This is a genomic window from Ruegeria sp. TASC047 (genome assembly GCF_059612445.1).
This window is the reverse complement of sequence record NZ_JBXWQP010000054.1, coordinates 57,672-280,707: the sequence shown is the minus strand read 5'-3', so window position 1 is coordinate 280,707 and position 223,036 is coordinate 57,672. Positions and strand designations below refer to the sequence as shown.

Sequence of the window (223,036 nt, the reverse complement as noted above, 5' to 3'; positions counted from 1 at the left end):
CCGCCCAGAACGGGCCGGTAATGATCGAAGTCACCGCTCCGAAATTCGCAGCTCAGAAAGATTGAAACATGTCAGACCCAACCTTTGAGTTTTCCCGCGCCATTACCCGCCGTCCGGCTCCGACTATTGCAGGCGGGTTGCGTGCAGAAGATATCGGAAACCCGGATTTCGACGGGATGACAACGGCGCATAAGGCATATGTGGCAGCACTGAAAAGCACCGGAGCAGAGGTGATCGAACTGGATCCCCTGAACGCGTTTCCCGACGCGCAATTTGTCGAGGATACAGCCCTTTGCCTGCCGCAAGGTGCGATATTGATGCGGCCCGGCGCACCTTCGCGGATGGGTGAAGTGGCTGAAATGGCGCCGACCCTTCGCGACTGCTACGACACGGTTCTGGAAATTCAGGGACCCGGCCATGTCGAGGGTGGAGATATCCTTGTTACCGGTCGAGAAATTCTGGTGGGCCGGTCAGACCGGACTGACGCGGAAGGTGTCGCCGAGCTGGCGAAAATCACCTCGGAGTGGGGGCACAAACTGCGCGAAGTTTTCACGCCCGAGGGCGTCCTACACTTCAAGACAGATTGTTCGCTGATGGACGCCGAGACAATACTGTCGACCCGACGGCTGGATGCATCGGGCTGTTTTGAGGGCTACCGGGTGCTGCATGTTGCGGACGGAGAGGAAGCTGCCGCCAATGCGATCCGCTTCAACAATCTGGTGCTGATGGCCGCCGGCTTCCCACGCACCGCTGAGATGTTGGATCGCGAAGGGTATGAGGTCGTAGAGATCGACAACACCGACTGCGCAAAGCTGGATGGTGGAATGTCCTGCCTTTCGTTAAGGTTCTAAGGGCGTAACCGGTAGCGTTCGATCCTTGGTGTTTCTTGCGAGAACCGTCGCCCGTACCGGTCTTTCCTTTCCTGCCATTCGCTCATAAACATAGGTGGCCGCCGATGATCTCGTCCGCCTAGTGCGACCTGCAACCGGTTGCAAGACTTTTGCGATGGTGCATAATGAATCTCTGATGCAAAACACCTTGATATCTCTGACCATCAACGACCGGAGCCGCACTGCGTGAGCGTGACCCTGAAAGACGTCGCAGCCTTGGCTGGTGTATCGCGATCCGCGGTGTCGCGTACCTTTACCGAAGGCGCCTCGGTCTCTGCGAAAACACGCAGCAAAGTTGAAAAGGCCGCGCGAGAGCTTGGCTACAGTCCCAACGCCCTCGCCTCGTCCCTGACCACCGGGCGCACCAAGTTGATCGGGTTGATTTCGAACAACTTTCACAACCCGATTTTTCTTGAGGTGTTCGATCAGTTCACCCGCGCCTTGCAGGAACGCGGGCTGCGCCCTTTGATCGTGAACCTGACGGACGAGACCGAGCCCGCAAACTCGGTCCGCATGCTGCGCCAGTATTCGGTTGACGCGGCCATCGTTGCGTCTTCGACGCTGCCGCCCAGCTTTGCCAAGGCGTTTCACGATGCAGGGGTGCCGGTGGTGCATACATTTGGCCGATCGGCCACCTCGCCCGAAGTGCATGTGGTCGGGATCGACAACGTCGAATGCGGGCGCATGGCCGCGCGCGAGCTTTTGGCGCGCGGATACAAACGTGTCGGCTATCTGGGCGGGCCTGAAGATGCAACCTCGGCGCTCGACCGGTATCGCGGGTTCATGGAGGAGTTGGCAGATCATCCCGATATCGAAGTAAGCCATTGTTTCGCAGGGGCTTATTCCTTCGAAGCCGGTCGCGCCGAAATGTTGCGCCTGTTGGCCAACACCCCGTCCGAAGCGTATTTCTGTGGCGATGACATCCTGTCTGTTGGCGCATTGTCCGCACTGGCCGATCACGGGCTGAAACCGGGTCAGGACATTGGAATCATCGGCCTGAACGACATGGAAATGTCACGCTGGGAAAGCGTTAACCTGACAACGATCCACCAGCCGATCAAGCAGATCATCACCTCATCCGTCGATCTGGTTGTCGAGATGCTGAAAGAGCCTCAGCGCTATCCCGAGGCCCGTATTTTCCCCTGCCGCGTGATTGAACGGGGCACATTGCGGCCCCGCCCCTGATCAGCGAAACATCGGCGGCCGCGCGTCCTTCCACACGCCATCGGCCTTGCCCGATGCAACAGCCGCGTGAACGGCCGCAATGGACCGCAGCCCATCTGCCGCACCGGGCAGACCGTCGCGTCTTTCACCGCGGATCGCATCCGCCAGATCGCAATAGATGTTGGCGACCGCCAGCGGGAACCCCTCGGGGTGCGCTATGGCGACACGCGACAGGCGTTGCACCTCGTCGTGCAAACCGCCCTCACCCTTTTCGATGATCTGAGTACGCCCCCCGACCGGAGTATAGATCAACTGGTTGGGCTGTTCGGATGCCCAGCGCAGCCCACCGGTTTCGCCAAAGACCTGAATGTCAAAGCCATGCTGCCGTCCGATCGCCACTGATGATGTCCACAGGCGCCCAACCGTGCCGCCCTCCATCCGGAAATTGATCATTGCATCATCTTCCAACTCACGGCTGGCGATGGTCGAGGCCATGTCGGCAGACAGGGTTTTCACCTGATCGTCACAGATGAAACTGGCCATGTGCAACGCATGGATGCCACAATCGGCAAACTGCCCCGAAACACCGGCCATCGCTGGGTCATAGCGCCAGCGCACGCGCGGGTTATCCGCATCTGTGGCGTCGCCATGATGACCGTGGCTGAAATTGGTCACCACCAGACGCACCTTGCCGATATCGCCTGCGCGCACCATCGCGCGGGCCTGACGCACCATCGGATAGGCAGAGTAACAGTAGTTCACCGCACAGATCCTGCCCGAGGCTTCGGCCACGCGCACAATCTCTTCGCCCTCTTCCACCGTCATGGTCATCGGCTTTTCACACAACACGTTAAAACCTGCCTCAAGATAGGCCTTGGTAATCTCAAAATGGGTCGAGTTGGGCGTCGCGATGGTTACCAGATCAACCCGATCCTCGCGGTCTTTTTCGCCCGCCAGCATCTCTTGCCAGTCACCATAGGCACGATCGGCAGCAACACCCAATCGCTGCGCGTATTCACGGCCCACGTCGGGCCGGTGATCCAGCGCGCCAGCTGCAAATTCGAACAACCCGTCCGCCTGCGCCCCAAGGCGGTGTGCAGGGCCAATCTGGCTGCCTTCACCACCCCCGATCATGCCCCATCTCAACTTAGCCATGGTCATTGTCTCTCATTGGAATTGTCTCGTAGAGCGATCAGAAATCGCTGATGTCCTGCCACTGCCGCTGATCGGACGAGGCCAGCGCAGCGGCCAGCACGCGGTTGACCTCATGCCCGTCGCGGAACGTGGGCCAGTTCGCCTCGCCGGTGTGGATGGCCTGTAGAAAGTCCTTGGCCTCGATGATGATCTGGTCCTGATAGCCGGTTCCATGACCCGGACCCTGACAGAAGGGCTCATAATCCGGGTGCGCGGGGCCGGTCAGGATCTTGGTGAACCCGCGCGCGGCTTCGGGCCCTTCGCGCTTGTACAGCCACAGCGCGTTCTGGTCCTCCTGATCGAACCGGAGCGCGCCTTTTGTGCCCGAAATTTCATAGGCATAGCCCATTTTCCGACCCGTCGCGACGCGGCTGAAATACAGGTTTCCCATAACCCCGTTTTCAAACCGACACATCATCTGGGCATGGTCGTCATTTGTTACCTCACCTCCGGGGCGGGTTTTGTGAACGGTCTCAACATCTGCCATCACCTGCGCAATGGGCCCGATCAGGGCCAATGCGCCGTTGACCATATGCGGGGCAAGATCGCCGATTGTGCCATTGGCCCTACCGGTTGTGCGCCAGGTGGCCGGAGCCTGCGGATCTGCATAGAAATCCTCGGTATGCTCGCCCCGGAACCACGTGATGTCACCAATCGCGCCATCGGCAATCAACTGGCGGGCATATTGGCTGGCGGGTGTGCGGATATAGTTGAACCCCACCATGTTCACCGCCCCCGATGCCACTGCCGCGGCAACCATCGCCCGACTGTCTTCAAGCGATGCACCCAATGGTTTCTCGCACAAGACCGGTTTACCCAATGCAAAAGCCGCTTCGGCAATCTGACGATGTGTTGACTGAGGCGAGGCGATCACGATTGCCTCGACCCTGGGGTCTTCAACCAACATGCACCAGTCATCGGTTGCCCGCTGAAATCCATAGGCCGCCCGGTAGCGTTCGGCACTGTCCGGGCTCGACGCGCAGATGACCTCAAGCCGGGGGCGCAACGCCGTGTTGAACACCGCACCGACGGCCGACATGGCAACGGAATGGGCCTTGCCCATATAACCGCCACCCACGATTCCCACTCCGATTTCAGGCATCTGCCATGGCCTCGCACATTGTGTTTGCAACCGGTTGCAAAATCAGTATCGTGTGAATCGATTCAACGCAAGGTCCAAACTTTGCCCACCCCACTTTGCCGGAGGACATGACGTGAGCGCTTTGATGGAGGGTATCAAAGGAAACAGCTTTGCCGTTCTGGGGCGTGCGGGTATGGACCTTTACGCAGACCCGATCGGTGTCAAAAGCGAAGAGGCCGATACGTTCCATGCCGATCTTGGCGGCTCGTCCGCGAATATCTGCGCCGGTCTGGTCAAGCTGGGTAGTCAGGCATCCTTGATCACCTCCGTCTCGGACGATGCAATTGGTCGGTTCTGCCTCAACCGGTTGCAACATTACGGGGTGGATACCTCTTATATCCGCGTGTTGGGGGGTGAGTATCGCACCTCTCTGGCCCTGTATGAAAGCCGGACCGAGAACTTTCAGAATGTCATCTACCGCAACGGTGCGGTCGATTTTCAGGTTACTGACGCGGATGTCGACAAGGTTGACTATTCATCCTTCTCGGCCCTGATCTCGGCTGGTACCGTCTTTGCGTCGGAACCCTCGCGCAGCGCCACGTTCCAAGGGTTTGAAAACGCGCGCAAAGCTGGTCTTCCGATCATTTTCGATGTTGATTACCGCCCCTACAGCTGGCCTTCGCCGGAAATTGCCGCTGACGTTCTGTCCCGTGCGGGCGAAGCCAGTGACCTGATTGTCGGCAATGATGAAGAGTTCGGGTTCATGGCCGGCGGCATGGAAAAGGGCTTTGCCAAGGCACAGGACCTTGCCAGGAAACCTGGCCGGGTTGTCATTTACAAGATGGGCGAAAAAGGCGCCGTGACGCTGGCGGATGGGCAGGAAATCAGAACCGGGATCTACCCAGTGGACGCCATCAAGCCAGTCGGGGCTGGTGACAGTTTCATGGCAGGGCTTCTTGCTTCGATCGCGGCGGGGCACGCGCTGAAAGACTCGGTGATGCGCGGTTCCGCCTGCGCATCCATTGTCGTTTCCAAACCCGGCTGCGCCCCCGCCATGCCGACGACCCCCGAACTGAACGCGTTCCTCGCCTCTCACCCCGGCCCGACCACATAGGAGTATCCCATGCATATCGCGCCCTATGACAATCAGAACAAGCCCATCGTTGACGCCGGTGATCCGACCGTTCCGCTGAACTATTTCAACATCGTCAAACTGAAAAAAGGCGAGGCGTTCGAATACCAGGTGCCGGGCTACGAGACCTGCATCGTCCCTGCAACCGGCAGCGTCGATGTGGATGTCGAAGGCGTTTCCTTCCCCAGTCTGGGCAACCGGGGCGAAGATGCTTGGGATGGCGAGCCCGAGGGCGTCTATGTGCCCGTCGGCGCAAAGGTACAGATGGTCTGCGTTTCTGACGCGACCGAGGTGTTCATTGCCGGTGCCAAATATGACAAGGTGCTGGACCCGTTCGATGTGCGCGAACACGACCTTGTGCAATATGGCAGCGACGACACCAAAACCCACCGCAAAATCAAACACATCCTTGGCCAAAAGCAACACGACAAGGTTGGCCGCCTATTGGTGAGCGAGCTGTTCACCGTCGGCCAGGGCGGCTGGTCGGGCTTTCCCAGCCACAAGCATGACACCAACCGCCTGCCGGACGAAACCCGCCACGATGAGACCTATAATTTCCGGTTCAAGCCCAACTGGGGCTCGGGCCTTCAGATGTTGCAGCGCGAAGATAACCAGCCGGGTGACGCCTATCACATCGTGGATGGATCGACCGTTTGCATCGACAAGGGCTATCACCCCTGCTGCGTTTTGCCGGGGTACGAGATGTATTATTTCACCATCCTCGGCGGCCTGACCCAGCGTTCTCTGGTGCAGTATTTCCAGCCCACACATGCCTATCAGATCGAGACCATTCCTGGCATCAAAGACATGATTGCGAAATTCAAATGACCCTCGTCACACTGAAAGACGTCCTGCAACCCGCTTATGAACAGGGCTATGCCGTAGGCGGGCTGGTCACACTCGGCTGGGAAGACATGCGCGCCTATGTAGCCGCGGCCGAGGCCGAGAATGCGCCCGTGATCCTGCAAGCCGGACCCAGCTGCCGCGAGCACACGCCACTGCCGATCCTGGGCAAGATGTTCCGGTATCTGGCCGAAAACGCCTCGGTGCCCGTCGTGGCGCATCTGGACCACGGCTATACCTTCGAGGACTGCAAGATCGCGCTGGACAGCGGGTTCACCTCGCTGATGTTCGACGGATCGCGCAAACCCCTGCGGCAAAACATCGATGAAACCGCCGCAATTGCCGAGATGGCCCATGCGGCAGGGATTTCCTGCGAGGGCGAGATTGGTTTTGTCGGGTACTCGGGCAGTGAAGGATCGAACGGCACCGACCCGGCAGAAGCGGCCCAGTTCGCACGTGAAAGCGGTGTGGATGCGATGGCGATATCGGTCGGCAACGTCCACCTGCAACAAAACAAGGAAGGCGGTCTGGACGAAGCCCGCATTGCCGAGATTGACGCCTTGACCACAGTGCCTCTGGTCATTCATGGCGGGTCGGGCGTGCCGGTAGATCAGCGCATAAAGCTGTCCCGCGAAACCTCAATCTGCAAATTCAACATCGGAACCGAGCTGCGCATGGCCTTCGGCAATGCCCTGCGAGATGCTGTCAATCGCGATCCCGAACGGTTTGACCGCGTGACCATCCTGAAGGAAACCCACAACCCGGTCGAAGCTGCCGCGCGCATGGTCATCCGTGCCTTTGGTGCACCCCTGCAACGCTAACGCGCGCTTTCGCCCTCAGATCGAGCCGCCCTCGACCATGAAGTTGCCCGCGCTGCACATGGCGGCGTCGTCCGAGGCCAGAAACAGAACCATGCGCGCGACATAGACGGGCTCTATCGGATCAGGCAGGCATTGGCGGTCGACCTGTTTGGCCAGCGCCTCGGGCGTGACCCACAGGTCTTTCTGGCGATCGGTCATGATCCAGCCCGGCACCACCGTGTTCACGCGAATGCGGTGATCCCCCAATTCGCGCGCCATGGTGCGGGTCAACCCATGCACCGCGGATTTGGCGGTGGCATAGGCCGGAAAACCTGCCCCGGCCTCCCACCAGGAATTCGATCCGATATTGACGATCGAACCTGTGCCCTTGGTGATCATACCCGGGGCCACAGCCTGAATGGCAAAGAACATATGGCGGATATTGGTCGCCATCCGCTCATCCCAATAGTCAGGCGTGACTTCGCGCCAATCATGGCGGTCATCCTGGGCGGCGTTGTTGACCAGCACATCCGCCTCGCCCAGTTCCTCGACCAGTTGCTCCAGCGCAGCCCGCATTGCTTCGATATCGCGCAGGTCGCATTGCGCAAAGGCGTGTTCACCGTCCAGTTCCGCCAGCAGAGCAAGGCCCGCATCCGCATTGATATCCAGAAACCCGACCTTCGCCCCTTGTGCCGCAAAGGCGCGAACGGTTTCCGCACCAATTCCCCCGGCCCCGCCGGTGATGATAACCGTTTTGCCCGCAAGGCTAGGGTAATTGGCGAAGTCTTGGCTCATCCGTCACGCTCCATGATCCATTCGACCTCGGGGGCCAGGGCAAACCGCCATTTGCGCAGCGGGCCCGCCATGACGTTCAGATAATACATCTCAAACCCATAGGGCGCGCCGCAAGGGTGATGGCCACGCGGAACGATCACAACATCGCCATCGGAGACAGCCATCGTCTCATCCAACTGGCCATCATCGGTATAGACCCGCTGAATTCCGAACCCGTTGGCCGGGTTGAGCCGGTGGTAATACGTCTCTTCCAGATAGGTGATGCGGGGAAAATCATCCTCATCATGTCGATGACTGGGGTAAGAGGACCAGTGCCCATTGGGCGTAAAGACCTCGGTCACCAGCAGACTGTCGGCATAATCCTCGTTCTCCATCGCGATATTGTTGATATACCGCGTATTCACACCCTTGCCGCGTTCGGTCAGCGTGATGCCATCCGGCCCGATCCGGCGCGCTTTGTGGCCGCCCTTACCCGGGGCCGAGCACACCGCCACAACGCAGTCGGTTTCCGCCACAGCCTCCCACTCGGTTCCGTTGGGCAGATACAGGCTATGCGGCGGTGTCTTTTCGAACACGTTCATCCGGTCGCCCAATACACCCCAGTCCTGACCGGCCCCGGTGATCCGTGCCTTGCCTTCGACCATCACCAGAATGATCTCGCGGTCTCCTGTCGCCTCGGCCGCCCTGTCGCCCGTTTGCAGATGATACAGCCCAAAACCCACATATCGCCATCCGGCACTGTCCGGGGTGATGTCATGTACCTTGCCACGGGTTCCAATAGGCTTCTTCAGCAGGTCTGCCATTCTTGTTCTCCTTATTGGGCGGGCCTAAACGGCCCGCCTGTATCGCCCTCAGGCCGCTTGCCGTGCTTGCAGGGCCAATAGCGCCTCGGACAGTCGGGCCTCGGCCCACCCTTCCGACACGGCCTGGCGCAATATGTCGGCCTGGCTTTCAGGCGCGTTGCCACCAACCGGCGGGTCGGTGTCCAGATTGGTCGGGAACGGATAGCCCTCAGCCGTTGCGGCAATAGCGGCATTCAGCTCTGCCGCACTCAGCGCCCCCCGTTGTTTCAGGGCGACCAGCGACGGAAACACCGCCTGCGACATGGACTGCCGGTCAACCATCTCCATCGCACGACCGAAGGCAGACGAGACCTGCAACAGGTTCGCCATCCGCTGAATATCCGCACTGCTGTTTTCCCCGGCAGCGTGGAACAGCGCCGGATTGAAGAACACCGCATCCCCCTTTTCAAGGGACAACTGAATGTAGTTCTCTTCGAAAAACGCCCGGTGTGCCGCATCGTGAAAGGCCAGATATCCCGGCGCATAAAGCTGCGAAAAGGGCAGCAGTTTGGTTGGGCCGCTTTCCACGGGCATATCGCAATGCGCAACCGCCCCCTGCAAGGTCAGCGAAGCCGTCACCAGATGGGCATGGGCCGGATACCGGGCGGCGCTGTCGGCGGTCTGGAAGCCCAGATGGTAATCCCGATGCGCCTGCTGTGCCTTGCCGCCGGGGCGCACCTGATTGATCTGCGCGGTCACTTGATAGTTCGGCCCCAGCCAAGCCTCGCAAGCCGCTGCAATGGCCACATTCCCGAAATAGAGCGCAAAGCCCTCGGGATCGCGCAAGCACTGTTTCTGTAACGCGTTCCATATCCGGTCATTCGCGCCCGAGGCTGCAAAGTGGTCGCCTTCCCCCGCCCCGCCCTGACGTTCGTCCTCGATGATCTGATGGAACACAGCGGTCGCCCGGTCGATCACGGACGTATCCGCAAATGCGCCTTTTAGAACGATCACGCCCGCCGACTTGTCCAGCACATACGCCCATTCCGCCAGCAGCGCTTTTCTTTGATCTGCCTTCTCCAGCGCTGGGCGCAGCGCACGCATATCATAGATCGGAACGTTCTTTTGCACCGATGCGGCGTGAGGCACCGCACCGGCTGTCAGGTTTTGCGAGGTCAACACCTTGAATTCATCCAGATCGCAGGATTCCCGGTCAAAATAGCCGACATATCCAAGGTCTTGATATACCATGACAAACTCCTCTTTCATGGCTTCGGTGTTGCCCCGTGGGGCGGTGATTAAACGGTGATCTCCAACCCTGCCTTGCCGCAAACCTCGACGATGTGGTCATAGCCCAGCTTGGAGTACTCATAGGGCGGCGCCTTGGCGGGGTCCTGCTCTGCCTCGACCACGATCCAGCCGGTGTAATCCATTGCTTTCAACGCGTTGGCTACGGCCTGAAAGTCGATGCACCCATCACCCGGCACGGTGAACGCGCCGGCGATCACCGCATCCAGAAAGCTGCGATTGTTCTCGCGCGTGTCCTGCACGATGTCCGGGCGGATGTCCTTGAAGTGGACATGGTGCACCCGGTCGCCCCAACGGTTCAGCGTGGCCATCACATCGCCACCGCCAAATAGCAGATGGCCGGTATCGAAACACAGCTTAAGTTCGGGGCCTGAACCCTGCATCAGCCAGTTCACCTCATCTTCGCTTTCGATGATCGTGCCCATGTGATGGTGATAGGCCATCGGCATACCCTGATCTGCCATCCATTTGGCAAGCTCGGTCAGCTTGGCCGCATAGGCCAGAACCTCGTCTTTGGACAGCTTCGGGCGGTCATTGACCGGCGTTCCGATCTGCCCCTGGACGGTATTGGAACACTCGGCGTAAACGATGCAGGGGCTGTTCAGCGCAACAAACTGTTCGACCTGTTCACGCACGACAGCGATTTCGGCGTCCAGGTCATTGACCAGAGTACTGCCCGAGCACCAGCCGCCACACAACGCGATGTCATTGGCCTCCAGATAGGCGCGCAACCCTTCGGTGTCGCCGGGCATCCGCTGACCCCGTTCAACACCGGTATAGCCGATATCGCGCGCTTCTTTCAGCGCCTGCTCCATCGTGTAGGCTGCGGTCAGGTCCGGCAGATCGTCATTCTGCCAGGCAATCGGAGAGATACCGATCTTCACGCTCATTTGGTGTTTCTTTCCTTGATGGCGACCTCATAGGCCGCACGTTTTTCGTTAACTTCCGGGCGGATGCTGACCTCGGGCACCGCCACTTCCCACCACGTTCCGCCATATTCGGTCGATGGGTAGGGATCGGTGTCGATCACCACCACATAAGGGCCTCTGACCTCGGCGCGTTTGGCCAGCGCCTCCTCAAGCTCGGCGATCGAGCTGACCTTGACCGCGGTCGCCCCCATTGCTTCGGCATGTTTGGCAAAGTCGATCGCCGAATTTTCGCCGCCGATTGCATGATCCAGCAGGTTGTTAAACTCGGCCCCGCCGGTTCCCATCTGCAAACGGTTGATGCAGCCAAAGCCGCGATTGTCGGTGACCACAACGGTGAACGAAATCCCCATCATCGCCGCCGTCGCCATTTCGGAATTCGCCATCATGTAAGTGCCGTCGCCGGTAAAGCAGATCACGTCGCGGTCGGGCTGGGCCATCTTGATGCCCATGGCACCGGCGATCTCATACCCCATGCAGCTGAAGCCATATTCCATATGATAAGCACCGGGGCGCGGTGCCTTCCACAGCTTGTGCAGCTCACCCGGCATCGTGCCTGCGGCACACATGGCAACGGTGTTTTCATTGGCCGCCCGCTGCACCGCGCCAATCACCTGCATATCCGTGGGAAGTGCATTGCTGTCCGCGGGCGCGTCGGTCAACGCGTCGACCTTGGCAAACCACTCCGATTTCAGCGTCGCGGGCATATCAGGCGCGCGGAAACCGCCCAACGCACCGCTCAGGTCACCCAGCCCAACGCGGGCGTCAGCCTGCAGCGGCATCGCGCCGTGCTTTGCCGCGTCATAGGCGGCGGTGTTCAGGCTGATCAACTCCCGCTCGGGGTTTGCGAACAATCCCCAAGACCCGGTGGTGAAATCCTGAAAGCGGGTGCCGACGCCCAGCACTAGATCAGCCTCGGCGCAGATATCGTTGGCAGGCTCACCGCCGGTGACGCCAATCGGACCAAGGTTCAGGGGGTGATCCCAGGCCAGCGCGGATTTACCCGCCTGCGTCTCGGCCACCGGCACGTTGTGCGCTTCGGCAAAGCGCTGCAACGCGGTGGTCGCGTCCGAATAATGTACGCCACCCCCGGCCACAATCACAGGGCGCTTGGCTGCCTTAATCGCGGCCACAGCACGCGTCAGCTCACCCTCATCCGGGCGAATGCGGCGCTGATACCAGACGCGCGGCTCAAAAAAGCTTACGGGATAATCATAAGCCTCGGCCTGCACATCCTGACAAAAGGCCAGCGTCACCGGACCGCAATCAGCCGGGTCCGTCATGGTGCGGAAGGCACGCGGCAGCGCCGTCAACAGGTGCTCCGGCCGGGTGATGCGGTCGAAATAGCGGCTGACCGGTCTGAAACAGTCATTCGCACTAATAGTTCCGTCCGAGAACACTTCGGGTTGCTGCAAAACCGGGTCAGGGCCACGCGTGGCGAACACGTCACCGGGCAGCAACAAAACCGGCAGGCGGTTCACATGGGCCAGCGCAGCAGCGGTAACCATGTTGGTGGCCCCCGGCCCGATGGACGAGGTGACCGCCATCGCCCGCCTGCGCCCCAACTGCTTGGCATAGGCAATCGCACAATGCGCCATCGTTTGTTCATTATGACCGCGATAGGTGGGCAGACTGTCTTTCACACCGTGCAGCGCCTCGCCCAGACCGGCCACGTTGCCATGGCCGAAAATCGCCCAGACACCTGCGATGAAGGGCTCTCCGGCCTCGTTCATCTGCGCGCCCAGATAGCGCACCAGAGCCTGCGCCGCGGTCAGTCGGACTGTCTTGCTCATCATGATCCCTTTCAACTCAGCTCCGCCTTTGGCGGCCCGCGGGTTTTCTCATTTGCGAAGGTGCCAGCTTTTGTATCAAAGCCTGAAAAAAGTGGGGCGTCACGTGCCACCGCCCGATGGATGCCCCATTAGGGCATCCAAATTCTGTACTTTAAACCGTACCGCCCAGCGATCCCTCAAGCTCGGCCATTTCCTGACCGCCTGCCATCAGGTCCTGCAACTGCTCTGGCGTGATCTCGCCACGCGTTGCTGTGCCCAGCGTTTTGCCCCGGTTCAAAACAGTGAACCTGTCGCCCACCGCCAGCGCGTGACGCACGTTGTGGCTGATGAAAACCACGCCGACGCCCTGACTGCGCACCTTGTCGATGGTGGCCAGAACGTTCGAAGTCTGGCGCACACCAAGGGCCGAGGTCGGTTCGTCCAAGATCAGGATCTTGGCACCGAAATACACGGCGCGGGCAATGGCAACGGTCTGCCGTTCCCCCCCAGACAGGGTGCCAACCGCCTGATCCGGCCCGCGCAGGTTGATGCCCATCTTGCGCATCTCTTCCATGCAGACCTCATTTGCGCGTTCGACATCGAACCGCTTCAGCAGACCCTTACCCTTGGTCGGCTCGCGCCCCATGAAAAAGTTGCGCGTGACGCTCATCAGCGGGATCATCGCCAAATCCTGGAACACGGTCGCGATGCCTGCCTCCATCGCATCCCGAGGGGTGTCGAAATGCAGCGGCTTGCCCTCGAAAAAGATCTCGCCCTTGGTGGGTTTATGTACCCCGGACATGGTCTTGATGAAGGTCGACTTGCCCGCACCGTTATCGCCCAGCAAACAGTGGCATTCACCCGGCTTGACGTCAAAACTGACGCCCGCCAATGCGATGATGTTGCCAAAGTGCTTTTCGATATCCTTCATTTCCACGATGGGGGGCTGATCGCCCGCCGCATCGCCGTGGTGGAACTTGGTATCTTCGGTCATATCAGCGCTCCCCGGTTACGCGTTTGCGGATCGCGTTGTTGAACAGAACGGCAATCAGCAGCATCGCGCCCAGGAACACCTGGAACCAGTCCTGATCGAAATCCGTATAGGTCAGTCCGATGACAACCATGCCAAAGATGATCGACCCAAAGAACGCCCCGATGGCCGAGCCATATCCGCCCGTCAGCAGGCAGCCCCCGATCACGGCAGCGATGATCGCCTCGAATTCTTTCTGGAAACCGCGCCGTGCGTCGGTCGAGCCCGCGTCGATCACCGTAATGATGGCAACAAGTGCAGCGCAGCAGGCGGTCAGCATGAACAGGGACACCTTGATCTTGCTCACGGGAACACCGGAATTCGATGCCGCAGTGCTGTCACCGCCCGCCGCGAAAATCCAGTTTCCGGCAGGGGTCCGCAGCAACACATAGGTGGCGGCCAATGTCAGCACGATGAACCACAGGATTTCGACCGGAACGCCGGGGACCTTGGGTGCTCCGCTTTTGAAGGTGTCGATCATGCCGTTGGCCGCCAGCCAGGCAAACAGGCTGCCAAAGGCTTCGCCCGAAAAGAACGGTGCCAGCCAGTCGTTTTCAACCACGTCACGCACACCGCGCAACTGGGTCGACCCTCCGGTCGCCGCCTTGAGGCCAACAAGGGACAAGCCACGCAGAATGAACAGGAAAGCCAGCGTCACGATAAAGGACGGCAGGCCGGATCTTATGACGATATTTCCGTTCACTGCCCCGACGAATGCCGCGAATACAAATGTCATGGGGATCGCAATGATCAGTGGCAACTGCCATGTCACCACACAGACGCCGAAAAACAGGCCCGCAAACGCTACCATCGATCCGATGGACAGATCAAACTCGCCACCGATCATCAAAAGCGCTGCGCCGATTGCCAGAATGCCCAGCTGTGCCGCAGGTGTCATGAAGTTCATGACCCCGGCCAGGGTAAACATCGAATCGTCTGCTGTGATGGCAAAGAAGATGACCACCAGAACGACGCCCGCCATCGCACCGAGTTCGGGCCGTTTCATGAGCTTGGTCATGAAAGGTTCTTTCTTGACCCTTTCGTCCCCGGCGATTTGCGCTGAGTCACTCATCGTTTCCTCCCACTTGGATGGGAACGGCGCCACCGCGCCGCCCCGTTTTGTTCAGGTTGCGGTGTGGATCAGCGGATGCCCTGCGCGGACAGCTCGATCACCTGCGCGGCCTTGTCCTGAGTGATCAGGTTCGGACCCGAAGGAACGTTACCACCGGGCATCAGGCCGTATTTCGCGTGCAGGCCCATGAAGTTCACAGACAGATACCCTTGCAGATACTGCTGCTGGTCGATGGCAAAGGCCGCGTCGCCATCCGCAATCGATTGCAGGAAGTTGGCCGACAGGTCGAAGGACGCAACATTCACGTCACGGCCCGATGCTTTGACTGCGGCAACAGTCGGCTCACCGGCCGAGCTTGCACCCAGCGCCATGACCGTATCGACGGCTTCGTTAGCGGCCAGAGCAGCCGAGACTTTCGACTCGATTTCCGACGGATCGTTCGAGGTTGGCAGAACTTCGACATTACCGCCAAAGCCTTCCGCGAAACCTGCACAACGCAGGTCCAGCGCAACGTTGCCCACTTCGTGGTTCACACAGATCGCGGTTTTGCCCCCCATCGAAGCCAGTTGTTCGCCCGCAGCTTTACCTGCGTCAAACTCGTCCTGACCCACGTGCAGCAACGCACCCAGCTGTTTCGACACATCCGATCCCGAGTTGATCGAGATCACCGGGATGCCAGCGGCAACGGCACGTTCGATTGACGGGCCAAGCGCATCCGCATCCGGGATCGAAACGATCAGGCCATCGGGTTCCTGGTTCACGGCAGCGTCGATCAGCTGCGACATGGCCACCATGTCGAAAGTTTCCGGCGCGCGGTATTCCACATTCACACCGACATCCTTGCCAGCCTGTTCAACACCGTTCTTCACGACGTTCCAGAACGCGTCGTTGGCCTGGCCATGCGATACGACCACGATGTCCTGCGCAAGAGCGGGCGTCGCCAGGGCCAGTGCCCCCGCGGCAAGTGCACCTTTAACGAATTTCTTCATTTCAGTTTCCTCCCATTGGTTCAGTCTGATCTTCTGTTGGGGTACCGGCCCCAATCATCCGGCTGTGCCGAATCTCAGTGGCTGCGGCGCAGGGCCGAGCTGTCGTTAGTTTGAAGAATTTTGGTCATTTTGCAACCGGTTTCAAAATTTCCTCCATCTGGACGGGCTTTCCCGTCTGCGCTGACAGGGTCGCGGCCTCGGCCATCGCCAGCGCCGCCACTCCATCCTGCAACGTGACGGGAACGTCGGAACTGCCGCCGACGGCATCAACAAATGCGGCCCATTCCACGCGATAGGCCGGCATGTAACGCTCCAGAAAGAAATAAGTCGGCTTCGCGCCCACAACGCCATTTGCCGTCGATTTCACGACGGTGTTTTCCAGCATGTTATGCGCCTGCAACAACCCTTCCGAGCCCAGCAATTCGACCCGCTGGTCATAGCCATAGGCCGCCCGGCGCGAGTTCTTGATGACCGCAATCCGGCCGTCCGCGTAAGTCATTGTGACCACGGCCGTATCCACATCGCCTGCCGCGCCGATCTCTGCGTCCACAAGCGACGATCCCACCGCTGTGACGATCTGGGGCACATCCCCCATCAGAAAGTTCGCCATGTCGAAATCGTGGATCATCATGTCCCGAAACAGTCCACCAGACACTTTTACATAGCTGACCGGTGGCGGGGCCGGGTCAAATGACGTGATCGACAACAGTTCGGCCTTGCCGATTTCACCTGCGTCCAAACCAGCCTTCAAAGCTGCAAAATTGGGATCGAACCGCCGGTTAAACCCGATCATGACAGGTTTGCCGCGCCCTGCGACGGCTGTCAGACAGTCCTGTGCCCTCTGAAGGCTCAGATCGACGGGCTTTTCGCACAGAACAGCTTTGCCAGCGCCCGTGGCCGCCTCAATCAGGTCGGAATGCGTATCCGTCGGCGTTGCAATCAGAACCGCGTCAATCTCGGGATCAGCGATTATTTCTTCTGAACTGCGCGCCTCGGCCCCATATTCACCCGCCAGGCTGGCTGCCGCCTCGGGCAGCGCATCGGATACCGCACACAGCCTGCTTCCCTGATGGGAAGATATAGCCTGCGCATGAACACGCCCAATACGCCCGGCACCCAGCAATCCGACCCTCAACATGCAGCGCTCCCGAATCTTGTTGTTGTGCGTAACAATGATTTTCTTTGCAACCGGTTGCAATATATTTTTTTGCATCGTCCCCGGTTTTGCCAGTCGTTCCCGCAGCCTCAACGCGAATACCGCGCAAAAACCGGTCTGATCTCAACAGGATTGCACTGCCTGACACGCATATTTCCGCGCAAATGCCAGCCTACGGGAATCCCCCAATATCGCCGCCCGGTGAATCACGTTAGATTGTACGTAAGGAACACATACTACCACTCTGTGACCCCCTTAGAGGGGCTGGCATGACCCCCTCGTCCAGCCCCTCACACCACACCAAACAGCCACAAGATCACATCGTGCCGACCAAAGCAGGCGCATGTCCTGTATTGATCTGGTTTGACAGTGGCGATCCCTGAAGGACTCGAACCCTCAACCTGCTGATTAGAAGTCAGCTGCTCTATCCAGTTGAGCTAAGGGACCGCTGCGCCCTTCTTGCGGTTTTTACCCGCGGGGTTCAAGAGGCAAGCGCATGAATGCGCTGTTGGGATCATCAACATACCCAAAGATAGGCCCGCAATAGGAATATCCCAGCGACTCATACAGCTTGCGGGCGGCATCATATTCGCGAAGATGGCTCGCCCCGGTCTCAAGAACCAAAGCCTCGCACCCCTCTGCGCCAGCCTGTTCAGCCAGATGCACCATCAGCACGCGCGCCAGCCCGCGCCCTCTTGCCTGCGCCAGAATATGCACTGATTTTACTTCGGCGGTTCCATCGGGCAGCGCTTTCAGCGCACCGCATCCCAATGGCTGCTGTCCGTCAAAAATGGCCCAGAACCGCACCCCCGGCCCGGCCAAGGCTTCAGCGTCCATCGTGTGGTTGCTTTCCGCAGGTCCCGCAGTTTCACCATGGGCAAAATGCGCATCGACAATCGGGCGCAATACGTCCGATGTCGGGTCAGCCTCTCGGATTTCGATCATTCAGTGCGTCCAGGGGGCGCGCCGGTCGGTTGCGAAATTCTCGCCATAGCCCCGCGCGCGCAGATTGGGTTTGCGCTTGTGCGGCTCGCTGACCTCGGCATCGATACCGTGGGCCTTGGCATAATCCAGCGCCTCTTCCCGCGTGTCGAACTTCAGGCGCACCTGAGCCTGCGTGTCGCTGGACGACGTCCAGCCCATCAGCGGATCAACCTCGCGCGCCGAGGCCGGGGCGTATTCCAGAACCCATTTGCGGGTCTTGGCCATCCCCGAGGTCATCGCATTTCTTGCGGGCTGGTAGATCCGTGCGCGCATGTCGCCTCTCCGTACTCACTTGGCTGAGCCCGTTTATGCGTCAGAGCGCGCCCGGGGGCAAGATTGCAATTGTCGCGGCCCTCGCCCTCGAACTCATGCCAGAAACTGTCATCAGGCTGGGATAAGGTCGCGCCAAACAAACGCAAGAACAATACAACGACTCACCCGTCGCACGGCCTCAGACCGCGTTACGGGCAATGAATCCGGATCGGCCCTTGCAGTTGGACAAAATAAGAACAAATGTAAGGGCCTGACGCCCGGAGCCTGCCTATGCCATACGCCCATTCCGACAAGACCCAACTGACCGCCGAAGACGTGCGCGCGCGCCTGAAACTGGAAGGCGGCAAGCAATTCGTGATGCATACCGAATTCAACCCGGCGGGCGATCAGCCCACGGCGATCAAGGAACTGGCGGGCGGCGTGCTGGACGGGGAACGCGATCAGGTGCTGCTGGGCGCGACCGGAACGGGCAAGACCTTCACCATGGCCAAGGTGATCGAGGAAACCCAGCGCCCCGCCATCATCCTGGCCCCCAACAAAACGCTGGCGGCGCAGCTATACGGTGAATTCAAGGGCTTCTTCCCAGAAAACTCGGTGGAATATTTCGTGTCCTATTACGACTATTACCAGCCCGAGGCCTATGTGCCGCGGTCCGATACCTATATCGAGAAAGAATCGCAGATCAACGAACAGATCGACCGGATGCGCCATTCAGCCACGCGGGCGCTGCTGGAACGCGATGACGTGATCATCGTTGCTTCGGTCAGCTGCATCTACGGTATCGGCTCGGTCGAAACCTACGGGGCGATGACGCAGGATCTGAAGGTCGGTCACGAATACGATCAGCGGCAGGTGATGGCCGATCTGGTGGCCCAGCAATACCGCCGCAACGATCAGGGGTTTCAGCGCGGCTCATTCCGAGTGCGGGGCGACAGCCTGGAAATCTGGCCCGCCCACCTTGAAGACCGCGCCTGGAAACTGTCCTTCTTCGGCGAGGAACTGGAACAGGTCACCGAATTCGACCCGCTGACCGGCGAAAAAACCGACACGATGAACCATATCCGGGTCTATGCGAATTCCCACTACGTGACGCCGAAACCGACGATGCAGCAGGCGATCATCGGGATCAAAAAAGAACTGCGGATGCGCCTCGACCAGCTGGTCGGCGAAGGCAAACTTCTGGAAGCGCAGCGGCTGGAACAGCGCACCAATTTCGATCTGGAAATGCTCGAGGCCACCGGCGTCTGCAACGGGATCGAGAACTATTCGCGCTATCTGACCGGCCGCGCGCCGGGCGAGCCGCCCCCGACCCTGTTCGAATTCATCCCCGACAACGCCATTGTCTTTGCCGACGAATCCCATGTCAGCGTGCCGCAGATCGGCGGCATGTACCGGGGCGACTATCGGCGCAAGTTCACGCTGGCCGAACACGGGTTCCGCCTGCCGTCCTGCATGGACAACCGGCCTTTGAAGTTCGAGGAATGGGATGCCATGCGCCCGCAATCCGTCTTCGTCTCGGCCACCCCCGCCGCGTGGGAGCTGGACCAGACCGGCGGCGTCTTCACCGAACAGGTGATCCGCCCCACCGGCCTGCTGGACCCGCAGGTCGAAATCCGCCCCGTGTCGATGCAGGTCGACGACCTGCTGGACGAGGTGCGCAAGGTCGCCGCCGATGGCTACCGCACGCTGGTCACGACGCTGACCAAACGCATGGCCGAGGACCTTACCGAATACCTGCACGAACAGGGTATCAAGGTGCGCTACATGCATTCCGATATCGACACGCTGGAACGGATCGAGATTTTGCGCGACCTGCGTCTGGGCGCCTTCGACGTACTGGTCGGCATCAACCTGCTGCGTGAAGGGCTCGACATTCCCGAATGTGGGCTGGTCGCCATTCTGGACGCCGACAAGGAAGGCTTTCTGCGGTCCGAGACCTCGTTGGTCCAGACCATCGGCCGTGCCGCGCGCAACGCCGATGGCCGGGTGATCATGTATGCCGACAAGATCACCGGTTCGATGGAACGCGCGCTGGCCGAAACCGACCGCCGCCGCGCCAAGCAGATGGCCTATAACGAGGAACACGGTATCACGCCCGCGACCGTGAAAAAGAATGTCGAGGATGTTCTGGCCGGGCTGTATGAGGGCGACGTGGACATGAACCGCGTCACCGCCACCATCGACAAACCGATGCACGGCGCCAACCTCGAGGCGCACCTGAACGGGCTGCGCGACCAGATGCGCAAAGCTGCCGAGAATCTGGAATTCGAAGAGGCCGCCAACATCCGGGATGAAATCAAACGTCTGGAAGCGGTCGATCTGGCCATCGCCGACGACCCCATGGCCCGCCAATGGGCGGTCGAGAAAGCCTCGGAAGCCGCCGTGAAGTCACGCGGTCGGTCAACGGCTGGACGACCCGGGCAACGGGGTGGGAATGTGAAGAGGCGGAAGAGGTAGATGACAGATGTAGATGACGTTTTAAACCAAAAGCCATTGTTGCGATTTTCGATATACACAGCTTGTCAGGCTGACAGCCTTGAAAGGGTTAGCCAAAATCTCACCAACTTGAGCCAAAACTGGCCGAGCGGCGAACCAATAGAAAACGTTTTAGAATACAACGACTTGTTCTGGATATGGGTTCTGGGTGCATATGAAGTCGTAAGAACAATGTCTCAACACAGAGATTGCTTCTCGTCGGAAAAACAAACTGCCATTAGTGAACTAAAGAAGAAGCTGACAACGATTAGGATACCTTTTGCGAAGCAAGAACTTCAACGCAATAGAGGGCCTATTTACAATGAAAACTCAATCGCTGGAGTTTCCGACGGCCTACGCTTTGAAATTGAGGGGCAGCAAATTGAGAGTAGTGATCTCATAGACGAAGTGATCTCATTTTTAGAGTCGTTCACTTCGACGGACATCAAGTCATCTATTCCAACTCGGCAGCCTTAGGTGACGCTAACAAGCGTTGAAAAAGATGGGTTCTCGCACCCATCTTTTCTGACGACCGCACAATGATGGGTGAAATCACCCATCCTACACACCGCCTCAAAAAAGGGCGGGAACCCCCCGCCCGAACCGTTACCCCTTATCCCAATGGGCAATCACGTCGTACCCAACCGGCGTCGGCGGCCCTTCCATGAATTCGGCGAAATGGCCCCACAGCTCGGCCACTTTAGGCGCGTTTGCGTTCGAGGTCGCCTCGCTTTCGACCACCGAGATCACATAGCCTGAACCATCCTCGTTCATCACGTTGGTAAAGCTGTGCATGCCGGGCATACCCATGATGTCGGATTTCAATTCATTCATCTTCGCCGTCGCCGCCTCGCGCGTACCGGGCTTCATTTTGTATTGGGTAATTCGTGCAAACATCACTTTCCTCCGACGTCTGGCAAAATTGCCATGTAACACGGCCGGAACGGCCCCGCCGCGCGTACCCTAGCACGACGGCCCGAAATCTCGCATTGATACCGGCGATTTGCGCCGATTTTCAACCATACACCGCACTGCATCCGGGCGGCTGTCCCTTCAGGGTTGCAGTCTCACCCCCAGTGCGGTTGTTTTTGCACCGATGGATGCTTGATCCCAATCAATGTCGAAACGCGAATGCGTCGGCAAAGTGGGTCCCATGCAAACACAGAACCCAACCGGCATAGACGCCTACAAACCCGCCCAGATCGCCGAGCTGGTTGAAACCGCTGGCGTTGCCAAGGCACATCTCACGGTCGGCCAGACACTGACTCTGGCGATACTCGCGGGCGTGTTCATCGGCTTCGGCGGGGCCGCCTATACTATGGTCATGACCGGCGTTGACCCGGGGTTTGGACCGGCCCGGTTTCTGGGTGGCGTCGTGTTCTCGCTGGGCTTGATCCTTGTGGTCGTCGGCGGGGCCGAGCTGTTCACCGGAAACGCCCTGATGACCATCGCGGCGGTGGATCGGAAAATCTCGCCGCGCGCCCTGCTGCGCAACTGGGGCCTCGTGTACCTTGGGAATTTGGTCGGGGCCATCGCGCTGGCTTTGGCCTTCGCTGCAACCGGCTTGCTGGACGGGCCCATGGGGGCCACCGCATCAGCAATCGCAAATGGCAAGGCCGACCTCTCGTCCACCCAGGCGTTTGCGCGCGGCGTTCTGTGCAACGCGTTGGTCTGCCTTGCCGTCTGGCTGAGCTTTGCGGCCAGAACAGCGGCGGGCAAGGTCATGGCGGTACTCTGGCCCATTGCGGCGTTTGTCCTGTTGGGGCTCGAACATTCGGTCGCCAATATGTACCTGCTGCCGCAGGGCGCGCTTGCCGGTGCCGATTTCGGTTTGGGTGCGGCCATGGGCAACCTGTTCTGGGTCACGATCGGCAATATTGTCGGCGGCGCAGGCGGCGTCGCGCTTGCCTATCGCTTTGCCTATCTGCGCAATACGCCCGGCTGAGCACGCGGTTTATCAGGTTTTGGGCAAGGAGATCCCCACACTCCACCCTTGCACCCCGCCCCACCCTCCTCCACGTTTGAAATCACAAATTGTGATTCCAAACGGTTGCCATGACGAACCCGAAAAACCTGCCCAGCGCGCATGAGGTGCAAAACGCCATTCACAGGGTGCGCGGCACCCGTGTGGTGCTGGCCGAGGATCTGGCGCAGTTCTACGGAAAATCCGTCAGTGCCTTCAATCAGGCCGTCTCGCGAAACACCGACCTGTTCGAAGGCTACCGCTTTCAGCTGACCGATGCCGAGGTTGCCGATTTGCAATCACAGAATGTGATATCAAAACCCAAAGGCCGCGGCGGGCGGCGGGTCAATCCGTGGGTCTATACCGATTACGGCGTGGCCATCGCCTCGGCTCTGTTCAAGGATCCGCGCGCGATCAAGATCACGCGGATGATCACCGAAGCCTTTGTCGATGGCGCGAACGCCCTGGCCGAGACCCCGCGCAACCTGCCGGAAATCCTGCCCCCCGAACAGGCCCCCGCCCCGCTGCTGCCCAATGGCGACCAACTGCGTGAACTGGCCGAAAACATCCTCGATTCCGGCCAGCAGAGCCTTGTCGATTACATCGCAAACCCCACCACCAAGCGCCAACAGGCCGTGGCGGTGATCATGAAGACGCTGGCCGAAACCGCCGGGGAAGAGGTCCGCACCCAACAGGAACGCCTGCGCCTGCGTATCGCCGAACGGCTGGCCACCGGCGATTATGCCAGTGACGACGACCGCAAAGGGTTGCTGGAACTGCTACAGGCGATGAAAGGTTAGCCCTTTCCCGCCCCGAGAATTCAGGGGCGCACGAACTTGGCGCTTCCCACTGACCGTTCGCGCGGCTTCGGCTGGTCCTGTGCCTGCACGGTGGTCGCGCGTGGCAGCTCCAGCTCGGCATACCCGCAGGCCACCCCGTCACCATCCGGGTCGTTGCGCTCATGATAGCCCGGCTGCCCTGCGCGGAATGGCCCGATCCCCATGGCCTGTGTCGCATCACATCCCGCCAGCGCGATCAGGTGGATCACCGCCTCGTCCCGCTCATAGCCCGAGGTGCGCAGAAAGACGCCCGTGGCAATCAGCGCGGTCGTCAGCGGCAGCAGCAGAACCATGATCAGTATCCGCAGCGGGGACAGCGCCTGCCGCCGCGCCGCCTCGGCGCGCAGATGCCGTTTGGCCGAGCGCGGGTTCAGATCAGGTGCTTCCTGCGTTGGTTTCTTGAACAACATGCCCCGACCCATAAGGGCAATATGTGGCAAAGCCGAGGCAACACAGTTCCACCGGGTTCAAAAAATCTGGCCCGGCCTGAAACCACCGCCCGCACAGGCACAATTTTGCTTACTGCCAGTGATGTCCGGCCGTCACCGAACCACATGCACCGCGCAAGGGGCGTGGCGCACAATATGGGACGCGGTTGATCCCAACAGCAGATCCTGCATCCCCGGCCGGTGCGAGGCCACGATGATCAGGTCCGGGTGATGCGCCTCGGCCCAGTCCAGAATGGTCCGGCCGGAATGCCCTTCGACCACCATGCCCGTTGCATTCGGCAATTGCGACGCCAGCGTATCCAGCTCTGACTGAATCGCCTTTCGGGCCTCGGTCAGATATTCCGCCGGCATGTACGAGATTGCATAATTCGGAATATGCTCAACCACATGCAGCAATGTGACCTGCGCGTCCGGCGTGGCCAGAACCCGGGCCAGTTTCAACGGTCCGGACGTGTCTCTTTCAGCATCGAAAGAGATCGGAACGAGAATGTTGTGATACATAGCATGCGCCTCCGTTTTGCAGACTTACTTTGAAACAGACATGCACGGCAGGCTTTGATTCAGGTCAGGTAGAGCCAAATGTCTCTGCAACGTCATACATGACCGGCTCAAAGCTCTTGCATAGCTCGTTGATCTTGCGGTTGCGGTCTCGCATCTCGGGGGTCCGCAGCATGGCCAGGAAATCCTCGCGGCGTTGCCATTGCGAATAGTTGGCGATCCGGGTTTGCGCATCATTCACATGAAGCCCCGCAGAAACAAACCCGGGCTGCTTCGAGATGAACTCGGAATAGGCGTCGGTCAGCGCCTCCAAAAGGTCCTGACAGGTGCCGGGCGTCATTTCAAACGTGGTGATAACTGTCTGAACACTGGCGTTTTTGGCGATTTTCGGCATCGGGATTCTCCATTTCTTTCCCCAAGCCTAGCACATCAGATTGAAACGTCGCCTATTTCCTTGCCGCTGCGCCAATCCGCGCTTTTCTGCGCCCGTTTATCAGGCGGCTGGCCACCCCGGAATGGGCGGCCAGCCGCTGTTTCAACGCTCCATGCGCATCGTGACCGAGACTTCGCCTTTCAGGTGATCCGGCCAACGCAGAATAAGACTGTCGCCACTGGCCCCCTGTTCCGTCAGAACATGAGGGGCCGAATAGACAAGGTTGTTGAACACCCCGGTCAGCGACCCGATGGCAGTGACCCCGTCGCAACCGCGCGCCTTGCCGCCAAATGGCAATTCGCCGTTTGCCGAAACAGTCCAGACATTCGCGACCGAGTTCTGCTGGCTGCGGATGCGCAGCGGGTTCGAGGATCTCTTGCCAATCCCGTGATAGGTATTGTTCTCGTAGGTCACGTTCGAATGCCTGTTATTGTCCAGATCGGCAAAAGACGTATCGACCCGTTCCGCCCGGTCGATCGAACCGCTGGTGGCGCGGAACTTGTTCCCGGTCACCGTCACACCATTCAGGTAATGGCCAGCGCCATAGGGGCGGATGATGATATAGCTGAACCAGGCCGGCGCATCGCCCGAGAAAAAGATATTGTCCGTGATGCTCATCGAACTGAACGAAAACCCGCTGGTATAGGTGGGTGCCGCATCGCGTTCGTTGGTCCATTCGATAAAGCAGTTGTCGACATAGTTCTCGGCAATGGTCGAAGTGTTGTAGGTGCCGATCATGATCAGCCCCGCGGTACGGACCCCCTGCGGGATGCCGTCGCCCTGAAAGAAATGGTTGCCCAGAACCAAATTAGTACCGCCGCCCAGAACGGCAAAATGCTTGAACCGTACCGCCCGATTGTGACGCAGCTTCACATCGTTCGAGTTGGTGTTCAGCCCGATGGAATTCCGGTCCGTCACGTCAAGCGCTTCTTCTGAGGACAGGAACTGGCAATTGTCGATCAGCAGCCCCTTGCACCCCGTCGCGGTCGAGGTCAGGCCCCGATCCTTCGGGCGACTGATAAAGCAATCTTTCAACGAAAACGTACTGCCCGAGGCCGCCAGACGAATGCCGCTGCACCGGCTGTTGCACTGAAACTCGATCTGTTCCATGCCGAATTTCCGCAACGTATCAAAACCGCTGAAATCCAGCAGGTATTTGAACGACTGAAAGGTAAAGGTCTGGGTACCGGCGGCGTCATAGATGGGCGCGCTCAGGGTCATCTCACCGGCACCTATGTTCTTCGAGCGCACGTAAACCTCACGCCCGACACCACTGCCCTCAACCAGCGATCCCACAGGAATATTGGCCACATTGGCGACATTGGTCAGGCGTGTCTTGTCTAAGGGGTCATAGGTGGCGACAGAGGTGAAGGTTTCGGTGTCCCAGGCGGTACCGCTTTTGACATCGAACTGCCCGTTGCGGATCACGCGGCGCGTTGAAAAGCCGCTTTGCTTGTTGGGAACCGCAGCGGCCATGTCGATCGGTGCGGAAACGGAAATCTTGCGCCCGCCCAGATCCAACGAGTCGTGATCCGAATTATTCAATAGCGCCTGAAACGCCTTCTTGAAGGCCAGCTCCTCATCTCCGAACGCCTCGATATATGCGGGCAGATGGAAATCCTTGGTCAGCAACAGCATCTTGTCATCCGGCATGGTGACGGTGCCTTCGAATTCAATCTCCGCATCGATACTGGTGTTTTCCGCAAGGTGATAGGTGCCTTGCGGAACAAAGACCCGGCGGCCACCGGCCGCCTGATCCGCCGCCTCAAACGCAACCGAGTCATCCGTCACACCGTCACCAACGGCACCAAAGTCGCGCACATCGACCAGGCTGATCATCTCGCGCAGAAAGAACCCGGTGACATCGGTGATCTCAAGATCATCGACGCGCACCAGAGCGCCGTTGGCCCCTTCGATATCCAGGCCGAAATGCCCGTAAAGGGCGGCCAGCCCCCAGGGCATGTCCACGCCCGGGCGCTGGCCGGTGCCGACAATCGCGGTGATCTCTTGAACCGTGCCATAGCCCGACAGCTGGGTGGCCGGCCCCTGCTCCACAACACCGGCTACGTGCACATCACCCGCGCCACCGGCCCAGGCTGCAATGCGCACCGACGGCAAGGGGCCGCTTATCGCCTTGACCCGGGCTGTGATCTGCAAATAGCAACCGGGCAGGATCGGTGTCTGCCCCATGTAACGCAATTGCTGGGTTGTGTTGACCTTCAGGATCTCAAGACAACCGGCAAAATCCGCATCCGCCGGAACAAATACCCCGGTACCGGACCCGCCATATGTGGGGGATCCGGGTGTTCCGTCCCCCGCAGACCAGACCGTCAGACCATTCGCGAATTGAGGCGGCATGAACACGATGCCGTCGGTGATTGCCTTGTTCATTGAAAACCCTTTCCCAATCGCGTCGCGCAAATCCGGCGACGCGTTCAAACCCCGTGTTCAGGTCCGCCCCGAACGCGACAGTCTGGATATCGAAAAGGAATTAACCACGGCTCATCTCACCGTGACGGTGGTGTTGCCTCAGGCCGCAGGGTCAGCGGCACCCAACAGTTGCACCCCGTTGATCTTCCAGCCTTCCGTCAGCGGGATCATCTGATAGTCCAGAAGATGCACCCGCCCGTTACCGTCCGTAATCATCACCTTCTGCCACAGCGCGCCGTCAACCTCGCGCAGTTCCAGAAAACGCACATCGGCGGGACGCCAGACCATCGGGTAGCCATTGCGCACCATCGCGCCGAAATTTTCGGGGTTTCGGAACAGACGCTGGATGTTGGGGCTGGCAAAGGTGAAGGCCTTCGCAAAGTCATCCGCCCGGAAGGCCTGTATCTGCGCCGCGATATTGGCCTCGATCTCGGCACTCTGCGCAAATGCGCCCGAAGCCAGCCCGGCGCTCAGGGATAATGCAAGCAGTAGTCGACGCATGGGGCCACCTCCTGTTCCAAGGATAGCCCCATGCCGGTTCAGGTCAAATCAGACCAGCTCTCCGGCCAGTGCCTTGTCAATCAGCGCGATGGTCTCGGGCACGCCGTAAAGCGCGATAAAGCCCCCGAAACGCGGCCCTTGCGAGGCCCCCAGCAGCACTTCATAAAGCGCCGAGAACCACCCTTTCATCGGATCAAACCGCTCGCGGCCGATGGCATAGACCACCGATTGCAACGCTTCATCCTCGGTCGGGCCATCATATGCCTCAAGCGCCGCCTTCAGCGCTTCCAGCGCCTCGCGCTCCTGATCCGTCGGCGCGCGATGCTTGCGCGTCGGCTTGACGAAATCGTTGAAGTACCGCACGGCAAAACCGGCTGCCTTGTCCAGATCGGGATGGCTCTCTGCCGTTGCCTCGGGCGCATAGCGGCGAATAAAGCCCCACAGTGCCTCTTTGTCTTCGGCACCGGAAACCGATGCCAGATTCAGCAGCATCGCAAAGGGTACGATCAGGGTCGATTCAGGCACGTCGCCGCCGTGGATATGCCAGACCGGGTTGTTCAACTGTGCCTTCAGGTCCTGCCCCGGATAGGCGCGCAACTGCTGATGATACTCATCATAGGCTTTCGGGATCACGTCGAAATGCATCCGCTTGGCCGTCTTGGGCTTTTGGTACATGAAATAAGCCAGCGACTCGGTCGGCGCATAGGTCAGCCATTCGTCAATCGAGACACCATTGCCCGACGATTTCGAAATCTTCTGTCCGTTCTCATCCAGAAACAGCTCATAGCTGAAATGCTCGGGCGCGCGGCCACCCAAGGCCCGGCAGATCCCGTCATAGATCTTTTCGTTGGTCGCGTGTTCCTTGCCGTACATCTCGAAATCAACGCCCAGCGCCGCCCAGCGCGCCCCGAAATCCGGCTTCCATTGCAGCTTCACATTGCCACCGGTGACGGGCACGGTCCATTCCTTGCCGTCTTCATCATCGAAGGTAACGGTATAGGTCTCGGCGCAGACCTTTTTCATCGGCACATACAGAACCCGCCCGGTTTCCGGGTGGATCGGCAGGAAGATCGAATAGGTCTGCTGGCGTTCTTCCCGCAGGCTTTTCAACATGATGGCCATCACGTCGTCATAGCGTTCAACCGCACGCTTCAGAATCTCGTCGAACTGGCCCGAGCGATAAAAGTCGCGCGCCGAGTAGAACTCGTATTCGAACCCGAAGGTATCAAGGAACCGGCGCAGCATCGCGTTGTTATGCTCGCCAAAGCTGTCATACTCGCCAAAAGGATCAGGAACCGAGGTCAGCGGGCGCTGCAAATGCTCTTCCAACGCCTCGGGGTTCGGCACGTTGCTGGGAACCTTGCGCATCCCGTCCAGATCGTCCGAAAAACAGATCAGCTTGGTCGGGATGTCCGACAGCGCCTCAAAGGCACGCTTGACCATCGTGGTCCGCGCCACCTCGCCGAACGTGCCGATATGCGGCAGGCCCGACGGGCCATATCCGGTTTCAAACAGCACATACCCTTTTTCCGGAGCACCTTTCTGATAGCGTTTGAGCAACCGGCGCGCCTCTTCAAAGGGCCAGGCCTTGGACGACATCGCGGTTTCGCGCAGTTCAGACATTTCAATGTGCTCCATTGGGGAAACGGTCGCGGCTGCACCACGCAACCCGACCGGCCCCTCCTATTGTGCCAGTGCAGCATGAGTCAATAAAGCACCGGTGTTTTCACCGCCCGGAACCCTGGAAAACCACCTTGTCACGGGGTTTTGCCGCCAATTGGCTGTTCTGCCCGCCCTCAGCCTCTGATCCACGCCCCCTGCGCCGCCATCCCGCACCGATTTTTCCATCCGCAGGCCCTACTCCAGCCACACTCATGGGGTGGGTTTGGCGCGCGAAACATAAAAGACACGGGCGACAGGCTTTGACCTGATCCGGATATTTCGCGTGTTTGCACAGCGGTGCTACGATGGAAAGATGCCGGGAAACCTCCCCGGGGCCAAAGGAAACGAGATGCGACGCGAAACCACCAACCTGATCCGCTTTGTGCTCGAGGATATCGTCCCGCCGATCCTGCGCGACAGCGCCGCCTTTCACTGGCTTGCGCGCCGTGTCTGGGGGGAACACATTACCCGGCTGGCGGCGTTCCGCGAACGCGCGCCTTTTCTGACAGACGAAGAATACGAAACGCTCTACCGGGAACACCCGCGCGTGCATGACGGAACCGACAATTCCGACGCCTGCATCGACCGGATCGCCAGCGACATTGTTGGCGACAGCATCTGCGACGTCGGCTGCGGCACCGGGGCCCTGCTGCAACGCATCCGCTCCCTACGCCCGGACATCACGGCCATGACCGGCGTCGATTTCGTTGTCGATGACGCTGAAGCCATCGAAAACATCAGATATGTTGCCGCCCGGATCGAAGACCTGCCTTTTGAGGACAACAGTTTTGACACGGTTATCTGCACCCATGTGATCGAACATCTGCTGGATTACCGCCGTGCCATCGCTGAATTGCGCCGGGTCGCGCGCAAGCGGGTCATCATCGTGGTCCCGCGCGAACGGGAATATCGCTACAGCTTCAACCCGCATTTCAATTTCTTTCCCTACACCCACAGCTTTCTGCGCGCCGTGCATCCCAGCCCCAGGTTTCACACCTGCGAGGATATCGGGCGTGATATCTATTACTGCGAGGATCGCCCGGCCGAGGAACCCACCGAAAAGCCCCTCAAGGATCAGGCTGCATGAGCGCAACCGCACCCACAGCGCTGATCTGGACCGGGCTGCTTCTCACACCTGTCATGATTTCGGTCGGACAGGTGCTGTTCAAACTTGCCGGCGGGCGGATCGACGGCCGCACCGCGACCGGGGCGATGGGGGTGTTGCATACCCTGCTCGATCCTTTCTTGCTCGTCGCTCTGGCGATTTACGGCACAGCAACGATACTCTGGATTTACGTCCTCAGGCATGTACCGCTGTCGCAGGCCTATCCGTTTATGGCCCTGAGCTTCATACTGGTTCCCCTCGCCTCGTGGCTGTTCTTCGGGGAAACGCTGGGGCTGCGCTATTGGATCGGGGCGGGCCTTTTGCTCAGCGGTATGGCGATTATGAACACCTGACCGGTTCAACCTGCCGCACAATGCGGATAAAACAAGATGTTGAACCTGCCCCGCCCCCCTTCTATCCTGCGCCATTGACGAACCCCAAGCAGGATGCCCCGAATGACCGAGCAAGTTCCCCACCCGATGTCCCCACAGGATTGCCTTGTGGCGATCATGGTTGCGATCTCGGCCTCCGACGAAACCATCCGAACCGCCGAGCTGGTCAAGATCGAGGTCGCCGTGAACATGTTGCCGGTTTTCGCCGGGTACGACATCGACCGGATGCGCCACGTGTCGCAGGTCGTGTTTGACCTGTTCGAACAGGAAGACGGGCTGGATGCGCTGTTCGGTCTGATCCGGGACAACCTGCCCGAACGCCTGAACGAAACGGCCTATGCTTTGGCCTGTGACGTCGCCGCCGCTGACGGAACGCTGGCCGAACCCGAACTGCGCCTGCTGGAAGAAATCCGGTACGAGCTGAACATCGACCGCCTGCACGCGGCCGCGATCGAGCGCGGGGCCCGGGCGCGCCACACCGTCTGACGCCCGCTCCAGGCCGGTTTCAGGTTTCAGCTTCCGTAAAGTGATCCCCAGCGCTCCAGCAAGGCGCGCTGCAATTTCCGTGATCTGCTGTTCCAGCTGCGTGCGCCATCCGGGCGTTCACGCTGGGCGCGTGGGATCGTGGCGCGATGATCCACGTCGGCGGTGAATATCGCAAAGGCCAGATCGACCCCGTCCGCAGTTGTCAGGAAACCGCCCAACCCGGATACAAAGTTCAATGTCCCTGTCTTGGCATCAACCTTGATTGGGTGGTTCTTGACGGGCCGCCCGTTCCGGTCGGTCAGTGCAAAAGGTTTCATCAGGGGTCGCAACATCCCCGATTTCTGTGTTGCAACAAGGGCCGCAACCAAATCCGCCGGTACCATGCGCGAGGCATCGCTCAGTCCCGAATGATCGACCATGGCGATCCCGGTCACGCCGAAACGACTGGCGGCCCACCGGTTCATCTCGGCTGCTGATTCCGCCAGAGTGTGCGGGTCAACACCGCGCGCCCTGGTCGCGGCCAGCCCGACCATCTCGGCCGTCAGGTTGGTCGAGTATTTCAGCATCCCGCGCAGGACATGGTCCAAACTGTCGCTGCGATGCACCACAAGATCAACACCCCGCACGCTCTGGCGTGTCACCTGAACACGCTTCAAAACGATCCCGTTCGACCGCGCCAAGGTGCGAAACACATCACCCGCGTATAAAGCGGGCTTGCGCACCGGCAACCAGCGGGCCCCCCCATTGCCCAGCGCGCCCTTGGCCACGGTCCAGCGATCCTGCCGCGCGCTTGCCTGATAGGTATAGATCGGCAGGCTGCGATCCTCGACCCGCATGGCCGAGACATCCACCGCAGGCACATAACGCGCGCTGCGGGCATCCATGGTTATGTCATAGCCACTCCCTGCGCGTTTCCATTCGAAATGGACGCGGTTGAAGTTCAGGGAAATGCCGCTGACAGCCGGGCTATAGCCCACATGATCCGGCTGCCCGGGATCGATGCTGAACACATAAGGCAACGCCCCGTCGTAAACCCTGAACGCGCCGCGCACTTCGATAATCCCGGCCTCGCGCAAATTGGCCGCCATCGCGGCCAGCCCATCCGTATCCAGCAGCGGGTCGCCGCCCCCAACCAGAATCAAATCGCCGTGCAGAACGCCCTTCTCGATCCGGCCATCCGCCACTAGGCGAGTCTCGAACCGGTGTTCCGGCCCCAGAACATCCAGCGCATAAAGCGCGGTCATTGCCTTTCCAACGCTGGCCGGGGGCAGACTTGCGCCCTCACCAAACACTTCCAGTTGCGCCCCGGTCGCCACATCCGCAACCGCAAACACAACTTCGCCTTTCAGGCCTGCTGCGGCCACCAATCGCTCGGCACCGCTTAATATGACCCCGCGCGCCTGCGGCCTCAGCGATACAAGCGGCGCCTGCGCAAGGCCCGCTGCCGGGATCAGGGACGCCCCTAATCCCCCCAGAAACAATCGACGTGAAAAACGACCAGCCATAGCCGAATTAAAATCCCACAGATCAAAAGCACACAACCACTGTGTTAGATTATGCGCCCGTTGGGGCTATTCCGGCAACACTTCTGCGCCCCATTCCCCGCGCGTCCGGAGTTCGGTCGAACTGACATCGATCATCGGCACGTTCACGAAACACCACGCCGGGGCCTGTGCCTGCCCCAGAAGATGCCGCGCCTGCCCGTCGATCCGGTACTTCGCATAGACCCGCGCCGCAGGCGACATCCGGGCCGAGATCCGCTCGCCCGGCCGCGCCACCACGCCCACCGGCACAGTGTCCATGATCAGCCGCCAGTCTTTCCAGCGATGAAACTGCGCCAGATTATCCGCGCCCATCAGCCAGACAAACCGCACCTGCGGGTAAAGCCACCTGAGCGCTGTCAGAGTGTCCGCCGTCGCCCGCGTGCCGACCAGCGCCTCGATATCCGTCACATCCACCTTCGGATGCTGCATCACCTGACGCGCCGCCGCCATCCGCCGCGCGATCGGCGCAGGCCCCCGCTCTTTCAACGGATTGCCGGGTGACACCAGCCACCACACCCGATCCAGACCAAAGGCCTTCATCGCCTCACGCGTTACATGCACATGGCCCCGATGCGGCGGATCGAATGACCCGCCGAACAGCCCAACGACCTGCCCGGGCCGCGCGTATGGGATGTCGTACCGCTCCATAACCTGCTGATGTTCAGAACCGGGCCGCGTTGTCAATCAATCGGTTGCACGGCGTCACCCAGCGCAACCCGCCCCGGCCTGACAACTTCGGCACACCATCCCCCATGCCCCCGCACGGCAGAATAGCCGCCCTTGCCCAGCGCCTCTTCCATCCGGCTGCACGGTGCACAGATCACGGTAAAGCGCAAAACGGCCTCGCCCACCTGCACCTCACGCCCCTTGAGCGCAGCAAGGTTGACCCCCGAAACCACCAGATTGCGCCGCAGGATTTCGGGCGCAACCGGCCCCCGCCCCAAATAGGACCCAATCGCCCCCAAATGCTCCCGCTGGATCAGAGAAACCGCCCGCTTGCCCGCACGGCCCCGGTCGCCGTCGAGGCCATTGGGGGAGACCACCGCCTCCCTCACAACCTCCACCCCAACCCGCCGCTCGGGCCGGACGCCTATCCATTCGACACGTCCTGGCTGCGCCCAGCCTGATATCAGTTCCGCTAGTGCCACCACTTCATGCCCCTCATACAGCCCGGCAAACCTAGCCCATGCAGATACGGGACGAAATTCACAAAACCACCAGCTTGCCCCGCCCGCCCCGCTCGGATATCCAGCGTTTCAACCCAATTTCCCGACCCAGAGGACGCGACATGGCCGCCTATCAATATGTCTACCACATGCAGGGTGTCTCCAAGACCTATCCCGGTGGCAAGAAGTGCTTTGAAAACATCCACCTCAGCTTTCTGCCCGGTGTGAAAATCGGTGTTGTCGGCGTCAACGGCGCGGGTAAATCGACGCTGATGAAGATCATGGCCGGCCTCGACACCGATTTCACCGGCGAGGCATGGGCCGCCCAAGGTGCCAAGGTTGGCTATCTGCCGCAGGAACCGCAGCTGGATGAATCGCTCACCGTCCGAGAAAACGTGATGCTGGGCGTGGCCGCGAAAAAGGCCAAGGTCGATCGCTTCAACGAGATTGCCATGGAGATCGCCGAGAATTACTCGGACGAGCTGATGGAGGAAATGACCACCCTGCAGGACGCGATCGACGCGGAAAACCTCTGGGACCTCGACAGCCAGATCGACGTCAGCATGGAGGCGCTGCGCTGCCCGCCGGACGATGCCAACATCGCCAACCTCTCGGGGGGTGAGAAACGCCGCGTGGCGCTCTGCAAGCTGCTGCTGGAAGCGCCCGACATGCTGCTCCTGGACGAACCGACCAACCACCTGGACGCCGAAACCATCGCATGGCTGCAACAGCACCTGATCGACTACAAGGGCACCATCCTGATCGTCACCCACGACCGTTACTTCCTGGATGACATCACCGGCTGGATCCTCGAACTCGACCGCGGCCGCGGCATTCCGTACGAAGGCAACTACTCCGCATGGCTGGAACAAAAGGCCAAACGGCTGGAGCAGGAAGCCCGCGAGGACAAGTCCAAGCAGAAAACCCTGCAGCGCGAGCTGGAATGGATGCGTCAGGGCCAGAAGGCCCGTCAGGCCAAATCCAAGGCCCGGATCAACGCCTATAACGAGCTGGCCGAACAGTCCGAACGCGAAAAGCTGACCCGCGCCCAGATCGTCATCCCCAACGGCCAGCGCCTTGGTGGCAAGGTGATCGAGGTCGAGGGCCTGTCGAAACACATGGGCGACAAGCAATTGATCGAAGGGCTGGACTTCGCCCTGCCCCCCGGCGGCATTGTCGGCGTCATCGGCCCCAACGGCGCGGGTAAATCGACGCTGTTCAAGATGCTCACCGGTCAGGAACAGCCCGACAGCGGCACCATCACGCTGGGCGACACGGTCGAGCTGTCTTATGTCGACCAGTCCCGCGACGACCTGAAAGACAACGACACCGTGTGGGAGGCGATCACCGGCGGCGCCGAGATTATCCAACTGGGCGACGCGCAGGTCAATTCCCGCGCCTATTGCTCGTCCTTCAACTTCAAGGGCGGCGACCAGCAGAAAAAGGTCTCGCTGCTGTCAGGCGGTGAGCGCAACCGCGTCCACATGGCCCGCCTGTTGAAAGAGGGCGGCAACGTCCTGCTGCTCGACGAACCCACGAACGACCTCGACGTCGAAACCCTGCGCGCACTGGAAGACGCGCTGGTCGATTTCGCCGGCTGCGCCGTCGTCATCTCACACGACCGCTTCTTCCTCGACCGGATTTGCACGCATATTCTGGCGTTCGAAGGCGACGCCCATGTGGAATGGTTCGAGGGCAACTTCGAGGATTACGAAGAGGATAAGAAGCGGCGGTTGGGGCCTGATGCGCTGGAGCCCAAGCGGTTGAAGCATAAGAAGTTCGTTCGGTAAATCGCAAAGCGATTTTCGAACGGGCGCGAGGCAGCGTCCGCATAGCGGGCGCGTTCGCGCTCCGTTGAATTGAGCGCAAGCGTAAACATCTATTGTAAATCCGCTGCACAGCTACTACATTTAGCGTTGGTAGCGGAGGTGCTCAAAACACCGCGTGGCGGACCTGAAGACCCACGGAGTGGACAACGTCAGCGTCTGCCCAGAAGCTGCAAGCGCTTAGCGGCGCTGTGTTGAAACCCTAGCGGGAAGTAAGCTAAGTCGGTCCGACAGGACTCGTGGCGGTGCCACGAATAATCTGAGCGGGTGGCCGTCGAAAGGTAGCTCCAAGTGATCATAGGAGCATACCAAACCGCTAAAAATTGGGGCGGTATATAAACACTGAGCGAAGTTTAACGCTCATCCGGATGAGCATCGCTGAGGTAAATTCCAATGCGGTTTTCATTCAAATTGAAAGGGCGAGTGTCTTATGCCGATGTTATTGGCACTATTGCACTCTTGCTAACGATACTCGGATTTTTCGTGTGACGTTGGGCGGTCTCTAGACCGCCCTTTCTTATTCCAGAGCAATCCTAGGATGAGTTCTCGCACCCCTCACGCCAACTGGTAGGCCGGGCTTCAGCCCGGCACCACTCGAAACACCCACACCTTTACCAACATCCGCCGATGAATGGCCTCAAAACCCTTCAATCGCTCTGAGGGGAATGGTGGATGCCGGGCTGAAGCCCGGCCTACGGGGGGTGTTCTTTGTATCTCGGCTCTCCGAATGCGCCGTCCGTCACACCGCCGCTCCATTCCGGATCAACTCGGCTTGCGCGGATATCACGATGAATCGACGAATACGGCCAATCGGTCGGGCGCGCCACCAACCCGTGCTTGACCGGGTTCCCCCAACAATAGGCCATATGATTGCGGTAATCCCGCTCGTCACGAATGGTATGCTCCCAAAACCGACGCTGCCAAACCGCCCCTTCGCGTTTGTTGGCCCGTAGGCCGGGCTTCAGCCCGGCATATCTGCCAGAGGTCACAACAGGTAGATGCGTGGGTTCGGGTGCCGGGCTGAAGCCCGGCCTACGGTTTGCCTTGTTCACGCGCATGGTGAACCGCGCCTTGATCGCACCCCACCGCGTGGAATAATCCGCATCGCCCGGCGGCAAGGTCCACACCACGTGAAGATGATCCGGCAACACCACAAACGCATCACACCAAAACGGGCGCTCCCGCTGCGCTTCGGCAAAAGCCCCGCGCAGATGTGCGACCTCGCGGGTCAACAGATCCGATGACCGGTCGGCCAGCGACACCGTAAAGAAATATCTGGCTCCGGGAATGCGGACGCGGCGATAATCACTCATGCGCGCAAGGTGGCGCAGGTATGACTACCAAGTGGTTAACACGCGCCTTTTCAGGCCACTGCCGCAGGTCGGGTGGTCCGCCAACCTTCGGTGTCCCATATCACAGCATTCAAGGATGATTGCAGGTGCGGCGCTTATCCGGATCGGTTGCCGCGCAGCCGCCCGACGCCGAACAGCCCTGTCAGCGCCCCAACCAGCAGCAGCCAACTGGCCGGAAGCGGCACGGCCGAGACGTTCACGTCGACCGGCGTTTCTTCGGACCCGGGCTCATTGCACCACAGCTCGCAGAACTCGGGCCCGGAGTCCTCCACGACCTCTGTCCGTTCAGCCAGAATCTCGGGCAAACGCTTGGGTCCTCCAAGCTCGACAAGACGACGACGTCTTTCATTACGGCGCGGGTTCTCCTTCGCGAAGACCGGTGTCTTCAACTCGAGTTCAACTTCGAACATGTTGTCGAATTTGAACCCGCCTTCACGCGCGCCCGTCATCGAACCCTCTGTTCCAAATGGAACAGTCAGGGCCTGCGCCGCTCCGGCCCAGCACAACAAGGTTATCGTACAAACAACTTTCATATCCGCCCCCACGGTTGCCTGAAACTATAGCACCAGATCGCAAATTTTTCAAACATAGTGATTTATGAATAAAAACCGTCTGTTGTGAGCGGAACCCACGCTTAACCGGTCAGAACAACACTGGTCCTGAACACGTGCCTGCAACGAAAAAGTGTCACTCTCCCGCGCAGGCGTGGCACGTAGTGACCGCTCCGGATGGCCGGCCGGGAAAGTGTGGGTCCGGGTTTTTCACCGCCGTCGCGCGTATCAACAGACAGGGTGGTCAGAGCGCCCGGGACGCTGTCAAATCAGCCTGAAACCCATCAGCGGATTCTTGTACAAATTGGGCCTTCTGCCCTCTGGCCTCTGTACAATCCGTACAAACCACTCTTGCCACAGGCTTACCTCAATGCCATATGCAAGGTGCTAACGTTTTTCTATTTCGACCTACTGTCTCCTTCTACGGCGCTCAGTCTATCGATCCAGACCTACGACGCCAGGCTGCCGCAACTCCGTGGGCAGCACCAAACAGGAGACACGGATATGCCAGCAGGCACCGTAAAATGGTTCAACACCACCAAAGGCTACGGCTTTATCGCACCCGAAGATGGCGGCAAGGACATCTTCGTCCACATCTCGTCCGTCGAACGCTCGGGCCTGACCGGTCTGGCCGACAACCAGAAAGTCACGTACGAACTGCGTTCGGGTCGTGACGGCCGCGAAAGCGCCGACAACATCCAGCTTGCATAAGCTGTTGAAAGGATGAGGGAAAACCCTCATCCTTTTGTTCAACCGCTGCCGTTTCGGTGGCTGTTTGATCACATCACGGATGCGTGATGCTTGCCCCAGAATTGACCAAATAACATATCATGATGAAACTGACTCTTAGGTTTCATTGGTCAATTGATGAGGGTTTCGATGTTTACACGCCGAGTTTTTCTGGCCGGAACAGCGGCCACGCTGCTGCCGGGCGTTGCCAGCGCCAAGAAGGCGGTCGAGTATGATCCGACACCGCAATTCGTGCGCATCAAAAAGCAGTTTCTGCCCGGGCAGCTGCTGGTCGCCCCCCGTTCATTCTATCTTTACTATGTCACCGAACCACGCAAAGCGATCCGCTATGGCTGCGGCGTCGGCAAGGCAGGTCTGGAATTCACCGGCACCGCTACCATCGATGTGAAAAAGGAATGGCCGACCTGGCGCCCGACCCAAGAGATGATCCAGCGCGATCCGGTGGCCTATGCAAAATTCAAGGACAATGACTATGTCCAGCCGGGGGGTGGGGATAACCCCCTCGGCGCGCGCGCGATGTATTTGTTCCAGAACGGTGTCGATACCTATTTCCGAATCCATGGTACGACCCAGCCACAAACCATAGGCAGGGCGGTGTCAAACGGGTGTATTCGAATGCTGAATGAACATGTCATCGATCTGTATAACCGGGTCCCCATCGGAACGGTTGTTACAGTCGTCTGATCGCTATCACGGGGATGGCTAACCTTCCCCGCCCGCCTGCGTTACAAGTTGGAGCACAGAGGGGCCCAGCGCTTCGACGATCTTCGCCACCCCCGCCGCATTTGGATGAATGCCGTCCGATTGCATGAAGTGCGATACGGCCGCAGGGTCGCCCTCCGCTGCAAGCCCCTCGAAGAAACTGCTGAAAAACAGAACTTCAAACTCCTGCGCCAGCGCAGGGTACATGCCATCGAATGCCAGCTTGTATTCAGCGCCGTAGTTGCCCGGCGCCTGCATTCCGATCAACAAGACAGGAACCTTGGCATCGCGTGCAACCTCAAGGATCTTGCGCAGATTGGCTTGCGAAACAGCAGGATCGATCCCGCGCAACAAGTCATTCCCGCCTAAGGCAACGATCATTCCGTCCACATCGGGTGTCAGGGTCCATTCTACCCGCGCAGCGCCACCCGCCGTTGTATCGCCCGAGACACCTGCGTTGATAACCCGGACATCTGCGCCCTGCGCCTGCAACCAACGGTCAAGCTGGGGAACAAACCCGTTCTCCTCCACCAGCCCGTAGCCTTGCGTCAGCGAGTCCCCAAGGGCTGCAATCGCCACCTGTTCGGCTGTGGCCGCAAAACCGCAGAACACAAATGGACTTGCCATCAAAACCTTGCGCAATACGGTGATCACTCCATATCCCAAAAACCGCTCCTTTATCGGGAAGACCCATGACGCCTGCTGTTCTCGCTCTTCAGAATGCCGCTTTATCGCTGGATGGCAATGCCGGGCGGGTCGATATTTTGCATGACATTACGTTGACCGTGAACAGGGGGGAAACGCTGGGGCTGATCGGGCCATCGGGGTCGGGAAAATCGTCGCTGTTGATGCTGATGGGTGGGTTGGAACAGGCAACAAGCGGTCAGATCTTGGCCTTGGATCAGAATTTGACAAGCATGGACGAGGACGCCCTGGCGCGGTTTCGGCGCGACAACATGGGCGTGGTGTTTCAGAATTTCCACCTGATCCCAACGATGACCGCGTTGGAAAACGTGGCGACACCACTGGAACTGGCAGGGCACAAAGATGCGTTTCACCGGGCTGAGACTGAACTGAATGCCGTGGGATTATCGCATCGCCGCGATCATTACCCAGCACAGTTGTCGGGTGGCGAGCAGCAACGAGTTGCCCTGGCGCGCGCATCGGCACCACGCCCCAAGATCTTGCTGGCGGACGAACCGACCGGGAATCTGGACGAGACAAACGGTGCCGCGATCGTTGATCTGCTGTTCGGGCTTCGGCGTAAATATGAAGCGACGCTGGTTCTTGTGACGCACAGCCGTTCACTGGCTGAACGATGTGACCGGGTGATCCGGCTGCGCGACGGCAGGATTGCCGACGAGATACGGCAGGAGGCCGCAGAATGAGCCTTCGGCTCGCCGCGCGGCTGGCCCGTCGAGAGCTGCGCGGGGGCCTGCGCGGGTTTCGCATCTTTCTGGCTTGTCTGGCCTTGGGCGTCGCAGCCATCGCAGCCGTCGGATCGGTGCGTCATGCGATTCAGACCGGGCTGACCCGCGAAGGGGCATCACTGTTGGGCGGCGATGCCGAGCTTGAGTTCACTTATCGTTTTGCCACTGAGGCCGAGCGCCTCTGGATGCAACAGGCATCCGAGCAGGTGTCCGAGATTGTCGATTTCCGCTCGATGGCGGTTGTACCCCACGACACCGGGCCGGAACGTGCTCTGACCCAGGTCAAGTCGGTAGATAAGGCTTATCCGCTGGTCGGATCGGTCAAGCTGGAACCGGGCATCACGCTGGACGACGCCCTGAACGGCAGGTCCGGATTACCCGGTGCCGTTATGGAACCCGTTCTGATCGACCGGCTTGGTTTGTCGGTCGGTGATCACTTCGCGCTAGGCACGCAAGAGTTCATTCTGATGGCCGCACTTCGGAATGAACCCGACAGCGCCGCGGCTGGTTTTGCCTTGGGGCCACGTACAATGGTGCGTACCGAAGCGTTGCAGGCATCTGGCCTGCTGGAACCCGGAACGCTTTTTTCGACCAGGTACCGGCTGACCTTGCCCCAAAACGCGAACCTGTCGGAGGTGTCCGCACGTGCCAGCGCCGCGCTTGAGGGCTCGGGGATGCGCTGGAGCGATGCACGCAACGGCGCGCCGGGCATATCGGAATTCGTCAACCGCCTGAGTGCCTTTCTGGTCCTTGTCGGGTTGTCAGGGCTTGCCGTCGGTGGCATCGGTGTGTCCGCCGCCGTGCGGGCCTATCTGAGCCAGAAAACGGAAACCATTGCGACATTGCGGACATTAGGGGCGGATCGCGCTACCATTTTTCAAACTTACCTGTTTCAAATCGGAGTGCTGTCCCTGACCGGCATTGTAATTGGGCTGGTGCTGGGCGGAGTGGCTCCGCTTTTGCTGGCGCCGCTGCTGGAATACCGGTTGCCGGTTCCGGCGGTGTTCTCGCTCTATCCGCGACCGCTGATCGAGGCCGCACTTTATGGCTTGCTGACAGCGTTTCTGTTCACGCTCTGGCCGCTGGCCAGAACCGAAGATGTGCGCGCCGCAACCCTGTTTCGCGATGCGCTGAGCGCAGCTCGTCCCATCCCACGCGCGGTTTACGTCGCGGCAACCGGGATTGGATTGGCGTCCCTGATCGCGATTGCGTCCTGGTTCAGCGGATCAACTCGCCTAACCCTGTGGACCAGTGGCGGACTAGCGGGCGCACTGATCCTGCTGGCGCTCGCCGCCTATGCCATTCGCAAACTGGCACGGGCCGGAACACCTTTGGCGCGGGGCCGCCCTGCCCTGCGATGGGCCTTGTCCGCCATCTCTGATCCGCGTGAAGGCGCGGGGTCGGTGGTTTTGTCACTTGGTCTGGGTTTGTCAGTGCTGGCAGCGGTTGGGCAGATCGACGGCACGCTGCGCAATGCGATCTCCGGCAATCTGCCGGATGTCGCGCCCTCATACTTCTTTGTCGATATTCAAAAAGACCAGATGCCGGGTTTTACCGAACGGCTGCAAACCGATCCGGCTGTCAGCCGCATTGAAAGCGCACCAATGCTGCGGGGGATCATCACTCAGATAAACGGCCGCCCCGCACGCGAGGTAGCAGGAGATCATTGGGTACTGGAGGGAGACCGCGGCGTCACCTATTCAGCCGTCCCCCCGAAAAATACGCGGGTGACAGCGGGGGAATGGTGGGCAGAGGATTATTCTGGTGCACCACAGATCAGCTTTGCAGCCGAAGAAGCCGAAGAGATGGGTCTGAAACTCGGAGATCAGATAACTGTCAACATCCTGGGGCGGGATATCACCGCAGAGCTGACCTCAACCCGAGAGGTGGATTTTTCCACAGCGGGTATGGGTTTTGTCATGTCGATGAACCCGTCGGCGCTGGCGGGCGCGCCACACAGCTTTATTGCGACGGTATATGCAGAAGAACAGGCCGAGGCCGCCATTCTGCGAGATCTTGCAGGCCAGTTCCCCAACATCACGGCCATCCGAGTGCGCGATGCCATTGACCGGGTTTCGGGCCTTTTGGCAGGAATTGCCGCCGCAACCTCGTATGGCGCGGGCGTGTCGTTATTGACCGGATTTCTGGTTCTGATCGGGGCGGCAGCCGCCGGTGAACCCGCCCGCAGATACGAGGCGGCAATCCTCAAGACGTTGGGGGCTGACCGTAGCCGCATCCTGCGCAGTTTTGGGCTGCGCTCGGTCTTGCTGGGCACCGCGGCGGGCTGCGTCGCCTTGCTGGTCGGCATCCTGGGCGGCTGGGCTGTGGCCACGTACATCTTCGACACAGGTTTTACTGTGATCTGGTCTTCGGCCTTTGGCATTGTTCTGGCCGGTATCGGCGTTACGCTCTGCGCAGGTTTCGCCTTCGCACTGCGCCCTCTCTCGGCCCGGCCAGCCCGCATTTTGCGGGCCAGCGACTAAGGTCAGCGTACGCAGGCCACCGGCTGCAACAGCTTCAGCAACGGGTCGTTGTCACAAACCAGCGCATCCAACGACACTTCGTCCAGAGACGCATAAAAAACTTCCGCCGCATCCTGTAATGCCAGCCGCAGCCTACAGGCATCGGTCAAAGGACAGGTGTTATCCGCATCCGCAAAACACTCGGCGATGGGCAAGGCCCCTTCGACATGCCGAAACACCGCGCCGATCCGGATTTGACTTGCCGGGCGTGCCAACGACATACCGCCGTTGCGGCCGCGCTGAGTGCTCAGGTAATTCAACTGGCTTAACTGGTTGATCACCTGAGCCAGATGGTTTTCCGAGATGTTGCAGACTTCGGCGATCTCGGCTTTGGTGACCAGCCGGTCCGGGTGTGCGGCGCAATACATCAACAGGCGCACAGCGATATTCGTCCGTTTGGTAATCCGCATGAGGGCCTCCCTGAATAAAAGATGAAGCCTTATTGCATGTCGCGGAAAAAAGCGGTTTGACATACATCAATCGACCCAAAGGACACCTCTCGCATGGCCGACCCCTATTTCTTTGGCTATGGAAGCCTTGTGAACCTCGCCACACATGATTTCCCCGACCCCCGCCCGGCAAAGCTGAAAGGTTGGAAACGCGCATGGCGTCATACCGATCTGCGCCCGGTCGCGTTCCTGACAGCTGTCCCAGACCCGGAGTCTGAAATTGAGGGAATGATCGCGCATGTCCCAAGGAACGACTGGGCCGCACTGGATGAACGGGAATGGGCGTACGACCGAATTCCTGCGACGCATTCGATTTCACATCCACTGACACATGAAGTTGAAATTGCAGTCTACGCCGTCCCGCAGGATCGGCATAACGAGCCCAGCAATCACCACCCCCTGCTACTCAGCTACATCGATGTTGTTGTTCAGGGTTACTTGCGGGCGTTCGGAGAAGACGGCGCGGATCGTTTCTTTGAGACGACAACCGGCTGGAACGCCCCGATCTTGAATGATCGCGCCGAACCGCGCTATCCGCGCCACCAGCAACTCAAACCTGCTGAGCGTGATTTTGTCGATGACCGCCTGACCAGTTTGTCGGCCCGGATTGAACAGCCGGCATAAAAAGGGTCGCGCCTGGGCACGACCCTTTTTGCTGGAATAGTAGCGGTTTACCCGCGCGCGCGGATCACCTGCAGCAACGGCAGCAACGCAGCCATTTCCGGGCCACGCTCTGCACCGGTCAACGCCTTGCGCAGCGGCATGAACAGACCTTTCCCCTTGCGGCCTGTCGCCTCTTTCACGGCATTGGTCCAGGCCCCCCAGGTGTCGCCATCAAACGGGCCTTCGGGCAGCAGCGACATGGCCTGAGCGATGAATTCGCGATCTTCATCCGCAACCAACGGCTCGGCACCATCGCGGCACAGATCCCACCACCCTTTGAGGTCGGCCAAAGTAGTGATGTTTTCCCGCGCCATGGCCCAGAACGGTTCAGCCAGTTCGGCAGGCACCCCGGCATCCGCGACAGCACCGGCCACATTCGCCAGCGGCAGAGACTGCAGGTATTTGGCGGTCAGCGGGAACAGGTCCTGCACGTCAAACTTGGTCGGCGCGGCACCAAACCGGCTCACGTCAAAGCCGTCGATCAACTCGGCCATATCCGAGCGCAGCTCGACCGGATCGGACGAACCCAGACGCGCCATCAGGCTCAGCAGTGCCATCGGCTGCACACCCTGTTCACGCAGATCGCGCAGGGCCAGCGTACCAAGGCGTTTCGACAGTGCTTCGCCCTGCGGGCCGGTCAGCAGCGAGTGATGCGCAAAGCGCGGGCAATCCCCGCCCAGTGCATTGATGATCTGAATCTGGGTCGCAGTGTTGGTCACGTGGTCCGAGCCGCGCACGACATCAGTCACGCCCATTTCGGTGTCATCCACCACCGACGCAATCGTATAAAGTACCTGTCCATCACCACGGATCAGCACCGGATCAGAGACCGAGGCCGCATCGATCGAAATGTCGCCCAGAATTCCGTCGGTCCACTCGATTCGTTCGTGATCCAGCTTGAAACGCCAGACACCGTTGCCACGTTCGGCGCGCAGGGCATCCTTCTCGGCATCCGACAGGTTCAGCGCGGCGCGGTCATAAACCGGCGGCTTGCCCATGTTCAGCTGTTTCTTGCGCTTCAGGTCCAGCTCGGTCGGCGTCTCAAACGCTTCATAAAACCGCCCCATCGCGCGCAACTTGTCAGCCGCCTCGGCGTAGCGGTCCAAACGCTCGGATTGACGCTCGACACGATCCCAGTGCAAACCCAGCCATTCAAGATCCTGTTTGATGGCATCGACATATTCCTCTTTCGAGCGTTCGGGGTCGGTGTCATCGATGCGCAGGATGAACGTACCGCCCGCCTTGCGGGCGATCAGATAGTTCATCAGGGCGGTGCGCAGGTTGCCCACATGGATGTAACCGGTGGGCGACGGGGCAAAACGGGTGGTTGTCATGGGTGTCTCCTGTTGGCGCGGCTCTTGTCACATAGGCGCGTTTTTGTCCAGCCACCGCTTGATCCCTCAGGTGATTCAACGCGGTTCCACGGGCCATATCCTGCCAAGGTCGTCCAACCCGGCGCGAATGAGTTCCGACAGAACCTGCATGTCGATATCCGCCAGCGTGTTCACATACAGGCAGGACTTGCCCAGCTTGTGCTTGCCCATCCGGGCCAGAATGCCGCTAAAATCCGCGTAACCCGGCATGATATAAATCACCAGCACCGACGTGCGCGGGGAAAATCCGGTTGCCAGAAAATCGCCCTCTCGGCCCGAGGCGTAGCGATAGTGATAACGGCCATACCCGACCATCGACGGGCCCCACATGACCGGATCAAACCCGGTGGTGGCCCGAAACAGTTCATCCAGAGCGCGCGCCTCCTCGGCCCGACGTTCTGATTGGACCGAATTAAGGAAATCTTCTACACTTTGATCCGTTGGAACGGTTTTGTTCTGCGATCGCGGCATGAACAAAAATTAACACGTATTGTTCATCCATGCACCCTACGTGGATGTCGTAACATCTGGTCAGAATCTCACACCGTTCTAGTTTTTTCTAAGGTGTTCTGACAGGGAGAACGATAATGACGATCAAACTTACGCGCCGCGCCGCTTTGGGAACTGCTGCCGCCTTGCCGTTTGCCACGGCAGCAGCGCCGGTATTGGCCGCAGGCTCTGACGCCAAGGCCAACTCGACCATCGCCAAATCCTTCAAGGTCGGCGACTTTACCGTCACGACCCTGCTGGATGGCAGCCTGCCGCGTGACGGCGCCAAGGATATCCTTGGCGGTGGCGCGTCTGATGAAGACTTTGCAAAGGTTTCGGCTGAGAACTTTATTCCCGCCGACACTGCCCAGTTCTTCTTTACCCCCTCACTGGTCAACACCGGATCGGAACTGGTGTTGTTCGACACCGGTCTGGGGCAAGGCGGCATTCAAGCCGCTTTGGCCGATGCAGGTGTCAGCCCGGATCAGATCGACGTTGTCGTGCTGACCCATATGCATCCAGACCATATAGGCGGCATGACAACGGATGGCGCACCGACCTTTGCCAACGCACGCTATGTGACCTCGGCAACGGAATACGATTTCTGGTCCGCGCAAGAGGCCGGAAACAATGTCGGTGATCTTGTGGCCGCAAAAGTCACGCCGCTGGCCGAGAAGATGAGCTTTATCGGTGATGGAGAGCAAGTGGCGTCGGGCATAACTGCGGTTGCGGCCCACGGCCATACTCCGGGCCATACGGTCTATCATCTGGAAAGCAACGGACAGCGCCTTCTGCTGACAGCGGATTTGGCCAACCATTACGTGTGGTCCTTTGCCCATCCGGAATGGGAGGTTCGGTTTGACATGGACAAGGCCGCCGCAACAGCCGCGCGCCGTAAAGTTCTTGGCATGCTGGCAGCCGACAAGATGCCGATGGTCGGCTATCACATGCCCTTCCCTGCCGCGGGCTTTGTCGAGACACGGGGCGAGGGCTTCCGCTTTGTTCCGGTCAGCTATCAGATGATGGGCTAAGCCCCTAGTAACCCGGATCCAGTCGCACTTTTGAGCCGTCAGTGAACCGAGACAGACGGAACGCGGTCGGATCCACACAAGGGGTTGAATCAGTGACAAGGTCAGCCGTCAGGCGGCCGGCGCCGGGCCCGATGCCAAAGCCGTGGCCGGAAAAGCCGGTGGCGATATACATACCCGGCATGTCATCCACGCCCGAGATTACGGGAATGGCGTCGGGGGTAACATCAATCATACCCGCCCAACTTTGGACGATTTCACTGTCCTGCAAGGCAGGAAATCCTTTTCGTGCACTGGCCCAGGCTTGTCGCAAAAACTTCTGCGAAGGTTCAGGATCCAAAACCCGGCACAGCTCGAACGGGGTTACGTCGGTCGGCAACCATTTTCTGTTCTGACGGGCCTCGATAGCCCACTGTTTTGACCAGCGAAAACGCAGGGATTTCCATTCCTGCGCAAAGGCAAAACGAAACTGCAACCCCAGCCGGAAACTGTCTGGCACGATATCAACCGTGTTCTGATGTCCCGACGCGATGGTGTGCCCGCCATCTGCGCGCTTTCGGATCGCAAAATCATCCGACCATAGCGCAGTTTCGGGCCCATCTTTCACCGGAGAGGTCCGCAGAACTGTGTTCAGAACCTTAAGCTGCGGCAGGTTGATACCTGCATTGCCCGCAAACAGACGCGACCACGCACCCCCCGCCAAAACCACGCGCCCACAGGCGACCTTGCCGCGTTCGGTGAATACACCAGCAATACGCCCATCCTGAATGTCCACACTTCGCACAGCGCAGCCTGTCATGATCACAGCACCTAGACGACGTGCGGCTTCGGCGATGGCCGGGGCGGCCCATTGCGGTTCAGCCCGCCCGTCCTGCGGCATGTACAGAGCAGATGCCAGGCCGGTTTCGTGCCCGTGCAACAACTCTGCCAACTCGCGTCCCGACACCATTTTTGCCCCGGTCTGCAATCCTTCCACATGGCGCATCCAACGCTTCAGGTTGACTTCTCCCCGCTTGCCGGACGCGCCGAAAAGAATGCCGGATTGCGCATAGCCGGTATTGCCATCCAAGCGGGCATCAAGGGTCTGCCAGATCCGCAACGCCTCTTGCATCAGGGGAATTTCGCGGGGGTCACGCATGCCCAAACGCACCCACCCCCAATTGCGCGAGCTTTGTTCAGCTGCAATCTGCCCCTTTTCGCACAAAAGGACGGAAGCGCCGCGTTCAGCCAGTTCCAGCGCGGTTGAAACGCCGATTATGCCGCCGCCAACAACGACAACATCAACAGATTTGGGAAGGGCAAGATCGGATTCTACGGGGTTCGGTTTTGGTGCCGTCATAAATACGCAATACTCTGTCGCCTGAACCCGTATGGGGACCAAGACCCAGAAGTTTGGCAACACGAATTGTCACAACATCAGCACTATTTTTACGCCTGTGGCCCAGACGCCAATGGCAACGAAAATCCTCAGCACATCACGCTGCGCCGGACAGTTCCGCCCATTTCTGACGCAGCTTCGCGGTCAATCCGGTGTCTTTTTGCACGGTCTGCGCGGTTACGTCCTTCTGCGGCAACAAGCTTGGAAACTCAGCCCGAAGCGACGCCGCTGCCTGTTCGTCGGACAGCCGCTGTTCATTCAGGACACCGGCAATCGCCGCTTCCAGCTTTTCCTCATCCAGCTCCTGCGACGGAGATTCCATCGTCCGCCGTTTCAAAAGAGCATGATGCGATCCTTGATATTCCTCATACATGTCAAAACCAAACCATTTACTCAGACATCCAACCCCGGATGCGTCACACTTCATCAAAATCAATTCGCGACTTTGAGAATTGCGTCGCACCCGCCCCACATAGGGCAATTTTCAAGCCAAAATGTGGCAGAAAGTTGGCGTCACAACAAGTCAGAGACCGGTTTTAGCGCCCGTGGCAGGCCCATAACGAGAAATCTGAAAACAATCAAAAGGACGGAAACTTTACTGTTTCCAATCCCGCGCGCGAATTGCGGCAATCAGGGGCGATCGCGCCAGCGATTCACAATTGGATACCGCCGATCCAGCCAGAACGCGCGGTTGCTCAGGCGCGTGCCGGGGGCGGACTGAAACCGTTTATACTCGCTGATATAAACCAGATGTTCGACCCGCTGAGCATCTGCTTCGTTGTACCCGGCGGCGACACAGTCTGCGATCGATCCGTCCTGATCGACCAGGATCTCAAGTATTCCGTCCAGCACCGGGTAATCCGGCAGGCTATCGCTGTCTTTCTGATCTTCGCGCAGTTCCGCACTGGGCGGTTTGTCGATGACAGAGGGACGGATCACTTCGCCTGCAGGGCCCATCATCCAGTCTCGGTGATTGGCATTGCGCCAGCGGCAGGTTTCGAACACACGGGTCTTGTACAGATCCTTGATCGGATTATAGCCGCCGTTCATGTCGCCATAGATCGTGGCATAGCCCACGGCGACCTCGGATTTGTTGCCGGTGGTCAACAGCATTTCGCCGAACTTGTTCGAGATCGCCATCAACAGCAACCCGCGCAGGCGGGATTGAATGTTTTCTTCGGTCAACCCTTCATCCAGCCCTGCAAACAGCGGTGCCAAAGTGCTGGTGACGGCTGCGCGGCTGTCCGAGATCGGCACGTAGTCATAATGCACGCCCAGCGCTTTGGCGACCGCCTCGGCATCGTCAAGCGAGGCCTGGCTGGTGTATTCCGACGGCAGCATCACGCAGCGGACATTTTCGGCCCCGATGGCATCGACCGCAATGGTCGCAACCAGCGCAGAATCGACCCCACCGGACAAGCCCAGCAGCGCCTTCTTGAAACCTGTTTTTCCCATATAGTCGCGAAGGGACTGCACCATTGCGCGATAATCCTGCTCCCACTCATCCGGTTGGGGCACGATTTCACCTGATGCGATCCGCCAGCCGTCTTCGCCGCGCTCAAGATCGACTTGCGAGAGCAGCTCGTCAAAAACCGGCATCCGGAACGCCAATTCCCCGCCCGGGTTCAGGCCAAAACTAGCACCGTCAAAGACCTGATCATCCTGCCCGCCAACCATATTCAAGTAGATCAGCGGCAGGCCGGTTTCGACCACGCGCGCGACCATATGGTTCAGTCGCACATCGTATTTATCCCGAAAATAAGGCGACCCGTTGGGGATCAACAAAAACTCGGCCCCGGTTTCCTCCAGCGTTTCTGCCACGTCCGGGTGCCAGCTGTCTTCGCAGATCGGGCTGCCAATCCGGAAATTCCCTACCGAATACGGCCCACCCAATGGACCCGCATCATACAAGCGCACTTCGTCGAACACCGTCTCATTCGGCAAGTGGTGCTTCAGAACCTTGCTGGTGATCCGGCCACTCTTCAGGATCAGGTAGGCGTTGTACAGCTTTCCATCGTCGACCCAGGGACCACCAATGGCAATTGCAGGACCTTCAGCGCATTTTGCGGCCAGCGCTTCGACCGCAGCCATGGCTGCGCGGTGGAATACCGGTTTGAGAACCAGATCCTGCGTGTTGTAGCCGGTGATGAACATCTCGGGGAAGGCCACCAGATCCGCGCCCGCTGCCTTGCCTTGTTCCCATGCCGCAACGGCCTTGGCCGCGTTGCCTTCGATATCGCCAACGGTCGGGTTCAGTTGCGCCAGAGTGATGCGGAAACGGTCGGCCATGCTGCCCTCTTGCCTCGTAAGTCCTATTGCCATTTAGCAGATCACTGCGCGAGTAAAAGACCAATGCGGCAAAAGCCGTTGCTCTGCCCGCAACGGTACCTTAGTTTTGCGAAAGAGATATCACCAGCGACGACCGGGCAGACAGGACCAGAAATGAACGTGATCCGAAACTCTATTTTGGCGGCGGGGATGAGCCTGACAGCTGCCACTGCTTTCGCGCAGGACGGGACCGTCATCGTCAAGGATGATGAAGTTGGCGGTGTCTATGAAGGCACTTATGAGAACGGGTTGCGGCACGGGACAGGAACGTATCGGCTGCCGAATGGGTTTGAGTACACGGGGCAGTGGGTAGAAGGCGAGATTCAGGGTCAGGGTACGACACACTACCCCGACGGGTCAGTCTACGAAGGCATGTTCGCCAAGGGTCAGCCCGAAGGGCGCGGCAAGATTATCTATGCCAATGGCAGCAGCTACGAGGGCGATTGGTCCAACGGGTCAATCAACGGCACCGGCATCGCTGAATTCACGAACGGCACGCGCTATGAGGGTGAATTCAGGAACGCCCAGCGACATGGCAAGGGCGTGCTGAGTTTTCCCGACGGATATATCTATGACGGCGACTGGGTCGACGGTGAGCGGCAGGGCAAAGCAAGGATCACCTATGCCGATGGCAGCGTTTACGAGGGCGACGTCAGCGCAGGCATGCGCGATGGCACCGGCACGCAGACGATGCCCGACGGAATGGTGTATTCAGGGGATTGGTCCGGGGACCAGATCACCGGGACGGGCAGCCTGACCTATTCCAATGGCGATGTATACGAAGGCGAACTTCAAGAAGGGCGCCGCCACGGCAAGGGCAAAGTGACCCACGCCCAAGGGGATGTGTACGAAGGCGATTTTGTCGACGACCGTCGCCACGGCAAAGGAACGTTCACCGGAACGGACGGCTTTGTGTATACCGGCGACTGGAACGCCGGGCAGATTGAAGGTCTTGGCGAAGTGACCTATCCGGATGGCTCTGTCTATGTCGGCGATTTTGTTGCCGATCTGGCCGAAGGAAACGGCAGCATCACCTATCCGGACGGATCGACCTATGAAGGCGAATGGATCGCGGGTGTTATCGAGGGTCAGGGCACGGCCACCTATACCAATGGTATGATCTACAAAGGCCAATTCAAAAACGCGCAAAGCCACGGCAAGGGTGTGGTTACGCGCGCAGATGGCTCGGTATATGACGGCGACTGGGTTGAAGGCGTGCGTCAGGGCAAAGGCAAGGCGACCTATTCCGATGGCACGGTCTACACCGGTGATTTCCTGAACGGAAAACGGCACGGCAAAGGGGAAATCGTAACCCCTGCCGGGTTCAAGTATACGGGCGACTGGTCGGACGGAAAAATCAACGGCGTGGGTACCGCCACCTACTCGAACGGGGATGTGTATGAGGGCAGCTTTGTCGACAACAAACGGCAAGGCAGTGGGACGATGCGCTATGCCAACGGCCAGGAGGAAAGCGGTGTCTGGGAAAACGGCGTGTTGCCAGATCAGACCTCGGACCAGCAGAGCGACGCTGACACCCCTGCCCCGCAACCCAACCCTGATGCAAATACTGAGGCAACCGGAACCTCGGACGGGTGAAGGCTCACCACGGGACCCGCTTACCGGCCCAATCATAGAACCCTCCGGTATCAGTGAGCGTTAACCCGCGTATCACGTTCAACAGGTTATCGGCGGCGGCTTCAGGTTCGACGGCAGGATGACGACCCAGGTATTTGTTCGTGAACTCTGTTTTTACCGTGCCGGGGTGAAGGGCGACGCAAATCGCCTGTTTATGTGTTCGGGCCAATTCAATTGCGGCGGTATGGACGACCTGATTGACCGCTGCCTTGGCCGCACGGTAGCTGATCCAACCACCTATCCGATTATCCCCGATTGATCCCACCCGCGCCGAAAGCACCGCGAATACAGATCGTCTTTGTCGCGGCAACAGATGATACGCGTGGCTTAGCACCAATGCCGGACCAACGGCATTCAACGCAAACTGATCCATCATGGCGTTGGCTGAAATCGCCCGAATGGTCTTTTCCGGCACAGAGCCGTCTATCTCCAAGGCGCCCGAAGCCACCAGAATCAGATCAAACTGACCCGGTAGGTTTTCAAGCTTCAGCATCACCCCGTCCGGATCGGTCAGGTCAAAGCCGTCCTCCGACCGGGACAACCGCGTGACCGAAACGCCCTGCTCAACCAGCCGTCCGGTAACAGCTGCGCCTATCCCGCCAGAAGCACCAATTATCAATGCAGTTTCCATCCATGATCAGCTAGCGGCGCTGTGCAAACAATCAAGGCGGTCGAAACAAGGGCAGTTGCCAGAAGTTCGCGTATTGCAAATTGGTTCTTTTCATTCCCGGCGGGCTCTGTATAACCTCAATCCCATGATCAACCGCGCAGATATCCCTTGTGTCGACACCGCCCTTCGCGGTGCGTCGCTGCGTGGCCTACTGATCCTAATCCGCCTCTGAGCGTGCCATCCGGCGCGCCCGCTCAGAGGAGGACGCCAGCGCGCCATAGGCTTTAGGACAGAAGAAGAAAGAGAACCCCATGACCAACGTGACCGACCAAGACCGCGTCTTGATCTTCGATACCACTTTGCGCGACGGCGAGCAGAGCCCCGGCGCCACCATGACCCATGACGAAAAGCTCGAAATCGCCGAGCTGCTGGACGACATGGGCGTCGATATCATCGAGGCCGGTTTCCCCATCGCGTCCGAAGGCGATTTCAAGGCTGTGACCGAAATTGCACAGCGGTCGAAAAACAGCCGCATCTGCGGTCTGGCCCGTGCAAATTTTGCCGATATCGACCGCTGCTGGGAGGCGGTAAAACACGCCGAGAAGAACCGCATTCACACGTTCATCGGCACTTCGCCGCTGCACCGCGCCATCCCGAACCTGACCATGGACGAGATGGCCGACAAGATCCACGAAACGGTCAGCCACGCGCGCAACCTGTGCGAAAACGTGCAGTGGTCTCCGATGGACGCGACGCGAACCGAATGGGATTACCTTTGCCGTGTGATCGAGATCGCGATCAAGGCTGGGGCAACCACGATCAATATCCCGGATACGGTGGGCTATACCGCTCCGGTGGAAAGCGCGGACCTGATCAAGCGTCTGATCGAAACGGTGCCGGGGGCGGATGACGTGATCTTTGCCACCCATTGCCACAATGACCTTGGCATGGCGACCGCGAACTCGCTGGCCGCTGTGGCAGGTGGTGCCCGCCAGATCGAATGCACCATCAACGGTCTGGGCGAACGCGCTGGCAACACGGCGCTGGAAGAAGTTGTCATGGCACTGCGCACGCGCAACGATATCATGCCGTGGCACACTGGCATCGACACCACCAAGATCATGCACATCTCGCGTCGGGTTGCGACGGTCTCGGGCTTTCCGGTGCAGTTCAACAAGGCAATTGTCGGCAAGAACGCTTTTGCCCATGAAAGTGGCATCCATCAGGACGGGATGCTGAAAAACCGCGAAAACTTTGAAATCATGCGTCCTGAGGACATTGGTCTTTCGGGAACATCCTTGCCGCTTGGCAAACATTCGGGCCGCGCAGCCTTGCGCGACAAGCTCGAAACGCTGGGGTTTGAGGTGGGCGACAACCAGCTCAAGGATATCTTCGTCCGGTTCAAGGATCTGGCAGATCGCAAGAAAGAGGTGTTCGACGACGATCTCATTGCACTGATGACGCTGGACGAGGCTGACGACCACCTGCAACTGGTTTCGATGAAGGTGACTTGCGGCACGGGTGGTCAGGCGGAATCGACGGTCGAGCTGGAGGTTGAAGGCGTGGACAAAACCGCCACTGAACATGGCGACGGCCCGGTGGATGCGACCTTTAAGGCGATCCGTGCGATTTACCCCAACACAGCACGGCTTCAGCTTTATCAGGTTCATGCCGTAACCGAGGGCACGGACGCACAGGCGACGGTTTCCGTGCGCCTGGAAGAGGATGGAATGATCGCAACCGGCCAGTCGGCAAACACCGACACCGTCGTGGCGTCAGCAAAGGCTTATATCCACGCTCTCAACCGCCTGATTGTGCGCCGTGAAAAAGCTGGGCCGGGCGCGGATGCGCGCGAGATCAGCTATAAAGACCTGACGTGATTGCGTAAATCATCCGGGCAACCGCAAGTTTGGTTGCCCGGAAAATCCAACACGACCCACGGTGATGGATTGGGTGCTTTATCCCGACCAGCGTCTCGTCTGCAGCTAAAGCTGCGCGAAAAGCTTGGAAAGGCGGTTCATTTCGTCGCCGATACCGAACGGCGCGTTCACAACAAACATACCTGACCCAATCATCCGGTGCCCCTCACGCGCAGGCGGGAATGTCACTTCGTGGCAAATGGCTTTGGGGTAGTTTCGCGATTTGAGCGCCGCAGTCATCCCGGTATGTCGATTGTCCGTCAGGATCGGGTACCAAAGGGCAATCACGCCCACATTCCACTTGCGGTGCAGCTTGGCGATAATGCCGGGCAAGCGGTCATAATCGACTTTCACCTCGTAACTGGGGTCAATCAGCATCATGCCCCGGCGCGGAGCTGGAGGCAGCAAGGACTGCGCCAGATCGAACCCATCCTGCTGATAGACTTTCGCCCCAAACGGCGACATCGCCAACGACAGGGCCGCAAATTCCTGTGGGTGCAGTTCCGCGAGGTGCAAACTGTCCTGTTCCCGCAACATAGTCGCAGCAATCATCGGCGATCCTGGATAGGCCATGTCGCCGTACCGGGCCTGTACCTGCTTCAGGACCTGCGCCATCGGGTGGTCGGGCCCGAACCACCCTTCCCGCTGTGCGCGACCGATCCCTGCCTCTGCCTCTCCTGTCCGAATGGATTCGTCTGCATCCAACCGATACAACCCACGCCCGGAATGCGTTTCGATATAGCTGAGCGGCTTGTCCTTGCGTGTCAGATAATCCAGCACCCACGCCAGTAAAGCGTGCTTTTGGACATCCGCCAGATTCCCGGCGTGGTAAATGTGTTGATAAGAGAGCATTTTGCCTTCTAAAGTCCCATTCAATAAGGCGGAAAGGTGCTGATTGTCGCGGAATCAGCCCTTTTACCGGGCGTGATGGCACCCTATAAGTCATCCGTCCCGGAACCGTCGAGTCGCGGGCAGTAGAAAACCGACATTACAGGATCAGGGAAAACATGGGGATCTTTGGCAATCTGGGCGGCCTGTTCACAGCGGACATGGCTATCGACCTTGGAACAGCAAACACGCTGGTTTACGTCAAGGGGCGCGGTGTCATCCTGTCTGAACCTTCGGTTGTGGCCTATCACGTCAAAGACGGTGTGAAGAAAGTTCTGGCTGTTGGCGAAGATGCCAAGCTGATGCTGGGTCGGACGCCCGGTTCGATCGAAGCCATCCGCCCCATGCGTGAAGGTGTGATCGCGGATTTTGATACTGCCGAAGAAATGATCAAGCACTTCATCCGCAAGGTGCACAAACGCTCGACCTTCTCGAAACCCAAGATCATTGTCTGCGTTCCCCATGGCGCAACCCCGGTCGAAAAACGTGCAATCCGGCAGTCGGTCCTGTCAGCAGGTGCCCGTCGCGCGGGCCTGATTGCCGAACCGATTGCGGCCGCAATCGGGGCCGGCATGCCGATCACCGACCCGACCGGCAACATGGTTGTTGATATTGGCGGGGGCACTACCGAGGTTGCTGTTCTGTCGTTGGGAGACATTGTCTATGCCCGTTCGGTCCGCGTTGGTGGTGACCGGATGGACGAGGCCATCATTTCCTACCTGCGTCGCCAGCAGAACCTGCTGGTAGGTGAATCCACGGCTGAACGCATCAAGACAACCATTGGTACCGCCCGCATGCCCGACGACGGGCGCGGTCAGTCGATGCATATCCGGGGGCGTGATCTGTTGAACGGCGTGCCCAAGGAAATCGAGATCAGCCAGGCCCAGGTGGCCGAAGCGCTGTCAGAGCCCGTGCAACAGATCTGCGAGGCGGTTATGACCGCGCTTGAGACAACGCCCCCCGATTTGGCTGCGGACATTGTCGACCGTGGTGTGATGCTGACCGGCGGCGGCGCGCTGCTGGGCGATCTGGACCTGGCCCTACGCGAACAGACCGGCCTGGCGGTATCCATTGCGGACGAAAGCCTGAATTGTGTGGCTTTGGGCACCGGCAAAGCACTGGAATATGAAAAACAGCTGCGCCACGCGATTGACTACGAAAGCTAAGGCGCGCACCCTCGGAAGATAGGGTTATGTCGGCGCGAGCAGCACGGGAAGGTAACCTGTGGCAAAAGACCGATCACAGCGCGATGAGTACACTACCCCCCTGCGACGTTTGTTGCTGGGGATCGTTGTGCTGTGCCTGCTTGGTATCTTCCTTCTGTGGCGCATCGACAGCCCGCGCGTTGAACGGTTCCGCGCGCGGATCGTGGATACGGTTGTACCGTCGATGGAATGGGCCATGGTCCCCGTGACTGCCGCCGTCAATCTGGTGCGTGACTTCCAAAGCTATCAGCGCCTGAGCGAGCAGAACCGGGAACTGCGTAGCGAACTGCGCCTGATGCGCGCCTGGAAAGAGGCTGCTTTGCAGCTTGAACAGGAAAACGCGCGACTGCTGGATTTGAACAATGTCCGCCTTGACCCGCGTCTGACTTATATCACCGGCGTTGTCATGGCCGACAGCGGGTCGCCATTCCGGCAATCCGTTCTGCTGAATGTCGGAGAGCGTGACGGGATCGTGGATGGATGGGCCACGATGGACGGCATTGGCCTGGTCGGCAGGATATCAGGTGTTGGCCCTGACACGGCACGCGTGATCCTTGTGACGGATGCCACCAGCGCGATTCCCGCAACCATTCAACCTTCTGGCCAGACCGCGCTAATCAAAGGCGACAACAACCCCGCGCCCGCGGTGGAGTTTCTTGAAAACCGCGAGCTGGTTCGCCCCGGCGACCGGGTGATCACTTCGGGTGATGGCGGCGTGTTTCCTGCGGGCCTGCTGATCGGTCAAATTGCGGCAGATCCCGGGGGGCGCCTGCGGGTCCGCCTGTCGGCAGATTTCGAAAGGCTCGAATTTCTCAGGGTTCTGCGGTTTCACTCGGCTCCGCCCATTCAGGATCCGGGCAGTATAGTCGGGCCCACCCGCCCAGAGGCGGCGCTGACCCCGGATGAGGTCAGCGATGGATAGACCGGCCTCGCAAATCTGGGCCATGCGCAGCCTTTATGCCTTGCTGGCTTTTGCTGTGCTGTTTCTGCATCTGTTGCCGTTGGACGCTCAACCCGATCGTTGGCCTTTTCCCGACGTCCTGATTGCCCTGACTTTTGCCTGGGTGCTACGGCGGCCCGATTACGTCCCGACTGTATTGGTTGCGCTTGTCATGCTGATGGCCGACTTTCTACTGCAACGTCCACCGGGCCTTTTGGCAGCGCTGACCGTAGTCGGGTCGGCCTATTTGCGGTCAGCGGCGTTGGGTATGAGGGATGCGGGATTTGCCGGAGAATGGATGTCTGTCGGCATTGTGATCACGGCGGTCATTTTGATGAACAGGGTCGTACTATCGGTGATGTCCGTGCAACAGGCCGCATTGGGGCCGGTCGTGATTCAGCTTGTGCTGACGGTCGCTGTCTACCCGTTGGTCGTGTTGCTTAGCCAAAGCGCGTTGGGGGTTCGCCGCATATCCGCTGCTGATGTCAGCGCTGTGGGAAGCCGGGCATGAAACAGCGTAAACCCAAATCCCAGGGCCTTGCCTATAAGCGCCTGCCACGCAGAGCGCTGTTGCTGGGTGGTCTACAGGCGGTGTTCATAGGCGGTCTGGCGGCACGAATGCGGTTCATGCAGGTCGAACAGGCCGACGAATACCGCCTGTTGGCCGAAGAAAACCGTATCAACATCCGGCTTATCCCGCCGACCCGTGGGCGTATCTATGACCGGAACGGCCAGATCATCGGCCAGAACTCACCTTCCTATCGCATCGTCATCGTGCGTGAAGACGCCGATGACGTGGAAAAAGTCATCGCCAAACTGTCGGAACTGATCCCTCTGAACGAAGATGAGATCGAGCGCGCCAGGACTGAAATGCGCCGCTCGGCGCCGTTTCTGCCGGTGACGCTGGCGGATCAGGTTACGTGGGAGGATATCTCGAAGGTTGCGGTCAATGCTCCGGCGCTGCCGGGCGTAACGCCCGAGGTCGGCCTGACACGGCAATACCCACGATACGAGGATTTCGCACATATCGTCGGCTATGTTGGCCCGGTCAGCGACTATGACCTCAGCAAGATAGAAGACCCTGAGCCGGTATTGCGCATTCCAAGGTTCCAGATTGGAAAGGTTGGCCTTGAGGCCAAGCAGGAAATCGAACTGCGCGGCAAGGCCGGTGCAAAGCGGGTCGAGGTCAACGCGACGGGCCGCGTCATGCGCGAGCTTGACCGGCAGGAAGGACAACCCGGCGCAGACCTGCAACTGTCCATCGACGCTGATCTGCAACAATATGCACAGGCGCGACTGGCGGGCGAAAGTGCAGCCGCAGTTGTCATAGACTGCGTAACCGGTGATCTGCGTGCGGTCGCCTCGGCACCCAGTTTTGATCCGAACCTGTTTGTTCGTGGCATTTCGGTCGCCGATTACCGGGCATTGACAGAAGACAAGTACCGTCCGTTGGCGAATAAATCCGTGCAAGGAACTTATCCTCCGGGATCGACCTTCAAGATGGTCACCGCGCTGGCCGCGTTGGAAGCTGGCGTAGTCTCTCCCGGCAACACCGTGTACTGCCCCGGACACCTGAAGGTCGGCAGCCGTCGCTTCCATTGCTGGAAGCGTGGCGGGCACGGAACGGTCGACCTCAACCTTTCGCTGAAACGCAGCTGCGATGTCTATTACTATGACGTGGCTCTGCGGGTTGGCATCGACAAGATCTCTGACATGGCCCGCACTTTGGGACTGGGGGTCAAGCATGACATCCCTATGTCAGCGGTGGCGGATGGGCTGGCCCCCAATCAGGAATGGAAGCAGCGCGCGCACGGTCAGGAGTGGCTTGTGGGCGATACGGCAAACGCGTCCATCGGCCAGGGATTCATGCTGGCTTCACCGCTGCAGCTTTCTGTGATGGCCGCCCGCATCGCCACCGGTCGCGCGGTCACGCCGCGCCTGGTGCGCTCGATCGACGGTGTTGAACAACCCTCGGGCGCCGGAGAACCACTGGGCCTTAATTCTTACAATCTGGAACAGGTCCGCAAGGCCATGTTCTCGGTCTCGAATGACAGGCGGGGAACGGCATATCGAAGCCGCATCATCGCGGATGAGTTCCGGATGGCGGGGAAAACCGGAACCAGCCAGGTTCGAAACATCACCAAAGCAGAACGGGCCGCAGGCGTGATCCGAAACGAGGACTTGCCGTGGGAGCGTCGCGACCACGCGCTGTTCGTTTGCTTCGCACCGTATGACAACCCAAAATATGCGGTGGCCGTGGTTGTTGAGCATGGCGGCGGCGGGTCCACAGCCGCAGCCCCGGTTGCACGCGACATCATGCTGCAAGCTCTTTATGACGGCACTCCGCCGCTTGAGGCATACCCGGTTGCCGACCGCGAACGCATCAAGGAACAGCAAAAACGGCTGGAGGGTGACAAGCGCCCCAAGGCGCGACCGGATGGAAAGGACCGTGCATGAGCTATCTTGAATATGCCGTCAAATCCACGCCGTCGGGGTTTCGCAAGTTCCTGTATATGAACTGGCCGCTGACGTTGCTGCTGATCAGCACCGCCAGCGCGGGCTTTCTGATGCTGTACTCCGTTGCAGGCGGTTCGTGGACGCCCTGGGCCGAGCCGCAAATGGAACGTTTCGGGCTTGGCCTGACAGTGATGTTCATCATCGCACTGGTTCCGATTTGGTTCTGGCGCAACATGTCGGTGCTGGCCTATCTCGGCTCGGTGGCTTTGCTGGTATTTGTTGAACTGTTCGGCACCATCGGCATGGGTGCACAGCGCTGGATCGACCTTGGGTTTATGCGCCTGCAACCCTCAGAGGTCATGAAAGTCACGCTGGTCATGTTGCTTGCAGCTTATTACGACTGGCTTCCCTCGCACAAAACGTCTCGTCCGCTTTGGGTTCTTATTCCGGTTGTCCTGATCATCTTGCCTACCTTGCTGGTTCTGAAACAGCCCGATCTTGGCACATCCATCCTGCTTCTGGCCGCAGGAGGTGGGTTGATGTTTCTGGCAGGGGTTCACTGGGCCTATTTTGCCGCCGTTATTGCTGCTGTCGTGGGCCTGATCGCCGCTGTGTTCAACAGCCGTGGGACCGACTGGCAATTATTGAAGGACTATCAGTTTCGGCGCATCGACACCTTTCTGGACCCGTCCACCGACCCATTGGGGGCCGGATACCACATTACCCAGTCCAAGATTGCCTTGGGGTCCGGGGGATGGAACGGGCGTGGTTTCATGCAAGGCACGCAGTCCCGCCTGAACTTCCTGCCCGAGAAGCATACCGATTTCATTTTCACGACGTTGGCCGAAGAGTTCGGATTTGTCGGGGGAACGACCCTGTTGACCCTTTATGCCTTGATTCTGGTTTTCTGCATGGTCACGGCCCTGGCAACCAAGGACCGGTTTTCATCTCTGGTCACGCTGGGTATCGCGCTGAACTTCTTCCTGTTTTTTGCCGTCAACATGTCAATGGTAATGGGCATGGCCCCTGTCGTGGGTGTACCACTGCCAATGGTCAGCTATGGTGGCTCGGCCATGCTTGTTCTGATGGCAGCCTTTGGCATCGTCCAAAGCGCCCATATTCACCGCCCCCGTTGATCTGAAAGGGCTCTGATGTCTGTGAACGTCCTGTTTTCCGCGCGCCCTGCCCTTTGGCCGGTGTATCAGCCGCTGCTGACACAATATCTTGATGAGGCGGGTCTGGACGTCCAGCTAGGAACCGAGTTCGAACCGGATCAGGTCGATTACGTTGTTTACGCCCCAAACGGAGGGGTACAGGATTTCAGACCTTTCACGCGCCTGAAAGCGGTGCTGAGCCTTTGGGCCGGTGTCGAAAAAATCGTGGGTAACGAAACACTGATCGTTCCATTGGCGCGGATGGTGGATCACGGTCTGACGCAAGGCATGATCGAGTGGGTGGTTGGCCACGTGTTGCGCTACCATCTGGGGATGGACCGGCACATCACGGTACAGGACGGTGTCTGGACCCCAGATGTCCCACCGCTGGCGCAAGAGCGCAACGTTTGTATTCTGGGGCTTGGAGCATTGGGCGAAGCGGTGGCCCGCGCGCTGACCGCGCTTGAGTTTCGGGTCTCTGGCTGGAGCCGTACAGTCAAGAACATCCCCGGCGTAACCTGCCTGCATGGTGCCGAAGGGCTGCGCCAGGCGCTTTCTCACGCCGAAATCATAGTCTTGTTGCTGCCCAATACACCTGCCACTGAAAACGCGCTGAATGCGGAAACGCTGGCCCTGCTTCCCAAAGGTGCGCGTATCATCAACCCGGGACGCGGGCCGCTGATTGATGATGATGCGCTATTGGATGCCCTGAACTCGGGCCAGGTGGGCCACGCAACGCTGGATGTGTTCCGTGTCGAGCCCTTGCCCACCGATCACCCCTATTGGGCGCATCCGAATGTCACCGTGACCCCGCATATCGCGTCCGAGACCCGCCCGATCACTGCCGCACAGGTCATTTGCGAAAACATCCGGCGCGGGGAATCCGGCGAGCCCTTTGTGCACCTGGTCGACCGCACGCTGGGCTACTGACGTCACGCCGCAATCAGACCGCGGCCTTTCAACAGGGCATCCACGCCCGGCAATCGTCCCCGGAACGCCAGATACAAATCCTCTGCCTCGCGCGAACCGCCGGTGGACAAGATATTGTCTTCCAGCGCTTTGGCCCGTTCAGGATCAAAGGCACCACCTGCTTCTTCGAAGGCCGCAAAGGCGTCAGCATCCATCACCTCGGACCACATATAGCTGTAGTAGCCCGAGCTATAGCCATCGCCTGCGAAAACATGCGCAAAGTGGGGCGTGGCGTGGCGCATTCCAATGGCTTGCGGCATCCCCAACCCGGCAAGAACTTCGGCCTGTTTTGCCATCGGGTCTGCCGGGGCGTCGCCATCGTGGAAGGCCAGATCGACAAGGGCCGAGGCGACATATTCCACCGTCTGGAACCCCTGGTCGAAATTGGCGGCGTTCAGCACTTTTTCAAGCATCTCCTGCGGCATCGGTTCGCCCGTTTCGGCATGGGTGGCAAACTCGGCCAGAACTTCGGGCACTTCCAACCAGTGTTCATAAAGCTGGCTGGGCAGTTCGACAAAATCGCGCGCAACCGAAGTACCCGAGATGCTTTCATAGGTCACGTTGGACAGCATCTGGTGCAAGGCGTGGCCAAACTCGTGGAACAGGGTGCGTGCATCGTCATAAGACAGCAGTGCCGGATCACCCTTGGCGAAGTTGCAGACATTGATGACAATCGGTGCCTGTTCTTTCGGGAATCTGGCCTGTGCCCGCATCGCGCTGCACCAGGCACCTGATCGCTTTGACCCCCGTGCAAAGTAGTCACCGATGAACACGGCGACATGCCGACCGTTGCGCGTAACTTCCCACGCGCGGCAATCCGGGTGATAAAGCGGCACGTTCAAAGGCTTGAATTCCAGCCCGAACAGGCGGTTTGCACAAGCAAACGATGCCTCGATCATCCGGTCCAGTTGCAGGTAGGGTTTCAGTTCCGCCTCATCCAGATCATGTTCCGCCTTGCGCCGCTTTTCAGCGTAATAGCGCCAGTCCCATGCTTCCAGCGGGCCGTTGACACCGTCTTTCTGCATCATCTGGGTCAGGATTTCCGCGTCCGCATCGGCGCGGGCCTTGGCAGGTTCCCACACCTGCATCAACAACTCACGTACCCGGTCCGGAGTACGAGCCATTTCAGTTTCCAGCTTGTAATCGGCGAAGTTGTCATAGCCCAACAGCTTGGCGCGTTCCTCACGCAAGCCCAGAATCTCAGCTGCGATGTCGCGATTGTCGGTCTCGCCACCATTCGCCCCGCGGGCAGCCCAGGCGCGATAGGCTTTTTCGCGCAGATCCCTACGGGGTGAAAACTGAAGAAACGGCACGATCAGCGACCGGGAGAGGGTAACAACCGGCCCCACGGCGCCCTTTTCCGCACCAGCAGCCCGTGCCGCATTCACAACGAATTCCGGCAGGCCCCACAGATCTTCTTCGGTCAGGTTCATGAACCAATCCCGCTCATCCGCCAGCAGGTTCTGGGTAAAGGATGTCCCCAACGAGGCGAGGCGCGACTTGATTTCTTGTATACGAGCGTCTTTGTCCCCGTCCAACGCCGCGCCTGCACGAACAAAGCCCCGATGGGTAAGCATCAGAACGCGTGCCTGTTCCTCGGTCAGGTTCAGGTTTTCGCGCCGCGCCCAAAGGTTTGCAACGCGTTCAAACAGCGCCTTGTTCGAGGAAATTCCCGAGAAATGCGCCGACAGCTTGGGTGAAAACGCGCGCTGCAACTCTTCCCGCTTGGGGTTGCTGTCTGCGCCTGCAACAGTGAAGAAGACCGACAGAACCTTGTCCAGCTGCTCGCCCGCAGCCTCAAGGGCTTCCACCGTGTTCGCGAAAGTAGGGGCCTCTGCATTTGCTGCAATCGCGTCGATCTGCGCGTTATGCGCAGTCATCGCCTGATCCAAAGCCGGTGCAAAATCTTCGTCCGAAATATCGGCGAAAGGGGCTATTTCGAATGGGGTGGTCCAGTCGGACAGGATCGGGTTGGTCATGCGGATCTCCTTTGACCCTATAGCTAGTTCGCCATGGCCGGGTGTTCCAGAACCCCCAGCCCACGTTAAGAAAGGTTAATTGCTTGCGGCACCGCAAATGGGGCAATCGGCACGGCGGGTCAGCGTGATCTTGCGGCTTTCACCGTATAGGGCGTCGTAGATCAGCATCTCGCCCCGCAGCGCCATGCCAGCGCCCGTGATCACCTTTATCGCCTCAACCGCCATCATCGATCCAACAACACCCGGCAACGGGCCAATCACACCGGCCTCGGAACAGGACGGGGCCAGACCGGGGGCCGGGGCTTCGGGAAAGATACACTGGTAGCACGGGCTGCCATTGGCTGGGTCAAACACGCTGAGCTGCCCTTCCCACTGCGACAAGGCCCCCGAAATCAGTGGCTTGCCCAGCGCGGCGGCAGTCCGGTTGGCCAGATAGCGGGTCTCAAAATTATCCGTACCGTCAAGGATCAGATCGAAGTCGGCAAAAAGTTCTGCCGCGATTTCATCGCCCAATCTGCGATGAAAGGGCAGAACTACCACATTCGGGTTCTGCGCCTCCATCGCTTGCTGGGCGGAAAAGACCTTGGGCATATCAATATCTGCATCGCGGTGGATCACCTGCCGCTGCAGGTTCGCATTCTCGACTATGTCGTCGTCAATGACCCCGATTGTACCCACACCTGCGGCCGCTAGGTATTGCAGCGCCGGGGCGCCCAAACCTCCTGCACCGATCACCAGAACACGGGCTTGTTTCAACTTTTTCTGACCCGGCCCGCCCAATTCGCGCAGCACAATGTGACGGGCGTACCGGTTCAGTTCGGTTTCGGTGAAACGGTCAGAGGGCATGGTGGTTTCCGGCTTGGAGGCTTGTACTGCGCGGTTGCGCAGGGCCTTCAACACACGGCCATATAACAAAACGATGGCCGCGAAACCTGCAAGGATCAGCCACAGCGCCGCAGACCCACCGGTTGCTTCGCGCAGGGGATGCCCATCCGGCAAGATCAGATGAGACAGGATCACCCCGACCAACAACACACTCACCGACACCACACGCGCCGATTTAGACGTGCCGGCGATATAGCCAACGCCCCATAGCCCCGCTGCCAGAACAAGAACCAGCAGCATCAGCCGCGCCCGGTCGAGCCGAAACCGCCAGCCCCACGATCTGTTTCACCCAATGCCTCAGCCAGTTCGAATGCCGCCTGCACGACAGGGGCAACTACCAGCTGCGCGATACGATCACCATGGGCAATCTCGAACCGTTCCTGACCGGCATTCATCACGATCACCCCCAGAGGTCCGCGATAGTCACTGTCAATAGTGCCCGGCGTATTGGGCAGCGTGATCCCGTGTTTCAGTGCAAGGCCCGAGCGGGGCCGAACCTGAACCTCGTATCCCTGCGGGATTTCAATGCGCAGACCGGTCGGTACTAGCGCCCGCTGTCCGGGCTCCAGCACGATCGAAGCCTCCTGGGGCAAGTTGGCACGCACGTCCGCGCCAGCAGCACCCACAGTTTCGTAGGACGGAAGCGCCACGGCGGGGTCTGCCCCGTCTTCGCGGATCACTCGAATTGCAACCATGGTTTTGCCTTTCCTTCAGCCCGCCAACGCGTCTGCGATCCTGCTTGCCAACCTCCGCGCAACCTCAGCCTTGCCCATACGCGGCCATTCCTCGGCTCCGCTGTCCGAGATCAGGATAACCGCATTCTCGGACCCGCCCATGATCCCGGTGGAAGGGCTGACATCGTTGGCGACAATCCAGTCACAGCCTTTGCGCAGTCGCTTGGCGGTGGCGTGTTCAATCACGTCATCGGTCTCGGCCGCAAAGCCGACAACCAAAGGTGGGCGCCCATTTTCCATCCGCGAGACGCGTTTGAGAATGTCGGGGTTCTCGGCAAATTCCAGAACCGGCAGACCGTCGCGACTTTTCTTCAGTTTCTTGTCCGACGCACTGGCCACGCGCCAATCTGCCACCGCAGCCGCAAACACGCCCGCATCGACGGGAAGCGCCGCATCAACCGCGTCCGACATCTGTTGCGCGGTCTCGACCGGCACGACCTGCACGCCCGCCGGTGGCGGTACGTCTGCGGGGCCCGTGACAAAGATCACCTTGGCCCCCAAATCCGCAAGCGCCTGTGCCACGGCCGAGCCCTGCGCCCCGGAAGAGCGGTTCGCGATATACCGGACCGGATCAATCGGCTCATGCGTCGGGCCCGAAGTTACCAGCACGCGCTTTCCTACCAAGGGTCCTGCCGCAAGCTGCGCCTCAACCGCCGCGACGATTTCCAGCGGTTCCGACATGCGTCCCGGCCCATATTCACCGCAGGCCATATCACCTTCGTTTGGGCCAACAAAGCGCACGCCATCCGCTTGAAGCTGCATCAGGTTGCGTTGTGTCGCCGGGTGTTCCCACATGCGTACATTCATCGCGGGTGCACACAGAACAGGCGTGTCTGTCGCCATCAGAAGGGTCGATGCCAGATCATTTGCCAACCCCCCGGCCATCTTGCCCATCAGGTCTGCTGTTGCGGGGGCCACGACGATCAGATCGGCGGAGCGTGACAGCTGGATATGGCCCATCTCGGCCTCGGCGGTCAGATCAAACAGATCTCCATAGACCTTTTCTGAGGCAAGTGCAGACACGGACAGAGGTGTTACAAATTCCTCTGCCGCACGCGTCAGCACAGGCGTCACAGCTGCGCCGCGTTCACGCAGCCTGCGGATCAGGTCCAGCGATTTGTAGGCCGCGATGCCGCCGCCGATGATCAGCAGAATGCGTTTGGATGACAGCATGTTCAGCCCTTCCTGTCCCGGTCGGCCCCGACATTAGGCAAGCCCAGCAGGTTGTTCCAGCGATTAATTCTGAACCTGAAACGCCGCACAGGGATCTTCACGCTCGACTGTGGGGCTGTCGATTACGATATCAAAGTCACCGTCGATGATGTCGTCCTCGGACTGTCCGACCGAGACCACCTTCCATCCGGGTTGAAGGCGTTCAAGAAATGTCGGGATACCTCGGTCTTTGCGCGCATGTCCGTTCCCAGTGATCACGGCAACCGGGCCGCCGGTTTCTTCCATCGCGCGCATCACCGCACGGGCCAGAACCGCATCGCGCAAACGCTGGATCGCGACCATCTGCGGTAACATTTCCGGCGGGAGAGCTTCGCAATGCGCGGCCATTTGATCCGCCTCGCGCGCTGCCTGCTCCTCGGGCGTCAGCGGTACAGTCAAACCATAGCGCGCCGCGTCTGCACCCAGCGCCGTGGCGGCCCCGCGTTCCATCGCGGCCCGCGCGGCAGCACGCGGCACCATGGCCCCGTAGACCGGCGCGCCTGAGGCCTTGAACACCGGATAATACAGCCTGAGCGGTGGCCAACCACTTTCTGCCCATTGCAGAATACGGCTCAACTCTTCCGGGTTGGACACCGCTTTTTGCGCCAGCCGTTGCGCGCCTTCTTCGGTGACCATCTCCCAGACAACGCCCGAGGGTGAGATTTCCTTTATCGCTTCGGCTTGAATGAGGTGGTGGCGGGGATTGTCGTGAACCTCACCCAGAATTACCACATCTGCATCCCGCATCGCGAGAGCCGCATCATCGGAAATAAGATCTTCCGCCAGTCCGGGTCGCGCCGCTGTAACCGTAAGGCCCAGAACACACGCAAGAATCGCAAGCTGTTTCATGCGATGAAGTGTTGCACCTCGTTCGACTGGGCTTCAAGGTTCTTGCGCATTTTTGCGAACGCTGCGGCCTCAAGCTGTCGCACCCGCTCCTTGGACAGTCCCAACTCGACGCCGAGACTCTCCAGTGTCCGCGCAGGCTCGCGCAGTTTGCGTTCGCGCACAATGAACCGCTCGCGGTCATTCAGTGCGTTCATCGCGATCAGCAACCACTGGCGCAACTGTTCGGTGTCGTGGGTGTGTTCAACTGCTTCGGCGGCCTGTTCGCGTTCATCTTCCAGCGCATCGATCCATTCACGCCCGTCTTCGTCGGCGGATTGCACCGCGTTCAGGGAAAAATCCGACCCTGACAGCCGACCTTCCATCAGTTCCACATCGCGCATAGGAACGCCAATCTCTGTGGCGATCATCTGATGCAACTGGTGGCGATCCAGTTCAAGACCTTCGGTCGCGGCCTCGCGTTCCAGCCGGGCCTGAACCCGACGCATGTTAAAAAACAGCGATTTCTGCGCCGAGGTGGACCCCGTTCGCACCATGGACCAGTTCCGCATCACATAATCCTGAATGCTCGCCTTAATCCACCACACCGCATAAGTCGAAAACCGCACCCCACGATCAGGGTCGAACTTGTCTGCGGCCTTCATCAAACCCAGACCGGCCTCCTGGATAAGGTCATTCATCGGCGCGCCATAGCGTTTGAACTTGGCCGCCATCGAAATTGCCAGCCGCATATACGCTGTGATCAGGCGGTGCAGCGCCTGTTCATCACGCTGGTCACGCCAGGCATAGGCCAGCCTCAGTTCCGTTTCCGCATCCAGCAACTCGGCCTTCATCGCTTGCCGGGACATCGAAAAATCTGTCGCGTTGTCCAGTGCCATAAACCTCTCCCCTGATTTGCAGGCGTTGGCCGGGCTTGCCATGCCGACCTATGACCGATACGCAAAACGGCACCAATTGGATCATCTTTAGGTAAGTACTGTGGCGTCAGATTTAACCTTAATTCTGGGCGGAGCTGCTTCAGGCAAGTCGGTATTTGCCGAGGACCTCGTTGTTTCCACAGGGAAAAATCGAGTTTATCTAGCGACATCACAAGTGTTTGATGAAGAGATGCGGCAGAAGGTTGATCGCCATCTGGAACAGCGGGGCGGCGGTTGGACCACGATTGAAGAGCCCCTTGACCTGAGGCCGGTGCTGTCCAGCCTGTCCTCGGATCAGGTATGTCTGGTCGATTGTGCCACCATGTGGCTCAGCAATCACTTGCTGGCCGAAACTGATCTGGGCGCAGTCCAAACTGACCTGCTAAAGGCCCTGCGCGCATGCCCCGCGCAGATTGTGATCGTGTCGAACGAAGTCGGGCACGGTATTGTTCCGGATAACGCGCTTGCCCGCCGCTTTCGCGAAGCGCAGGGTCGGCTGAACATCGCACTTGCGGCGCAGGCTGATCTGGTGGTGCAAGTGACCGCCGGGTTGCCGTTGGTCCTGAAAGGGCAGCTACCGTGACACGACTACATCTTGTTCGCCACGGGCCCACGCATGCAAAGACGATGGTTGGTTGGTCCGATCTGCCTGCTGATCTAAGCGATACAGCGGCGCTGAAGCGCCTGCACGACCATTTGCCATTCGATGCACTTGTGATTTCGTCCGACCTGTCGCGCGCGATTGACACTGCTTCGGCCATTCAGGGCCAGCGTCACCGTCTGCCACATCATCCAGACCTGCGGGAAATCCATTTCGGTCAGTGGGAGCTTCGCGGGTTTGCCGATATTGAAGCCGAAGACCCCGAGCTGGCTTTTGCCTATTGGGACAACCCCGGTGATGTCCGCCCACCGCAAGGTGAAAGCTGGAATGAGGTTCGCGACCGGGTCGATTCCGCGATCGACGCGCTTATGTCCGCGCATACGGGCCGCGATCTGGTGATCGTCGCGCATTTCGGCGTGATCCTGACACAAGTGCAGCGCGCCCTTGGTCTGGACGGGCAGCAGACCTTTGCGCATCGGATCGACAACCTTTCGGTGACGGATATCGCTGTCAACGGCGAGGCGTGGACTGTCGGGTCGATCAATCACCTTCCGTGAACAGGTCCAACACAAATCACTGATTTACCGGTCCGCAAAGCTGAGGCATCGTCCGCGCATGACTTATGACCTTTATATCGGCGATCGCCTCTTCTCCAGCTGGTCAATGCGCGGCTGGTTGATGCTTGAGAAATTCAACCTGCCCTATCACAGCCACATGATCGGCCTCTATTCCGGCACTATGGCGCAAGACATGGAACCGTTGGCCCCTGCTCGCCTTGTTCCCGCCTTGCGCCTGCCGGATGGAACGGTTGTGGGGGAAAGCCTGGCAATGGCCGAAACCCTGGCCGAACGCCACCCCGATGCCGGGTTGTGGCCTTCGGATGCCGCAGCCCGGGCAACCGCCCGCTGGCTATGCGCCGAAATGGTGGCCGGTTTCAGCGCCCTGCGTGGAGAATGCGCCATGCAGCTGCGAAACGTGTGGCAAGGCTTCGCGCCGTCTGAGGCGACTTTGTCAGACCTTGAGCGGGTTGAAACACTCTGGGCACATGCGCGGAGCGTGTCAGGGGCAGACCAAGGCCCGATATTTGGTGCCTATTCACTGGCAGACGTCTTCTACACACCTGTAGCAGCGCGGATCGTCGGATATGGGCTGCCGGTGTCAGAGGTGAACCGGGCTTATTGCATGGAATTGCTCTCTGATCCCATCGTCAGACAGTGGCGCGCCATGGGATTGACCGTTGAGTACGACACCTTCCCTTACGCGCAGGATTTGCCGTCCAGCCCTTGGCCAGTCGGGGGTGTTTCTGCTGCGAAGCCGGTTTCAGGTGGTCCGTCAATCAACGCCGCCTGCCCGTATTCCGGCAAGCCTGTCACCGATTTCCTGGAGCTTGACGGGCAATGCTGGGGGTTCTGCAACCCATTCTGCCGGAACAAAACTGTGGCCGACCCCGAAGCATGGCCCAAATTCGCGGCCATGCGCGCAGCCGTTAACGACTCTTAAACCAGAACCGTGGCAGCAACGTCCTGTTAACCAAAACAGGACTGCCATGGTCGCCCGCGCCCACACCGTTGCTTTTCAAGGGGTTGATGCCCGCCCAGTCGAGGTGCAATGCGCGGTCTCACCCGGACTGCCAGCCTTTTCCATCGTGGGCCTGCCCGACAAAGCCGTGTCCGAGGCGCGTGACCGCGTCCGCAGCGCGCTGAACGCGATGGCCATCGCGCTGCCGTCCAAGCGGATCACCATCAACCTGTCCCCTGCTGACCTTCCCAAAGAAGGCAGCCATTTCGACCTGCCCATTGCGGTGGCGCTTTTGTCCGCGCTCGATATCATCCCAGCCGATGCCGCAGAAAGCACCGTTGCATTGGGAGAGTTGTCGCTCGACGGTTCTCTGGTTCCGGTTGTCGGTACCTTGCCTGCCGCCATGACGGCAGCTTCAGAAGACCGCGCCTTGCTTTGTCCGCGCGCCTCCAGCGCCGAGGCGGCCTGGGTAGATGCCACTCAAGTGATCGGCGCCGGATCACTTGGAGAGGTCGTGCGCCATTTCTCGGGCCAATCCCCTTTGCCAGCGGCGCAAGCTGGCGAAGTGAACCTGACACCGTCCAACCGCGACCTGCGCGATGTGAAAGGGCAGGAGCGCGCCAAACGCGCCCTGGAAATCGCCGCCGCCGGACGTCACCACTTGATCATGATCGGCACGCCGGGATCGGGCAAATCCATGCTGGCGGCGCGGCTTCCCGGAATTTTACCGCCGCTTACTGCCGTGGAAGCCCTGGAGACGTCGATGATCCAATCGCTATGTGGGTTACTGGATGAAGGCGGAATAAACCGCACTCGCCCGTTCCGCGAACCGCACCACACGGCCTCAATGGCGGCCATAGTTGGTGGTGGGAAAGGGGCCAAACCGGGCGAAATCTCATTGGCCCATAATGGTGTGCTGTTCATGGATGAATTCCCCGAATTTCCACGCACCGTTCTGGAAACCCTGCGGCAACCCATTGAAACCGGCGAAGTCATGGTGGCGCGCGCGAACGCCCATGTGAAATACCCCTGTCGTTTCATGCTGGTCGCCGCCGCCAACCCTTGCAAATGTGGCTATCTGACCGATCCGTCCCGTGCCTGTTCGCGGGCACCGGGATGTGGCGAAGATTACCTGAACCGAATCTCGGGCCCGTTGATGGACAGGTTCGACCTGCGGATCGAAGTTCCGCCCGTGGGCTTTACAGACCTCGATCTGCCCCCTTCGGGCGACAGTTCGGCGACGGTTGCAGCACGTGTCGAAAGGGCGCGAGCCATTCAGGCAGACCGGTTTTGTGACACGCCGGAGTTACGACAAAACGCTGATGCAGAAGGCAAAATACTGGAAGAGATCGCCACGCCCGATGCCGAAGGAAAAGAGCTGCTGTTGAAAGCCGCAGATCGTTTCGGCCTGTCAGCCCGGGCCTTCCATAGAATCCTAAGGGTGGCGCGCACCATCGCCGATCTGGACGGCGCGACCGATATCCGCCGCCAACACGTGGCCGAGGCACTTAGTTTTCGGATCTCTGCCCGGGTTATGGCCTAAAGCTTGGCCTCGATGGCCTGCCAGATCTTTTCAGCAATATTTATGCCGTCAAACCGTTCCAGCTCCTGAATGCCGGTCGGTGAAGTCACGTTAATCTCGGTCAGATAGTCGCCAATAACGTCAATTCCGACAAAGACCTGACCCTTTTCCTTCAGCAGAGGCCCAATCGCCGCGCAGATCTCAAGATCGCGTTCGGACAAGCCGATCTTTTCCGGACGTCCGCCAACATGCATGTTCGACCGTGTTTCGCCTTTGGCGGGTACCCGGTTGATTGCGCCGACCGCTTCGCCATCCACCAGGATCACCCGTTTGTCGCCATTGCTGACATCCGGCAGGAATTTCTGCACGATCAAAGGTTCGCGCGAGAATCCGGTGAACAGTTCATGCAAGGAAGTCAGGTTGCGGTCATTGGCATCAAGCCGGAACACACCCGCGCCGCCATTCCCGTAAAGCGGCTTGAGGATGATATCGCCGTGCTTTTCCTTGAACGCCTTGATCGTCTGCAAATCACGCGCAATCGTTGTTGGCGGGGTCAGGTCGGGGAAATCCAGCACCAGCAGCTTTTCCGGGTAGTTGCGCACCCAGAACGGATCGTTGACGACCAGCGTCTGACCCTTGAGACGATCCAGCAAATGCGTGGACGTGATGTAATGCATGTCAAAAGGCGGGTCCTGACGCAGCCAGACGACATCGAAATCGGCAAGATCCACCTCACGTTCGGGACCCAGAACCGCAGGATCTCTGGCAACCCTTTGCACAGTCATGTCGTGACCTCGCGCGGTGATGCGACCCTGCTGATAGGCCAAATGATCCGGACCATAGAAAAACAAAGAATGCCCGCGCGCCTGTGCCTCTTCCGCCAGACGGAATGAGCTGTCGGCGTTGATATCCACGGCCCCGATCGGGTCCATTTGAAAGGCGATTTTCATGGCATGTCCCTCAGTTTCCCGCCAGATACATGGACCAGCACGCCTGTGGGTTCAATGGGGCTTAGCCAAAACCAAAGGCGTTTTCGATGATTTGAACCGCGCCAGAACCATCCACAAGCGCCGCGTCAAAGCGCACGTTTGTCAGCTGCCCGTCCGGCTCGTTTTCCAAGAACTGCGCGGCAGAGGCGTAAATCCGTTCGATCTGCCTGCGGCTGATCCGGGCAGCGGCCTTTTCAAAGCTGGTGCTTTTTTTAACTTCGATGAACACAAGCCCGTCGCCGTCGCGCACAATCAGATCGATCTCTCCGCCAGCGCCCCGCCAGCGACGATGCGCTATGGCAAAGCCCCGACGCTCGTAATCTGCGGCGACCTGTGACTCTGCGGCCTGTCCGGCGTGGTAAGAGATCGAACCCTGTCGTTCACGCCGCCCCATGTCATCCCTTGCCCAATTTCAATGCTTTCTGATAAATCGGTCGACGCGGCAGGTCGTACATTTCCGATACAAAATCCGCTGCATCCCGAACCGAGTGATTTTCCAAAGCCCGTTTCAAAGCTTCTTCTAGATCGGATTCGTTAACACTTTGCGAATGACCGCGGTCCACCAGCAGGACGATCTCGCCTTTGACGGTCTTGCCCCGATACTCCTCTGCCAGTTCGGACAGGCTGCTGCGACGGACCTCCTCAAACTTTTTCGTCAGCTCTCGACAAAGCGCAGCCTGCCGTTCAGGCCCCAGGCATTCAGCCAAGTCTGACAGACAGGCGGCAACGCGTTTCGGAGATTCGTAGAACACCAATGTGCCGGGGATGTCCTTCAACGCCTCGATACGGGTGCGGCGTGCTTTGGATGCGTTAGGAAGGAAGCCTGCAAAAAAGAAGGCGTCCGTGGGAAGCCCCGCCAACGTCAGGGCCGTTACAACGGCAGACGCGCCCGGGGCGCAGGTCACGGTATACCCGGCTTCGGCGGCCTGCTTGCCCAAATCATAGCCCGGATCGGCAATTAGCGGCATTCCTGCTTCGGACGCGTAGGCCACCGATTGCCCTTGCGCCAGCGCCTCCATGATCTTGCCGCGTGCGCCTGCGCCGCTGTGGTCGTGATAGGCTTGGATTCGCCGGCCTTCCAGCGGGATGCCATGTATTTCCATCAAGCGACGTAAACTGCGGGTGTCTTCTCCCGCAATCACATCGGCTGAGGCCAAAACATCTAAGGCCCTGAGCGTAATGTCGCGTGCTGTTCCAATCGGAGTGGCAACAAAATACAGGCCCGCAGCCAACTTGATCTTTTGGAAATTCAAAGCTGGACCCTCACAGCGTGACGTTTATTATCGCGGCTCAACAGAACAGAAGCATTCGCAGCCGCCGGATCAGGGAGTTTTCATTTAGATGTTTACCGTTTGCAAGCCCGTAAGCAAGCTGGCGAAAGTCGCCGCTGCCCTGACGACCGCAGCGTTTCTTGCTGCCTGTGAACCAGGTGGTCTTGGCGGAGGTCCCTCGATCAATACCGCAAAGCCGGTTCCTGTCGCCTTGCTGGTTCCCAGAGGATCTGCGCAATCTGGTGATGCAGCGCTGGCGCAAAGCCTTGAGAATGCCGCGCGTCTTGCGATGTCGGATTTGCCGAATGTCCAGATCGACTTACGCGTTTATGACACGGCCGGAAACCCGAACACGGCGACAGCCGTTGCACAGCAGGCTGTTGCGGACGGGGCAAAAATCATCATTGGTCCGGTATATGCCCAAGCAGCGAATGCTGCCGGATTGGCGGTGCTGAGCAAGAACGTCAACGTTCTTTCGTTTTCAAACAACGCCAGCATTGCAGGCGGCAACGTCTTTGTATTGGGCCCGACCTTTGACAACACGGCCAACCGGCTGGTGAATTATGCGGGCAGTCAGGGCAAGGTCAACACGGTGGTCGTGCACAGCAACGACGCCGCAGGACAGTTGGGCCGGTCCGCAATCGCCAATGCCATAGCGAACAGCCGGGTCAACAATGCAGGGACCGTCGCTTACGACCGGTCGCAACAGGGCGTCATCAATGCGGTTCCCACGATCAAGGCCACTGTCGATTCGACGGGCGCGGATTCGATCTTCCTGACGGCGACCACGGCGGGGGCATTGCCGCTGTTCTCGCAATTGCTGCCAGAGGCCGGTGTTTCTCCGGCAACCACGCAATTCATTGGCCTGACACGTTGGGATATCCCGCCGCAAACTCTGGAGCTTCCGGGGGTTCAGGGGGGGTGGTTTGCGCTGCCTGACCCGTCCAAGGCACAAGCCTACCGTCAGCGTTACAACGCAACCTACGGCGAAGCACCGCACCCGATCAGCGGTTTGGCCTACGACGGTATCGCCGCAATTGGCGCCTTGGTCAGCCAGGGCAAATCAGACGCCCTGACCGCTTCGGCCCTGACACAGAGCGCCGGTTTCCAGGGCGTTGGCGGCATCTTCCGTCTGCGCCCGGACGGCACCAACGAACGCGGTCTGGCGGTTGCCACGATCCAGAACAAACAGGTGGTTGTGATTGACCCTGCCCCGCAAAACTTCTCTGGCGCCGGTTTCTGATCAGACTGGCGCGATCAACGTGCCCGAAAGCGCGTTGATCTGCCCCGCCGGAGACATCTTCGACAGCACTGCCGTCAATGATGCACTGGCTCAGGCCTTTGAGGTCTGCCCGGACAACACCAAAATGCGGTCCGAGACGGTGCGCGTTCTACGCGAGGCTCAAAAGTCTGGCCGCGCGGCCATTGCAGAGGCATTTGGCGAACGTCCTTTCGACGCGCGCGCACTCACGCGCTCATATACATACCTGACAGATCAACTGGTTGGGACGGCGATGCTGGTCTCAAGCACACGCCTGCATCCGCTTGCAACACCCACCCAAGGTGAAAAGATCGCCGTTCTGGCTGTTGGCGGCTACGGACGCGGGGAAATGGCACCGTTTTCAGATGTCGACCTGCTATTCCTCACCCCCTACAAGATCACCGCCTGGGCCGAGAGCGTCATCGAGTCGATGCTTTATATCCTGTGGGATTTGCGACTTAAGGTCGGGCATTCGTCACGCACGATCAAAGATTGTCTGCGGTTGGGTGCCGAGGATTTTACGATCCGCACAGCGATGTTGGAGCAACGCTATCTGGCCGGCGACAAGGCACTGGCGGACGGGTTGGACCGAAGGCTGAAAGACGAACTGTTCAAGGGAACCGAACGCGAGTTCATCGAAGCCAAGTTGCACGAACGTGATGAACGCCACCATAAACAAGGCGAGCGTTACATGGTCGAACCCAACGTGAAGGAAGGCAAAGGCGGCCTGCGTGACCTGCAATCCCTCTACTGGATCGCGAAATATGTCTATGGCGTTCAGGACGTGGCCGAACTGGTGCCTTTGGGGTTGTTCACCCCCGAAGAGTTCAAGACCTTCGTTCAGGCCGAGGAATTCCTTTGGGCTGTGCGATCACACCTGCATCTAGTCACCGGTCGCGCGACCGAGCAGCTTACCTTTGACATGCAGGTCGAGGTCGCCGCGCGCATGGGGTACGAGGACCGCGCCGGGCGTCGCGCGGTCGAAGTGTTCATGCAGCGGTATTTCCGCGAAGCCACCCGCGTAGGTGAGTTGACGCGCATCTTCCTGACCAAACTCGAAGCGCTGCACATGAAAGGTGCGCCGCTGCTGGAACGCATTTTCCGCAGGCGTCGACGGGTCAAGGCAGGGTACAAGGTGGTTCACGGTCGTCTGGATCTGGTGGAACCTGAGAAATTTCTCTCCGACAAAGTGAACCTGCTGCGCCTGTTCGAAGAAGGTTTGCGGACAGGTATGCTGATCCATCCTGATGCCATGCGGCTGGTGAGCGCGAACCTGCATCTGATCGATGACGAAATGCGCGGCGACAAGGAAGCTCAGCGCATTTTCCTAGATCTGATGTTGAAACACGGCAACCCGGAACGCGCATTGCGACGGATGAACGAGTTGGGCGTGCTGTCCGCTTTCCTGCCCGAGTTCGAGCACATCGTGGCAATGATGCAGTTCAATATGTATCACAGCTATACGGTGGACGAGCATACGATCCAGTGCATCGTCAATCTTGCCCAGATCGAACGCGGAGAGCTGATCGAATCTCTGCCTCTGGCCTCTTCGATTCTGAAAGGCGGGGTCAATCGCAAGGTGCTGTATGTCGCGCTTCTTCTGCACGACATTGCGAAAGGTCGCCCCGAAGACCACTCGATTCTCGGGGCGCAGATCGCGCGCAAGGTGGCGCCTCGGCTCGGCCTGAACAAATCGGATTCCGAAACCGTTGAATGGCTGGTGCGCTATCACTTGCTTATGTCCGATATGGCCCAAAAACGCGATATCTCCGACCCTCGGACAGTGCGCGATTTTGCCAAGGCCGTTCAGACAACCAAACGGCTGGATCTGCTGACGGTTCTGACGGTTTGCGACATTCGCGGCGTTGGCCCGACCACCTGGAACAACTGGAAGGCCACTCTGCTGCGCGCCCTGCATGCTGAAACAAAGCGTGCACTGGAAACCGGTATGGAAGATCTGAACCGGGCAAACCGGGGGGCCGAGGCCAAAACAGCACTGCGCCGCGCTTTGGACAACTGGTCCAAGGCTGACCTCAAGGTCGAGACCGGGCGCCACTACGCCCCGTATTGGCAGGGCCTGAATCTTGCGACGCATATCGAGTTTGCCGAGATGCTGCACGCGCTGGAACAAAGCGGCGATCCCGGCGCGATGGAAATTCGCCTACAACCTGATGAAGACCGTGATGCGACGCGGGCCTGTTTCGCGATGGGCGATCACCCCGGTATTTTTGCCCGCATCGCCGGGGCACTGGCTCTGGTTGGCGCGAATGTCGTCGATGCCCGCAGCTATACCACCAAAGACGGCTACGTAACGGACGCGTTCTGGATACAGGACGCCGAGGGGCACCCGTTCGAGGCATCGCGCCTTCCACGCTTGACCCAGATGATTCACAAGACCCTGCGCGGCGAAGTCGTCGCCAAGGAAGCGCTGAAGTCACGTGACAAGATCAAGAAACGCGAACGCGCTTTCAACGTGCCAACACATATCACGTTCGACAATGAGGGCTCTGAAATCTACACGATCATCGAAGTAGACACACGCGACCGCCCCGGCCTGCTGTTTGACCTGACCCGGACCCTGGCCGCGGCGAACGTTTATATCGCCAATGCCGTGATTGCGACCTATGGCGAGCAGGTGGTCGATACGTTCTACGTCAAGGACATGTTCGGCTTGAAGTATTACTCGGAAAGCAAACAGCGCGGACTTGAGGCGAAGCTGCGCACGGCGATCACCGAAGGTGCCGAGCGTGCGGCCTCATGAAGCAAATACGCTTGTTCTCGGGCCTGTTCACGGTCGGCTTCTGGACGCTCGCCAGCCGAATTCTGGGGTTTCTGCGAGAGATACTGCTGACGGCCTATATCGGGCCGGGCCCAGTGATGGATGCCTTTGTTGCTGCCTTTCGCCTGCCCAACATGTTCCGCCGCTTTTTCGCCGAGGGGGCATTTAACGCGGCCTTTGTGCCGATGTTTTCCAAACGACTGGAAGCAGACGAAGACCCTCAGGGTTTTGCGCAGGACGCGTTCAATCTTTTGGCCGTGGCTGTTCTTGCGCTGGTCGGGCTGGCCATGGTTTTCATGCCCGGTCTGGTCTGGCTGACCGCCGAAGGGTTTTACGGCGATGAACGGTTCGATCTGGCGGTGGACTATGGATATGTTGTGTTTCCATACATCCTGTTCATGTCTCTGGCTGCCTTGTTTTCAGGCGTTCTGAATGCAACCGGGCGGTTCGCGGCGGCGGCAGCTGCACCTGTTCTGCTGAACATCTTCGCTTGCACCGCCCTGATTGCCGGTGCCATGTCCGGCGGCGAGGTGATCCGGTGGTTGATCCCTGTCATTCCAGTGGCCGGTGTCGCGCAGCTGGCGCTGGTCTGGATCGCAACCGAACGCGCCGACATCCGCATCCGCCCCAGCATGCCGCGCCTGACGCCTGAAATGCGACGGATGGTACGTATCGCGGTCCCGGCCGCGCTGGCGATGGGGGTCACACAGGTCAATCTCGTTGTCGGGCAATTGGTTGCATCGAAAACCGAAAATGCCGTCAGCTGGCTTTTTGCCGCAGACAGACTCTACCAGTTGCCTTTGGGTGTTGTGGGCATTGCTGTCGGCATAGTCTTGTTGCCGGACCTGTCCCGCCGTTTGCGTGCGGAGGACAAAGAGGGCGCACGCAATGCCTTTTCCCGGGCCGGTGAGTTCACACTGCTGCTCACGCTGCCTTCGACTGTGGCCTTCGTGGTTATGCCATACCCTCTCGTATCGGTGCTGTTCGAACGTGGTCAGTTCGGCCCCGAGGATACGGCCGCCACGGCCCTTGCGGTTGCCATCTACGGGGTCGGGCTTCCGGCCTTTATGTTGCAAAAATTGCTGCAACCGCTGTTCTTTGCGCGCGAGGATACGCGTTCCCCGTTTCACTACGCAGTTGTTGCGATGATCGTGAACGCTGCTCTGGCGTTTGGTCTGTTTCCACTGGTGGGCTGGATCGCGCCAGCAATTGCCGCATCGACTGCGGGGTGGGCGATGGTGGTGCTACTGGCTTTCGGCGCACGACGAATGGGTGAAGAGGCGCGCTTTGATGTCCGGTTCAAAAAGCGCGCGGGCCGGATTGTCGCCGCTTCGCTTGGGATGGGTGCGGTATTGTACGCCGCGCTCCACCTGTTCGGGTGGGCGTTGGATGTTCCCGGCTGGCGCTATCTGGCACTGCTGGTCCTGATCATGGTCGCTGCCGTCTCATATTTCCTTCTGGGCCATATCTTCGGCGCTTTCAAACTGTCGGAGTTCAAACACGCCCTGCGCCGGTCCTGATCAATCCCGGCGAATGCGGCCGACGATCCGGGACCACGCGCCCGGTGCAACAAGAAAAGACAAGCCAAAACCGGTGGCAAACCCACCCAGATCAGCAACCCATTCCCAGTTGCCGCCAAAGATCAGGCCGAAAAGAAATTGTATGCCCATAAGGACGGCAATCAATTGAAATGCCCGTGCTTGGTTTGCACCTACAAGTGACAGTTTGCGCCACAACAACCACGTAAATGCGCCGATCAGACCGTACACCGGCGGGAACCCTCCGATCAGCGGATAGCGCGGGTCCAGTAACACGGCGTAGGCCAATGCGCCGCCAATGCCCGACACGACAAAAATCAGCAGCATTGGGAAACCGCCGAACACTTCGCCAACCATTTTGCCCATCGCCAGCACGAAAACACAGACGAAAATCGCCTGCGTGAAATTGGCGGATACAAAGGGGTAGGTCACGAAGCGGATGACATGTTCGAATGGCCAGCGCCCGTTCAGAACCATCCAGTCGAAAATATCCGCAGAGAACGCATAATGCTGGATCGCATCCAGCCGCCAGCCCACCGCTGCTGGCCCTCCGACCAGCCCGCGTGATCCCAGCGTGAAGGCAATTTCTATCCCGATGATGAACAGAACCAGCGCCACCACAGCAGGTGGCAGAGGGTTCACAGGCGGTGTGTAATGCTCACTGCTCATTGGGCTGGCCTTTCGCGGCTGTTGACGTCCCTTTGCCTCATGGGTAAGCGACGGGGGCTGATTTTTCCAGACAGGAGTTCCCTTTGATGACTGAGTCCCAATTCACGCCACGCGTGTTTTCCGGTGCGCAGCCTTCGGGCAATTTGCATCTCGGCAACTATCTCGGGGCGCTTCGGAACTGGGTGAGAATGCAGAGCGAGAAATTTGAGACTATCTATTGCATGGTCGATCTGCACGCGATCACCGTCTGGCAAGACCCAACCGAGTTGCAGCATGCAACGCGGGAGCTTTGTGCCGGTTACATCGCTTCCGGTCTAAACCCGGAAAAATCAATCTTGTTCAACCAAAGTCAGGTGCCGGAACACGCGCAACTGGCCTGGATATTCAACTGTGTCGCGCGCATGGGTTGGATGCAGCGCATGACCCAGTGGAAGGACAAGGCGGGCAAAAACCAGCAGAACGCTTCGCTTGGCCTGTTTGCCTACCCTGCTCTGATGGCAGCCGATATTCTGATCTATCACGCAACCCATGTGCCAGTTGGAGAAGACCAGAAACAGCATCTGGAGTTGACCCGCGACATCGCCATAAAATTCAACAACGATTTTGGCGTCGATTTCTTTCCCATCACCGAGCCGGTGATCGAAGGGTCAGCCACAAGGGTCATGAGCTTGCGGGATGGGTCCAAGAAGATGTCAAAGTCCGACCCCTCGGACATGAGCCGGATCAACCTGACCGATGATGCCGATGCGATCGCCAAGAAAATCCGCAAGGCCAAGACCGACCCTGACGCTTTGCCGTCGGATGTCGAAGGTCTGGAGGGCCGCCCCGAAGCGCGCAATCTGGTCAATATTTACGCAGCACTCAGCGACCAGAGCATCGACCAGGTTCTGGCCGAAGTTGGGGGCAAGCAGTTCGGTGATTTCAAACCGATGTTGGCTGATCTGGCAGTCGCCAAGCTGGCCCCAATCTCGACTGAGATGTCGCGTCTTATGGGGGAACAGGCCGAGATTGACCGGATTCTGGCTCACGGAGCCGAGCGCGCGCGTCAGATCGCCGCTCCGATCCTGCAAAAGACCTATGAAATCGTCGGTATGGTCGGATCAGCATCACGCTGAATGCACTGGACCTTCGCCTGACGCCCACCTAGGGTCTGCCTGAACCACAGGAGGGCGTCATGGCAACCGGCAAAAACATCCGGACCTATTTTCAGGGCCAATGGCATGACGGGGATACTCCCATCATGCGCGCAGCGGATCACGGGTCGTGGCTAGGGTCTTCGGTCTTTGACGGCGCCCGTTATTTCGACGGGTTGGCCCCTGATCTGCACGCGCATTGCGCCCGGGTGAACCGGTCCGCCGAAGCCCTGATGCTGACACCGACCATGACAACCGAGCAGATGGTCGAATTGGTGCATGAAGGGTTGCAAGCCTACAGCCCTGACACGGCTGTCTATATCCGCCCGATGTATTGGGGCATTGACGGCGATAGCACGGCAATCGTTCCGCAGGAAAACAGCACAGGGTTTGCCATCTGTCTAGAAGAAATCCCAATGGCACCTGAAACGGCTTCGGCCACACTGGCGACCACGCGATTCCGTCGCCCGGTACTGGAATCGGCTGTGGTCAATGCCAAGGCCGGGTGCCTTTACCCCAACAATGCGCGCATGTTGCAAGAGGCACGCTCCAAAGGATTCTCGAACGCTCTGATCGCTGACGCGATGGGCAATGTGGCCGAAACGGCAACGGCCAACATCTTCATGGTCAAGGATGGCGAGGTCTTTACCCCGATCCCCAACGGCACATTTTTGGCAGGGATCACGCGGGCGCGACATATCAAGAATCTGCGCGAGGATGGTGTCACAGTTCATGAAACGGTCTTGGGTTTCGAGGATTTTCACCAGGCGGATGAGGTTTTCATGTCCGGCAATATGAGCAAGATCACATCGGTAACTGCACTGGAAGACACACAGTTTCAGGTTGGTCCCATTGCCCGCCGTGCCCGCGCACTTTACTGGGACTGGGCTGCAAGCGAACGCTAGTACATCGACATGAACGTGTCCGAGTTGCCAGTACGCAAACGCTCGGGCATGATCCCTTAAAATTGAAGAGGACACCCATGCGTAAGTTCTTAGTTGTTCTGGATGACAGCCGTGAATGCCTGAACGCAATGCGTTTCGCCGCGATGCGTGCCGCGCATACAGGTGGCGGAGTGACGATCTTGTCGGTTATTCCGCCGGACGAGTTCAATCACTGGATCGGTGTTGCCGAAACCATGCGCGAAGAAGCCCGGGAACGTATCCATGCCCATTTCGAAGTCTTCGCCAAATGGATGCGCGACAAACAGAATGTAGAACCTGAACTGGCCATTCGCGAAGGTGATCCGGTGCCGCAGATCATCGAACACGTTCAGTCTGACCCTGAGATCGGCGTTCTTGTTCTTGGGGCGGGGACTGACAAGAAAGGCCCCGGCCCGCTGGTGACTCAGCTCACAAAAAACTCTGGCAGCCTACCGATCCCGATCACGATTGTTCCCGGTGACCTGAGCAAGGAAAAGCTGGAAGAAATCACCTGAGGATCGAACATGGCGAAGACGTTGCAGTTCTGGTTCGACTTCGCCTCGACCTATTCCTATCTCAGCGCGATGCGGATCGAACAGGCTGCGCAGGACAAAGGCGTCTCGGTCGAATGGCAGCCTTTTCTGTTGGGTCCGATTTTCGCGGATCAGGGATGGCGCACGTCACCGTTCAACCTGTATCCGGCCAAAGGGCGCTATATGTGGCGCGACATGGAACGTCTTTGCGGCGCACGCGGACTGCCGTTGGTTCGGCCTGACCCGTTCCCGCAAAACTCCCTCACCGCAGCGCGCCTGACTCTGGCCATTGAGCATGGCGAAGAACGGGTTGCCTTCGCAAAGGCTGTTTTCAGCGCTGAATTCGGGGGCGGGAGGGACATTTCTGACGAAGACGTGCTTGAGGATTGCCTGAAGATGGCGGGTCTGCCTGCGGCAGTGATGAATCGTGCAAAAGATCCGAGCATCAAGGCTGCGCTGTTCGAGCAATCCGCGCGCGCAAAAGCACTTGGCCTGTTCGGCGCACCCAGTTTTGTGGCAGGGACAGAGTTGTTTTGGGGAGATGACCGGCTGGATGACGCGATTCGTTACGCGGTCACAATTTAGAATCGTTCCAAATATTGACTTCTCCGACCCCTGAGCGCATATCAGGAACACCTCAGACGGAGCTGCCTCATGTTCATCCAGACCGAATCCACCCCAAACCCGGCCACGTTGAAATTTCTGCCCGGCCAAACGGTTCTTGAGGCTGGAACCGCGGATTTCCCGACAGCCGAGGCTGGTGACAAGTCCCCATTGGCCAAACGAATCTTTGCGGTAAACGGCGTGACGGGGGTGTTCTTTGGAAACGACTTTGTCACGGTGACCAAATCCGACGATGTTCAATGGGATCACATCAAACCTGCAATTCTTGGCGCAGTGATGGAGCATTATCAATCCGGTCAACCCGTCATGGGTGCCGACGCGGCAGCGGCCTCGGGTCATGCCGAACATACCGGAGAAGATGCAGAAATCGTCAACCAGATCAAAGACCTGCTGGACAGCCGCGTGCGCCCGGCCGTGGCACAGGACGGTGGCGACATCACCTTTCATGGTTTTGATCGCGGCGTCGTCTATCTGCACATGCAAGGCGCCTGCGCGGGATGCCCGTCATCGACCCTGACACTGAAGATGGGTATCGAAAACCTGCTGCGCCATTACATCCCCGAAGTGACTGAGGTTCGCCCAGTTGCCGTCTGACCCGACGATCCTGGCATTTGATACATCGGCCGCGCATTGCGCGGCCGCTTTGTTGCGTGGCGGTGTGATCGCAGTATCCCGTGTAGAAGGCATGTCGCGGGGTCAAGCCGAACGATTGATGCCCTTGCTGCAAGAAGTGCTGACCGAGGCCGGTTGCGTATGGGCCGATCTGGACGCTATCGGTGTTGGGATTGGGCCAGGAAATTTCACGGGTATACGCATCTCGGTCTCTGCCGCCCGGGGCCTTGCCTTGGGCCTTGGCGTCCCGGCGGTGGGCGTTTCTGGATTCGATGCTCTGATTGAACTGGCAGAAGAGAGCCAACTTCCAGCCATCCCTGCGCCGCGCGAACAGGTGTATGTACAACTTCCCGGAACCGGCCCTTGCCTTTTGCCTAGGGACGAGGCCGAACAGCATGGGCCTTTGTATGTCTGCTCCGACCCCGCATTGCAGGTACAAGCCGTTGCCAGACATGCCGCAAGACGATGGCGCAAGGTCAGTGCACCTCCGGCCCCGCTATATGTCAGACCTGCGGACGCAGCCCCGTCCCGAGATGTGCCGCCTGTGTTGCTGGACCAATGACGCCTTACGAGATGGCAGCGACACATGCAGCGGCATTCACCCAGTCACGCCCATGGACTGCCGATGAATTCGCCAGCCTTTTGGAGAACCGGTTAACTGATTACGTCGGGGATGACCGTTGCTTTGCCCTGTTTCAGGTGATCGCGGGTGAGGCAGAGTTGCTGACGATTGCGACTCACCCCGCGTTTCAAAGACAAGGTCTGGGGTTTCAGACCATGCGCAACTGGCACGACCGGGCAGTCACTTTGCAGGCAAACCGCGCTTTTCTGGACGTCGCAGCCGACAATGTTGCAGCAATCGCGCTGTATGGGCGATGCGGGTATCGCCAGTGCGGTCAGCGCAAGGGTTATTATTCCAGAAAAACAGGCCCAAATATCGATGCTCTTGTGATGGAACGCCCACTGCCCTAACGGCAACCAGAGATTTTTTAGACCATTTGGTCAGAAATCAATTGACCATGACGGTTGCAAACGTCCTTAATTCCCGCCATCACAACACTTATGCTCGCTAAAAGTGGGTAAACGGGGCTAATCTGACTTCGTGCCAACAAAAAAAATGGGAGACTTAAATGACCCTGATGAAATCCTTGATGGGTGCTGCCGCTGCTGTCGCTCTGACCGCAGGTGCAGCTTTCGCTGAACCGGCGCTGATCTTTGACCTGGGCGGCAAGTTCGACAAATCTTTCAACGAAGCCGCATATAATGGCGCGCAGCGTTGGGCCGATGAGACCGGCGGCGAATACCGCGAGATCGAGATCCAGTCGGAAGCACAGCGCGAACAGGCTCTGCGCCGTTTCGCAGAATCAGGTGCCAACCCGATCATCACCATGGGCTTCGGTATGGCTGATCCATTGTCAGCCGTTGCAGGCGACTATCCTGAAACCAAATTCGTGGCTGTCGACGTGAACTGGCTGGACATCCCCAACATCCGCCAGATCGGCTTTGCCGAGCATGAAGGATCGTACCTGGTTGGCATGATGGCAGCGATGGCATCGAAATCGGGCACCGTTGGCTTTATCGGCGGTATGGACATTCCGCTGATCCGCCACTTTGGCTGCGGATACGCACAAGGCGCCAAAGCCGTGAACCCGGACATCAATGTTGTCGCCAACATGACCGGCACCACCCCTGCGGCGTGGAACGATCCTGTAAAAGGTTCGGAACTTACAAAAGCACAGATCAGCCAGGGTGCTGACGTGATCTATGCCGCAGCTGGTGGTACAGGTGTAGGCGTTCTGCAAACGGCAGCTGACGAAGGCATCCTGTCGATCGGCGTGGACAGCAACCAGAACCACCTGCATCCGGGCAAGGTCCTGACGTCGATGTTGAAGCGTGTGGACGTTGCGGTGTATGACGCGATGAAAGCAGGTGACGCCGTAGAAACCGGCGTGTTCACAATGGGTCTGGCCGAAGAAGGTGTTGGCGTCGCCATGGACGATAACAACAAAGAGCTTGTTTCGGCCCAAATGAACGATGCGGTGGAAGAAGCCCGCAAAGCCATCATCAACGGCGATATCACCGTTGTCAGCTATTACGAGAACGACAGCTGCCCCGCACTGCAGTTCTGATACCGCGCGGGGCGGAAGGAACCCTTCCGCCCTGCCATCCACTCTGCCATCCGTGCCACCTGCCGGATGGGCTTTTCGGCAGTTGAGGGTAAGACATGACCGTCCCCGCCATTGAGCTCAAAGGGATTTCCAAATCCTTTGGGCCGGTTCAGGCCAACAAAGACATCTCAATCAGCGTCGCCCCCGGTACGATCCATGGGATCATCGGTGAAAACGGTGCGGGCAAATCCACGCTGATGAGCATCCTCTACGGCTTTTACAAAGCCGACAAAGGTGAAATTTGGATCAACGGAACAAAGACCGAAATCCCTGACAGCCAGGCGGCTATCGCCTCGGGCATCGGGATGGTGTTTCAGCATTTCAAGCTGGTGGAGAATTTCACGGTTCTGGAAAACATCGTTCTGGGTGCTGAAGATGGCGGCCTTCTGGCTCCGTCTCTGGTCAAGGCCCGCAAAGAGCTGAAAGAACTGGAAGAAGAATACGAACTGTTCGTTGACCCCGACAAACGCATTGATGAGATCGGTGTGGGGATGCAGCAGCGTGTCGAGATTTTGAAGGCTTTGTATCGCAAGGCCGAGATTCTGATTCTGGATGAACCAACTGGTGTTCTGACCCCGGCTGAGGCTGACCAACTGTTTCGTATCCTGGATCGTCTACGGGCCGAAGGGAAAACGATCATCGTGATCACCCACAAGCTGCGCGAAATCATGGAAAACACCGATACCGTTTCGGTCATGCGCCGTGGGCAGATGACAGCTACGGTGAAAACTTTGGACACCAGCCCGGAAGAACTGGCCGAACTGATGGTAGGCCGTAAGGTTTTGCTGCAAGTCGACAAGGTGCCTGCGACGCCGGGCAAACCCATTCTTGAGATCGAAAAGCTGAGCGTTTTCGATTCCGCCGGTGTTGAACGGGTCAAAGGTATCGACCTGACCGTTCGTGCCGGTGAGATCGTCGGTATTGCCGGTGTGGCGGGCAATGGGCAGTCGGAACTGCTGGAGGTTCTGGGCGGGATGCGTCCGGGACAAGGCTCGATCAAGCTGAACGGCGAACCGCTGGCCCTAAGCGGAGCCGGATCTGACGGTCAGGCGCGTCGTGCACAGCATATAGCGCATGTGCCGGAAGATCGGCAGCGTGAAGGCCTGATTATGGATTTCCACGCGTGGGAAAACGTGGCCTTTGGCTATCACCGGGACCCCGCTTATCAGCGGGGCCTGTTCATGGACAATGCCGCGTTGCGTGCTGATACCGAAGCCAAGATCGAGAAATTCGATGTCCGGCCACCGGATCCTTGGCTTGCAGCCAAGAGCTTTTCGGGTGGAAACCAGCAGAAAATCGTCGTTGCCCGCGAAATCGAGCGAAACCCTGACCTGCTGCTGGTCGGCCAGCCGACGCGCGGCGTTGACATCGGCGCGATCGAATTCATTCACAAGCAGATCGTGGCCCTGCGCGATCAAGGCAAGGCGATCCTGCTGGTTTCGGTTGAGTTGGAAGAGATATTCTCGCTGTCCGACCGGATCGCAGTGATGTTCGACGGGCATATCATGGGTGAACGGCTGCCCAATGAAACAGATGAAAAAGAACTTGGCCTGCTGATGGCCGGTGTTGCAGGAGAGGCCGCGTAGGATGGAAAAGATGCCTAAATGGGCAGATGTTGTTCTGATCCCGCTGATCAGTCTGATGCTGGCCGCTATCCTGTCGGCGCTGGTCATTCTCGCCATCGGAGAAAACCCCGTCGAGGCTGTTAAGCTGATGGTTTCGGGCGCGTTGGGGTCAACCTATGGCTGGGGCTATACGCTCTATTACGCAACAAACTTCATGTTTACCGGCCTTGCGGTCGCCGTCGCATTCCACGCCCGCTTGTTCAACATCGGTGGCGAAGGTCAGGCGATGTTGGGCGGTCTTGGGGTGGCAATGGTTTGCCTTTACGTCGACTGGCCGCATTGGAGCATTGCATTGCTTGCGGCCTGCGCGGCATCAATGCTGTTCGGCGCGTTTTGGGCCGCTATCCCGGCCTATCTTCAGGCCAAGCGCGGCAGCCATATCGTGATCACCACGATCATGTTCAATTTTATCGCCGCTGCGTTTCTCAACTACATGCTGGTCAATGTCATGCGCCCGCAAGGGTCGCAGGACCCGGCAACCGCACGGTTCCCCGAATCCGTCCATCTGCCAACATTCCAGTCAATGTTCTCAACCGCAGAGAACGTGGTGTTCCGGGGGGCTCCGGTAAACATTACGTTCTTCATCGCTTTGCTGGCCTGTGTCGTCGTCTGGGCGCTGATCTGGCGGACCCGGCTGGGCTATGAAATCCGTGCTTACGGCCACTCGGAAACCGGCGCGGTCTATGCCGGCATCTCGCCGGTTCGCATTACCATTGTTGCGATGCTGATCTCGGGTGCGCTGGCAGGTCTGATGGCCATCAACAACGTTATGGGCGAGGCGGAGCGCCTTGTCCTGAACTCGACCGAGGGTGCTGGGTTCATCGGGATTGCGGTGGCCCTTATGGGGCGGTCACATCCTTTCGGCGTATTGCTGGCCGCGCTTTTGTTCGGGTTCCTGTATCAGGGCGGGGCCGAGTTGGCACTGTGGGCATCGATCCCCCGCGAACTAATTGTGGTCATTCAGGCGCTGGTGATCCTGTTCACCGGGGCACTGGACAACATGGTACGGATGCCGCTTGAGAAACTGTTCCTTGGTATGCGGAAGAGGGCAGAGTAATGGACTTCTTTGTAACCCTCATCCAGGTTCTGGATTCGACCATCCGTCTTTCCACGCCGCTTCTGCTGGCCTGTTTGGCCGGTCTGTATTCGGAACGGGCTGGCATTTTCGACATCGGGCTGGAAGGTAAGATGCTGGTAGCCGCGTTCTTTTCTGCGGCTGTCGCGGCGGTTACAGGGTCAGTCTGGCTGGGCCTGCTGGCTGGTATCGGATCGTCACTGGTGCTGTCAGGACTGCACGGGTTGGCATCGATAACCTTCCGGGGCAACCAGCTGATCTCGGGTGTCGCCATCAACTTTCTTGCCTCGGGCCTGACGGTGCTTGTCGCCCAAAGCTGGTTCCAGCAGGGCGGTCGCACGCCCTCGCTCTTTGGTGGCGGCCGGTTCGAGCCTATCAATTTTCCATTTTCCGACGCGCTCGGAGGGGTTCCGATTGTCGGCCCGATCTATTCCGAACTGCTCTCAGGCCATTCCATCCTTGTCTATGTCGCATTCCTGATGGTCCCAGCGACATGGTGGGTGCTCTTCCGCACACGGTTCGGCCTGCGCCTGCGAGCTGTGGGTGAAAACCCGGCAGCGGTCGACACAGCAGGCGTGTCCGTGGTTGGCCTACGTTTCGCAGCCGTCGCGATCTGTGGTGTACTTTGTGGTATTGCAGGTGCTTACCTGGCAACGGCTTTGCAGGCTGGGTTCGTCAAGGAAATGACCGCTGGTCGCGGCTTTATTGCACTGGCTGCCCTGATCTTTGCCAAATGGCGCCCGTGGCACGCCATGTGGGCCTGTTTGCTGTTTGGCCTGCTTCAGGCCGTAGCACTTCGATTCCAGAACATCGATCTTGGCGGCATAGTGATTCCGGTCCAGGTGATGGATGCCCTGCCCTATATTCTGACAGTGGTTATTCTGGCCGGGTTTGTTGGCAAGGCCGTACCACCGCGTGCAGGCGGAGAGCCCTACATCAAGGAGCGCTAATAAGGCCAGTTCCGAAATGAGTTTCGGTCCTGTTCGCTGCAAGGCGGCATGCAGAGTTGATTTTGCATGCCGCAACCGTTCTAAGAGGGTATGCACGTATACCTTCCCATAGCCGAAGTTTCTGTCAGCCCATTCCTGCTGTTGGGGATCGGTGGGGTCGTCGGTGTTTTATCCGGCATGTTCGGGGTCGGCGGAGGATTTTTGATCACTCCGCTGCTGTTTTTTATCGGCATTCCCCCGGCGGTTGCCGTGGCCACATCGGCCAATCAGGTTGTCGCCTCTTCTATTTCGGGATTGCTGGCGCATCTCAGGCGCAAGACCGTGGACTTAAAGATGGGAAGCGTTCTGCTGACCGGAGGGTTGTTTGGCGCGGCCCTGGGTATGCTGGTTTTCAATTTTCTCAAACACCTCGGTCAGGTCGATCTGGCTGTACAGATTTGCTACGTCGTGTTTCTGGGGGCCATCGGGACCCTCATGTTCATCGAAAGTCTTGCCGCCATCCGAAAGGCCAGCAAGTCCGGTACTCAATCTGCCCCCAAGCGACGCCAGCGTACATGGGTTCACACACTGCCCTTCAAGATGCGGTTTCGGGCATCAAGCCTTTATATCTCGGTTATACCACCTGCGCTGGTCGGGTTTGGCGTTGGCATCCTGTCTGCGATCATGGGTGTCGGCGGAGGGTTCATCATGGTGCCCGCGATGATCTATGTTCTTGGCATCCCAACCAAAGTGGTTATCGGGACATCCCTGTTCCAGATCATTTTCGTCGCCGGTTTCACAACCATGATACATGCATCGACAAATTTCAGCGTCGACATAGTCCTTGCCCTGTTCCTGTTGACCGGCGGAGTTCTGGGCGCACAGTTGGGGACGCAGATCGGTGCGCGTCTGAAAGCAGAACAGCTGCGCATTCTACTCGCGCTTCTTGTCATGAGTGTTGCCGGAAAGATCGGATTTGACCTTCTGTTGCCGCCAATAGAGATCTTTTCTCTGGCAGAACCGGGAGGGGTATGATGTTGATTGATCCGCGCCACGCGACAATTACCGCTCTTGAACTCGAGTGTGATAGAAGGCAAGCCAAGACCCAGCGCAAAGTGACGGTATCATGCATATTTACCTGCCCATAGCCGAAGTCTCGGTAAATGCATTTCTACTCCTTGGTCTGGGTGGAATGGTTGGAATTCTGTCGGGGATGTTCGGGGTCGGCGGCGGGTTCCTCATGACGCCGCTGCTGTTCTTCATTGGCATACCACCGGCTGTTGCGGTTGCGACCGAGGCCAATCAGATTGTTGCCTCGTCTTTTTCCGGGGTGCTGGCCCATTTTCGACGAAAGACCGTAGACCTCAAGATGGGTACGGTATTGTTAACAGGTGGTCTGATCGGGGCTGCGTTGGGTGTTGTTGTCTTTAACTACCTAAAAAGCCTGGGCCAGGTCGACCTTCTGGTAACCCTTTGTTACGTGGTCTTCCTTGGTATCATTGGCAGTCTGATGTTCATCGAAAGCCTGAGGGCGCTGCGCAAAGCCAAAAAAGGCGGGGCAGCGCCAGCCAAGCGCCGCCAACGTGGCTGGGTTCATTCAATGCCCTTCAAGATGCGCTTTCGCACATCAGGTCTTTATATCTCGGTCATTCCACCGGCTGTGGTTGGTCTAAGCGTCGGGGTCTTGTCCGCGATCATGGGTGTCGGTGGCGGTTTCATCATGGTCCCGGCGATGATCTACCTGCTGGGGATGCCTACCAAAGTCGTTGTCGGCACATCGTTGTTTCAGATCATCTTTGTAACTGCATTTACAACAATGCTGCACGCGACCACCAACTATACAGTGGACATCGTCCTGGCGGTTTTGCTGCTGGTCGGAGGCGTCGTTGGCGCTCAGATCGGAACCGTAATCGGATCGCGCATGCCGGCTGAACAGCTGCGCGTTCTGTTAGCGGCGCTGGTTCTGGTCGTCTGCGGCAAGCTGGCCCTTGATTTGCTTCTTGAACCATCCGAGCTTTATTCGCTTGGCAACAGCGGGGGGCATTGAGAATGCTGCGCTATGTCTTTGCCGCTTTGTGCCTGTTCAGCCTGCCAGCCGCTGCCGATGAAGAGCAGGTCGTCCTGGGCCTTAGCCAGGATCGTGTTGCGATCACTGCCGACTTTGACGGGTCCGAGATCCTCATTTTCGGGGCCATCAAACGGGAAACCCCTATTCCCCCAGGCCCACCGGTCGCGGTTATCGTCGCAGTTGCAGGCCCGTCCGAGCCCGTTACGGTTCGCCGCAAAGAGCGAAAGCTGGGAATATGGGTTAACACCGATAGCGTTCTGGTTGATCTGGCACCAAGCTTTTACGCGGTAGCCACCAGCGAACCGTTGGATCAAATTCTGACCGATACCGAAGACCTGCGTCACCGCATTTCGATTGAACGCGCGATCCGGTCGGTCGGAGCGGCCATGCACATCCGTGGTGCTCAGGATTTTGCAGATGCCGTAATCCGTATCCGTGAATCCGAACACCTGTATTCCATCCGCGAGAACACAGTGGCCGTGGACGAACAAACCTTGTTCCGGACGTCAATCGACATGCCCGCGGACCTCACCGAAGGGGATTATTCCGCCCGGATCTTCCTGACCCGCGGAGGAGAGGTCGTATCACAATACGAAACCACAATCGATGTCCGCAAAGTCGGGTTGGAGCGGTTTCTGTACAACATGTCCCGTCAGCAACCCGCTTGGTACGGGCTGATGTCATTGGTTATCGCGATTGCCGCAGGTTGGGGCGCGTCGACAGCGTTCCGTCTGTTGCGGGAAAACTGACACTCACCCCCTGCCGATATAGGGCATGGTCGTGGCCATGACCGTCATGAACTGCACATTCGCTTCGGGCGGCAAGGTGGCCATATGCAGAACAGACCGCGCGGCATCCTCGACCGCCATGGTTGGGTCCGGCGTCTGGCCTGCCGCCTGCGCCGCATCCACCAGATCCTGAACCATCTGCGTACGTGCGTTGCCGATATCGATCTGACCACATGCAATTCCAAAGGATCGCCCATCCAGTGAAAGGCTGCGCGTCAGCCCGGTAATGGCATGTTTGGTCGCCGAATAATGTACAGAATTCGGGCGCGGAACATGCGCAGCAATCGAGCCGTTATTGATGATCCGCCCGCCCTGCGGGCTTTGATGACGCATGATCCCAAAGGCCTCGCGCGCGCATAGAAACATACCGTTCAGGTTGACATTGACGGTTTGATACCAATCGTCCAACGCGATTTCGTCGATTGTGCCGCCGCGGGCAAAAATACCAGCGTTGTTAAACAGAACATCAAGTCGCCCTGTCCGATCCATGAAGGCGTGGAACGCCTGTTTGACTGCGTCCGGGTCGGTCACATCTGCGGGTAATGCTATGGCCGCCGGGTATTCCTGCGCGAGGGCATTCAGCTTGTCCGCGCTGCGCGCCAGCAGCCCGACCGTCCAGCCCTGCACCAGAAAAAGCTCGGCGGTGGCCCGACCTATGCCAGAGCTTGCACCAGTTACGATTATGGAACCCATGTCTCTTCTGTCTCCAGTGTGAGTGAAACTGCGGGGACCGCGCGCAAATCATCAATCTGCAACGGGTGGGTGGGTTTCGACAGCCGGTTACGGACCACCCAGATCAAACGCTCTTGTGCGCGGGTGATCGCAACATAAGCCAAACGCTTCCACAAAGGTTGCCCGGCCTCGGAACGGCCCATACGGGCCGCGGCGTAAATGTCAGGGGCAAACACCTGAACCGTGTCCCACTGTGATCCTTGTGCCTTATGTATCGTCACCGCAGCCCCGTGCAAAAACGTCGCCCCCATACGGGCAGCAAAAGGAATGAAGGGCTCTTCCTCATCCGGTTTTTCGATCTGGACAATCGACGCGGCGCTGACCTGTGGGTCTTCGGCCCCCATCACATGCAAGCGCGAAAACCCAGGCTTACGACCGGGACCAAGATAAACAACCTGGGCCCCTTTGATCAGGCCGCGCGCCTCAAGATCCAACCGCTTCTTGCGGTGCTTCAACGGCAACTCGATCCCGTCGCAGATCAGCGGCTCGCCTTCCAAAAGCTCCGTATCCGGTGCACCATGAACTTGCCTGAACGCCTGTATCAAACGAATGCGCGTGGCGTTACGCCAGACCAGAACCGGGCTGCGCGCCATCAGATCAACTTCGACCCGCTGCCCCCAAACGACCCTGTCATCCCGCCGGGCAGTGTCTTCGACCAGACGCTCAAATTCTTCAAATCCCATCGACGGATCGGCAAGAGCGTGCGCCAGATCCAGGATCGGGTTATCTGCATCCTGCCGATGCACACGCTGAAGCGTCAGCTTTCGCGGTTCGGGCAAGGCTTCAAACACCATGCTGCCGGACTGATTGACCGGAGCCAGCTGTGCGGGATCACCGAACAGTAGAAGGGTCGGGAATATCTCCTTCAGGTCCTCGAACTGACGATCATCCAGCATCGACGCCTCATCGACAAACCCGATATCCAGCGGTTCCTCACGTCGTTTCCAACCAGTGATGAAATCTGAACCGCGCAATCCGGCTGCGGCCAGCGCTCCGGGGATCGATTTGTTGTTACGATAAAACGAAGCAGCACGGTCCAAAGCTTCGTCTGTCAGACCTTCGATCTCGGGGCGCTCATCATTTCCGGCCAGCCACTCGGCGATACGCTCGTATTCTGGGTCATAGACCGGCGTATAAAGGATGCGGTGAATAGTAGTTGCCGGAACACCGCGAAGGCGCAGAACACTTGCGGCTTTGTTCGTGGGGGCCAGAATGGCAAGGCTGCGCTTGTCTCTGGATTTCCGGCTTTCGTAATCGCCGGACACGACCTGAACGCCGGTCTCCGCCAGCGCCTTATATAGTTCGGCCAGTAGCAACGTTTTGCCGGACCCGGCCTTGCCGATGACAGCCATCACGCCAGACTTCCCTGCCCCCGGCAGTTTCAGAAGGGCATCGTCCTCCAGGTCGACACCGGCTGAGCGCAGCATCTCGGCGATGCTGTCATACGCGGCGGCCTGATCATCTGAGAAGGTCACGTTGGGCAAAGACATGGCGCGACCCTACAGGGCCGCGCCAACCATCACCAGATGCGGAATTGCGTTTTCCGGTCCTTAGGCAGACAAGGCAAATCGGTGCAGTTTGGATCGCCCGAAAGCCGCCTTGAACCACATGCGCGAAAGCTCACGCGGGATCCCTGCCCGTTCAGCCACGCGGTTGCAATCATCCGCTGAATAGGGCCACAACCCAACCGAGATCTGGTCACGCCCTTTGCCTTGGGTTCCAAGAACCTCGGGGGACGACCCGATCAGACGATAGATCCGGATCATACGGGCATCAAAAACACCGGCAATATGCGTCAGGCCAAAGCCTTCCATCATCTCGCCCCCGCTTAGCATGATGGCCCCGGCAGTGTGCGGGCTGGCTGTGCGGGACAGGCAGAACCGGGTCACCTCCCAGATCAGCGGGCTGCAAATCGGCTTGCCGCCGTTGAGATGCCCAAACACCTCATTGATCATTACCCGGCCTGTTGTCGGCAATACCCGCATCGACCCGCCATGGCTGCCATCCGGTTCTTCCCAGATGACATAAAGCGGGTTGAGGTCGTCGTACTCATCCCGCTCTTCTCCTTTTTTGTTGACATGGACATCCCACCCCAACCGGGTTTTGAACTGATCTGCGCGATCCTTGAACATCCCCTCAGCCAGAGTCGGAAATCTGTGTAACTCATCGGCATATAGATAACGCAACATGACTTTCCCCTTGTCGTCCTGTGCAGGAACGAAGGGAGTACAGAGTCGTGGTTAATATTGCGTTTTGAGGACGCTCTGGCCTTAAACGACTATTAATCCCCGGCTGAGTGCCGTTGCGATTGCGTGGGTCGTGTTAAGGGCTCCGAGTTTCGACCGGGCGCTTTCAATGTAAACGCGTAGCGTGTGTTCGGAAATCGACAGGGAATGCGCCACCTGAGCACGGCTGTAACCCAGTGCCAAAAGGGTAATGGCATCGATTTCACGGGGCGACAGGCCGCGCGTGGCATCCGGTTGCCTGTCCTTTTCAAACTCCAGCGCTTTGCGGTTGATGTAGTGCGCAACAAGAATCAACTCACGTCCGTAGGTCGAGATGAAGGTCTGCCAGGTTTGATCGTCGCAGCTGTGGTTAACGGTAAAAAGAGCGAACTGACCGTTTGGCCCTCGGATCGGGATCGAGTATCCCTGATTGCCGACCCCATGGTCGTGGGCATCCTGAAGGAATGATTTGGCCACCTTGCTGGACCAGTCCAGAGACTTCCAGTCAACTGGGTGAAATCGCTGGAAACACCCCAGAATTACAGGATCAATACGATGATAGTTTTTTTCCCTGTATCGTTCGTCCCAGGCGTCTGAGTAGGTCGTATAGCCGTATTGGTCCCCTGCGCCGTCAACCCAATGATATGTCAGATGTGCGATCTTCAAAGTGTCTCGCAGACACTCGGCAACGATGCTGAGCTCTTCAAGCGTGCTGGTGTTTTCCAAATCCTGTAGGATTTGACCCAAATCGGTTTTCGTTCCCATCCGCGGGCGCCCGTGCCTCGTTCTTCAGGGACGCAATCTCGGCCGCGGCAATCAGTCTTGTATCATCAAGCTGTTCTGCAAGCGCGCTCAACCCATTCGCAACGGCGAACGCATTGAGGTCCGATAGTACGTCCAATATCCACTCATTTTGCGCCATCAGGGTTTCTCTGAAACAGTTAACGAAGCGTTAACACAACCATAACATGTATGATCTTTTTCGACCTATTCACCGGTTTCTACTCCCCAAAAATAGCGGGAGTAAGAATCGCAAGCATTTGAAACCATGAAAAAGGTCTGCAAACAGAAAACCACCCGCGAACCGGCAGTGCGATTCGCGGGTGGTTTTTGTCTAACGTCCTTAACTTTATCAGCCTGCGTCCAAAACTTCTTCGAGAGTGCGCAGCCCGGTACGCGGCGCCTGAACAAGCACAGACATGTTGCCCGGCTTGTGTTCATTCCGCAGCATCTTCATATGTGCTTCCGGTAGGTCGTTCCAGGCAAACACCTCGGACATACAGGGATCCAGGCGGCGCTCGACCATCAGCTTGTTCGCCGCCGCCGCCTGTTTCAGATGGGCAAAATGCGAACCCTGCAGGCGTTTCTGGTGCATCCACATGTAACGCACATCGAATGTGCAGTTGAACCCGGACGTCCCCGCACAAATCACAACCATGCCGCCTTTTTTCACCACGAAAGTCGAGACCGGGAAGGTGCTCTCGCCCGGATGCTCGAACACCATGTCGACATTGTTGCCCTTGCCGGTGATGTCCCAGATTGCCTTGCCGAATTTGCGGGCCTCTTTGAACCACTCGGCGTATTCGGGCGTATTGACCGTGGGCAGTTGACCCCAGCAATTAAAGTCGCGGCGGTTCAAAACCCCCTTTGCGCCCAGACCCATGACGAAATCACGCTTGCTTTCGTCCGAGATCACCCCGATCGCGTTTGCCCCGGCTGTGTTGATCAACTGGATAGCATAAGACCCCAGACCGCCCGAGGCACCCCAGACCAGAACGTTCTGACCCGGTTTCAGGTCATGCGGTTCGTGACCAAACAGCATACGATAAGCTGTCGCCAGTGTCAGCGTGTAGCACGCTGCTTCTTCCCATGTCAGGTGCTTAGGGCGCGGCATCAACTGTTGAGCCTGCACGCGCGTGAACTGGCTGAATGAGCCGTCAGGTGTTTCGTAGCCCCAGATCCGCTGGCTGGTCGAATACATTGGGTCGCCGCCGTTGCATTCTTCGTCGTCGCCATCGTCCTGGTTGCAGTGGATGACAACTTCGTCGCCAACCTTCCACCGCTTGACCTTGTCACCAACGGCCCAGACGATACCCGATGCATCAGAGCCCGCGACATGGTACGGTGCCTTGTGGCCATCAAAGGGGCTGATCGGCTGGCCCAGTGCAGCCCAGACACCGTTGTAATTAACGCCTGCTGCCATCACCAGAACAAGCACCTCATTGCTGTCCAGCGTGGGTACATCGACCACTTCCTGCTGCATCGCTGTGCTTGGCTCGCCATGGCGTTCCTTTCGGATGGCCCAGGCGTACATTTGTTTCGGCACATATCCCATCGGAGGGATCTCACCCATTTCATAGAGGTCTTTTTCGGGTGCCTCATACGACGCGATACCGGTTTCGGTGTCCAAAGCCATGCTGGCCTCCTTTTTCAATACTTTTGCCGCGACGCAGAATCGCGTGCTTTATCAGATGAAATATTGGCCGCTGCGAAATATTGCAACCTGTTTCGATGAGAAATTGTAATTTTATGACCCAGCAGTTGCAGAAATTATTTTGCAGACGCAGAATTTGAGGGGCGCGCGGAAACCGGTACAGATGCTGCATAATACTCCAGCAGATCACCGCGTTGCCCAGATGCAGAAAGAATATCTCCCTGCCGCTTGAGAATCCGTCGTTCAATCAACTGGTCCAAAGCGCTTGATATGGCCGGCGCATTGTCTTGGGTCTGCCTACCGTCGCGTTCCATCATCTTCTGAATACATGACCGCAGATCCTGTTCCGCCATCGGCCCATTGTCACGTATCAGCAAACAGGCCGCAGGGGCCGGAACCAACGGGATCGCGTTCTGGATACGCTGCATCAATGTGCGCGCCAGATCGGTCATCATGTCGTCACTGCCTTCGGCCCGGAACTCTTTCAGGGAAATCGGCACTCCGTACCGGACCGATGCCAGCCCAAACCGCTTGTAGCGCCCGATCACTCGCCGCCAGATCTGTTTGAGAATCCAACGCGTGATGACCCCGATCCGCGCCCGGAAACGACGTTCTGTTCCCAACGCCGCGCGGGTCAGAATGGTGTCTTCAAGCACGCGATCATAATTCAAAGCGACGGGAACGAATACAACATCACGCCCCTGCGACGTCGTCCCATCCATTATGTACTTGAGCAATCCAAGCTTTGGGCGGGCGAGCGCTCCTGTCAGGCTTAAACCACCTTCTGGAAACATGGCTTGCGTCACTCCGGCTTCGGTCGCATGGCGCACATAGGTGGACAAAACCTGCCGGTAGAGCTCGCTGCCTGACTTGCGCCGGATAAAGTAGGCCCCCATTGCACGGATCAACCGACTGAGCGGCCAAACCCGAGCCCATTCTCCTACCGCGTAGGATAAAGCAGAATGCGGGGCCGCCAGATATGTAACCAACACGTAGTCCATGTTGCTTCTGTGGTTCATCACAAAAACAACGGTTGCATCAGGGTCGATAGTCCTGACCGCGTCTTCGTCTTCGTAGCTAAGCCGCACCTCGTAGAACGTATTGCTTAGCAGCCGGGCCAAACGGATCGCAAAACTGAAATAGGCGAAGGCGGAAAAGGACGGCACTATTTCGCGGGCATAGCGGCGTGCCTGCTCGGACGCGACAGCTTCGGGTATTCCGGTTTCAAGGGCGTGATGCTGGACCGCTTTACCGACCTGTGGATCATAAATCAGCCGTTGAATCATGTCGTGCCGACGGGCCAGCTTGAACGGTTGGATCGGACGTTGCAGGCGCTGGTTCAAACGCGCCACGGCACGTTCCAACCGGCGGCGGAAGAACCATCGGACTGACGGGAACAGGAAATGTGAAGCGAAAGTAACCATGGCAAAGACCACGATCAGCACAAAAAGCCAAAGCGGAAGTTCCACGGTTTGCGTCATGGCCGCACCTTGCCACCAATCGCAGCTGCTCACAATCTGAACAATTGCAGGATGCCGCAACGCAGCGAATTGACTTGTCCCTAAAATTGCGCTTTAGAACCCATAGACGTAATTTTATTGCCCACCGAAACGCGAGGCCCCTTCATGACGCAGATGCAGAAAGATCGCCCCTGGCTCATCCGGACCTATGCCGGTCATTCTACCGCCAAGGCCTCGAACGCGCTATATCGTGGCAACCTCGCCAAAGGGCAAACCGGTCTTTCGGTAGCCTTCGATCTGCCCACCCAGACCGGATATGACAGTGACCACACGTTGGCACGTGGCGAAGTTGGCAAGGTCGGGGTGCCCGTCTGCCATCTGGGCGATATGCGGGTTTTGTTCGATCAGATTCCATTGGAACAGATGAACACGTCTATGACGATCAACGCCACCGCCCCTTGGTTGCTTGCCCTTTACATCGCAGCGGCCGAGGAACAGGGCGCTGACGTTTCCAAGTTGCAGGGCACGGTCCAGAACGACCTGATCAAGGAATATCTGAGCCGGGGCACTTATGTTTGCCCGCCAAAACCGTCGCTGAAGATGATCGCGGACGTGGCCGAGTATTGCTATTCCAATGTCCCCAAGTGGAACCCGATGAATGTGTGTTCCTATCATTTGCAAGAGGCTGGCGCGACACCGGAACAAGAACTTGCTTATGCGCTGGCAACAGCCATTGCCGTGCTGGACGAATTGCGCCCACGAGTACCTGCCGAGGATTTCCCCGCGCTTTGCGGCCGGATTTCCTTTTTTGTGAATGCTGGCATCCGCTTTGTCACTGAAATGTGCAAAATGCGCGCATTTGTCGATCTTTGGGACGAAATCCTGCAACAGCGATATGGTGTCGAGAACCCAAAGTTCCGCCGCTTCCGCTATGGTGTGCAGGTGAACTCTCTGGGGCTGACCGAGCAACAACCTGAGAACAATGTCTACCGCATCCTGATCGAGATGCTGGCCGTAACCCTGTCGAAGAATGCACGCGCCCGTGCGGTGCAGTTGCCTGCCTGGAACGAGGCGCTTGGCCTGCCACGCCCCTGGGACCAGCAATGGTCCATGCGGATGCAGCAGATTCTGGCCTATGAAACTGACCTGTTGGAATTCGATGACCTGTTCGATGGCAACCCTGCTGTTGATGGCAAGGTCGAAGAATTGAAAGCAGGCGCGCGGGCAGAGCTGGCGAATCTGGATGCGATGGGCGGTGCGGTTGCATCAATCGAGTATATGAAATCCCGCCTTGTGGATTCCAACGCTGAACGTCTGAACCGGATCGAACGCAACGAAACCGTCGTCGTTGGCGTGAACAAATGGATGGAAGGCGAGGCTTCGCCCCTTCAGACCGAAGATGGCGGCATCATGGTCGTTGATCCTGCGGTAGAACAGGAACAGATCGACCGCCTGAACGCGTGGCGGGCTGAGCGCGACGAAGCGGCTGTTGCAGCGACCTTGGCTGCGTTGCGCCAGGCGGCTCAGACAGGAGCGAACGTCATGGAGCCGTCCATTGCCGCTGCCAAGGCGGGTGTGACAACCGGGGAGTGGGCCGAAGAGATGCGCAAGGTTTTCGGCACTTATCGTGGCCCGACCGGCGTTTCCGGTTCGGTCTCGAACAAGACCGAGGGGTTGGATGATCTGCGCGCGGCGGTTGATGCCGTCAGCGACAAACTGGGACGGCGCCTGAAATTCCTGGTTGGAAAACCGGGGTTGGACGGCCATTCCAACGGCGCCGAACAAATCGCGTTCCGTGCCCGCGACTGCGGCATGGATATCAGCTATGAAGGTATCCGGCTGACCCCGGAAGAAATTGTCACCTCAGCCCGCGACTATGACGCACATGTCATCGGGTTGTCGATCCTGTCCGGTAGCCATCTGCCTTTGGTCGAAGATGTAATGGATCGGCTGCAAAAGGCTGGCCTGTCTCACATTCCCGTGGTTGTCGGCGGAATTATTCCGGATGAAGATGCCGCAAAATTGAAAGCCATGGGTGTAGCCAAGGTTTACACCCCCAAAAACTTTGAACTTAATGCGATCATGAGCGATATTGTAACGCTGGTTGACCCCAAAAACCTCGCAGCCGAGTAACTGAGGTTTTAGAACCTTAATTCCCCGTTTCTTCCCTTTGGATATTTGGGATGGAATAAACCATTCGCTAGAATTACGGTGCGCGCTCAAGTGTACCGTAAAATATATCCTTTGGAGATGAATGATGGGGTTCAATCTTGAACAGATGTCGCGCAAAGACCTTTTGGCATTGCGCGACGATGTCGAAAAAGCCTTGGTAGGAGCGGAAAAACGCGAGCGCCGTGAGGCTTTGAAAGCCGCAGAAAAGGCTGCCGCAGAATTCGGGTATTCGCTGTCCGAACTTTCAAGCGACGTACCCCGCGCATCCAAGCAAAAGAAAACAAAAGAAAAATACCGCAATCCTGGCAATCCGGAACAAACCTGGACAGGTCGTGGCCGCAAGCCGAAATGGGTGCATGACGCGTTGCAGGCGGGCGCCGATATTTCCGATCTAGAAATCTGATCAGGGCGGATCAAAACAATGACAATTCATATCGGCGCTGAAAAAGGCGAAATTGCAGACACTGTCCTATTACCCGGAGATCCTTATCGGGCGAAATGGGCAGCCGAGACGTTTTTGGACGATGTGAAACAGGTCAATAACGTCCGGGGAATGCTTGGGTTTACCGGAAATTGGAAGGGAAATCCTGTAACGATACAGGGTAGCGGCATGGGAATGCCCTCGCTCTCCATTTACGTAAACGAGTTAATTCGCGATTACGGTGCAAGAACCCTGATCCGAATTGGGTCGTGTGGCGGAATGCAGGACAGTGTCAAAATTCGAGACGTCATTCTGGCAATGACTTCGACGACGCTGAGTACGCCGTCACGCGGTATCATGAAAGAACTGAATTTTGCGCCCTGCGCCGATTGGAGTTTGTTGCAGGCGGCCGCGAAGGTGGCGGCTGCCAAAGGAACCCCTACCCATGTCGGTGGGATTTATTCTTCGGACGTTTTCTATGATGAGCGCCCGGACCTGAACGAACAGATGGTGCGTCACGGGATTCTCGGCGTCGAAATGGAGGCGGCCGAGCTCTATATCCTGGCAGCGCGCCACAAATGTCGTGCTCTGGCAGTTCTCACCGTTTCCGATCACCTTCTGACGGGAGAAGCTCTGCCATCCTCGGAACGTGAAAGCAGCTTTGGAGACATGGTGGAAATCGCGCTACAGGCCGCATTCCCGGGCAATTAACAGTAAGGTGGGTGCCCGCCTATCCTAACGCCCGTGCGTGCGATCATAGCCATTGCGCGCCGGGCTTTCCCAACCATCTAAGTCTGTGACCGTCGCGGCAAATGTTTCGACCAACAAGGGATAACACGCGGCGGTGTCCGAGGAATGCTCGGACGAGCAATCCCCACCCGGACAGGCGCTGAGATTGCCAAGCAGATCGATTTCGGCAAAGAATTCCAGATAGTCGCCGGGGCGAACGGGCGATGCTTTCATGAAATACTGACCTGTATCCCGAGTGAAACCAGTACACATGAAGACGTTCAGAACGTCGTGCACCGCGGGTTCGGCCTCATCCATCGGGATATTCAGATGATCCGCCAGCGCACAGGTCAGGTTGGAATGGCAGCAATGATGATACTGCGTGCCGGACAGCAAATTGCCCGTATATGGATCACAACGCGTGCCAATCACGTCATGAACCGACCCCCCATGGGTATCGATCCCGTACCATTCCAGTGTATCCGCTATGATCGTGGCCATCGGGCGCAGATGTGGGAAACTGGACCACATCCGCTCTCCGGTGGTCAGGTGCGTGCCATGCAGAGCCCGCGTTTTTCCGGAATAAAAGCGCTCGGACAAATCATTGCGGTTCCACAGGTTCAAATCGCCAACCTGCGGGCCTTGAACCGATGTGATGCGAAAGAAATGCCCGGCAGGTACATCGAAACAGCGCGCCTCACGCGGAGGAACCAGGACTTCGCCGGTTTTGACTGCCCGTTGGCGTACAGATCTGATCCAGGGCAAATCTGGTCGCGGCAAGGCATCGTTCGGATAACAAATGACAGGGGCGACCGAACGACGGGCTTCGGCATCTTCTGGGGGGCGGGCAGTATTCTCAGAACCGGTCATGGCGTGCAGAGTGGCGGATTCTCTGGCTCGCGAAAAGCCCTATTCTCAACCATCACTTGCCTTAAGACAGCGCATAGGTTGGTCCGGCGCAGCGACTGCCGCTCCACAAAAGCTACACCGCCAGATGCCATGGCGTCTGTCCTGTCGCCAACGACAATCCCGTGTCAGCGTGGAATGGCGCGAGCGCCAGAAAAAATAGGCGAACACTGCAGCGGCCAACAAAAGTAGAAGAACAGGCATTCCTCTGCTTTGCCGATTGACCGAAGTTTTTCAAGGGTTGTCGTATTGGATCAGGCCGCGTTTGCGTATTCGAACAGCTCGGGCTCTTTGTCGGCTTTAACCGGTTCCGGCGTGTAGTAGGCCCATGCCTGCTCCAGCAGTTTCAGCGCCTCTTTAGCGTCGATTTTTTGTTTGGATGTGTTTGCATTCATTGGAGTGATCCTGACTCGAACTCATCACTCCTCCCTGAGCAAAAAATAAGACAATGCAGCCGGGGCTACATCGCCTTATTTTGCAAGATCGACATGCGTTTACCGCAATTCGGTGCAGGTGATTATACCGCGCGTTCGACCATCATCTTTTTAATCTCGGCAATCGCCTTGGCCGGGTTCAGACCTTTGGGACAGGTCTTGGCGCAATTCATGATGGTGTGGCAGCGATAGAGCTTGAACGGATCTTCCAACTCGTCCAGGCGCTCACCCGTGGCCTCATCCCGACTGTCGATGATCCAGCGGTATGCGTGCAGCAGAGCAGCGGGGCCAAGATACCGATCGCCGTTCCACCAGTAACTCGGGCACGAGGTCGAGCAGCTGGCGCACATTACACACTCATAGAGACCATCCAGCTTTTTCCGGTCTTCGATCGACTGCTTCCATTCCTTTGCAGGACGGTTGGTCTTGGTTTCCAGCCACGGCATGATCGAAGCATGCTGGGCATAAAAATGAGTCAGATCAGGGATCAGATCTTTGACCACAGGCATATGCGGCAGCGGATAGATTTTCACGTCGCCCTTGATCTCATCCATTCCATAGATACAGGCCAGCGTGTTGATCCCGTCGATATTCATCGCGCACGATCCGCAGATGCCTTCACGGCATGATCGGCGAAATGTCAGGGTCGGGTCGATTTCGTTCTTGATCTTGATCAGCGCGTCCAAAACCATCGGCCCGCACGTGTCCATATCAACAAAGTAGGTATCGACACGGGGGTTCTGACCATCATCCGGGTTCCAGCGATAAATCTGGAACTTGCGCACATTGGTCGCGCCATCCGGCTTGGGCCAGGTCTTGCCGGTCGTAATCCGGGAATTTTTGGGCAGGGTCAGTTGAACCATGTCAATTCTCCATTCAGCACAAGGCCGCCTTTCAGCCTGTCCGGGCGCGCTGGGACGCCCCTCGGTTATAATGCCCCCAATGGGCGATGTTCACGTCAAAATCCGGCGCGAGCCAGTCCGCAACGCGCTGCGGATCACCACAGTCGATATCAAAGCGCAGGAATCGCGAGTTGCCGTCGAAATAGGCTTCGACCTCGGCATGGTGCACATCATACATATGCGCCCAGCCGTGTTTCACTTCATCCGCACTCTGCCCATTGGCTTTGCAGCACCGATCCAGATACCCGCCACCGGAATGGTTGGCGCGCGAAGCTATCCAGTCATCCCTGTCCCTCGTGTTCAGCAAGAAATAGGCATTCGGGTAAGCTGCATGCAATTCACGAAAGAAACGCGCCCCGTCCAACATGAAGCGCGAACTGACAAAAGCGATGTCAGTGAAGGCCCGCACCGCTCCAAACCCGTCCAATGGTCGTCGCCCCATGGCTATGTTGGTCAACATGCGGTGCGCAAGGTTTCGGCCCTGGTCATCTTCCCAATGAACCGACGGTATCCCGCTATTCTGAAACAGCCTGTGAAACGAGGTCGTCGCACAGCGGTTCAGCCCGATCAGGATGATCTTGGGATCGCCTGAACCGGATTGCAGGACCTCGACCGTCATGACAAGCACCGGACACGGACCGACCGCTGGCCAATGGCCGTTGCGGTCTTCGTGGGTATTTGGCGCTTGCTCACCATTGCCTGCTGTCCGAGCCTTTTAGAACGTACGTGCCTTGGGCGCGATTTTCTTCAGGCTGATGCCACCTTCGTCTTCGGTCGTCAGCGGATCGACGATCACAGGACGATAGCTAAGCTCAACCTGGTTGCCTTCGACCCGGCTAACCGTATGAACACGCCAGTTTTCATCATCACGCGCAGAGAAATCTTCGTGCGCGTGGGCACCACGGGATTCCTTGCGCGCCTCTGCGCCGACGATCGTGGCCAGCGCGTTGGGCATCAGGTTGGTCAATTCCAGCGTTTCCATCAGGTCACTGTTCCAGACCAGCGACCGGTCGGTGACTTTCAGATCGTCCATCTTGGCAGCGATTGCCGTCATCTTCTCGACGCCTTCGGCCATGGTCTTGGCGGTGCGGAATACGGCAGCATCCGCTTGCATGGTTTTCTGCATCTCAAGCCGCAACTCGGCGGTCGGGATGGAACCGCTGGCATTGCGCACCGCGTCGAACCGGTCAAAGGCCTTGTCGACCGATGCCTGGTTCAGAACCGGGTTCGCAGCTTCTGCATCCACGACTTTGCCTGCCCGGATCGCTGCCGCGCGGCCAAAGACCACAAGGTCAATCAGCGAGTTCGAGCCCAACCGGTTCGCGCCGTGGACCGAGGCGCAACCGGCCTCGCCCACTGCCATCAGGCCCGGCACCACAGCTGTCGGGTTCTCGGCCGTTGGGTTCAGAACTTCACCCCAATAGTTTGTGGGGATACCGCCCATGTTGTAGTGCACGGTTGGCAGAACCGGGATCGGTTCTTTGGTGACATCCACGCCGGCAAAGATCTTGGCGCTTTCCGAAATGCCGGGAAGACGTTCTGCCAAAGCCTCGGCTGGCAGGTGACTGAGGTTCAGGTGAATATGATCCCCTTCCGCTCCGACACCACGACCTTCGCGGATTTCCAAGGTCATCGAACGCGAGACGTAATCGCGCGGTGCAAGGTCCTTGTACTGGGGCGCATAACGCTCCATGAACCGTTCACCTTCCGAGTTGGTCAGGTAACCACCCTCGCCACGCGCTCCTTCAGTGATCAGACAGCCCGAACCGTAGATGCCGGTGGGGTGGAACTGAACGAATTCCATATCCTGCAAGGCCAGGCCGGCACGGGCCACCATGCCGCCACCGTCACCGGTGCAGGTATGGGCCGAGGTCGCGCTGAAATAGGCGCGGCCATACCCGCCGGTCGCCAGCACAACCATCTTGGCATTGAAGACATGCATCGTGCCATCGTCCAGCTTCCAGCAGACAACACCCTGACACTGACCGTCATCGGACATGATCAGATCGATAGCGAAGTACTCGATATAAAACTCAGCATTGTTCTTCAGCGACTGGCCATAGAGCGTATGAAGGATCGCGTGGCCGGTCCTGTCCGCAGCGGCACAGGTGCGCTGTACTGCCGGGCCTTCGCCGAATTCAGTGGTGTGACCACCAAACGGGCGTTGATAGATCTTACCCTCTTCGGTTCGGCTGAACGGAACGCCATAGTGCTCCAGTTCGTAAACAGCCTTGGGCGCTTCCCGCGCGAGGTATTCCATCGCATCGGTGTCGCCCAGCCAATCCGAGCCTTTCACAGTGTCGTACATATGCCACTGCCAATGGTCGGGGCCCATGTTTGACAACGACGCGGCGATACCGCCCTGAGCTGCTACGGTGTGCGAACGGGTTGGGAAAACCTTGGTCACACAGGCCGTGCGCAGACCCTGTTCCGCCATACCCAGCGTCGCCCGCAGACCGGCCCCACCGGCGCCGACAACGACCACGTCATATTCATGCGTTTCGTATTCGTATGCAGCCATTTCTTTCAGCTCCAGGAATTAAAGGGCAATGCGCGCGATAGCGAAGATACCAGCCGCTGCTGCGCCGTAGGACAGGCAGGTCAACAGAATGATCAGGACCTTTTCAAGCGTGCCGTGAACATAATCCTCAAGCATCACCTGTGCACCGTCCGCGAAGTGTTTGAAGCCAACCGCCAGCGTCAGTGCTGCCACGATGGCAGGGAAAGGTCGCGAGTAGTAGTCGAGAACGACCTCGAATGGCTGGCCCAGGATCGGACCAAATGTAAATACAAACAACGGCACAAGGATCAGCAAAGCAACCGAGCTGACTTTCATTGCCCAGAAATGGGCAGTGCCGGATTTCGCCGAGCCAAGGCCAGCGGCACGTTTGCGGTCGGTCAGATAACGCATGTCAGGCCTCCAATCACGCGACGAGGACAAGGGTCAGAAGGGTCAAGACGACCGATCCGATGACAACGGCCCAAGCCAGCTTGGTCGCCGTCGGAAGGTCCAGACCAACCGCGTTGTCCCAGATCAGGTGCCGCACTCCGGCCAACGTGTGATACCAAAGCCCCCAAACGGATAGCGCCATCACAAGGTCTCCAAGCATCGAGGTTATTACCCCATTCGCTACCGCAAACGCCTCGGGCGAAGTTGCTGCGGCCAGAAACCACCAGACGATCAACAGAGCTGCGAGCAGAAGGGCGTTGCCGGTGATGCGCGTCAGGATGGACGTGATCGACGTCAACTGCGGGCGATAAATCGACAGATGCGGCGAAAGTGGGCGATTGCCCCGATTTACATCGGCCATGGCGGCTCCTTTTCGGTTGGCTACCGAACGTTTTACTGGTTTTTGCGACACTGTCACGTGCTGCGAGTGCAAAAACCATCAAATTGCGCTCAATTACACGGATAATTCAAATATGTGATCACACAAAATAATCTCGTGATCACATATCACATTCCGCGCTGTCAATGTTAGCGTTTTCAAGGCCAAAGAGATGTGATCACGAATCTCTCAACCTGTCATTTCAGGCCTGCCGTTTGCTGCGTCACTTCTCGCAGCAGTTTTCGGCGAATTCGTTCCGGGTAATCCGCGAACCCGGTGGCAGAAACAACAAAAGCACCTTCGCCCACGATGACATTCTCAAAGAAATACGCCGTCAGATCCGGTTCGCTTTCCTCAATAGCCAGCGCGTTGACTACGACCCCCTCGGCGCGCAGGGCCGCATGTACCCGCGTCGGTTCAATCCCTTCATTGGACACACCATCCCCTGACAGATCTATCAGGTGCCGTCGGCAGTCTGAAACCGAATCGAACGAACTCAGGGTCATTTGAAGCGCCTCACCAATTGCCGTCGAAAAATTCCGCCAGATGCGCGGATCGGCGGCGACCTGGTCCGCAAACTGATCCAGCGTGACAAAACTATCGATACGGGTCCAGGGAATAGTGATCCGCTGGCGCGATGAGCCGGTCCACTGCACCAGCATCAGCCGCGCCTGCCCCCGCACCAGCGCCTCGGACACGATCGGGTCGCGCAAACCAGCGGCCAACCCATCCATCTGGATGCGATATTCGCTGCTATCGACTGAACCAGAAACATCCACGGCTAAAGCCAAGGCCAGATCGCAGGCCTGAGCCGCCGGTGCCAGAGTGACGCTGGCCAATATCGCGCGTAGCAGGTTCATTGTGCAAACCTATCACGCCTTGCAAGCCGTGGCGTCACATATCCGTCAGATCACCTATTTGGGCATCAAAGCCCAATAATCGAGATCCAGCAGAACGTCTGGCAGGTAACGCCCTTCTTCGTTCTTCAGCTTGAACGGATCACCGCCCTTGGTCGCGACCAGACGCAATCGCACAGCGCCTATGCCGGCAACCCCGGTTTCCGCTTTGTCCAGAACTTCGGACCATGCCTTGATCGTATCACCCGCAAAACACGGGTTAGCATGGGCACCACCATTCAAGCCGACAATCATCTGCGCATTTGCAAGGCCATTGAAGGACAATGTCCGCGCCATCGAGATTACATGCCCACCATAAATGAGCCTGCCTTCCGGACGGAACGTCAGGTCGTAATGCACCTTGGCGGTGTTCTGCCACAGACGTGTAGCCAGCATATGTTCGGCCTCTTCCACAGTGACACCGTCCACATGATCGATGGTTTCACCGATCTCATAATCGCCCCAGCGATGCACCTCGCCCGCGAGGGCAAAATCGTAGTTTGCAAAATTGAGCCCTTCCGGCACGGTCAGGTCCTGCGGATCAAGCACAGCCTTCAAATCAGGAACAACCGTCTCGGGCGCGGGTGCATCCATGTTTGCCTTGCGCACCATGACCCAGCGCACATATTCAAGAACCACCTCGTCCAACTGGTTCAACCCGCGGGTACGAACCCAGACAACACCGGTTTTTCCGTTGGAATTCTGCTTCAGGCCGATAACCTCTGATACGGATCGCAGCGTATCGCCTGCATAAACAGGTTTCAGCCAACGGCCTTCGGCATAGCCCAGATTGGCAACCGCGTTCAAGGAAATGTCAGGCACGGTTTTGCCGAACACGATGTGGAACGCGGCCAGATCATCAATCGGGCTTTCCGGCAACCCACAGTCCCGAGCAAATTCATCCGAAGAGTAAAGCGCATGACGTGCCGGATAGAGCGCATGATACAAGCCGCGCTCTCCCTCGGTCACGGTGCGAGGTACTGCATGCTGCAACACCTGCCCTACAGAATAGTCCTCGAAAAATCGGCCCGGATTTGTTTTCGCCATTACTGCTGTCCCAGTTTTATGTCGGGGGAATAGTCGGCCTCGGCCTCTTTGGTCACGGCCTGCGCACAACGCATTACGTTGCCGTTGGCATCAAAGGCGTAAGCCGGGTCGCCATACAGCTCCCATCCCTTTGACAGGGCTTCGGACACCTTGTGACAGAAGGCCGAAGTGTCTTCTTCGGTCAGCAAGCGATAAAGCTTCGACATCAAATCAAATCCTTATGAGCCGAAGGGAGAAGGGCCAACCAGCCCATGGATGTATCCGATAATTCCCATCAGAACGATCGAAGCCACAAAGAACATCGCATCCTTGCCGTAAGTGCCAGGCTCTGCCGGGGTCCACTCGGGTTCAGACTTGTTGATTACAATGACTTCGACCACCGCCCAGGCCAGAAGGCCACCGAACAGGATGATCGAGGCCAGATCGCCGTTCACCAACAGGTGCACAAAAGCCCACAGTTTGAACCCGCCCAGCATCGGGTGGCGCAGCTTGTTCAGCAGCCGGCCTTTTGTGCCCGCAGGGCTCATCATATAAATCGCGACCAAAACCAACAGGTTGTTGACGTGAACCAGAAAGGTTGGCGGCGCCCAAACATGGATGAAGTCGGTCATGCGATACCCGAAGATCATCAGTAGGATCGACGCGACCAAAGCCAGGGCAACAGCGCCTTTACCCGCGTCACCCATTGCGGCGCGGCGTTCAGGTGCCACACGTTTGAACAGATGCGCCCCCCACCACAGCGCCACACCCAAGATCAGAAGAACAAAGCCCATGCTGGCCTACCCCGCTTGCAAAGCTAATATCGCCTCTGCTTTTGCCAGAATTTCGCGGGCAGTTACAACGTGCAGATTTTCGACAATCTTGCCATCGACAACAGCGACCCCTTGGCCAAGCGCCTCGGTCTCTTCAAAGGCCGAGATCTGGCGGCGAGCCAGGTCGATCTCGTGATCCGATGGCGCGAAGGCAGTATTTGCCACTTCGACCTGGGCCGGGTGGATCAGCGTTTTACCATCAAAGCCCATATCGCGGCCTTGCGCACATTCGAAAGCCAGACCTTCGACATCCTTGAAGGCGTTGTAAACACCGTCGATGATAATCAGCCCTTCGGCCTTGGCGGCCAGCAAGCACAGCCCTAACGAGGTCATCATAGGCAGGCGATCTGGGCGGAAGCGGGTTTGCAACTCTTTCGCCAGATCATTTGTTCCCATCACGAATCCGGCCATCAGCGGATGCGCGGCGATTTCTGCCGCGTTCAGCATTCCACGCGGGGTTTCCATCATGGCCCAGATCGGCAGATCTCCGGTGATCGCAGCCAGCGCATCCACGTCAGCCGCCGAATTCACCTTAGGCAACAGGACTACGTCGGCATCCATTTCGCGCACAGCCTCGGCATCCGCACGGCCCCATTCGGTGTCCAACCCGTTGATCCGGACAATCTTGACGCGTGACCCGTACCCTCCGGCAGCCAAAGCCGCCTTGAGCGTTTCGCGCGCATTGTCCTTTTCGTCGGCCGCGACCGCATCTTCCAGATCGAAGATGATTGCATCTACCGGCAGAGTGCGGGCCTTTTCCAAAGCCCTATCCCGGGACCCAGGAATATAGAGAACCGAACGATAGGGGCGCTGACGAGGATCCATGGACCACTCCCATTGAAATAAAGTTGCGCGGAATGGGGCATTTTTTACCGGAAAGTTCAAGCCCAAAATTGCCGCACCGCAGCAAACAGGGCGCAACGTGCTTTGCCTTAACTGAATTTCGGCGCCTACGCCGCACCCTGACCAGCAGAGGGAACCGAAAGGATTCGGGATGCGAAAGACAATGTTCGAGATGACGATGGGACTTGGGATCATGGTTCTGGCGGCACAACAGGTACAGGCCCAGGGGCAAAACTGCGCACCGCGAGAGGATGTGCTGAAAAGGTTGACCGACACTTATGGCGAAACGCGCAGGGGCTTTGGTCTGGCCCAGCAAGGCGCAGTCATGGAACTTTTCGCCTCAGCTCAAGGCGGCAGCTGGACCATCACGGTGACCTTGCCCAACGGGGTCACCTGCCTTGTCGCTTCGGGGCAAGCTTTTGAGGCTGTAGCCGAAGCGCTGCCCCCGAACGCCTGATCAGGTAAGTGCGTCCCAGATCAGCTTACTGCCTGTGAGGGTCAGCAGCATATAGGCAATTCCAAAGAACAGGCGTTCGGACAACATGAAATGTGCGCGGACGCCCAGCCACGCACCGAGAACAGCAAACGGTGTTAACAGCATATCGGCCCATGCCGTCTGCCACGTGAACATGCCCAGATAAGCGTAGGGTACAAACTTCGCGATATTAATCACCCAGAAAACCAATACCGTACTGGCTTGAAACTCGGTCTTTGTCAGCCGTTGGGACAACAGGTAAACGGCAGCTGGAGGGCCTCCGGCATGGCTGACGAAGCTGGTGAAGCCCGCGACCAGCCCTGCAAACAGGCCAGCGGAGGGTGGCAACCGTCTGGCAAATCCGCGCACCCAGCCTTTTGACTGTGCGATGTGCCAGATCACGAACCCGACCGAGATGCCGCCGATCAGCAGGCGCAGCAGGTCATCATCCGTTGAACGGTAAAGCCATGCCCCCATTGCCACACCGGGTACAGCACCCAGGATCAGCAGGCGCGCATCCCTCCAGCTCCACCGCTTCCAATAAGGGCCCAAAGTGGCCACATCGATCACCATCAGAATCGGCAGCATCAGGGCCAGGGCCTGCCCGGGCGTTAAGATCAAGGCCAGAATCGATGATGACGCAAAAGCCACGCCCGAGCCGAAACCGCCCTTTGAGATACCCGCAAATATCACCGCCGGGATCGCCACTGCAAAAAACATCAGGTTTAATTCAAACATGCACCGGTCCCGGTTTTGGCTTGTCTCAAAGGCCCTTTAGCGCAACCACATGGGGTCTCGCAAACGGTATGCGGTTGTATGCCACGTCGCAGAACTCTTGCCTAATGCCGTTTTAGCGACTAGCACAGCCGCGATTTCAAAACCGACCGGAGATATTCCAAATGGCCAGACCCAAGATTGCGCTGATCGGCGCGGGGAACATCGGCGGCACGCTTGCGCATCTTGCAGCTGTCAAAGAACTGGGTGACGTTGTCCTGTTTGACATTGCTGACGGATTGCCACAGGGCAAGGCGCTCGACATCGCCGAATCCGGCCCGTCCGAAGGCTTTGACGCTTTGATGAAAGGTACCAGCGACTATGCCGATATTGCTGGCGCGGATGTCTGCATCGTGACCGCAGGCGTAGCCCGCAAACCGGGCATGAGCCGCGATGACCTGCTGGGCATCAACCTGAAAGTCATGAAGTCGGTCGGCGAAGGTATCGCAGCGCATGCGCCCGATGCGTTCGTGATCTGCATCACCAACCCGCTGGACGCCATGGTCTGGGCGCTGCGCGAATTCTCGGGCCTGCCGCACAACAAAGTCTGCGGCATGGCTGGCGTGCTGGATTCAGCACGTTTCGCGCATTTCCTGTCGGAAGAGTTCAACGTCTCGATGCGCGATGTAACCGCGTTCGTATTAGGCGGACATGGCGACACCATGGTGCCGTCGGTTCGTTATTCGACCGTTGCCGGTATCCCGCTGCCTGATCTGGTTGAAATGGGCTGGACCTCGCAAGAAAAGCTGGATGCCATCGTACAGCGCACCCGTGATGGTGGCGCGGAAATCGTAGGCCTGCTGAAAACCGGGTCGGCTTATTACGCGCCCGCCACTTCGGCGATCGAAATGGCCGAAGCCTATCTGAAAGACCAGAAGCGTGTTCTGCCTTGTGCGGCGTACTGCAGCGGTGAATTAGGCGTTAACGGCCTTTATGTCGGGGTGCCGACAGTCATCGGCGCTGGTGGCGTCGAGCGCATCGTAAACATCAAGCTGAACGAAGACGAGCAAGCCGGTTTCGACAATTCGGTCAACGCCGTGAAAGGCCTGATCGAGGCATGCAAAGGCATCGACAGTTCACTGGCGTAAAACTGCCAGACAATCTGAATTTGAGACCGGCCCAATTATGGGCCGGTTTTCATTTGCCACCGCGGAACCCGGCCGCATATGTTGGCGCAAACGTCGCAAATCCCTTTTTTCGAATGTGATTTCAAAAAACTGTGCAGGATTATCGAATCAATTGATGACACTCGAGTTTTTGTGATCACACCCTAAAAACCCGTGATCACAAATGTTGCAAATCTTCGGCAATTTCCCGTCACAGGTCAAAAAACCCTTTAAATTTACCCGCTAGACACGCCTATAACGGTTAAACGCAGTCAGACGGGACAATTTCGATGAACATTCACGAATATCAGGCCAAGGCTCTTCTTCGCAGCTACGGCGCTCCGGTCTCCGATGGTCGCGCCGTGCTGCGCGCCGAGGAAGCCAAAACCGCAGCCGGTGAGCTGGATGGGCCGCTTTGGGTCGTCAAGGCGCAGATACACGCGGGTGGCCGTGGCAAAGGATCCTTCAAAGAAGCCGACGCTGGTGAAAAAGGCGGTGTCCGTCTGACGAAATCGGTCGAGGAAGCGGCCGAAGAAGCCAAGAAGATGCTGGGTCGCACCCTGGTCACCCATCAGACGGGTCCGGCAGGCAAGCAGGTCAACCGCATCTATATCGAAGCCGGTTCCGGCATCGAGCGTGAACTGTACTTGGCCCTGCTGGTGGATCGTCAGACCAGCCGTATCTCGTTTGTCTGCTCGACCGAAGGCGGTATGGACATCGAAGAAGTTGCCGCCGCGACGCCCGAGAAAATCCTGTCCTTCTCGGTTGACCCGGCCACCGGCTACCAACCCTACCACGGTCGCCGCATCGCGTTTTCGCTGGGGCTTGAGGGCGCGCAGGTCAAGCAATGTGTCAGGCTTATGGGCATCCTCTACAAAGCCTTCGTCGAGAAGGATATGGAGATGCTCGAGATCAACCCGCTGATCGTATCCGACATTGGCGACCTGAAAGTGCTGGATGCCAAAGTTGGCTTTGATGGCAACGCGGTCTACCGCCACCCGGATATCGCTGAACTGCGCGACACGACCGAGGAAGACCCCAAGGAACTCGAAGCCTCCAAGTACGACCTGAACTACATCGCGCTGGATGGTGAGATCGGGTGCATGGTCAACGGCGCCGGTCTGGCGATGGCGACGATGGACATCATCAAGCTGTATGGGGCCGAGCCGGCCAACTTCCTCGACGTAGGCGGCGGTGCCACCAAAGAGAAAGTGACCGAAGCGTTCAAGATCATCACCTCGGACCCGCAGGTCAAAGGCATTCTGGTCAACATCTTCGGCGGCATCATGCGCTGTGACGTCATCGCCGAGGGCGTTGTCGCTGCAGTGAAAGAGGTTGGTCTGAAAGTGCCGCTGGTCGTGCGTCTGGAAGGCACGAACGTTGAGAAGGGCAAAGAGATCATCAACACCTCTGGCCTCGACGTGATCGCCGCGGACAACCTGAAAGACGGTGCCGAGAAGATCGTGAAGGCGGTTAAGGGGTAAGCAAGGTGCTGTGGAGTCGGCTACAGGCCGACCCCACGGCATCTATAATCCAAGTTTATCTATTTCACGCGGGAAATCGAAAGAAACAACCGATCTGATGACCATCCCCATCTTCCTCATTGGTCTAGAACGCGCCACAGGGCGGGCGCGTTTGATGGAGCAGGAACTGCAAAAGGCAGGCCTGTCGGCGACGCGCGTCAACGCTGTTGATTGCGACGCCGCCACCCGTGAGGAATTCCTGCGTGATTGTCAGGCTGAGGGGCCGTGGGGTTATTTCCATACCAAGGACATGGCCTGCACCCTAAGCCATGCCAAAGCGTGGGAGGCCGTTGTCGCCTCTGGCGCGGAGCAGGCTTTGATACTTGAGGATGATGTTTTCCTGTCGCCAGAACTGGCGGATTGGTTGAACGATGCATCCTGGTGGCCAGAGGATGCCGATATCGTGCGGTTCGAACGCTGGCGCAGCACAAAGCTTTACCTCGCACTTGAGCGCAAAAGCTCATCCCATCTGGGTCGGGAACTGCGCCTGATGCACTCACGCCACCCCGGCGGTGCCGCATATGCGTTGACCCGGCAAGCGGCAGAACACTTTCTGGCGCAAAAGCCCTATGACATCACGCTGGATGGCCTGTTGTTCAACCCGTCAGCCTCGGCTGCGGCGCGTAGGGTCAATGTCTATCAGGTGGTCCCTGCGATGGTCGAGCAAGGCAACGAAGCGCCGGGTGAAATCCAGATGGGTGCCCCCCGCGCACGCCCTACGGGCTGGCCGCTGGTTCGACAAAAAATCAGGCGCGGTATCGCCGAAATCAGCAGCGGCCTGCGCACGATGGCCAACCTGGTCCTTGGTCGCGCCACGCTTCAGAAAATTACCTATGCGCCGCAGGTTCTTCCAGCGGCAGAACCCTATCAATCCAACACCGCCTAGAGAAAGGGACAAAATGGCAGTCCTCATCGACGAAAACACCAAAGTGATCTGTCAGGGCTTTACCGGCTCGCAAGGTACATTCCACAGCGAACAGGCCATTGCCTATGGCACCAAGATGGTTGGCGGCGTAACCCCCGGCAAAGGCGGGATGGAGCATTTGGGCCTGCCCGTGTTCAACTCGGTCCACGAGGCCAAGCACGTGACCGAAGCCAACGCATCGGTGATCTACGTACCGCCCCCATTCGCGGCGGACTCGATCCTCGAAGCGATTGATGCCGAGATGGAAGTGATTGTCTGCATCACCGAAGGTATCCCGGTTTTGGACATGATGAAGGTGAAACGCGCACTGGAAGGCAGCAAGTCGCGCCTGATCGGCCCGAACTGCCCCGGTGTCATCACGCCTGACGCCTGCAAGATCGGCATCATGCCCGGCCACATTCACAAACGCGGGAGCGTGGGTGTCGTTTCCCGCTCGGGTACGCTTACTTATGAAGCCGTGAAACAGACAACGGATGTAGGACTGGGCCAGTCCACCTGTGTGGGCATTGGCGGCGACCCGATCAAAGGGACTGAGCATATCGACGTGCTGGAATGGTTCCTGGCAGATGACGAGACCACTTCGATCATCATGATTGGCGAGATCGGCGGCTCAGCCGAGGAAGAGGCTGCGCAGTTCCTGGCCGATGAGGCCAAGAAAGGCCGCAAAAAGCCGGTTGCAGGCTTCATCGCAGGCCGCACGGCCCCTCCGGGCCGCCGCATGGGCCACGCGGGCGCAATCGTCGCCGGCGGCAAGGGCGGTGCCGAGGACAAGATCGAAGCCATGCGCTCGGCCGGGATCGTCGTGGCCGAAAGCCCGGCGCAGCTGGGTGAGGCTGTGTTGGAGGCGATTGGTTGAAGCTGGCCGCGCTCATCCTGCCCCTTGCAGCAACCCTGTTGCTGCAAGGATGTGCTTCCGAACTCGACACGTCGGTCGAGCGCTCCTCCGAAGCTGACGATGGGCAATCCGCAGTAACCGAGCCGGTGTCAGGCATAGATAAAGAAGCACTCGCCGCTATTGTTGGTTTAGGCTCGCAAGTCGGAGTGTTTTATTATCCAGACAAGATTGACCGCAGGCAACTTAGTGCTGCCCCAGTAAAGCTATGTGAAGCAAGAGGTGCGAAAGTCGTGGAAGTAGAAGATACCGACTTGCGCCATCCAGAAGAGTGGCCGGGAGCACGACACTTGGTCGTGCGCTGCTCCAGATAGATTTGAGGATATCGGAATAGTTCAAATGACCTTCTCTGACGCGATCCGTATCTGTTTCTCCAAGTTTTTCACCTTCTCGGGTCGCGCCTCCCGCCCCGAATACTGGTTCTTCTTCCTGTTCATCGTGATCTGGAACATCATCGCTGGGATCATTGATTGGCAGTTCTTCACGCAGGTCGCGGTGACGGAAACTGAAACCTCGAAATCCGTGTCAGCCACGTCATCACAACCGGTGCAGGGCATCGTCGGCCTGATTGTCTTCTTTCCTCATTTGGCGGTCGCTTTCCGGCGGATGCATGATACCGGTCGCAGCGGGCTGTATGCTCTGCTGCCGATCCTGTTGATCCTTGGCGCCGGAGCCGTGCTCGTTTTCGGTATCGGCCTGGCCTCTCATTTCCAGCATGGCGGCAGGCTGGATATCCTGTTCACCCGCGCCACGTTGCTCATCGTTCTTCCGACACTACTGGTACTGGTGGTGTCGCCCCTCCTGGTTCTATGGTGGCTGACACGCCCCAGCCAGCCAGGCACCAATCAATACGGTCCCAACCCAACAGAGGTAGCCCTATGACCGAACATTCGCCCAATTCCGCCTTTCATGCCTCAAGCTTCATGCAGGGGCATAATGCCGAATATCTGGAACAGCTTTATGCGCAATACACAAAGAACCCCGGTGCGGTGGATGCCGCATGGGGCGCGTTCTTTGATGCCATGGGCGATGCCGCACCCGATGTTCAACGCGAAGCCGACGGTCCGTCCTGGGCGCGCACCGACTGGCCGCCAATGCCAGCAGACGACCTGACTGGTGCGCTGACTGGTGAATGGGCCGAGATTGACGCCAAAGCGGCGGGCAAAAAGATCAAGGACAAGGCGGCTGAGAAAGGCGCTGAGGTCAGCGACGACCAGATCAAACGCGCCGTGCTGGACAGTTTGCGGGCACTGATGCTGATCCGGGCCTATCGCATCCGGGGCCATCTGGCTGCGGATCTGGACCCGCTGGGCATGCGTGCTGCCAGCACACACCCTGAGCTGGACCCGAAGACTTACGGTTTCACCGATGCCGACATGGATCGCCCGATCTTTATCGACAACGTGCTGGGATTGCAGGTCGCTTCGATGCGGCAGATCGTTGAAATCGTGAAACGTACATATTGCGGCACCTTCGCACTGCAATACATGCATATCTCGAACCCGGAAGAGGCCGCCTGGCTGAAGGAGCGGATCGAGGGCTATGGCAAGGAAATCCAGTTCACCAAGGAAGGCCGCAAGGCGATCCTGAACAAGATGGTCGAGGCCGAGGGTTTCGAGAAGTTCCTGCACGTCAAGTACATGGGCACCAAGCGGTTCGGTCTGGACGGTGGCGAGGCGCTTATCCCGGCGATGGAACAGATCATCAAGCGCGGTGGTGCGCTTGGCCTTAGTGACATCGTCATCGGGATGCCGCACCGGGGTCGCCTGAACATTCTGGCCAACGTGATGGGCAAGCCTTATCGCGCGATTTTCAACGAATTCCAGGGCGGTAGCTTCAAGCCCGAAGACGTGGATGGCTCTGGCGACGTGAAATATCACCTCGGCGCCTCCAGCGATCGCGAATTCGATGGCAACAGTGTGCACCTGTCACTGACCGCCAACCCCTCTCACCTTGAGGCGGTAAACCCGGTGGTTCTGGGTAAGGTCCGCGCCAAGCAGGACCAACTGGGCGATACAGATCGCACCAGGGTCATGGCCATATTGCTGCACGGTGACGCGGCCTTTGCCGGTCAGGGTGTGGTGGCCGAAGGCTTTGGCCTGTCTGGCCTGAAAGGGCACAGAACCGGCGGCACCATGCATATCGTGGTGAACAACCAGATCGGGTTCACTACCGCGCCGCATTTCAGCCGCTCGAGCCCCTATCCGACCGATATCGCGCTGATGGTCGAGGCCCCGATCTTCCATGTGAACGGCGACGACCCCGAGGCGGTGGTTCACGCCGCGAAGGTGGCGACCGAGTTCCGCCAGAAGTTCCATAAAGACGTGGTTCTGGACATCTTCTGCTATCGCCGGTTTGGCCATAACGAGGGCGATGAGCCCATGTTCACCAACCCGATCATGTACAAGAAGATCAAAACCCATAAAACTACGCTTTCCTTGTACACCGAGCGGCTGGTCAAGGACGGGCTGATCCCCGAGGGTGAGATCGAAGATATGAAGGCCGCTTTTCAGGCCCACCTGAACGACGAGTTCGAGGCCGGGAAAGACTATAAACCCAACAAGGCCGACTGGCTGGATGGGCGCTGGTCGCATCTGGACAAGAACAAGGATGATTATGTCCGGGGTGAAACAGCGATCTCGGCAGAGACACTGGCGGAAATCGGAGCCGCGCTGACCAAGGCTCCTGACGATTTCGCAATGCACAAAACTGTTGAGCGGTTGCTGGAACATAAGAAACAGATGTTCGAGACTGGTGCAGGCTTCGACTGGGCCACGGGCGAGGCACTGGCGTTTGGCTCGTTGCTGACCGAAGGATATCCCGTGCGTCTGGCCGGACAGGATGCAACACGGGGCACCTTCAGCCAGCGTCACTCTGGGTTTGTTCATCAGGAAACCGAAGAACGGTATTACCCGCTTAACAACATCCGTGCCGGGCAATCCCAATACGATGTCATCGACTCGATGCTGTCGGAATACGCGGTGCTGGGTTTCGAATACGGCTATTCGCTAGCAGAACCGAACGCTCTGGTTCTGTGGGAGGCGCAGTTCGGCGACTTTGCCAACGGTGCGCAGATCATGTTCGACCAGTTTATCAGCTCGGGCGAAAGCAAGTGGCTGCGGATGTCCGGTCTTGTCACACTGCTGCCGCATGGCTTTGAAGGGCAAGGCCCGGAACACTCGTCAGCGCGTCTGGAACGGTTCCTGCAAATGTGCGGTCAGGACAACTGGATCGTGGCGAACTGTACGACACCCGCGAACTATTTCCACATCCTGCGCCGTCAGTTGCACCGTACTTTCCGGAAACCGCTGATCCTGGTGACACCGAAGTCGCTGCTGCGTCACAAGCTGGCCGTCAGCACGGCGGACGACTTCACCACAGGCTCCAGCTTCCACCGGGTGCTGTGGGATGACGCGCAGAAGGGCAACTCTGACACCAAGCTGGTGGCCGATGACAAGATGAAGCGCGTCGTCATGTGTTCCGGCAAGGTCTATTTCGACCTGCTGGAGGAACGCGACGCGCGTGGCATCGACGACATCTACCTGATGCGGATCGAACAATTCTATCCGTTCCCGGCACATTCACTGATCAACGAACTCGAACGGTTCAAGAATGCCGAGATGGTCTGGTGTCAGGAAGAGCCCAAGAACCAGGGTGCGTGGACCTTTATCGAACCCAACATCGAATGGGTCCTGTCCCGTATCGATGCTAAACACACTCGCCCGACCTATGCCGGTCGCGCCACATCGGCCTCGCCCGCAACGGGGCTGGCCAGCCAACACAAAGCCCAACAAGAAGCGCTGGTTAACGAAGCGCTGAGCATTGAAGGAAAGTAAGCGATGACGATTGAAGTTCGTGTTCCCACGCTTGGCGAATCGGTCACCGAAGCCACAGTTGCAACCTGGTTCAAAAAGCCCGGTGATGCGGTCGCCATGGATGAGATGCTGTGTGAGCTGGAGACAGACAAGGTCACCGTCGAGGTTCCTTCTCCCGCAGCGGGTGTAATGGGTGAAATCGTGGCAGCCGAAGGCGAAACCGTCGGTGTTGACGCCTTGCTGGCAACGATTGCGGCGGGCGAAGGCGCAGCCCCGGCGCCAGCCGCAGCCCCGGCAGCGGCACCTGCCGCATCAGGTGGGTCGGTTGACGTGATGGTTCCGACACTTGGTGAGTCTGTGACGGAGGCAACCGTTTCGACCTGGTTCAAGAAGGTTGGCGACAACGTCGCGCAGGACGAGATGCTGTGCGAATTGGAAACCGATAAAGTCTCGGTTGAAGTTCCCGCACCGACTTCGGGTGTTCTTGCGGAAATCGTTGCTCCAGAAGGATCGACCGTGGATGCGGCTGCCAAGCTGGCTGTCATCTCCGGAGCTGCCGCTGGTGCAGCAGCCGCGCCGGCCCAGGCAGCAGCGGCGGCACCCGCAGCAACAAGCACCGGAAAAGACGTCGCAAACGCGCCGTCCGCCCAGAAAGCAATGGCCGAAGCTGGACTGTCGGCTGATCAGGTCACCGGAACAGGCCGCGACGGTCGCATCATGAAGGAAGACGTAGCCAAAGCCGTTGCAGCAGTTTCAGCCCCGGCACCTGCGGCGACTGCGCCCGCCCCTGTGGCCCAAGCCCCACGCGCCCCTGTGGCTGCCGAGGACGAGGCCCGCGAAGAACGCGTGCGGATGACCCGCCTGCGCCAAACCATTGCCAAACGTCTCAAGGACGCACAAAACACCGCTGCGATCCTGACCACCTACAACGAGGTGGACATGACCGAGGTCATGGCCCTGCGCAATCAGTACAAAGACCAGTTCGAGAAGAAGCATGGCGTGCGTTTGGGCTTTATGTCCTTCTTCACCAAGGCCTGCTGCCACGCGCTGAAAGAAGTACCCGAGGTCAATGCCGAGATTGATGGAACCGACATCGTCTACAAGAACTTCGTGCATATGGGCGTCGCCGCTGGTACGCCGCAGGGTCTGGTCGTTCCCGTGATCCGTGATGCCGACAGCATGTCCTTTGCCGCGATCGAAAAAGCCATCGCCGAAAAGGGCAAGCGCGCCCGTGACGGCAAGCTGAGCATGGCTGAGATGCAGGGTGGCACCTTCACCATCTCGAATGGTGGTGTCTATGGTTCGCTGATGTCCTCGCCGATCCTGAACCCCCCTCAGTCGGGTATTCTGGGCATGCACAAGATCCAGGACCGCCCGATGGTCATCAATGGTGAGATCAAGATCCGCCCGATGATGTATCTGGCCTTGTCGTATGACCACCGGATTGTCGATGGCAAAGGTGCCGTTACCTTCCTGGTTCGTGTGAAAGAGGCGCTGGAAGACCCGCGCCGCCTGCTGATGGATCTGTAACCATGGCGACACATGTACTCTGGCAGGCCGATGTGGCCGATTTCCACGCCTGGCTGAAAGTATTCCGCGAGGACAAACCGATGCGCAAGGCCGCGGGTATCCGCGACCTGCACGTCTGGCGCGACCCCGACCAAAAAGACCACGCCATCGCGATGTTCGAGGTTACAAACCTGGACAAGGCCAAAGCCTTCTTTGGTTCCGAAGAATTGGCGATGCATCACGAGCGGGGCGGAATTGCCCATATCTCGATCAAGCTGCTGGAACCTGTTTGACAATGACTATTTCCGACCCGCCAAATCGGGTCGGGGAAGAGCCGGAGCGTCCGGTCGATTTAGGAGAATATAATGGCAAATTATGACGTCATCGTAATCGGCGCCGGACCCGGCGGCTATGTCTGCGCGATCCGCTGCGCTCAACTGGGTTTGAAAACCGCCGTGGTCGAAGGGCGCGAAACACTGGGCGGAACTTGCCTGAACGTGGGCTGCATTCCCTCCAAGGCGCTGCTGCATGCCAGCCACCAGCTGCACGAGGCCGAGCATAACTTTGCCAAGATGGGCCTGAAGGGCAAAGCGCCTTCGGTCGATTGGAAGCAGATGCAGGCCTACAAGGACGAGGTCATCGACGGCAACACCAAGGGCATCGAATTTCTGTTCAAGAAGAACAAGATCGACTGGCTGAAAGGCTGGGGATCAATCCCAGCCGCAGGTCAGGTCAAGGTGGGTGATGAGGTCCACCAGACCAAGAACATTATCATCGCCTCTGGATCGGAACCATCTTCCCTGCCCGGTGTTGAAGTTGATGAGAAGGTCGTCGTGACTTCGACCGGTGCTTTGTCGCTGAACAAGGTCCCGAAGAAAATGGTTGTGATCGGCGCGGGTGTGATCGGGCTGGAACTGGGATCGGTTTACAGCCGCCTGGGCGCCGAGGTGACGGTGATCGAGTTCCTCAAGGAGATCACGCCGGGCATGGACCCTGAGGTGCAAAAAACCTTCCAGCGCATTCTCAAGAAACAGGGCCTGACCTTTATCATGGGTGCAGCGGTGCAGAAAACCGAAGCGACCAAGACCAAGGCCAAAGTTACCTACAAGCTGCTCAAAGACGACAGTGAACATGTGATCGACGCCGACACTGTGCTGGTTGCCACAGGCCGCAAACCCTATTCGGATGGTCTGGGACTGGACGCTTTGGGCGTCGAGATGACCCAACGTGGTCAGATCAAGGTTGGTGCCGACTGGCAGACCAACGTGCCGGGCATCTATGCAATTGGCGACGTGACCGAAGGCCCGATGCTGGCACACAAGGCCGAAGACGAAGGAATAGCCGCTGCCGAACAGGTTGCAGGCAAGCACGGTCATGTGAATTATGGCGTGATTCCGGGCGTGATCTACACTTGGCCAGAAGTCGCGAATGTTGGTGAAACCGAAGCGACGCTCAAGGAACAGGGTCGTGCCTATAAGGTCGGCAAGTTCATGTTCATGGGCAATGGGCGCGCCAAGGCGAATTTTGCGGCTGACGGGTTCGTCAAGATTCTGGCCGACAAGGAAACCGATCGCATCCTGGGTGCCCATATCATCGGCCCGGGCGCAGGTGATCTGATCCACGAGGTTTGTGTGGCGATGGAATTCGGTGCTTCTGCCGAGGATCTGGCGCTCACCTGCCACGCGCATCCGACGTATTCCGAAGCGGTGCGCGAGGCTGCCCTGGCCTGCGGAGACGGCCCGATCCACAGCTAACACCCCTGACCCCGGCGGCGATCAGCTTGCCGGGGTCAGCCATGCATCCAGATAGGTTTCCAGCCTGTCTGTGAACGTTGTCGCTGAATGCAGCGCGCAATACTGTAAGGACATGGCCTGAATGGCAAAGGCCTGCACGCCTTCTGCCAACAGCTCGGATGGTACATCTTTGCGTACCTCTGCGGTTTCAAGCCACATCATCACGACCCGGAAATACCGTTCAAAACAATAGGCAATCGGCCCAATATCTGCGATAGCCGTTGCCCCCGAGTATCTGATCAACAGATCGAACACGTACCGTTCGGACGTCATGAATTCGTGGACCGGTTCCAGCGAAGCGATAATCTCTGGTACCGTTTTGGGTGGTGTACCGGATTGGGCCTGATCCAGGCAAGCATTCAGCTTGTCCGCTATCAAGATTTCCATCAGCGCGTCCTTGTCGCGGAAGTGTGCAAAGAAGGTTCCCTTGGCAACACCCGCGGCCTTTACAACTTCATCCACCCGCAAGGCTTCATATCCGCCATGTCGGATAACCTCTTCCGCAGCTGATAGAAGCTTGGCGCGGGTCTTGATGGTACGTTTCTGGATCGTTTTTTGCATAACGCCCAATCGCACATTTTTTGACCGTGGTCAAATTTAATATTGACCGCGGTCATTTTTAGATTCTATAAACTGACCATGGTCATTTTTAGGAGAACCCCGATGCACCCCAAGAAAATCCTCATCCTCGATGGACATCCGGCAGAAAGCAGCTTGTCACGCACATTCGCAGAAACCTATGGCGAGGCAGCCCGCAAAAACGGACATGATGTCCGAATAGTCCACCTGAGCGACCTGCAATTCGATTTTGATTTCGGTCAGGGCAACTATCACGACTTCAAGCCGCTTGAACCGGTTCTGGAACACGTGTTGCAGGACTTCGAATGGAGCGACCATCTGGTCCTGACCACACCTATGTGGTGGGGCGGGCTGCCTGCAAAACTCAAAGGATTGATTGACCGGATGTTCATACCGGGGCGGACATTCGACACCCGAAACACGACGATGGCTGGCCTGCCAGCCCCGATGCTGACCGGACGCACGGCACGCGTTATCCTGACCTCAGATACGCCGGGCTGGTTCATGCGCCTGATGTACAGGCAAGCGCTTATTCGACAGGTTCGGGACCAGATCCTCGGGTTTGTTGGCTTCAAACCAACGCGATTCACTTACTTTGCAGGCGCAAGCTATCCCAAACCGGGCAGCGTTGAGCGCTGGATCAAAAAGGTGTCCAGAATCGGAGCCGCCGCAGCTTGACTGAACAACCGTCCGCTACCTACCACATTGTTTTGGCGGCGCGTGCAGCCCAGTCTTTGTCATATTGCGCGCCGCCCTCTTCACCCTCTGACGCCTCGGACAGAAGCTGCCCAATCGTCGGAAGGTCCTTGCTTTCGTCTCCACAAGTCCAAGTGCGGGCGCGCATCAGTGCACGCGCGCACTGACTGTAAATCTCGTCAATCTGCACGACGATAACCGTCGCCGGAACCTTGCCAGCCTTTTCGAACTGGTTGCGCAATGCCGCGTCTGCGGTCAATCGGGCTGTTCCGTTAACCCGAACGACATTGTCAGAACCCGGCACAAAGAACATCAGCGAAACGCGCGGGTCCCGAACAATGTTGCGCAAGCTGTCCAGGCGGTTGTTTCCCCGCCAGTCAGGCAGCGCCAGTGTTTTTGGGTTCAATTCGCGCACAACAGCACCGTCGTCCCCACGTGGGCTTCCGTCCACACCCTCGGGACCAACTGTACTGAGAACACAAAGGCGCGCGGCTTCAATCCACTTGCGATAGAGCGGAGTTAAGTGTCGAACGACCTTTCGCAACGAAGCAGCACCCGGCGTTCCGTACAACGCCTCGAGATCTTCTACTTTTTCAATGAATTCCATCGGGATCAAACCCCACTTCGCGCATCAATTCGTTCGAGCGTGTTTCGATGACTTCCTCCAACCGCGCGAGGAACTCATCGCGGGCAACACCTGGTTTGATCGGCTCCAGAAAATCTACAATGGCAAGGCCGGGTTTACGCATCACGCCTGTGCGGGGCCAGAACACGCCAGCATTCGTCGCAACCGGAACACATGGAAAACCAAGGCCTTCATACAAGACCGCTGTACCAACCTTGTAGGGTTTCTTTAAACCCGGCGCCACACGCGTGCCCTGGGGATAGATCACCAGCTGACCGGGTTCGGAAAACTCTTTTGAGACGTCCTTGACCATTTTTGCCACAGCCGCACCGCGCTTGCCGCGATTGACCGGGATACAGCCAAGGCGTCGTGCATACATGCCAATGACGGGTGTGAACAACAGCTCGCGCTTCATGATAAACTTGCCGTGCGGAATGGCGTCGAAAATCATGATTATATCAAGGAACGACTGATGTTTGGCCCCGATGACCACTTCATTCGTTGGGGCATTGCCCCGCACCTCGCAGCGAATACCAACCATCCACCGGGCCAGCCACATGGTGCTTTTGGCGTAGGTTTTACACGCTTTCAGCGCACCGTTTTTGGAAAACAGAGCATAAGGCAGAAACGCGATGCCAAGGACCAGCATCCAGGCATAGATCACAATCATGAAGATGAGGGAACGAACCCACTGAATTGCCATCAACATCAGGAAAGCTCCTTCAACTTGCGTCGGGCTGCGGCCCATGTGGCAACAAAGGCAACGGCTGCCCCAAGGACGGGGATAAGAACCGGCAACACCCAGTCTTTACCCTGAAATCCAACTCCGGTCAGAAATCCGCCCGCGTCCGAAGCTTCGGGCAAAAGCAAGACACCAGTCATTCCCAGCAGGGTCCCAACCGAGGCGCCGAAAAACGCGCGATAGGTAAACCGCCGTACAAAAGCCCCCGCGATGAAACCATCCTGCGCGCCAACCAATCGCAGAACTTCGATAATCTGCGCATTGGCCGCAAGTGAGGCGTTGGCTGCAAGGGTAATCATCGCAGCGGTCGCACCGCCAATCAGCAGGATTGATATCCACCCCAGGCGACGCAGGGACATCGCTGCATCGACCAGCGGTTCGCGCCATCGCGTGTGATCATCCAGAACCGCGCCGGGCGCCTCGGCCCCCAATCGCAATCGCAGTCCGATCACATCCAGCCCCGGTTCACCCTCGATGATCTCGATCAGCTGCGGGATTGGCAAAGTATCCAACGGCAGGTCCGGCCCGAACCATGGTGCCAGCAACGCGGCTTGTTCATCTGCGCTAAGCGCACGAGCAGACGCGACACCGGGTGTCTGGCTGAGGACGGTCAATGCCGCTTCTGTCTGGGCAGCAAGCTGCTCGGCCGGTGCGTTGATGCGTAAGGTTGCAGCGCCCGCCAGTTCCGAGGCCCACCGATCCGCGATGCGGCCAGAGGCGAGGGACAAAGCCAAAGCAAAAACAGCAAGAAATGCCATAGCACCAGCGACAAACAGCGTCAGATGCGCGGTGTAGCCGGTTGGCGGAACAACGCGGTCAGCACGGGTATCGCCGCGCAACAGGTTTTGGATATCAGCCCCAGTCACAGGTCTGCCCCCGCCAAATGCAGCTTCCGCTGCGAAATCCGCAAGACACGGGCCTGAACATGACTTTTTGCCGCGCGGATCAGGCTCAGGTCATGGGTGGCAATCAGAACGGTCTTTCCCATACGGTTCAGCTCAACCAGCAGGTGCAACAAACGTTGCGACATCTCCCAATCAACATTGCCCGTGGGCTCATCCGCCAATATGACATCGGGCGACAGAATGACGGCGCGCGCCAGAGCCGCCCGTTGACGTTCACCGCCGGACAATTCCGGTGGCCGCGCTTCGAGACGTGAACCAAGCCCCACCCAGCTGAGCAGTTCGGTCAGATTGTCTTGCCCGGACGATTCCCCGCGCCCAGAGACCATCAGTGGCAAGGCGACATTCTCGGCAAGCGTCATATGGTCAAGGAACTGGCAATCCTGATGAACAACACCAACGCGTCGGCGGAGCACGGCCAGCTGATCCCGATCAAGGGCCGAGATATCCTGATCAAACACGCTAAGACGTCCTGAGGTTGGTAACAGTGCCCCGTAACACAGCTTGAGTAATGTCGTCTTTCCCGCCCCCGATGGCCCGGTCAGAAAATGGAACGACCCCGGCTGCAATTGAACCGAGACATCGCTCAGCAACTCGCCGCCACCGTAGGTATAGCTGACATTTTCCAGCTCGATCACACGTGCCCCCAATATTTTGCCGCTCTTCTTGCCCGAGCAGGGCGACGGTTTCAATGGTTCTACCGAGTCCAATTGGTGACACTTGGCCCATGAAACCGAAAACGCCCTTTGCTGTTGGGTCTTAACGGAATATCATCCCTGAAAAAACTATTATCGGCTCTTCACCCGGCCGAGGAGGCAGTATGCGTCTTACATGTCCGAATTGCACTGCGCAGTACGAAGTTCCTGACGAGGTCATCCCCGAGGAAGGCCGCGACGTGCAGTGTTCGAACTGCGATCAGACCTGGTTTCAGGCCAAGCATCCATCCGAGGCGACAGTTGAACCGAACGCGCCTGAGGACAAGCCTGTTGAGGCAGATACATCTGATACCGAGGTCGAGGCCCAGAAGGACTCCGAGCCTGCCGAAAAAACAGCGCCAGAGGTCGAAAAACCTTCTGCTTCCACAGGAAATGTTGCCCCATCAGTCGCCAGTATCCTGAAAGAAGAAGCCGCACGAGAAGCGGAGTTGCGCGCGCAGGAAGGCGGTGGCCTGGAAAGCCAGCCCGATCTGGGCCTGGAAGCCCCACCAGAGCCAAAGGTCAGGCCCAAACGCCCTGCAACTTCGGAAACCGCCGTTGATGCCGGGCAAAAGAATGCGCTGCCGGATGTCGATGCCATCAACTCGAGCATGCGGTCGGACCCGGCAGAAGATGAGGCGCAGGCGCCTCGCAAGTCCGGTGGGTTCTTGCGCGGTTTTGCGCTGATGCTGATCATCGGCGTGGTTCTGTACCTGATCTACGGGAATGCCCGCCAGATCAGCGAGGCTGTACCGCAGGCCGATCCGTTGCTCAGCTCATATGTGTCGCTGGTGGATCAGGCGCGCATCTGGCTCGAAACTCAGGCAGGATCCGGTGCGCAGAACTAAGGGCTAGAACCGCTCCAGCAACCGCTTGAGGTATTCCAGCTCGATCTGGGGACGATCTGTTTCACCGGTCCGGCGGCGGATTTCATCCAGCAACTCGCGCGCCCGGCGATAAACGTCTTCGCCCTGCAACAGGTTCTCGTCGGTTGAAATCGAACCGGCAGCGCCTGGGTTTCGGCCCAGCGGATCGCGGTTGTTGGCCTGCATGTCGCCGTCCTGCGTTCCCTGCCCTGGTTGGTTCTGCTGTTCCTGCGCCATGGCTTCACCCAGCGACCGCATCCCTTCGCGCAACGCTTCCATCGCTTCGGATTGACGGTCGATAGCTTCGGCGAGATCATCGCCACGCAGAGCTTGCTCGGCCTCGTCCATGGCGCGCCCGGCCCGATCCAACGCCTCGCGTGCGGCGTCACCTTCGGGCGTGCCGACACCGGGGAGACCTTGTTGCTGACGACCCAACTCGTCTCTCAACGCTTGCTGTCGGTCGGCGAGCGAGCCTTGCCCCTGCTCACCGTCTCCGGCCTGATCCGAACCTTCACCTTGTCCGCCCTGACCTTCGTGGCTTTGCCCCCGACCTTGCCCGCCGTTGCGGCCTTCGTTCCCTTGGCTTTCACCTGATTGCGCGCCGGGGTTGAATTGTTCCTGCAAATCACGAAAGGCCTGATCGCTAAGACCCTGCTGTTCGCGCAGGGTTTCGGCAAGACCTTCCATGGCCTGCTGGCCTTCGGATTGCTGCCCTTGGCCCTGACCCTGAGTTACACGCATGTTCTCCATCATCTGCTGGAATTCTTCCAGCGCCTGCTGGGCTTCGGCCATGCGACCTTGTTCCATCAGTTCCTGAATACGGTCCATCATGCGCTGCAGGTCATCCTGCGTCATTTGCAAAGATTCACTATTCTGGCCGGGCTGACGTTCGCCGTCTTCTCCATCTTGCTGTGCCAGACGTTGTAGTTGCTGAAGGTAATCCTGCGTCGCCTCGCGCAATTCCTGCATCAACTCCGCTATTTCTTCATCGCTGGCCCCGTTCTTCATCGCCTCGGTCAGACGTTCCTGCGCGCGGCGCATCCGTTCCAATGCATCCGCCAGCGTCCCGTCCTCGATCACCACGGCAAGGTCCCACAGGGCTTGTGCAATCTCTTCCTGTTGTTTGGGTTTCAACCCGTATCGATGAAAAGTTTCCAATCGCCTCAGAACAACCCGCAGACGCAGATAGGCTGTGTCAGAACGAAACAGATCCTCAGGGTGGTGCGACACAGCCCTCAGCAACTGCGAGACACGAGGCGCATTGGATCGCGACCAAAGCAGATCGCGCCTTTGCTCAATCACGGCTGCCGCCAGCGGATCAAAGAAGCGCCGTGCTGGCAATGCCGTCTCATAGGAATCCGAAGACGTTTGCTGCTCCGCTGCATCCGTTGCCATCAAGGTAATCCTGACCGGCAAATGCGCCCACGGATGCTGCGAGAAGTCCTCGATCAGGTCTTCGGTGAAATCTGCCCGATCACCGGTGATCGGCATGGGTAATTCAATTTCGATCACCTCGCGCGGCTCTGGCTCGGCCGCCAGTCCGTACCGACGGTCAATCGCCGGCAAATCCAGCTCGATCCGGGCCAAGCCCGAAACCACTCCGTAATCGTCGCTGGCGGAAAATGGCAGCTTCATCTGCCCGCCCGCTTCAGACTGGGCGGTGCCGGAAACTGCAATCTGCGGAGCCGCGTCGTCAATGACCTGCACCGACCAGTCCCGCCCCGCCGGTCCATCAATGCGCAACTGACCCGAGCGTTCGGCGACAAACTCCTGTTCCGGGTCTGTTGCCGCCTCGGTTCCGCTGGCAGAACTGCTTTCGGTCAGACTATGTGCACCGACCTCACCGTAAAGTCGCAAGGTGATGCGACTGCCCTTGGGAACAGAAAGCGCCGCCCCCGTCTGATCAGCAAGATATAAGGTCGGCAAACCTGTGTATCTGGGGGGTTCCACCCATCCTTCCCAAGTTGGGCCCTGTCCAGCGACGGCTGTACCCGGCGCCATGTCCGCCACTGAACCCACGCGCCACAACGAACCAAAGATCAGCGCCACGACAAATACCAGCAGAGCGGCATAGCGCAGCGCATACGGATCACGCGACGCAAGCCGAAGATCTGGTTTCACAGCCTCAGCAGTGGCCGCACGCTGTGCCATGCGGGCTTTGTGCGCCTGCCACAAGGCAACCGAGTCCCCATCGTTGGTACCGATTGCCTGATCATCCAGCAAAGCCTGAATCGGCCGACCGGGCAGAGCCTCATCCAGCCGCGCCAGCGCATCAGCGCGGGACGGCAGCTTGAATTTCGTGACACCGCGGACGGATGCTACACCAAAAGAAATCAACGACAGCGCACCAGCACCCCAGACGATTTCAACGGGCAGATGATCCTGCAGCCCCAGCATCAGAGCGGCGAGCAAAGCCAGAACAATCGAGAACGCAGGCCAGAACGCGCGCAGCACCTGTTCAGCCACCATGCCAAGATGGGTTAGCCACAGGGACAGGCGCGGAACGGGCAGGTTCGTACTGTTGGTCAAGACGGGCCTCCGGGACGGGCCCGCGCGGTTATCGCGTCAAAGCCACGATGGTATGGTATCGCGGTTTATGATTTCGTCAAAGCTTGGCCGTTCACGAATGACTGCAAATTGATCGCCATTCACCAGAACTTCAGGGATCAACGGACGGGTATTGTATTCGCTGGACATCACCGCACCGTATGCACCCGCGCTGCGAAATGCGACCAGATCACCCGATTTCAACGGTGGCATATTGCGCTGCTTGGCAAAGGTATCCCCGGATTCGCAGACCGGGCCTACGATGTCATAGGCTTGCTGTTCCACGCCAGCCGCCGGTTCCTGCACCGCTACGATATCGTGGTACGCTTCGTACATTGCAGGCCGGATCAGGTCATTCATCGCCCCATCAAGGATCAAAAAGTCGCGACCTTCGCCTGATTTCACATAGATGACCTTGCTGACCATGATCCCGGCATTGCCCGCGATCAGGCGGCCCGGCTCAATCTCGATCTCACAGCCCAGATGGCCCAGTGTTTTCTTGACCAGCGCACCATATTCAATCGGCAAGGGCGGTGCGTCGTTCGACCGGGTGTATGGAATGCCCAAACCACCGCCCAGGTCGAGGCGCCTAATGTTGTGACCTTCAGAGCGGAGGCGCTCGGTCAGCTCGGCCACCTTTGTGTAGGCCAACTCATACGGTTCAAGTTCGGTCAGTTGCGAGCCGATGTGAACGTCGATGCCAATCACCTCCAGCCCCGGCAGGTCGGCGGCGTGAGCATAAACTTCCGAGGCGCGGGCAATCGGAATGCCAAACTTGTTCTCGGACTTGCCCGTGGCAATCTTGGCATGCGTCCTGGCATCAACATCCGGGTTCACCCTGACGGTAATCGGCGCGATCACGCCAAGCTCAAGCGCAATGGCGTTGATCACTTCCATTTCGGGCTCGGATTCGACATTGAACTGGCGAATGCCGCCGCTCAGCGCCATGCGTATCTCGTCCGCTGTTTTCCCCACACCTGAGAACACGATCTTGTCACCGGGAACACCAGCCGCCTTTGCCCGCAGATATTCTCCACCCGAGACCACGTCCATCCCCGCACCTGCTTGGGCCAATGTCTTAAGGATCGCCTGATTGCTGGCCGCCTTCATCGCGTAGCAGACCAGATGATCGGTGCCGTCCAACGCGTCATCGAACAGTTTGAAATGCCGCAGCAATGTAGCCGTGGAATAGACGTAGAACGGTGTTCCAACCGCGGCTGCGATTTCGGAGACGGGGACATCCTCGGCGTAAAGCGCGCCGTCGCGGTACAAAAAGTGATCCATGCTTGCGCGCTTAGACCATAAAAGGACTTCGGATCAATGGATTCTGTATCCTTAGTCCCGGTTTAGTTTTGCGTTGAAACACCAACTCGGCCATAGCCCGAGATTGAAATGCCGGTGCCCGATTGTTTTGGTTCGGCCGCAGGTTCCAGACGTCGCGCTGACGAAGGCTCGCAAGCCGCCAAAACAGCAAGTGCACAAACCAATCCCAGAATTCTCATTTCAATACCATTTCTTTGTGTGACAGGTAATCGATACGTGGACCCAACATGAGGTGCCGGGACCATGGGCGCAACATTCAAAAGGATCAGAATCCAAGATAAATGCCCAGCGGTCCGCGGCTTAGGCCGACACCCCCGCCAACATACGCGCCGCTTGATCCAACCCCAATGGTGGCATTGACCGTGGGTTGAGGGGCAGTTGGTTGATCAGGCTCGCCATCAGCCCCGCACCCGGCCAGCACCAAGCCGGAAACCGTTATCAGGATCGTACGTAGCGCGGTCGTCATACCATTGCCTTCCATCGTTCGATCTGAGCCCGCACCTGATCGGGGGCAGTACCGCCGTAGGACTGGCGCGAGTTTACCGAATTGTCGACGCCAAGGACAGAGTAGACGTCATCCGAGATTTCACCATGGACCGATTGCATATCGTCCAGAGCCAGGTCGCGCAGGTCACATTCCTTACCTTCGGCCATGGCCACCAGCGATCCTGTGACGTGATGCGCGTCGCGGAAGGGCAGGCCCAGCACGCGCACCAGCCAGTCGGCCAGATCCGTCGCGGTCGAGAAACCCGACCCGGCGGCGGCGGCAAGGCTGTCGCGGTTGGCGGTCATGTCCTTGACCATCCCTTCCATCGCCGCCAGAGCCAGCATCCAGTTGTCAGCGGCATCAAAGACCTGTTCCTTGTCCTCCTGCATGTCCTTTGAATAGGCCAGCGGCAGGCCCTTCATCACCATCATCAGCGCGGTATTGGCCCCATAGATGCGCCCAACCTTGGCGCGGATCAGCTCGGCTGCATCCGGGTTCTTTTTCTGCGGCATGATCGACGAGCCGGTCGAAAACCGGTCGGAAAGGGACACGAAACGGAACTGGGCCGACGACCAAATCACCAGCTCCTCGGCAAAGCGCGACAGGTGCACAGCGCAGATCGAGGCGGTCGACAGGAACTCCAGCGCGAAATCGCGGTCGCTGACGGCATCAAGCGAGTTGGCGGCGGGGCGATCAAAGCCCAACGCCTGCGCCGTCATATGGCGATCAATGGGGAAAGATGTGCCTGCCAGCGCGGCGGCCCCCAACGGGGATTCGTTCATTCGGGCACGGGCGTCGCGGACACGGCTCAGGTCGCGGCCAAACATCTCGACATAGGCCATCATGTGGTGGCCCCATGTTACGGGTTGCGCAGTTTGCAGGTGGGTGAAGCCGGGCATGACCCAATCGGCGCCTGCTTCGGCCTGCGCCAAAAGCGCACGAATCAAAGCCAGCAGACCAGTTTCAGCCGCATCTAGCTGATCCCGGACCCACAGTTTGAAATCCGTCGCCACCTGATCGTTGCGCGAACGCCCTGTGTGCAAACGGCCAGCAGGCTCGCCGATGATCTCTTTCAGCCGCGCCTCGACATTCATGTGTATGTCTTCCAACGCTGTTGAGAACTTAAACGTGCCGCTCTGGATTTCTGACAAAACGGTGAGCAGCCCTTCCCGAATGGCCTGCGCATCACTATCACTTATGACGCCTGTAGCAGCCAACATGGCCGCATGGGCGCGCGAGCCTTCGATGTCCTGGGCTGCCATCCGCTGATCGAACCCGATCGAGGCGTTGATCGCCTCCATGATCGCGTCAGGACCGGCGGCAAAGCGGCCGCCCCACATCTGGTTCGAGGATTGATCGGTCATGTAAGAAAACCCGGAGTTGATATGCGCCTATTTCGTTTGATCCCCCTTTATATGGCCCTTGCGCTAGGTGCAAATGCCGCTTTTGCAACCGATGCTGCGACACTGGGCCCCTTACGGGAAGGCAGTCTGAAGCGCCTTATCTTGCATGAAGAACCGAAACCGGCAAAAGTGATCGAGTTTCAGCTGGAAGATGACGGGGGTGTCGGCACGCTGGCCGATTATGAGGGCAAGTATGTGCTGCTGAACTTCTGGGCCACCTGGTGCGCCCCCTGCCGCAAAGAGATGCCTCAGATCGCTGAATTGCAGAACGAGTTCGGGGGTGACATGTTCCAGGTTCTGACCCTTGCCACAGGCCGCAACTCGCCAGCAGGGATCAAGAAGTTTTTTGAAGAAAATGGCATATCCAACCTGCCGCGTCATCAGGACCTCAGCTCGGCCGCCGCGCGCGAATTTGGCGTAATTGCGTTGCCCATCACGGTCATTCTGAATCCCGAAGGTCAGGAAATCGCGCGGTTGATCGGCGACGCCGAATGGAATTCGGACAGCGCCAAGGCGATTATCTCGACGCTTGTTGGCGCAGAAAGCTGAGGAAATAGCCTAAAGATCAGTGAATCATCATATCCTCCGGGCATTTAACCCGGAGGATATTTTGGTGAAACCAATTGCAGGAATTGCGGCGACGGCGGGTGTTTTCTGGATGGCCGCCGATGCTGCTATCACCAAGGTTGTACTCAAGAAGGGCAAGGGAGATCCGGTAACCTACACGATCTCCGACCTGTATTCCCGCTTGTCGAATGGTTCCGGTCAAAGCCTTGGTTTTGGAACACAACTGACGCGACGCCACCTTTGACAGTTTCCATCCTCCTTTGCACTCTGCGCTCAGGAGGATGGAATGCCGCTGGAAATTCTATTGGTGTTGGTCGTTGGGGGCATAGCTGGGATTACGGTATTGTTGCATCTGACGGGCAAGTCGCGGTTGCACGTGCTGACGCCGGACACGGCGCCACGCCAGTGGCTGCGGCATTTCCCTGATGACACGGTGATCGACGTGACAATCGCCCATGACGGTCACGCGGCGCTGGTAAGAACCCAGAACGGGGCTGGGTTGATCTGGTCCTTCGGGGCCGACACAGTAGCGCGGCATCTTCAGGATTTCGACTGGTTTGAGACCGCCAATGGCATCGAAGTTCGGTTTCACGACTTCAGCACCCCGCGCGCGACCCTTCACCTTGACCAGACCGAACGCCAGCACTGGCAACACTTGATGAGGCCCGCATGACAGACCAGGTAAGCTTTCCCGATGCGGTGCAATGGGCCGTCCCGTTTTTCATCGCTGCTATTCTGGCAGAATTCCTGTGGATCGCAGTCAAAGGCAAAGGCGGGCGGTATGAAACGCGCGATGCTGTGACCTCGCTGATCATGGGGGCCGGGAACATCGCGTCGGGCTTTTTGCTGGGCTTTATTGCCTATGCGTTTTTCATGTGGCTGTGGCAGATCACTCCTTTGGACCTGGGCACGTCAATTCCCGTTATCATTCTGTGCTTTGTTCTGGATGATCTTCGCTATTACTGGGTACACCGTTTTGGGCATCGCATTCGCTGGGTCTGGGCCAGCCATGTCAACCACCACAGTTCACAGCACTACAATCTGACCACAGCTCTGCGGCAGACTTGGACCTACACCTTTACGTTCATGATGGTCGTTCGCGCGCCGCTGATCCTGCTGGGTTTCCATCCCGCCATGGTTCTGTTCGTCGGCGGATTGAATCTGATCTATCAATTCTGGATTCACACCGAGGCCATCGGCAAAATGCCCCGATGGTTCGAAGCGGTCATGAATACCCCCAGCCATCATCGCGCGCATCACGGCAGGAACGCGCGGTACCTGGATTGTAATTACGCCGGAGTTTTCATCATCTGGGACAAGCTGTTTGGGACATTTGTGCCTGAACTGGAAAACGACCGTGTCGACTACGGGCTGGTTCACAATATCGGCACCTTCAACCCGTTGCGCGTTGCGTTTCACGAATGGGTCGGCATTTGGCATGATGCCACGCAGCCAGGCCTGAAACTGCGGCAACGTCTGGCCTATTGTTTTGCACCTCCTGGGTACAGCCACGACGGCAGCCGCGACAACTCGGAACAGATAAAAGCCAAGCACTTGGCTCGCCACCCCGAGGACCGGGGAACGCCCGGTTTTGAGCAGGTCGACAAGATCCTGCCCAAAGGACAGGCAGAACAGGCCTGACACAGCCGTCAGGCCCCGCTAGACTTGAACTCCGGTTTTTGCACGCCATATCAGTGATTGAATGTGGCGCATAGATGAGCGAGGGGCGGCATGAAACGTTTGGCAACCATTTCAACCTTCGTGGGGTTGTTTGGCCTGTTGCTGGCCATGCTTGCCGCGCTCGGCAGCTTTGTTGGCACTCTGATCGCACTGGGTTTTGTCCTGATGATTCTGGGTGCGACAGGAGCCCTTCTTGGAGCCGCGGCATCGCTGGCCCGTGCCGGGCATTCCGCGCGCTAAAACCGCAATAAGCAACTTCTTCTGACGCTTTAACCGCAGATTCATCTGTTTGCCCCGAAACTGTGTCAAAACACCTGTTCCGGACACACGGGAATCTGCGCCTATGGGAAACAAAAAGCTCACCAATCTTCCCGAAGGGTTGGACACCCCTTTGAATGCAGCAGTGTCAACACGGGATCGTTCGGTGGTTCAGATGGCAACCGATGCTGTGAAGCACAAGCAATGTCGGTTGGCCTTTCAGCCGGTTGTTCAGGCGCACCCGCCGCATGACATCGCGTTTTACGAAGGCTTCATTCGTGTATTGGATGAAACAGGGCGCGTTATCCCCGCGCGCGAGTTCATGCCACAGGTTGAAAACACTCCGATCGGACGTGATCTCGACTGCGTCGCGTTGGAACTTGGTCTGCGCACGTTGGTGAAGAACCCCCAGATCCGCCTGTCGATCAACATGTCCGCCCGCTCAATCGGTTATTCCAACTGGTCCGGTATACTGGACCGGTTTCTGAAACGGGATCCGCAGCTGGGCGAAAGGCTGATCCTAGAAATCTCCGAAAGTTCTGCCATGCAGGTGCCGGAATTGGTGGTCGACTTCATGGACCGCCTACAGGATCGCGGCATCGCCTTTGCGCTAGACGACTTTGGTGCCAGCAATTTCAGTTTCCGCCACTTTCGCGAGTTTCTGTTCGACGCCGCCAAGATCGATGGTCAGTTTATCAGGGGCATCAGCAACAGCCCCGACAACCAGGCTTTGGTGCGGGCCCTGATTGCCGTGGCGCGTGAGTTTGAAATTCTGGTCACTGCCGAATCGGTCGAAACTCAGAAGGATGCGGCATTTTTGCTTGAAAGTGGCGTGGATTGCATGCAGGGTTTTCTGTTTGGCGCGCCAAGTGTTTCACCCCCGTGGAAACAGGAAAAAATTTCAAAAACAGCAAGTTGACCCGTGGGTGATTGACATTTTTCCGCCATTTCCCAAGCTGAGACAAGCTGCCCGTTGCTGCAAGTGCAGCATTACGCTATTGCAGAAGTACTTGAGCGGGGGATAACGGGGCGCTCTTGTTTCGAGAGGGAAACTCTCGGCCTGCGCCGTCAGACATTCCGCCAGACAATGACGGTAAAGGACTGATCATATGACCAACGTAGTAATCGCATCCGCCGCACGAACAGGTGTCGGCAGCTTTAGTGGTTCGTTTGCGAACACCCCCGCACATGATCTGGGCGCGGCCGTCCTGGAAGCAGTTGTTGAGCGCGCCGGGATTGAAAAAGGCGAAGTCAGCGAAACCATCTTGGGTCAGGTGCTGACTGCGGCTCAGGGGCAGAACCCGGCTCGGCAGGCGCATATCAACGCCGGTTTGCCGCAGGAAAGTGCCGCCTGGGGAATCAACCAGGTTTGCGGCTCGGGCCTGCGTGCGGTCGCATTGGGCGCTCAGCACATCCAACTCGGCGATGCCGAAATCGTCGCCGCTGGCGGTCAAGAAAACATGACCCTGTCGCCCCACGCAGCTGCCCTGCGTGCCGGTCACAAGATGGGTGATATGAAGTATATCGACACCATGATCCGCGATGGTCTGTGGGATGCCTTCAACGGTTATCACATGGGTCAGACGGCGGAAAATGTTGCCGAGAAATGGCAGATCAGCCGCGACATGCAGGATGAATTCGCTGTTGCTTCGCAGAACAAGGCCGAGGCGGCGCAAAAAGCCGGCAAGTTTGTCGACGAAATCGTGCCCTTCACCATCAAGACCCGCAAGGGTGACATCGTGATGGACAAGGACGAATACATCCGCCACGGCGCTACAATGGAAGCCATGGCAAAGCTGCGCCCCGCCTTTACCAAGGACGGATCGGTCACTGCTGCAAACGCTTCGGGCCTGAACGACGGCGCGGCCGCAACCCTGCTGATGTCAGCTCAAAACGCAGAGAAGCGCGGAATCGAACCTTTGGCGCGCATCGCGTCCTACGCAACTGCCGGGCTGGACCCGTCGATCATGGGCGTTGGCCCGATCTACGCTTCGCGCAAGGCATTGGAAAAAGCGGGTTGGTCCGTCGACGATCTGGACCTTGTTGAAGCCAACGAAGCCTTTGCCGCGCAGGCCTGCGCAGTGAACAAAGATATGGGCTGGGATCCGTCGATTGTGAACGTGAACGGCGGCGCAATTGCCATCGGCCACCCAATCGGCGCATCAGGTTGCCGCGTTCTGAACACGCTGCTGTTCGAAATGAAGCGCCGCGACGCAAAGAAAGGTCTGGCCACCTTGTGCATCGGCGGCGGCATGGGTGTCGCCCTGTGTGTGGAGCGCGACTAAGTGCGGCAATAACCAAATAGAAAAGGGCGTCCATGGGACGCCCTTTTTTGTTACACTGGGGTCGTACCCCTTAGATGCGACGATATTGCCATCCGAAATAAACACCTTAATGACGAAACAATATTGCGCACAAACATCTCTCAAAGTAACAGCATTACCAAGGCGACTAAAATTGGAGGAGTCCTAAATGGCACGTACAGCACTCGTTACCGGCGGTTCCCGCGGCATTGGCGCAGCAATTTCCAAGGCGCTCAAAGCCGAAGGATACAACGTTGCGGCCACCTATGCAGGGAATGACGAAGCCGCCGCGAAATTCACCGAAGAAACCGGCATCAAGACCTACAAGTGGAACGTCGCCGATTATGACGAATCCAAAGCGGGCATCGAAAAGGTCGAGGCCGAGGTTGGCCCCATCGATGTCGTTGTCGCCAACGCAGGCATCACCCGTGATGCACCTTTCCACAAAATGACACCCGATCAGTGGAAAGACGTGATCGACACCAACCTGACCGGCGTATTCAACACTGTGCACCCTGTCTGGCCCGGCATGCGCGAGCGCAAATTTGGCCGTGTCATCGTCATCAGCTCGATCAACGGCCAGAAAGGTCAGTTCGCTCAGGTGAACTATGCTGCGACCAAGGCGGGCGATCTGGGCATCGTTAAATCTCTGGCGCAGGAAGGCGCGCGGGCAGGCATCACGGCCAACGCGATCTGCCCCGGTTATATTGCAACCGAGATGGTGATGGCGGTGCCCGAAAAGGTACGCGAATCGATTATTGGCCAGATCCCCGCCGGTCGTCTGGGCGAACCAGGAGAGATTGCACGCTGTGTGACCTTCCTGGCCTCGGACGAATCTCAGTTCATCAACGGCTCGACCATCTCGGCCAACGGCGCCCAGTTCTTCGTCTGATCTGCAATCAGAATTGTGAAAACGGGCCGGTCCATTAGGGCCGGCCCATCCTTATCCCGTAAGATCGCGCGCGCTGCGATCAGCGGGAACCCAATACCCAATTCCACAACTGCCGGACCACCTTGCCACGCTCTTCATGCGCGCGCAGGATCGCCACTTGGGCGGCGGGATTTGTTGTCATCTCGATCATGGTAGCCGCCTTTCAATTCAGTTTTGCTTGACCTGATGTGAATATGAAGGTCACCTATGATCATGACAAACGAAGTTTCCTGAACCTTCAGTTAATAATTTCTTGACCATGAGTGATTATCTGCCCCCACTTACCGCGCTTCGAGCTTTTGATGCCGCGGCCCGGCACATGTCCTTCGCGAAAGCGGCGGAAGAGCTGCACGTGACGCCAGCGGCCCTGTCCTTTCAGATCAAATCGCTTGAGGAGCATCTGGGTCGCCCTCTGTTCCGCCGTCTGAACCGTGCTGTGGAACTGACCGATGCGGGCCGCGCCCTGGCCCCCGGCGCGGCAGAGGGCTTTGCCACATTGCAAAGCGCGTGGCGTGCTGTACGCAGGCAGGAGGAAGACACCGGACTGACCGTCACCGCAGGTCCGGCACTGACTGCAAAGTGGCTCGCACCTCGCCTTTACGAATTCGCCCGTGCACATCCGGAAATCGACCTGAAATTCTCGGCCACATTGCGCAACATGGATCTGGAGCGGGATGATGTGGATGTTGCCATCCGGTTTGGCAATTCCGCCGATGAGGGGCTGTATTCCGTACCTGTAAGAAAAGAGTGGCTGACCCCGGTCATGACCCCGGAGCTGGCGGAGCAATTCACCACGCCAGACAGCCTGCGCGACGCACCGTTGATCCACGACGATTCGATCAATTTTCTGACCCCGCCCTGCGACTGGCCTGCCTGGTTCCGCGCTGTGGGTATCGACTTCATCCCCACTCATGGGGCGCATTTTTCCAACGCAGATCACGCGATTGACGCCGCTGTCGCCGGTGTTGGTGTCGCCCTTGGACGGCGCGCCATGATCCTCAAGGACTTGACCGAGGGTCGGCTGGTTGCCCCCTTCAAGGTCGCGCTGGAAACGCAGGGCCGGTTCCGGTTCCTGTGCCTTCCGGGGGCCGAGAAACGTCCTCAGATCGCAGCCTTTCGGGATTGGTTCCTGACCGAGATTGAAAAGACCGCGCATATTTCGGATGAGTTCGACATAATTCCGATCGAAGAGGTTTCCGGATCATGACCAAAACGTGCGCAACAGCCATCGGCTTTGGGGCCGTACTTTTATGGGCTTTGCTGGCGCTTTTGACCGTCGGCTCTGCACCCACACCGCCATTGCTGTTGAACACGATCTGCTTTTCGATTGGTGGTACGCTTGGGTTGATCTGGACAGCCGCAACCGGTGGGTTTAGCGGGTTGAAACTGGTCCCCTGGACGACCTACTTGCTCGGTTCATTGGGTCTGTTCGGGTACCACGCATTGTATTTTTCAGCCCTGCGTATGGCCCCCGCGGCCGAGGCCGGGTTGATTGCCTATCTCTGGCCCCTTCTTATCGTTCTGTTTTCCGGCCTGCTACCGGGCGAGCAGCTTCGCACTGGTCACTTGATCGGGGCATGCCTTGGCTTTGCTGGGGCTGCTTTGATCATCACCGGAGGCGGGAGCGCCGGTTTTCAGGCACAACACCTGCCGGGATATGCATTGGCCCTGCTTTGCGCCCTGACATGGTCAGGCTATTCGGTTTTGTCGCGCAAATTGGGGGGTACACCGACCAGTTCGGTTGCGGTCTTTTGTCTGATGGCTGCGATGGCTTCGGGTCTGCTGCACTTGGCAATGGAAGACACTGTACTGCCCGACACGACACTGGGGTGGGTTTCTGTACTGGCGCTTGGCCTAGGGCCCGTTGGACTGGCCTTTTATGTCTGGGATATCGGGGTAAAGCAGGGTGATATTCAAATGCTCGGGACCTCATCTTACGCGGCCCCGCTATTGTCGACACTTGCTTTGGTGATGGCCGGGATCGCTGCCCCATCCTGGGGGCTGGCGATCGCGGCCTTTCTGGTTACCGGTGGGGCCTTGATCGCGGCCCGTTCCAGTTTGAAATCTTAAGCAGACAGTCGCTCGATCTCTTCCTTCAGCTTGAGCTTCTGTTTCTTCAGCTGGGCGATGTGGAGATCATCGATGCCTGGCGAGCGTTGGGCTTGTTCTACTTCTAGACCGAGAGATTCGTGCTTTTTCTTCAGTTCTGTCAGATGTGCGCTCACGCTCATTGCGATCCTCCTTTTATACGTGTCTGAATGTCACGTAAGAAGTTGATCACATCGTTTCCACCCTGTCACGCTGCAGACGCACAGAATCTGAAACAAATCCGACAAAATCGGCTGGACATTGCCGGTCGTCGTCAAAACCCGGGCAGGGCAGCGGCCTTCCGGAGCACGGCCGAAATTGCATCCGTATAGCTTTCGCCGTCTTTTTCGTGACGTTCACCCGAGTGCACAATCAAAGGTGGGTGGAGGCGAAATGCCGCACGCCCTCCTTTGCGGGCGCGCAGAATGATCAGCTCAGCCTCCCGACCTGTCCGTGGGCTTAGCGGCAACAACTCTACCGATCCCAGCAACCCCTGGCACGCTGCCATCATGTCGGGCAGTCGATCGGCTTTTTGGATCATGTGCAGGTACCCTTTTGGCGCAAGGCGTCTGGCAGCCACTGCAATCCAGTCGGCCAACTGGGTGTCTTCGCTCAGGGCCACACTTCGTCCCGCATCCTTTGCAGGGCTATGCGCCCCCGCCCGATAATAGGGCGGATTCGCAATGACGTGATCGAACTGGCGCTGCCGAAACGCCTCGGGCATAGCGGTCAGATCAGCTTGGACAACTTCCAGCTCTATCCGGTTGATTTCCGCATTTCTGCGGGCCAATTCCGCATAGGCGGGCTGTAGCTCGATACCTGACACGTGCAGACCGGGCACTCGGGAGGACAAGCAAAGAATGGCAGCCCCTGCGCCGCACCCCAGCTCCAACACGGACTGACCCGCGCTGGCCGGAACGGATGCGGCAAGCAATACCGGGTCGACCCCGGCACGATAACCCGACCGAGGTTGCAGCAATCGAACCCTGCCCCCCAAGAAATCATTGCAGCTGAGTTCGCTATCGGAAAACCGGGTCATCGGCCAAGCGGAATTTCATTGTCGCGCATCACACGTTCGGCACGGGTCAGGTCTTCGGCGCGAACCATCAGTCGGCGGGGAAAGATTCCGATCCCACCTTCGAGGATGCTCATATTTACGTCCATCTGAAAGCAGTCTATATCCTCGCCTTCAAGGAGAGCGGATGCAAAGGCCAGGATCGTCGGATCGGTACTGCGCAATAGTTCTTTCATGGGGATGGATGTAAGGGCAAGGCGGGGCGGAAGTCGAGCCTTGTATCAGGAGAATGATGACCGTCGGCATGATCTCAAAACCGCATGAGCGCCTCGCTGATATATTGGCGGGTGAAATGGAGGCTGTGAATACGTTGATCCGCACCCGGATGGCGTCGGACCATGCCCCACGTATCCCCGAAGTGACCCAGCATCTCGTCGAGGCGGGCGGAAAGCGCCTGCGCCCGATGCTGACATTGGCAGCGGCGCGGCTGTTTGGCTATTCGGGCGAGCACCATGTACGCCTTGCTGCCACGGTCGAGTTCATCCATACCGCTACCCTTCTGCACGACGACGTTGTGGATGAGAGCGCGCAGCGGCGCGGACGCCCGACCGCAAATCTACTTTGGGACAATAAATCCAGTGTGCTGGTCGGTGATTACCTGTTTTCTCGCAGCTTCCAATTGATGGTCGAAACGGGTTCGCTGCGGGTTCTGGATATCTTGGCCAATGCCTCAGCAACCATCGCCGAGGGCGAGGTGCTGCAAATGACCGCAGCAACCGACCTACGGACAGATGAAAGCGTTTACCTACAGGTCGTGCGCGGCAAGACAGCAGCTTTGTTTTCAGCTGCGACCGAGGTGGGCGGCGTGATCGCCGGTGCATCGGAAGAACAGATCAAGGCCCTGTTCGATTATGGTGACGCATTGGGGATCGCATTCCAGATTGCAGACGATCTGCTGGACTATCAAGGGGACAGCAAGACAACCGGCAAGAATGTGGGCGATGATTTCCGCGAACGAAAGCTGACCCTGCCTGTCATCAAGGCTGTTGCACAGGCCACGCCCGAAGAACGCGCATTCTGGGAGCGTACGATCGAAAAAGGCCGCCAACAGGACGGTGATCTGGATCATGCGCTGGGTTTGATGGACAAATACGCAACGCTGGAAAAAACCCGGCAGGACGCTTTAGGCTGGGCGAACAAGGCAAAGGCATCTTTGGATGTTCTGCCCGATCATGAAATTCGCAGCCTGCTGCGCGAACTGGCCGATTACGTGGTCTCGCGCCTTAGTTAAGCTGCGTCGCGCGGCACCACCAGTCAGGATGCGCCGCACCGATCTCATAGGCCGCGAGATGCGCGTCTTTCATTGTGGGATATAGGGCAAAACAGGTTGATCCTGACCCCGACATGCGCGTCACAAGGGCACGACTGGTCATGTTCAACTCGTCCAAAACCTGTTCGATCTCACGTGCAACGCCCATGGCAGGTACCTGCAAGTCATTGCGTTGATCACGCAACCACAGGGCACAGGCTTCAGCGTCTTCAAAATCTGGAACCAGCTCAGGCATCGGCGGATTGTCTCGGGACGCCAGCGCGTTGAAAACGGCTCCTGTCGGCACCGGCACATTCGGGTTGACCAACAGGGCGGGTAGGTTCGGAAAGTTCACCGCCGCCAAACGATCGCCAATGCCTTGCATTCTGATCGCCCGGCTTTCCAGACAAACGGGCACATCTGCCCCCAGTGACAACGGCAGGTCAGGCGGGATGTCACGGCCCAGACCGCCCAGCATATTCAGCATGGCGGCCGCATCCGATGACCCGCCCCCAATACCTGCTCCGTGGGGCAGAGATTTGATCAGGTCGATATGCCCGGTCCAACCGACACCTTCGGCCGCTTTCCAGACCAGGTTACGGCTGTCGGTGGGCACGCCTTCAGCAAACTCCCCATTCACGTCCATAGTCAGCTCGGGGCCGGGTGTGAATGTCAACTGATCGCCGAGATCAGCAAAAACCACTAACGAATCCAACAGGTGATAACCGTCCTTACGACGTCCGGTCACATGCAGGGTCAGGTTGATCTTAGCGGGCGCAAACGCCTTAATTTCCATTTGCGACTTTCAAAGGTTCCGCACCTTCTTCGGCCAGAACGGCACTTAGTCCGACCTCGATCTTGCGTCGAATACGATCTGGGTCAGCCTCGCCATCTGTGTCTTCGGGGTCAACAAAGGACAGCGCCCGCTTCCATTGGAACTCGGCCTCGCGCGCACGTCCGACAGCCCAATAGACATCCCCCAGATGATCATTGACGACCGGATCAACAGGCATCAGCTCGACCGCGCGCTCCATATGCTCGACCGCTTCTTCGTAACGACCCAGACGGAACAGAACCCAACCCAGACTATCCACGATGTAGCCGCTATCCGGGCGGGCTTCGACCGCGCGTTGGATCATGTCCAGCGCTTCATCCAGCTTTTCTTTCCGTTCTACCAAAGAATAGCCCAAGTAGTTCAGCACCTGCGGCTGATCCGGATTCAACTCCAGCGCCCGGCGGAAATCGGTTTCAGCCTGATCCCACTGCTTCAGCCGCTCGTGGCTTATGCCGCGCGCGTAGTGCAGGAACCAATTCCCACCTGCCTGACTGTCCGTCAAAGCAATCGCAGTGTCATAAGAGGCAACCGCAGCCGCATAGTTTTCCTGACGACGCTGAAGATCTGCCAGAGAAACATGCACGCTGGGCAAATCAGGGTTTTGCAGCGCCAGGTTTTGCAGAACTTCAATGGCCGCATCGGTTTTTCCGGATTTATCCAGGATTTCGGCCCGTCCAAGTTCTGCGGCATGGTGGTCATTGCTGCCTGCCGGGACCATACGATAGGCCGCAACAGCCAGATCATACTGTTGCAGCTTGTCCAGCAATTCCGCGCTCAGCAGAATGGCGTCCACGTGGTCAGGGCGCAGAAAGCTCGCCAGTCGCGCGTAAAGCAGGACGTAGTCAGCCGAAGCCTCGCTGTTCAATGCGGCACCAACGGTAAAGAATATTTCCGCCATGCCATCCAGCGCAGAGCCCGCATGGGTGAACGGAAGCGTCTCGCCCGCGGTCAATTGGCCGGTATAGGCTTCAATGGTCGGATCGCTACCGGAAACAAACACATCGTCCAGAAATCGAATGGCGTCTTCGTTGCGATCCAGCTGTGACAGCACCTCTGTACGGGCCAGCGCGGCCCGACGCGAGAACCGCGCAACCGCGTCGTTATTATCCGCAAAAATCACCTCGGCACCTTCGAAATCGCCGATAGAGGCCAGTGCCATGGCTTTGTGATACAGCGCAAATTCCCTGAGGCCTTCCTGCGTGGCCACGGCATCGAACTGCTCCATGGCCTTTGTCATTTCACCTTGCCCCAGATGGGCCCATGCGATCATCAGCCCATCAACCAAAGGACCGATCCCCTGCGTTTCAGGGTCACGCGCCAGAAGTTCGTCAAACTTGCCGTCAGCAATCAAATTGGCCGAAATCGCCATGCGCGCGGCCTGACTGGGGAGGTTGGCTTCCTCGATCTGCTTTGCAACAGGCAAAGCACGGGCAATTTCCCCCAGCGCAAGGCGGGCGACAACAACGCTTTCCAAGAGCAGCGCGTTTTCCGGATCAAACCTGAGAGCCTGGGCGTAGTATCTTTCCGCCGCAGAATAGTCGCTTTCGTAGATCGCCTGACGCCCGGCCAGATATGAACCGGCACCCGAATCCGAAAAGGCCGGCACAGCGACCGACGACATGAGCAGCACGGACAATGCCGTGCGACGAACCAGGGAAACCACCGAAATCCTGCCTTACTATCGTTGACTGACGGTTAAGCTAGGGCTTCGGTCGGCAAGAGGCAATGGCAGAGCCTTCACGACCCTGCCATTGCCGGTTTTTTGCTTACATGTTCGGATAGTTTGGTCCGTCGCCACCCTGCGGCGTGGTCCAGGTGATATTCTGGCTTGGATCCTTGATGTCGCAGGTTTTGCAGTGAACGCAGTTCTGGAAGTTGATGACGAATCGCGGACCGTTGTCATCCTCGACCATTTCGTACACGCCTGCCGGGCAATAGCGCTGCGCCGGTTCGTCGAACTTGGGCAGGTTGACCTTGACCGGGATATCCGGGTCCGTCAGGCGCAGGTGGCAGGGCTGGCTTTCCTCGTGATTGGTTGCCGCAAAGGACACGTTGGTCAGACGGTCAAAGGACAGCGTGCCATCGGGCTTGGGATAATCGATCGGCTTGTGCTTGCTGGCTTCCTCGGTCGACTGGGCATCGTTCTTGCCATGTCCAAGAGTACCAAAGAGCGAAAAGCCCAATGTGTTGGTCCACATGTCCAGACCACCCAGCACCAGCGAAGGGATCATGCCCCACTTGGACCACATCGGCTTGACGTTGCGCACCTTCTTCAGGTCCTTGCCAATTGCGCCATTGCGGACATCGGCCTCGTAAGCGGTCAGCTCATCGCCTGAACGGTCAGCCTTGATCGCGTCATAAGCAGCCTCAGCCGCGGCCTTACCCGACAGCATCGCATTGTGGTTGCCCTTGATGCGCGGCACGTTGACCATGCCCGCGGAACAGCCCAGCAGCGCCACGCCCGGCGCCACCAGCTTGGGCATCGATTGAAGGCCGCCTTCGGTGATCGCACGGGCACCGTAAGCCACGCGCTTGCCGCCTTTCAGCAGCTCGGCCACCATCGGGTGATGCTTGAAGCGCTGGAATTCCATGTAGGGGTACAGGTGCGGGTTTTTGTAGTTCAGGTGAACCACAAAGCCGACATAGACCTGATTGTTTTCAAGATGATAGATGAACGACCCGCCGCCTGCGTTGCCGCCCAGAGGCCAGCCCATTGTGTGCGTGACCGTACCTTCCTTGTGCTTTGCCGGATCGATCTCCCAGATCTCTTTCATGCCGACGCCGTATTTCTGCGGCTCTTTGCCGGCAGACAAGTCGTATTTGGCGATGACTTCCTTGGACAGTGAGCCGCGCACACCTTCCGACAAGAAGACGTATTTGCCGTGCAGTTCCATGCCAGGCTCAGTATTGGGGCCATAAGAGCCGTCCGCTTCCAGACCAAAGACACCGGCCACTACGCCTTTGACTTCACCGTTATCGCCGTAAACCAGTTCGGAACAGGCCATGCCGGGGAAGATTTCCACGCCCAGTTCCTCAGCCTGCTCGGCCATCCAGCGGCAAACATTGCCCATCGAAACGATGTAGTTGCCATGGTTGTTCATCAGCGGCGGCATCGGGAAGTTGGGGATGCGGATTTTACCTGCCTCGCCCAGCATGTAGAAATTGTCTTCATGCACCGGCACGTTCAGCGGAGCACCCTTAGCCTTCCAATCCGGGATCAAAGCATCCAGCCCGCAGGGATCGAGAACTGCGCCAGACAGGATATGAGCGCCCACTTCCGAGCCCTTTTCCAGAACGACAACGTTCAGATCCGCATCCAGCTGTTTCAGACGAATGGCCGCCGACAGGCCCGCAGGACCTGCGCCTACGATCACCACGTCATATTCCATTGCTTCGCGTTCAATCTCGGCCATCGCGGGCTCCCTAGCTTACTTTCCGAATTGGCGCTGTCACTGCAGGATCTGCGCAATTTTGTTTCACGGCTGATTACATGGTCAGTAAGACTTTGGTCAATCGAAACACGGCGTAACAAGGGCGCTATTCGACACATCAGTCCTCTGGTGCATCACCCATCAGGTATCTGGGACCGCTACCATGGGATTTTGCCCTGTCATCGGGGTTATAAAGCTTGCATTTCGGCAAGCTGAGGCACCCACACCCGATGCAGCCGTCCAGATTGTCGCGCAATCGCATCAGGGTATCGATTCGCTGGTCCAGATGAGTGCGCAACCGCACGCTTATGGCTTTCCAATCCTGTGGTGTCGGTGTTCGCTTTCCCGGCAAGCCCGACAAGACCTCGCGAATTTCAGGCAAGGTCAGGCCAAACTGCTGTGCGATCATGACAAAACTCAGCCGCCGGATATCCGCCCGCTGGTAACGTCGCTGCCCACCTGCATTGCGCCAGGGCGCGATCAAACCCTGTGCTTCGTAATACCGGATCGCCGAAACGGCCAACCCCGTACGTCGGGCCAATGCCCCGATTGCCAACCCTTCTGAAACAGCCATGTCGCCCTCGAAGAAATACCTTGACCTAAAGTTAGGTTTAGAAATTACGGTGAGTCGAAACAAGCCAAAAAAGGAGATCCCATGATGGCAACGCTTGAACATACCAATTTCACTGTCAGCGACCCACAGGCCTCGGCCGCCTGGATGCAGCAGGTCTTTGGCTGGAAAACACGGTGGGAAGGACCCGCAATATCAGGCGGATACACGGTGCATGTCGGATCGGCCCACACCTATCTTGCGCTTTACAAACCAGATGCGCCGAAACCATTGGTCGAAAGCAGCTACGATATCGTCGGCGGGCTGAATCATGTTGGTGTTCTGGTCGAAGATATCGATGCAACCGAGGCCAAGGTGCGCAAGGCCGGGTTCGAACCCCATAATCATGCCGATTACGAACCGGGGCGTCGGTTCTATTTCAGGGATGACAACGGCATCGAGTTTGAAGTGGTTCAATATGATTGAGATGCTGTGGCTCTGCACGCCTTCAAAGCGATGGTGCAAGGGCGGGCAACCGGACCATCGCCACAGGCCACACCCGAAACAATCCCGGCGGCGCAATGTTGCAAATTGATCGCTGCAACTGATGACACCCCTTGCAATTCACGTGGTATTTGGGTCAGGTAATCGTCAACCTAGGACTCGCCCCGACGCTTCTGTGCGGCGGGGCGAGTCAGTTTATGCGTGGACGTAGAGAGTATGGAAAAGATCCCGATGACGCCTGCGGGCAATGCCGCACTCGCAGCTGAGCTGAAGAACCTCAAATCCGTCGAACGCCCTGCGATCATCGAAGCCATCGCATCGGCGCGCGAACTTGGCGACCTGAAAGAAAACGCCGAATATCATTCAGCCCGCGAAAAGCAGGGGTTTATCGAAGGTCGCATCAAGGAACTGGAAGGTATCCTGTCACTGGCGGATGTAATTGACCCAGCAAAACTGTCTGGCGCGATCAAGTTTGGCGCAAAGGTTACATTGGTTGACGAGGATACCGACGAAGAAAAGACGTGGCAGATCGTCGGTGAATATGAAGCCAATATCGAAGCTGGCCTTTTGAATATCAAATCCCCCATCGCCCGCGCCCTGATCGGCAAGGACGAAGGTGACAGTGTCGAGGTGCGCACCCCTGGCGGCGTGCGCTCTTATGAAATTCTGAGTATCAAGTACGCCTGACCGGAGCGCATGTAATGTCGGGGCCCAAACCTGACCCGGAAACTGAAAGACCGACTTCGCTGGGCATCTATGACCGCCCAAAGGCACCGTCTGTCACCGAGATTGAGATTGCCGCATTGGTGCTCAGCCTGATTTGGCTGGTGGTGTCGGTTGTTTTTCTGGTGATGCCAGATAAGGCGCAGAGCGGTGGTTTTGTTGTCACCTTTCTGGCCGTTTTCATGCCTGTGGCGATGATCTGGGTCGCCGCCACTGCCATGCGTGCCAGCCGCGTGATGCGCGAGGAAAGCGCGCGGCTGCAAACTGCGATTGATGCGATCCGTCAGGCGTATGTCGCGCAGCAGCAGCGCGCATCCAGCACCTACGAACCTGCGGTAGCAAAGAAACTGGATGAGATAGCAGCCGCGACGCGAAAAACCGAAAGCACGCTGGCAACATTTTCGACCAAGCGCACAACGCCCCCTTACGCCCCTGCAAAACCACTCGTTGCGGGTGCTCAAACCTCGCTTGAACTGGGCACATCTGCGGAAGAAATTGCGCCTCCGCTGAGCACCGATATCTTTATCCGCGCCTTGAACTTCCCGGAAACTCAGAATGACACCGAAGGGTTCAACGCCCTGCGCGTGGCGCTGAAAGACCGCAAGACGGCGCAGATCGTGCAAGCCTCGCAGGATGTTCTTACACTGCTCAGCCAGGAAGGCATCTATATGGACGACCTGCGCCCTGACATGGCCCGGCCCGAAATCTGGCGTCAGTTCGCGCAGGGCGCGCGGGGTCGCGCTGTCGCCGCGCTGGGGGGTGTACGCGACCGGTCTTCGCTGGCGCTGACAGCTGCACGGATGAAACAGGATCCCATTTTCCGCGACGCCGCCCACCATTTTCTTCGCCGCTTCGACAAGATGATGGCCGAGTTCGAGCCCACCGCAAGTGATGCAGAACTGAGCGCGTTGGGTGAGACCCGCACCGCGCGGGCGTTCATGTTGCTGGGGCGCGTAGCCGGGACGTTTGATTAATCAGGCAAAACGATCCAAGACATCTTGGTCGCGCTGCTGAAACCAAACACGTAGCTTAAAGGTCCAGTTTTTTCTTCACCCACAGCCCGAAATCCTTCGCGCTCATATAAAGCGCGGGCGCGGGGGTTTGTTTCGATAACGTCAAGCTGAACCACTGACATGTTTTGTTTCCGCGCTTCACACCTAACGGCATCCAGCAAGGCAGTACCAACCCCTTTGCCACGCGAGCCCGCGGCCACAAATATGCCATCCATCTGAAACACGCCGGGTTTCAGTTCGCGCTCCAAAATGCTGAGGATGAGGGCGCGCCAAATGGCCCCAAGCCAGCCATAGACCTTTGCTAGGTCTGACATTCCGCCTCCGGCCAATGCACCATCGCGTGTCTTGAAACCTGCAAGCCCCAAAATCCGGTCTTCCTTGTCCCGTGCAACAAGCGCGAAATCCGGGTTCAACGAAGTTTCGAAGAAAGCCAGCCCCTTTTCATCCGGACCCATGACTTTGTTCAGTTTCGCCGAAAATGCCTGCCAGAACAGGGTCGCCACCAGTGGGCGTTCCGCATCAGAAAAACCGCGTGAGACCGTGATTTTCACAACCCAAAACTGCCATACGGGATAAACCGAACCATATCACCGGGTTGGATATGCCGGGCACCATCTTCTATTTCGACCAGCCCTTCGGCCCAGCTGAGCCCGCTGATCCGGCCCGATCCTTCTGACTTGAAGACTTCAACGCGGCCTTCCCGTATGCGCGCGCGCAGGTATTCGCGGCGGCCCGGTTTCTTGCGCTTTTCAAAGGCAGCGGGCACTTCGAACCCTTGCGGCTCGATCCAGCCTTCGCCAGACATCAGGCCCAGCGCCGGTCGCGCAAAGATCAAGGTGCAGACCAAAGCGGCAACGGGATTGCCGGGCAGTCCAAAGACCGGTGTTCCGGACCACAACCCCAAAGCCAGAGGGCGACCGGGTTTCAAGGCGATCCGCCAGTGTTGCATCGCCCCCGCCTGGCGCAGCAAGGCAGACACGTGGTCTTCGTCACCAGCAGATGCGCCACCACTCGTCAGTATCACTTCTACCTGTTCCGCAGCCTGATCCAGCCGTTCCCGCAGGGCGTCCCGATCATCTGAAACACGCCCCATATCCACAGGTACAAACCCCAGCCTTTCGACCAGAGACAACAGCATCGGGCGGTTGGCGTCGAATATCTGACCCGGTTCGGCGCGTTCTCCGGCGTCGACCAGTTCATCACCGGTCGATACCACGGCGACACGCAGCGGCTTGCGCACATTCACCTCGTCAATGCCCAAAGCGGTGAGCAGCGCAAGATCAGCCGGTGTCAATCGGCGTCCTTTAGGCAGGGCCAGATCGCCTGCGGCCACATCCTCGCCCGCTTGCCTGGTATTTGCCCCCTTTTTCAGCGGGCCGTAGAATGCGATATGCCCGTCTTTAACTGTGACATCCTCTTCCAGAATAACCGTATCCACTCCGTCAGGCAGCGCGGCACCCGTCAGAACGCGCAATGCCTGGCCCGCAGGAACGTCACCCTCAAACGGAATACCGGCTGCTGCACGCCCATCGACCAACGGCAGGACCTGTGGCCCATCTGAAATCGGGCCAGCGAACCCGAACCCATCCACGGCTGTATTCGGCTGCGGCGGGTTGGAACGTTGGGCTGTCACATCTTCTGCCAGAATGCGCCCACTCGCCGTATTCAGCGCGACCACCTCGACCGAGGTAATCGGATGCAACCTGTCGCGCAAATAGGCCAAGGCGTCATCAACGGGCGTCCACTCCACACCCGCTGGCAGTGCAAAACAATCGTTGCGCAATGGTGGCGGGGCTATGTTCGGCTTTTTCTGAGTCACACCCAATATCCAGCCTTCCTCTGCCGCTGAAACATCTAATTGCGCTTTCAACTCCTGCTCTGTCAAACGCGACAGAGTCAAGGCGACCTGTTCGACTTGCCAAGCATCCTTGATCCGCCCGTCCGGTGGCGCACCTAAGGTGAGCGACGGCCAGATTTCCACAAAGGCGATAGGTCTATCCAACGACTCGAACGGCCAGACCGCGACTTGTCCGGCAAAGCGATGGCGGAGCCTACTCAGAACTGGAAGCCCCATCATCACCTGCCCACCGACCGCGCCTGCACCCGCCATCTGCCAGCAGGTGAAGCTGCCTTTTGCCAAGGCTTCAACCGCACGACGGTCGGAGAACGGATTGGAATAGCCCGTTTTGGTTCTCGGCAAACCATCAATGTCACGCCCGAGGCCATTCATCCAAAATGGGCCTCTTCCTCCGAATTGTCGATTGATCCGGCCTGCCAAGTCGAAACGATTGTTCGTTTTCGGACCGTCTTCGACATGCTGTTCGAACCAGTCCCACAAGGTCAAGGGGTCATCCGTTCCGGTGATCGCGCGGGCAAAGCCCTTCGGGTATCCAAAAGGGAAATCGCACCCCAGAAACAGGCGGCGACCTGCCTTCAGTTCGGTGCGGATCAGGGCATCCAGCCACGCCTCGGCAAGCGCCCGGTTGCGTAGGTATTCAGGTTCCTGTGCCTGCCCTTCACGCACAATACAGACCCAGATCGCGTCTTTGCGCGGTGTTGGCCCGGTGTCATTTCCACCAGACCAGTCCACCATGGCAAAGGTCTGGAACAGGGTCACAAACCAACCTCATCCAATATGAAGTCCGCGATCTTGACTGTGTCGTTCAGGTCGAAAACCGGGCGATCTAGTTCCAGCGCCGTGTCGCTGGCAACGGCTCGAACGGTATCGTTTTCAATCGCGATCAGAGGGTTTCCCGCCTCGGCGCGAAACGCCTCGATCTTTGGGTGGCCTTCCCGCTTGAAGCCTTCAACCAGCACAAGATCAACCGGGGAAAGCCGCGCCAGCAGTTCGCCCAATGGCGGCTCGGGTGCGCCGCGCAGCTCTTGCATCAAGGCGACGCGCTGCCCCGACGCAAGCAACACCTCGCTGGCGCCAGCAACGCGGTGACGATGACTGTCCGTGCCCGGCTGATCCACATCGACGCCGTGATGCGCGTGCTTGACGGTTGAGACGGCAAAGCCCCGCCCCGTGATCTCGGCCACCAGCCGTTCCATCAGCCCTGTTTTGCCTGCGTTTTTCCAGCCAGTGACGCCGTAGACTCTCATACCTGCTCCAACAATGTCCGGGCGCGGTCCAAATCGTCAGGTGTATTGACGTTGAAGAACGGATCAAACGGGTCAGCCTGGAACAAAGCCTCGCGCCCGTCGTGTTTATCAGTCCACAGCACGACCTTGCGCAACCCGTCCGTCAGAGCCGCCCGCAGATCATCGCGCAGAGCCACAGGCCAGAGCCCAAAGGTCGGGTGCCGGTTGACGCGCCTGCCCCCACCGGATTTCAGCGCTTCGTCACCCGTTCGCGGAGTAGTGGCCAAGACCAGAGGATGCACCTGCCCCGCTGCCGCCTCTTGCAGACGCGCCACCAGATCACGCGGGAAGAACGGTGTATCTGCGGCAGCCGTTACGATGCTGTCGGCCCCCTGATCTGCCGCCCAATCTAGCCCCGCCAAAACGCCGGCCAAAGGGCCAGCGAAGCCTTCAATTGTGTCAGGAAGAACAGGTAGAGTCAGATCGCTGAAACGCTTGGGGTCACCATTTGCGTTCAGGGCCAAACCATCGACTTGAGGAGACAACCGATCAACGACATGGGACAGCAGGGTCTGCCCGCCAATCTTCAATAGGCCTTTATCACCACCACCCATCCGGGTGGCCTGCCCGCCTGCGAGGATAACGCCGAGAGGTTTTCTGTTTTCATCACTCATTGGCTACTCTTCCGCCGGTGTTTCCTGTCTTCGGCCACAACCGTCGACGGGTCCACATCACGAACCAACCGTTCCTCACCGGAAAGACAAACAAAGCGCTGTCCGCGCATCCGGCCGATCAGCGTAAGGCCGACCTCACGCGCGATCTCGACACCCCAGGCGGTAAAGCCGGAACGGGACGCCAACACGGGAATGCCCATCATTGCCGTTTTGATCACCATCTCGGATGTCAGGCGACCGGTGGTGTAAAGGATCTTGTCCTCTGCCGTCGCACCCTCGGACAGCATCCAGCCTGCGATCTTGTCGACAGCGTTATGGCGACCCACGTCTTCCATATAAACCAGCGGGCGGTTTTCGCGACACAGTACAGTCCCATGAATTGCCCCGGCCTCAAGATAAAGCGACGGGGTGCGGTTGATCTTGGCCGCCAGTTTGTAAAGCCATGAGGTCCGCACCTGCACTTGTGGCAGTTGAACGCCCTCAAGGCCCTCCATCATGTCCCCGAACACCGTTCCCACAGCGCAGCCACTGGTGCGTGTCTTTTTCTTCAGCTTGTCTTCGTACGAAGTCGCGCGTGCGGTGCGGACAACAACGGTTTCAAGATCATCATCGTAATCGACACGGGTAATCTCATCATCAGCCAGCAACATGCCCTGATTTCGCAGAAAACCCAGCGCCAGGTATTCGGGATAGTCGCCAATGGTCATCGCCGTCACAATTTCCTGCGCGTTGAGGAAGATCGTCAGTGGGCGCTCTTCGACTACTGAAATCTGGCTGACCTCGCCATTCTGGTCCACGCCCTCGACCGCACGGGTCAGGTGGGCCGCGCCCGGATCAGGCGCGATTACATAGTCTGACACGTCGGTTTCGGTGACCAATTGCAACCCCTTTACAAGACCGATACTGCTGCTGGCGTCACCATAGGATTTAGCCATGGCCTCTGCCACATCCAAGTCATACTTCTGGAAAGGTTTTCGCGACGGCACACCGTTTGTCTTCGTGGCTGTGCCTTTTGGTCTGTTGTTCGGTGTCTTCTCGACAGAAGCCGGGTTGAATATCGTGCAGACCATCGCCTTTTCCATCACCGTTTTTGCAGGCGCGGCGCAGTTCACAGCTCTGCAACTTCTGCAGGATGAAACGCCGACAATCATCGTTTTGATCTCGGCCCTGGCAGTGAACCTGCGGGTTGCGATGTATTCCGCATCACTGACGCCGTTTCTGGGTGCCGCGCCCTTGTGGCAGAGAGCATGTGCGGCTTACCTGATCGTTGATCAGTCTTACGCCTGTTCAATCGCGCAGTTCGAAAAAGAGCCTGATCTGACGATCCCCCAGCGAATGGCCTATTTCCTGGGTTCGGTCACACCGATCACACCGCTGTGGGTTTTGGGAACCTGTCTGGGTGCCGTGCTGGGTGCTCAAATTCCAGAGAGTTGGGCGCTGGACTTTGCCCTGCCGATCACCTTTCTGGCGATGATTGGGCCAATGATGCGTACGCTGGCCCATGTCATCGCCGCCCTGGTCGCCATTGTCGTTGCCCTGCTGACCGTGAGTGTGCCGTTCAATCTGGGCCTGCTGATCGCAGGCGCGACAGGGATGATGGCCGGTGCGCAGGCAGAATTGATGCTAAAGCGGAACGCGCCATGAACCAGATCGATCAGACAACAATATGGATCATCATCGTGGGTCTTGCGTTGGGCAGCTATGCTTTGCGCTTTACCTTCATCGGTCTCGTCGGTGATCGCCCGATGCCGCCTTGGTTGTTACGTCACCTTCGATATACAGCCGTGGCCATCCTGCCCGCACTGATCGCGCCGCTGGTGGTTTGGCCTGCAGCCACCGAAGGACAACCGGATATACCCCGTATGTCGGCCGCAGCGGTTGCATTGTCTGTGGGCATTCTAACCAAGAACGTGCTGGCGGCCATTTTTACCGGGGCGGCAACACTTTACACATTATTGTATCTAGTTGGATGAAGCCGCGTCCAGCTGGTTCAGGCGCGCATTGTTGAACGCCAGTCCCTTTTGCAGGTCCGCGTCGTCGTTTTCACGGTATTCCGCCGTTTGAACGCCTTGCAGCGCTCCAAACTGATCCGACAGTTTGACCGGATAGAATGTGGTCGTGATCTGTTCGAACCCCGGAACCTGCTGCAACAGCTGCGAGGTAGAGTTCGCACAGAATGCACCAGCCACCGGGCCCATCTGCTTGGCCAGTTGCAATGCAATTTCGGCCTGTTGCGGAGTGACCTCGATCGTCTGGATGCGCGCATAATGTGTTTCGCGGGCGTGGCTGCTGCGATACGCACGTTCGACATTCGGGGTAATACCGTACAGCACATCGTTCCTGATCGGTACAACATCCGCCCGGAACGACCCTGCCGGGTCGAAAATAACCCGCTCACTGCCGCTGATCATCAACGACGTATGCGCACCCGAACCGGTTCGGGTGCTGATCATCGTGTACAAGGTCAGGGTCGATGGCCCCGGATCGCGATAGGAGCGGGACGTAATTTCAGTTTGATCCGCTTGCGAGCGCTGTGATGCAGCGCAACCAGCCAGCGTTGCGGCCACGAGGCACGCAGTCAATATCCTGAGCAAAGCCGCCCCCGAATTGCTTACGAGGCGAAAACTGCCAGGAACAGGCACAACAAGGCGATCGCGACCACACACCAAGTGGTGGCTTTGATGAAACCGTTGAAAGTTTTGGTTTGAACGTCGATGTTCATTTCGCCGTGCTTGTATTCAGCCATGAGTCTCAGAATCCCAATTCGCGTGTTTGACTTGTTGGATAATGGAAAACAAAACGCCTGTCACCACGTCATTCGCGCGCAGGGCGTGCTTACTTGAGGACCGAGCATCCGGGATACCCAAACCCCCACCGCCAGGGCAGGCCGCTGCACGGCCCGCCACCGAAACGAACCGCCCCATACATGGCATCCGCTGTGATCGCATGAATGGAGCGGATCTGATCAGGTTCCATATCGTAGCGATCCGCATATTCGTCGGCATACTGTTCTCCATGCGCCGCAACACAGGCATGCAGGGCATTATCCGCCGCCAAACGCGCGTCATAGCTCTCCTCGGCCGAATCCGCGCCGCCAGCATTGTGATATGCCCGGTCGTGGATCACACAACAGTTTTCCCAAGGTGGATGTTCTTCAAAAAGTTCACCAACCTGCGGGAATTGCTTTGCCACCCAGCGCCAGCTTGCGGACAACCCACCCGAGCACCCGTCTGTTTCAAATGGTTGCAGCTCGGCTCCGTCGCTCTGGTCCATCAAGGCGCGATGGGCAGGCATTTCGAACCGGCGCATCAAGTCCTGTGCCAAGGCAACATGCGGAATGATGAGTAACAACAGCAACAGATTAAGGGCTTTCATCGCGCATCGCTTTGGTGTCGACCTGTAATCCAAACGCCGTGGCCAGCCACAACATCAGCCGCTCTGCCGGTCCCATTTCAGCGCGCACGCGCAGAACCTCATTGGCCATGGCCGGGCGATCAGTAATCAGACCATCGACACCCATAGACGCCATTTTGGACATCTGCAGCGGATCGTTTACTGTCCAGACATAGATATCCTTGCCGGCATCGTGAACCTTTCGGATCAGGCCCGGCGTCGCCATCCCTGCGTTAACGGCGACAAACTCGCCCTCCAACCCCGACAGATCACCAACGGCTGTGGCCGCCAATACACCCGAACGCCAGTCCGGGCGCAGTTTCTTCATCTTTTGGACAGCCGGGTACTTCAACGACATAGTGGCGACCTCGTCCTGCATCTCCAACTCTTCCACCAGTTTGATCACCCGGTTTTCCAGATCGATATCATGGCCATAGTATTTCAGTTCGATAAGAACCCTGGACTTGCCTTTGGCCGCCTCCAGCACATCACGCAGAGTTGGCGTGCGTTCCGAGGCGTATTCCGGGTCGAACCAGCTGCCGATGTCGATATCGGCCACATCCGCCATTGTGGCATCCCAGACCTTCAGATTAACACCCGCCAGCTTCATGAAATCGCTGTCATGGGCCACGATGATCACGTCATCCGCAGATTCCTGAACATCGATTTCAACCCAATTCGCGCCGTCCTCGATGGCTTTCAGAACCGAGGCCATCGTGTTTTCCGGCCGCAAGGCCGCAGCACCCCGGTGGCCAATGACCTCGGCATGATCCGGGGCCTGCACACGTTTCAGCAGACTTTGACCTGACCAAAGGCCAATACCCAACGCGGCAAGGGATGCGCCCACTGTCACAAATACAGGCGCCCGAATTTTCCGGAGCTCTGGGTGAGCGATCTTTTTTCCGTCTGTATCGAAAAACCCGTCCAGCAAGACGGCCAGCGCGCCCAGCGCCGTTGCCGCCAGAACCAGCCCCGCCAATGACCACAGCCCAGCGACGACAAAACTGAAGGTCAGGGCCAGCTTGAGGTTGCCGCCGTCCTGTACGGGTACGAGAGTAAACAAAAGGCTGGCCACTGCGGCAATCAAAGCGGCAATGACAAGGCGCATCCCCAGCCAAAGGGCAAGCTCGATCTTCAACCGCCCGCGCCTGCCTTCCATATTCTGCGCACTTTGGGCAAACGCCGTTCGGGGCGCAGTTCGTTCGAAAAGGACCAAATGCAGGGCCAGCGCCCAGGCGGACAGGCGGCGGATCAAAAGCCACGCCAGTACAAGAACAACCACTCCGATCAGAAGAGCCGCCACCTTGAAGGCGGGGGGGCGGAAGGTCAGGTAATAGTTGATGTCGTATTCAGTCAGCGTCCACCAAGCGATCAAGCCAGCGACAGCCACGAATGGCAGGGCAAGCAACAGGACACGCAGGATGAAACGCACGGCAAATCCGAACAACGCCGGGAAACGGGACAGGATCAATGCGAGCGCCGCACTGCCAGCACGCCAGGGATCTTGTTCGCCCATGCGCAGCGACCCGGCCATGACTGAGAACACCAGGACCTCAGCCAGCAGAAACAAGCTCAGAACTACAACAGACGAGATAAACCCGACCGGAGACAGCAGGAACATGGCAATGTCCTGATCGGTCAAGGCCGTCTGGTCAGACAGAGACACTGCTAGATTGACCGCCAGCGCCACCCCTGGCGCAATCAACGCCACAAGCAGCAATCGGACAGCGATATAGATAGGCACAAAAACCCGACGCCGGGCCCAGGCCCCCGCGTAGGCATGTGTTACGGCATGGAAATATCTGCTCACGCGGTCACCTCCGAACTGATACATTCATTCAAAGGCGCGCAAACGTGAATTGCAAGTCAGCTGTCTTTCAGGTCTGCAGCCAGGCGGAATCCGATGCGGTTGGCTGGCTTGTCTTCAACCGATTTGGGAAGCGCACGCAACATCACGTTCAACTGGCTGACATGCTGCACCAATTGCGTGCGGGCCCCGGTTCCGTCGGATCCGTAAAAGGTGATCATGTCGGGGTCGAAATACCCCATCCCTTCGATCCGCATGACGCCGGCATCGCCGCCGGTAAAGCCCATCGCGACCTCATGATCGCCGTCCAGCGCCTGTTCGAAATTCTGGATGTACAGGATTAACCGCTCGTATGCCCATTGTGCGGGGCTCTTGCTAGCCACCGGTTTTTTCAACGTCTCGGGCAGTTTTTTGCTTCCGGATTCGGCTTTGGGATCGGCGTGCACCTCGTAACACTTTGGCAAAGCTGCGGCTTCTGCGGCCTCGGCCGAGGTTTCGATCTGGTCCTGCATTCGTCTACCCTTTGCGTTGATACAGCCATGCCCCATCCGCGCGTTGCGTCCGGGTTACTGCACTAATGTGGTAGAGGTGATTTACATGTGCAACCGCCTCGACCAGCGCAAGGCCATACTCACCCTCGCGGATTGTACGTTTGAACAGCGGCATAAAGCAGTCAGCAGCAGATTTGGGCTGATCCAGATGATCCAGCAGTCGTTCCAGCGCGCCATGGTGGTTGTCAATCAGCTGCTTCATACGCAACGGCAGACCCGTGAAGGGCAGTTTGTGCCCGCCTAAAACCAGATGATCGGGGCGGGCGAGCGCCTGAAGCCTCTTACAGGCCTCCATCCATCCTGACACCGGATCGGCCATGGGTTCGGTCGCATAGACACCCAGATTGGGACTGATCGAACTTAAGATCTGATCGCCGCTGAGCACCAGATTGTCATCGCGGCTCCAGAAGGTGGCGTGTTCCGGTGCATGGCCATTGCCCATATGAACGTCCCAGTCACGTCCGCCCATACGGATCACGTCACCCTGCTTGATCCCGGTAAAACCCAGCGGCATGGGATAGACTGTGTCGGCAAAATTAAAGGGCCGGTCCGCCATCCGTTTGTTCAAAACTTCGGATGCCATGCCCGCGCTGCGATAGAAATCCAGCGTTTCTTGCGGCCAGGTTTCCTGCACATCCAGCGTCAGCATCCGCGCAAACAGCCACGAGGTGCGGCTTGTCACCAGCTCGGCGCCGTGTTCCGTCTGAAACCATCCGGCATTGCCAACATGGTCGGGATGGTGGTGAGTCACCACCACCCGCCTGATCGGCTTGCCTGCAAGAGGTCCGGCCATCAACGCTTCCCAGATGCGCCGCGTCTTGTTCGAGGACAGCCCCGTATCGATCACGGTCCAGCTGTCGCCATCGTCCAGTGCATAGATATTTACATGGTCCAGCGCCATAGGCAGGGGCAGGCGCATCCAGAGAACACCTTGGGCAATCTCGGTGGCTTCGCCCTGCGCGGGCGGTTCAGACCACGGATATCTGATCCCCAATACGTGATCCCCGTCCATCAAACTGCAAACTCGTCCGTGCTCAGCGCGAAAAGGTCATCCGCCCCGTTCTGTGCCCGTGCCAAAAGGCCCGTATGTTCGGGCAACAGGGCGTTGATATAATACCGCGCCAGTTTCGCCCGCGGTCCCTCTGGGTCGGCAAGGGCTGCGGTCAGGTGATAGTGCCCGCCCAGCACTCGGGCAAAAGCCTGCAGATAAGCAACTGCGCCTGCAAAGCGGTTATTCATATCGTCCTGTGCCACCAGCCATTCTGTCGCCTCGCGCAGCGTTTCGGTGGCTTCCCAAACAGGGCCCGCCAGATCAGGCAGTGTTGCACGGGCGCGTTCAGCCTGGTCTTCAATCTCATCCAGCAGGTTCGAAGCAGCCTCGCCCCCGTCCATCATCTTCCGCGCAACAAGGTCCATCGCCTGAATGCCGTTGGTGCCCTCGTAGATCGCGGTGACACGCGCATCGCGATAGAACTGAGCTGCGCCGGTTTCCTCAATATATCCCATGCCACCATGCACCTGGACCCCTGTTTCAGCCACACGCATCCCGGTCTGAGTACCAAACGCCTTGCTGATCGGCGTCAACAGCGCGGCCCGCGCAGCCCAATCGGCGTCACCAGTGGCCTCTGCCATATCGATTGCAACCGCATTGGCCAACAGGATCGCGCGTGCTGCATAAACATCAGCACGCATATCCAAAAGCATACGGCGCACATCCGCATGATCGATGATCGTCCCGGACGGCGTTTTGCCTTGTTTCCGTTCCAGCGCATAGGCCACCGCGTGCTGATATGCACCTTCGGCCACGCCCACGCCCTGTCCGCCCACGCCCAGGCGCGCATTGTTCATCATGGTAAACATGGCCGCCATACCGCCATGTTCGGCGCCCACCAGCCAGCCTTTGGCTCTGTCATATTGCATCACGCAGGTGGGCGACCCGTGCAAGCCCATCTTGTGTTCCAGCGAAACCACTTTCAGATCATTGGCCGCGCCAGGATCACCATTTTCATCAGGCAAGAATTTGGGGACAAGGAATAACGAGATCCCTTTGGTGCCGGGCACCCCATCGGGAAGGCGGGCCAGTACCAGATGGCAGACATTCTCGGTGAAATCGGTATCGCCCCACGAGATGAAGATCTTTTGACCGGTGATCGAATATGTCCCGTCACCGTTCGGCTCTGCCTTCGCAGACAGCGCGCCAACATCCGATCCGGCCTGAGCTTCGGTCAGGTTCATGGTGCCCGACCATTCCCCCGTCATCATCTTAGGCAGATACAGCGCTTTCAATTCGTCGCTGGCGTGATGCTCCAACGCCTCGATCTGACCCTGAGACATAAGCGGCGCAAGTTGCAGCGACAGGCAGGCGGCACTCATCATCTCGTTGACCGCCGTGGTGATGGTCATAGGCAGCCCCATCCCCCCGTATTCAGGATTACCACTGATCCCGATCCAGCCACCTTCGGCAATTGCCTTCCAGCCGTCTGCATATCCCGGAGAAGTTCGCAGCACTCCATTTTCAAGCCGTGCAGGTTCCAGATCACCGGGACGCTGCAGAGGGGCCATCACCTCTTCGCACATCTTTCCAGCTTCGGTCAGGATCGCATTGACCACATCCCCGCTGGCATCAGCAAATTTATCCGTCGCAGCGACCTGGTCGAACCCGACCACTTGGTCCAGCAGGAACTGGTAATCTGAAATTGGGGTGCGATAGGGCATGATCACTCTCGAAGGCTAACAATTCAGAACATATCGGCAGGCTTGGAATTGTGGGCAAGCGCCGGTAAGCGTATGAGCTTGGATCAATTACCTACTGTCCCTTATGTTTCAAGCAACCAAAACGCGGCGTCACCAGTTATGATCTCAACCGGCACTCAGGAATTGACGGCGGATCCCGGCGGTATCGCGCGGGCTGCAGATATGTTGCGACAGGGCCTTCTGGTCGCTTTCCCGACCGAGACGGTCTATGGCCTGGGCGGCGATGCCCGCAACGGACAGGCGGTGGCGTCGATCTACGAGGCCAAGGGGCGGCCCAGTTTCAATCCGCTGATCGCACATGTCGCTTCGGTCGGCGCGGCGCAACGGTATGTGCAATGGTCAGATCAGGCCGAGCATCTGGCGCAGGCCTTTTGGCCCGGTCCGCTTACCTTGGTTTTGCCCTTGCGCGAAGGGCACGAGATTTCTTCGCTGGTGACGGCAGGTTTGGATACGTTGGCCGTGCGCGTTCCGGCACATCCGACAGCGCGCGCGCTGCTGGCCGAATTTGATGGCCCGGTTGCGGCGCCTTCGGCAAACCCGTCGGGTCAGATCAGTCCGACCACGGCAAGTCATGTCTGGTCGGGTCTTGGCGGCAAGATTGCGGCTGTTCTGGATGACGGGCCGTGCGATGTCGGGCTTGAATCCACCATCATCGGCCTGGCTGGGGAACCTGCACTTTTGCGTCCAGGTGGCATCGCGCTGGAGCAGGTCGAAGAGACGCTGAAAACGCGACTGCATTTGCTTCAATCCGGTGATCTTCTGTCCGCCCCCGGCCAGTTGCAATCACACTATGCGCCGGACGCTCCGGTCCGTTTGAATGCCATAACCCGTCAGGGTGACGAGGTGTTACTGGGATTTGGGCAGGTAGAGTGCGACCTAAACTTGTCCGCCACTGGCAACTTGACCGAAGCGGCGGCAAATCTGTTTGCGTTTCTGCATCAGCTGAACGAAACCGGGCGACCGATTGCCGTTTCTCCGATCCCTGACACGGGTTTGGGGGCGGCAATCAATGACCGGCTGCGGCGCGCGGCGGCACCCCGTGACAGCTGATCAGGCTCGCCCCGCGCTGGCAGAAAGGGTCAGCGGGTCCACGCCCAAAGAAGCCAACGCTGCCTCCCATTTCGCATCATCGGGCACATCAAAAACAAGTTTCGACGTTGCCTCGGTGGTTAGCCAGCCGTTCATGGCAATTTCATCCTCAAGCTGACCGGGCCCCCAGCCGGAATAGCCCAGCGCCAGCATCGAGTTCAGCGGCCCAGTGCCTGACGCCAAATCCTCGAGCACATCAAGTGTCGCCGTCATGCTGAAATCCTCGGAAATCTGCATTGAATGCAGGTTGGCCTCGTAATCAGCGCTGTGAAGGACAAAGCCGCGTGACATCTCGACCGGCCCACCGAAATGCACAAGGCGTTCGCCGACAATCGGTACACGGCAGGCGATGTTCAGTTGACCCAGCAAAGTCTTGATCCGCAGGTCCGAGGGCTTGTTCACAATCAAACCCATGGCACCGTCGTCACCATGACTGCACACATACACCACCGAATGGTCGAATCGCGGATCCCCCATACCAGGCATCGCAATCAACAGTTTTCCGGTCAGGTCCATGGGCCGCCATCTCTTTCTCAGAACACCTCAACAATGGCCCCGCAGCATGTCTATTGGCAAGAGAACAACAGGTATTTTGGCGGATTTCATCCCAGTGAACAGAACGTGACTTGGAATCCGGGCCAACGCCGCGCATTTAAGAGGGATGAAGATGTCGATGAAACACACTGCCGTCGCTGCACTCGCTTGCCTGCATCTGGCCGCCCCGGTTGCCGCTCAGGGTCTGGACGGCGTGGTTCAGCTGGATGTTCTGGATGGCGGACGGACTGCAAACGGCACTTATCTTACCGCCTTGAAGGTGACGCTTGAGGATGGTTGGAAAACCTACTGGCGCGCGCCCGGAGATGCTGGCATCCCGCCGGAAATCAACTGGAAACGCTCAAGCAATGTCGGGCGTGTAGAGATCACATGGCCTGCCCCCGATGTCTTCGATCAGAACGGGTTGCAGTCGATCGGTTACAAGAATCAACTGGTCCTTCCGATTGAGATTACGCCGCACAACCCTGCCAAGCCGGTCCGATTGCAGGGCGAAATGGATCTGGGCGTTTGCAAAGACGTTTGTATTCCGGAACGTCTGGGCTTTGACCACACGCTCGACGCCAATGCCGGACGCCATCCCGCGATTGCCGCCGCACTGGCGCAACGCCCTTATTCCGCGCAAGAAGCTCGTGTGTCCAGTGCCACCTGTCGTCTGACGCCGACGAAAGATGGTATGCGTATCGAAGCACGAGTGACCATGCCATCGGCAGGTGGTCATGAAGTGGCTGTTATCGAACCCGGCAATCCCTCCCTCTGGGCTTCGCAGCCGGTTGCGCAACGGCAGGGCGATACGTTGGTGGCCGAGGCCGAGATTATCAATGCGTCGGGTACACCTTTTGCGCTGGATCGGTCGGAAATCCGGATTACTGTTCTGGGCGCCAATCACGCAGTTGATATTCAGGGCTGCAGCGCAGGCTGAATTCATGACCCAATCGCCAAAAATCGGTGCCCTGGCCGTTGTTCTGCATCAGGATCAGGTTCTTCTGGTTCAGCGCAGCAAGCAGCCCGACGCCGGGCTGTGGGGGTTTCCCGGTGGCCATGTCGAATGGGGTGAAACCGTATTGGAAGCGGCACAACGCGAATTGCTGGAAGAAACCTCGGTGATCGCGCAGTCGTCACATTATCTGAAAAATCTGGACCTTCTGCGCCGAACCCCAGATGGGCTGGTCGTGTCCCATTACCTGCTGGTCGGGGTCGCCTGTCAGTATCGCTCGGGCACGCCGAGGGCCGGTGACGACGCAATGGAAGCCCGGTGGTTTCCCGTCGATCAGATTCGCCAGGGCAACCTGCCCATGAGCGCGCGGGTCATTGAGCTTATGGAATATGCCTTGCGTGCGGTTTAAGCATCTGCCGATTTCGTGAGGCGACCATAAAGCATGCCTGAGGCAGCAATGCTCAGAATCACAATCGGCACAGCGCCGGCAACAAACGCGCCCAGCCCCATTTTCAATGCGGCAATGCCATCATCACCGGGATAAAGACCTTGTAGCATGGCAAGCGGTGCACCGTTGACGGTGGGCCAGATCATCGTCAAGGCAAACCAGATCCCAAGCATCACGCCGGTTCCGGCCAACGCGCCACGAACAACCTTGTCAGGGGCCCGTGCAGCACGGCGCATGGCTGTCATCGGACGCGCCACGTCATTGAGAACTCCCAGCAAGGCAGGCACAAGTACCAACACCAGCAACATTCCGAAACCAAGCCCGTAGACCAGTGTGATTACTGTCGGTTTCAGGAACTGCGCCTGTTGAGAGCCTTCATATAGTAAGGGCGCAAGGCCAAGAACCGTGGTCAGCGTTGTCAGCATCACGGGTCGCAACCTGTCCGCCGTGCCATCCAGAATAGACGGAATCAACCCGCGATCCTGCTGGTATGCGTCGATTGTCGTCACAAGAACGATGGAGTCGTTGATGATGATCCCTGTCATGCCCAGCAACCCGACCACCGTGAACATGCTAAGCGGCACCTCCCAGATGTAATGGCCCCAAATCGCCCCGACCAGGCCAAAAGGAATAATCGCCATAACCACAAGGGGCCGTGTCCAGCTGGCAAAAACCCAGGCCAGTACAAGGTAAATACCGGTCAGGCACAGGATCAGACCATTGCGGGCCTCGGACAGGAATTCGTTTTCCTGTTCGCTCAGACCCGACATGCGCCACTCAACCTGCCTTTCGGCTGCAATATTGGGCAGGATCTCGTCCTGCATCACGCGTTCAATTTCGGCGGCCCGTGCCGGATCGTCCTCCGAGATGTCACCTGTTACCGAAACCACCCTCAGGCCGTTTTCACGCCGAACCGTCGAAAACCCGGACTTGCGTTCGACCGAAACGATATCAGCCAGCGGTACATAGACCCCGTCAGGAGAACGCATCAGAGTTCGTTCCAGAAAATCTGCTGTCAGTTCACCTTCGGGCAGTTCGACACGGATCTCGGCACTGCGCGGCCCGTCGGGGAAGGTTGCGGCCTCAATCCCGTTCAAACGGTTGCGCAAAGCCCGCCCCAGCGTTTCGATCCGAAAGCCCAGCGCCTGACCCTGTGCCGTCAGATCAAGAAGAAACTCTTCCTTGTCATATGCCAAAGAGTCCTCAAGCGCCGAGACTTCAGGAAACTTCGACAGCGCGGTTTGCAAATCTTCAGATGCGGCTTTCAGTACATTTACGTCCGAGCCATAGAACTGCACGTCGATGGCGTCGCCGCCGGGGCCGGACCGCCAACCGCGGAAGCTGATCACCTCGACCTTGGGGTGGCGCGGTACGAAATCCTGTAGCTCGCCCACAAACTCAAAACTCGAATAGGGGCGCAGATCGGCGTCGATCAATTCAATCGAAATACCACCCAGCACACTGCCGTCCTTGCCGTCAGCCGCAGCAAGCGCACGCCCGGCATTGCCCCCAACTTCGGCTAGGACATAGTCAATTGGATTTCGGCCATGACGCTCTTCGTAGATCCGGCCCAGTTCGTTGGTTGCGTCCTGTAGAATGCGCATCATTTCAAGCGTATCTGACCGGGTCGACCCCTCGCGCATAATAAACCCGCCGCTGACTGAACTGCGTTCAGGTGCGTTGAAGAACCGCCAGTTCACGTCGCCACGAATGAACAATGCGACCTGACTGGCCAGGATGGCGATCATCAGCGCGGCGACCACATAACGCGCCCAGATCACCCAGGCGATCAACGGGCGGAACAAGTGATCCCGAACCCAACGAAAACCACGATTGACGACACGGTTCGGCAGATCGTACCAGTGTTCCTTGGCCGAATGCGCAATTGCGTGCGCCATGTGATTGGGCAGGATCAAGAAGCATTCCACCAGCGATGCAACCAGAACTGCGATCACCGTGAAGGGGATATCGCGGATCAGCTCTCCGAAACGTCCTCCAACCAACGTCAGGCCGAAAAACGCAATCACGGTCGTTACTGTGGCGGCCAGAACCGGCATTGCCATTCGGCGGGCGGCACGCTCTGCGGCTTCCACAGGTGTCTCGCCCAATCGGCGGGCGCGATAATCGGCGTGCTCGCCCACGACAATGGCGTCATCTACGACGATCCCCAAGGTAATGATCAGACCAAACAGCGAAACCATGTTCAGCGACAGACCGCCCAGATACATCAGCGCAATCGCCGCCGACATCGCCACCGGGATACCCGCCGCGACCCAAAACGCAATGCGCGCATTCAGAAACAGGAACAACAGGATGACAACCAGCCCCAGCCCCATCAGCCCGTTATCCACGAGGATGTTCAGCCGGTCGGTAATCGCTTGCGCCCGGGTACGGATCAGATCAATTCTCACACCTTCAGGCAGGCTGGCCTGCATCTCGCGGGCTACGTCCTCGACCGTGTGCTGAATACCTATCGCATCTCCCAGGTTCGACCGGTCCACTCTGATGGACATGGCGGGATTATCGCCCACATAATAGCTGCGGTCGCGAGTGACGCCTTCAATCCGAATTGTGGCTATGTCGCCAACCTTCAGCTTCGACCCATCTTCGTTCGTCCGCAGCGCGATGCCTTCGATCTGTTCCGGCGTGCGTTTCTCAGTTCCCGCCCGGACACGAGCACCCGCACCTTCGACATTGCCAGCGGGGTCCGTATTGACTTCGGCACCTATCGCTGCCGCGATTTCGGCCATCGTGATATCGTTTGCGATCAACTGTGCAGTGGTGACCTCGACAACAATGCGCGGTGCGGCAATACCTCGGATTGTCGTGCGGGTCACACCAGATGCGAATAAACGATTGATAAGCTCATCCGTCAGCTTCGCCAGTTGAGCAGTATCGGTCGGTCCCGTGATCACTACATCCGTCACCCGATCACGCCACGCACCGCGTTGAATCTTGGGCTCCTCAGCGTCTTCCGGCAGATCTGTGACAGCGTCTATAGCGGTCCGGACTTCCTCAACAGCGCGGGACACATCCCAGTTAGGTTCGAATTCCAGCCTGATCCGGGTCCAACCTGGATGCGAGGAAGCCTCGGTACTGGTCACCCCTTCGACGGCCAGCAGCGCAGGCTCCAGTAACTGCACGATCCCGGAGTCCATGTCCTCGGGCCCGGCACCATCCCAGGTTACGGATACATCGACGCGTTCCAGAATGACGTCCGGAAAGAACTGCGCCCGCATGTTCGGGATTGCTGCCGCGCCAAGAACCAGCATGACAAGCAACATCAGGTTGGCAACTGTCCGATGCCGCGTGAAGTAACTGAGAATGCCGCCCGCCGCGCCAGGTATCTCGCGCATCATGGCGTTTATCCCCCAGCCCTGGTTTCAATACTGCGCACCAAAGACGTCGGCACACGAGCTTCGCGCAGCCGGGTTAGAACCTGCGTCTTTTCCTTCGGAGGCATTGCACTGTTCGCCTCGACTTGCGCCACAAGTTCGGCACGTTTCTCGTCCGTCAGCTCGACCATTCCAGGGTCAACACCCGCCTCAAGCCGCAGGGGCCGTACCCGCACGCCCGACCCAAGCAGGGGGGTTCGTCCGACGACGACCTCTCGCCCTTCCAACCCGTCGCCCCGCAGCAGAACCTCGTCCCCCTGGCGGCGGATGAGCTGAACCGGCAGGCTTTCCAATCGGTCGTCAGGACCAAGCACAAGAACTGTTCCGGATGCATCTAGGACCGAGGACGGCAGTCGGTAAACTCCGGCAAGCGGTTGTTCCTGAACTGACACCGTAACGAAATCCCCGGGTTTAAACCCTGATGCCTCTTGCAGACGGGCATAGACCAACCGCCCGGTCTGACCTTCACCGGCAGACCCGCTGTCGCGGCTAATCTGGCCAATCGCGGTCAGATCGGTCCCTGTGACTTCAAGAGATATGGTGACCGGCGCGTTGATCAGACGATCACCGCCATCCAGAAGCCGCACATACTGCGCAGTTGACACCCGAAATGCCACCTCAAGGTCGTTGGGATCAACCAGTTCAGCCAGCTTTTCATTTGCCGATACCAGCCGCCCTTCCACAAGAGTCACATCCGTTAAAGTACCGCCAAAGCCTGCCCGGATTGTCATGTCGCCCAGATCACGTTCCGCAGCTTCCAGTGCAATCATGGCGCGGGCCAACAGGGTTGATGCCTGATCCACACGGGATTCAGCCTGTGCCAGCGCAATACGCCGCGCCAGTACGGCCTGTTGCGCCGCTGCGGCAGCCAGTTCGGCCTCTTCCACGCTAGCGGCGGCCCCCACGCCCCGTGATTCCAGATCGCGTTGACGTTGCAATGCCCTTTCCCGCAGTTCCGCCTGAGCCTCAGCCGATTTCAGCTCGTCCTGCGCCAGCAGCAACGAGCGTTCTGCATCGCGCTCTTCAAACTGAGCGTCCAAGAGGTCGGACTTGGCCCGATCCAGTGCGGATTGTGCATCTGCCGGATCCAGTTCAACCAGCACTTCGCCAGCCTCGACAATTCCACCATCTTCAAAGTCTTCTGCCAGCGCAATAACGCGACCGCCAAGCGCCGCACGCAACTCCAGTCTGCGGCGGCTTTGAACCTCTCCGAAAGCTTCAAGATATGGGGTGACGGTTTCCGCCTCGGCAGGCCGAACCGCAACAGCAAAGATCCTTTCTCGTGCTGGTGGTGTCGCGTTCTCACGCGTCAAAGCCTCCTGAACGGCCCCAACGATCATCTGTGCAGCAACGAACAACAAAGCCAGCGCCAGAAACGCCAGAAAAATACCGACAAGACTATGCCGCAGAAATCGCATCAATCAGTTACCCCGGTTGCACCACGCTGCCGTCCACAAAATGTAGCTGGATCAGGAAATATGCCAAGCCACAAGGCGGTTATACGGAATGGAACGTATGACCAGTCTACTTCCGTCGCAGATGTTCGTCCAATCTGGGCATTATTTCCACAAAATTACACGGGCGGTGGCGATAATCGAACTGTTTTTCCAAGATACCGTCCCACGCATCCTTGCAGGCCCCCGGACTGCCGGGTAATGCGAACAGGTATGTCCCCCCGGCAACGCCCCCCGTGGCCCGCGACTGCACCGCCGAAGTTCCGATCTTTTCCATCGAGATGATCGTGAAAACAATGCCAAAGGCTTCGATCTCTTTTTCATAGACATCGCGGTGCGCCTCGACGGTGACATCGCGCCCAGTCAGACCCGTGCCGCCGGTCGAAATCACGACGTCGATCTGTTCATCCGCCACCCACGCGCGCAACTGATTTGCAATCTGTCTGCGCTCGTCCCGAATTATTCTCCGATCCGCGACGACATGGCCTGCCTTTTCAATCCGGTCCACCAATGTCTGACCCGAGCGGTCCTCTTTCATCGATCTGGTATCCGAAACAGTCAGTACGGCGATCTTAACCGGGATGAACTCCATGGTTTCGTCAATGCGCGACATGTGGTGTCAGGCCCTTTCCAGAATGGCAAGCCGGACCGCAAGGGCCGCAAAAAATGCCCCCTGTAACCCAGCCCAGAATACGTGAGGTGCACGGATTCGAGACCAGATGGCGCCCCGCGCTTCCGGCGAAAACACCGACCAGCCCGTTCACGACGAACCCACCGATGCCGATGATTGTGCCGAAGATCAAAAACTGCATCAGGACCGACCCCCGCGACGGGTCTACAAATTGTGGGATAAAGGCCAGAACGAACAGAATAACCTTGGGGTTCGTCAGATTGACAAGCATCCCGTCCCGAAAGGACCACCGGGCCGGTTTGACGGGGGCCTTGGCCGACACTGCGCCATTTCGAACAGCACCCCAGGCAAGATACAACAGGTATGCAACACCAACCCAGCGAATGACATCGAACAGCCATGGCAAGGCCGCAACCGCCGCGCCAAGGCCCAGCCCAGCCAGAAGGACCTGTATCATTCCACCCGCGGAAATTCCGGCACTTGCGGCAATTGCAGCGCGCGGACCTGATCGCAGGCCCTGACCGAAACAGAACATCATATCCGCTCCCGGTGTCAGGTTCAGCGCCAGCGCAGCGGGAACGAAGGCAAGCAGCGTTACTGTCTCGATCATACGGCGACCTCGAACCAGTTTACCTTGGGACCAAGATTGGCGATCCGGGTGCGGCCGATCGAGCCGCGATATCCCCAGCTGTCGTGAATATGGCCGCAAAACGTGAAACGGGGCTGTATCCGCTCGATCGCGTCCCGAACAGCGATCGAGCCCACAGCCATGCCTTGCGAGGTCACATCCCCATGGCCCTTGGGCGGTGAGTGCGAAATCAGGATATCTGCTCCGCTGCAGCGCGCCAGCAGTTCGGCGGCCTCACCCTCGGTCAGATCGCAGGACCAATCACCAAACGGTGTGGGTGGAACACCGTAGCCAAGCCCGAACAGGCGCAATCCATCCACCGTCATTCCCGTTCCATGCAGAACATGCACACCCTCGGGCACAGCTTTGCCCAGATCCTCTGCGCTTTCTGCATTCCCGGGTATCAGGACCAGCGGCGCTGAAACGCCCGAAAGCATTTGCATCGCCTCGTCCAGACCCTGCCGCATATTGCAATAATCCCCTGCGCCGATAACCAGGTCGGCATCAGCGCTGGCCGCCACCAGATCAGCGGCGCGGTTGCGCGCCATATGAAGATCGGAAAACGCCAAGATCTTCATGACTCACCTCGCAGCCGGGCTTGTAACTCCAGCAGATCAGCCCAGGCCTGTCGCTTCATTTGCGGCTGGCGCAGCAAATAAGCTGGATGAAACATTGGGATCACAGGCAGGTCCATCGCCTGATCCCATTGGCCGCGCAATCGGGTAATCCCGCGCTTGCCCAGAACGGCCTGACAGCTGATATTACCCATCACCACCAGAACCTCGGGCCGGGCCAGCGCCACGTGACGTTCCAGGAAGGGCTTCATCATCCCGATTTCTTCGGGCTTTGGGTCACGGTTCTGTGGGGGCCGCCATGGCAGCACGTTTGTGATATAGACGTTCTGCCTGCGATCCAGATCAATCGCGGCCAACATGCGATCCAGCAACTGGCCCGCGCGCCCGACAAAGGGCTTGCCCTCGCGGTCTTCGTCGCGGCCCGGCGCCTCACCGATGATCATCACCCGCGCACCGGGCGTTCCATCAGCAAAAACCAACTGCCGCGCCCCGCGCTTCAGCTCGCAGTGATCAAAAGCTTCCATCGCATCGCGCAGCTGATCCAGTGACCCCGCCCCCTTGGCCGCTGCTTGCGCAACCGTTACCGGGTCGGTCCGTCCGGGCTTTGACGGGGTGGTTACCGCAACCTCTGCCCTCTTGGGCTTTGGTGACGTATCCGACACCGAATATCGATCAACCGGAGCGTCCCCGATTGCCTCGGTCACGCCCAGTTCGACCTGCCATTCCAGCAAGGCCCGTGCAGAGTAATAGTCCAAGCCCGATTCCATATGGATAATTTACCCGCCTGAGGGCTGATGGAAAGCGAATTGGGCTTGATCGGTCGCTCTGTCGCGCCGACCATCAGGGCACGATGCTCAGAACCTTGCGAATCCCCCTGATCGGGCTTGGGCTGGTGCTTACCGGCAATCCGGCATTGGCGACGTTCCACGACGCACAGGGCCAGTGCCGTGCGGGCCAGTTCAAATGCGGCACCACCTGTTGTTCCGGTGGTCAAAGATGCAGCTTTGATGGGCACTGCATACCGCTGGGCGGCACCTATTGCGGTGGCGGGCGCAGTTGCGGCCCGTTTGAACGCTGCGTGGCGGGTGGAGCGCGTTGTGCACCCGCAGGCGCGAACAAATGCACATCGCGTCTGGATTGCCCCGGTGACAGTTTTTGCAATGGGCGCGGCGAATGTGAACGGATCACACCAGATCCGGGTACAGCCCCTCCTACGATATGCGAGGATGGCCGAACTTGTGCGCGAGGCTCGTCCTGTCTGCCGGGTGGGGGGTGTTCCCGTCCTGGATGGTTCCTGTGCGAAGAAACAGGCTCGCAGTGCCGTCCGGGATTCAAATGCTCGGACCATCAGGGCTGCGTGCCGATCAAAGCCATCGACTGCGGATACGGCAAATGGTGCAAACCGGGTGAACAATGTCTGCCAGAGGGTGGCTGCGAAAAACTGCCAGAGGGTTCTGATCCTTAGGTTGCTTTGCACCGCGTGGCTTTCTATAAGCGGCCCGATTGTCAGACAGGAGCCCGCCCATGCGTTTCGCCCATCGTCACCTTCTTGGCATCGAGCATCTGTCGCAATCCGATATCACCGAAATTCTCGATCTGGCCGAAACCTATGTCGACATGAACCGCCAGTCGACCAAGCATTCGGATGTGTTGTCGGGGCTCACCCAGATCAACATGTTCTTTGAAAACTCGACCCGAACGCAGGCAAGCTTCGAACTGGCTGGCAAGCGTCTGGGTGCAGATGTGATGAACATGGCGATGCAGGCCAGTTCGATCAAAAAGGGCGAGACGCTGATCGACACTGCGCTGACCCTGAACGCGATGCATCCTGACCTTTTGGTGGTGCGTCACCCGCATTCGGGCGCGGTCGACCTGCTGGCGCAAAAGGTCAACTGCGCTGTTCTGAACGCAGGCGACGGGCGGCATGAACATCCGACACAAGCTTTGCTGGACGCGCTGACGATCCGCCGCGCCAAAGGTCGTCTGCACCGTCTGAACATCGCCATTTGCGGCGATGTCGCGCACTCTCGTGTTGCTCGATCCAATTTGATCCTGCTGGGCAAGATGGAAAACCGCATTCGTCTGATCGGCCCGCCTACACTCGTGCCGTCGCAATTCGCCGAGTTCGGGGCCGAGGTATATGACGACATGAACGAGGGTCTCAAAGACGTCGATGTGGTCATGATGCTGCGCCTTCAGAAAGAACGAATGGACGGAGGCTTCATCCCGTCAGAACGTGAGTACTACCACCGTTACGGCTTGAATGCGGAAAAGCTGGCGCTGGCCAAGCCCGATGCCATCGTCATGCACCCCGGCCCAATGAACCGCGGGGTTGAGATCGACGGAACCCTGGCTGATGACATCAATCGATCCGTAATACAGGAGCAGGTGGAGATGGGGGTCGCTGTCCGCATGGCCGCCATGGACCTTCTGGCCCGCAACCTGCGCGAGGTTGCATGAACAATCTGAAAGTCGCCCCCCATGAACGCGGCGTTCTGCGCCTGTTCACACTGGACATGCGCCCGGAAGAGGCAAAGTTCCTGCGCGAACCGGGTGCCGCCGATCAGGTGCTTGGCATCGACGGGCTGGACCCCGAGCAGATCGACATTTTTCCGGTATCCGACCTCGAAGCACTTGGGCTTTACGGCTATCTGAACGAAGGGTGCGGCGTGTCCGAGGATCAGTTGGACCGTGCGGCGCTGGCGCAGATCGGCGGATGGGTCATGGTTCTGCGCAGCGCCGCGTTCAAAGACCAGGCCACGACCCTTGAACCCGATCCCCGGCTTCACATGATTGGTCTTTTCACGGAAGAGGCGACCAATTGGACCGGCGGAACGATCGAAACCGACAGCGCCAAGCCTTTCTCGGCCCCGCAAACCGCGCCGATTGACAACAAACCGCTCCGCATAGGCTCGGCTGTTATGGCATTGATAGCACTTTTAATCACCGGAGGGATTCTGTGGCTGATCCTGTAGTCTTTGCCCCGGACAAGGGCGCGTATATCCGCACCAATGCATGGCTTGCGGCCGCTGCCATGGCCGGAGCAATGGCTGTCTTGTGGTTGACCGGCAATCCTTACGTCTGGACTGGAGCACCTGCCGGCCTCGCCGCAATTGGCATCCGCGCGTGGTATCTGGCGTCGGAAGAACTGGCTGCTAACTGGGAGATGACCGGCACTTTGTTGACCGGCCCCGGTCCACGCAAAGTATCGCTGAACCAGATCGAGGCGGTCAAAACCATGGGCAGTTTCGTACAAGTCGTTACCAAGGGCGGCGATAAACACCTGATCAAGTATCAGGCCGATCCCGCCGCCACGAAGGCCGCCATCGAAAGGGCTGTTCCATGACTTCCGTTCTTTTCGCCAACGCCCGCCTGATCGACCCCGAAGCCGGAACAGAGTCAACTGGCTGGTTGCAGGTAAACAATGGCCGGATTACCGCCCGAGGCGAAGGAAGCGCGCCGAGTACTGAAGGGCATATCGTAGATTGCAACGGCAAGTGCCTCGCCCCTGGCATCATCGATATTGGCGTCAAGGTCTGTGAACCCGGTGAACGTCATAAGGAAAGCTATCGGTCAGCAGGACTTGCTGCTGCAGCTGGCGGTGTCACGACGATTGTCACCCGACCGGATACTCTGCCAGCAGTCGACACACCGGAAACGCTGGAATTCGCGACACGCCGGGCGCAGGCCGATGCGCCAGTCAATGTTCTGCCGATGGCTGCCCTGACCAAAGGGCGCGAAGGGCGTGAGATGACCGAGATCGGGTTTCTGATGGACGCGGGCGCGATCGCCTTCACTGATTGCGATCACGTCATCACTAATACCAAGGTGTTTTCCCGTGCCCTGACCTATGCGAAATCCTGTGGCGCGCTTGTGATAGCCCACCCGCAAGAGCCGGTGCTGAGCGCCGGGGCCGCAGCGACCAGTGGCAAGTTCGCGGCACTGCGCGGCCTGCCCGTAGTGTCACCGATGGCAGAGCGGATGGGGCTGGACCGCGACATTGCCCTGCTGGAGATGACCGGTGCCGCCTATCACGCCGACCAAATCACCACTGCCCGGGCGCTGCCTGCACTGGAGCGCGCCAAGCGCAATGGGCTGGACATAACCGCAGGGACGTCGATCCACCACTTGACGTTGAACGAGCTTGACGTGGCCGACTATCGCACCTTCTTCAAGGTCAAGCCGCCGCTGCGATCAGAAGACGACAGGCAAGCGGTAATTGAAGCTGTTCGCACCGGGCTGATCGATATCATCAGCTCGATGCACACCCCTCAGGACGAAGAAAGCAAGCGCCTGCCGTTTGAAGAAGCGGCCTCGGGTGCGGTCGCACTGGAAACGCTTCTGCCCGCGGCCTTGCGCCTGTATCACGCGGGCCAGCTGGATCTGCCGACGCTTTTTCGGGCCATGGCCCTTAACCCGGCCAAGCGGCTTGGACTGGACAGCGGTCGCCTGTCGAAAGGCGCGCCAGCCGATCTGGTTCTGTTCGATCCGGATGTGCCTTTTGTGCTTGATCGGTTTGCACTAAAATCAAAATCTCAGAACACTCCATTTGACGGCCAGCGGATGCAAGGTAAGGTCATTTCGACTTATGTGGCAGGTAATGAAGTGTTCCGGAGACCCTGATGCCCCCAATCGACAACTCGACTAGCGAACTGCTCCAATGGGCGGTGGTTGGATACCTGATGGGCTCCATTCCCTTCGGCTTGTTGCTTGCCAAGATCATGGGGCTGGGAAATCTGCGCGAGATCGGGTCCGGGAATATCGGGGCGACAAATGTCCTGCGCACCGGCAACAAGGCCGCTGCGGCACTGACCTTGCTGTTTGACGCAGGCAAGGGGGCGGCGGCCGTTCTGATCGCACGCGCATATGCGGGTGAAGATGCGGCCCAGGTTGCCGCTCTTTTGGCGTTTCTAGGCCATTGCTTTCCGGTTTGGCTGAGCTTCAAGGGTGGCAAGGGCGTGGCAACCTTTCTGGGGCTTTGGCTGGCACTGGACTGGCGCATCGGTGTTGCCTGCTGCCTGACCTGGCTGGTCGCGGCGGCAATCTGGCGGATATCCTCGGTTGGCGCATTGGCTGCGGCCGCGCTGTCAACAACTTGGGTGTTGTTGCTGTCAAACGGGACTACATTTATCCTTGGGATAATTCTGACACTTCTGGTCTACTGGCGGCACAGCTCGAACGTTGCGCGGATCAAGGCCGGAACGGAACCCAGAATCGGAAAGCCGTGATCGCGCCAGACGGGTTTCTGTCTGCCCTTTTTGCACTGCCCTTGGGCAGTTTCACCGGAACCTCCGGCGGTCGACGCTATGTTGTTGTGCGTCAACGAATGGCGGGTGGTAAATCCCACAAGCTGGTTGCACACGAACTGGGCGGAGCCGACTATATCAGCCTGAACCTGTATCAGACCATGGGCAGCGGCGCGTTGCTAAGACCCTGTGAAATGTCCGCATGCAAAGTCATCGCATTTGTCCTGAACCTAAGGCCGGATGCCTGAGGTGAGATCGGCAAAAAAGAACAGTGGCTCTATCACCTGCGCACAATCACAAATCATTGTTTTGAACGTGATCAGCCCGCTTCCCAAATCGCTATCGTGACGGTCAATTACGGGCCACACAGGACAACAATCTGGGCCTTACGGCGGCAATTTTCGCGGTGCCGAACGGGCTCTTTTCACGAAAGGTGAAGCAATGAACAAGTTTAAATCTCTGATCACTGGCGTGGCACTGTCTGTCACATTGGCAACCTCCGCGCTGGCGGCTGGCGTTGAAATCAACGCAAGCTCGACCGGTCTGGCCATGCAGGGTTATGACCCGGTGGCGTACTTCACCGCTGGCGAGGCAACCAAAGGCGACTACCGCATCACTGCGTTGCACGATGAGGCACTGTACCGGTTCTCGTCGGAAGAAAACAAAGTAGCCTTTGAGGCCAACCCCGAAGCATACCTGCCCGCATATGGTGGCTATTGTGCCTTCGGCGCGGCCATGGGCTTTAAATTCGACGGCGACCCGAACCACTGGAAGATCGTCGACAACAAACTGTACCTGAACCTGTCCAAAGACATTCAGGAGCGCTGGGAAGGCGACATCCCGGGTTTCATCGAAAGCGCGAGCGCAAACTGGGAAACGATTGCTGAAAAATCCCCGGCAGAGCTGCAATCGCAGTAAGATCTGACTATTTCAGGCACAGCGGCGGCGGGTTTTCCGCCGCCGTATGTTTTTTGAACACCTCTCATCCTTCCCCAGCGGGCGAAACATATATCCGCATTCAAAGGACAATGGCGTTTGGGTACTGCGTTACAGATCCAGAATTGTGCTGCCGGTCGTTTGCCGCGCTTCAAGCGCACGATGCGCATCAGCAACCTGATCCAAGGCAAAACGCTGATCGACATGGATTTTGACCTCACCCCCCTCGACTTTGCCAAACAGGCGACGCGCCATTGCCTGACACACCGCATGATCCGCGATATGTGTAAATAACGTGGGCCGTGTGATCTTGAGCGAGCCTTTCTGGCCCAGAATCCCAAGGTTGAACGGTGGAACCGGGCCCGAGGCGTTGCCGAAGGAAATCATCATGCCCAGCGGTTTCAGGCAATCCAGTGATCCTTCGAATGTGTCCGCCCCAACCGAGTCCATCACCACGTCGACGCCCTGACCCTTTGTAATCTCAACCACGCGTTCTGCGAAATTCTCGGACCTGTAATTGATGCAATGCGCGGCCCCGTTAAACCGGGCAAGGCTGCATTTTTCGTCACTCCCCGCCGTTCCGATCAAGGTGATGCCTTCGGATTTAGCCCATTGGCATGCAATCAACCCGACCCCACCAGCTGCCGCATGGAACAGAACCGTATCGCCCCGTTTCAACGGTGTGGTCCGGTGAAACAGGTATTCAACCGTCAGACCTTTCAGCATCATCGCGGCGCCGGCTTCGAATGTGATGCCATCCGGTAGCGGGCAAACCTGCGCTGCGGGCATCACACGCGCCTCGCAATATGCACCGGGCGGGGCTGCGGCGTAAGCGGCCCGCTGCCCCGGCTGAAGATGCGTTACCCCTTCCCCAACCGCTTCAACGGTACCCGCCGCTTCCATGCCTAAAGCATGTGGAAGATCAAGGGGATACAGGCCGGTGCGTTGATATACGTCGATGAAATTCAACCCGCAGGCCTGATGCCGAATACGTATCTCACCCGGACCGGGGTCGCCCACTGGCCTGTCTTCGATCCGCAGAACCTCAGGCCCACCAAATTCATGAATCACAACCGTTTTCGCTGTTTTCTGCATCCTGACCTCCTCTTGCCTGCCATCAAGCTAACATGACTGTGACACAGGGCAATCCGTCCGATGCCGGAGTATTGATCCAGATTTCGCAAATTTATGCTATACTGAGGCATCGCGTTGCCGGTTGATCCGGCCACGGGCAACTGAATGCCGGATCCGTTCCGCGGCGCAATTCTCGCCAGGGAAGGGTGAAGAAATGGCTAAGACAATCGGAAATCCGATCAGCTGGGCGGCCCAGGCTCTGGGCGCCACAAGTGACCACGTCACGGAAAGTGTCTCGCAACTTGGCAGTACAGATCCGACGCAACTGCCAATGGTACAGACCTTGACCCTGCAAGACCTGCGGGCCTGCCTGAGGGCGGGGTATCAGGATTTTCTCGAAACCCGAGCAGATGTCGTTTTCATTGTCCTGGTCTACCCGGTTGCGGGGCTTTTGATGTTCGGCTTTGCCCTGAACGCCAATCTGGTTCCGCTTCTGGCCCCTCTGGTCGCTGGCTTCGCGCTGATCGGACCTGTTGCGGCCGTGGGCCTCTATGAGATCAGCCGTAAACGTGAACAGGGCAGCGAGGTTCACTGGCTGGACGCATTTGGTGTGCTTCGATCGCCGTCGTTCGGAGCAATTCTGGTTTTGGGGTTTTACCTAGTAATGCTGCTGCTGCTTTGGCTAATGGTGGCGCAAAGCATTCACACCTACACGATGGGCCCCGAGGTTCCAGCGTCGCTCAGCGCATTTGCCACGCAGGTGTTCACGACCTCTGCGGGCTGGACGATGGTCATTGTCGGAACTGCGGTTGGGTTTGTTTTTGCCCTTTGCGCTCTGGCGATCAGCGTGGTCAGTTTTCCCTTACTGCTGGACCGCAAAGTGGGCCTGCCGGTTGCTGTTGTGACATCATTCAGAGTGCTGCGTCACAACCCCGGAGTCATTCTGACCTGGGGGTTCATTGTAGCGGTGCTTTTGTTCCTGGGGGCTTTGCCGCTGCTGTTGGGTCTTATCGTGGTGATGCCCGTTCTGGGTCATGCCACGTGGCATCTGTATCGCCGAGCCGTTGCGTAAACGCGCGGGACACGCCCGCGCATTCAAAACTCAACCCGCGATCTTCAGAACAATCTTGCCAATATGACCCGAGCTTTCCATGCGCGCATGGGCGGCGGCTGCCTCGGTCAGATCAAACTCGCTGTCCATCACGGGCGCAACTTTTCCGGCTTCCAAAAGAGGCCAGACAGCTTCGCGCAGGTCCTGCGCGATTTGCGCCTTGGCCAGATCGCTTTGCGGGCGCAGGGTGCTGCCGGTCAGGGTCAGACGCTTGACCATCATCAGGGCAAAGTTCAGCTCGACCACAGGCCCTTGCAGAAACGCGATTTGCACCAGCCGCCCATCCTCGGCCAGAGCTTTGACGTTGCGCGGAATGTAACCACCGCCGACCATATCAAGGATCAGGTTTGCCCCACCTTCGGCGCGCATGGCTGCTACGAAATCCTCGTTTCGATAGTTGATCGCCTTTTCCGCGCCCAGCTTGACGCAAGCCTCACATTTCTCATCCGACCCAGCCGTGGCAAAAACGCGCGCGTCAAAGGCATTGGCCAGTTGGATTGCCGTCGTACCAATTCCGCTGGACCCACCGTGAACCAAAAAGCGTTCACCTGCCTTCAACCCGCCACGCATGAACACGTTGGACCAGACTGTAAAGAAGGTCTCGGGCAGACACGCTGCCTCTTTCATTCCCATACCTGCAGGCACTGGCAAACAATGGGCCGCTGGGGTCGAAACGTATTCCGCATATCCTCCGCCCGGCAGCAGTGCGCAGACCCGATCGCCGACAGACAGTCCTTCAACCCCCGCACCGACTGAAACCACTTCGCCCGAAGCCTCAAGCCCCGGCAGGTCGCTGGCGCCCGGCGGCGGATCGTAAGCGCCCGCGCGTTGCAAAGCATCGGGGCGGTTCACCCCGGCATAGGACACTTTCAATACAACCTGTCCGGCCCCCGGCTTAGGGATAGGCCGTTCGGTCAGCTGCAAAACATCGGGACCACCCGGTTGAGTGATCTCAACAGCACGCATCATCTGGGTCATAGGCACCTCCTTTGCCCAATGCCTAACAGGCATCAGAGGCAAGGCCCAGCACCAAGACGCGTTACTTTCTGGGGTTCAACATGCCCGGCAGATCACCCCGCATCTTGGACGGCGCCCTCACCTGACCCGCCAGCCAGTTCGGAACTGCAAGAAAGGGTTTCAACACCGGGTTGTCACGTACCTGAGCCTTGAGCTTTTCGAACTCCATGACATTTGCAATCCGGCGATCCAGAAACTCCCACGTGCGCTGATGGTTCGGGCTGTCATCGCCCAGCCAGAACAGCAAGGTCGAGGAATAGACCCCCGACAAGGTTGCCCGTTTGGTGTACCAGTTCACATCTTCTGACGTATCGCCCAGCGTGTCCCAGATCAGATCGCAGGTCTGCCATAACGCCTTGGCCCCATCGGCCGCATATGCTGGCAGGGAAAACAGCGTCATGCCCCGGCGCACCAGCTCTTTGTCTTCAACAGCCTGCAACCGGAACCTGACCGCAGCGGCAATCCTGTCGCGGAATTTTAGCCCGCTCATGTCCTCGGACCTGAGGCGGTCCAGCATCACCTGATCGCCGCGCGCATGAAAGGCCAGTGCCAGATCAACCGCCCCGCGCGGGCAGATTGCACGTGCCAAACCGTCATCCAGACCACAATCGGATACCGAGGCGCGAAAGCTGGTTTCCGACCAGCCGTCGAAAGGAACATGGTTCAGCATCGCGTCCAAAAGCTGCCGTTTTGCATCTTCATATGTGGTGGTCATGACGGTTCTCCGGTTGTCAGGCCCAGTACTAGACAAGTTAGGGCGGCTTTGCTATACGGCCAACTCCTGCAATTTCCTTGCAACTCTATCTAGAAAGGTGGTGACAACCACATGCAGGTTAGTGTTCGCGACAATAACGTCGATCAGGCGCTTCGTGCCCTGAAGAAAAAGCTGCAGCGCGAAGGCGTGTTCCGTGAAATGAAGCTCAAGCAACATTTCGAGAAACCGTCCGAGAAAAAAGCGCGCGAGAAAGCTGAAGCGATTCGCCGTGCCCGTAAACTGGCGCGCAAGAAAGCCCAGCGCGAAGGTCTGCTTTAAGATCTTTGATTTCGTCCAGCTTTGGATGACACTATTTGACGACCCCCGAGGCATGGCCCGGGGGTTTGTCGTTTCAGGGCTCGGATACAATCCGCCGACTCGTGGTTCAGGTTGTGCGGCAAGCTGCCAATTCCGTACAGGCAGTGTTTTGCCCGGCGCTTTGCAGCGCAGCGAATCTCGTCTCGGTAGCATCGCGCCGCCAAAACTCGCCTGAATTGCGCCGCCCTCTATCGCCCCCGACGTCCCCGCCTCTAAGTGAGCCCGTCCGCAAGGGCACAAACACAAACGGAGGCAAATATGTCGACTGCAAGTACATACGAACGCGAGATGCTGGCGCTGATAAACCAGGAGCGCACATCCCGCGGGCTCAACCCGCTGCAGCTTGAAACGCAGCTGAACGACTCGTCCGAAGATCACAGCACCTGGATGCTGAATACAGACACCTTCAGCCACACCGGTTCAGGCGGTTCCAGCGCAACCCAGCGGATGCAAAACGCGGGATTCGATCTTGAAGGAAGCTGGCGCACCGGGGAAAACATCGCATGGCAGTCCGAACGCGGCGCGCCGGGTATCAGCGACGATGTCACCCAGTTGCATCAAAACCTGATGAACAGCCCGGGTCACCGCGCCAATATTCTGAACCCGGATTTCAAGTATATCGGGATCGGGATCGAAACCGGTGACATGCAGGGCTTCGATGCCGTGATGGTCACGCAAAACTTTGCCGCAACCGACGCGGCTGTCATGCTGGACAACGGCAATACAAACGCCCCGCCCGTTCCTCCGACAACACCGGACGAGGTTGCCGAGCCCGAGGAACCAGAAACCGAAACCCCGGATACTGACGTCACCGAGACCGAAGAGCCTGTGACTGAGACCCCCGGAACCGGGGAACCGACCCCCGAAACACCGGACACCGATGTCACAGAGACTGAAGAGCCGGACCCCGAGACACCTGATACCGACGTCACTGAGACCGAAGAACCGGAACCTGAAACCCCCGGTACCGAGGAACCAACACCCGAAACACCGGACACTGACGTAACCGAAACTGAAGAACCGGAACCTGAAGCGCCGGATACTGACGTCACCGAAACCGAAGACCCGCAACCTGAAACGCCCGATACTGAAGTCGTCGATGGTGGTGAGCCGGAAGCCTTCTGCTTTGATATTCAGGCATTCCTGGATGAAATCGCCAGCTTCCTTGAAAACCTGCAAGCGCAGTTTGACGAGTTTGATTGGCGCGACGACATGAATGACGGCATTGATGTGGCAGATGTCGACGATGTCGATATCATGCCGACCATAGATACCACTCCGGAGACCGAGATTGAGCCTGTCGACACCGAAACGGCCGAAGACGATGGCTGCGATGTCTTCATGATCAATATCTTCACCCATGACTGCATGATGGATGCAGCCTGATCACTTGAAATTGTGCGAGGTCGGTCCTGCCGGCCTCGCATGCGTTACTCAGTAAATCTTTGGGACGTAAAGCTCGTCTGGCAATACCCGCCGCTCGTATTCAGGATTGTACCGCCGGTCCGGCAAATTGACCTTTTCCTGTGGCACGTCTTCGTAGGGGATTCTTGTCAACAGATGCTCGATACAATTCAGACGTTCGCGTTTCTTGTCATTGCCCTCAACGATATACCACGGTGCTTCAGGTATGTTGGTTCGAAACAACATGTCTTCCTTGGCCTTCGTGTACGCCTCCCAGCGAATGCGGGATTCAAGATCCATCGGTGACAGTTTCCACTGTTTCATCGGGTCGTGAATACGCATGAGGAACCGCAGTTGTTGCTCTTCATCCGTGATCGAAAACCAGTATTTCAGCAGAATGATCCCTGACCGCACCAGCATCCGTTCAAATTCGGGAACGTCCTGAAAGAACTGTTCGACCTGATCCTCGGACGCAAAGCCCATCACTCGCTCAACCCCCGCCCTGTTGTACCACGAGCGGTCGAACAACACGATCTCACCAGCCGCAGGCAGATGCGGCACGTAGCGTTGAAAGTACCATTGGCTCTGTTCGCGGCGACTGGGGGCAGGCAGAGCGACCACACGGGCGACACGGGGGTTCAGGCGCTGCGTGATCCGTTTGATCACGCCCCCCTTGCCCGCACTATCACGGCCTTCAAACAGGATACAAACCTTGGCGCCAGTGTGCTGAACCCAATCCTGCACCTTGATCAACTCAGCCTGCAACCGCAGCAGGTTTCGGAAATAGACTTTGCGATCCAGCATTTCGGGGTGCTGGTCCCGATAGATTTTGCGGACTTCCATCGACAGCATAGGCTCGCTGAACTCGATTTCGAAGTCTTCATCCAGCGTGTCTTCCAATTCGGCCTCAAGCCAGTTCTTGGTGCCCCCATCGTTCTCGTAAGCCAAGATCAGCTCCTTCTCAGTCATCGGGTTCGAACCATATCGGGCCTGTGTAACCGCCTGATGTCATCAGATAAATCGAAGCCGATCCGTTGCAGCAGTCTCTATCGGAAATCAGGGTCTGGACGGGTATATGGTCTTTTACCCGAATGTGTACGTCTGGCCCAAAGGATACAAGCACAAGAATTGACACAAGGCGCCAATCGCGCGCTTTCAGGTTGCTTGCATTGCCTTGTTTTTGTGCGGCATGACTGGGTCCACAATTCAGACGAGAACGCCGTGACGTATTTCTTTTCGACATTGCCGGTCACATGGCCCTGGCTGATCTTGATCACAGCCCAAGTCGCGGCGATGGGGCGACGATCCGGACTTGCGTATGCCCTGCTGATTCTGTTCGTCAGTGTCGCCTCGGTTACCGGACTGATGTCACCGACAGCAATCGTGGCGGTGGCGCTTGGTCTGATCGTGGCCTTCTTCCTCCCACGCCAGACAGGTCTGCTGGCTATTGCGGGGCATACGCTGTTGATCCTGTGGTGCCTGGCATTGGGGGCTCATCTGCTGCCAGGATTCAACAATTTGAAACTGCTGGATCAGGTGCAGGCAAGTGCCTCGAGCACAAGTTTTACACTGCACCTGAATCTGGACAAACCCATGGTCTTCTTTGCCGTTCTTCTGGCTTGGCCCGGAATGCTGAACAGCGCAATCCAGATCAGAATAAAACCTTTGCTAGCGGGTTTTCTGATTCTGCCCGGCCTGTTTCTGCTGGGTCTATCGCTGGGCGCCGTGCGCATGGACCTCTCAGCCCCTTATCGGTGGCTGGTTTTTTGCCTGTCCAACCTGTTTCTGACTTGTCTTACGGAAGAGGCGTTCTTTCGCGGCTACTTGCAGTCGGCCATTACCTTGCGCCTTGGGGCAACAGGCGGTCTGGTCGCTGCCAGCCTGCTCTTTGGATTGGCGCATATTGGCGGAGGACCCGCGCTTGTGGTATTCGCATCCCTTCTCGGGTTGGGGTGCGGGTTGGGGTTTTATGCAACCGGTCGGCTTTGGGTGCCTGTTGCGATGCATTTCTTGTTCAATCTGACCCACCTGCTGCTGTTCACCTATCCCGGCCCGTTATGACGGTCAGACCGGCAAGGCCGTGGTCTTGAACACGGTACGCAGCGCAAATGAACTTTGCATCTGCGCCACCCCAGGCAAGCGCGACAGGTATTGCCGGTGGATACGCGCGAAATCTTCTGTGTTTTCCGCCACGACCTTCAGAATGTAGTCTGCGGTTCCGGCCATCAGATGGCACTCCAGCACATCTGGTATTCGGGCCACCGCCTTTTCGAAAACATCCAGGACCTCTTCGGCCTGGCCTTGTAGCGTGATCTCGACAAAGACGGTGGTAGGCACGTTCATTTTCCGCGCATCCAGCAGAGCCACATAGTTGCGGATATAGCCGTCAACCTCCAACCGTTGAACGCGGCGGTGGCACGCAGATGGAGACAGGTTGACCTGTTCAGACAGTTCCGAATTCGACATCCGGCCATTCTTCTGAAGTGCGGCCAGAATCTTTCGATCAGTCGTGTCCAGGCTCATTCCTGCAAATCCTTTGCGAGTTTTTTGAATAGTACGGGAAATTCTTCCAAAGAAAAGTCTACTGACACGTTTTCTTTCACAGAAATTGCGCCACGAAATGCACATAATTTAAGCAGCTTATGAACGGAGAGCCCAATGAAAATCGGTTGCCCCAAGGAAATCAAACCTCAGGAATTCCGCGTCGGGATGACGCCCAATGCCGCTCAGGAAGCGGTCGCTCGCGGACACCAAGTCCTGATCGAGTCCGGCGCGGGCATCGGCGCAGGTTTCGACAATGACGCCTATGTCGCCGCAGGCGCGCAAATTATCGACACCGCGGAAGAGGTGTTTGCCACCGCCGACATGATCGTCAAGGTCAAGGAACCGCAGGCCGTGGAACGCAAGATGCTGCGTGAAGACCAGCTGCTGTTCACCTATCTGCACCTGGCTCCGGACCCGGATCAGACACATGACCTGCTGGAATCGGGTTGTACCGCAATTGCCTACGAAACCGTAACAGATGCCAACGGCGGCCTGCCGCTGCTGGCACCTATGTCCGAGGTCGCCGGTCGTCTGGCCCCTCAGGTCGGATCCTGGACCCTGCAGAAGGCCAATGGCGGCCGTGGGGTTCTGATGGGTGGCGTTCCCGGCGTCGGCCCGGCCAAAGTGGTTGTGATTGGCGGCGGTGTCGTCGGGACACACGCGGCCAAGATTGCCGCCGGAATGGGGGCTGATGTCACCGTTCTGGATCGGTCGCTGCCGCGCCTGCGCTACTTGGACGATGTCTTTGGCGGAACTTTTAAGAACCAGTATTCGACAGCAGGCGCGACCGCTGAACTGATCCAGGACGCCGATATGGTCATCGGTGCTGTTCTGATCCCCGGCGCAGCCGCACCGAAACTGGTGTCGCGCGCTCAACTGTCGACGATGAAACCCGGCGCAGTACTGGTGGATGTCGCCATCGACCAAGGCGGGTGCTTTGAAACGTCAAAAGCCACCACCCATGCCGATCCGATCTACGATGTCGATGGCATTATGCATTACTGCGTTGCCAACATGCCGGGCGCTGTTGCGCGCACCTCGACCATCGCACTGGGCAATGCCACGATGCCGTTCATGCTGTCGCTGGCCGACAAGGGATGGAAACAGGCATGTCAGGACGATCCGCACCTGCTGGAAGGTCTGAACGTTCATGCTGGTAAACTGACCTACTATGCCGTTGGCAAGGCCCTTGGCATCGACGTCGTTTCGCCAAACGTGGTGGTCAAATCGTAAGCGCCTCCACTCCGGAAGTTGCCTGTTGATAGTAATTCTCAGGGTGGCGCGGTCGGTACCGAACCGACGACTTTCACAAAAAAGGGCACCGGGTTTCGGCGCGGTGCCCTTTTCAAATTGAGGAGGGAATAATTATTTTCCCGATCGGCCGGTGCCAGTTTTACCCCTGTTTTTGAATTTCGACCGAATGCGGATACGGAATCGAAACACCTTTGGCGTCAAACGCCTCTTTCACCGCCTTCGTAAGCTCGAACTTGACGTCCCAGTAATCGGCTGCGGCACACCATAGCCGCGCAGTCAGATCGACTGAGCTGTCGCCCAGATTCGTGACCCGCACCCAGGGTTCAGGATCGCTGTTAATGCGCTGGTCGGCCTTGGCCACATCCAGAATGATCTGCATGGCGGTATCTGCGCTGTCCCCGTAATCAATTCCAAACACCAGATCGACACGACGTGTGTCGTGGGCTGAATAATTGGTTATGATCGACCCCCATGCCTGACCGTTTGGAACAATGATCTGCACGTTATCGGGAGTCACAAGCTCGGTCGTGAACAGGCTCAGATCCATAACGGTTCCTGCCGTGCCACCGATATCCACATACTGTCCAAGCTTGTAGGGTCGGAAAACCACCAACATCACACCGGCCGCAAGATCACTCAGTGTACCCTGAAGTGCCAACCCGACAGCCAGCGACGCAGCGCCCAGAATGGCGACGATACTGGTGGCTTCTATCCCGAAGATCCCCAAAACGGCGACCAGAACTATGGCCAAAATCGCCCACTTGATCACACTGGCGGCAAAATTTCCGAGTGTCGGGTCGATCTGCGGCGTTCTGTTGATCCGGCGGCGTACAACACCCGCGATCATTCGGGCGGCGATCCAACCCAGAACAAGAACGATCAGAGCCTTCGCTGCATTCAAGGCAATGGGCAAGTATTGATTGGCCATACCAATCGCCTGCTCAGCCAAGTCGGCGGTTTGTTCCATCTCGAATTTCCTCGTGTTTTCTGTTCATCAATTCTAATAAAACAGGCTCCGCGATAGGTACGGAGCCCGATGTAATAACAGAATTACTGGTCTACTTCTTCAAAGCGTCCCGGATTTCCATCAGGATGTCCAGTTCGCTAGGACCTGCGGGCGCCTCTTCAGCCGCTTCTTCCTCTGCTTCAGCAGCGTCTTTGACCTTATTCACCATTTTTACCAGCATGAAGACGACCCAGGCGATGATCAGGAAATTGATGATAGCCATTATGAAAGCACCATAGGCAAAGACGGATGCGCCTGCTTCACGTGCCGCGTCAAGGCTGGCACCTTCGGCCACGTCGCCTGCAAGAACGGCGTAATTGTTCGTAAAGTCGATACCCCCTGTGAACAATCCAATAAGCGGATTGATCAGATCGCCCACCAACGAGGTAACAATTGCGGTAAACGCAGCACCGATAATGATACCGACCGCCATGTCCATGACATTGCCCTTGGCAATGAATGTCTTGAATTCTTCCAGCATAGCATCCCTCTTGTTTTCTAAGACCACGCTTCTGTTCACGCATGATCGCATAGGAATTGTGCGTTAAACGCATGAATAAGGGTATGTTTTTTAGGGGAAAGCCACCCTATTTTTCCCCAAATGGCATTTCTCAGGAGTTACCATGTCTCAACTTGCGCCTTTTTTCGTAACCGACAGATGGCCTGTAAAAGATCCCAAGGTCCTTCAACTCTACTCCTATCCAACGCCAAACGGCGTCAAAGCCTCGATCATGCTTGAGGAAACCGGCCTGCCCTATGAGGCGCATCTGGTGACCCTGGCAGACTCGGATGTCAAAAGTCCCGAGTTCCTGTCGCTGAACCCGAACAACAAGATCCCGGCGATAATCGACCCCAACGGACCCGACGGTGCACCGCTGGCCCTGTTCGAAAGCGGCGCGATCCTGCTGTATCTGGCCGAGAAAACGGGCAAGTTCCTTGGCCAAACCGCAGCAGACAAGCACCGGATCACCCAATGGCTGATGTTTCAGATGGGCGGCATCGGGCCAATGTTTGGCCAGCTAGGGTTTTTCTACAAGTTCGCTGGCAGCGCGATAGAAGATCCGCGCCCGCGCGAGCGTTACATCAACGAAGCCAAGCGCCTGCTGAACGTGGTGAATACGCAACTGGAAGGACAAGACTGGATCGCGGGCGAATATTCCATCGCGGATATCGCGCTTGCCCCGTGGCTGAATGCACTGGATTTCTATGGCGCGAAGGATGTGTTTGATTGGGACGGCTATTCCAATGTCGTCGCTTATGTTGATCGTTTCTTCCAACGCCCAGCGGTTCAGCGCGGCAAAGCCATACCGGCACGAGACTGATAACACTTGAAAGAAAGGGGGCGCCAAACCGGCGCCCCTTTTATCGATCAGCCGGGCAGGGCGCCTGTCAGCACGTAGCGCAGAATTTCGACCACCTGAGCGGGTTCTTCCGCCACGGCCAGTGCGGCGGCATCAACTTCTTTCAGCGCGTGCTGATGATCTGGGCCGTGCAGAACGATGATGGACTTGCCCAGTGCTGCAGCGTAACCCGCGTCAAAGGCGGCGTTCCACTGTTTGTACTTGTCACCAAACCTGACGACGACAACATCCGCATCCGCAATCCCCTTGCGGGTCCGGATCGCATTGACCATCGCCCCCTTGTGGTCGTGCCAATACTTGTTCGGCTCAGCCCCCAGAATGGCCACACCACAATCATCACTGGCCGCGTGATCGGTAACGGGGCTGTTGAAGGTCACGTCCAACCCTTGCGCCCCATCGATGATCTGATCACGCCAGTCGGTGTGGATTTCTCCGGAAAGATAAACGTTCAGGCCCATGGCAAACTCCGATGTTGTTCCCGACCAATTTAAGGGTCCAACACCCAAAGCCCAACGCGGATTCCGGAAAAACCTTACATTTTACGAGCCACTAGGAATCGGCGGGCGTCACGTATTGGGAAACTGTCGCTCTCGATGATGCTGAACCCGGCGCGTTCAAGGGCCGCATCAAGATCCGCCTCAGACAGGAATTGCACAAACGGAGCCTTACCAAAGAACTGCATGATCGGAAGCGCGAGACGAATAGCGTAATACTTCAGGCTCGCCGCGCTGGACGGCTGGCAAAAAGTTTTCGAAATAAACAGTCCGCCCGGTTTAAGGACCGAATGTATTTGGCTCAGTGTCAGATCCAGATCCTCGACCAGATGCAAAAGATTGAATGCCAGCGCCGCATTAAATGAACCCTCAGGCGGTCGATTTGCATCAGCCTCGGCAAAGGTGACGTTTTCGATGCTTTGCGAATTGGCGTTTCGACGTCCAACGGCCAACATACCGGGGGACACATCGGTTGCAGTGATAGATCCTACATATCCGGACAGCTTCAGAGCAGTCATGCCTGTGCCGCACCCAAGCTCCAGAACATCATCGGTTTTCTTCAGGTAAGACGCTGTCCGTTCCAGCGTATGCTCGTACGAAGCCATGTCTTTGATGGGCGAGCGGGCATAATTCTCGGCCACTCCATCCCAGAATTTCGCAGTGGTGGTCATTGAGGAGTCTCCTTTCGGCGAGAATTTATTCATGCGCAGACCGAATATAAATTGCCGAAATTTGCAGGTTTACTATACATTTTAGTATGAATGAGTTTGGCGATTTTGATTGGAACCACATCCGTTCCTTTCTGGCGACGGCTGAAACCGGGTCATTTTCCGCAGCGGCACGGCAGCTACGGCAAACCCAGCCTACGCTGAGTCGTCAGATAGCAGCGCTTGAACAGGACTTGGGCGTGATGCTGTTTGAACGGGTTGGCAGAACTCTTGAGATCACTCAGGCCGGATTGGAGCTGCTGGATCATACACGCAAAATGGGGGACGCGGCCAATCGCATTGCGCTGACGGCGTCCGGACAGGCTCAATCCATTGAAGGCCGGGTTCGCATCACCGCCAGTGACGTGATGTCAGCCTATGTCTTGCCCGACCTGCTGCGCGAAATCCGGGCGCAAGCCCCGCGCCTGCGGATTGACGTGATTGCCTCAAACGATATTCAGGATCTTATGCGGCGCGAGGCAGATATCGCGATCCGCCATGTCCGCCCTGATCAACCCGACCTAATCGCGAAGCTGGTACAGGAGGCGTCCGGGCATTTCTATGCAACCACAGAGTATCTCAACCGTGCGGGACGCCCGAAATCAAAGCAGGACCTTTCACGGCATGAGTTCATCAGCTTCGGCGACAACAATCAGATGATCGCCTATCTGAAACCGCTTGGCATTCACCTGACCAACGAGAATTTCCGGCTTGGGTCTCAGAACGGAATAGTGGCTTGGGAATACGCCAAACAAGGCTTTGGCATAGCGCCCATGTCGCAGACCGTCGGTGATGCGGCACCAGGTATGGAGCGTGTGTGCCCCGGGATGGAGGCTATCACATTTCCGATCTGGCTGACCACGCATCGCGAGTTGCACACCAGCCGCCGCATCCGGCTGGTCTATGACTTACTGACCAAGTTCCTGTCCAAATAAAAAACGCGCCCGAAGGCGCGCTTTCCATTGGAGCCTCAGAGCTCTAACCGCGAAGGACCCCACCCGTCGCCTTGGCAACCTTGGCAATGATCTTCTCGGCTACGGCTTCGATGTCCTTTTCCTTCAGCGTCGCCTCAGTCGGTTGCAGACGCACGGTAATGGCAAGAGACTTCTTGCCTTCGCCAAGGCTGCCACCAATGAATTCGTCAAAGACACGCACGCCCTCAATCAGTGCCTTGTCGGCACCTGCGGCTGCGTTTACCAACGTCAGCGCTTCGACATCGGCATCGACAACAAAGGCAAAATCACGCTCGACCGCCTGCAAGTCGCGTAGTTCCAGCGCAGAGCGGGTGGCACCGGATTTTCGGGGCAAAGGCACTTCGTCCGGCCAGATGGTGAATGCCATTACCGGACCTTTTATGTCCATCGCCTGCAAAACGCGCGGGTGCAACTCTCCGAAGACAGCCAGTACTTTTTTCGGACCCAGACAGATTTTGCCATGACGACCCGGATGCCACCATGGATCGCCGTCGCGCAGAATCTGAACCTTTTCGGGCGCGCCAACGGCGGCCAGAACAGCCTCGACATCTGCCTTGGCGTCGAACACGTCCACTGGGCGCGCAGCACCGTGCACATCCTTGGGGCCAGAACGTCCTACCAGCAGGCCGGTGATCTGGGTTCTCTGATCACCCGGCTCGCCATTGTGAAAGACCGGACCGACCTCGAACAGGGCGACATCCGCGAATCCGCGCGCCTGATTGCGGGCGGCAGCCTGCAACAGGCCGGGCAGCAGATCGGGGCGCATATGGCTCATCTCGGATGAGATCGGGTTTTCCAGCATGGTCGTAGTATCGCCACCACCGAACAAAGCCGCCGAAGCCTGATCAATGAACGTATAACTGACGCATTCGTTATAACCCAGCGCCGCGCAGGTACGGCGCGCCATGGACTGACGGCGCTGCGCCGGGGTCATCACCGGTTTCGGTATCCCCTCGGTCACGCGCGGCAACGGCCGGCCTTGCAGCTTGGTCAAGGAAGCAATCCGCGCGACCTCTTCCACCAGATCAGCCTCGCCCAGGATATCCGGGCGCCAGCTGGGGACATGGGCCATCTCGCCTTCCAGACGAAAGCCCAGACGGGTCAGGGTCTGTCGCTGTTCGCTTTCGGGAATATCCATCCCGACCAGAGACTGCACCCTTTCCGCATTCAGCTTGTAGGCGCGCGCATGGTTCGGCGCTTTGCCAGCCTCAACCACGTTGGAGGCTTCTCCGCCGCAGATATCCAGAATCATCTGGGTCGCGTGTTCCAGCCCCTCGCGGGTGTATTCCGGGTCAACACCGCGCTCGAACCTATAGCGCGCGTCGGAATTGATCTTGAGCGCACGGCCTGTGAGCGCGATCTGGACATGATCCCAGAACGCGCTTTCGAGGAAAACGTTTACCGTTTCCTCGGTACATCCGGTTTCCTCACCGCCCATGATGCCCGCAATCGATTCCGGGCCTTTGTCATCCGAAATCACCATCATTCCGGGTTGCAGCGTGTATTCTTTTTCATCCAGCGCAACCAGCGTCTCGCCGCCTTTGGCCCGGTGCACCCGCAGGTTGCCCTGCACCTTGTCGGCGTCGAACACGTGCAACGGGCGGTTGTGATCGTAGGTCATGTAATTGGTGATATCCACCAGCGCCGAGATCGGACGCAGACCTATGGCCTTCAACTGATCCTGCAGCCATTGCGGGCTGGGGCCATTCTTCACGCCACGGATCAGACGACCGGTGAAATGCGGCGCTCCGTCCAGCGTGTCTTCTTCGATTGACACCTTGATCGGACACTCGAAATCACCCGGAACAGGCGTATAATCACGCTGCTTCAACGTGCCAATTCCACGCGCGGCCAGATCGCGCGCAATCCCTTCAACCCCCAGCGCATCCGGGCGGTTCGGAGTGATCGCGATTTCAATCATCGGGTCGACTTTGGATGGGTCGTTTTCTGCAAGCCAGCCCACGAATGTATCACCCACTTCGCCCGAGGGCAGTTCGATGATGCCGTCATGTTCATCCGACAGCTCCAACTCACGCTCGGACGCCATCATGCCAAAGCTTTCGACACCGCGGATCTTGCCGACGCTGATGGTCAGGTCCAGGCCAGGGATGTACATGCCCGGTTTGCAGACCACGACGGTGATCCCTTCACGCGCATTGGGCGCACCGCAAATAATCTGTAGCTCGCCCTCGTCCGTATCGACCTTGCAAACGCGCAGCTTGTCTGCGTCGGGGTGTTTTTCGGCGTGTTTCACATAGCCCAGCGTAAAGCCTGCCAGCCGTTCGGCCGGGTTCACGATCTCTTCGACCTCAAGCCCGAGATCGGTCAGCGCCTCGGCGATTTCATCAACCGAAGCATCAGTGTCGAGGTGGTCTTTCAGCCAGGACAGAGTGAATTTCATTGCACGGGGCCTTTTTTGGCAAACATCCAGTCGGCACAGGCAATGGCAAAGAATGCGCCGGGGTGCAAGCTCTGCGCGTCACGGATACGTGGGGGTGCGGCCCAAAAGCTCATCCAACTGCCATCCGATCCAGCCATGGGGGATGAAATGCCCGCCGGGATGCGTGTCCAGCGTCACCTGCCCCTGCGTGCAAGTGGTCCATTCCACTCGGCTAAGGGTCAGGAACGGTTCCACACTCCAATCACCCCGCGGGGTTGCTGCACCGCAGCCGTATTTCTCGCGCCACAGCGCCACCGGGTATGCCATGTCGCGACCCGGACCGAACGGGAAATCCATCACGGTGTCATCCGTCCCATGGACATGCCGCACCTCTCGCGGGGCTTGCGGGCAGGTCTCGGTCTGGCGGAGTGTTCCGGCCACACCCAGCAGTGCCGCTATATCATCGCCGGTTTCGCAGACAAAGCGCCACGCCATAGCGCTGCCAAAGGAATAGCCTGATACATAGATGCGGGTCGCGTCGATCGGATAGCGCCGGGAGACATCCTCAAGCACCCGGTCGGCAAAAGGCACATCATCGGTGCCTGCGGACCAGAAATCCCAGCTTTTGCCCAAACCGTTCGGGGCCACCAGCAGCACACCCCGACGTTTCGTGGCCCCGGCAATCCGTTCGTGGTTCACCACAACGGTCCCCTGCCGCGCCCAACCATGGAAATGCAGCAGCACCGGCAGGGGTGTTTCACCATCCCAGCCATCAGGTTCAAGAACGTGATACGAGCGGTCACCGAGATCACAGGCAATATCGCCGTGGCATTCGGTTTTCCAGGGACCCATGGCAAAGGCGGGCGTGGTCATCAGCAAAAGAAGGCAGAGCAATCGACAGATCATGCGCCCGACCCTAACGGGGCATTTCGCCCTGTCACTTAACATATCGGTGTGGTCCGAACGTAGGCCGGGCTTCAGCCCGGCACCCACCCACCGCACATGGCGGGCTGAAGCCCGCCCTACATAAGGTCAAAACATCAAACCGCGCTATGGCCAGACCGCAGGATGGCGATCCTTGGGTTGTAGTGGGCAGTTTATGCGGGCCAAATCCGAGCGCTGATTGAGCGTTGTGCTGTCGGGGACAAATCGCCAGCCCGTGCGGGCGGTGTCGTCCATTGGGCTTGAACCAATGGCGCCGCAAAGAACGACCGATAGTGCGGCGGCCTATCGGCCTTTGCTCCGCACATTTTGCTTCAATCCGCAAATCCAAGACGCAAAAGCTATTAACTCTTTCCACAATGGTGGCGCTAAGAGCCCCGCGGCAATAACCATAATGGCAGCGCCAAGAAAAAACGTTGCTATTGAATGATGTCTTTCAACCTGTCCTATGAACCCCGAAATCTGAGCTTCCCACTGGTCTATTTCAAGAGACCTGAAGGACCATTCAAGGTCACGTCCATGTGTTTCATCGACAGCATGAAAAACAAAACCGACGCAAGCAAAGCGCAAAAACCAACAAGCAGAGCAGGTACGAAGCTGTTCAATTGTGCCGTTGCTTCCAAACCTGCAAATTTGTCTAGTACACCAGCCAAACCGACAACACCCAACAATCCGGTTGCAACTGCAAGGCTCCGTTGAGATCTCGCTTGAATATTACCTAATATCTGTAAGGCGCGATCTACCCGGTTTTGCTCCCAAACGCCGGAGCTTTGATCGGAACAAAGCGGACAGCTTTGCAGATATCCATCAGAGCTATCACAAAACGACCCATGTTCGCGGCACAAATACTTTCCGCGATTGACGCTCAGAAAGTGGAAATTCACCGCGACAAACCACCATGCAGGTTCGGCATATCCAGCGCCGCAAACCCGTAGTGCCGCAGCCAGCGCAGATCGGAATCAAAGAACGCCCGCAAATCCGGAATGCCGTATTTCAGCATCGCCAGACGGTCGATCCCGATGCCAAACGCAAAGCCCTGATAAACCTCGGGATCAATTCCACCGGCAGCGATCACCTTGGGGTGGACCATGCCCGAGCCCAGAATCTCCATCCAGTCGTCACCCTCGCCGATCTTCAGCTGGCCGTTATCCCAGGAACAGCGGATATCGACCTCGGCCGATGGCTCGGTGAAGGGGAAGTGCGAGGCGCGGAAGCGCAGTTCGACATCGTCGACCTCAAAGAAGGCTTTCACGAACTCTTCCAGAACCCATTTCAGGTTCGCCATCGAGATATCCTTGTCGATGGCCAACCCCTCGACCTGATGGAACATCGGCGTGTGGGTCTGGTCGTAGTCAGCGCGGTACACGCCGCCCGGACAGATCACGCGGATCGGCGCGCCCTGTTTCTCCATCGACCGGATCTGCACCGGCGAGGTATGGGTGCGCAGCACGTGCGGCGGGCGATTGTCGCCTTCGGCGCGGTGCATATAGAACGTGTCCATCTCGGCCCGTGCAGGGTGGTGACCGGGGATGTTCAGCGCGTCGAAATTGTACCAGTCGTCTTCGACACGCGGCCCTTCGGCCACCGAGAAGCCCAGTTCCGCAAAGATCGCAGTCAGCTCTTCGGTCGCCTGGCTGATAGGGTGGATTGACCCCTGACGGCGCGGGCGGGTCGGCAGGGTAACGTCCAGCCATTCGGTGCGCAGGCGCTCATCCAGTGCAGCATCGGCCAGCGCGGCTTTCTTGGCGGACAGCGCCGAGTTGATCTCATCCTTCAGGGCATTCAGCGCCGGGCCTGCGACCTGACGTTCCTCGGGAGTCATCTTGCCCAGCTCGCGCATCTTCAGCGCGACCTCGCCTTTTTTGCCAACAGCCGCGACGCGGATCGCCTCAAGCGCGTTTTCGTCGCCTGCCTCGGCGATTTGGCCCAGATACTTTGCCTTAAGATCGTCCATGACGGCCCTCTGAATTTGGTCGAGAACCTGCTATCGGCCCCGCCCCGCGATTGCAAGCGGGACGGGGCGCATCAATAGCTGTATTCGGGATAAATCCGGGTCAGGTCGCCATTCCAGTCGCCATTGTAGTGTTCCAGCAACTCATCTGCCGGAACCTTGCCGGTGTCGATGCTTTCCTTCAGCGCGTTCAGGAAATGCGTCTCATCCGGGACTAGACCACCGGCACCGGGGCGGGCACGGGCTTTCAGGCCCGCCTCGGAGATTGCCACAACTTCACGCGCCAGATCATGCATGTTGACATTGCCAACCTGCGCCTGAAGCCCGTCTTTGGCCGCCGCAACACGCAGCCCCTCGCGCGTTTCAGCATCCCAGCCCTTGACCAGATCCCACGCCGCATCCAGCGCGGTTTGGTCATAGGTCAGCCCGACCCAGAAGGCGGGCAAGGCGCAAAGCCGTCGCCAAGGGCCACCATCCGCGCCGCGCATCTCCATGAACTTCTTGATCCGCGCTTCGGGGAAGGCCGTTGTCAGGTGATCGGCCCAATCCGACAGGGTCGGCGTTTCACCCGGCAATGCAGGCAACTCACCCTTGAGGAAATCTCGGAACGACATGCCCAGCGCATTGATGTACTGCCCGTCGCGGTAGACGAAATACATCGGCACATCGAGCGCGTATTGGACATAGCGTTCGAATCCAAAGCCATCCTCAAACACGAAGGGCAACATGCCCGTGCGCGCATCGTCCAGATGTCGCCAGATATGGCTGCGCCAGCTTTTCTGACCGTTCACTTTACCTTCGAAGAACGGAGAATTGGCAAACAGCGCCGTCGCTACCGGCTGCAATGCCAGCGCCACGCGCAGTTTCTGTACCATGTCGGCTTCGGACCCGAAGTCGATATTAACCTGAACGGTACACGTCCGCCGCATCATTGCGCGGCCCATGGTGCCGACTTTTTCCATATAATCGTTCATCAGCCGATACCGCCCCTTGGGCATCAGCGGCATCTGGTCATGCGTCCAGATCGGCGCCGCGCCCAGTCCGATGAATCCCACACCGATCTCATCGGCGATATCCTTCACCTCGCGCAGGTGAGTGTTCACCTCATCGCAGGTTTCATGGATCGTCTCCAGCGGAGCACCCGACAGCTCCAGCGCGCCACCCGGTTCAAGGCTGACATTTGCGCCGTCCTTTTCCAGACCGATCAGATGACCGGATTCACGGACCTCTCCCCAGCCGTGGCGATCCCGCAACCCCTCCAACACGGCGACAATGGATCGCTTTCCTTCAAAAGGCAGAGGTTTCAGCGTGTCCTTGCAATAGCCGAATTTCTCATGCTCGGTGCCGATGCGCCAATCTTGCTTGGGTTTGCAACCCGATTCCAGATATTCGGCCAGTTGTTCATGGCGTTCGATCGGACCGCCGCCGGACTGAGGGATGGACATGAACCGTGCTCCGATCCTGCTGTGTCTGTTTTGAAGGTCAAGTGGTGGTCGTAAATGGCGCCAGTGTCAATGCAACGGCAGATGCGCCGGGCGCGACGGTGTACGTTCCCAGATAACGACCGGATGCTGCGATTTGCCGTTGAGTTCCGACAGCATTTGCTCGGTTTTGAGGCCCGGCAGGTTTGAGAATACGTCGAACAATGCCTCGGCTCCTTCTGCATTCACAGGAATGTGAAGCGCTGGCTGGCCCGGCTGATCCAGAACCCAATGTGCAGGGTCGGAGGTCGGGTCAAGGGCCAGACGCTCAATTTCGCGGGACGCGACGATGCCGCCATCCAAGGGGCCCAGATAAGTGATCTGACCTTCATCAATCGTCACGACACCTTGCCCCCCCACACCTGTTCTGAAGCGCGCGCGCTGTATGCCGATCACAGTCAAAGCCGCTGACACGACAATCAGAAACCAGCCTACCCAAGCCAGCAGCCCACCCGGCCCGCTGATCCAGCTCAGACCAAGGATCAGGACAAAAGCCGCAACCAGAACCTCGCGCCAACGCCAAAGCGCCAGTTTTGCCTCGGGTCGGATGAAACTCATGAGAGCACCCTTTGCGGTTCCTGCAGCAAAGCGACCTTGTACCAACCCACCTGTTGGAACCCAATCGCCTCATAGGCACGGGCGGCAGGTGCGTTGTTCGCAAATAGGATCGCGGCCGCCGCACCCTCGGATTTTGCTTTCTGCATCAATGCGGTCGTGACCCGTCGACCTAGGCCACGATTTCTGTTTTTACGTGGAACAAAAACACCACCGACCTGAACTTGGTCGTGAACCCTGGCATTCACGGATGCCATGGCAACCGGCGCGTCGCCTTCCATCAGGACAATCGCCCTGCCTGCGGTCATTTCCGCCTCGACGCGCTCTGCGGCAAGCTCACGCGCCTCTTCGCCTGCGGCCTGTCCGGTATCCTCGATGTAATCCGCGAACCAAGTGTGCAGTCTTGACCGATCCTCGGCGCGCAAATCGCGATAAGGAACAGGTGCCTTAGTCAGACCTCGCAGGTCACGTCGATAAAGCGGTTCATCGTGATTCAACCGGTACTTCGCCTTCCCCAATCCCAGAGCGCCCAACGTCAGCTCGACCTGAGGTGCATCTCCCGTCATACCCAAAACGGTTTCGCCTTCGATCATCCGCGCGAAACACTCGACAGCTTCGGTTTCGGCGTTGGGCAATTGAACCATCAGATAGCCCTTCTTGCTGAGCCCGAAGACACCCCGGACCTGGTCCTCACCCCAGATGAAGTAGCGGCTGGAATATTCATTCGCATTCAACCCCACCCCGTGGGCCGCCAAATTGCTGCGCAAAAACATTGAACTGTCAGGGTAGCGGGACAGAAACCTCTCTAGCGCCGGGGCATCCGATTGAACCGCCTCGCGAATCACGACCAATCTCCCAATGCCTGCTGCCACATGGTCAATGCGGCCACCGCCGCTGTATCCGCCCGCAGAATACGCGGGCCAAGACTGACCACATGCGCATAGGGTAAAGCCGACAGCCGCGCACGCTCAGCGTTGGAAAACCCGCCCTCCGGGCCGATGAGAATCGCCCAGGGGCGCCCTTTTTCATTCGCTGCCAGCCGCAGGGCCGAACCGACCTCGGCTTCGTTGCAGAACATCAACTGCCGACCTTCAGGCCAGGTCTTCAGCACGCGGTCCAGCCGCTGAAGGTCTGCCACTTCGGGCACGTAGGTTCCTCCGCATTGTTCAGCGGCTTCGATTGCATGAGCCTGAAGCCGGTCTTGCCGGATACGGTCTGCGTTGGTGAATTCGGTCTGAACTGGCAGGATGCGAGCCGCGCCCATTTCAGCGGCTTTTTCAACAATGAAATCGGTGCGCGCCTTTTTGATCGGCGCAAACAGGAACCACAGATCGGGGGGCAGCTGCAAAGGTTTGGTCTGCCTGACACAGGTCAGAGCGCCACCGCGTTTTCCGGACTCGGCCACCTCGGCCAGCCACTCTCCATCTTTGCCGTTAAACAGCGCCACTGCTCCTCCGACCGGCAGTCGCATGACGCCAAACAGATAGTGCGCCTGATCGCGCGTCAAAGGAACCGATTGCCCCTGACCCAAGGGCTGCTCTACATACAGTCTGATTTTCGCACTCATGAGACCTACATATGCAAGGCAATGCCCCAACACCAGATGGTCAAGTCGCCGATGCCGTCACCGGCAACTGGGTCGACACCTATGCCCCAGCCTTTGCCCGACCGTATCTGCGCCTCAGCCGCGCAGACCGGCCCATCGGCACATGGCTGTTGCTGCTTCCATGTTGGTGGGGGCTGGCGCTGGCCATCCTGCATGACGGTCAACCGCGTTGGGAAGATCTGTGGATTGCCCTAGGCTGCGCATTCGGAGCTTTTTTGATGCGAGGTGCCGGTTGCACGTGGAATGACATTACAGACCGGGAATTTGACGCACAGGTTGAACGCACACGCTCGCGCCCGATACCGTCGGGGCAAGTCAGTGTCCGGCAAGCTGCGGCCTGGATGATACTGCAAAGCCTTCTGGCGCTTGGCATTCTTCTCAGCTTCAATCAGGCGGCAATTGCCATGGGTGTGTTATCTTTGCTGCCGGTGACCGTTTATCCGTTTGCCAAACGGTTTACCTGGTGGCCTCAGGTTTTTCTGGGTCTGGCCTTCAACTGGGGCGCATTACTGGCCTGGACGGCGCATAGCGGATCGCTCGGCTGGCCTGCTGTCACGCTGTACCTGTCCGGCATCGCCTGGACCCTGTTCTATGACACGATCTATGCACATCAGGATACCGAGGATGATGAACTGGTCGGCATCAAATCCACCGCGCGCCTGTTCGGCACCGACACGGCGAAATGGCTGAAGTATTTTCTGGTCGCAACAATATCGCTGATGGGGCTGGCCATTATTGATGCCGGGGTGCCTGACGCGTCAATTCTGGCGTTGGGGGTCGCGCTTTGCGGCCCCTGGGCCATGGGCTGGCACATGATGTGGCAATTGCGCGGGCTTGATACCGAAGACAACGCCAAGCTGCTGCTGCTGTTTCGGGCCAACCGCGATACCGGCTTTATTCCGCTGATCTTCCTTTGCGTCGCCTTGTTGCTCTGATTGCACCTGCTGAACGGGGCCTGTAAAGATCGGCGCAAACGCCTGAGGAGTGCCAAACCCAAACATGCGTCTGCCGTATTTTATCGCTGTTTCCCTGATCTTTCTTGTATCAGCTGGCCTGTCACTTCTGGCGGCCAGCTATGCTGTTACCGAGATCGAAGAATCATCGGAACTCGCTGTACGGCGCTCGCTGGACCTGAAAGGACACGATTGGGCCGAGGTCGAAGCCGATGGTTTGCGGGTGGTCCTGACCGGTACAGCGCCAGATGAAGCGACCCGCTTTAACGCGCTGACCGCTGCGGGAACCGAAGTTGATACATCCCGCGTAATCGACGAAATGGAGGTTATCGCAACTTCCGCCCTCGCAGCACCGCGCTTTTCAGTAGAAATCCTGCGAAATGACAGTGGAATTTCGGTGATAGGTCTGATCCCGGCCAGTGAGAACAGGGATAAGCTGATCCAACGGCTTGGCAATCTGGACAGATCTGTTGCCATTTCGGACCTGATGGAAACAGCAGATTACCCAAAGCCCAAAGGGTGGGATGCCGCAATATCTTACGCGTTGGAGGCCCTGACCCACCTGCCCCGCGCCAAAATTTCCGCCAACCCGGATCTGGTCAGGATCACGGCAATTGCCAACAGTCAGCAAGAAAAACAAAAACTGGAACGCGACCTGACCCGTAGGGCACCGCCCAGTCTGCGGGTTGGGCTGGCGATTTCGGCACCTCGCCCGGTCGTCACACCTTTTACTTTGCGTTACCTGATCGACGAAGAAGGCGGGCATTTTGACGCCTGCTCGGCGCAGGATGAGAAGGCACGTGACCGAATCGTGGCCGCCGCGAAAAACGCCGGGTTGACGGGGCCTTATTCCTGCACCGTCGCCTTGGGCGAACCATCGCCACGCTGGCCAGAAGCAGCCGAGAAAAGCATTCAGGCGCTGTTCCGGATAGGCCAGGGTTCGGTCACCATGTCAGACGCGGACATTACCCTGATCGCAGCGGAGGGAACCGATCCTGCGGTGTTCGACCGGGTTGTGGGCGAGCTTGAAACCGAGCTGCCTGCGATCTTCGCCTTGCACGCCGTTTTACCTGAGCCTGAGACAACGAACCCAAGTGGCCCGGTCGAGTTCTCGGCCACCCGCAGCCCTGAAGGGCTGGTGCAATTGCGCGGACGGCTGGGTGATGAAACTCTGCGCGACATGGTCGACAGCTACGCGCGCGCGGCCTTTGGATCCGATCAGGTATATACTGCCACCCGCATCGTTTCGGATCTCCCGACGGACTGGCCTGTACGTGTTCTGGCCGGTCTGGAGGCTTTGGGTCAGCTCCACAACGGCGTATTGACCGTAACACCCGATACGGTCGAACTGATCGGCCTCAGCCACGAAGAAGACGCCAAGGCCCGCATCGCAGGTCAATTGTCCGACAAGTTGGGCGAGGGGCAGGAATACACCCTGACCATCACCTATCAGCCCCCACCGGAACCCGAGGACGCCCTGCCCGACCCGGAAGTCTGCGAGGCCCAAATTGCTGAAATTCAGGCCACCAGCAAAATCGCCTTTGAGCCCGGATCGGCCACGATTGCATCAGACTCGCGCGATGTGGTGAACCAGATTGCTGATATCCTGCGCGACTGCGGTCCGATCCGTATGGAGATTCAGGGCCACACAGACAGTCAGGGCCGTGAAGAGATGAACCAACAACTCAGCCAGGCGCGGGCGCAATCCATTCTGAACGAGCTGCGCGGGCGGCGCATTCCTACCAGCAGCTACACCGCTGTGGGGTATGGGGAAACGCAACCCATCGCTGACAACGACACCGAAGAGGGCCGGGAAGAAAACCGCCGGATCGAGTTCCGTCTAATCCGTCCTGAGCCTGTTGAGAGTAGTGAAACAGGCCTTGAAGCGCTTGAGGCCGAGGCTGCGACTTCCGCAGAGGACCAAACCGACACGACCGCACCAGATGCGGATGCAGGGGACCAGTAAGTTGAACAGAACAGAATTCGTCATTGTCACCGCCATTATCCTGTTCGCCGCCTTCTGCATGGGCTGGTTTGCCAACTGGTTGGCGCACCGCCTGTCCCGAGTAAGTCAAAGCGACGTTGCCGATCTGGATCGGATGAGTCAGGAGTTGCACGAGGCGGAGGAAACCCGCGATCAGGCCATCACCTATTTGCAGCAACGTGAGGCCGAATTGACAAACCAGCTAACCCAGACAGAGGCCGAGCTGGCAGCTGCTATGGATGGCCTGCGGGCCGCGCGTCAGGAGGCCGAAGAACTGCGCGGACGGATCAACAACGCGGATTAAGTATACGACCTTGCGCCACCGCCCAAGTTTGCAAGAATAAACGGTCGCTAAATCACTACCACCGGGTCAGCGCGTCTTCGTCTTCGTCTTTGGCTGCGACCCATTCCGCACCAGAGTGGGTGATTTCCTTCTTCCAGAAGGGTGCGCGAGACTTCAGATAATCCATCAGATATTCCGCTGCCTCAAACGCATCTTTACGATGCGGCGCAGCGGTCGCCACCATCATGATCCTGTCTCCCGGGGCCAGTCGGCCATGACGGTGGATCACCAGGACGTCACCCAATGACCACCGCTCCTTGGCTTCCTGGGCGATCTTGGTCAGCGCCCGTTCCGTCATACCCGGATAGTGTTCAATCTCCATCACATCCAGATCACCGCTTGCCAGGTCGCGCACAACGCCAGTGAAGGTGACAATGGCTCCGTTGGCATCATCCCCGGCGGCAAAAGCATTGGCCTCGGCGCCCAGATCGAATGCTTCCTGCTGAACAGCGATCCGCATCGCTCAACCGCCCGTCATTGGTGGAAAAAACGCCACTTCCCGAACGCCCGACAGCGAGGCGTCAAAATCCGACAACTCCTGATCCAGTGCAACGCGCAGGGCGGACAAATCGGCAAATGCCGCGGCATAGCGTTCTTCCCGCGCGCTCAACTCGGCCACCAGATCATTGACGGTGACTGCCTGCGTCTCGACTTTTTCCTTTGGCAAACCGATACGTTCGCGTACCCATGCAAAATACAGCACATCCATCCCTCAGATCTCCTTCAGATGTGGCATGGCTTTACGTAGGTAATCATAGCCGGTGATCAATGTCAGCGTCGCCGCAATCCACAGCAACCACAGCCCGATCTGGCCTGCCCAGAACATACCATGGATGTTCCAGCGCAGGTGATTCACATCTTCAACCTGGCCCGCGATAATCTGTTCTACCAGCGCGGCGTCCATGCCGAAACTCGCCATCACGGCATAGTGTTCAAAGATGCCCTGCGAGAACAGCACGGCGATGGCGATCATCTGCGCTGTAGTTTTCCACTTGGCCAGCTTTGTAACCTTCAGCGTCCCCGCCACATCGCCCAGATATTCGCGCAGGCCCGAGACAAAAACCTCGCGGAACAGGATCACGGTGGCGGGTAGCACCAGCCATGGCGTCCAGTGTTCGGTCGAATAGCCAACCAGAATCATCAGCGCGATCACCACCATTGCCTTGTCGGCAATCGGATCCAGCATCGCGCCCATCTTGGTTTCCTGTTTCCACGCACGGGCCAGATAGCCATCAAACCAATCGGTGATCGCCGCCGAAAGGAACAGGATCAAAGCGAACCAGTCCGCATAGGGCCGGGTGAAGTACAAAAACATAACGGCCAGACCGGGCGCAGCCAACAGGCGTAGAACCGTCAGGATATTGGGCAAATTCCACTTCATGGCCTGGACCCTATATCGCCGGTTCAAGACAGAAAAGACAAACCGGTAAAAAACTACGTCACTCACAACAGCTTGGTCAAAGCGCCGCAGGTCCGACGCTTTGCGCCTCGTGCACTTGGCGTTTCACGTCTTTGCAGTCAGATTGCCCGTCGACTGCAAAGCGGAACGTACAGGATGACAGCGCATATTCAAACCGACGCCCGATCGAACATGGTCGGCAGCCTGTGGATGGTGGCCGCAATGGCGGGCTTTGCGTTGGAGGATGCGTTGCTGAAAGCAGCATCGACCGCGCTTCCGATCTGGCAGGTTCTGGTTCTGTTCGGGACTGGCGGGTCCGTAATCTTTGCCGCACTGGCGTCGGCTCGTGGAAAACGTCTGATACACCCAGACGTTCTATCCCGCCCGATGAAAGTTCGGGTGCTGTTCGAAGTCTTTGGTCGGCTGTTCTATGTGCTCGCCATCGCGTTGACGCCCTTGTCCTCGGCCACGGTGATCTTGCAAGCAACGCCTTTGGTTGTGGTCGCAGGCGCGGCGTTATTCTTTGGTGAAGCGGTTGGTTGGCGGCGATGGAGCGCGATTTTTGTCGGTATGATCGGCGTCGTCGTTATTCTGCAACCGACCGGGGACAGTTTTTCGCTGCTGTCGATACTGGCCGTATTGGGCATGTTAGGGTTCGCAGGGCGTGATCTGGCCAGCCGTGCGGCACCTGCGACCCTTGGAACCGAAGTACTGGGGTTTTATGGATTCCTCAGCATTATCGTCGCCGGCCTTGCCTATCGGGTGTGGGAAGGCGCGCCCGTGGCACTGGTTAGCCTGCACACCAGCCTGCATCTGACGGGCGCGGTTCTGATGGGCGTCATGGCCTATGCCGCGCTCATGAACGCAATGCGCACGGGTGAAGTGTCTGCCGTGACCCCGTTCCGCTATACGCGACTGCTGTTCGGTATCGGGTTGGGTATCGCCCTGTTCGGCGAAAACCTGGACCGTACCATGTGGGTCGGCAGCGCGCTTATTGTAGCCTCGGGCCTCTATATCCTGTGGCGGGGGCGACAGGTCTAACCCTTGTCGTGGAAGAAATCATAGACTTTCTGAGCCAACCCGGCCGAGATTCCCTCGACCGCTTTCAGGTCTGCCAGATTGGCCCGGCTTACCGCTTTGGCGCTGCCGAAGTGAGTCAGCAAGGCGCGCTTGCGTGCAGCCCCGACGCCCGGAATTTCATCCAGCGGCGTGGCACCAACGGCCTTGGCGCGTTTCGCGCGATGGGTGCCAATGGCAAAACGGTGCGCCTCGTCCCTTAGCCGTTGAATAAAGTACAAGACCGGATCGTTGCGTTTTAGGGCAAAGGGGCGCTGGCCGATCCGGTGAAACTCTTCCTTGCCGTGGTCACGGTCGACCCCTTTGGCAACACCGACCATCGGAATGTCTTCGACCCCGTGGGCCTGCATGATCTCGTGCACGGCGCGGACCTGTCCGGCACCGCCATCGATCAACAGCAGGTCGGGCCAAAGCCCTTTATCCCGATCCGGGTCTTCTTTTTGCAGGCGGGTGAAGCGACGGTTCAGAACCTCTTTCATCATGCCGAAATCATCACCCGGCGTCAGGTCGTCGCCGCGAATGTTGAACTTGCGATAGGCGTTTTTCATGAACCCGTCGGGCCCTGCCACGATCATACCACCCACCGCGTTAGTGCCTTGGATATGAGAGTTATCGTAGACCTCAATCCGTCCCGGTGGACCATCCAGATCAAACGCCTCTGCCACCCCGCGCAGCAACTTGGCCTGCGTGGCGCTTTCCGACATGCGCCTGGCCAGAGACTCTCGCGCATTGCGCAAGGCACCTGCAACCAGTTCCTGTTTCTCACCACGCAGCGGGACAAGGATTTCGACTTTGCGCCCGGCTTTCTTGGACAAAGCCTCCTGCATTAAATCGGCGTTTTCGATCCCGTCCGACAAGATCAACTGCCGTGGTGGTTCCTTGTTGTCGTAGAACTGGCCAAGGAAAGCCTCCATCACTTCGGCATGTGATACATCCGGGCCAACGCGCGGATAAAAGTCCTTGTTGCCCCAGTTCTGGTTGGCACGGATGAAGAATACCTGAACACAGGCTTGCTCGCTGTCCATATAAAGGCCGATCACATCCGCCTCGGTCACGCCACGAGGGTTGATGCCTTGCGCGGTCTGTACCTGCGTCAGCGCCCGGATGCGGTCGCGCAGACCGGCGGCGCGTTCGAACTCCATAGCCTCGGACGCGGCCATCATCTGTTCAGCCAGTTCCTCCTGCACCTTGGTCGAGCGCCCCGACAGGAAACGTTCTGCATCCTTGACGCTTTCACTGTAATCCTGCTCCGAAATCAAACCGACACACGGCCCGGAACACCGTTTGATCTGATAAAGCAGACAGGGCCGCGTGCGGCTGTCGAACATGGAATCCGAACAGTTGCGCAGCAGGAATGCCTTTTGCAGCTGGTTCAATGTGCGGTTTACAGCACCCGCGCTGGCAAATGGTCCGAAATAGGCGCCTTTTTCCTTCTTCGCCCCACGGTGTTTTTTGATCTGCGGAAAGTCATGATCCTTGGCGACCAGGATGTTGGGAAAGCTTTTGTCGTCCCGCAGCAGCACATTGTATTTCGGTTTAAGCTGCTTGATCAGGTTCTGCTCCAGCAGTAGCGCCTCGGTTTCCGTTCTTGTGGTCAGAAACATCATCGAAGCGGTCGAGGAAATCATCTTCTCGATCCGGCCCGAGTGACCCGGCCTTGTATAGTTCGACACCCGCGCCTTTAGGTTTCGCGCCTTGCCCACGTATAAAACCCGACTGTCGGCATCCAGCATCCGGTACACCCCGGGTGAGCTGTCCAGCGTCTTTGCATAACGCTGAATGCAGGCATAACCGGTCAGGGACGATTCACTGTGGGTAGTCATGGGATTCCGATATGATTCTCTTTTACTGGCTGCAATCTTGCGGGCTTCAGATCAAGAGAAAACAAATCCACGATTCCTGTGGATAAGTGTGAAGATAAGTTTTCACAGCCTTAGAATTTCCCTTGTTTCATTACCACTTCATTAACATGCACAAAAAATAGGCACATTATCAAGACGCTGATTTTTAACGATATTTTTTCACCTATTTAGCAAGTGTATGAAAAAAAAGACATTTTTGTAACACGCAGGTAACACAAACGTGCGCGGTGCAAAACTTGCAGCGATATTGCTTATTCAACTCCCAGAACATCCGGTGTTTTCCACCCCAGGTGTTGGCCGCCATCCACGCATATCAGTTGCCCCGTTACTGCGTGTGCATCCAGAAAATATCCCAAAGCGGCGGTGATATCCGACGGATTTGACCCGCGTTCCAGAACAGTATTCGTTCGTTGCGCCTGGAAATGCTCAGCGCTTTGACGATGCCCCTGTACCGTTGGTCCGGGTCCGATGGCATTTACCCGGATTGCAGGGGACAGCGCCTGTGCCGAGGTACGGGTCAGCGTCCATAGCCCCATTTTGGCGATGGTGTAAGACATGAACTCGGGTGTCAGCTTGCGTACACGCATGTCCACCATGTTGATGATCAGACCGGTCGCAAGGGGTTCGCCATTTTCGTCCGTGTCCGGGGCCAGCCCCTGCCCGGCCATGGCTTGGGTCAAAACGAACGGTGCCCGCAGATTACTGTCGAGATGGCGGTCCCAGCTTTGGCGGGTCGCGGTGTGAACGCTGTCATACTCAAAGATCGAGGCGTTGTTCACCAGACAGGTGATCGGCCCGCCCAGAGCCTCGGCTGCTTTGGGCAGCAGATCCTGCACCTCTGCCTCATCCAGCAGATCAGCCTGCAATGCCACTGACCGTCGGCCTATAGCCTGTACCTCCGCCACAGTCTCGTGCGCGGGGCGTTCTGAGGACGCATAATGAACGGCGACATCATATCCACGACCCGCCAGATAAAGCGCCATGGCCCGACCGAGACGAATACCAGCACCGGTCACTAAAGCTCGGGTCATGCTTCACCTCGTTTTGTCAGATCAAACCAGCAATACAGTGACATAAAGCGCATAAAGGAAGGTCAGCACCAGCCCCCAACCGCGAGAGATATCCTGCTTGAAAACAACAAAGGGAACCAGAAGCAGCGATGCGCCCAGCATGACCCAAAGGTCAAAATGCAGGAAACCGGGATCGACCGGGATACGCCCGAACCAGGTTGCGATCCCGATAATGGCCAGAAGGTTGAACATGTTCGAGCCAATCACGTTGCCAAGGGCCACATCGGCCTGTCGGCGCAAAGCGGCCATCACGGTTGTCGCCAGTTCGGGTAAAGACGTTCCAACCGCAATCAGGGTCAGACCGATAACCGTTTCACTGACACCATATGTCCGGGCGATGACCGTCGCATTTTCCACCAGCAGGTGCGCCCCCATAGGAAGGCCCACAAGGCCGAGGATCAGGTAAACCGATACCTTCCAGTAAGGCATGTCAGGATCAGCTTCTTCCAGGCCTTCAAGGTCGTCGTCATCGGCACAGGCTTCCCCACAGGCCTTGCGGTGCGCCTTTGCTTCACGAAACGCATTCATCAGAACCAGGCCCAAAGCCGCCAGCAGGATCAGGCCGCTGACGACGGTGAATGTTCCACAAAACGCCAACCCTATGAACAGGGCCGTCGCCATCAGCATGAATGCATAGTTCCTACGGCTGTCGCATTCGCTGGTATGGATCGTTGCCAGCATCGCAGGAAGACCAAGAACCAACAGGATGTTGGCCGTGTTTGATCCGACAACATTACCTAGCGCAATACCCGGTGCGTGTTCCTTGACGGCACTGATAGCAATCAGCAACTCGGGCGCGGACGTGCCGAAGGCCACAATCGTAAGGCTGACGATCAGGGCCGGGACCCCCAAGCGCAGGCTCAGGTTCACTGCGCCACGCACCAAGGCATCGCCTGCCAGCAACAGGATCAACAAGCCAAGACCAGACAGCAGCCACGTGGTGATCAAGCCCGGCCTCCTTTTTCACAGGCACAAGGGCCTTTTCCGATGCGATAGCGACCGCATCGCGGACATTTCGCCGAACTTAGCTTCTTTTGCCCAGGAAACCGCAGCTTGCCGAACATTGCCAATACGCCCATTGCGATCAGAAAAAGAGTGACAGCCTTTACGATCACGTCACAAACCGAAACGCGCGTAGGCTGCCCGCTCCTCTAACCCTGCGATAGCATCCTGCGCCAGGCTGGCACCAAACCGGGTCCAGATCGGTTTTTTCACGCCATAGCGGCGAAATTTGACCTTGTCACCGAAACGGTCCTGCAACTTTGGCTTCAGATGGGCGATGCCGTCGATAAGCCCCAGTTCCTGCGCGCGACGCGCCAGCCAGACCTCGCCCGTGAACAGATCAGCTTCCTGATTCAGCTTGTCCCCGCGCCGATCTTTGACATGCGCAATGAAATTCTCGTGGATATCGCCCAATAACCCTTGCAGGCGGGCTACATCCTCTTTCTTTTCCGGTGAAAACGGGTCGAGCATGGACTTCGATTTCCCGGCAGTATGGACCCGCCGCTCAAATCCCTGCCGCGCCAGAAAGACATGCGCGCCAAATCCAGCCGAGATCACACCGATCGATCCCAGTACGGAACTGTCATCGGCCCAGATCTCATCCGCTGCTGCGGCCAGCCAATACCCACCGGATGCAGCGACGTCTTCGACAAAAGCGATGACCGGCACGTCCAGTTCTTCGGACAAACGCCGAATGCGCGCACCGATCATTGAACTTTGGACAGGGGATCCGCCCGGTGAATTAATCTCAAGCGCCACGGCCGCAGGTTTTCCCTTGCGAAAGGCTTTCTCGAGAACCGGCGCAAGCGTGGCGTCGTTCAAGGACCCGCGCCCGGCCATTCCAATGGCGCCGGACAGGCGGACAACGGCCACACAGGGGTGTTTTTTGACGAACGGCAGGCTGAGCTTCATGGGTGCCGATGTAGAGTGCCACCAACCCGTAAACAAGAGACTCTTCGAACCTTGAACGCGACGTGAACCAGATTCACACACTCAATGGGCAAAAATGCAACGCCCCGGTGCGGGTTAGCTGCGAATGCGCCAGCCAGTTTTGAAGATCCAGCCAATGACCGCCAGACACACCCCAGTAAAGGCTATGATGGCCAGCAAACTCAGGGCGATGGGCACATCCGCAAGCCCGAAAAACGACCAGCGAAACCCCGAGATCAGATAGACGACCGGATTGAACAACGTGATCGTCTGCCACAGAGGCGGCAGCATCGAGATTGAATAAAACGTACCGCCAAGGAAGATAAGTGGCGTGACCACAAGCTGCGGTACCAGAGACATCTGTTCAAAATTACTGGCCCATATCCCGATGATAAAGCCCAGCAACGAGAAGCTGAGACATGACAGGATCAAAAACGCCGCCATGGCAAAGGGGTGTTCGATCCGTATGTCGACGAAGAAGGTCGACGTGGCCAGAATGACCAGTCCCACGAACAGCGCTTTGGTGGCCGCCGCACCAACATACCCAATCACGATTTCGAAAAAATTCACCGGCGCCGACAGCAGCTCGTAGATGGTGCCCAGAAACTTTGGGAAATAAATTCCGAAAGACGCGTTCGAGATCGACAGCATCACCACCGACAGCATGATCAAGCCCGGCACAATGAACGCGCCGTAGGATACGCCCTCGACCTCCTGAATTCGACTGCCGATGGCGGTGCCAAAAACCACGAAATACAGCGAGGTGGAAAGAACCGGTGACAGGAAGCTTTGCGCCAGGGTGCGAAAGAAGCGAGCCATTTCGAACCGGTAGATTGCAGCGATTGCGGTCCAGTTCATGCCGCCTCTCCGGATACCAGATTTACAAATATCTCTTCCAAGCTCGATTGCCGTGTCTGCACATCGCGCAACACCAGCCCGGCCTGCGACACGTCATTCAACAGGGTCGTTATCCCCGTGCGATCCGCATGGGTATCGTAGGTATAGATCAGGCTATCCCCCGCGCCGTTGAGGGTCAGATTGTGGCTGGCCAAATCATCGGGAATCTTGGCGATTGGCTCAGTCAGCATGACGACAATCTGCTTTTTGCCCATCTGCGCCATAAGCGTGTCTTTATCCTGCACCAAAAGCAACTCACCCTTGTCAATAACGCCGACGCGATCCGCGATGGCTTCGGCCTCTTCGATATAGTGGGTGGTCAGAATGATGGTGACACCGTCCCGTTTCAGCTCGGCCACGATTTCCCACATATCCTTGCGCAGCTCGACATCCACACCCGCCGTCGGTTCATCCAGAAACAAAACACGTGGTTCATGCGCCAAGGCCTTGGCGATCAGCACGCGGCGTTTCATGCCGCCCGACAACTCCTTGATTGCGTTCTTGCGCTTTTCCCACAGCGAAAGCTTGCGCAGAATGTCCTCGATCCGGGCGTTGTCTTTGCCCAGCCCAAACAATCCGCGTGACAGCCGAACCGTGTTCCAGACCTTTTCAAACGGTTCCAGCGCGATCTCTTGCGGGACAAGCCCGATCATTCTGCGCGCCGCGCGATAGTCCGACTGAATGTCGTGCCCGCCGACTGAAACCGTGCCGGATGTTGGCGTGGTTATTCCGCAGATCGTCGAGATCAGAGTAGTTTTTCCCGCCCCATTCGGCCCCAGAAGCGCAAGAATTTCGCCTTCTTCAATGTCCAGAGACACACCTTTCAGCGCCTCGAACCCATCGGCGTAGGATTTGCGCAGATCTCTGATGGATAAAATGGTCGTCATATCCGCTCCCCGTTCTGGCCCAGACCCTATCGCCCTGAACACAGGGATAACAGGCCCATTCCGCACCATGTGATGAACAACTGCCAAAAGGAAGACCGCCCGCGCCAGCAATCATCCGGCTTGCAATCCCGACACCAGCCAGCAAACTCTGCCGGAAACGGAGGGCCTTGATGCTGAACGGAATACGTGTTGTCGAACTCGAAGGTCTGGGCCCCGGCCCGTTTAGTGCCATGTTACTGGCAGATCTGGGCGCTGACGTGATTACAATCCACCGCAAAGGGGGTGCCGCAACACCGGGTATGCCGGAACGTTCCCTGCTGGACCGGGGCAAAAGATCCATCGCACTTGATCTGAAGACCGCCAATGATCTGGATACCGCGCTTCGCCTGATCGACACAGCCGATGCGCTGATCGAAGGATTCCGCCCCGGTGTGATGGAAAAACTGGGGCTCGGGCCCGATGTCTGCCTGACCCGCAATCCAAAACTGGTCTATGGGCGCATGACGGGCTGGGGGCAGGATAGCCCGCTGGCCGACACGGCGGGGCATGACCTGAATTACATCGCCCTGTCCGGAGCGCTCTGGTATGCATCACATCCCGGCCAAACACCGCAGACCCCGCCAACGTTGGTGGGTGATATCGGCGGTGGGGCCATGTATCTTGTGGCAGGCGTTCTGGCAGGGCTCATCAATGCGCAACGCACTGGCGCAGGTACTGTCGTTGACGCGGCAATCTATGACGGCTCGGCCCATATGATGAACCTATTGATGACAATGCGCCAAACCGGCAACCTGTCTGAAACCCGGGGTCAAAGCCTGTTGGACGGTCCCCACTGGAGCAGAACCTACGCCTGCGCCTGCGGTGGTTTTATTTCCGTTCAATGCCTCGAACCAAAATTCTACATGCAATTTCTGAACTTACTGGGCCTCACAAACGATACCGAGTTTCAGCGGCAATACGACCGTGATCTGTGGCCTTCGCTTTCACGCCGTCTGAACGACATCTTCGCCAGTCAACCACGCGACCATTGGGAGGCCCTGTTTCGAGGAACAGATGCCTGCATTGCTCCTGTTCTCAGCCCGGACGAAGCCCGCTCACACCCGATGAACCTCCATCGCAACAGCTGGCAGGACATTGACGGTACATTTCAGGCCGCCGCCGCCCCACGGTTTTCAGGCCATGACTGGACCCCGAAACCCAGCCCCATGCGCGGCGAGCATAATAAAGAGATACTCGCAGAGCTTGACAGCCTGAGCTGATCCGCACTTCATCTGGCCCAAAATATCCCGGGGGATGAATTGGCCGCAGGCCAAGAAGGGGGCTGGCCCCCTTTAATCTGCTTACCGCCCGCGCACCGTATCGATCATCAACTGAACATTCTCAGGATCGGCATCCGGCGTGATCCCATGTCCCAGGTTGAAGATGTGCGGCCCGTTTGAGAACGCCTCGACAATCCGCCGCGTCTCATCCACCAGAGCTTGCCCACCGGTCACCATATGCGACGAGGCCAGGTTTCCCTGCACACAACCATCAACCTGTACATGTCTGGCGGCCCAATCGGGCGACACCGAGTTGTCCAGCGCGACGCAATCCACACCCGTCGTCTTGGCAAACCCGACATACCCCTCCCCCGCCTCGCGCGGGAAACCGATCACCGGGATGCCGGGGTGACGTTCCTTGATGGCCTGCGCAATCACACGGCACGGTTCAACCGCGTATTTGCGAAACGCCTCACCTTTCAGGGAACCCGCCCAGCTGTCGAAAATCTTGACCACCTCGACCCCGGCGTCGATCTGAGCCGACAGATACTCGATTGTTGCCGCCGTGATGCGATCCAGCAGCGCCTCGAATAAGGCAGTATCGCTCTCTCGCAGAGCGTGTGCCGGTCCCTGATCGGGTGTTCCACGCCCAGCGATCATGTAGGTCGCGACTGTCCAGGGCGCGCCGGCAAACCCGATCAGCGCGGTCTCAGACGGCAATTCTCGCGACAGGATCCGAACCGTTTCATAAACGGGCGACAATGTCTCATGAATCGCGTCCACCGGCTTCAACGCATCAAACTCGGATTGCCGCGTGATCGTCGACAAACGTGGACCTTCGCCGGTCACAAACCAAAGATCCGCACCCAGCGCCTGCGGCACCAGCAGGATATCGGCAAACAGGATCGCAGCATCAAACCCATAGCGCCGGATCGGCTGCAATGTGACTTCGGCGGCCAGTTCCGGGTTATAGCATAAAGACAGAAAATCTCCGGCCAGGGCACGGGTGGCCCGGTATTCCGGCAGATACCGGCCCGCCTGGCGCATCATCCAGATTGGCGGCACATCCTGTACTTCGCCCGCCAGCGCCCTCAGCAGTTTCTTTGTCTCGGCCATATTCGCCCCCAGTATTCCGGTTTTGGCAACGGGTCGTCCTTCGGCGGCAATTTGTCAAGCTCAGCCCCCATTGTCAGGGCAATGTGACGCGACTAAAGCTGTGCACATGACTTTGACCCTGCCCACCCCCGCATCGCCCCTCAGAATTGGCACCCGTGGTTCACCGCTGGCTCTGGCTCAGGCCTATGAAACCCGCCAACGCCTGAGCGATGCGTTTGATCTGCCCGAAGTGGCCTTTGAAATCGTCGTGATCAAAACAACCGGCGACAATCGCGCCATGATCGATGCGGATCGCCCGCTGAAGGAAATCGGCAACAAGGGCCTGTTCACCAAGGAAATCGAAGAGGCGATGTTGCGCGCCGAAATCGATATCGCCGTGCATTCAACGAAAGACATGCCTGTTGAACAGCCCGAAGGGCTGGTTCTGGACACATTCCTTCCGCGCGAAGATGTGCGTGACGCGTTCATCTCGCCGCGTCTTAACTCAATCCACGATCTGCCCGAAGGGGCTGTTGTGGGCACTTCGTCATTGCGGCGCCGGGCGCAGCTGCTGAACCGGCGGCCGGATCTGAGAGTGGTCGAGTTTCGCGGGAACGTGCAGACACGGCTGAAAAAGCTGGAAGCCGGGGTCGCGGATTGCACTTTTCTGGCCATGGCTGGCATTCACCGTCTGGGCATGGATGAGGTTCCAGCCAGCGCCATTTCTCCGGATGACATGCTGCCCGCGATTGCACAGGGTACCATTGGCATCGAACGGCGCAGCAACGATATGCGCGCGGCCGAAATGCTTGAAGCGATTCATCACGCGGAAACGGGATGGCGGCTGGCCGCCGAACGCACCTTGCTGGCCGCGCTGGACGGGTCTTGCGAAACTCCGATCGCTGGCTTGGCAGAGTTGGATGGAAACAACTTATGGCTGCGCGGCGAAGTCCTGCGCCCAGATGGGTCGGAAACCGTGAACAGAGAAGTGACCGGTTCTGTCAAAGACGGGCCAGAAATGGCCCGCACGATGGCAGCGGAACTGTTGGAACAGGCGGGTCCAGGTTTTTTTGATTGGAAAAATTCAAATTAATTTAAGGCAGTGTGAACTTGATCACTGTGGCCACCGAGATTCTCGGGCATTAAAGTGACATACCGATGAGGAAGTCGGGTCAGTCTCTAAAGTATCGAAAAGTTTTCAGATTGCCGGTGATTTAATCAGTATTCGAGGGGGCGAGGCTGACCCCCGACTTCCAAAGGTAGCGGGTCGCTGTTGAACTCAACAGCGACCCGTTTACGTTGTATACATCCAACCTTCAGGAAATGGCATCAACCGCGTGACGGACGGCGATGCGTGTTTGTTCCAGATCCGCATCGGTGATCGCCAGCGACGGATAAAGCTTGCCCGGAGACTTGAAGATTCCATGGGCGCGCAGCACCGCATTATAAGTGGCGTTGCGCTGTGGATCATCGTGGTTTGCGCTGCGATAATCACGGCACTCGGCGTTGGTGAAATAGATGTCAAACAAAGTCTCGTCACCGCAAATCCGATGCGCGATGCCCGCTTCATTTAAGGCGTCCGACTGAATCTGCTGCAAGTGTTTTCCAATTGCGCGCAAACGCTCATACGCGCCTTCACGCCGCAAAATCTCCATCGTCTTCAGCCCAGCGGCCGAGGCGACCGGATTCCCCGAGAGGGTACCCAACTGCATCAGCCAACCTTCTTCCCCGACCTTCGACTTATCGAAATGCTTCATGATCTCGACGCTGGCACCAAGCGCAGCCAGAGGGAAGCCGCCGCCCGTGATCTTGCCCAAAGTGCAGATATCCGGTGTGACCCTGTATCGTTCCTGCGCCCCGCCATAAGCCAGCCGGAATCCGGTGACAATCTCATCAAAGATCAACAGCACACCATGTTGATCACACAGAGCTCGGAGGCCCTGCAAATATCCCGGCATTGGCGGGATGATCCGTTGCAAAGGCTCGACCATAATCGCGGCAACGTCGTCATTTTCATCCAGCAAAGCAGCGACGGCTTCCAGATCGTTAAAGGGCGCGATCAGCATTTGCTCGGCCACGCTGTCGGGGATACCCGCGCTGTCGGGAACAGCCTGCGGGAAATTAACCCTGCGGCTTGGGGCAAGGCTCATCTGCGCCTCGGCGCTCATACCGTGGTAACCGCCTTCAAACTTCAGGATTTTGCTGCGCCCGGTATAAGCCCGCGCCAGGCGAATCGCATACATGTCGGCTTCGCCTCCCGACGCGACAAAGCGCACCTGCTCGCAGCAGGGAACGGCGTCGATGATGGCCTCGGCCAGTTCGATTCCTTTTCTGTTATTGGCAAAAAACGTCATCCCTTTGGGCAGCTGTTCCAAAACGGCTTCCATCACTTCAGGGTGGCCATGACCCAGCAGCATCGGACCCGACCCGATCAGGTAATCGACATATTCGTTGCCGTCTTCGTCCCAGACACGGCTGCCTTCACCACGGGCGATGATGATGCCTGGATCAAAGTTGCCAAACCCCCCGGCAGGTAGAACTTCGTTCGCGCGAGCAATCCATTCGGATTGTGATTGGATTTTCAGCATCTCAGTCGATCTCCAGAATTGGGGTGCCAAGGATATCGAGGTCCGGTACAACACCTAAACCCGGACCTTCGGGCGGAGCAATCCGGCCGCTTTCACGAATTGGTGCATCAGGACACAGACGCGGGGCCACGTAAGACGACAAGTCGCACGTGTTCATCAGAGAACCTTTCGGCGTCGACGCCGCAAAGTGAAGTGAAGCCGCAGTAATAATATCAGACCCCCATGTGCATTCCGCGCAAATCTCGGCACCCAGATGCACGGTCAGATCCCGTGCACGACGCATTGCTGACAATCCGCCGAATTTCGAAAGTTTAAGCGCCACCGCGTCCATGCAACCCAACTCATGCGCCCGCTTCAGCGATGCAAGATCAAAGGCGTTTTCGTCGATCTTCATGGGCAGACCCGTCGACTGACGAACAGCGGCGC

At 58.2% G+C, this 223,036-nt stretch carries 231 protein-coding genes, 1 tRNA gene and 1 pseudogene (2 of these 233 only partly in view); 105 read left to right on the top strand and 128 right to left on the bottom strand.

Annotated elements, in window-relative coordinates:
• From AC2FLO_RS20370 to AC2FLO_RS20360, 3 genes are all read left to right on the top strand, one after another.
• Nucleotides 1-65, top strand: the end of a protein-coding gene (locus AC2FLO_RS20370; protein ID WP_496752336.1) for a 5-guanidino-2-oxopentanoate decarboxylase. Its footprint begins 1,540 nt before the window's first position; only the last 65 of its 1,605 coding nucleotides appear in the window; the start codon falls outside the window, past its left edge; the stop codon is at nt 63-65.
• 3 nt (nt 66-68) lie between these two features.
• On the top strand, nt 69-851 hold the full coding sequence (locus AC2FLO_RS20365) for a dimethylarginine dimethylaminohydrolase family protein (protein ID WP_480483315.1): 783 nt from the start codon (nt 69-71) through the stop codon (nt 849-851).
• Nucleotides 852-1,076: 225 nt separating this feature from the next.
• On the top strand, nt 1,077-2,075 hold the full coding sequence (locus tag AC2FLO_RS20360; RefSeq protein WP_480585759.1) for a LacI family DNA-binding transcriptional regulator: 999 nt from the start codon (nt 1,077-1,079) through the stop codon (nt 2,073-2,075).
• On the opposite strand, the gene AC2FLO_RS20355 is transcribed toward AC2FLO_RS20360, so the two are convergent.
• A complete protein-coding gene (locus tag AC2FLO_RS20355; protein ID WP_480558922.1) occupies nt 2,076-3,209 on the bottom strand; it encodes a Gfo/Idh/MocA family protein in 1,134 nt (377 codons plus the stop codon).
• Between the two features lie 37 nt (nt 3,210-3,246).
• Nucleotides 3,247-4,350, bottom strand: coding sequence for a Gfo/Idh/MocA family protein (locus tag AC2FLO_RS20350; protein ID WP_496752335.1), 1,104 nt, complete (start codon nt 4,348-4,350; stop codon nt 3,247-3,249).
• Between the two features lie 124 nt (nt 4,351-4,474).
• On the opposite strand from AC2FLO_RS20350, the gene iolC reads away from it, so the two are divergent.
• Genes iolC through AC2FLO_RS20335 form a run of 3 tightly spaced genes read left to right on the top strand, consistent with a single transcriptional unit; the run spans nt 4,475 to nt 7,125 of the window.
• A complete protein-coding gene (gene iolC / locus AC2FLO_RS20345) occupies nt 4,475-5,443 on the top strand; it encodes a 5-dehydro-2-deoxygluconokinase (protein WP_496752438.1) in 969 nt (322 codons plus the stop codon).
• Nucleotides 5,444-5,452: 9 nt separating this feature from the next.
• A complete protein-coding gene (locus AC2FLO_RS20340) occupies nt 5,453-6,289 on the top strand; it encodes a 5-deoxy-glucuronate isomerase (RefSeq protein WP_496752334.1) in 837 nt (278 codons plus the stop codon).
• A complete protein-coding gene (locus AC2FLO_RS20335; RefSeq protein WP_496752333.1) occupies nt 6,286-7,125 on the top strand; it encodes a class II fructose-bisphosphate aldolase in 840 nt (279 codons plus the stop codon). The genes AC2FLO_RS20340 and AC2FLO_RS20335 overlap by 4 nt, the downstream gene beginning before the upstream one ends.
• Before the next feature lie 15 nt (nt 7,126-7,140).
• Here the strand turns inward: AC2FLO_RS20335 and AC2FLO_RS20330 are convergent, their stop codons facing one another.
• From AC2FLO_RS20330 to AC2FLO_RS20275, 12 genes are all read right to left on the bottom strand, one after another.
• Complete coding sequence (locus AC2FLO_RS20330; protein WP_496752332.1) at nt 7,141-7,899, bottom strand: SDR family NAD(P)-dependent oxidoreductase; 759 nt, start codon at nt 7,897-7,899, stop codon at nt 7,141-7,143.
• Entirely contained in the window at nt 7,896-8,702 is an 807-nt protein-coding gene (gene iolB / locus AC2FLO_RS20325; protein ID WP_496752331.1) for a 5-deoxy-glucuronate isomerase, read from the bottom strand. Before iolB ends, AC2FLO_RS20330 begins: the two co-directional genes overlap by 4 nt.
• Before the next feature lie 48 nt (nt 8,703-8,750).
• Nucleotides 8,751-9,932, bottom strand: a complete 1,182-nt coding sequence (locus AC2FLO_RS20320) for a phytanoyl-CoA dioxygenase family protein (protein ID WP_496752330.1) — start codon at nt 9,930-9,932, stop codon at nt 8,751-8,753.
• A 47-nt stretch (nt 9,933-9,979) separates the two neighbouring features.
• On the bottom strand, nt 9,980-10,879 hold the full coding sequence (iolE, locus tag AC2FLO_RS20315) for a myo-inosose-2 dehydratase (protein WP_496752329.1): 900 nt from the start codon (nt 10,877-10,879) through the stop codon (nt 9,980-9,982).
• Nucleotides 10,876-12,708, bottom strand: coding sequence for a 3D-(3,5/4)-trihydroxycyclohexane-1,2-dione acylhydrolase (decyclizing) (iolD, locus tag AC2FLO_RS20310; protein ID WP_496752328.1), 1,833 nt, complete (start codon nt 12,706-12,708; stop codon nt 10,876-10,878). The genes iolE and iolD overlap by 4 nt, the downstream gene beginning before the upstream one ends.
• Nucleotides 12,709-12,859: 151 nt before the next feature.
• Nucleotides 12,860-13,681 (bottom strand): ATP-binding cassette domain-containing protein, encoded by an 822-nt coding sequence (locus tag AC2FLO_RS20305; protein ID WP_496752327.1) that lies wholly within the window; start codon nt 13,679-13,681, stop codon nt 12,860-12,862.
• Nucleotide 13,682: 1 nt separating this feature from the next.
• Nucleotides 13,683-14,789 carry an ABC transporter permease gene (locus AC2FLO_RS20300; protein WP_496752326.1) on the bottom strand — a complete coding sequence of 369 codons (1,107 nt, stop codon included), beginning with the start codon at nt 14,787-14,789 and terminating at the stop codon, nt 13,683-13,685.
• Nucleotides 14,790-14,857: 68 nt separating this feature from the next.
• Nucleotides 14,858-15,778 carry a sugar ABC transporter substrate-binding protein gene (locus AC2FLO_RS20295; protein ID WP_267364100.1) on the bottom strand — a complete coding sequence of 307 codons (921 nt, stop codon included), beginning with the start codon at nt 15,776-15,778 and terminating at the stop codon, nt 14,858-14,860.
• A gap of 124 nt (nt 15,779-15,902) precedes the next feature.
• Nucleotides 15,903-16,916: an inositol 2-dehydrogenase gene (gene iolG / locus AC2FLO_RS20290; protein WP_496752325.1), complete on the bottom strand. Its 1,014-nt coding sequence runs from the start codon at nt 16,914-16,916 to the stop codon at nt 15,903-15,905.
• Nucleotides 16,917-17,304: 388 nt separating this feature from the next.
• Nucleotides 17,305-17,381, bottom strand: a tRNA-Arg gene (locus AC2FLO_RS20285).
• 21 nt (nt 17,382-17,402) lie between these two features.
• The gene (locus tag AC2FLO_RS20280; protein ID WP_267366437.1) at nt 17,403-17,879 is read right to left on the bottom strand and encodes a GNAT family N-acetyltransferase; all 477 of its coding nucleotides are present in this window, start codon (nt 17,877-17,879) and stop codon (nt 17,403-17,405) included.
• Nucleotides 17,880-18,191 (bottom strand): ETC complex I subunit, encoded by a 312-nt coding sequence (locus AC2FLO_RS20275; RefSeq protein WP_480518575.1) that lies wholly within the window; start codon nt 18,189-18,191, stop codon nt 17,880-17,882.
• 270 nt (nt 18,192-18,461) lie between these two features.
• Between AC2FLO_RS20275 and uvrB the strand changes: the two genes are divergently transcribed.
• On the top strand, nt 18,462-20,648 hold the full coding sequence (uvrB, locus tag AC2FLO_RS20270) for an excinuclease ABC subunit UvrB (RefSeq protein WP_496752324.1): 2,187 nt from the start codon (nt 18,462-18,464) through the stop codon (nt 20,646-20,648).
• Nucleotides 20,649-21,143 carry a hypothetical protein gene (locus AC2FLO_RS20265; protein WP_496752323.1) on the top strand — a complete coding sequence of 165 codons (495 nt, stop codon included), beginning with the start codon at nt 20,649-20,651 and terminating at the stop codon, nt 21,141-21,143.
• A gap of 129 nt (nt 21,144-21,272) precedes the next feature.
• Here the strand turns inward: AC2FLO_RS20265 and AC2FLO_RS20260 are convergent, their stop codons facing one another.
• Nucleotides 21,273-21,563, bottom strand: a complete 291-nt coding sequence (locus tag AC2FLO_RS20260) for an antibiotic biosynthesis monooxygenase family protein (RefSeq protein WP_209507883.1) — start codon at nt 21,561-21,563, stop codon at nt 21,273-21,275.
• Nucleotides 21,564-21,819: 256 nt separating this feature from the next.
• On the opposite strand from AC2FLO_RS20260, the gene AC2FLO_RS20255 reads away from it, so the two are divergent.
• The gene (locus tag AC2FLO_RS20255) at nt 21,820-22,611 is read left to right on the top strand and encodes a formate/nitrite transporter family protein (protein ID WP_496752322.1); all 792 of its coding nucleotides are present in this window, start codon (nt 21,820-21,822) and stop codon (nt 22,609-22,611) included.
• Nucleotides 22,612-22,721: 110 nt separating this feature from the next.
• Nucleotides 22,722-23,429, top strand: a complete 708-nt coding sequence (locus AC2FLO_RS20250) for an ORF6N domain-containing protein (protein ID WP_496752320.1) — start codon at nt 22,722-22,724, stop codon at nt 23,427-23,429.
• A 20-nt stretch (nt 23,430-23,449) separates the two neighbouring features.
• Here AC2FLO_RS20250 and AC2FLO_RS20245 read toward each other — a convergent pair whose 3' ends face one another.
• From AC2FLO_RS20245 to AC2FLO_RS20220, 6 genes are all read right to left on the bottom strand, one after another.
• Nucleotides 23,450-23,878 carry an excalibur calcium-binding domain-containing protein gene (locus tag AC2FLO_RS20245; RefSeq protein ID WP_480558898.1) on the bottom strand — a complete coding sequence of 143 codons (429 nt, stop codon included), beginning with the start codon at nt 23,876-23,878 and terminating at the stop codon, nt 23,450-23,452.
• Between the two features lie 132 nt (nt 23,879-24,010).
• Complete coding sequence (locus AC2FLO_RS20240; protein WP_496752319.1) at nt 24,011-24,418, bottom strand: universal stress protein; 408 nt, start codon at nt 24,416-24,418, stop codon at nt 24,011-24,013.
• Between the two features lie 64 nt (nt 24,419-24,482).
• Complete coding sequence (locus AC2FLO_RS20235) at nt 24,483-24,809, bottom strand: antibiotic biosynthesis monooxygenase family protein (protein WP_209507893.1); 327 nt, start codon at nt 24,807-24,809, stop codon at nt 24,483-24,485.
• 141 nt (nt 24,810-24,950) lie between these two features.
• Nucleotides 24,951-27,239, bottom strand: coding sequence for a glycosyl hydrolase family 28-related protein (locus AC2FLO_RS20230; RefSeq protein WP_496752318.1), 2,289 nt, complete (start codon nt 27,237-27,239; stop codon nt 24,951-24,953).
• Between the two features lie 138 nt (nt 27,240-27,377).
• The gene (locus tag AC2FLO_RS20225) at nt 27,378-27,779 is read right to left on the bottom strand and encodes a DUF4864 domain-containing protein (protein WP_496752317.1); all 402 of its coding nucleotides are present in this window, start codon (nt 27,777-27,779) and stop codon (nt 27,378-27,380) included.
• Nucleotides 27,780-27,827: 48 nt separating this feature from the next.
• Nucleotides 27,828-29,402, bottom strand: a complete 1,575-nt coding sequence (locus tag AC2FLO_RS20220; protein ID WP_480486734.1) for a lysine--tRNA ligase — start codon at nt 29,400-29,402, stop codon at nt 27,828-27,830.
• A 388-nt stretch (nt 29,403-29,790) separates the two neighbouring features.
• On the opposite strand from AC2FLO_RS20220, the gene AC2FLO_RS20215 reads away from it, so the two are divergent.
• From AC2FLO_RS20215 to AC2FLO_RS20205, 3 genes are all read left to right on the top strand, one after another.
• Nucleotides 29,791-30,528 (top strand): class I SAM-dependent methyltransferase, encoded by a 738-nt coding sequence (locus AC2FLO_RS20215; RefSeq protein WP_480506785.1) that lies wholly within the window; start codon nt 29,791-29,793, stop codon nt 30,526-30,528.
• A complete protein-coding gene (locus AC2FLO_RS20210; protein WP_480585708.1) occupies nt 30,525-30,899 on the top strand; it encodes an EamA family transporter in 375 nt (124 codons plus the stop codon). Before AC2FLO_RS20215 ends, AC2FLO_RS20210 begins: the two co-directional genes overlap by 4 nt.
• 102 nt (nt 30,900-31,001) lie before the next feature.
• Nucleotides 31,002-31,424 (top strand): tellurite resistance TerB family protein, encoded by a 423-nt coding sequence (locus AC2FLO_RS20205; RefSeq protein WP_496752316.1) that lies wholly within the window; start codon nt 31,002-31,004, stop codon nt 31,422-31,424.
• Nucleotides 31,425-31,450: 26 nt separating this feature from the next.
• On the opposite strand, the gene dacB is transcribed toward AC2FLO_RS20205, so the two are convergent.
• From dacB to AC2FLO_RS20190, 3 genes are all read right to left on the bottom strand, one after another.
• A complete protein-coding gene (gene dacB / locus AC2FLO_RS20200; protein ID WP_496752315.1) occupies nt 31,451-32,929 on the bottom strand; it encodes a D-alanyl-D-alanine carboxypeptidase/D-alanyl-D-alanine endopeptidase in 1,479 nt (492 codons plus the stop codon).
• Between the two features lie 66 nt (nt 32,930-32,995).
• The gene (locus AC2FLO_RS20195; RefSeq protein WP_496752314.1) at nt 32,996-33,616 is read right to left on the bottom strand and encodes a nicotinate-nucleotide adenylyltransferase; all 621 of its coding nucleotides are present in this window, start codon (nt 33,614-33,616) and stop codon (nt 32,996-32,998) included.
• A 32-nt stretch (nt 33,617-33,648) separates the two neighbouring features.
• Nucleotides 33,649-34,119, bottom strand: a complete 471-nt coding sequence (locus tag AC2FLO_RS20190; protein ID WP_496752313.1) for an MOSC domain-containing protein — start codon at nt 34,117-34,119, stop codon at nt 33,649-33,651.
• Nucleotides 34,120-34,256: 137 nt separating this feature from the next.
• Here AC2FLO_RS20190 and ettA point away from each other — a divergent pair, with 137 nt between their 5' ends.
• Entirely contained in the window at nt 34,257-35,924 is a 1,668-nt protein-coding gene (gene ettA / locus AC2FLO_RS20185) for an energy-dependent translational throttle protein EttA (protein ID WP_480585702.1), read from the top strand.
• Between the two features lie 728 nt (nt 35,925-36,652).
• Here the strand turns inward: ettA and AC2FLO_RS20180 are convergent.
• Together AC2FLO_RS20180 and AC2FLO_RS20175 are read right to left on the bottom strand one after the other, a co-directional pair.
• Nucleotides 36,653-37,273, bottom strand: coding sequence for an REP-associated tyrosine transposase (locus tag AC2FLO_RS20180; RefSeq protein WP_496752312.1), 621 nt, complete (start codon nt 37,271-37,273; stop codon nt 36,653-36,655).
• 134 nt (nt 37,274-37,407) lie between these two features.
• Complete coding sequence (locus AC2FLO_RS20175; protein WP_496752311.1) at nt 37,408-37,845, bottom strand: hypothetical protein; 438 nt, start codon at nt 37,843-37,845, stop codon at nt 37,408-37,410.
• 522 nt (nt 37,846-38,367) lie between these two features.
• Between AC2FLO_RS20175 and AC2FLO_RS20170 the strand changes: the two genes are divergently transcribed.
• Both AC2FLO_RS20170 and AC2FLO_RS20165 read left to right on the top strand, forming a co-directional pair.
• Entirely contained in the window at nt 38,368-38,574 is a 207-nt protein-coding gene (locus AC2FLO_RS20170; protein WP_209506380.1) for a cold-shock protein, read from the top strand.
• 168 nt (nt 38,575-38,742) lie between these two features.
• A complete protein-coding gene (locus tag AC2FLO_RS20165) occupies nt 38,743-39,297 on the top strand; it encodes a L,D-transpeptidase (RefSeq protein ID WP_267367020.1) in 555 nt (184 codons plus the stop codon).
• Between the two features lie 18 nt (nt 39,298-39,315).
• Here the strand turns inward: AC2FLO_RS20165 and AC2FLO_RS20160 are convergent, their stop codons facing one another.
• Complete coding sequence (locus AC2FLO_RS20160) at nt 39,316-39,942, bottom strand: arylesterase (protein ID WP_496752436.1); 627 nt, start codon at nt 39,940-39,942, stop codon at nt 39,316-39,318.
• A gap of 65 nt (nt 39,943-40,007) precedes the next feature.
• Here AC2FLO_RS20160 and AC2FLO_RS20155 point away from each other — a divergent pair, with 65 nt between their 5' ends.
• Nucleotides 40,008-40,703, top strand: coding sequence for an ABC transporter ATP-binding protein (locus tag AC2FLO_RS20155; RefSeq protein ID WP_480585693.1), 696 nt, complete (start codon nt 40,008-40,010; stop codon nt 40,701-40,703).
• Nucleotides 40,700-43,228 (top strand): ABC transporter permease, encoded by a 2,529-nt coding sequence (locus AC2FLO_RS20150; protein WP_496752310.1) that lies wholly within the window; start codon nt 40,700-40,702, stop codon nt 43,226-43,228. The genes AC2FLO_RS20155 and AC2FLO_RS20150 overlap by 4 nt, the downstream gene beginning before the upstream one ends.
• A 2-nt stretch (nt 43,229-43,230) precedes the next feature.
• Here the strand turns inward: AC2FLO_RS20150 and AC2FLO_RS20145 are convergent, their stop codons facing one another.
• The gene (locus AC2FLO_RS20145) at nt 43,231-43,677 is read right to left on the bottom strand and encodes an RrF2 family transcriptional regulator (RefSeq protein WP_267366061.1); all 447 of its coding nucleotides are present in this window, start codon (nt 43,675-43,677) and stop codon (nt 43,231-43,233) included.
• Between the two features lie 93 nt (nt 43,678-43,770).
• Between AC2FLO_RS20145 and AC2FLO_RS20140 the strand changes: the two genes are divergently transcribed.
• Complete coding sequence (locus AC2FLO_RS20140) at nt 43,771-44,340, top strand: gamma-glutamylcyclotransferase family protein (protein WP_496752309.1); 570 nt, start codon at nt 43,771-43,773, stop codon at nt 44,338-44,340.
• Nucleotides 44,341-44,387: 47 nt separating this feature from the next.
• Here AC2FLO_RS20140 and gltX read toward each other — a convergent pair whose 3' ends face one another.
• Both gltX and AC2FLO_RS20130 read right to left on the bottom strand, forming a co-directional pair.
• On the bottom strand, nt 44,388-45,713 hold the full coding sequence (gene gltX, locus AC2FLO_RS20135; RefSeq protein ID WP_496752308.1) for a glutamate--tRNA ligase: 1,326 nt from the start codon (nt 45,711-45,713) through the stop codon (nt 44,388-44,390).
• A 75-nt stretch (nt 45,714-45,788) separates the two neighbouring features.
• On the bottom strand, nt 45,789-46,223 hold the full coding sequence (locus AC2FLO_RS20130) for a DUF1801 domain-containing protein (protein WP_496752307.1): 435 nt from the start codon (nt 46,221-46,223) through the stop codon (nt 45,789-45,791).
• Between the two features lie 116 nt (nt 46,224-46,339).
• Here AC2FLO_RS20130 and AC2FLO_RS20125 point away from each other — a divergent pair, with 116 nt between their 5' ends.
• On the top strand, nt 46,340-47,272 hold the full coding sequence (locus AC2FLO_RS20125) for an MBL fold metallo-hydrolase (protein ID WP_496752306.1): 933 nt from the start codon (nt 46,340-46,342) through the stop codon (nt 47,270-47,272).
• A 4-nt stretch (nt 47,273-47,276) separates the two neighbouring features.
• Here AC2FLO_RS20125 and AC2FLO_RS20120 read toward each other — a convergent pair whose 3' ends face one another.
• The 3 genes from AC2FLO_RS20120 to AC2FLO_RS20110 form a co-directional block, all read right to left on the bottom strand.
• Complete coding sequence (locus AC2FLO_RS20120) at nt 47,277-48,608, bottom strand: NAD(P)/FAD-dependent oxidoreductase (protein WP_496752305.1); 1,332 nt, start codon at nt 48,606-48,608, stop codon at nt 47,277-47,279.
• 136 nt (nt 48,609-48,744) lie between these two features.
• Complete coding sequence (locus AC2FLO_RS20115; RefSeq protein ID WP_496752304.1) at nt 48,745-48,969, bottom strand: hypothetical protein; 225 nt, start codon at nt 48,967-48,969, stop codon at nt 48,745-48,747.
• Between the two features lie 308 nt (nt 48,970-49,277).
• On the bottom strand, nt 49,278-50,936 hold the full coding sequence (locus tag AC2FLO_RS20110) for an NAD+ synthase (protein WP_480585675.1): 1,659 nt from the start codon (nt 50,934-50,936) through the stop codon (nt 49,278-49,280).
• A gap of 153 nt (nt 50,937-51,089) precedes the next feature.
• On the opposite strand from AC2FLO_RS20110, the gene AC2FLO_RS20105 reads away from it, so the two are divergent.
• Entirely contained in the window at nt 51,090-52,571 is a 1,482-nt protein-coding gene (locus AC2FLO_RS20105; RefSeq protein ID WP_496752303.1) for an MORN repeat-containing protein, read from the top strand.
• A gap of 4 nt (nt 52,572-52,575) precedes the next feature.
• Here the strand turns inward: AC2FLO_RS20105 and AC2FLO_RS20100 are convergent, their stop codons facing one another.
• Nucleotides 52,576-53,241 (bottom strand): SDR family NAD(P)-dependent oxidoreductase, encoded by a 666-nt coding sequence (locus tag AC2FLO_RS20100; protein ID WP_496752302.1) that lies wholly within the window; start codon nt 53,239-53,241, stop codon nt 52,576-52,578.
• Nucleotides 53,242-53,531: 290 nt separating this feature from the next.
• Between AC2FLO_RS20100 and AC2FLO_RS20095 the strand changes: the two genes are divergently transcribed.
• Nucleotides 53,532-55,100: a 2-isopropylmalate synthase gene (locus tag AC2FLO_RS20095; RefSeq protein WP_267365497.1), complete on the top strand. Its 1,569-nt coding sequence runs from the start codon at nt 53,532-53,534 to the stop codon at nt 55,098-55,100.
• Between the two features lie 105 nt (nt 55,101-55,205).
• Here AC2FLO_RS20095 and AC2FLO_RS20090 read toward each other — a convergent pair whose 3' ends face one another.
• A complete protein-coding gene (locus tag AC2FLO_RS20090; RefSeq protein ID WP_480585671.1) occupies nt 55,206-55,991 on the bottom strand; it encodes a 23S rRNA (adenine(2030)-N(6))-methyltransferase RlmJ in 786 nt (261 codons plus the stop codon).
• A gap of 155 nt (nt 55,992-56,146) precedes the next feature.
• Between AC2FLO_RS20090 and AC2FLO_RS20085 the strand changes: the two genes are divergently transcribed.
• Genes AC2FLO_RS20085 through AC2FLO_RS20060 form a run of 6 tightly spaced genes read left to right on the top strand, consistent with a single transcriptional unit; the run spans nt 56,147 to nt 62,713 of the window.
• On the top strand, nt 56,147-57,193 hold the full coding sequence (locus AC2FLO_RS20085) for a rod shape-determining protein (RefSeq protein WP_039523195.1): 1,047 nt from the start codon (nt 56,147-56,149) through the stop codon (nt 57,191-57,193).
• 58 nt (nt 57,194-57,251) lie between these two features.
• On the top strand, nt 57,252-58,154 hold the full coding sequence (gene mreC, locus AC2FLO_RS20080; RefSeq protein WP_209506411.1) for a rod shape-determining protein MreC: 903 nt from the start codon (nt 57,252-57,254) through the stop codon (nt 58,152-58,154).
• Nucleotides 58,147-58,683, top strand: a complete 537-nt coding sequence (locus tag AC2FLO_RS20075) for a rod shape-determining protein MreD (RefSeq protein WP_480483238.1) — start codon at nt 58,147-58,149, stop codon at nt 58,681-58,683. The genes mreC and AC2FLO_RS20075 overlap by 8 nt, the downstream gene beginning before the upstream one ends.
• Nucleotides 58,680-60,629 carry a penicillin-binding protein 2 gene (mrdA, locus tag AC2FLO_RS20070; protein WP_480585668.1) on the top strand — a complete coding sequence of 650 codons (1,950 nt, stop codon included), beginning with the start codon at nt 58,680-58,682 and terminating at the stop codon, nt 60,627-60,629. The genes AC2FLO_RS20075 and mrdA overlap by 4 nt, the downstream gene beginning before the upstream one ends.
• Nucleotides 60,626-61,765, top strand: a complete 1,140-nt coding sequence (gene rodA / locus AC2FLO_RS20065) for a rod shape-determining protein RodA (RefSeq protein ID WP_209506418.1) — start codon at nt 60,626-60,628, stop codon at nt 61,763-61,765. The genes mrdA and rodA overlap by 4 nt, the downstream gene beginning before the upstream one ends.
• A gap of 15 nt (nt 61,766-61,780) precedes the next feature.
• Nucleotides 61,781-62,713 carry a 2-hydroxyacid dehydrogenase gene (locus tag AC2FLO_RS20060; protein ID WP_496752301.1) on the top strand — a complete coding sequence of 311 codons (933 nt, stop codon included), beginning with the start codon at nt 61,781-61,783 and terminating at the stop codon, nt 62,711-62,713.
• A 2-nt stretch (nt 62,714-62,715) separates the two neighbouring features.
• Here AC2FLO_RS20060 and AC2FLO_RS20055 read toward each other — a convergent pair whose 3' ends face one another.
• The 6 genes from AC2FLO_RS20055 to AC2FLO_RS20030 all read right to left on the bottom strand — a co-directional run bounded on the left by AC2FLO_RS20055 (nt 62,716) and on the right by AC2FLO_RS20030 (nt 69,286).
• Nucleotides 62,716-64,731, bottom strand: a complete 2,016-nt coding sequence (locus AC2FLO_RS20055; RefSeq protein WP_496752300.1) for a M3 family metallopeptidase — start codon at nt 64,729-64,731, stop codon at nt 62,716-62,718.
• A gap of 75 nt (nt 64,732-64,806) precedes the next feature.
• Entirely contained in the window at nt 64,807-65,856 is a 1,050-nt protein-coding gene (locus tag AC2FLO_RS20050) for a HesA/MoeB/ThiF family protein (protein WP_496752298.1), read from the bottom strand.
• Nucleotides 65,856-66,311, bottom strand: coding sequence for a dUTP diphosphatase (gene dut / locus AC2FLO_RS20045; protein ID WP_496752296.1), 456 nt, complete (start codon nt 66,309-66,311; stop codon nt 65,856-65,858). Before dut ends, AC2FLO_RS20050 begins: the two co-directional genes overlap by 1 nt.
• Nucleotides 66,312-66,326: 15 nt before the next feature.
• The gene (coaBC, locus tag AC2FLO_RS20040) at nt 66,327-67,523 is read right to left on the bottom strand and encodes a bifunctional phosphopantothenoylcysteine decarboxylase/phosphopantothenate--cysteine ligase CoaBC (protein ID WP_496752294.1); all 1,197 of its coding nucleotides are present in this window, start codon (nt 67,521-67,523) and stop codon (nt 66,327-66,329) included.
• 63 nt (nt 67,524-67,586) lie between these two features.
• The gene (locus tag AC2FLO_RS20035; RefSeq protein WP_496752293.1) at nt 67,587-68,411 is read right to left on the bottom strand and encodes a ChaN family lipoprotein; all 825 of its coding nucleotides are present in this window, start codon (nt 68,409-68,411) and stop codon (nt 67,587-67,589) included.
• A complete protein-coding gene (locus tag AC2FLO_RS20030; RefSeq protein WP_496752291.1) occupies nt 68,408-69,286 on the bottom strand; it encodes an RNA polymerase factor sigma-32 in 879 nt (292 codons plus the stop codon). The genes AC2FLO_RS20035 and AC2FLO_RS20030 overlap by 4 nt, the downstream gene beginning before the upstream one ends.
• Nucleotides 69,287-69,386: 100 nt before the next feature.
• Between AC2FLO_RS20030 and cobU the strand changes: the two genes are divergently transcribed.
• The 4 genes from cobU to AC2FLO_RS20010 are packed head-to-tail and all read left to right on the top strand — an operon-like array spanning nt 69,387 to nt 72,987.
• Nucleotides 69,387-69,908 (top strand): bifunctional adenosylcobinamide kinase/adenosylcobinamide-phosphate guanylyltransferase, encoded by a 522-nt coding sequence (cobU, locus tag AC2FLO_RS20025; RefSeq protein WP_496752289.1) that lies wholly within the window; start codon nt 69,387-69,389, stop codon nt 69,906-69,908.
• Nucleotides 69,905-70,483 carry a histidine phosphatase family protein gene (locus AC2FLO_RS20020; RefSeq protein ID WP_480899278.1) on the top strand — a complete coding sequence of 193 codons (579 nt, stop codon included), beginning with the start codon at nt 69,905-69,907 and terminating at the stop codon, nt 70,481-70,483. Before cobU ends, AC2FLO_RS20020 begins: the two co-directional genes overlap by 4 nt.
• A gap of 58 nt (nt 70,484-70,541) precedes the next feature.
• On the top strand, nt 70,542-71,426 hold the full coding sequence (locus tag AC2FLO_RS20015) for a glutathione S-transferase (RefSeq protein ID WP_496752287.1): 885 nt from the start codon (nt 70,542-70,544) through the stop codon (nt 71,424-71,426).
• A 46-nt stretch (nt 71,427-71,472) separates the two neighbouring features.
• Nucleotides 71,473-72,987, top strand: coding sequence for a YifB family Mg chelatase-like AAA ATPase (locus AC2FLO_RS20010; RefSeq protein WP_496752285.1), 1,515 nt, complete (start codon nt 71,473-71,475; stop codon nt 72,985-72,987).
• On the opposite strand, the gene gshB is transcribed toward AC2FLO_RS20010, so the two are convergent.
• From gshB to rsmI, 3 genes are all read right to left on the bottom strand, one after another.
• Nucleotides 72,984-73,916 (bottom strand): glutathione synthase, encoded by a 933-nt coding sequence (gene gshB, locus AC2FLO_RS20005; protein ID WP_496752284.1) that lies wholly within the window; start codon nt 73,914-73,916, stop codon nt 72,984-72,986. The genes AC2FLO_RS20010 and gshB overlap by 4 nt on opposite strands.
• 61 nt (nt 73,917-73,977) lie before the next feature.
• On the bottom strand, nt 73,978-74,349 hold the full coding sequence (locus AC2FLO_RS20000; protein WP_496752282.1) for a YraN family protein: 372 nt from the start codon (nt 74,347-74,349) through the stop codon (nt 73,978-73,980).
• Nucleotide 74,350: 1 nt separating this feature from the next.
• A complete protein-coding gene (gene rsmI, locus AC2FLO_RS19995; RefSeq protein ID WP_496752280.1) occupies nt 74,351-75,208 on the bottom strand; it encodes a 16S rRNA (cytidine(1402)-2'-O)-methyltransferase in 858 nt (285 codons plus the stop codon).
• 88 nt (nt 75,209-75,296) lie between these two features.
• Here rsmI and AC2FLO_RS19990 point away from each other — a divergent pair, with 88 nt between their 5' ends.
• Genes AC2FLO_RS19990 through murJ form a run of 3 tightly spaced genes read left to right on the top strand, consistent with a single transcriptional unit; the run spans nt 75,297 to nt 80,786 of the window.
• Complete coding sequence (locus tag AC2FLO_RS19990; RefSeq protein WP_480585629.1) at nt 75,297-76,469, top strand: penicillin-binding protein activator; 1,173 nt, start codon at nt 75,297-75,299, stop codon at nt 76,467-76,469.
• On the top strand, nt 76,429-79,248 hold the full coding sequence (locus tag AC2FLO_RS19985) for a [protein-PII] uridylyltransferase (protein WP_496811743.1): 2,820 nt from the start codon (nt 76,429-76,431) through the stop codon (nt 79,246-79,248). The genes AC2FLO_RS19990 and AC2FLO_RS19985 overlap by 41 nt, the downstream gene beginning before the upstream one ends.
• Complete coding sequence (murJ, locus tag AC2FLO_RS19980) at nt 79,245-80,786, top strand: murein biosynthesis integral membrane protein MurJ (RefSeq protein ID WP_496752276.1); 1,542 nt, start codon at nt 79,245-79,247, stop codon at nt 80,784-80,786. Before AC2FLO_RS19985 ends, murJ begins: the two co-directional genes overlap by 4 nt.
• On the opposite strand, the gene AC2FLO_RS19975 is transcribed toward murJ, so the two are convergent.
• Nucleotides 80,787-81,473 (bottom strand): rhomboid family intramembrane serine protease, encoded by a 687-nt coding sequence (locus AC2FLO_RS19975; RefSeq protein WP_480585624.1) that lies wholly within the window; start codon nt 81,471-81,473, stop codon nt 80,787-80,789.
• An 86-nt stretch (nt 81,474-81,559) separates the two neighbouring features.
• Between AC2FLO_RS19975 and trpS the strand changes: the two genes are divergently transcribed.
• From trpS to AC2FLO_RS19905, 14 genes are all read left to right on the top strand, one after another.
• Complete coding sequence (gene trpS / locus AC2FLO_RS19970; protein ID WP_496752274.1) at nt 81,560-82,588, top strand: tryptophan--tRNA ligase; 1,029 nt, start codon at nt 81,560-81,562, stop codon at nt 82,586-82,588.
• A 59-nt stretch (nt 82,589-82,647) separates the two neighbouring features.
• Nucleotides 82,648-83,511 (top strand): branched-chain amino acid aminotransferase, encoded by an 864-nt coding sequence (locus tag AC2FLO_RS19965; protein WP_496752272.1) that lies wholly within the window; start codon nt 82,648-82,650, stop codon nt 83,509-83,511.
• Between the two features lie 77 nt (nt 83,512-83,588).
• Nucleotides 83,589-84,044, top strand: a complete 456-nt coding sequence (locus AC2FLO_RS19960; protein WP_267366250.1) for a universal stress protein — start codon at nt 83,589-83,591, stop codon at nt 84,042-84,044.
• Between the two features lie 9 nt (nt 84,045-84,053).
• Nucleotides 84,054-84,647, top strand: a complete 594-nt coding sequence (locus AC2FLO_RS19955) for a 2-hydroxychromene-2-carboxylate isomerase (RefSeq protein WP_496752270.1) — start codon at nt 84,054-84,056, stop codon at nt 84,645-84,647.
• A 69-nt stretch (nt 84,648-84,716) separates the two neighbouring features.
• The gene (locus AC2FLO_RS19950; RefSeq protein WP_209506461.1) at nt 84,717-85,280 is read left to right on the top strand and encodes a NifU family protein; all 564 of its coding nucleotides are present in this window, start codon (nt 84,717-84,719) and stop codon (nt 85,278-85,280) included.
• The gene (gene tsaB, locus AC2FLO_RS19945) at nt 85,270-85,860 is read left to right on the top strand and encodes a tRNA (adenosine(37)-N6)-threonylcarbamoyltransferase complex dimerization subunit type 1 TsaB (RefSeq protein ID WP_480585612.1); all 591 of its coding nucleotides are present in this window, start codon (nt 85,270-85,272) and stop codon (nt 85,858-85,860) included. The genes AC2FLO_RS19950 and tsaB overlap by 11 nt, the downstream gene beginning before the upstream one ends.
• On the top strand, nt 85,857-86,270 hold the full coding sequence (locus AC2FLO_RS19940; protein WP_496752267.1) for a GNAT family N-acetyltransferase: 414 nt from the start codon (nt 85,857-85,859) through the stop codon (nt 86,268-86,270). Before tsaB ends, AC2FLO_RS19940 begins: the two co-directional genes overlap by 4 nt.
• Nucleotides 86,271-86,428: 158 nt before the next feature.
• Nucleotides 86,429-87,427 (top strand): BMP family lipoprotein, encoded by a 999-nt coding sequence (locus AC2FLO_RS19935; RefSeq protein WP_480483186.1) that lies wholly within the window; start codon nt 86,429-86,431, stop codon nt 87,425-87,427.
• A gap of 95 nt (nt 87,428-87,522) precedes the next feature.
• The gene (locus AC2FLO_RS19930) at nt 87,523-89,052 is read left to right on the top strand and encodes an ABC transporter ATP-binding protein (protein WP_480585608.1); all 1,530 of its coding nucleotides are present in this window, start codon (nt 87,523-87,525) and stop codon (nt 89,050-89,052) included.
• A 1-nt stretch (nt 89,053) separates the two neighbouring features.
• Complete coding sequence (locus AC2FLO_RS19925; protein ID WP_267363837.1) at nt 89,054-90,148, top strand: ABC transporter permease; 1,095 nt, start codon at nt 89,054-89,056, stop codon at nt 90,146-90,148.
• Entirely contained in the window at nt 90,148-91,116 is a 969-nt protein-coding gene (locus AC2FLO_RS19920; protein WP_267363835.1) for an ABC transporter permease, read from the top strand. Before AC2FLO_RS19925 ends, AC2FLO_RS19920 begins: the two co-directional genes overlap by 1 nt.
• A gap of 90 nt (nt 91,117-91,206) precedes the next feature.
• A complete protein-coding gene (locus AC2FLO_RS19915; RefSeq protein WP_496752264.1) occupies nt 91,207-92,130 on the top strand; it encodes a sulfite exporter TauE/SafE family protein in 924 nt (307 codons plus the stop codon).
• 91 nt (nt 92,131-92,221) lie between these two features.
• A complete protein-coding gene (locus AC2FLO_RS19910) occupies nt 92,222-93,142 on the top strand; it encodes a sulfite exporter TauE/SafE family protein (RefSeq protein WP_209506479.1) in 921 nt (306 codons plus the stop codon).
• Between the two features lie 2 nt (nt 93,143-93,144).
• On the top strand, nt 93,145-93,912 hold the full coding sequence (locus AC2FLO_RS19905) for a TIGR02186 family protein (RefSeq protein WP_496752263.1): 768 nt from the start codon (nt 93,145-93,147) through the stop codon (nt 93,910-93,912).
• 3 nt (nt 93,913-93,915) lie between these two features.
• On the opposite strand, the gene AC2FLO_RS19900 is transcribed toward AC2FLO_RS19905, so the two are convergent.
• From AC2FLO_RS19900 to AC2FLO_RS19875, 6 genes are all read right to left on the bottom strand, one after another.
• Nucleotides 93,916-94,644: an SDR family oxidoreductase gene (locus tag AC2FLO_RS19900; protein ID WP_480585598.1), complete on the bottom strand. Its 729-nt coding sequence runs from the start codon at nt 94,642-94,644 to the stop codon at nt 93,916-93,918.
• Nucleotides 94,632-96,173, bottom strand: a complete 1,542-nt coding sequence (locus tag AC2FLO_RS19895) for an ATP-dependent DNA helicase (protein ID WP_496752261.1) — start codon at nt 96,171-96,173, stop codon at nt 94,632-94,634. The genes AC2FLO_RS19900 and AC2FLO_RS19895 overlap by 13 nt, the downstream gene beginning before the upstream one ends.
• A 60-nt stretch (nt 96,174-96,233) precedes the next feature.
• Nucleotides 96,234-96,872, bottom strand: a complete 639-nt coding sequence (locus AC2FLO_RS19890) for an acyl-homoserine-lactone synthase (protein WP_267363827.1) — start codon at nt 96,870-96,872, stop codon at nt 96,234-96,236.
• A gap of 81 nt (nt 96,873-96,953) precedes the next feature.
• The gene (locus tag AC2FLO_RS19885; protein ID WP_267363826.1) at nt 96,954-97,673 is read right to left on the bottom strand and encodes a helix-turn-helix transcriptional regulator; all 720 of its coding nucleotides are present in this window, start codon (nt 97,671-97,673) and stop codon (nt 96,954-96,956) included.
• A gap of 367 nt (nt 97,674-98,040) precedes the next feature.
• Nucleotides 98,041-99,324, bottom strand: coding sequence for a crotonyl-CoA carboxylase/reductase (ccrA, locus tag AC2FLO_RS19880; protein WP_267363824.1), 1,284 nt, complete (start codon nt 99,322-99,324; stop codon nt 98,041-98,043).
• A 134-nt stretch (nt 99,325-99,458) separates the two neighbouring features.
• Entirely contained in the window at nt 99,459-100,823 is a 1,365-nt protein-coding gene (locus tag AC2FLO_RS19875; protein ID WP_496752259.1) for a 1-acyl-sn-glycerol-3-phosphate acyltransferase, read from the bottom strand.
• A gap of 117 nt (nt 100,824-100,940) precedes the next feature.
• On the opposite strand from AC2FLO_RS19875, the gene AC2FLO_RS19870 reads away from it, so the two are divergent.
• From AC2FLO_RS19870 to deoD, 3 genes are all read left to right on the top strand, one after another.
• The gene (locus AC2FLO_RS19870) at nt 100,941-102,935 is read left to right on the top strand and encodes a methylmalonyl-CoA mutase family protein (protein WP_496752257.1); all 1,995 of its coding nucleotides are present in this window, start codon (nt 100,941-100,943) and stop codon (nt 102,933-102,935) included.
• A gap of 124 nt (nt 102,936-103,059) precedes the next feature.
• Entirely contained in the window at nt 103,060-103,377 is a 318-nt protein-coding gene (locus AC2FLO_RS19865; protein ID WP_480585586.1) for an H-NS histone family protein, read from the top strand.
• A gap of 18 nt (nt 103,378-103,395) precedes the next feature.
• Nucleotides 103,396-104,106 (top strand): purine-nucleoside phosphorylase, encoded by a 711-nt coding sequence (gene deoD / locus AC2FLO_RS19860; protein ID WP_480585584.1) that lies wholly within the window; start codon nt 103,396-103,398, stop codon nt 104,104-104,106.
• Nucleotides 104,107-104,130: 24 nt separating this feature from the next.
• On the opposite strand, the gene AC2FLO_RS19855 is transcribed toward deoD, so the two are convergent.
• From AC2FLO_RS19855 to AC2FLO_RS19800, 12 genes are all read right to left on the bottom strand, one after another.
• Nucleotides 104,131-104,994, bottom strand: coding sequence for an urea carboxylase-associated family protein (locus AC2FLO_RS19855; protein WP_496752255.1), 864 nt, complete (start codon nt 104,992-104,994; stop codon nt 104,131-104,133).
• Between the two features lie 290 nt (nt 104,995-105,284).
• Nucleotides 105,285-105,425, bottom strand: a complete 141-nt coding sequence (locus tag AC2FLO_RS19850; protein WP_267363816.1) for a hypothetical protein — start codon at nt 105,423-105,425, stop codon at nt 105,285-105,287.
• Between the two features lie 122 nt (nt 105,426-105,547).
• The gene (locus AC2FLO_RS19845) at nt 105,548-106,327 is read right to left on the bottom strand and encodes a succinate dehydrogenase iron-sulfur subunit (RefSeq protein WP_152456842.1); all 780 of its coding nucleotides are present in this window, start codon (nt 106,325-106,327) and stop codon (nt 105,548-105,550) included.
• 31 nt (nt 106,328-106,358) lie between these two features.
• Nucleotides 106,359-106,985: a sulfotransferase gene (locus AC2FLO_RS19840; RefSeq protein WP_480585578.1), complete on the bottom strand. Its 627-nt coding sequence runs from the start codon at nt 106,983-106,985 to the stop codon at nt 106,359-106,361.
• A 96-nt stretch (nt 106,986-107,081) separates the two neighbouring features.
• A complete protein-coding gene (gene sdhA / locus AC2FLO_RS19835) occupies nt 107,082-108,887 on the bottom strand; it encodes a succinate dehydrogenase flavoprotein subunit (protein ID WP_267363813.1) in 1,806 nt (601 codons plus the stop codon).
• Between the two features lie 18 nt (nt 108,888-108,905).
• Entirely contained in the window at nt 108,906-109,277 is a 372-nt protein-coding gene (gene sdhD, locus AC2FLO_RS19830; protein ID WP_267363812.1) for a succinate dehydrogenase, hydrophobic membrane anchor protein, read from the bottom strand.
• 13 nt (nt 109,278-109,290) lie between these two features.
• On the bottom strand, nt 109,291-109,677 hold the full coding sequence (sdhC, locus tag AC2FLO_RS19825; protein WP_496752252.1) for a succinate dehydrogenase, cytochrome b556 subunit: 387 nt from the start codon (nt 109,675-109,677) through the stop codon (nt 109,291-109,293).
• 215 nt (nt 109,678-109,892) lie between these two features.
• On the bottom strand, nt 109,893-110,555 hold the full coding sequence (locus AC2FLO_RS19820) for a DUF1194 domain-containing protein (protein WP_496752250.1): 663 nt from the start codon (nt 110,553-110,555) through the stop codon (nt 109,893-109,895).
• Nucleotides 110,556-110,609: 54 nt separating this feature from the next.
• On the bottom strand, nt 110,610-111,638 hold the full coding sequence (locus tag AC2FLO_RS19815; protein WP_496752248.1) for a MaoC family dehydratase: 1,029 nt from the start codon (nt 111,636-111,638) through the stop codon (nt 110,610-110,612).
• Complete coding sequence (locus AC2FLO_RS19810) at nt 111,638-111,844, bottom strand: DUF1737 domain-containing protein (RefSeq protein ID WP_496752246.1); 207 nt, start codon at nt 111,842-111,844, stop codon at nt 111,638-111,640. The genes AC2FLO_RS19815 and AC2FLO_RS19810 overlap by 1 nt, the downstream gene beginning before the upstream one ends.
• Nucleotides 111,845-111,856: 12 nt before the next feature.
• Nucleotides 111,857-112,411 carry an NnrU family protein gene (locus AC2FLO_RS19805; protein ID WP_496752244.1) on the bottom strand — a complete coding sequence of 185 codons (555 nt, stop codon included), beginning with the start codon at nt 112,409-112,411 and terminating at the stop codon, nt 111,857-111,859.
• Between the two features lie 6 nt (nt 112,412-112,417).
• Complete coding sequence (locus AC2FLO_RS19800) at nt 112,418-113,275, bottom strand: HpcH/HpaI aldolase/citrate lyase family protein (RefSeq protein WP_496752242.1); 858 nt, start codon at nt 113,273-113,275, stop codon at nt 112,418-112,420.
• Nucleotides 113,276-113,444: 169 nt separating this feature from the next.
• Between AC2FLO_RS19800 and AC2FLO_RS19795 the strand changes: the two genes are divergently transcribed.
• A complete protein-coding gene (locus AC2FLO_RS19795; RefSeq protein WP_496752240.1) occupies nt 113,445-113,750 on the top strand; it encodes a hypothetical protein in 306 nt (101 codons plus the stop codon).
• Here AC2FLO_RS19795 and AC2FLO_RS19790 read toward each other — a convergent pair whose 3' ends face one another.
• Entirely contained in the window at nt 113,751-114,506 is a 756-nt protein-coding gene (locus AC2FLO_RS19790; RefSeq protein WP_480585560.1) for a sulfite exporter TauE/SafE family protein, read from the bottom strand. It abuts the gene before it with no gap.
• 161 nt (nt 114,507-114,667) lie between these two features.
• Here AC2FLO_RS19790 and mdh point away from each other — a divergent pair, with 161 nt between their 5' ends.
• From mdh to lpdA, 10 genes are all read left to right on the top strand, one after another.
• Complete coding sequence (gene mdh, locus AC2FLO_RS19785) at nt 114,668-115,630, top strand: malate dehydrogenase (RefSeq protein ID WP_496752238.1); 963 nt, start codon at nt 114,668-114,670, stop codon at nt 115,628-115,630.
• A gap of 308 nt (nt 115,631-115,938) precedes the next feature.
• Nucleotides 115,939-117,132: an ADP-forming succinate--CoA ligase subunit beta gene (gene sucC, locus AC2FLO_RS19780; RefSeq protein ID WP_496752236.1), complete on the top strand. Its 1,194-nt coding sequence runs from the start codon at nt 115,939-115,941 to the stop codon at nt 117,130-117,132.
• A 97-nt stretch (nt 117,133-117,229) separates the two neighbouring features.
• On the top strand, nt 117,230-118,057 hold the full coding sequence (locus AC2FLO_RS19775; RefSeq protein ID WP_496752234.1) for a glycosyltransferase family 25 protein: 828 nt from the start codon (nt 117,230-117,232) through the stop codon (nt 118,055-118,057).
• 13 nt (nt 118,058-118,070) lie between these two features.
• Nucleotides 118,071-118,952, top strand: a complete 882-nt coding sequence (sucD, locus tag AC2FLO_RS19770; protein ID WP_209506539.1) for a succinate--CoA ligase subunit alpha — start codon at nt 118,071-118,073, stop codon at nt 118,950-118,952.
• Nucleotides 118,949-119,302 carry a hypothetical protein gene (locus AC2FLO_RS19765; RefSeq protein WP_496752233.1) on the top strand — a complete coding sequence of 118 codons (354 nt, stop codon included), beginning with the start codon at nt 118,949-118,951 and terminating at the stop codon, nt 119,300-119,302. Before sucD ends, AC2FLO_RS19765 begins: the two co-directional genes overlap by 4 nt.
• Nucleotides 119,303-119,327: 25 nt before the next feature.
• Nucleotides 119,328-119,870 carry a DUF805 domain-containing protein gene (locus AC2FLO_RS19760; protein WP_496752232.1) on the top strand — a complete coding sequence of 181 codons (543 nt, stop codon included), beginning with the start codon at nt 119,328-119,330 and terminating at the stop codon, nt 119,868-119,870.
• Nucleotides 119,867-122,824, top strand: a complete 2,958-nt coding sequence (locus AC2FLO_RS19755; RefSeq protein ID WP_496752231.1) for a 2-oxoglutarate dehydrogenase E1 component — start codon at nt 119,867-119,869, stop codon at nt 122,822-122,824. Before AC2FLO_RS19760 ends, AC2FLO_RS19755 begins: the two co-directional genes overlap by 4 nt.
• A gap of 3 nt (nt 122,825-122,827) precedes the next feature.
• A complete protein-coding gene (gene odhB / locus AC2FLO_RS19750; RefSeq protein WP_496752229.1) occupies nt 122,828-124,333 on the top strand; it encodes a 2-oxoglutarate dehydrogenase complex dihydrolipoyllysine-residue succinyltransferase in 1,506 nt (501 codons plus the stop codon).
• A gap of 2 nt (nt 124,334-124,335) precedes the next feature.
• Entirely contained in the window at nt 124,336-124,605 is a 270-nt protein-coding gene (locus AC2FLO_RS19745; RefSeq protein ID WP_496752228.1) for a hypothetical protein, read from the top strand.
• Nucleotides 124,606-124,677: 72 nt separating this feature from the next.
• Nucleotides 124,678-126,066: a dihydrolipoyl dehydrogenase gene (gene lpdA, locus AC2FLO_RS19740; protein ID WP_496752226.1), complete on the top strand. Its 1,389-nt coding sequence runs from the start codon at nt 124,678-124,680 to the stop codon at nt 126,064-126,066.
• A 21-nt stretch (nt 126,067-126,087) separates the two neighbouring features.
• On the opposite strand, the gene AC2FLO_RS19735 is transcribed toward lpdA, so the two are convergent.
• Nucleotides 126,088-126,666, bottom strand: coding sequence for a TetR/AcrR family transcriptional regulator (locus tag AC2FLO_RS19735; RefSeq protein WP_480483131.1), 579 nt, complete (start codon nt 126,664-126,666; stop codon nt 126,088-126,090).
• 102 nt (nt 126,667-126,768) lie between these two features.
• Here AC2FLO_RS19735 and AC2FLO_RS19730 point away from each other — a divergent pair, with 102 nt between their 5' ends.
• Nucleotides 126,769-127,362, top strand: coding sequence for an NAD(P)H-dependent oxidoreductase (locus AC2FLO_RS19730; RefSeq protein ID WP_496752224.1), 594 nt, complete (start codon nt 126,769-126,771; stop codon nt 127,360-127,362).
• A gap of 19 nt (nt 127,363-127,381) precedes the next feature.
• Here the strand turns inward: AC2FLO_RS19730 and AC2FLO_RS19725 are convergent, their stop codons facing one another.
• From AC2FLO_RS19725 to AC2FLO_RS19710, 4 genes are read right to left on the bottom strand one after another with little or no spacing between them, the layout of a single operon-like run.
• Complete coding sequence (locus AC2FLO_RS19725; protein ID WP_480483127.1) at nt 127,382-127,987, bottom strand: pyridoxamine 5'-phosphate oxidase family protein; 606 nt, start codon at nt 127,985-127,987, stop codon at nt 127,382-127,384.
• On the bottom strand, nt 127,974-128,714 hold the full coding sequence (locus AC2FLO_RS19720; protein ID WP_496752223.1) for a lysophospholipid acyltransferase family protein: 741 nt from the start codon (nt 128,712-128,714) through the stop codon (nt 127,974-127,976). The genes AC2FLO_RS19725 and AC2FLO_RS19720 overlap by 14 nt, the downstream gene beginning before the upstream one ends.
• On the bottom strand, nt 128,714-129,613 hold the full coding sequence (locus AC2FLO_RS19715) for a cell division protein FtsX (protein WP_496752221.1): 900 nt from the start codon (nt 129,611-129,613) through the stop codon (nt 128,714-128,716). The genes AC2FLO_RS19720 and AC2FLO_RS19715 overlap by 1 nt, the downstream gene beginning before the upstream one ends.
• Nucleotides 129,610-130,287: a cell division ATP-binding protein FtsE gene (locus tag AC2FLO_RS19710; RefSeq protein ID WP_480585531.1), complete on the bottom strand. Its 678-nt coding sequence runs from the start codon at nt 130,285-130,287 to the stop codon at nt 129,610-129,612. Before AC2FLO_RS19710 ends, AC2FLO_RS19715 begins: the two co-directional genes overlap by 4 nt.
• A 182-nt stretch (nt 130,288-130,469) precedes the next feature.
• Between AC2FLO_RS19710 and AC2FLO_RS19705 the strand changes: the two genes are divergently transcribed.
• Nucleotides 130,470-131,192: a zinc-ribbon domain-containing protein gene (locus tag AC2FLO_RS19705; protein WP_480585528.1), complete on the top strand. Its 723-nt coding sequence runs from the start codon at nt 130,470-130,472 to the stop codon at nt 131,190-131,192.
• A 3-nt stretch (nt 131,193-131,195) separates the two neighbouring features.
• On the opposite strand, the gene AC2FLO_RS19700 is transcribed toward AC2FLO_RS19705, so the two are convergent.
• The 4 genes from AC2FLO_RS19700 to argH all read right to left on the bottom strand — a co-directional run bounded on the left by AC2FLO_RS19700 (nt 131,196) and on the right by argH (nt 136,931).
• Entirely contained in the window at nt 131,196-133,679 is a 2,484-nt protein-coding gene (locus AC2FLO_RS19700; protein WP_496752434.1) for a TIGR02302 family protein, read from the bottom strand.
• 96 nt (nt 133,680-133,775) lie between these two features.
• Complete coding sequence (lysA, locus tag AC2FLO_RS19695) at nt 133,776-135,041, bottom strand: diaminopimelate decarboxylase (protein WP_480899236.1); 1,266 nt, start codon at nt 135,039-135,041, stop codon at nt 133,776-133,778.
• 304 nt (nt 135,042-135,345) lie between these two features.
• Nucleotides 135,346-135,546, bottom strand: a complete 201-nt coding sequence (locus AC2FLO_RS19690) for a hypothetical protein (RefSeq protein ID WP_496752218.1) — start codon at nt 135,544-135,546, stop codon at nt 135,346-135,348.
• Nucleotides 135,543-136,931: an argininosuccinate lyase gene (gene argH / locus AC2FLO_RS19685; RefSeq protein WP_496752216.1), complete on the bottom strand. Its 1,389-nt coding sequence runs from the start codon at nt 136,929-136,931 to the stop codon at nt 135,543-135,545. The genes AC2FLO_RS19690 and argH overlap by 4 nt, the downstream gene beginning before the upstream one ends.
• 21 nt (nt 136,932-136,952) lie before the next feature.
• Here argH and AC2FLO_RS19680 point away from each other — a divergent pair, with 21 nt between their 5' ends.
• The 10 genes from AC2FLO_RS19680 to yddG all read left to right on the top strand — a co-directional run bounded on the left by AC2FLO_RS19680 (nt 136,953) and on the right by yddG (nt 144,779).
• On the top strand, nt 136,953-137,519 hold the full coding sequence (locus AC2FLO_RS19680) for a TlpA disulfide reductase family protein (RefSeq protein WP_496752214.1): 567 nt from the start codon (nt 136,953-136,955) through the stop codon (nt 137,517-137,519).
• A gap of 64 nt (nt 137,520-137,583) precedes the next feature.
• Nucleotides 137,584-137,781 (top strand): hypothetical protein, encoded by a 198-nt coding sequence (locus AC2FLO_RS19675; RefSeq protein WP_480538995.1) that lies wholly within the window; start codon nt 137,584-137,586, stop codon nt 137,779-137,781.
• A 42-nt stretch (nt 137,782-137,823) separates the two neighbouring features.
• On the top strand, nt 137,824-138,210 hold the full coding sequence (locus tag AC2FLO_RS19670) for a hypothetical protein (protein ID WP_480585517.1): 387 nt from the start codon (nt 137,824-137,826) through the stop codon (nt 138,208-138,210).
• On the top strand, nt 138,207-139,178 hold the full coding sequence (locus AC2FLO_RS19665) for a sterol desaturase family protein (RefSeq protein WP_496804012.1): 972 nt from the start codon (nt 138,207-138,209) through the stop codon (nt 139,176-139,178). Before AC2FLO_RS19670 ends, AC2FLO_RS19665 begins: the two co-directional genes overlap by 4 nt.
• A gap of 90 nt (nt 139,179-139,268) precedes the next feature.
• Complete coding sequence (locus AC2FLO_RS19660) at nt 139,269-139,457, top strand: hypothetical protein (protein WP_480585514.1); 189 nt, start codon at nt 139,269-139,271, stop codon at nt 139,455-139,457.
• A 103-nt stretch (nt 139,458-139,560) separates the two neighbouring features.
• Complete coding sequence (locus AC2FLO_RS19655; RefSeq protein WP_480539003.1) at nt 139,561-140,394, top strand: EAL domain-containing protein; 834 nt, start codon at nt 139,561-139,563, stop codon at nt 140,392-140,394.
• Between the two features lie 190 nt (nt 140,395-140,584).
• A complete protein-coding gene (locus tag AC2FLO_RS19650; RefSeq protein ID WP_209506585.1) occupies nt 140,585-141,760 on the top strand; it encodes an acetyl-CoA C-acetyltransferase in 1,176 nt (391 codons plus the stop codon).
• 187 nt (nt 141,761-141,947) lie between these two features.
• Nucleotides 141,948-142,670, top strand: a complete 723-nt coding sequence (phbB, locus tag AC2FLO_RS19645; protein ID WP_496752208.1) for an acetoacetyl-CoA reductase — start codon at nt 141,948-141,950, stop codon at nt 142,668-142,670.
• Between the two features lie 298 nt (nt 142,671-142,968).
• Nucleotides 142,969-143,916, top strand: coding sequence for a transcriptional regulator GcvA (locus tag AC2FLO_RS19640; protein ID WP_496752206.1), 948 nt, complete (start codon nt 142,969-142,971; stop codon nt 143,914-143,916).
• A complete protein-coding gene (gene yddG / locus AC2FLO_RS19635) occupies nt 143,913-144,779 on the top strand; it encodes an aromatic amino acid exporter YddG (RefSeq protein ID WP_496804013.1) in 867 nt (288 codons plus the stop codon). The genes AC2FLO_RS19640 and yddG overlap by 4 nt, the downstream gene beginning before the upstream one ends.
• On the opposite strand, the gene AC2FLO_RS19630 is transcribed toward yddG, so the two are convergent.
• From AC2FLO_RS19630 to AC2FLO_RS19620, 3 genes are all read right to left on the bottom strand, one after another.
• Nucleotides 144,776-144,940 carry a YdcH family protein gene (locus AC2FLO_RS19630; protein ID WP_083445267.1) on the bottom strand — a complete coding sequence of 55 codons (165 nt, stop codon included), beginning with the start codon at nt 144,938-144,940 and terminating at the stop codon, nt 144,776-144,778. The genes yddG and AC2FLO_RS19630 overlap by 4 nt on opposite strands.
• 131 nt (nt 144,941-145,071) lie before the next feature.
• Entirely contained in the window at nt 145,072-145,836 is a 765-nt protein-coding gene (locus tag AC2FLO_RS19625) for a tRNA1(Val) (adenine(37)-N6)-methyltransferase (RefSeq protein WP_496752202.1), read from the bottom strand.
• Nucleotides 145,833-146,048 carry a putative signal transducing protein gene (locus AC2FLO_RS19620; RefSeq protein WP_050604033.1) on the bottom strand — a complete coding sequence of 72 codons (216 nt, stop codon included), beginning with the start codon at nt 146,046-146,048 and terminating at the stop codon, nt 145,833-145,835. Before AC2FLO_RS19620 ends, AC2FLO_RS19625 begins: the two co-directional genes overlap by 4 nt.
• A 56-nt stretch (nt 146,049-146,104) precedes the next feature.
• On the opposite strand from AC2FLO_RS19620, the gene AC2FLO_RS19615 reads away from it, so the two are divergent.
• Nucleotides 146,105-147,103 (top strand): polyprenyl synthetase family protein, encoded by a 999-nt coding sequence (locus tag AC2FLO_RS19615; protein WP_267363260.1) that lies wholly within the window; start codon nt 146,105-146,107, stop codon nt 147,101-147,103.
• Here the strand turns inward: AC2FLO_RS19615 and AC2FLO_RS19610 are convergent.
• The 4 genes from AC2FLO_RS19610 to soxR all read right to left on the bottom strand — a co-directional run bounded on the left by AC2FLO_RS19610 (nt 147,096) and on the right by soxR (nt 151,961).
• A complete protein-coding gene (locus AC2FLO_RS19610; RefSeq protein WP_496752200.1) occupies nt 147,096-147,917 on the bottom strand; it encodes a 4-(cytidine 5'-diphospho)-2-C-methyl-D-erythritol kinase in 822 nt (273 codons plus the stop codon). The two genes, AC2FLO_RS19615 and AC2FLO_RS19610, sit on opposite strands and share 8 nt — an antisense overlap.
• The gene (locus AC2FLO_RS19605; RefSeq protein ID WP_496752432.1) at nt 147,907-149,577 is read right to left on the bottom strand and encodes a tetratricopeptide repeat protein; all 1,671 of its coding nucleotides are present in this window, start codon (nt 149,575-149,577) and stop codon (nt 147,907-147,909) included. The genes AC2FLO_RS19610 and AC2FLO_RS19605 overlap by 11 nt, the downstream gene beginning before the upstream one ends.
• A 145-nt stretch (nt 149,578-149,722) precedes the next feature.
• A complete protein-coding gene (locus AC2FLO_RS19600) occupies nt 149,723-151,369 on the bottom strand; it encodes an electron transfer flavoprotein-ubiquinone oxidoreductase (protein WP_480899229.1) in 1,647 nt (548 codons plus the stop codon).
• Nucleotides 151,370-151,505: 136 nt separating this feature from the next.
• Entirely contained in the window at nt 151,506-151,961 is a 456-nt protein-coding gene (soxR, locus tag AC2FLO_RS19595) for a redox-sensitive transcriptional activator SoxR (protein ID WP_209598669.1), read from the bottom strand.
• A gap of 81 nt (nt 151,962-152,042) precedes the next feature.
• Between soxR and AC2FLO_RS19590 the strand changes: the two genes are divergently transcribed.
• The 3 genes from AC2FLO_RS19590 (at nt 152,043) to AC2FLO_RS19580 (ending at nt 154,138) form a co-directional block, all read left to right on the top strand.
• Nucleotides 152,043-152,423: a VOC family protein gene (locus tag AC2FLO_RS19590; RefSeq protein ID WP_209598670.1), complete on the top strand. Its 381-nt coding sequence runs from the start codon at nt 152,043-152,045 to the stop codon at nt 152,421-152,423.
• Between the two features lie 234 nt (nt 152,424-152,657).
• Nucleotides 152,658-153,128, top strand: a complete 471-nt coding sequence (gene greA, locus AC2FLO_RS19585; protein WP_209506599.1) for a transcription elongation factor GreA — start codon at nt 152,658-152,660, stop codon at nt 153,126-153,128.
• A 14-nt stretch (nt 153,129-153,142) separates the two neighbouring features.
• Nucleotides 153,143-154,138 carry a hypothetical protein gene (locus AC2FLO_RS19580; protein ID WP_496752197.1) on the top strand — a complete coding sequence of 332 codons (996 nt, stop codon included), beginning with the start codon at nt 153,143-153,145 and terminating at the stop codon, nt 154,136-154,138.
• On the opposite strand, the gene AC2FLO_RS19575 is transcribed toward AC2FLO_RS19580, so the two are convergent.
• From AC2FLO_RS19575 to AC2FLO_RS19555, 5 genes are read right to left on the bottom strand one after another with little or no spacing between them, the layout of a single operon-like run.
• Entirely contained in the window at nt 154,135-154,728 is a 594-nt protein-coding gene (locus AC2FLO_RS19575; RefSeq protein ID WP_496752195.1) for a GNAT family N-acetyltransferase, read from the bottom strand. The two genes, AC2FLO_RS19580 and AC2FLO_RS19575, sit on opposite strands and share 4 nt — an antisense overlap.
• Nucleotides 154,725-156,794 carry a molybdenum cofactor synthesis domain-containing protein gene (locus AC2FLO_RS19570; protein WP_496752193.1) on the bottom strand — a complete coding sequence of 690 codons (2,070 nt, stop codon included), beginning with the start codon at nt 156,792-156,794 and terminating at the stop codon, nt 154,725-154,727. Before AC2FLO_RS19570 ends, AC2FLO_RS19575 begins: the two co-directional genes overlap by 4 nt.
• The gene (mobB, locus tag AC2FLO_RS19565; protein ID WP_496752191.1) at nt 156,791-157,282 is read right to left on the bottom strand and encodes a molybdopterin-guanine dinucleotide biosynthesis protein B; all 492 of its coding nucleotides are present in this window, start codon (nt 157,280-157,282) and stop codon (nt 156,791-156,793) included. Before mobB ends, AC2FLO_RS19570 begins: the two co-directional genes overlap by 4 nt.
• The gene (mobA, locus tag AC2FLO_RS19560) at nt 157,279-157,935 is read right to left on the bottom strand and encodes a molybdenum cofactor guanylyltransferase MobA (RefSeq protein WP_496752190.1); all 657 of its coding nucleotides are present in this window, start codon (nt 157,933-157,935) and stop codon (nt 157,279-157,281) included. The genes mobB and mobA overlap by 4 nt, the downstream gene beginning before the upstream one ends.
• On the bottom strand, nt 157,932-158,870 hold the full coding sequence (locus AC2FLO_RS19555; RefSeq protein ID WP_496752188.1) for a formate dehydrogenase accessory sulfurtransferase FdhD: 939 nt from the start codon (nt 158,868-158,870) through the stop codon (nt 157,932-157,934). Before AC2FLO_RS19555 ends, mobA begins: the two co-directional genes overlap by 4 nt.
• On the opposite strand from AC2FLO_RS19555, the gene AC2FLO_RS19550 reads away from it, so the two are divergent.
• Together AC2FLO_RS19550 and AC2FLO_RS19545 are read left to right on the top strand one after the other, a co-directional pair.
• A complete protein-coding gene (locus tag AC2FLO_RS19550; RefSeq protein WP_496752186.1) occupies nt 158,869-159,579 on the top strand; it encodes an AzlC family ABC transporter permease in 711 nt (236 codons plus the stop codon). The two genes, AC2FLO_RS19555 and AC2FLO_RS19550, sit on opposite strands and share 2 nt — an antisense overlap.
• Nucleotides 159,576-159,908 carry an AzlD domain-containing protein gene (locus AC2FLO_RS19545; protein ID WP_496752185.1) on the top strand — a complete coding sequence of 111 codons (333 nt, stop codon included), beginning with the start codon at nt 159,576-159,578 and terminating at the stop codon, nt 159,906-159,908. Before AC2FLO_RS19550 ends, AC2FLO_RS19545 begins: the two co-directional genes overlap by 4 nt.
• On the opposite strand, the gene AC2FLO_RS19540 is transcribed toward AC2FLO_RS19545, so the two are convergent.
• From AC2FLO_RS19540 to AC2FLO_RS19510, 7 genes are all read right to left on the bottom strand, one after another.
• Nucleotides 159,897-160,529 (bottom strand): hypothetical protein, encoded by a 633-nt coding sequence (locus tag AC2FLO_RS19540; protein WP_496752184.1) that lies wholly within the window; start codon nt 160,527-160,529, stop codon nt 159,897-159,899. The genes AC2FLO_RS19545 and AC2FLO_RS19540 overlap by 12 nt on opposite strands.
• Before the next feature lie 17 nt (nt 160,530-160,546).
• The gene (locus AC2FLO_RS19535; RefSeq protein WP_267364539.1) at nt 160,547-160,681 is read right to left on the bottom strand and encodes an aa3-type cytochrome c oxidase subunit IV; all 135 of its coding nucleotides are present in this window, start codon (nt 160,679-160,681) and stop codon (nt 160,547-160,549) included.
• A gap of 89 nt (nt 160,682-160,770) precedes the next feature.
• Nucleotides 160,771-161,310, bottom strand: coding sequence for a hypothetical protein (locus tag AC2FLO_RS19530; protein ID WP_480585475.1), 540 nt, complete (start codon nt 161,308-161,310; stop codon nt 160,771-160,773).
• Complete coding sequence (locus AC2FLO_RS19525) at nt 161,297-163,138, bottom strand: glycerophosphodiester phosphodiesterase family protein (protein WP_496752183.1); 1,842 nt, start codon at nt 163,136-163,138, stop codon at nt 161,297-161,299. Before AC2FLO_RS19525 ends, AC2FLO_RS19530 begins: the two co-directional genes overlap by 14 nt.
• Before the next feature lie 56 nt (nt 163,139-163,194).
• Complete coding sequence (locus AC2FLO_RS19520; RefSeq protein WP_496752181.1) at nt 163,195-163,647, bottom strand: DUF6173 family protein; 453 nt, start codon at nt 163,645-163,647, stop codon at nt 163,195-163,197.
• 4 nt (nt 163,648-163,651) lie between these two features.
• The gene (locus tag AC2FLO_RS19515) at nt 163,652-164,698 is read right to left on the bottom strand and encodes an MBL fold metallo-hydrolase (protein WP_496752179.1); all 1,047 of its coding nucleotides are present in this window, start codon (nt 164,696-164,698) and stop codon (nt 163,652-163,654) included.
• Complete coding sequence (locus AC2FLO_RS19510) at nt 164,698-166,401, bottom strand: acyl-CoA dehydrogenase (protein WP_496752177.1); 1,704 nt, start codon at nt 166,399-166,401, stop codon at nt 164,698-164,700. The genes AC2FLO_RS19515 and AC2FLO_RS19510 overlap by 1 nt, the downstream gene beginning before the upstream one ends.
• 138 nt (nt 166,402-166,539) lie before the next feature.
• Between AC2FLO_RS19510 and AC2FLO_RS19505 the strand changes: the two genes are divergently transcribed.
• A complete protein-coding gene (locus AC2FLO_RS19505; protein WP_496752175.1) occupies nt 166,540-167,490 on the top strand; it encodes an L-threonylcarbamoyladenylate synthase in 951 nt (316 codons plus the stop codon).
• Here AC2FLO_RS19505 and AC2FLO_RS19500 read toward each other — a convergent pair whose 3' ends face one another.
• Nucleotides 167,491-168,045, bottom strand: a complete 555-nt coding sequence (locus AC2FLO_RS19500; protein WP_480483069.1) for a YqgE/AlgH family protein — start codon at nt 168,043-168,045, stop codon at nt 167,491-167,493.
• Between the two features lie 157 nt (nt 168,046-168,202).
• Between AC2FLO_RS19500 and AC2FLO_RS19495 the strand changes: the two genes are divergently transcribed.
• Both AC2FLO_RS19495 and AC2FLO_RS19490 read left to right on the top strand, forming a co-directional pair.
• On the top strand, nt 168,203-169,003 hold the full coding sequence (locus AC2FLO_RS19495) for a protein-disulfide reductase DsbD domain-containing protein (protein ID WP_480899376.1): 801 nt from the start codon (nt 168,203-168,205) through the stop codon (nt 169,001-169,003).
• A gap of 4 nt (nt 169,004-169,007) precedes the next feature.
• Nucleotides 169,008-169,427, top strand: a complete 420-nt coding sequence (locus AC2FLO_RS19490) for an NUDIX hydrolase (protein WP_496752173.1) — start codon at nt 169,008-169,010, stop codon at nt 169,425-169,427.
• Here the strand turns inward: AC2FLO_RS19490 and AC2FLO_RS19485 are convergent.
• The 6 genes and pseudogenes from AC2FLO_RS19485 to AC2FLO_RS19460 all read right to left on the bottom strand — a co-directional run bounded on the left by AC2FLO_RS19485 (nt 169,424) and on the right by AC2FLO_RS19460 (nt 176,916).
• The gene (locus tag AC2FLO_RS19485; protein WP_496752171.1) at nt 169,424-172,825 is read right to left on the bottom strand and encodes an efflux RND transporter permease subunit; all 3,402 of its coding nucleotides are present in this window, start codon (nt 172,823-172,825) and stop codon (nt 169,424-169,426) included. The genes AC2FLO_RS19490 and AC2FLO_RS19485 overlap by 4 nt on opposite strands.
• Before the next feature lie 5 nt (nt 172,826-172,830).
• Nucleotides 172,831-174,279, bottom strand: a complete 1,449-nt coding sequence (locus AC2FLO_RS19480) for an efflux RND transporter periplasmic adaptor subunit (RefSeq protein WP_496752169.1) — start codon at nt 174,277-174,279, stop codon at nt 172,831-172,833.
• A 106-nt stretch (nt 174,280-174,385) separates the two neighbouring features.
• A complete protein-coding gene (gene moaB / locus AC2FLO_RS19475) occupies nt 174,386-174,928 on the bottom strand; it encodes a molybdenum cofactor biosynthesis protein B (RefSeq protein WP_496752167.1) in 543 nt (180 codons plus the stop codon).
• Nucleotides 174,929-174,934: 6 nt separating this feature from the next.
• Nucleotides 174,935-175,556, bottom strand: a pseudogene (locus tag AC2FLO_RS19470) (LysE family translocator).
• Nucleotides 175,553-176,152, bottom strand: a complete 600-nt coding sequence (locus AC2FLO_RS19465) for a metallophosphoesterase family protein (protein WP_480483057.1) — start codon at nt 176,150-176,152, stop codon at nt 175,553-175,555. The pseudogene AC2FLO_RS19470 and the gene AC2FLO_RS19465 overlap by 4 nt, the downstream one beginning before the upstream one ends.
• Nucleotides 176,149-176,916 (bottom strand): uracil-DNA glycosylase, encoded by a 768-nt coding sequence (locus AC2FLO_RS19460; RefSeq protein ID WP_496752163.1) that lies wholly within the window; start codon nt 176,914-176,916, stop codon nt 176,149-176,151. The genes AC2FLO_RS19465 and AC2FLO_RS19460 overlap by 4 nt, the downstream gene beginning before the upstream one ends.
• Nucleotides 176,917-176,999: 83 nt before the next feature.
• Here AC2FLO_RS19460 and AC2FLO_RS19455 point away from each other — a divergent pair, with 83 nt between their 5' ends.
• The 8 genes from AC2FLO_RS19455 to AC2FLO_RS19420 all read left to right on the top strand — a co-directional run bounded on the left by AC2FLO_RS19455 (nt 177,000) and on the right by AC2FLO_RS19420 (nt 182,313).
• Nucleotides 177,000-177,614, top strand: coding sequence for a scavenger receptor class F, member 2 (locus AC2FLO_RS19455; RefSeq protein ID WP_496752161.1), 615 nt, complete (start codon nt 177,000-177,002; stop codon nt 177,612-177,614).
• Between the two features lie 59 nt (nt 177,615-177,673).
• Nucleotides 177,674-178,609: an aspartate carbamoyltransferase catalytic subunit gene (locus AC2FLO_RS19450; protein ID WP_267366053.1), complete on the top strand. Its 936-nt coding sequence runs from the start codon at nt 177,674-177,676 to the stop codon at nt 178,607-178,609.
• A complete protein-coding gene (locus AC2FLO_RS19445) occupies nt 178,606-179,124 on the top strand; it encodes a hypothetical protein (RefSeq protein ID WP_496752159.1) in 519 nt (172 codons plus the stop codon). The genes AC2FLO_RS19450 and AC2FLO_RS19445 overlap by 4 nt, the downstream gene beginning before the upstream one ends.
• Nucleotides 179,109-179,495, top strand: a complete 387-nt coding sequence (locus AC2FLO_RS19440) for a hypothetical protein (RefSeq protein ID WP_480585440.1) — start codon at nt 179,109-179,111, stop codon at nt 179,493-179,495. The genes AC2FLO_RS19445 and AC2FLO_RS19440 overlap by 16 nt, the downstream gene beginning before the upstream one ends.
• The gene (pyrC, locus tag AC2FLO_RS19435) at nt 179,492-180,772 is read left to right on the top strand and encodes a dihydroorotase (RefSeq protein WP_496752157.1); all 1,281 of its coding nucleotides are present in this window, start codon (nt 179,492-179,494) and stop codon (nt 180,770-180,772) included. Before AC2FLO_RS19440 ends, pyrC begins: the two co-directional genes overlap by 4 nt.
• Nucleotides 180,772-181,377: a glycerol-3-phosphate 1-O-acyltransferase PlsY gene (gene plsY, locus AC2FLO_RS19430; RefSeq protein WP_480585434.1), complete on the top strand. Its 606-nt coding sequence runs from the start codon at nt 180,772-180,774 to the stop codon at nt 181,375-181,377. The genes pyrC and plsY overlap by 1 nt, the downstream gene beginning before the upstream one ends.
• Nucleotides 181,374-181,643 carry a hypothetical protein gene (locus AC2FLO_RS19425; RefSeq protein ID WP_480506671.1) on the top strand — a complete coding sequence of 90 codons (270 nt, stop codon included), beginning with the start codon at nt 181,374-181,376 and terminating at the stop codon, nt 181,641-181,643. The genes plsY and AC2FLO_RS19425 overlap by 4 nt, the downstream gene beginning before the upstream one ends.
• A gap of 193 nt (nt 181,644-181,836) precedes the next feature.
• Nucleotides 181,837-182,313: a YHS domain-containing (seleno)protein gene (locus AC2FLO_RS19420; protein WP_496752155.1), complete on the top strand. Its 477-nt coding sequence runs from the start codon at nt 181,837-181,839 to the stop codon at nt 182,311-182,313.
• Nucleotides 182,314-182,442: 129 nt separating this feature from the next.
• Here AC2FLO_RS19420 and AC2FLO_RS19415 read toward each other — a convergent pair whose 3' ends face one another.
• A complete protein-coding gene (locus AC2FLO_RS19415; protein ID WP_496752153.1) occupies nt 182,443-183,426 on the bottom strand; it encodes a quinone oxidoreductase family protein in 984 nt (327 codons plus the stop codon).
• Nucleotides 183,427-183,619: 193 nt separating this feature from the next.
• Here AC2FLO_RS19415 and AC2FLO_RS19410 point away from each other — a divergent pair, with 193 nt between their 5' ends.
• Entirely contained in the window at nt 183,620-184,477 is an 858-nt protein-coding gene (locus AC2FLO_RS19410) for a DUF2189 domain-containing protein (protein ID WP_480585426.1), read from the top strand.
• A 30-nt stretch (nt 184,478-184,507) separates the two neighbouring features.
• Here AC2FLO_RS19410 and AC2FLO_RS19405 read toward each other — a convergent pair whose 3' ends face one another.
• Nucleotides 184,508-185,494: an NAD(P)H-quinone oxidoreductase gene (locus tag AC2FLO_RS19405; RefSeq protein ID WP_496752151.1), complete on the bottom strand. Its 987-nt coding sequence runs from the start codon at nt 185,492-185,494 to the stop codon at nt 184,508-184,510.
• A 61-nt stretch (nt 185,495-185,555) separates the two neighbouring features.
• Nucleotides 185,556-186,248, bottom strand: coding sequence for a COQ9 family protein (locus tag AC2FLO_RS19400; RefSeq protein ID WP_267365542.1), 693 nt, complete (start codon nt 186,246-186,248; stop codon nt 185,556-185,558).
• A gap of 111 nt (nt 186,249-186,359) precedes the next feature.
• Here AC2FLO_RS19400 and rpsU point away from each other — a divergent pair, with 111 nt between their 5' ends.
• Nucleotides 186,360-186,566 (top strand): 30S ribosomal protein S21, encoded by a 207-nt coding sequence (rpsU, locus tag AC2FLO_RS19395; RefSeq protein WP_005614280.1) that lies wholly within the window; start codon nt 186,360-186,362, stop codon nt 186,564-186,566.
• Nucleotides 186,567-186,863: 297 nt separating this feature from the next.
• Nucleotides 186,864-187,991 (top strand): CAP domain-containing protein, encoded by a 1,128-nt coding sequence (locus AC2FLO_RS19390; protein WP_496752148.1) that lies wholly within the window; start codon nt 186,864-186,866, stop codon nt 187,989-187,991.
• A 48-nt stretch (nt 187,992-188,039) separates the two neighbouring features.
• Here the strand turns inward: AC2FLO_RS19390 and ppk2 are convergent, their stop codons facing one another.
• Nucleotides 188,040-188,978, bottom strand: coding sequence for a polyphosphate kinase 2 (ppk2, locus tag AC2FLO_RS19385; protein WP_267365547.1), 939 nt, complete (start codon nt 188,976-188,978; stop codon nt 188,040-188,042).
• Between the two features lie 252 nt (nt 188,979-189,230).
• Here ppk2 and AC2FLO_RS19380 point away from each other — a divergent pair, with 252 nt between their 5' ends.
• Nucleotides 189,231-190,070, top strand: a complete 840-nt coding sequence (locus tag AC2FLO_RS19380; protein ID WP_496752146.1) for a CPBP family intramembrane glutamic endopeptidase — start codon at nt 189,231-189,233, stop codon at nt 190,068-190,070.
• A 3-nt stretch (nt 190,071-190,073) separates the two neighbouring features.
• Here the strand turns inward: AC2FLO_RS19380 and AC2FLO_RS19375 are convergent, their stop codons facing one another.
• Nucleotides 190,074-190,532, bottom strand: a complete 459-nt coding sequence (locus AC2FLO_RS19375; protein ID WP_209506641.1) for an Lrp/AsnC family transcriptional regulator — start codon at nt 190,530-190,532, stop codon at nt 190,074-190,076.
• Nucleotides 190,533-190,667: 135 nt separating this feature from the next.
• Between AC2FLO_RS19375 and ald the strand changes: the two genes are divergently transcribed.
• Complete coding sequence (gene ald, locus AC2FLO_RS19370; RefSeq protein ID WP_267366958.1) at nt 190,668-191,786, top strand: alanine dehydrogenase; 1,119 nt, start codon at nt 190,668-190,670, stop codon at nt 191,784-191,786.
• A 160-nt stretch (nt 191,787-191,946) separates the two neighbouring features.
• On the opposite strand, the gene AC2FLO_RS19365 is transcribed toward ald, so the two are convergent.
• Complete coding sequence (locus tag AC2FLO_RS19365) at nt 191,947-192,735, bottom strand: mechanosensitive ion channel family protein (RefSeq protein WP_480585840.1); 789 nt, start codon at nt 192,733-192,735, stop codon at nt 191,947-191,949.
• A gap of 130 nt (nt 192,736-192,865) precedes the next feature.
• Nucleotides 192,866-193,294 (bottom strand): large conductance mechanosensitive channel protein MscL, encoded by a 429-nt coding sequence (mscL, locus tag AC2FLO_RS19360; protein ID WP_480585417.1) that lies wholly within the window; start codon nt 193,292-193,294, stop codon nt 192,866-192,868.
• 142 nt (nt 193,295-193,436) lie between these two features.
• On the opposite strand from mscL, the gene AC2FLO_RS19355 reads away from it, so the two are divergent.
• Nucleotides 193,437-194,135: a glutathione S-transferase family protein gene (locus AC2FLO_RS19355; RefSeq protein ID WP_496752143.1), complete on the top strand. Its 699-nt coding sequence runs from the start codon at nt 193,437-193,439 to the stop codon at nt 194,133-194,135.
• 47 nt (nt 194,136-194,182) lie between these two features.
• Here AC2FLO_RS19355 and AC2FLO_RS19350 read toward each other — a convergent pair whose 3' ends face one another.
• Together AC2FLO_RS19350 and AC2FLO_RS19345 are read right to left on the bottom strand one after the other, a co-directional pair.
• Nucleotides 194,183-194,632, bottom strand: coding sequence for a YtoQ family protein (locus AC2FLO_RS19350; protein WP_480486567.1), 450 nt, complete (start codon nt 194,630-194,632; stop codon nt 194,183-194,185).
• A 74-nt stretch (nt 194,633-194,706) separates the two neighbouring features.
• Nucleotides 194,707-195,339 (bottom strand): methyltransferase domain-containing protein, encoded by a 633-nt coding sequence (locus tag AC2FLO_RS19345; RefSeq protein WP_496752141.1) that lies wholly within the window; start codon nt 195,337-195,339, stop codon nt 194,707-194,709.
• Between the two features lie 86 nt (nt 195,340-195,425).
• On the opposite strand from AC2FLO_RS19345, the gene AC2FLO_RS19340 reads away from it, so the two are divergent.
• A complete protein-coding gene (locus AC2FLO_RS19340; protein ID WP_496752139.1) occupies nt 195,426-196,310 on the top strand; it encodes a LysR family transcriptional regulator in 885 nt (294 codons plus the stop codon).
• A gap of 43 nt (nt 196,311-196,353) precedes the next feature.
• On the opposite strand, the gene pheT is transcribed toward AC2FLO_RS19340, so the two are convergent.
• From pheT to AC2FLO_RS19300, 8 genes are all read right to left on the bottom strand, one after another.
• Nucleotides 196,354-198,750, bottom strand: a complete 2,397-nt coding sequence (gene pheT, locus AC2FLO_RS19335) for a phenylalanine--tRNA ligase subunit beta (RefSeq protein WP_496752138.1) — start codon at nt 198,748-198,750, stop codon at nt 196,354-196,356.
• A gap of 78 nt (nt 198,751-198,828) precedes the next feature.
• On the bottom strand, nt 198,829-199,635 hold the full coding sequence (locus tag AC2FLO_RS19330; protein WP_496806781.1) for a CE1 family esterase: 807 nt from the start codon (nt 199,633-199,635) through the stop codon (nt 198,829-198,831).
• Nucleotides 199,636-200,150: 515 nt separating this feature from the next.
• Nucleotides 200,151-200,555 (bottom strand): hypothetical protein, encoded by a 405-nt coding sequence (locus tag AC2FLO_RS19325; RefSeq protein ID WP_496752134.1) that lies wholly within the window; start codon nt 200,553-200,555, stop codon nt 200,151-200,153.
• Nucleotides 200,552-201,625 carry a phenylalanine--tRNA ligase subunit alpha gene (gene pheS / locus AC2FLO_RS19320; RefSeq protein ID WP_480919786.1) on the bottom strand — a complete coding sequence of 358 codons (1,074 nt, stop codon included), beginning with the start codon at nt 201,623-201,625 and terminating at the stop codon, nt 200,552-200,554. The genes AC2FLO_RS19325 and pheS overlap by 4 nt, the downstream gene beginning before the upstream one ends.
• Before the next feature lie 71 nt (nt 201,626-201,696).
• Nucleotides 201,697-203,067: a glutamate--cysteine ligase gene (locus AC2FLO_RS19315; RefSeq protein WP_267365439.1), complete on the bottom strand. Its 1,371-nt coding sequence runs from the start codon at nt 203,065-203,067 to the stop codon at nt 201,697-201,699.
• A gap of 66 nt (nt 203,068-203,133) precedes the next feature.
• On the bottom strand, nt 203,134-203,661 hold the full coding sequence (locus AC2FLO_RS19310; protein ID WP_480486560.1) for a hypothetical protein: 528 nt from the start codon (nt 203,659-203,661) through the stop codon (nt 203,134-203,136).
• Complete coding sequence (locus AC2FLO_RS19305) at nt 203,658-204,503, bottom strand: GNAT family N-acetyltransferase (RefSeq protein ID WP_496752131.1); 846 nt, start codon at nt 204,501-204,503, stop codon at nt 203,658-203,660. Before AC2FLO_RS19305 ends, AC2FLO_RS19310 begins: the two co-directional genes overlap by 4 nt.
• Nucleotides 204,500-205,225, bottom strand: coding sequence for a 16S rRNA (uracil(1498)-N(3))-methyltransferase (locus AC2FLO_RS19300; protein WP_480585390.1), 726 nt, complete (start codon nt 205,223-205,225; stop codon nt 204,500-204,502). The genes AC2FLO_RS19305 and AC2FLO_RS19300 overlap by 4 nt, the downstream gene beginning before the upstream one ends.
• A gap of 11 nt (nt 205,226-205,236) precedes the next feature.
• Here AC2FLO_RS19300 and ubiA point away from each other — a divergent pair, with 11 nt between their 5' ends.
• The 3 genes from ubiA to AC2FLO_RS19285 all read left to right on the top strand — a co-directional run bounded on the left by ubiA (nt 205,237) and on the right by AC2FLO_RS19285 (nt 208,505).
• The gene (gene ubiA, locus AC2FLO_RS19295) at nt 205,237-206,199 is read left to right on the top strand and encodes a 4-hydroxybenzoate octaprenyltransferase (RefSeq protein WP_480585387.1); all 963 of its coding nucleotides are present in this window, start codon (nt 205,237-205,239) and stop codon (nt 206,197-206,199) included.
• Between the two features lie 64 nt (nt 206,200-206,263).
• Nucleotides 206,264-208,183, top strand: a complete 1,920-nt coding sequence (locus AC2FLO_RS19290) for an OmpA family protein (protein ID WP_496752130.1) — start codon at nt 206,264-206,266, stop codon at nt 208,181-208,183.
• 1 nt (nt 208,184) lies between these two features.
• Complete coding sequence (locus AC2FLO_RS19285) at nt 208,185-208,505, top strand: hypothetical protein (protein ID WP_267365430.1); 321 nt, start codon at nt 208,185-208,187, stop codon at nt 208,503-208,505.
• Between the two features lie 55 nt (nt 208,506-208,560).
• Here AC2FLO_RS19285 and AC2FLO_RS19280 read toward each other — a convergent pair whose 3' ends face one another.
• The 3 genes from AC2FLO_RS19280 to pgsA are packed head-to-tail and all read right to left on the bottom strand — an operon-like array spanning nt 208,561 to nt 209,925.
• Nucleotides 208,561-209,004 (bottom strand): molybdenum cofactor biosynthesis protein MoaE, encoded by a 444-nt coding sequence (locus AC2FLO_RS19280; protein ID WP_480494390.1) that lies wholly within the window; start codon nt 209,002-209,004, stop codon nt 208,561-208,563.
• Between the two features lie 3 nt (nt 209,005-209,007).
• On the bottom strand, nt 209,008-209,253 hold the full coding sequence (moaD, locus tag AC2FLO_RS19275; protein ID WP_209506660.1) for a molybdopterin converting factor subunit 1: 246 nt from the start codon (nt 209,251-209,253) through the stop codon (nt 209,008-209,010).
• A 3-nt stretch (nt 209,254-209,256) separates the two neighbouring features.
• Nucleotides 209,257-209,925, bottom strand: a complete 669-nt coding sequence (gene pgsA / locus AC2FLO_RS19270; RefSeq protein ID WP_480482997.1) for a CDP-diacylglycerol--glycerol-3-phosphate 3-phosphatidyltransferase — start codon at nt 209,923-209,925, stop codon at nt 209,257-209,259.
• Nucleotides 209,926-210,099: 174 nt separating this feature from the next.
• Between pgsA and AC2FLO_RS19265 the strand changes: the two genes are divergently transcribed.
• On the top strand, nt 210,100-210,984 hold the full coding sequence (locus AC2FLO_RS19265; RefSeq protein WP_496752127.1) for a DMT family transporter: 885 nt from the start codon (nt 210,100-210,102) through the stop codon (nt 210,982-210,984).
• Here AC2FLO_RS19265 and uvrC read toward each other — a convergent pair.
• The 6 genes from uvrC to AC2FLO_RS19235 all read right to left on the bottom strand — a co-directional run bounded on the left by uvrC (nt 210,981) and on the right by AC2FLO_RS19235 (nt 217,668).
• Nucleotides 210,981-212,843: an excinuclease ABC subunit UvrC gene (gene uvrC, locus AC2FLO_RS19260; RefSeq protein ID WP_496752126.1), complete on the bottom strand. Its 1,863-nt coding sequence runs from the start codon at nt 212,841-212,843 to the stop codon at nt 210,981-210,983. The genes AC2FLO_RS19265 and uvrC overlap by 4 nt on opposite strands.
• Before the next feature lie 290 nt (nt 212,844-213,133).
• Nucleotides 213,134-213,913, bottom strand: coding sequence for an SDR family oxidoreductase (locus AC2FLO_RS19255; RefSeq protein WP_496752124.1), 780 nt, complete (start codon nt 213,911-213,913; stop codon nt 213,134-213,136).
• A gap of 21 nt (nt 213,914-213,934) precedes the next feature.
• Nucleotides 213,935-214,897 carry a calcium/sodium antiporter gene (locus AC2FLO_RS19250; protein ID WP_267365434.1) on the bottom strand — a complete coding sequence of 321 codons (963 nt, stop codon included), beginning with the start codon at nt 214,895-214,897 and terminating at the stop codon, nt 213,935-213,937.
• Nucleotides 214,898-215,068: 171 nt separating this feature from the next.
• Nucleotides 215,069-215,866 carry a S49 family peptidase gene (locus AC2FLO_RS19245; protein ID WP_267365423.1) on the bottom strand — a complete coding sequence of 266 codons (798 nt, stop codon included), beginning with the start codon at nt 215,864-215,866 and terminating at the stop codon, nt 215,069-215,071.
• 114 nt (nt 215,867-215,980) lie between these two features.
• Nucleotides 215,981-216,742: an ABC transporter permease gene (locus tag AC2FLO_RS19240; protein ID WP_496752122.1), complete on the bottom strand. Its 762-nt coding sequence runs from the start codon at nt 216,740-216,742 to the stop codon at nt 215,981-215,983.
• Nucleotides 216,739-217,668: an ABC transporter ATP-binding protein gene (locus AC2FLO_RS19235; protein ID WP_496752120.1), complete on the bottom strand. Its 930-nt coding sequence runs from the start codon at nt 217,666-217,668 to the stop codon at nt 216,739-216,741. The genes AC2FLO_RS19240 and AC2FLO_RS19235 overlap by 4 nt, the downstream gene beginning before the upstream one ends.
• A gap of 170 nt (nt 217,669-217,838) precedes the next feature.
• Between AC2FLO_RS19235 and AC2FLO_RS19230 the strand changes: the two genes are divergently transcribed.
• Nucleotides 217,839-218,927 (top strand): CaiB/BaiF CoA transferase family protein, encoded by a 1,089-nt coding sequence (locus tag AC2FLO_RS19230; RefSeq protein WP_496752118.1) that lies wholly within the window; start codon nt 217,839-217,841, stop codon nt 218,925-218,927.
• 81 nt (nt 218,928-219,008) lie between these two features.
• Here the strand turns inward: AC2FLO_RS19230 and hemE are convergent, their stop codons facing one another.
• A complete protein-coding gene (hemE, locus tag AC2FLO_RS19225; protein WP_496752116.1) occupies nt 219,009-220,043 on the bottom strand; it encodes a uroporphyrinogen decarboxylase in 1,035 nt (344 codons plus the stop codon).
• 106 nt (nt 220,044-220,149) lie between these two features.
• On the opposite strand from hemE, the gene hemC reads away from it, so the two are divergent.
• The gene (gene hemC / locus AC2FLO_RS19220) at nt 220,150-221,115 is read left to right on the top strand and encodes a hydroxymethylbilane synthase (RefSeq protein WP_496752114.1); all 966 of its coding nucleotides are present in this window, start codon (nt 220,150-220,152) and stop codon (nt 221,113-221,115) included.
• Between the two features lie 223 nt (nt 221,116-221,338).
• On the opposite strand, the gene AC2FLO_RS19215 is transcribed toward hemC, so the two are convergent.
• Together AC2FLO_RS19215 and AC2FLO_RS19210 are read right to left on the bottom strand one after the other, a co-directional pair.
• Nucleotides 221,339-222,610 (bottom strand): aspartate aminotransferase family protein, encoded by a 1,272-nt coding sequence (locus AC2FLO_RS19215; protein WP_480585365.1) that lies wholly within the window; start codon nt 222,608-222,610, stop codon nt 221,339-221,341.
• Between the two features lies 1 nt (nt 222,611).
• Nucleotides 222,612-223,036, bottom strand: partial view of a mandelate racemase/muconate lactonizing enzyme family protein gene (locus AC2FLO_RS19210; RefSeq protein WP_496752111.1) — the final stretch only. It continues 679 nt past the right edge of the window; only the last 425 of its 1,104 coding nucleotides appear in the window; its start codon lies off the right edge, out of view — the gene reads right to left on this strand; the stop codon is at nt 222,612-222,614.

Excerpts from the sequence above, each read along its gene's own strand:
- AC2FLO_RS19815 (WP_496752248.1), bottom strand. The coding sequence starts at position 111,638 with ATGGCGAAAACAAATCCGGGCCGATTTTTCGAGGACTATTCTGTAGGG.
- coaBC (WP_496752294.1), bottom strand. The coding sequence starts at position 67,523 with ATGCTGTCATCCAAACGCATTCTGCTGATCATCGGCGGCGGCATCGCG.
- AC2FLO_RS19405 (WP_496752151.1), bottom strand. The coding sequence starts at position 185,494 with ATGACCCAGATGATGCGTGCTGTTGAGATCACTCAACCGGGTGGTCCC.
- AC2FLO_RS19215 (WP_480585365.1), bottom strand. The coding sequence starts at position 222,610 with ATGCTGAAAATCCAATCACAATCCGAATGGATTGCTCGCGCGAACGAA.
- AC2FLO_RS19505 (WP_496752175.1), top strand. The coding sequence starts at position 166,540 with ATGATCTCAACCGGCACTCAGGAATTGACGGCGGATCCCGGCGGTATC.
- AC2FLO_RS20320 (WP_496752330.1), bottom strand. The coding sequence starts at position 9,932 with ATGGTATATCAAGACCTTGGATATGTCGGCTATTTTGACCGGGAATCC.
- AC2FLO_RS20035 (WP_496752293.1), bottom strand. The coding sequence starts at position 68,411 with ATGAAACAGCTTGCGATTCTTGCGTGTGTTCTGGGCCTTACGGTTACA.
- AC2FLO_RS19355 (WP_496752143.1), top strand. The coding sequence starts at position 193,437 with ATGTCTCAACTTGCGCCTTTTTTCGTAACCGACAGATGGCCTGTAAAA.
- AC2FLO_RS20335 (WP_496752333.1), top strand. The coding sequence starts at position 6,286 with ATGACCCTCGTCACACTGAAAGACGTCCTGCAACCCGCTTATGAACAG.
- AC2FLO_RS19865 (WP_480585586.1), top strand. The coding sequence starts at position 103,060 with ATGGGGTTCAATCTTGAACAGATGTCGCGCAAAGACCTTTTGGCATTG.
- lpdA (WP_496752226.1), top strand. The coding sequence starts at position 124,678 with ATGGCAAATTATGACGTCATCGTAATCGGCGCCGGACCCGGCGGCTAT.
- yddG (WP_496804013.1), top strand. The coding sequence starts at position 143,913 with ATGACCAAAACGTGCGCAACAGCCATCGGCTTTGGGGCCGTACTTTTA.
- AC2FLO_RS19960 (WP_267366250.1), top strand. The coding sequence starts at position 83,589 with ATGCGTAAGTTCTTAGTTGTTCTGGATGACAGCCGTGAATGCCTGAAC.
- AC2FLO_RS19680 (WP_496752214.1), top strand. The coding sequence starts at position 136,953 with ATGCGCCTATTTCGTTTGATCCCCCTTTATATGGCCCTTGCGCTAGGT.
- AC2FLO_RS19515 (WP_496752179.1), bottom strand. The coding sequence starts at position 164,698 with ATGGACGGGGATCACGTATTGGGGATCAGATATCCGTGGTCTGAACCG.
- AC2FLO_RS19745 (WP_496752228.1), top strand. The coding sequence starts at position 124,336 with ATGGCGACACATGTACTCTGGCAGGCCGATGTGGCCGATTTCCACGCC.
- AC2FLO_RS19900 (WP_480585598.1), bottom strand. The coding sequence starts at position 94,644 with ATGGGTTCCATAATCGTAACTGGTGCAAGCTCTGGCATAGGTCGGGCC.
- AC2FLO_RS19455 (WP_496752161.1), top strand. The coding sequence starts at position 177,000 with ATGCTCAGAACCTTGCGAATCCCCCTGATCGGGCTTGGGCTGGTGCTT.
- AC2FLO_RS19925 (WP_267363837.1), top strand. The coding sequence starts at position 89,054 with ATGGAAAAGATGCCTAAATGGGCAGATGTTGTTCTGATCCCGCTGATC.
- AC2FLO_RS19720 (WP_496752223.1), bottom strand. The coding sequence starts at position 128,714 with ATGTTGATGGCAATTCAGTGGGTTCGTTCCCTCATCTTCATGATTGTG.
- ubiA (WP_480585387.1), top strand. The coding sequence starts at position 205,237 with ATGCAAGGCAATGCCCCAACACCAGATGGTCAAGTCGCCGATGCCGTC.
- rodA (WP_209506418.1), top strand. The coding sequence starts at position 60,626 with ATGAGCTATCTTGAATATGCCGTCAAATCCACGCCGTCGGGGTTTCGC.
- AC2FLO_RS19310 (WP_480486560.1), bottom strand. The coding sequence starts at position 203,661 with ATGAGTTTCATCCGACCCGAGGCAAAACTGGCGCTTTGGCGTTGGCGC.
- AC2FLO_RS20000 (WP_496752282.1), bottom strand. The coding sequence starts at position 74,349 with ATGGGGCGGCGTGAACGACAGGGTTCGATCTCTTACCACGCCGGACAG.
- dacB (WP_496752315.1), bottom strand. The coding sequence starts at position 32,929 with ATGGCTGGTCGTTTTTCACGTCGATTGTTTCTGGGGGGATTAGGGGCG.
- AC2FLO_RS19845 (WP_152456842.1), bottom strand. The coding sequence starts at position 106,327 with ATGGTTCAACTGACCCTGCCCAAAAATTCCCGGATTACGACCGGCAAG.
- AC2FLO_RS19450 (WP_267366053.1), top strand. The coding sequence starts at position 177,674 with ATGCGTTTCGCCCATCGTCACCTTCTTGGCATCGAGCATCTGTCGCAA.
- AC2FLO_RS20115 (WP_496752304.1), bottom strand. The coding sequence starts at position 48,969 with ATGGAATCTCCGTCGCAGGAGCTGGATGAGGAAAAGCTGGAAGCGGCG.
- AC2FLO_RS20305 (WP_496752327.1), bottom strand. The coding sequence starts at position 13,681 with ATGACCGAAGATACCAAGTTCCACCACGGCGATGCGGCGGGCGATCAG.
- AC2FLO_RS19895 (WP_496752261.1), bottom strand. The coding sequence starts at position 96,173 with ATGTCTTTGCCCAACGTGACCTTCTCAGATGATCAGGCCGCCGCGTAT.
- ald (WP_267366958.1), top strand. The coding sequence starts at position 190,668 with ATGAAAATCGGTTGCCCCAAGGAAATCAAACCTCAGGAATTCCGCGTC.
- pheT (WP_496752138.1), bottom strand. The coding sequence starts at position 198,750 with ATGAAATTCACTCTGTCCTGGCTGAAAGACCACCTCGACACTGATGCT.
- AC2FLO_RS19500 (WP_480483069.1), bottom strand. The coding sequence starts at position 168,045 with ATGGACCTGACCGGAAAACTGTTGATTGCGATGCCTGGTATGGGGGAT.
- AC2FLO_RS19690 (WP_496752218.1), bottom strand. The coding sequence starts at position 135,546 with ATGACGACCGCGCTACGTACGATCCTGATAACGGTTTCCGGCTTGGTG.
- AC2FLO_RS19235 (WP_496752120.1), bottom strand. The coding sequence starts at position 217,668 with ATGACGACCATTTTATCCATCAGAGATCTGCGCAAATCCTACGCCGAT.
- AC2FLO_RS19420 (WP_496752155.1), top strand. The coding sequence starts at position 181,837 with ATGAACAAGTTTAAATCTCTGATCACTGGCGTGGCACTGTCTGTCACA.
- AC2FLO_RS19975 (WP_480585624.1), bottom strand. The coding sequence starts at position 81,473 with ATGAGCAGTGAGCATTACACACCGCCTGTGAACCCTCTGCCACCTGCT.
- AC2FLO_RS19550 (WP_496752186.1), top strand. The coding sequence starts at position 158,869 with ATGGCCTCTGCCACATCCAAGTCATACTTCTGGAAAGGTTTTCGCGAC.
- AC2FLO_RS19445 (WP_496752159.1), top strand. The coding sequence starts at position 178,606 with ATGAACAATCTGAAAGTCGCCCCCCATGAACGCGGCGTTCTGCGCCTG.
- AC2FLO_RS20180 (WP_496752312.1), bottom strand. The coding sequence starts at position 37,273 with ATGAGTGATTATCGCCGCGTCCGCATTCCCGGAGCCAGATATTTCTTT.
- mscL (WP_480585417.1), bottom strand. The coding sequence starts at position 193,294 with ATGCTGGAAGAATTCAAGACATTCATTGCCAAGGGCAATGTCATGGAC.
- AC2FLO_RS20275 (WP_480518575.1), bottom strand. The coding sequence starts at position 18,191 with ATGCGCGCACGGATCTACCAGCCCGCAAGAAATGCGATGACCTCGGGG.
- AC2FLO_RS19640 (WP_496752206.1), top strand. The coding sequence starts at position 142,969 with ATGAGTGATTATCTGCCCCCACTTACCGCGCTTCGAGCTTTTGATGCC.
- AC2FLO_RS19955 (WP_496752270.1), top strand. The coding sequence starts at position 84,054 with ATGGCGAAGACGTTGCAGTTCTGGTTCGACTTCGCCTCGACCTATTCC.
- AC2FLO_RS20230 (WP_496752318.1), bottom strand. The coding sequence starts at position 27,239 with ATGAACAAGGCAATCACCGACGGCATCGTGTTCATGCCGCCTCAATTC.
- AC2FLO_RS19950 (WP_209506461.1), top strand. The coding sequence starts at position 84,717 with ATGTTCATCCAGACCGAATCCACCCCAAACCCGGCCACGTTGAAATTT.
- AC2FLO_RS19280 (WP_480494390.1), bottom strand. The coding sequence starts at position 209,004 with ATGCGGATCGCTGTTCAGCAGGAAGCATTCGATCTGGGCGCCGAGGCC.
- dut (WP_496752296.1), bottom strand. The coding sequence starts at position 66,311 with ATGGTTGCAATTCGAGTGATCCGCGAAGACGGGGCAGACCCCGCCGTG.
- AC2FLO_RS19410 (WP_480585426.1), top strand. The coding sequence starts at position 183,620 with ATGGCTAAGACAATCGGAAATCCGATCAGCTGGGCGGCCCAGGCTCTG.
- AC2FLO_RS19390 (WP_496752148.1), top strand. The coding sequence starts at position 186,864 with ATGTCGACTGCAAGTACATACGAACGCGAGATGCTGGCGCTGATAAAC.
- AC2FLO_RS19535 (WP_267364539.1), bottom strand. The coding sequence starts at position 160,681 with ATGGCTGAATACAAGCACGGCGAAATGAACATCGACGTTCAAACCAAA.
- gshB (WP_496752284.1), bottom strand. The coding sequence starts at position 73,916 with ATGAAAATCGCCTTTCAAATGGACCCGATCGGGGCCGTGGATATCAAC.
- AC2FLO_RS20110 (WP_480585675.1), bottom strand. The coding sequence starts at position 50,936 with ATGGCCGACCGTTTCCGCATCACTCTGGCGCAACTGAACCCGACCGTT.
- AC2FLO_RS20340 (WP_496752334.1), top strand. The coding sequence starts at position 5,453 with ATGCATATCGCGCCCTATGACAATCAGAACAAGCCCATCGTTGACGCC.
- AC2FLO_RS20150 (WP_496752310.1), top strand. The coding sequence starts at position 40,700 with ATGAGCCTTCGGCTCGCCGCGCGGCTGGCCCGTCGAGAGCTGCGCGGG.
- AC2FLO_RS19245 (WP_267365423.1), bottom strand. The coding sequence starts at position 215,866 with ATGAAGCTCAGCCTGCCGTTCGTCAAAAAACACCCCTGTGTGGCCGTT.
- AC2FLO_RS19495 (WP_480899376.1), top strand. The coding sequence starts at position 168,203 with ATGAAACACACTGCCGTCGCTGCACTCGCTTGCCTGCATCTGGCCGCC.
- pyrC (WP_496752157.1), top strand. The coding sequence starts at position 179,492 with ATGACTTCCGTTCTTTTCGCCAACGCCCGCCTGATCGACCCCGAAGCC.
- AC2FLO_RS20050 (WP_496752298.1), bottom strand. The coding sequence starts at position 65,856 with ATGCTGCTGGTTCTTGTTCTGGCAGCGGGGCTATGGGGCGTTGGCTAT.
- AC2FLO_RS19485 (WP_496752171.1), bottom strand. The coding sequence starts at position 172,825 with ATGATGCGCGAGATACCTGGCGCGGCGGGCGGCATTCTCAGTTACTTC.
- AC2FLO_RS19790 (WP_480585560.1), bottom strand. The coding sequence starts at position 114,506 with ATGTTTGAATTAAACCTGATGTTTTTTGCAGTGGCGATCCCGGCGGTG.
- AC2FLO_RS19375 (WP_209506641.1), bottom strand. The coding sequence starts at position 190,532 with ATGAGCCTGGACACGACTGATCGAAAGATTCTGGCCGCACTTCAGAAG.
- AC2FLO_RS20075 (WP_480483238.1), top strand. The coding sequence starts at position 58,147 with ATGGATAGACCGGCCTCGCAAATCTGGGCCATGCGCAGCCTTTATGCC.
- AC2FLO_RS20220 (WP_480486734.1), bottom strand. The coding sequence starts at position 29,402 with ATGTCTGAACTGCGCGAAACCGCGATGTCGTCCAAGGCCTGGCCCTTT.
- AC2FLO_RS19660 (WP_480585514.1), top strand. The coding sequence starts at position 139,269 with ATGAAACGTTTGGCAACCATTTCAACCTTCGTGGGGTTGTTTGGCCTG.
- AC2FLO_RS19345 (WP_496752141.1), bottom strand. The coding sequence starts at position 195,339 with ATGACCACCACTGCGAAATTCTGGGATGGAGTGGCCGAGAATTATGCC.
- AC2FLO_RS19465 (WP_480483057.1), bottom strand. The coding sequence starts at position 176,152 with ATGAAGATCTTGGCGTTTTCCGATCTTCATATGGCGCGCAACCGCGCC.
- AC2FLO_RS19480 (WP_496752169.1), bottom strand. The coding sequence starts at position 174,279 with ATGCGATTTCTGCGGCATAGTCTTGTCGGTATTTTTCTGGCGTTTCTG.
- AC2FLO_RS20245 (WP_480558898.1), bottom strand. The coding sequence starts at position 23,878 with ATGTTGTTCAAGAAACCAACGCAGGAAGCACCTGATCTGAACCCGCGC.
- AC2FLO_RS19330 (WP_496806781.1), bottom strand. The coding sequence starts at position 199,635 with ATGATCTGTCGATTGCTCTGCCTTCTTTTGCTGATGACCACGCCCGCC.
- AC2FLO_RS19730 (WP_496752224.1), top strand. The coding sequence starts at position 126,769 with ATGCACCCCAAGAAAATCCTCATCCTCGATGGACATCCGGCAGAAAGC.
- AC2FLO_RS20260 (WP_209507883.1), bottom strand. The coding sequence starts at position 21,563 with ATGTTTGCACGAATTACCCAATACAAAATGAAGCCCGGTACGCGCGAG.
- ccrA (WP_267363824.1), bottom strand. The coding sequence starts at position 99,324 with ATGGCTTTGGACACCGAAACCGGTATCGCGTCGTATGAGGCACCCGAA.
- AC2FLO_RS19265 (WP_496752127.1), top strand. The coding sequence starts at position 210,100 with ATGACAGCGCATATTCAAACCGACGCCCGATCGAACATGGTCGGCAGC.
- AC2FLO_RS20195 (WP_496752314.1), bottom strand. The coding sequence starts at position 33,616 with ATGGAGCGGTACGACATCCCATACGCGCGGCCCGGGCAGGTCGTTGGG.
- AC2FLO_RS19840 (WP_480585578.1), bottom strand. The coding sequence starts at position 106,985 with ATGACGGTCGAGGTCCTGCAATCCGGTTCAGGCGATCCCAAGATCATC.
- AC2FLO_RS19965 (WP_496752272.1), top strand. The coding sequence starts at position 82,648 with ATGGCAACCGGCAAAAACATCCGGACCTATTTTCAGGGCCAATGGCAT.
- AC2FLO_RS19760 (WP_496752232.1), top strand. The coding sequence starts at position 119,328 with ATGACCTTCTCTGACGCGATCCGTATCTGTTTCTCCAAGTTTTTCACC.
- argH (WP_496752216.1), bottom strand. The coding sequence starts at position 136,931 with ATGACCGATCAATCCTCGAACCAGATGTGGGGCGGCCGCTTTGCCGCC.
- AC2FLO_RS19545 (WP_496752185.1), top strand. The coding sequence starts at position 159,576 with ATGAACCAGATCGATCAGACAACAATATGGATCATCATCGTGGGTCTT.
- AC2FLO_RS19735 (WP_480483131.1), bottom strand. The coding sequence starts at position 126,666 with ATGCAAAAAACGATCCAGAAACGTACCATCAAGACCCGCGCCAAGCTT.
- AC2FLO_RS20365 (WP_480483315.1), top strand. The coding sequence starts at position 69 with ATGTCAGACCCAACCTTTGAGTTTTCCCGCGCCATTACCCGCCGTCCG.
- AC2FLO_RS19530 (WP_480585475.1), bottom strand. The coding sequence starts at position 161,310 with ATGAAAGCCCTTAATCTGTTGCTGTTGTTACTCATCATTCCGCATGTT.
- AC2FLO_RS19300 (WP_480585390.1), bottom strand. The coding sequence starts at position 205,225 with ATGAGTGCGAAAATCAGACTGTATGTAGAGCAGCCCTTGGGTCAGGGG.
- AC2FLO_RS20295 (WP_267364100.1), bottom strand. The coding sequence starts at position 15,778 with ATGAAGAAATTCGTTAAAGGTGCACTTGCCGCGGGGGCACTGGCCCTG.
- AC2FLO_RS20160 (WP_496752436.1), bottom strand. The coding sequence starts at position 39,942 with ATGGCAAGTCCATTTGTGTTCTGCGGTTTTGCGGCCACAGCCGAACAG.
- rpsU (WP_005614280.1), top strand. The coding sequence starts at position 186,360 with ATGCAGGTTAGTGTTCGCGACAATAACGTCGATCAGGCGCTTCGTGCC.
- AC2FLO_RS19795 (WP_496752240.1), top strand. The coding sequence starts at position 113,445 with ATGCGAAAGACAATGTTCGAGATGACGATGGGACTTGGGATCATGGTT.
- phbB (WP_496752208.1), top strand. The coding sequence starts at position 141,948 with ATGGCACGTACAGCACTCGTTACCGGCGGTTCCCGCGGCATTGGCGCA.
- AC2FLO_RS20010 (WP_496752285.1), top strand. The coding sequence starts at position 71,473 with ATGGTCGCCCGCGCCCACACCGTTGCTTTTCAAGGGGTTGATGCCCGC.
- AC2FLO_RS20350 (WP_496752335.1), bottom strand. The coding sequence starts at position 4,350 with ATGCCTGAAATCGGAGTGGGAATCGTGGGTGGCGGTTATATGGGCAAG.
- hemE (WP_496752116.1), bottom strand. The coding sequence starts at position 220,043 with ATGGCCGAGACAAAGAAACTGCTGAGGGCGCTGGCGGGCGAAGTACAG.
- AC2FLO_RS19630 (WP_083445267.1), bottom strand. The coding sequence starts at position 144,940 with ATGAGCGTGAGCGCACATCTGACAGAACTGAAGAAAAAGCACGAATCT.
- AC2FLO_RS19890 (WP_267363827.1), bottom strand. The coding sequence starts at position 96,872 with ATGTTGCGTTATCTATATGCCGATGAGTTACACAGATTTCCGACTCTG.
- sucC (WP_496752236.1), top strand. The coding sequence starts at position 115,939 with ATGAACATTCACGAATATCAGGCCAAGGCTCTTCTTCGCAGCTACGGC.
- AC2FLO_RS20105 (WP_496752303.1), top strand. The coding sequence starts at position 51,090 with ATGAACGTGATCCGAAACTCTATTTTGGCGGCGGGGATGAGCCTGACA.
- AC2FLO_RS20030 (WP_496752291.1), bottom strand. The coding sequence starts at position 69,286 with ATGGCACTGGACAACGCGACAGATTTTTCGATGTCCCGGCAAGCGATG.
- AC2FLO_RS19935 (WP_480483186.1), top strand. The coding sequence starts at position 86,429 with ATGACCCTGATGAAATCCTTGATGGGTGCTGCCGCTGCTGTCGCTCTG.
- AC2FLO_RS20225 (WP_496752317.1), bottom strand. The coding sequence starts at position 27,779 with ATGCGTCGACTACTGCTTGCATTATCCCTGAGCGCCGGGCTGGCTTCG.
- sucD (WP_209506539.1), top strand. The coding sequence starts at position 118,071 with ATGGCAGTCCTCATCGACGAAAACACCAAAGTGATCTGTCAGGGCTTT.
- AC2FLO_RS19615 (WP_267363260.1), top strand. The coding sequence starts at position 146,105 with ATGACCGTCGGCATGATCTCAAAACCGCATGAGCGCCTCGCTGATATA.
- deoD (WP_480585584.1), top strand. The coding sequence starts at position 103,396 with ATGACAATTCATATCGGCGCTGAAAAAGGCGAAATTGCAGACACTGTC.
- AC2FLO_RS20055 (WP_496752300.1), bottom strand. The coding sequence starts at position 64,731 with ATGACCAACCCGATCCTGTCCGACTGGACCACCCCATTCGAAATAGCC.
- greA (WP_209506599.1), top strand. The coding sequence starts at position 152,658 with ATGGAAAAGATCCCGATGACGCCTGCGGGCAATGCCGCACTCGCAGCT.
- AC2FLO_RS19315 (WP_267365439.1), bottom strand. The coding sequence starts at position 203,067 with ATGTCCATCCCTCAGTCCGGCGGCGGTCCGATCGAACGCCATGAACAA.
- AC2FLO_RS20255 (WP_496752322.1), top strand. The coding sequence starts at position 21,820 with ATGCAAACACAGAACCCAACCGGCATAGACGCCTACAAACCCGCCCAG.
- AC2FLO_RS20265 (WP_496752323.1), top strand. The coding sequence starts at position 20,649 with ATGACAGATGTAGATGACGTTTTAAACCAAAAGCCATTGTTGCGATTT.
- AC2FLO_RS20095 (WP_267365497.1), top strand. The coding sequence starts at position 53,532 with ATGACCAACGTGACCGACCAAGACCGCGTCTTGATCTTCGATACCACT.
- AC2FLO_RS20060 (WP_496752301.1), top strand. The coding sequence starts at position 61,781 with ATGTCTGTGAACGTCCTGTTTTCCGCGCGCCCTGCCCTTTGGCCGGTG.
- AC2FLO_RS19620 (WP_050604033.1), bottom strand. The coding sequence starts at position 146,048 with ATGAAAGAACTATTGCGCAGTACCGATCCGACGATCCTGGCCTTTGCA.
- AC2FLO_RS19855 (WP_496752255.1), bottom strand. The coding sequence starts at position 104,994 with ATGACCGGTTCTGAGAATACTGCCCGCCCCCCAGAAGATGCCGAAGCC.
- AC2FLO_RS19805 (WP_496752244.1), bottom strand. The coding sequence starts at position 112,411 with ATGGGCTTTGTTCTTCTGATCTTGGGTGTGGCGCTGTGGTGGGGGGCG.
- plsY (WP_480585434.1), top strand. The coding sequence starts at position 180,772 with ATGCCCCCAATCGACAACTCGACTAGCGAACTGCTCCAATGGGCGGTG.
- AC2FLO_RS20140 (WP_496752309.1), top strand. The coding sequence starts at position 43,771 with ATGGCCGACCCCTATTTCTTTGGCTATGGAAGCCTTGTGAACCTCGCC.
- iolC (WP_496752438.1), top strand. The coding sequence starts at position 4,475 with ATGGAGGGTATCAAAGGAAACAGCTTTGCCGTTCTGGGGCGTGCGGGT.
- AC2FLO_RS19230 (WP_496752118.1), top strand. The coding sequence starts at position 217,839 with ATGCTGAACGGAATACGTGTTGTCGAACTCGAAGGTCTGGGCCCCGGC.
- AC2FLO_RS19365 (WP_480585840.1), bottom strand. The coding sequence starts at position 192,735 with ATGGCCAATCAATACTTGCCCATTGCCTTGAATGCAGCGAAGGCTCTG.
- AC2FLO_RS19340 (WP_496752139.1), top strand. The coding sequence starts at position 195,426 with ATGAATGAGTTTGGCGATTTTGATTGGAACCACATCCGTTCCTTTCTG.
- AC2FLO_RS20215 (WP_480506785.1), top strand. The coding sequence starts at position 29,791 with ATGCGACGCGAAACCACCAACCTGATCCGCTTTGTGCTCGAGGATATC.
- AC2FLO_RS19610 (WP_496752200.1), bottom strand. The coding sequence starts at position 147,917 with ATGGAAATTAAGGCGTTTGCGCCCGCTAAGATCAACCTGACCCTGCAT.
- AC2FLO_RS19910 (WP_209506479.1), top strand. The coding sequence starts at position 92,222 with ATGCATATTTACCTGCCCATAGCCGAAGTCTCGGTAAATGCATTTCTA.
- AC2FLO_RS20250 (WP_496752320.1), top strand. The coding sequence starts at position 22,722 with ATGACGAACCCGAAAAACCTGCCCAGCGCGCATGAGGTGCAAAACGCC.
- AC2FLO_RS19650 (WP_209506585.1), top strand. The coding sequence starts at position 140,585 with ATGACCAACGTAGTAATCGCATCCGCCGCACGAACAGGTGTCGGCAGC.
- AC2FLO_RS19290 (WP_496752130.1), top strand. The coding sequence starts at position 206,264 with ATGCGTCTGCCGTATTTTATCGCTGTTTCCCTGATCTTTCTTGTATCA.
- AC2FLO_RS19400 (WP_267365542.1), bottom strand. The coding sequence starts at position 186,248 with ATGACCACCACATATGAAGATGCAAAACGGCAGCTTTTGGACGCGATG.
- AC2FLO_RS19555 (WP_496752188.1), bottom strand. The coding sequence starts at position 158,870 with ATGGCTAAATCCTATGGTGACGCCAGCAGCAGTATCGGTCTTGTAAAG.
- pgsA (WP_480482997.1), bottom strand. The coding sequence starts at position 209,925 with ATGAAGTGGAATTTGCCCAATATCCTGACGGTTCTACGCCTGTTGGCT.
- AC2FLO_RS19885 (WP_267363826.1), bottom strand. The coding sequence starts at position 97,673 with ATGGGAACGAAAACCGATTTGGGTCAAATCCTACAGGATTTGGAAAAC.
- AC2FLO_RS20165 (WP_267367020.1), top strand. The coding sequence starts at position 38,743 with ATGTTTACACGCCGAGTTTTTCTGGCCGGAACAGCGGCCACGCTGCTG.
- AC2FLO_RS19905 (WP_496752263.1), top strand. The coding sequence starts at position 93,145 with ATGCTGCGCTATGTCTTTGCCGCTTTGTGCCTGTTCAGCCTGCCAGCC.
- AC2FLO_RS19700 (WP_496752434.1), bottom strand. The coding sequence starts at position 133,679 with ATGGTGGCTGAACAGGTGCTGCGCGCGTTCTGGCCTGCGTTCTCGATT.
- AC2FLO_RS20330 (WP_496752332.1), bottom strand. The coding sequence starts at position 7,899 with ATGAGCCAAGACTTCGCCAATTACCCTAGCCTTGCGGGCAAAACGGTT.
- AC2FLO_RS20355 (WP_480558922.1), bottom strand. The coding sequence starts at position 3,209 with ATGGCTAAGTTGAGATGGGGCATGATCGGGGGTGGTGAAGGCAGCCAG.
- AC2FLO_RS19920 (WP_267363835.1), top strand. The coding sequence starts at position 90,148 with ATGGACTTCTTTGTAACCCTCATCCAGGTTCTGGATTCGACCATCCGT.
- AC2FLO_RS19415 (WP_496752153.1), bottom strand. The coding sequence starts at position 183,426 with ATGCAGAAAACAGCGAAAACGGTTGTGATTCATGAATTTGGTGGGCCT.
- AC2FLO_RS20125 (WP_496752306.1), top strand. The coding sequence starts at position 46,340 with ATGACGATCAAACTTACGCGCCGCGCCGCTTTGGGAACTGCTGCCGCC.
- lysA (WP_480899236.1), bottom strand. The coding sequence starts at position 135,041 with ATGGATCACTTTTTGTACCGCGACGGCGCGCTTTACGCCGAGGATGTC.
- AC2FLO_RS19930 (WP_480585608.1), top strand. The coding sequence starts at position 87,523 with ATGACCGTCCCCGCCATTGAGCTCAAAGGGATTTCCAAATCCTTTGGG.
- AC2FLO_RS19625 (WP_496752202.1), bottom strand. The coding sequence starts at position 145,836 with ATGACCCGGTTTTCCGATAGCGAACTCAGCTGCAATGATTTCTTGGGG.
- AC2FLO_RS19655 (WP_480539003.1), top strand. The coding sequence starts at position 139,561 with ATGGGAAACAAAAAGCTCACCAATCTTCCCGAAGGGTTGGACACCCCT.
- AC2FLO_RS19810 (WP_496752246.1), bottom strand. The coding sequence starts at position 111,844 with ATGTCGAAGCTTTATCGCTTGCTGACCGAAGAAGACACTTCGGCCTTC.
- AC2FLO_RS19255 (WP_496752124.1), bottom strand. The coding sequence starts at position 213,913 with ATGACCCGAGCTTTAGTGACCGGTGCTGGTATTCGTCTCGGTCGGGCC.
- AC2FLO_RS20155 (WP_480585693.1), top strand. The coding sequence starts at position 40,008 with ATGACGCCTGCTGTTCTCGCTCTTCAGAATGCCGCTTTATCGCTGGAT.
- AC2FLO_RS20090 (WP_480585671.1), bottom strand. The coding sequence starts at position 55,991 with ATGCTCTCTTATCAACACATTTACCACGCCGGGAATCTGGCGGATGTC.
- AC2FLO_RS19670 (WP_480585517.1), top strand. The coding sequence starts at position 137,824 with ATGCCGCTGGAAATTCTATTGGTGTTGGTCGTTGGGGGCATAGCTGGG.
- AC2FLO_RS19460 (WP_496752163.1), bottom strand. The coding sequence starts at position 176,916 with ATGGAATCGGGCTTGGACTATTACTCTGCACGGGCCTTGCTGGAATGG.
- AC2FLO_RS19665 (WP_496804012.1), top strand. The coding sequence starts at position 138,207 with ATGACAGACCAGGTAAGCTTTCCCGATGCGGTGCAATGGGCCGTCCCG.
- iolE (WP_496752329.1), bottom strand. The coding sequence starts at position 10,879 with ATGAGCGTGAAGATCGGTATCTCTCCGATTGCCTGGCAGAATGACGAT.
- AC2FLO_RS19350 (WP_480486567.1), bottom strand. The coding sequence starts at position 194,632 with ATGGGCCTGAACGTTTATCTTTCCGGAGAAATCCACACCGACTGGCGT.
- hemC (WP_496752114.1), top strand. The coding sequence starts at position 220,150 with ATGACTTTGACCCTGCCCACCCCCGCATCGCCCCTCAGAATTGGCACC.
- mobB (WP_496752191.1), bottom strand. The coding sequence starts at position 157,282 with ATGAGAGTCTACGGCGTCACTGGCTGGAAAAACGCAGGCAAAACAGGG.
- uvrC (WP_496752126.1), bottom strand. The coding sequence starts at position 212,843 with ATGACTACCCACAGTGAATCGTCCCTGACCGGTTATGCCTGCATTCAG.
- moaD (WP_209506660.1), bottom strand. The coding sequence starts at position 209,253 with ATGGATGTGCTGTATTTTGCATGGGTACGCGAACGTATCGGTTTGCCA.
- AC2FLO_RS19875 (WP_496752259.1), bottom strand. The coding sequence starts at position 100,823 with ATGACGCAAACCGTGGAACTTCCGCTTTGGCTTTTTGTGCTGATCGTG.
- AC2FLO_RS20015 (WP_496752287.1), top strand. The coding sequence starts at position 70,542 with ATGACTTATGACCTTTATATCGGCGATCGCCTCTTCTCCAGCTGGTCA.
- sdhC (WP_496752252.1), bottom strand. The coding sequence starts at position 109,677 with ATGGCCGATGTAAATCGGGGCAATCGCCCACTTTCGCCGCATCTGTCG.
- AC2FLO_RS19755 (WP_496752231.1), top strand. The coding sequence starts at position 119,867 with ATGACCGAACATTCGCCCAATTCCGCCTTTCATGCCTCAAGCTTCATG.
- AC2FLO_RS19725 (WP_480483127.1), bottom strand. The coding sequence starts at position 127,987 with ATGGAATTCATTGAAAAAGTAGAAGATCTCGAGGCGTTGTACGGAACG.
- AC2FLO_RS20210 (WP_480585708.1), top strand. The coding sequence starts at position 30,525 with ATGAGCGCAACCGCACCCACAGCGCTGATCTGGACCGGGCTGCTTCTC.
- AC2FLO_RS20235 (WP_209507893.1), bottom strand. The coding sequence starts at position 24,809 with ATGCCGAAAATCGCCAAAAACGCCAGTGTTCAGACAGTTATCACCACG.
- AC2FLO_RS19510 (WP_496752177.1), bottom strand. The coding sequence starts at position 166,401 with ATGCCCTATCGCACCCCAATTTCAGATTACCAGTTCCTGCTGGACCAA.
- AC2FLO_RS20170 (WP_209506380.1), top strand. The coding sequence starts at position 38,368 with ATGCCAGCAGGCACCGTAAAATGGTTCAACACCACCAAAGGCTACGGC.
- AC2FLO_RS20240 (WP_496752319.1), bottom strand. The coding sequence starts at position 24,418 with ATGTATCACAACATTCTCGTTCCGATCTCTTTCGATGCTGAAAGAGAC.
- mdh (WP_496752238.1), top strand. The coding sequence starts at position 114,668 with ATGGCCAGACCCAAGATTGCGCTGATCGGCGCGGGGAACATCGGCGGC.
- murJ (WP_496752276.1), top strand. The coding sequence starts at position 79,245 with ATGAAGCAAATACGCTTGTTCTCGGGCCTGTTCACGGTCGGCTTCTGG.
- sdhD (WP_267363812.1), bottom strand. The coding sequence starts at position 109,277 with ATGCGTTATCTGACCGACCGCAAACGTGCCGCTGGCCTTGGCTCGGCG.
- iolB (WP_496752331.1), bottom strand. The coding sequence starts at position 8,702 with ATGGCAGACCTGCTGAAGAAGCCTATTGGAACCCGTGGCAAGGTACAT.
- sdhA (WP_267363813.1), bottom strand. The coding sequence starts at position 108,887 with ATGGCTGCATACGAATACGAAACGCATGAATATGACGTGGTCGTTGTC.
- AC2FLO_RS19915 (WP_496752264.1), top strand. The coding sequence starts at position 91,207 with ATGCACGTATACCTTCCCATAGCCGAAGTTTCTGTCAGCCCATTCCTG.
- ettA (WP_480585702.1), top strand. The coding sequence starts at position 34,257 with ATGGCCGCCTATCAATATGTCTACCACATGCAGGGTGTCTCCAAGACC.
- AC2FLO_RS19240 (WP_496752122.1), bottom strand. The coding sequence starts at position 216,742 with ATGAACTGGACCGCAATCGCTGCAATCTACCGGTTCGAAATGGCTCGC.
- AC2FLO_RS19940 (WP_496752267.1), top strand. The coding sequence starts at position 85,857 with ATGACGCCTTACGAGATGGCAGCGACACATGCAGCGGCATTCACCCAG.
- AC2FLO_RS19590 (WP_209598670.1), top strand. The coding sequence starts at position 152,043 with ATGATGGCAACGCTTGAACATACCAATTTCACTGTCAGCGACCCACAG.
- iolD (WP_496752328.1), bottom strand. The coding sequence starts at position 12,708 with ATGAGCAAGACAGTCCGACTGACCGCGGCGCAGGCTCTGGTGCGCTAT.
- AC2FLO_RS20205 (WP_496752316.1), top strand. The coding sequence starts at position 31,002 with ATGACCGAGCAAGTTCCCCACCCGATGTCCCCACAGGATTGCCTTGTG.
- soxR (WP_209598669.1), bottom strand. The coding sequence starts at position 151,961 with ATGGCTGTTTCAGAAGGGTTGGCAATCGGGGCATTGGCCCGACGTACG.
- uvrB (WP_496752324.1), top strand. The coding sequence starts at position 18,462 with ATGCCATACGCCCATTCCGACAAGACCCAACTGACCGCCGAAGACGTG.
- AC2FLO_RS20280 (WP_267366437.1), bottom strand. The coding sequence starts at position 17,879 with ATGATCGAAATCCGAGAGGCTGACCCGACATCGGACGTATTGCGCCCG.
- AC2FLO_RS20145 (WP_267366061.1), bottom strand. The coding sequence starts at position 43,677 with ATGCGGATTACCAAACGGACGAATATCGCTGTGCGCCTGTTGATGTAT.
- AC2FLO_RS19850 (WP_267363816.1), bottom strand. The coding sequence starts at position 105,425 with ATGAATGCAAACACATCCAAACAAAAAATCGACGCTAAAGAGGCGCTG.
- AC2FLO_RS20300 (WP_496752326.1), bottom strand. The coding sequence starts at position 14,789 with ATGAGTGACTCAGCGCAAATCGCCGGGGACGAAAGGGTCAAGAAAGAA.
- ppk2 (WP_267365547.1), bottom strand. The coding sequence starts at position 188,978 with ATGACTGAGAAGGAGCTGATCTTGGCTTACGAGAACGATGGGGGCACC.
- AC2FLO_RS19520 (WP_496752181.1), bottom strand. The coding sequence starts at position 163,647 with ATGCAGGACCAGATCGAAACCTCGGCCGAGGCCGCAGAAGCCGCAGCT.
- AC2FLO_RS19600 (WP_480899229.1), bottom strand. The coding sequence starts at position 151,369 with ATGGCCGAGATTGAACGCGAAGCAATGGAATATGACGTGGTGATCGTA.
- AC2FLO_RS19705 (WP_480585528.1), top strand. The coding sequence starts at position 130,470 with ATGCGTCTTACATGTCCGAATTGCACTGCGCAGTACGAAGTTCCTGAC.
- gltX (WP_496752308.1), bottom strand. The coding sequence starts at position 45,713 with ATGACAACCACCCGTTTTGCCCCGTCGCCCACCGGTTACATCCATGTG.
- iolG (WP_496752325.1), bottom strand. The coding sequence starts at position 16,916 with ATGTTGAGGGTCGGATTGCTGGGTGCCGGGCGTATTGGGCGTGTTCAT.
- odhB (WP_496752229.1), top strand. The coding sequence starts at position 122,828 with ATGACGATTGAAGTTCGTGTTCCCACGCTTGGCGAATCGGTCACCGAA.
- AC2FLO_RS19800 (WP_496752242.1), bottom strand. The coding sequence starts at position 113,275 with ATGGATCCTCGTCAGCGCCCCTATCGTTCGGTTCTCTATATTCCTGGG.
- AC2FLO_RS19580 (WP_496752197.1), top strand. The coding sequence starts at position 153,143 with ATGTCGGGGCCCAAACCTGACCCGGAAACTGAAAGACCGACTTCGCTG.
- AC2FLO_RS20085 (WP_039523195.1), top strand. The coding sequence starts at position 56,147 with ATGGGGATCTTTGGCAATCTGGGCGGCCTGTTCACAGCGGACATGGCT.
- AC2FLO_RS19605 (WP_496752432.1), bottom strand. The coding sequence starts at position 149,577 with ATGTCGTCGGTCGCTGTGCCGGCCTTTTCGGATTCGGGTGCCGGTTCA.
- AC2FLO_RS19775 (WP_496752234.1), top strand. The coding sequence starts at position 117,230 with ATGACCATCCCCATCTTCCTCATTGGTCTAGAACGCGCCACAGGGCGG.
- AC2FLO_RS20100 (WP_496752302.1), bottom strand. The coding sequence starts at position 53,241 with ATGGAAACTGCATTGATAATTGGTGCTTCTGGCGGGATAGGCGCAGCT.
- pheS (WP_480919786.1), bottom strand. The coding sequence starts at position 201,625 with ATGGACGATCTTAAGGCAAAGTATCTGGGCCAAATCGCCGAGGCAGGC.
- moaB (WP_496752167.1), bottom strand. The coding sequence starts at position 174,928 with ATGTCGCGCATTGACGAAACCATGGAGTTCATCCCGGTTAAGATCGCC.
- AC2FLO_RS19990 (WP_480585629.1), top strand. The coding sequence starts at position 75,297 with ATGTTTACCGTTTGCAAGCCCGTAAGCAAGCTGGCGAAAGTCGCCGCT.
- AC2FLO_RS20130 (WP_496752307.1), bottom strand. The coding sequence starts at position 46,223 with ATGCCGCGATCGCAGAACAAAACCGTTCCAACGGATCAAAGTGTAGAA.
- mobA (WP_496752190.1), bottom strand. The coding sequence starts at position 157,935 with ATGAGTGATGAAAACAGAAAACCTCTCGGCGTTATCCTCGCAGGCGGG.
- AC2FLO_RS19490 (WP_496752173.1), top strand. The coding sequence starts at position 169,008 with ATGACCCAATCGCCAAAAATCGGTGCCCTGGCCGTTGTTCTGCATCAG.
- AC2FLO_RS20120 (WP_496752305.1), bottom strand. The coding sequence starts at position 48,608 with ATGACGGCACCAAAACCGAACCCCGTAGAATCCGATCTTGCCCTTCCC.
- trpS (WP_496752274.1), top strand. The coding sequence starts at position 81,560 with ATGACTGAGTCCCAATTCACGCCACGCGTGTTTTCCGGTGCGCAGCCT.
- mrdA (WP_480585668.1), top strand. The coding sequence starts at position 58,680 with ATGAAACAGCGTAAACCCAAATCCCAGGGCCTTGCCTATAAGCGCCTG.
- AC2FLO_RS19820 (WP_496752250.1), bottom strand. The coding sequence starts at position 110,555 with ATGAACCTGCTACGCGCGATATTGGCCAGCGTCACTCTGGCACCGGCG.
- AC2FLO_RS20175 (WP_496752311.1), bottom strand. The coding sequence starts at position 37,845 with ATGAAAGTTGTTTGTACGATAACCTTGTTGTGCTGGGCCGGAGCGGCG.